At 30.7% G+C, this 230,686-nt stretch carries 196 protein-coding genes, 1 other RNA gene, 3 pseudogenes and 2 riboswitches (2 of these 202 running past the window's edge); of the genes and pseudogenes, 34 read left to right on the top strand and 166 right to left on the bottom strand.

Annotated features, from left to right (window positions below):
• From HW276_RS04130 to HW276_RS04075, 12 genes are all read right to left on the bottom strand, one after another.
• Positions 1 to 385, bottom strand: partial view of an ABC transporter substrate-binding protein gene (locus HW276_RS04130; protein WP_178937519.1) — the 5' end (the start) only. 584 nt of this gene lie to the left of the window's left edge; the window shows 385 of its 969 coding nt (coding positions 1-385); the start codon lies at positions 383 to 385; the stop codon falls past the left edge of the window.
• A 357-nt stretch (positions 386 to 742) separates the two neighbouring features.
• Positions 743 to 1,441: an ABC transporter ATP-binding protein gene (locus HW276_RS04125; protein WP_147003303.1), complete on the bottom strand. Its 699-nt coding sequence runs from the start codon at positions 1,439 to 1,441 to the stop codon at positions 743 to 745.
• Positions 1,434 to 2,597: an ABC transporter permease gene (locus tag HW276_RS04120; RefSeq protein WP_178937518.1), complete on the bottom strand. Its 1,164-nt coding sequence runs from the start codon at positions 2,595 to 2,597 to the stop codon at positions 1,434 to 1,436. Before HW276_RS04120 ends, HW276_RS04125 begins: the two co-directional genes overlap by 8 nt.
• 49 nt (positions 2,598 to 2,646) lie before the next feature.
• Positions 2,647 to 4,098 carry a serine protease gene (locus HW276_RS04115; RefSeq protein ID WP_178937517.1) on the bottom strand — a complete coding sequence of 484 codons (1,452 nt, stop codon included), beginning with the start codon at positions 4,096 to 4,098 and terminating at the stop codon, positions 2,647 to 2,649.
• 23 nt (positions 4,099 to 4,121) lie between these two features.
• Complete coding sequence (locus tag HW276_RS04110; RefSeq protein WP_255460319.1) at positions 4,122 to 4,598, bottom strand: hypothetical protein; 477 nt, start codon at positions 4,596 to 4,598, stop codon at positions 4,122 to 4,124.
• 75 nt (positions 4,599 to 4,673) lie between these two features.
• Positions 4,674 to 4,943, bottom strand: a complete 270-nt coding sequence (locus tag HW276_RS04105) for a septum formation initiator family protein (RefSeq protein ID WP_147003299.1) — start codon at positions 4,941 to 4,943, stop codon at positions 4,674 to 4,676.
• A 17-nt stretch (positions 4,944 to 4,960) separates the two neighbouring features.
• Entirely contained in the window at positions 4,961 to 5,434 is a 474-nt protein-coding gene (nrdR, locus tag HW276_RS04100) for a transcriptional regulator NrdR (RefSeq protein WP_147003298.1), read from the bottom strand.
• Between the two features lie 118 nt (positions 5,435 to 5,552).
• Positions 5,553 to 6,023, bottom strand: a complete 471-nt coding sequence (locus tag HW276_RS04095; RefSeq protein ID WP_178937515.1) for a PTS sugar transporter subunit IIA — start codon at positions 6,021 to 6,023, stop codon at positions 5,553 to 5,555.
• On the bottom strand, positions 6,013 to 6,708 hold the full coding sequence (gene recO, locus HW276_RS04090) for a DNA repair protein RecO (protein WP_178937514.1): 696 nt from the start codon (positions 6,706 to 6,708) through the stop codon (positions 6,013 to 6,015). The genes HW276_RS04095 and recO overlap by 11 nt, the downstream gene beginning before the upstream one ends.
• A gap of 143 nt (positions 6,709 to 6,851) precedes the next feature.
• Positions 6,852 to 7,391, bottom strand: a complete 540-nt coding sequence (locus tag HW276_RS04085; protein WP_178937513.1) for a hypothetical protein — start codon at positions 7,389 to 7,391, stop codon at positions 6,852 to 6,854.
• Positions 7,392 to 7,467: 76 nt separating this feature from the next.
• A complete protein-coding gene (gene mreC, locus HW276_RS04080; protein ID WP_178937512.1) occupies positions 7,468 to 8,373 on the bottom strand; it encodes a rod shape-determining protein MreC in 906 nt (301 codons plus the stop codon).
• A 307-nt stretch (positions 8,374 to 8,680) separates the two neighbouring features.
• Positions 8,681 to 9,019, bottom strand: a complete 339-nt coding sequence (locus HW276_RS04075) for a hypothetical protein (RefSeq protein ID WP_147003293.1) — start codon at positions 9,017 to 9,019, stop codon at positions 8,681 to 8,683.
• Positions 9,020 to 9,415: 396 nt separating this feature from the next.
• On the opposite strand from HW276_RS04075, the gene HW276_RS04070 reads away from it, so the two are divergent.
• From HW276_RS04070 to HW276_RS04045, 6 genes are all read left to right on the top strand, one after another.
• Positions 9,416 to 9,820, top strand: coding sequence for a C40 family peptidase (locus tag HW276_RS04070; protein WP_304077539.1), 405 nt, complete (start codon positions 9,416 to 9,418; stop codon positions 9,818 to 9,820).
• 221 nt (positions 9,821 to 10,041) lie between these two features.
• Positions 10,042 to 10,938, top strand: a complete 897-nt coding sequence (locus HW276_RS04065) for a YafY family protein (RefSeq protein WP_178937510.1) — start codon at positions 10,042 to 10,044, stop codon at positions 10,936 to 10,938.
• A 45-nt stretch (positions 10,939 to 10,983) separates the two neighbouring features.
• Complete coding sequence (locus HW276_RS04060; protein WP_178937509.1) at positions 10,984 to 11,460, top strand: hypothetical protein; 477 nt, start codon at positions 10,984 to 10,986, stop codon at positions 11,458 to 11,460.
• A gap of 412 nt (positions 11,461 to 11,872) precedes the next feature.
• Positions 11,873 to 12,346, top strand: a complete 474-nt coding sequence (locus HW276_RS04055; protein WP_178937508.1) for a GyrI-like domain-containing protein — start codon at positions 11,873 to 11,875, stop codon at positions 12,344 to 12,346.
• A 19-nt stretch (positions 12,347 to 12,365) separates the two neighbouring features.
• A complete protein-coding gene (locus HW276_RS04050) occupies positions 12,366 to 12,998 on the top strand; it encodes a GyrI-like domain-containing protein (protein WP_178937507.1) in 633 nt (210 codons plus the stop codon).
• Between the two features lie 141 nt (positions 12,999 to 13,139).
• Positions 13,140 to 13,754: a DJ-1/PfpI family protein gene (locus HW276_RS04045; RefSeq protein ID WP_178937506.1), complete on the top strand. Its 615-nt coding sequence runs from the start codon at positions 13,140 to 13,142 to the stop codon at positions 13,752 to 13,754.
• Between the two features lie 40 nt (positions 13,755 to 13,794).
• Here HW276_RS04045 and metK read toward each other — a convergent pair whose 3' ends face one another.
• The 20 genes from metK to HW276_RS03945 form a co-directional block, all read right to left on the bottom strand.
• Positions 13,795 to 14,949, bottom strand: a complete 1,155-nt coding sequence (gene metK / locus HW276_RS04040) for a methionine adenosyltransferase (RefSeq protein ID WP_178937505.1) — start codon at positions 14,947 to 14,949, stop codon at positions 13,795 to 13,797.
• Between the two features lie 217 nt (positions 14,950 to 15,166).
• Positions 15,167 to 15,265, bottom strand: a riboswitch (SAM riboswitch).
• Between the two features lie 180 nt (positions 15,266 to 15,445).
• The gene (locus HW276_RS04035; protein WP_147003287.1) at positions 15,446 to 16,654 is read right to left on the bottom strand and encodes a tetratricopeptide repeat protein; all 1,209 of its coding nucleotides are present in this window, start codon (positions 16,652 to 16,654) and stop codon (positions 15,446 to 15,448) included.
• Positions 16,655 to 16,714: 60 nt separating this feature from the next.
• Positions 16,715 to 18,385, bottom strand: a complete 1,671-nt coding sequence (locus HW276_RS04030; RefSeq protein ID WP_178937504.1) for a phospholipase D family protein — start codon at positions 18,383 to 18,385, stop codon at positions 16,715 to 16,717.
• 41 nt (positions 18,386 to 18,426) lie between these two features.
• The gene (locus HW276_RS04025) at positions 18,427 to 19,794 is read right to left on the bottom strand and encodes an MATE family efflux transporter (RefSeq protein ID WP_178937503.1); all 1,368 of its coding nucleotides are present in this window, start codon (positions 19,792 to 19,794) and stop codon (positions 18,427 to 18,429) included.
• A 32-nt stretch (positions 19,795 to 19,826) separates the two neighbouring features.
• Positions 19,827 to 20,708 (bottom strand): endonuclease/exonuclease/phosphatase family protein, encoded by an 882-nt coding sequence (locus tag HW276_RS04020; protein WP_178937502.1) that lies wholly within the window; start codon positions 20,706 to 20,708, stop codon positions 19,827 to 19,829.
• Between the two features lie 219 nt (positions 20,709 to 20,927).
• A complete protein-coding gene (efp, locus tag HW276_RS04015; protein ID WP_147003283.1) occupies positions 20,928 to 21,500 on the bottom strand; it encodes an elongation factor P in 573 nt (190 codons plus the stop codon).
• Positions 21,501 to 21,585: 85 nt separating this feature from the next.
• Entirely contained in the window at positions 21,586 to 22,350 is a 765-nt protein-coding gene (locus HW276_RS04010) for an SIMPL domain-containing protein (RefSeq protein ID WP_178937501.1), read from the bottom strand.
• 349 nt (positions 22,351 to 22,699) lie between these two features.
• On the bottom strand, positions 22,700 to 23,329 hold the full coding sequence (gene pyrE, locus HW276_RS04005) for an orotate phosphoribosyltransferase (RefSeq protein WP_178937500.1): 630 nt from the start codon (positions 23,327 to 23,329) through the stop codon (positions 22,700 to 22,702).
• 45 nt (positions 23,330 to 23,374) lie between these two features.
• A complete protein-coding gene (locus HW276_RS04000) occupies positions 23,375 to 24,649 on the bottom strand; it encodes a dihydroorotase family protein (protein WP_178937499.1) in 1,275 nt (424 codons plus the stop codon).
• Between the two features lie 99 nt (positions 24,650 to 24,748).
• Positions 24,749 to 25,183, bottom strand: a complete 435-nt coding sequence (locus HW276_RS03995) for a hypothetical protein (RefSeq protein ID WP_147003279.1) — start codon at positions 25,181 to 25,183, stop codon at positions 24,749 to 24,751.
• Positions 25,184 to 25,318: 135 nt separating this feature from the next.
• Complete coding sequence (locus tag HW276_RS03990) at positions 25,319 to 25,462, bottom strand: hypothetical protein (RefSeq protein WP_178937498.1); 144 nt, start codon at positions 25,460 to 25,462, stop codon at positions 25,319 to 25,321.
• A 16-nt stretch (positions 25,463 to 25,478) separates the two neighbouring features.
• Entirely contained in the window at positions 25,479 to 26,219 is a 741-nt protein-coding gene (gene pyrF, locus HW276_RS03985) for an orotidine-5'-phosphate decarboxylase (RefSeq protein WP_178937497.1), read from the bottom strand.
• Positions 26,220 to 26,344: 125 nt separating this feature from the next.
• The gene (locus tag HW276_RS03980) at positions 26,345 to 27,592 is read right to left on the bottom strand and encodes an RNA-guided endonuclease TnpB family protein (protein ID WP_178937496.1); all 1,248 of its coding nucleotides are present in this window, start codon (positions 27,590 to 27,592) and stop codon (positions 26,345 to 26,347) included.
• A gap of 415 nt (positions 27,593 to 28,007) precedes the next feature.
• The gene (locus tag HW276_RS03975) at positions 28,008 to 28,124 is read right to left on the bottom strand and encodes a MarR family transcriptional regulator (RefSeq protein WP_080680096.1); all 117 of its coding nucleotides are present in this window, start codon (positions 28,122 to 28,124) and stop codon (positions 28,008 to 28,010) included.
• Between the two features lies 1 nt (position 28,125).
• On the bottom strand, positions 28,126 to 28,524 hold the full coding sequence (locus HW276_RS03970; RefSeq protein WP_178937495.1) for a hypothetical protein: 399 nt from the start codon (positions 28,522 to 28,524) through the stop codon (positions 28,126 to 28,128).
• 28 nt (positions 28,525 to 28,552) lie between these two features.
• Positions 28,553 to 29,044 (bottom strand): aspartate carbamoyltransferase regulatory subunit, encoded by a 492-nt coding sequence (gene pyrI / locus HW276_RS03965; RefSeq protein ID WP_147003276.1) that lies wholly within the window; start codon positions 29,042 to 29,044, stop codon positions 28,553 to 28,555.
• A 48-nt stretch (positions 29,045 to 29,092) separates the two neighbouring features.
• Complete coding sequence (gene pyrB / locus HW276_RS03960) at positions 29,093 to 30,022, bottom strand: aspartate carbamoyltransferase (protein ID WP_178937494.1); 930 nt, start codon at positions 30,020 to 30,022, stop codon at positions 29,093 to 29,095.
• 196 nt (positions 30,023 to 30,218) lie between these two features.
• Complete coding sequence (locus tag HW276_RS03955) at positions 30,219 to 32,390, bottom strand: heavy metal translocating P-type ATPase (protein ID WP_178937493.1); 2,172 nt, start codon at positions 32,388 to 32,390, stop codon at positions 30,219 to 30,221.
• A 451-nt stretch (positions 32,391 to 32,841) separates the two neighbouring features.
• Positions 32,842 to 34,275, bottom strand: coding sequence for a 23S rRNA (uracil(1939)-C(5))-methyltransferase RlmD (gene rlmD / locus HW276_RS03950; RefSeq protein WP_178937492.1), 1,434 nt, complete (start codon positions 34,273 to 34,275; stop codon positions 32,842 to 32,844).
• A 119-nt stretch (positions 34,276 to 34,394) separates the two neighbouring features.
• A complete protein-coding gene (locus HW276_RS03945) occupies positions 34,395 to 35,543 on the bottom strand; it encodes a pyridoxal phosphate-dependent aminotransferase (RefSeq protein ID WP_178937491.1) in 1,149 nt (382 codons plus the stop codon).
• 273 nt (positions 35,544 to 35,816) lie between these two features.
• On the opposite strand from HW276_RS03945, the gene HW276_RS03940 reads away from it, so the two are divergent.
• On the top strand, positions 35,817 to 36,569 hold the full coding sequence (locus tag HW276_RS03940; protein WP_147003271.1) for a lipopolysaccharide biosynthesis protein: 753 nt from the start codon (positions 35,817 to 35,819) through the stop codon (positions 36,567 to 36,569).
• 151 nt (positions 36,570 to 36,720) lie between these two features.
• Here the strand turns inward: HW276_RS03940 and HW276_RS03935 are convergent, their stop codons facing one another.
• Together HW276_RS03935 and HW276_RS03930 are read right to left on the bottom strand one after the other, a co-directional pair.
• Positions 36,721 to 37,578, bottom strand: coding sequence for a histidinol-phosphatase (locus HW276_RS03935; protein WP_178937490.1), 858 nt, complete (start codon positions 37,576 to 37,578; stop codon positions 36,721 to 36,723).
• A 103-nt stretch (positions 37,579 to 37,681) separates the two neighbouring features.
• On the bottom strand, positions 37,682 to 37,879 hold the full coding sequence (locus HW276_RS03930) for a cold-shock protein (RefSeq protein ID WP_018450345.1): 198 nt from the start codon (positions 37,877 to 37,879) through the stop codon (positions 37,682 to 37,684).
• Positions 37,880 to 38,258: 379 nt separating this feature from the next.
• Here HW276_RS03930 and HW276_RS03925 point away from each other — a divergent pair, with 379 nt between their 5' ends.
• Positions 38,259 to 38,798: a hypothetical protein gene (locus HW276_RS03925; RefSeq protein WP_255460318.1), complete on the top strand. Its 540-nt coding sequence runs from the start codon at positions 38,259 to 38,261 to the stop codon at positions 38,796 to 38,798.
• A gap of 345 nt (positions 38,799 to 39,143) precedes the next feature.
• Here the strand turns inward: HW276_RS03925 and HW276_RS03920 are convergent, their stop codons facing one another.
• The 5 genes from HW276_RS03920 to HW276_RS03900 form a co-directional block, all read right to left on the bottom strand.
• Complete coding sequence (locus HW276_RS03920) at positions 39,144 to 40,022, bottom strand: hypothetical protein (RefSeq protein WP_178937488.1); 879 nt, start codon at positions 40,020 to 40,022, stop codon at positions 39,144 to 39,146.
• Between the two features lie 152 nt (positions 40,023 to 40,174).
• Positions 40,175 to 42,343 (bottom strand): transcriptional regulator, encoded by a 2,169-nt coding sequence (locus HW276_RS03915; RefSeq protein WP_178937487.1) that lies wholly within the window; start codon positions 42,341 to 42,343, stop codon positions 40,175 to 40,177.
• Between the two features lie 161 nt (positions 42,344 to 42,504).
• Positions 42,505 to 43,089 (bottom strand): hypothetical protein, encoded by a 585-nt coding sequence (locus HW276_RS03910; RefSeq protein WP_178937486.1) that lies wholly within the window; start codon positions 43,087 to 43,089, stop codon positions 42,505 to 42,507.
• Between the two features lie 11 nt (positions 43,090 to 43,100).
• Positions 43,101 to 47,036, bottom strand: coding sequence for a DUF4280 domain-containing protein (locus HW276_RS03905; protein WP_178937485.1), 3,936 nt, complete (start codon positions 47,034 to 47,036; stop codon positions 43,101 to 43,103).
• Between the two features lie 47 nt (positions 47,037 to 47,083).
• Positions 47,084 to 48,394 (bottom strand): leucine-rich repeat domain-containing protein, encoded by a 1,311-nt coding sequence (locus HW276_RS03900; protein ID WP_178937484.1) that lies wholly within the window; start codon positions 48,392 to 48,394, stop codon positions 47,084 to 47,086.
• 222 nt (positions 48,395 to 48,616) lie between these two features.
• A riboswitch (FMN riboswitch) is annotated at positions 48,617 to 48,746 on the top strand.
• 253 nt (positions 48,747 to 48,999) lie between these two features.
• Here HW276_RS03900 and ribE point away from each other — a divergent pair.
• The 5 genes from ribE (at position 49,000) to HW276_RS03875 (ending at position 54,029) form a co-directional block, all read left to right on the top strand.
• Positions 49,000 to 49,467 carry a 6,7-dimethyl-8-ribityllumazine synthase gene (gene ribE, locus HW276_RS03895; RefSeq protein ID WP_147003263.1) on the top strand — a complete coding sequence of 156 codons (468 nt, stop codon included), beginning with the start codon at positions 49,000 to 49,002 and terminating at the stop codon, positions 49,465 to 49,467.
• A 60-nt stretch (positions 49,468 to 49,527) separates the two neighbouring features.
• Positions 49,528 to 50,655: a bifunctional diaminohydroxyphosphoribosylaminopyrimidine deaminase/5-amino-6-(5-phosphoribosylamino)uracil reductase RibD gene (gene ribD, locus HW276_RS03890; protein ID WP_178937483.1), complete on the top strand. Its 1,128-nt coding sequence runs from the start codon at positions 49,528 to 49,530 to the stop codon at positions 50,653 to 50,655.
• Between the two features lie 153 nt (positions 50,656 to 50,808).
• A complete protein-coding gene (locus tag HW276_RS03885; protein WP_178937482.1) occupies positions 50,809 to 51,486 on the top strand; it encodes a riboflavin synthase in 678 nt (225 codons plus the stop codon).
• Between the two features lie 33 nt (positions 51,487 to 51,519).
• On the top strand, positions 51,520 to 52,740 hold the full coding sequence (locus HW276_RS03880; RefSeq protein WP_178937481.1) for a bifunctional 3,4-dihydroxy-2-butanone-4-phosphate synthase/GTP cyclohydrolase II: 1,221 nt from the start codon (positions 51,520 to 51,522) through the stop codon (positions 52,738 to 52,740).
• Between the two features lie 200 nt (positions 52,741 to 52,940).
• The gene (locus tag HW276_RS03875; RefSeq protein WP_147003259.1) at positions 52,941 to 54,029 is read left to right on the top strand and encodes a glycerol dehydrogenase; all 1,089 of its coding nucleotides are present in this window, start codon (positions 52,941 to 52,943) and stop codon (positions 54,027 to 54,029) included.
• Between the two features lie 317 nt (positions 54,030 to 54,346).
• Here HW276_RS03875 and HW276_RS03870 read toward each other — a convergent pair whose 3' ends face one another.
• From HW276_RS03870 to HW276_RS03705, 35 genes are all read right to left on the bottom strand, one after another.
• The gene (locus HW276_RS03870) at positions 54,347 to 55,147 is read right to left on the bottom strand and encodes a viral A-type inclusion protein (RefSeq protein ID WP_178937480.1); all 801 of its coding nucleotides are present in this window, start codon (positions 55,145 to 55,147) and stop codon (positions 54,347 to 54,349) included.
• Between the two features lie 135 nt (positions 55,148 to 55,282).
• Positions 55,283 to 56,023 carry an amino acid ABC transporter ATP-binding protein gene (locus tag HW276_RS03865; protein WP_147003257.1) on the bottom strand — a complete coding sequence of 247 codons (741 nt, stop codon included), beginning with the start codon at positions 56,021 to 56,023 and terminating at the stop codon, positions 55,283 to 55,285.
• Positions 56,023 to 56,322, bottom strand: coding sequence for a hypothetical protein (locus HW276_RS11740; RefSeq protein ID WP_255460317.1), 300 nt, complete (start codon positions 56,320 to 56,322; stop codon positions 56,023 to 56,025). The genes HW276_RS03865 and HW276_RS11740 overlap by 1 nt, the downstream gene beginning before the upstream one ends.
• Positions 56,322 to 57,581, bottom strand: a complete 1,260-nt coding sequence (locus tag HW276_RS03860; protein WP_255460316.1) for an ABC transporter substrate-binding protein/permease — start codon at positions 57,579 to 57,581, stop codon at positions 56,322 to 56,324. Before HW276_RS03860 ends, HW276_RS11740 begins: the two co-directional genes overlap by 1 nt.
• A 6-nt stretch (positions 57,582 to 57,587) precedes the next feature.
• Entirely contained in the window at positions 57,588 to 58,586 is a 999-nt protein-coding gene (locus HW276_RS03855; protein ID WP_178937479.1) for an aspartate-semialdehyde dehydrogenase, read from the bottom strand.
• Between the two features lie 118 nt (positions 58,587 to 58,704).
• Complete coding sequence (locus tag HW276_RS03850) at positions 58,705 to 59,538, bottom strand: C40 family peptidase (RefSeq protein WP_178937478.1); 834 nt, start codon at positions 59,536 to 59,538, stop codon at positions 58,705 to 58,707.
• A 179-nt stretch (positions 59,539 to 59,717) separates the two neighbouring features.
• Positions 59,718 to 60,161 carry a D-aminoacyl-tRNA deacylase gene (gene dtd, locus HW276_RS03845; protein ID WP_178937477.1) on the bottom strand — a complete coding sequence of 148 codons (444 nt, stop codon included), beginning with the start codon at positions 60,159 to 60,161 and terminating at the stop codon, positions 59,718 to 59,720.
• A 21-nt stretch (positions 60,162 to 60,182) separates the two neighbouring features.
• On the bottom strand, positions 60,183 to 60,833 hold the full coding sequence (locus HW276_RS03840) for an MBL fold metallo-hydrolase (RefSeq protein ID WP_178937476.1): 651 nt from the start codon (positions 60,831 to 60,833) through the stop codon (positions 60,183 to 60,185).
• 36 nt (positions 60,834 to 60,869) lie between these two features.
• The gene (locus HW276_RS03835) at positions 60,870 to 61,913 is read right to left on the bottom strand and encodes a mechanosensitive ion channel domain-containing protein (RefSeq protein ID WP_178937475.1); all 1,044 of its coding nucleotides are present in this window, start codon (positions 61,911 to 61,913) and stop codon (positions 60,870 to 60,872) included.
• A 167-nt stretch (positions 61,914 to 62,080) separates the two neighbouring features.
• Positions 62,081 to 63,622, bottom strand: a complete 1,542-nt coding sequence (locus tag HW276_RS03830) for a methyltransferase regulatory domain-containing protein (RefSeq protein WP_178937474.1) — start codon at positions 63,620 to 63,622, stop codon at positions 62,081 to 62,083.
• Between the two features lie 76 nt (positions 63,623 to 63,698).
• Positions 63,699 to 64,535, bottom strand: coding sequence for a tRNA (guanosine(46)-N7)-methyltransferase TrmB (gene trmB, locus HW276_RS03825; RefSeq protein ID WP_178937473.1), 837 nt, complete (start codon positions 64,533 to 64,535; stop codon positions 63,699 to 63,701).
• Between the two features lie 45 nt (positions 64,536 to 64,580).
• A complete protein-coding gene (locus tag HW276_RS03820) occupies positions 64,581 to 65,840 on the bottom strand; it encodes a 3-deoxy-D-manno-octulosonic acid transferase (RefSeq protein WP_178937472.1) in 1,260 nt (419 codons plus the stop codon).
• A 146-nt stretch (positions 65,841 to 65,986) separates the two neighbouring features.
• Positions 65,987 to 66,268 carry an HU family DNA-binding protein gene (locus HW276_RS03815; protein ID WP_147003247.1) on the bottom strand — a complete coding sequence of 94 codons (282 nt, stop codon included), beginning with the start codon at positions 66,266 to 66,268 and terminating at the stop codon, positions 65,987 to 65,989.
• Between the two features lie 393 nt (positions 66,269 to 66,661).
• Positions 66,662 to 67,321: a (d)CMP kinase gene (gene cmk, locus HW276_RS03810; protein WP_178937471.1), complete on the bottom strand. Its 660-nt coding sequence runs from the start codon at positions 67,319 to 67,321 to the stop codon at positions 66,662 to 66,664.
• Between the two features lie 224 nt (positions 67,322 to 67,545).
• On the bottom strand, positions 67,546 to 68,469 hold the full coding sequence (prmA, locus tag HW276_RS03805) for a 50S ribosomal protein L11 methyltransferase (protein WP_147003245.1): 924 nt from the start codon (positions 68,467 to 68,469) through the stop codon (positions 67,546 to 67,548).
• 21 nt (positions 68,470 to 68,490) lie between these two features.
• On the bottom strand, positions 68,491 to 69,270 hold the full coding sequence (locus tag HW276_RS03800; protein ID WP_147003244.1) for a TIGR00282 family metallophosphoesterase: 780 nt from the start codon (positions 69,268 to 69,270) through the stop codon (positions 68,491 to 68,493).
• Positions 69,271 to 69,687: 417 nt separating this feature from the next.
• Positions 69,688 to 71,262 (bottom strand): ribonuclease Y, encoded by a 1,575-nt coding sequence (gene rny, locus HW276_RS03795; RefSeq protein WP_178937470.1) that lies wholly within the window; start codon positions 71,260 to 71,262, stop codon positions 69,688 to 69,690.
• A 12-nt stretch (positions 71,263 to 71,274) separates the two neighbouring features.
• Positions 71,275 to 71,676 carry a hypothetical protein gene (locus HW276_RS03790; protein ID WP_178937469.1) on the bottom strand — a complete coding sequence of 134 codons (402 nt, stop codon included), beginning with the start codon at positions 71,674 to 71,676 and terminating at the stop codon, positions 71,275 to 71,277.
• A gap of 121 nt (positions 71,677 to 71,797) precedes the next feature.
• Positions 71,798 to 72,664, bottom strand: a complete 867-nt coding sequence (locus tag HW276_RS03785; RefSeq protein ID WP_178937468.1) for a lysophospholipid acyltransferase family protein — start codon at positions 72,662 to 72,664, stop codon at positions 71,798 to 71,800.
• 70 nt (positions 72,665 to 72,734) lie between these two features.
• Positions 72,735 to 72,998, bottom strand: coding sequence for a 30S ribosomal protein S15 (rpsO, locus tag HW276_RS03780; RefSeq protein ID WP_010129505.1), 264 nt, complete (start codon positions 72,996 to 72,998; stop codon positions 72,735 to 72,737).
• Positions 72,999 to 73,191: 193 nt separating this feature from the next.
• The gene (locus HW276_RS03775; protein ID WP_147003240.1) at positions 73,192 to 73,686 is read right to left on the bottom strand and encodes a TlpA disulfide reductase family protein; all 495 of its coding nucleotides are present in this window, start codon (positions 73,684 to 73,686) and stop codon (positions 73,192 to 73,194) included.
• A gap of 128 nt (positions 73,687 to 73,814) precedes the next feature.
• Positions 73,815 to 75,209, bottom strand: a complete 1,395-nt coding sequence (locus HW276_RS03770) for an SLEI family protein (protein WP_178937467.1) — start codon at positions 75,207 to 75,209, stop codon at positions 73,815 to 73,817.
• A gap of 252 nt (positions 75,210 to 75,461) precedes the next feature.
• Positions 75,462 to 77,363: a methionine--tRNA ligase gene (metG, locus tag HW276_RS03765; protein ID WP_178937466.1), complete on the bottom strand. Its 1,902-nt coding sequence runs from the start codon at positions 77,361 to 77,363 to the stop codon at positions 75,462 to 75,464.
• Between the two features lie 43 nt (positions 77,364 to 77,406).
• Entirely contained in the window at positions 77,407 to 78,084 is a 678-nt protein-coding gene (locus HW276_RS03760; RefSeq protein WP_147003237.1) for a lysophospholipid acyltransferase family protein, read from the bottom strand.
• Between the two features lie 33 nt (positions 78,085 to 78,117).
• On the bottom strand, positions 78,118 to 78,672 hold the full coding sequence (locus HW276_RS03755; protein ID WP_178937465.1) for a TetR/AcrR family transcriptional regulator: 555 nt from the start codon (positions 78,670 to 78,672) through the stop codon (positions 78,118 to 78,120).
• A gap of 21 nt (positions 78,673 to 78,693) precedes the next feature.
• Positions 78,694 to 79,212, bottom strand: coding sequence for a dihydrofolate reductase (locus tag HW276_RS03750; RefSeq protein ID WP_178937464.1), 519 nt, complete (start codon positions 79,210 to 79,212; stop codon positions 78,694 to 78,696).
• Between the two features lie 38 nt (positions 79,213 to 79,250).
• Complete coding sequence (thyA, locus tag HW276_RS03745) at positions 79,251 to 80,120, bottom strand: thymidylate synthase (protein ID WP_178937463.1); 870 nt, start codon at positions 80,118 to 80,120, stop codon at positions 79,251 to 79,253.
• 70 nt (positions 80,121 to 80,190) lie between these two features.
• Entirely contained in the window at positions 80,191 to 80,655 is a 465-nt protein-coding gene (locus HW276_RS03740) for a tRNA (cytidine(34)-2'-O)-methyltransferase (RefSeq protein ID WP_147003233.1), read from the bottom strand.
• Between the two features lie 43 nt (positions 80,656 to 80,698).
• On the bottom strand, positions 80,699 to 81,268 hold the full coding sequence (gene ruvC / locus HW276_RS03735; protein WP_147003232.1) for a crossover junction endodeoxyribonuclease RuvC: 570 nt from the start codon (positions 81,266 to 81,268) through the stop codon (positions 80,699 to 80,701).
• Positions 81,269 to 81,348: 80 nt separating this feature from the next.
• Positions 81,349 to 82,932 carry a hypothetical protein gene (locus tag HW276_RS03730; RefSeq protein WP_178937462.1) on the bottom strand — a complete coding sequence of 528 codons (1,584 nt, stop codon included), beginning with the start codon at positions 82,930 to 82,932 and terminating at the stop codon, positions 81,349 to 81,351.
• Positions 82,933 to 82,964: 32 nt separating this feature from the next.
• Positions 82,965 to 84,041 (bottom strand): tRNA pseudouridine(55) synthase TruB, encoded by a 1,077-nt coding sequence (gene truB, locus HW276_RS03725; protein WP_178937461.1) that lies wholly within the window; start codon positions 84,039 to 84,041, stop codon positions 82,965 to 82,967.
• Positions 84,042 to 84,073: 32 nt separating this feature from the next.
• Positions 84,074 to 85,681 carry a cardiolipin synthase gene (gene cls / locus HW276_RS03720; RefSeq protein ID WP_178937460.1) on the bottom strand — a complete coding sequence of 536 codons (1,608 nt, stop codon included), beginning with the start codon at positions 85,679 to 85,681 and terminating at the stop codon, positions 84,074 to 84,076.
• Positions 85,682 to 86,048: 367 nt separating this feature from the next.
• On the bottom strand, positions 86,049 to 86,405 hold the full coding sequence (locus HW276_RS03715) for an MliC family protein (RefSeq protein ID WP_178937459.1): 357 nt from the start codon (positions 86,403 to 86,405) through the stop codon (positions 86,049 to 86,051).
• 134 nt (positions 86,406 to 86,539) lie between these two features.
• Positions 86,540 to 87,124, bottom strand: a complete 585-nt coding sequence (gene gmhA / locus HW276_RS03710; RefSeq protein ID WP_178937458.1) for a D-sedoheptulose 7-phosphate isomerase — start codon at positions 87,122 to 87,124, stop codon at positions 86,540 to 86,542.
• Positions 87,125 to 87,168: 44 nt separating this feature from the next.
• Positions 87,169 to 88,062: a LysR family transcriptional regulator gene (locus HW276_RS03705; protein ID WP_178937457.1), complete on the bottom strand. Its 894-nt coding sequence runs from the start codon at positions 88,060 to 88,062 to the stop codon at positions 87,169 to 87,171.
• A gap of 290 nt (positions 88,063 to 88,352) precedes the next feature.
• Between HW276_RS03705 and HW276_RS03700 the strand changes: the two genes are divergently transcribed.
• Together HW276_RS03700 and HW276_RS03695 are read left to right on the top strand one after the other, a co-directional pair.
• Entirely contained in the window at positions 88,353 to 89,096 is a 744-nt protein-coding gene (locus HW276_RS03700) for a gamma-glutamyl-gamma-aminobutyrate hydrolase family protein (RefSeq protein WP_178937456.1), read from the top strand.
• 39 nt (positions 89,097 to 89,135) lie between these two features.
• Positions 89,136 to 90,557: a phospholipase D-like domain-containing protein gene (locus HW276_RS03695; RefSeq protein ID WP_178937455.1), complete on the top strand. Its 1,422-nt coding sequence runs from the start codon at positions 89,136 to 89,138 to the stop codon at positions 90,555 to 90,557.
• 68 nt (positions 90,558 to 90,625) lie between these two features.
• Here HW276_RS03695 and HW276_RS03690 read toward each other — a convergent pair whose 3' ends face one another.
• Positions 90,626 to 92,074, bottom strand: a complete 1,449-nt coding sequence (locus tag HW276_RS03690; RefSeq protein WP_178937454.1) for a glutamate synthase subunit beta — start codon at positions 92,072 to 92,074, stop codon at positions 90,626 to 90,628.
• Between the two features lie 2 nt (positions 92,075 to 92,076).
• Complete coding sequence (gene gltB / locus HW276_RS03685) at positions 92,077 to 96,588, bottom strand: glutamate synthase large subunit (RefSeq protein ID WP_178937453.1); 4,512 nt, start codon at positions 96,586 to 96,588, stop codon at positions 92,077 to 92,079.
• A gap of 445 nt (positions 96,589 to 97,033) precedes the next feature.
• Here gltB and HW276_RS03680 point away from each other — a divergent pair, with 445 nt between their 5' ends.
• Positions 97,034 to 99,139, top strand: coding sequence for a glutamine synthetase III (locus HW276_RS03680; RefSeq protein WP_147003222.1), 2,106 nt, complete (start codon positions 97,034 to 97,036; stop codon positions 99,137 to 99,139).
• Positions 99,140 to 99,276: 137 nt separating this feature from the next.
• On the opposite strand, the gene glmM is transcribed toward HW276_RS03680, so the two are convergent.
• From glmM to rapZ, 53 genes and pseudogenes are all read right to left on the bottom strand, one after another.
• Positions 99,277 to 100,641 (bottom strand): phosphoglucosamine mutase, encoded by a 1,365-nt coding sequence (gene glmM / locus HW276_RS03675; RefSeq protein WP_178937452.1) that lies wholly within the window; start codon positions 100,639 to 100,641, stop codon positions 99,277 to 99,279.
• Between the two features lie 95 nt (positions 100,642 to 100,736).
• On the bottom strand, positions 100,737 to 102,317 hold the full coding sequence (locus HW276_RS03670; protein WP_178937451.1) for a HAMP domain-containing sensor histidine kinase: 1,581 nt from the start codon (positions 102,315 to 102,317) through the stop codon (positions 100,737 to 100,739).
• Positions 102,318 to 102,327: 10 nt separating this feature from the next.
• Complete coding sequence (locus HW276_RS03665; protein WP_147003219.1) at positions 102,328 to 103,008, bottom strand: response regulator transcription factor; 681 nt, start codon at positions 103,006 to 103,008, stop codon at positions 102,328 to 102,330.
• A 284-nt stretch (positions 103,009 to 103,292) separates the two neighbouring features.
• Positions 103,293 to 104,561 carry a U32 family peptidase gene (locus HW276_RS03660; RefSeq protein ID WP_178937450.1) on the bottom strand — a complete coding sequence of 423 codons (1,269 nt, stop codon included), beginning with the start codon at positions 104,559 to 104,561 and terminating at the stop codon, positions 103,293 to 103,295.
• A gap of 311 nt (positions 104,562 to 104,872) precedes the next feature.
• Positions 104,873 to 105,355: pseudogene (locus tag HW276_RS03655) on the bottom strand (DnaB-like helicase C-terminal domain-containing protein); the annotation flags it as partial.
• A gap of 80 nt (positions 105,356 to 105,435) precedes the next feature.
• Complete coding sequence (locus HW276_RS03650; protein ID WP_178937449.1) at positions 105,436 to 106,683, bottom strand: RNA-guided endonuclease TnpB family protein; 1,248 nt, start codon at positions 106,681 to 106,683, stop codon at positions 105,436 to 105,438.
• Positions 106,684 to 106,894: 211 nt separating this feature from the next.
• Entirely contained in the window at positions 106,895 to 107,080 is a 186-nt protein-coding gene (locus tag HW276_RS03645; RefSeq protein WP_146964450.1) for a hypothetical protein, read from the bottom strand.
• A 7-nt stretch (positions 107,081 to 107,087) separates the two neighbouring features.
• The gene (locus HW276_RS03640; RefSeq protein WP_080680096.1) at positions 107,088 to 107,204 is read right to left on the bottom strand and encodes a MarR family transcriptional regulator; all 117 of its coding nucleotides are present in this window, start codon (positions 107,202 to 107,204) and stop codon (positions 107,088 to 107,090) included.
• Between the two features lie 35 nt (positions 107,205 to 107,239).
• A complete protein-coding gene (locus tag HW276_RS03635; protein ID WP_255460314.1) occupies positions 107,240 to 108,199 on the bottom strand; it encodes a DnaB-like helicase C-terminal domain-containing protein in 960 nt (319 codons plus the stop codon).
• 48 nt (positions 108,200 to 108,247) lie between these two features.
• Positions 108,248 to 108,700, bottom strand: a complete 453-nt coding sequence (gene rplI / locus HW276_RS03630) for a 50S ribosomal protein L9 (RefSeq protein WP_010123221.1) — start codon at positions 108,698 to 108,700, stop codon at positions 108,248 to 108,250.
• 60 nt (positions 108,701 to 108,760) lie between these two features.
• Entirely contained in the window at positions 108,761 to 110,353 is a 1,593-nt protein-coding gene (gene dnaX, locus HW276_RS03625) for a DNA polymerase III subunit gamma/tau (protein ID WP_178937448.1), read from the bottom strand.
• Between the two features lie 268 nt (positions 110,354 to 110,621).
• Positions 110,622 to 110,987, bottom strand: coding sequence for a DUF4870 domain-containing protein (locus HW276_RS03620; protein ID WP_178937447.1), 366 nt, complete (start codon positions 110,985 to 110,987; stop codon positions 110,622 to 110,624).
• 141 nt (positions 110,988 to 111,128) lie between these two features.
• Positions 111,129 to 112,115 (bottom strand): ornithine carbamoyltransferase, encoded by a 987-nt coding sequence (gene argF / locus HW276_RS03615; RefSeq protein ID WP_178937446.1) that lies wholly within the window; start codon positions 112,113 to 112,115, stop codon positions 111,129 to 111,131.
• 93 nt (positions 112,116 to 112,208) lie between these two features.
• Complete coding sequence (locus HW276_RS03610; protein ID WP_178937445.1) at positions 112,209 to 112,751, bottom strand: hypothetical protein; 543 nt, start codon at positions 112,749 to 112,751, stop codon at positions 112,209 to 112,211.
• 89 nt (positions 112,752 to 112,840) lie between these two features.
• The gene (locus tag HW276_RS03605; RefSeq protein WP_178937444.1) at positions 112,841 to 114,034 is read right to left on the bottom strand and encodes an aspartate aminotransferase family protein; all 1,194 of its coding nucleotides are present in this window, start codon (positions 114,032 to 114,034) and stop codon (positions 112,841 to 112,843) included.
• Between the two features lie 116 nt (positions 114,035 to 114,150).
• Positions 114,151 to 115,041: an acetylglutamate kinase gene (gene argB / locus HW276_RS03600; protein ID WP_147003210.1), complete on the bottom strand. Its 891-nt coding sequence runs from the start codon at positions 115,039 to 115,041 to the stop codon at positions 114,151 to 114,153.
• Positions 115,042 to 115,185: 144 nt separating this feature from the next.
• Positions 115,186 to 116,406 (bottom strand): bifunctional glutamate N-acetyltransferase/amino-acid acetyltransferase ArgJ, encoded by a 1,221-nt coding sequence (argJ, locus tag HW276_RS03595; RefSeq protein ID WP_178938516.1) that lies wholly within the window; start codon positions 116,404 to 116,406, stop codon positions 115,186 to 115,188.
• A gap of 114 nt (positions 116,407 to 116,520) precedes the next feature.
• Positions 116,521 to 117,570, bottom strand: a complete 1,050-nt coding sequence (gene argC / locus HW276_RS03590; protein WP_178937443.1) for an N-acetyl-gamma-glutamyl-phosphate reductase — start codon at positions 117,568 to 117,570, stop codon at positions 116,521 to 116,523.
• A 362-nt stretch (positions 117,571 to 117,932) separates the two neighbouring features.
• The gene (locus HW276_RS03585; RefSeq protein ID WP_147003207.1) at positions 117,933 to 118,676 is read right to left on the bottom strand and encodes an endonuclease/exonuclease/phosphatase family protein; all 744 of its coding nucleotides are present in this window, start codon (positions 118,674 to 118,676) and stop codon (positions 117,933 to 117,935) included.
• Positions 118,677 to 118,846: 170 nt separating this feature from the next.
• Positions 118,847 to 119,539, bottom strand: a complete 693-nt coding sequence (locus tag HW276_RS03580; RefSeq protein ID WP_370464643.1) for an O-methyltransferase — start codon at positions 119,537 to 119,539, stop codon at positions 118,847 to 118,849.
• A gap of 29 nt (positions 119,540 to 119,568) precedes the next feature.
• Positions 119,569 to 120,813 carry an RNA-guided endonuclease TnpB family protein gene (locus HW276_RS03575; RefSeq protein WP_178937442.1) on the bottom strand — a complete coding sequence of 415 codons (1,245 nt, stop codon included), beginning with the start codon at positions 120,811 to 120,813 and terminating at the stop codon, positions 119,569 to 119,571.
• Between the two features lie 404 nt (positions 120,814 to 121,217).
• On the bottom strand, positions 121,218 to 121,334 hold the full coding sequence (locus HW276_RS03570) for a MarR family transcriptional regulator (RefSeq protein WP_080680096.1): 117 nt from the start codon (positions 121,332 to 121,334) through the stop codon (positions 121,218 to 121,220).
• A gap of 139 nt (positions 121,335 to 121,473) precedes the next feature.
• Positions 121,474 to 122,517 (bottom strand): type II secretion system F family protein, encoded by a 1,044-nt coding sequence (locus HW276_RS03565; RefSeq protein WP_178937441.1) that lies wholly within the window; start codon positions 122,515 to 122,517, stop codon positions 121,474 to 121,476.
• Positions 122,518 to 122,556: 39 nt separating this feature from the next.
• Positions 122,557 to 123,444: an ROK family protein gene (locus HW276_RS03560; protein ID WP_178937440.1), complete on the bottom strand. Its 888-nt coding sequence runs from the start codon at positions 123,442 to 123,444 to the stop codon at positions 122,557 to 122,559.
• A 74-nt stretch (positions 123,445 to 123,518) separates the two neighbouring features.
• A complete protein-coding gene (rfaE1, locus tag HW276_RS03555; protein ID WP_147003203.1) occupies positions 123,519 to 124,520 on the bottom strand; it encodes a D-glycero-beta-D-manno-heptose-7-phosphate kinase in 1,002 nt (333 codons plus the stop codon).
• A 151-nt stretch (positions 124,521 to 124,671) separates the two neighbouring features.
• Positions 124,672 to 125,892: a type II secretion system protein GspD gene (locus tag HW276_RS03550; RefSeq protein WP_255460313.1), complete on the bottom strand. Its 1,221-nt coding sequence runs from the start codon at positions 125,890 to 125,892 to the stop codon at positions 124,672 to 124,674.
• A gap of 116 nt (positions 125,893 to 126,008) precedes the next feature.
• Positions 126,009 to 126,554, bottom strand: a complete 546-nt coding sequence (locus HW276_RS03545; protein ID WP_178937438.1) for a hypothetical protein — start codon at positions 126,552 to 126,554, stop codon at positions 126,009 to 126,011.
• Between the two features lie 20 nt (positions 126,555 to 126,574).
• Complete coding sequence (locus tag HW276_RS03540; protein ID WP_178937437.1) at positions 126,575 to 128,014, bottom strand: hypothetical protein; 1,440 nt, start codon at positions 128,012 to 128,014, stop codon at positions 126,575 to 126,577.
• A 26-nt stretch (positions 128,015 to 128,040) separates the two neighbouring features.
• Entirely contained in the window at positions 128,041 to 128,643 is a 603-nt protein-coding gene (locus HW276_RS03535) for a hypothetical protein (RefSeq protein WP_178937436.1), read from the bottom strand.
• Between the two features lie 21 nt (positions 128,644 to 128,664).
• Complete coding sequence (locus tag HW276_RS03530; RefSeq protein WP_178937435.1) at positions 128,665 to 129,138, bottom strand: prepilin-type N-terminal cleavage/methylation domain-containing protein; 474 nt, start codon at positions 129,136 to 129,138, stop codon at positions 128,665 to 128,667.
• Positions 129,139 to 129,153: 15 nt separating this feature from the next.
• On the bottom strand, positions 129,154 to 129,618 hold the full coding sequence (locus HW276_RS03525) for a hypothetical protein (protein WP_147003197.1): 465 nt from the start codon (positions 129,616 to 129,618) through the stop codon (positions 129,154 to 129,156).
• A 14-nt stretch (positions 129,619 to 129,632) separates the two neighbouring features.
• The gene (locus HW276_RS03520; RefSeq protein WP_178937434.1) at positions 129,633 to 130,094 is read right to left on the bottom strand and encodes a prepilin peptidase; all 462 of its coding nucleotides are present in this window, start codon (positions 130,092 to 130,094) and stop codon (positions 129,633 to 129,635) included.
• Positions 130,094 to 130,543 (bottom strand): prepilin-type N-terminal cleavage/methylation domain-containing protein, encoded by a 450-nt coding sequence (locus HW276_RS03515; protein WP_178937433.1) that lies wholly within the window; start codon positions 130,541 to 130,543, stop codon positions 130,094 to 130,096. The genes HW276_RS03520 and HW276_RS03515 overlap by 1 nt, the downstream gene beginning before the upstream one ends.
• 277 nt (positions 130,544 to 130,820) lie before the next feature.
• Positions 130,821 to 131,732, bottom strand: coding sequence for an ACP S-malonyltransferase (gene fabD / locus HW276_RS03510; protein WP_178937432.1), 912 nt, complete (start codon positions 131,730 to 131,732; stop codon positions 130,821 to 130,823).
• 57 nt (positions 131,733 to 131,789) lie between these two features.
• Complete coding sequence (locus HW276_RS03505) at positions 131,790 to 132,152, bottom strand: hypothetical protein (protein WP_178937431.1); 363 nt, start codon at positions 132,150 to 132,152, stop codon at positions 131,790 to 131,792.
• Positions 132,153 to 132,328: 176 nt separating this feature from the next.
• Positions 132,329 to 133,306: a beta-ketoacyl-ACP synthase III gene (locus HW276_RS03500; protein ID WP_178937430.1), complete on the bottom strand. Its 978-nt coding sequence runs from the start codon at positions 133,304 to 133,306 to the stop codon at positions 132,329 to 132,331.
• Positions 133,307 to 133,471: 165 nt separating this feature from the next.
• Entirely contained in the window at positions 133,472 to 133,660 is a 189-nt protein-coding gene (gene rpmF, locus HW276_RS03495; protein ID WP_018451473.1) for a 50S ribosomal protein L32, read from the bottom strand.
• A 218-nt stretch (positions 133,661 to 133,878) separates the two neighbouring features.
• Entirely contained in the window at positions 133,879 to 135,177 is a 1,299-nt protein-coding gene (locus tag HW276_RS03490; protein WP_178937429.1) for a TIGR00341 family protein, read from the bottom strand.
• An 88-nt stretch (positions 135,178 to 135,265) separates the two neighbouring features.
• Entirely contained in the window at positions 135,266 to 136,513 is a 1,248-nt protein-coding gene (locus HW276_RS03485) for a GNAT family N-acetyltransferase (protein ID WP_178937428.1), read from the bottom strand.
• A 36-nt stretch (positions 136,514 to 136,549) separates the two neighbouring features.
• Positions 136,550 to 136,814, bottom strand: an RNA gene (gene ffs / locus HW276_RS03480) — signal recognition particle sRNA large type.
• Between the two features lie 74 nt (positions 136,815 to 136,888).
• Positions 136,889 to 140,260, bottom strand: a complete 3,372-nt coding sequence (locus HW276_RS03475; RefSeq protein WP_178937427.1) for a DEAD/DEAH box helicase — start codon at positions 140,258 to 140,260, stop codon at positions 136,889 to 136,891.
• Between the two features lie 224 nt (positions 140,261 to 140,484).
• The gene (locus HW276_RS03470) at positions 140,485 to 141,582 is read right to left on the bottom strand and encodes an RNA-guided endonuclease TnpB family protein (protein WP_178937426.1); all 1,098 of its coding nucleotides are present in this window, start codon (positions 141,580 to 141,582) and stop codon (positions 140,485 to 140,487) included.
• A gap of 176 nt (positions 141,583 to 141,758) precedes the next feature.
• Positions 141,759 to 142,274 (bottom strand): DUF1439 domain-containing protein, encoded by a 516-nt coding sequence (locus HW276_RS03465; RefSeq protein WP_178937425.1) that lies wholly within the window; start codon positions 142,272 to 142,274, stop codon positions 141,759 to 141,761.
• Positions 142,275 to 142,485: 211 nt separating this feature from the next.
• Positions 142,486 to 145,323 (bottom strand): excinuclease ABC subunit UvrA, encoded by a 2,838-nt coding sequence (gene uvrA, locus HW276_RS03460; RefSeq protein WP_178937424.1) that lies wholly within the window; start codon positions 145,321 to 145,323, stop codon positions 142,486 to 142,488.
• A gap of 18 nt (positions 145,324 to 145,341) precedes the next feature.
• A complete protein-coding gene (locus HW276_RS03455; RefSeq protein ID WP_178937423.1) occupies positions 145,342 to 145,881 on the bottom strand; it encodes a DUF2716 domain-containing protein in 540 nt (179 codons plus the stop codon).
• 97 nt (positions 145,882 to 145,978) lie between these two features.
• Positions 145,979 to 146,734: a class I SAM-dependent methyltransferase gene (locus HW276_RS03450; protein WP_178937422.1), complete on the bottom strand. Its 756-nt coding sequence runs from the start codon at positions 146,732 to 146,734 to the stop codon at positions 145,979 to 145,981.
• Between the two features lie 45 nt (positions 146,735 to 146,779).
• A complete protein-coding gene (locus tag HW276_RS03445) occupies positions 146,780 to 147,199 on the bottom strand; it encodes a hypothetical protein (protein ID WP_178937421.1) in 420 nt (139 codons plus the stop codon).
• A gap of 37 nt (positions 147,200 to 147,236) precedes the next feature.
• The gene (locus HW276_RS03440; RefSeq protein ID WP_178937420.1) at positions 147,237 to 148,106 is read right to left on the bottom strand and encodes an ABC transporter permease; all 870 of its coding nucleotides are present in this window, start codon (positions 148,104 to 148,106) and stop codon (positions 147,237 to 147,239) included.
• Positions 148,107 to 148,152: 46 nt separating this feature from the next.
• Positions 148,153 to 149,220 (bottom strand): ABC transporter permease, encoded by a 1,068-nt coding sequence (locus HW276_RS03435; RefSeq protein ID WP_178937419.1) that lies wholly within the window; start codon positions 149,218 to 149,220, stop codon positions 148,153 to 148,155.
• Complete coding sequence (locus tag HW276_RS03430; RefSeq protein ID WP_178937418.1) at positions 149,213 to 150,730, bottom strand: ABC transporter ATP-binding protein; 1,518 nt, start codon at positions 150,728 to 150,730, stop codon at positions 149,213 to 149,215. Before HW276_RS03430 ends, HW276_RS03435 begins: the two co-directional genes overlap by 8 nt.
• Positions 150,731 to 150,921: 191 nt before the next feature.
• Positions 150,922 to 151,938, bottom strand: a complete 1,017-nt coding sequence (locus HW276_RS03425) for a hypothetical protein (protein ID WP_178937417.1) — start codon at positions 151,936 to 151,938, stop codon at positions 150,922 to 150,924.
• Positions 151,939 to 151,957: 19 nt separating this feature from the next.
• Positions 151,958 to 153,769, bottom strand: coding sequence for an excinuclease ABC subunit UvrC (gene uvrC, locus HW276_RS03420; RefSeq protein ID WP_178937416.1), 1,812 nt, complete (start codon positions 153,767 to 153,769; stop codon positions 151,958 to 151,960).
• A 48-nt stretch (positions 153,770 to 153,817) separates the two neighbouring features.
• Complete coding sequence (gene rapZ, locus HW276_RS03415; protein ID WP_147003179.1) at positions 153,818 to 154,693, bottom strand: RNase adapter RapZ; 876 nt, start codon at positions 154,691 to 154,693, stop codon at positions 153,818 to 153,820.
• A 295-nt stretch (positions 154,694 to 154,988) separates the two neighbouring features.
• On the opposite strand from rapZ, the gene HW276_RS03410 reads away from it, so the two are divergent.
• From HW276_RS03410 to HW276_RS03400, 3 genes are all read left to right on the top strand, one after another.
• Positions 154,989 to 155,972: an FAD-dependent oxidoreductase gene (locus tag HW276_RS03410; RefSeq protein ID WP_147003178.1), complete on the top strand. Its 984-nt coding sequence runs from the start codon at positions 154,989 to 154,991 to the stop codon at positions 155,970 to 155,972.
• Between the two features lie 426 nt (positions 155,973 to 156,398).
• Positions 156,399 to 157,145 carry a DnaJ domain-containing protein gene (locus HW276_RS03405; RefSeq protein ID WP_178937415.1) on the top strand — a complete coding sequence of 249 codons (747 nt, stop codon included), beginning with the start codon at positions 156,399 to 156,401 and terminating at the stop codon, positions 157,143 to 157,145.
• Positions 157,142 to 157,588, top strand: coding sequence for a hypothetical protein (locus HW276_RS03400; RefSeq protein ID WP_178937414.1), 447 nt, complete (start codon positions 157,142 to 157,144; stop codon positions 157,586 to 157,588). The genes HW276_RS03405 and HW276_RS03400 overlap by 4 nt, the downstream gene beginning before the upstream one ends.
• 110 nt (positions 157,589 to 157,698) lie before the next feature.
• On the opposite strand, the gene HW276_RS03395 is transcribed toward HW276_RS03400, so the two are convergent.
• The 4 genes from HW276_RS03395 to mgtE (HW276_RS03380) all read right to left on the bottom strand — a co-directional run bounded on the left by HW276_RS03395 (position 157,699) and on the right by mgtE (HW276_RS03380) (position 162,428).
• Entirely contained in the window at positions 157,699 to 158,799 is a 1,101-nt protein-coding gene (locus HW276_RS03395; protein WP_178937413.1) for an RNA-guided endonuclease TnpB family protein, read from the bottom strand.
• Positions 158,800 to 158,999: 200 nt separating this feature from the next.
• On the bottom strand, positions 159,000 to 159,530 hold the full coding sequence (locus tag HW276_RS03390; RefSeq protein ID WP_178937412.1) for a DUF5105 domain-containing protein: 531 nt from the start codon (positions 159,528 to 159,530) through the stop codon (positions 159,000 to 159,002).
• 112 nt (positions 159,531 to 159,642) lie between these two features.
• Positions 159,643 to 160,992: a magnesium transporter gene (mgtE, locus tag HW276_RS03385; protein ID WP_178937411.1), complete on the bottom strand. Its 1,350-nt coding sequence runs from the start codon at positions 160,990 to 160,992 to the stop codon at positions 159,643 to 159,645.
• An 89-nt stretch (positions 160,993 to 161,081) separates the two neighbouring features.
• Positions 161,082 to 162,428 (bottom strand): magnesium transporter, encoded by a 1,347-nt coding sequence (gene mgtE / locus HW276_RS03380; protein ID WP_178938514.1) that lies wholly within the window; start codon positions 162,426 to 162,428, stop codon positions 161,082 to 161,084.
• A 546-nt stretch (positions 162,429 to 162,974) separates the two neighbouring features.
• On the opposite strand from mgtE (HW276_RS03380), the gene adhP reads away from it, so the two are divergent.
• Complete coding sequence (adhP, locus tag HW276_RS03375) at positions 162,975 to 164,018, top strand: alcohol dehydrogenase AdhP (RefSeq protein ID WP_178937410.1); 1,044 nt, start codon at positions 162,975 to 162,977, stop codon at positions 164,016 to 164,018.
• Between the two features lie 133 nt (positions 164,019 to 164,151).
• Here adhP and HW276_RS03370 read toward each other — a convergent pair whose 3' ends face one another.
• The 9 genes and pseudogenes from HW276_RS03370 to HW276_RS03330 all read right to left on the bottom strand — a co-directional run bounded on the left by HW276_RS03370 (position 164,152) and on the right by HW276_RS03330 (position 172,804).
• Positions 164,152 to 165,363 (bottom strand): IS256 family transposase, encoded by a 1,212-nt coding sequence (locus HW276_RS03370; RefSeq protein ID WP_178937409.1) that lies wholly within the window; start codon positions 165,361 to 165,363, stop codon positions 164,152 to 164,154.
• A gap of 138 nt (positions 165,364 to 165,501) precedes the next feature.
• Complete coding sequence (locus HW276_RS03365) at positions 165,502 to 165,720, bottom strand: hypothetical protein (protein WP_255460312.1); 219 nt, start codon at positions 165,718 to 165,720, stop codon at positions 165,502 to 165,504.
• 178 nt (positions 165,721 to 165,898) lie between these two features.
• A complete protein-coding gene (locus HW276_RS03360) occupies positions 165,899 to 167,146 on the bottom strand; it encodes an RNA-guided endonuclease TnpB family protein (RefSeq protein WP_178937408.1) in 1,248 nt (415 codons plus the stop codon).
• Between the two features lie 426 nt (positions 167,147 to 167,572).
• Entirely contained in the window at positions 167,573 to 167,689 is a 117-nt protein-coding gene (locus HW276_RS03355) for a MarR family transcriptional regulator (RefSeq protein WP_082719398.1), read from the bottom strand.
• 40 nt (positions 167,690 to 167,729) lie between these two features.
• Positions 167,730 to 168,008, bottom strand: a complete 279-nt coding sequence (locus HW276_RS03350) for a hypothetical protein (RefSeq protein ID WP_255460311.1) — start codon at positions 168,006 to 168,008, stop codon at positions 167,730 to 167,732.
• Between the two features lie 134 nt (positions 168,009 to 168,142).
• Positions 168,143 to 170,407, bottom strand: a complete 2,265-nt coding sequence (locus HW276_RS11965; protein ID WP_370464625.1) for an autotransporter domain-containing protein — start codon at positions 170,405 to 170,407, stop codon at positions 168,143 to 168,145.
• Between the two features lie 66 nt (positions 170,408 to 170,473).
• Positions 170,474 to 171,722, bottom strand: a pseudogene (locus tag HW276_RS03340) (RNA-guided endonuclease InsQ/TnpB family protein).
• Between the two features lie 445 nt (positions 171,723 to 172,167).
• Entirely contained in the window at positions 172,168 to 172,284 is a 117-nt protein-coding gene (locus tag HW276_RS03335) for a MarR family transcriptional regulator (protein WP_099011781.1), read from the bottom strand.
• Between the two features lies 1 nt (position 172,285).
• Complete coding sequence (locus HW276_RS03330; protein WP_255460309.1) at positions 172,286 to 172,804, bottom strand: hypothetical protein; 519 nt, start codon at positions 172,802 to 172,804, stop codon at positions 172,286 to 172,288.
• Positions 172,805 to 173,138: 334 nt separating this feature from the next.
• On the opposite strand from HW276_RS03330, the gene pfkB reads away from it, so the two are divergent.
• Both pfkB and HW276_RS03320 read left to right on the top strand, forming a co-directional pair.
• The gene (gene pfkB, locus HW276_RS03325) at positions 173,139 to 174,056 is read left to right on the top strand and encodes a 1-phosphofructokinase (protein ID WP_178937407.1); all 918 of its coding nucleotides are present in this window, start codon (positions 173,139 to 173,141) and stop codon (positions 174,054 to 174,056) included.
• A 140-nt stretch (positions 174,057 to 174,196) separates the two neighbouring features.
• On the top strand, positions 174,197 to 176,116 hold the full coding sequence (locus HW276_RS03320) for a fructose-specific PTS transporter subunit EIIC (RefSeq protein ID WP_018499155.1): 1,920 nt from the start codon (positions 174,197 to 174,199) through the stop codon (positions 176,114 to 176,116).
• A gap of 94 nt (positions 176,117 to 176,210) precedes the next feature.
• Here the strand turns inward: HW276_RS03320 and HW276_RS03315 are convergent, their stop codons facing one another.
• The 4 genes from HW276_RS03315 to HW276_RS03300 form a co-directional block, all read right to left on the bottom strand.
• Positions 176,211 to 176,585 (bottom strand): type II toxin-antitoxin system death-on-curing family toxin, encoded by a 375-nt coding sequence (locus HW276_RS03315; RefSeq protein WP_010125713.1) that lies wholly within the window; start codon positions 176,583 to 176,585, stop codon positions 176,211 to 176,213.
• Positions 176,582 to 176,839 (bottom strand): type II toxin-antitoxin system Phd/YefM family antitoxin, encoded by a 258-nt coding sequence (locus tag HW276_RS03310; RefSeq protein WP_178937406.1) that lies wholly within the window; start codon positions 176,837 to 176,839, stop codon positions 176,582 to 176,584. The genes HW276_RS03315 and HW276_RS03310 overlap by 4 nt, the downstream gene beginning before the upstream one ends.
• A 67-nt stretch (positions 176,840 to 176,906) precedes the next feature.
• Positions 176,907 to 179,135 (bottom strand): cation-translocating P-type ATPase, encoded by a 2,229-nt coding sequence (locus HW276_RS03305; RefSeq protein ID WP_178937405.1) that lies wholly within the window; start codon positions 179,133 to 179,135, stop codon positions 176,907 to 176,909.
• Positions 179,136 to 179,256: 121 nt separating this feature from the next.
• Positions 179,257 to 179,724, bottom strand: a complete 468-nt coding sequence (locus HW276_RS03300; protein ID WP_178937404.1) for a CopY/TcrY family copper transport repressor — start codon at positions 179,722 to 179,724, stop codon at positions 179,257 to 179,259.
• Between the two features lie 597 nt (positions 179,725 to 180,321).
• On the opposite strand from HW276_RS03300, the gene HW276_RS03295 reads away from it, so the two are divergent.
• The 3 genes from HW276_RS03295 (at position 180,322) to HW276_RS03285 (ending at position 191,510) form a co-directional block, all read left to right on the top strand.
• Positions 180,322 to 188,631: an autotransporter-associated N-terminal domain-containing protein gene (locus tag HW276_RS03295; RefSeq protein ID WP_178937403.1), complete on the top strand. Its 8,310-nt coding sequence runs from the start codon at positions 180,322 to 180,324 to the stop codon at positions 188,629 to 188,631.
• Positions 188,632 to 188,793: 162 nt separating this feature from the next.
• Complete coding sequence (locus tag HW276_RS03290; protein WP_178937402.1) at positions 188,794 to 190,428, top strand: AAA family ATPase; 1,635 nt, start codon at positions 188,794 to 188,796, stop codon at positions 190,426 to 190,428.
• A gap of 83 nt (positions 190,429 to 190,511) precedes the next feature.
• Positions 190,512 to 191,510, top strand: coding sequence for an ABC transporter substrate-binding protein (locus tag HW276_RS03285; protein ID WP_178937401.1), 999 nt, complete (start codon positions 190,512 to 190,514; stop codon positions 191,508 to 191,510).
• 251 nt (positions 191,511 to 191,761) lie between these two features.
• Here the strand turns inward: HW276_RS03285 and typA are convergent, their stop codons facing one another.
• The gene (typA, locus tag HW276_RS03280) at positions 191,762 to 193,570 is read right to left on the bottom strand and encodes a translational GTPase TypA (protein ID WP_178937400.1); all 1,809 of its coding nucleotides are present in this window, start codon (positions 193,568 to 193,570) and stop codon (positions 191,762 to 191,764) included.
• A gap of 747 nt (positions 193,571 to 194,317) precedes the next feature.
• On the opposite strand from typA, the gene HW276_RS03275 reads away from it, so the two are divergent.
• The 5 genes and pseudogenes from HW276_RS03275 to HW276_RS03255 form a co-directional block, all read left to right on the top strand.
• On the top strand, positions 194,318 to 195,739 hold the full coding sequence (locus HW276_RS03275; protein WP_178937399.1) for a phospholipase D-like domain-containing protein: 1,422 nt from the start codon (positions 194,318 to 194,320) through the stop codon (positions 195,737 to 195,739).
• Between the two features lie 36 nt (positions 195,740 to 195,775).
• Complete coding sequence (locus tag HW276_RS03270) at positions 195,776 to 196,510, top strand: metallophosphoesterase family protein (protein WP_178937398.1); 735 nt, start codon at positions 195,776 to 195,778, stop codon at positions 196,508 to 196,510.
• Positions 196,511 to 196,605: 95 nt separating this feature from the next.
• Positions 196,606 to 197,208: an IS607 family transposase gene (locus tag HW276_RS03265; protein ID WP_178937397.1), complete on the top strand. Its 603-nt coding sequence runs from the start codon at positions 196,606 to 196,608 to the stop codon at positions 197,206 to 197,208.
• The gene (locus HW276_RS03260) at positions 197,192 to 198,376 is read left to right on the top strand and encodes a transposase (protein WP_255460307.1); all 1,185 of its coding nucleotides are present in this window, start codon (positions 197,192 to 197,194) and stop codon (positions 198,374 to 198,376) included. Before HW276_RS03265 ends, HW276_RS03260 begins: the two co-directional genes overlap by 17 nt.
• A 208-nt stretch (positions 198,377 to 198,584) precedes the next feature.
• Positions 198,585 to 199,844 (top strand): annotated as a pseudogene (locus tag HW276_RS03255) (AAA family ATPase); the annotation flags it as partial.
• A 162-nt stretch (positions 199,845 to 200,006) separates the two neighbouring features.
• Here the strand turns inward: HW276_RS03255 and HW276_RS03250 are convergent.
• The 8 genes from HW276_RS03250 to HW276_RS03220 all read right to left on the bottom strand — a co-directional run bounded on the left by HW276_RS03250 (position 200,007) and on the right by HW276_RS03220 (position 217,724).
• On the bottom strand, positions 200,007 to 209,489 hold the full coding sequence (locus tag HW276_RS03250; protein ID WP_178937396.1) for an autotransporter-associated N-terminal domain-containing protein: 9,483 nt from the start codon (positions 209,487 to 209,489) through the stop codon (positions 200,007 to 200,009).
• A 355-nt stretch (positions 209,490 to 209,844) separates the two neighbouring features.
• Entirely contained in the window at positions 209,845 to 209,991 is a 147-nt protein-coding gene (locus HW276_RS03245; RefSeq protein WP_178937395.1) for a hypothetical protein, read from the bottom strand.
• The gene (locus tag HW276_RS11730) at positions 209,967 to 210,089 is read right to left on the bottom strand and encodes a hypothetical protein (RefSeq protein ID WP_255460306.1); all 123 of its coding nucleotides are present in this window, start codon (positions 210,087 to 210,089) and stop codon (positions 209,967 to 209,969) included. Before HW276_RS11730 ends, HW276_RS03245 begins: the two co-directional genes overlap by 25 nt.
• A 2,116-nt stretch (positions 210,090 to 212,205) precedes the next feature.
• On the bottom strand, positions 212,206 to 212,895 hold the full coding sequence (locus HW276_RS03240) for an HAD family phosphatase (protein WP_178937394.1): 690 nt from the start codon (positions 212,893 to 212,895) through the stop codon (positions 212,206 to 212,208).
• Positions 212,896 to 213,308: 413 nt separating this feature from the next.
• Positions 213,309 to 214,334 (bottom strand): type 2 isopentenyl-diphosphate Delta-isomerase, encoded by a 1,026-nt coding sequence (gene fni, locus HW276_RS03235; protein ID WP_178937393.1) that lies wholly within the window; start codon positions 214,332 to 214,334, stop codon positions 213,309 to 213,311.
• 169 nt (positions 214,335 to 214,503) lie between these two features.
• On the bottom strand, positions 214,504 to 215,589 hold the full coding sequence (locus tag HW276_RS03230) for a phosphomevalonate kinase (RefSeq protein WP_178937392.1): 1,086 nt from the start codon (positions 215,587 to 215,589) through the stop codon (positions 214,504 to 214,506).
• Between the two features lie 181 nt (positions 215,590 to 215,770).
• Positions 215,771 to 217,132: an RNA-guided endonuclease TnpB family protein gene (locus HW276_RS03225; protein ID WP_178937391.1), complete on the bottom strand. Its 1,362-nt coding sequence runs from the start codon at positions 217,130 to 217,132 to the stop codon at positions 215,771 to 215,773.
• Entirely contained in the window at positions 217,113 to 217,724 is a 612-nt protein-coding gene (locus HW276_RS03220; RefSeq protein ID WP_218974990.1) for an IS607 family transposase, read from the bottom strand. The genes HW276_RS03225 and HW276_RS03220 overlap by 20 nt, the downstream gene beginning before the upstream one ends.
• A 177-nt stretch (positions 217,725 to 217,901) precedes the next feature.
• Here HW276_RS03220 and HW276_RS03215 point away from each other — a divergent pair, with 177 nt between their 5' ends.
• Together HW276_RS03215 and HW276_RS03210 are read left to right on the top strand one after the other, a co-directional pair.
• Positions 217,902 to 218,660, top strand: coding sequence for a nitroreductase family protein (locus HW276_RS03215; RefSeq protein WP_178937390.1), 759 nt, complete (start codon positions 217,902 to 217,904; stop codon positions 218,658 to 218,660).
• Positions 218,661 to 218,974: 314 nt separating this feature from the next.
• On the top strand, positions 218,975 to 219,556 hold the full coding sequence (locus HW276_RS03210) for a hypothetical protein (RefSeq protein ID WP_178937389.1): 582 nt from the start codon (positions 218,975 to 218,977) through the stop codon (positions 219,554 to 219,556).
• 247 nt (positions 219,557 to 219,803) lie between these two features.
• Here the strand turns inward: HW276_RS03210 and frr are convergent, their stop codons facing one another.
• The 11 genes from frr to pepT form a co-directional block, all read right to left on the bottom strand.
• Positions 219,804 to 220,361, bottom strand: coding sequence for a ribosome recycling factor (gene frr / locus HW276_RS03205; protein ID WP_178937388.1), 558 nt, complete (start codon positions 220,359 to 220,361; stop codon positions 219,804 to 219,806).
• Between the two features lie 49 nt (positions 220,362 to 220,410).
• Positions 220,411 to 221,121, bottom strand: coding sequence for a UMP kinase (pyrH, locus tag HW276_RS03200; RefSeq protein WP_147003151.1), 711 nt, complete (start codon positions 221,119 to 221,121; stop codon positions 220,411 to 220,413).
• 203 nt (positions 221,122 to 221,324) lie between these two features.
• The gene (tsf, locus tag HW276_RS03195; RefSeq protein WP_147003150.1) at positions 221,325 to 222,209 is read right to left on the bottom strand and encodes a translation elongation factor Ts; all 885 of its coding nucleotides are present in this window, start codon (positions 222,207 to 222,209) and stop codon (positions 221,325 to 221,327) included.
• Between the two features lie 21 nt (positions 222,210 to 222,230).
• Positions 222,231 to 222,539 carry a hypothetical protein gene (locus tag HW276_RS03190; protein ID WP_255460305.1) on the bottom strand — a complete coding sequence of 103 codons (309 nt, stop codon included), beginning with the start codon at positions 222,537 to 222,539 and terminating at the stop codon, positions 222,231 to 222,233.
• Positions 222,540 to 222,782: 243 nt separating this feature from the next.
• Positions 222,783 to 223,184 carry a hypothetical protein gene (locus HW276_RS03185; RefSeq protein WP_255460304.1) on the bottom strand — a complete coding sequence of 134 codons (402 nt, stop codon included), beginning with the start codon at positions 223,182 to 223,184 and terminating at the stop codon, positions 222,783 to 222,785.
• 150 nt (positions 223,185 to 223,334) lie between these two features.
• The gene (rpsB, locus tag HW276_RS03180; RefSeq protein WP_178937387.1) at positions 223,335 to 224,120 is read right to left on the bottom strand and encodes a 30S ribosomal protein S2; all 786 of its coding nucleotides are present in this window, start codon (positions 224,118 to 224,120) and stop codon (positions 223,335 to 223,337) included.
• Positions 224,121 to 224,322: 202 nt separating this feature from the next.
• Entirely contained in the window at positions 224,323 to 224,910 is a 588-nt protein-coding gene (locus HW276_RS03175) for a viral A-type inclusion protein (protein ID WP_178937386.1), read from the bottom strand.
• Positions 224,911 to 225,039: 129 nt separating this feature from the next.
• Positions 225,040 to 226,515 (bottom strand): IMP dehydrogenase, encoded by a 1,476-nt coding sequence (gene guaB, locus HW276_RS03170; protein ID WP_178937385.1) that lies wholly within the window; start codon positions 226,513 to 226,515, stop codon positions 225,040 to 225,042.
• Positions 226,516 to 226,726: 211 nt separating this feature from the next.
• Positions 226,727 to 227,476: a 3-oxoacyl-ACP reductase FabG gene (gene fabG / locus HW276_RS03165; protein ID WP_178937384.1), complete on the bottom strand. Its 750-nt coding sequence runs from the start codon at positions 227,474 to 227,476 to the stop codon at positions 226,727 to 226,729.
• Between the two features lie 21 nt (positions 227,477 to 227,497).
• On the bottom strand, positions 227,498 to 228,001 hold the full coding sequence (locus tag HW276_RS03160) for a hypothetical protein (protein WP_255460303.1): 504 nt from the start codon (positions 227,999 to 228,001) through the stop codon (positions 227,498 to 227,500).
• A gap of 252 nt (positions 228,002 to 228,253) precedes the next feature.
• Positions 228,254 to 229,483, bottom strand: a complete 1,230-nt coding sequence (gene pepT / locus HW276_RS03155) for a peptidase T (protein ID WP_178937382.1) — start codon at positions 229,481 to 229,483, stop codon at positions 228,254 to 228,256.
• A 297-nt stretch (positions 229,484 to 229,780) separates the two neighbouring features.
• On the opposite strand from pepT, the gene HW276_RS03150 reads away from it, so the two are divergent.
• Together HW276_RS03150 and HW276_RS03145 are read left to right on the top strand one after the other, a co-directional pair.
• Complete coding sequence (locus HW276_RS03150; RefSeq protein ID WP_178937381.1) at positions 229,781 to 230,035, top strand: hypothetical protein; 255 nt, start codon at positions 229,781 to 229,783, stop codon at positions 230,033 to 230,035.
• A gap of 61 nt (positions 230,036 to 230,096) precedes the next feature.
• Positions 230,097 to 230,686, top strand: the 5' portion of a protein-coding gene (locus HW276_RS03145) for a prolipoprotein diacylglyceryl transferase (RefSeq protein ID WP_178937380.1). The gene runs 196 nt beyond the window's last position; 590 of the gene's 786 nt are visible here — the first part of the coding sequence; it begins with the start codon at positions 230,097 to 230,099; its stop codon lies beyond the right edge, outside the window.

The raw sequence follows: 230,686 nt of genomic DNA, 5'->3' as shown, positions 1-230,686 counted from the left end.
CAGACTGTGGATCTGTAATTGCCGCAAACACCACAGGTATGTCATTTGTAGCTTGCGAAGCTGATTGAGCCGCATTTGTCGCAATCGCAAATATCAAATCTTCCTTTGAGCTGACAAAGTTGTTAGCAATCAGATTTGAATTAGTTGTTTCTCCATTTGCATTCTTTTCATCAAATTCAGCATTAACTCCCGCTTCCTTAAACGCAGCCTTAAACCCTTCTCTCGCACTATCAAGTGCCGGATGTGATACAATCTGCGTAATCCCAATTCTATACTTCTTAGAGCCTGTCCCAGCATTTCCGCTACTCTTACTCTCACTTCCAGAATTCCCGCAGCTCAAAACCATAAACATCAAAGCGCTTACCAAAATTAGCAATTTTTTCATAAACTTTTCCTCTCTTTCCTACTATCCTACAATTTTTTTCACTATATTTGAACATTTAACAAAGAATTTTACCCTCATTTTAATATTATTTATTAATTCTGCTCCACTCGTAAAAATCAGATATTTCTTACTAAATATTCATTAAAATAATATAGCAAATATTATTTCCTTCTGCAATAAAAATAATACCATTTTTTTTGCTTTAAATCAAATTATTATTTTCTTTTTTATTACTTTTTTGATTATTTTTTATTCCCTAAATCTTTTTTCCGCTCAACTAGCCCCGTAAAAATCATTCTTATTATTTGGAAACAAGGGGTTAAAACCCCTTGCATAATAAATTTATTATTGAATATATCAAAACTGTATTGTTGGCAAAATCATATTAAACTCACCATTTTCAATTTTATATTTATAAGTAGCCAAATTAGCCAGTTCCAAACTGTGGGTAACTATTATTATTGACTGATTTCTTTCTCTATTTATTTTCATAAACAGCTCATTTATAAGATTACTTGTTTCTGTATCCAAATTCCCAGTTGGCTCATCAGCCAGTATTATATCAGGGTCATTAATCATTGCCCTTGCTATTGCAACCCGCTGCTTTTCCCCTCCTGAAAGTTCCATTGGCTTATGTTTTACCCGCTTTGCAAGCCCTACAAGCGCCAGCAGTTCCTTCGCTTTTTTCTTTATTTCATTTTTATTCATACTTTTATTGATAAGTGCAGGCATCATAACATTTTCAAGCGCCGTAAACTCATTTAGCAAATAGTGGAATTGAAACACAAATCCTATTTTTTTATTTCTTATAACCGTTTTAGCCTTCTCATCCCTATAATGAATTTTTTCTCCACCAATGTAAATTTCCCCGTCAGTCGGCTCATCCAAAAGTCCTAATATATTTAAAAGTGAAGTTTTACCACTTCCTGATTTACCTTGAATCGAAATAAAATCTCCTTTGTTAAAAGCCAAATTTATATTTTTCAAAATATGGATATTTTCAACTTTTGTCTTATAAATTTTATTGACATTTTTCAATTCTATTATCTTATTCATATTTCAATGCCTCCACAGGTTTCAATCTTGCCGCCCTTGCCGCAGGGAAAATTGTTGATAAAAATACAACAGCAAATGTTACTCCGTAAATAATCAAAAGTTCCTTTTGTGAAATATACAACGGCAATTCTTCCAAATAATAAGTTCCACTTTTCATATATTCCTTAAATAAGGCTTTTAAAGCCACAAGTACAAGTGGAGAAAGCAAACTTGCTAAAATCATTCCAAAAACTCCGATTATTAACCCTTCTATTGTAAAAATTTTTCTAATACTGCTGTTTGTATAACCAATTGATTTTAAAATTCCAATATCCTTTATTTTTTCCCGCACAATCATATTCAAAATTACAGATACAGCAAAGCTTGCAATAATCAGAAGCAAACTTAAAATAGCAATCAATACAAATCTTTCAAATTGTACTGCCCTTAATAAATTCTGATTAATTGTTTTCCAGCTTATTGCCCCATATTCTTTGGAATTTATGACATTTCTTACTTGACTTAATATTCCTTCAACCTTTTCAGGATGTTCAACTTTGATTCCAATTTCTGTTGCCACTCTTCCCTGATCTGATAAAATTTGCATAGCCTCTAAAGGCACAATTGCAAGATTTGAATCATAATCTAAAGATCCGGTCTTAAAGATTCCTCTTACAATAAGTTTTATCTCCTTATTTTCAGCCGATACAAGACTTATTTCATTTCCAACTTTAAGATTCATTTCGGTAGCCAGCTGTTCACCAACTAAAACTGAATTAAGTTCTGAAATATTGTTATTTCCATCTACTATTTTCAAGTTAAGCCCATTTTTTACATTTTCTGGACTTATTCCATCAGCTAACACTCCTTTTGCCAGGCCGTTGCCTTTTAATATCGACTGGCTGTTCATTTGCGGGATAACAGCTTTTATTCCTTTAATTTTTTTTACATTTTCTACAGTTCCTTCATAATTATCAAAAAATTTTGATTTTTTATTTTTTACAAGAATATGCGGACTCATTGTCAATAATGAATTTATCATATTTTTTTTCAGACCATTTGAAACAGTCAATGAAACGATAAAAACTGTTACTGCAATAGCTACTCCAAGCACTGAAAATATACTTTGAAATTTTCTTTCAATAATATGCCTAAATGCAATAAAAAATTCTACCATAGTTACTTTTTTTACTCTCCTCCACTTTAGATTTTTCAATTTAAGATTTTTATTTTATGTCATTTGACATTTCACGTGAAATATTATAATTTTCCATAAGCACCTCTTTCTGAGCCTTAACTTCAGCTATATCCAGTACAATTTCATTACCTTCTTCATCTTCAAAAATAATAAATTCACCATTTGCACTTTTAACTTTTTTTACAAAATCATCAAAATCCTTATATTTTTCCCCATTAACTTTTGTAATAATTTTATTTTCCAAATCTGAATATCCTAAATTTACATCAAATGGAAGTACTCTTACCAATATGACTAGCCCATTATAATCCTTGAACAATTCCTCCCTGTCATAAATTGCAGGTAAAGTATTAGTAGGATTAGCCTGAGAAACAGCTGTGATGTAATTCGTTGTAAGCGGCTCAAAAACCAATCCTCCATAAATATAATATGAAGGCGCTTCCTGCAGCTTTGTACTTTTTACAACACTATATTTTATATCTGTTTTCTTTAACGTTACTTGACCCTTTTCAATTTTTTTATCTCTTATAATTTCATAACTTAAATTTTCTCCGTATTTTTTTTCCTGATTTACAAAATTAAAATCTGTCTTTTCATTTTTACGGAATTCTACTGTCCCATCTGATTCAATATCCTTGCCATCTAATTTTAACAGTACGTCATTTCTTTTTAAAACACCATTAAATGGTGAATTTTGAAAAACTTTCTTTATAATAATTCCTTTTGAATCGTTTTTTAATCCCAGCATTTTACGTTGTGACGTACTTTCCAGCTTTGCCCATTGTATTCCCAATTTTGGAGGTCCATCATAATTTCCATCCTTTATATCATCCAAAAAATTATTAAGTATATTAACAGGAATAAAATATCCAATATTATCAGCCTGCGTAAGTCCAGCAAAAGCAACTCCCACAACTCTTCCATTACTTAAAACAGGTCCTCCGCTATTTCCGCTATTAATCGCAGCATCAGTCTGTCCAATCAAAAATTTCTGATTTGTCAAAGTATACGTATTATGCTCCATTCTCGAAACGATTCCTCTAGTCGTACTAAGTTTATCCCCACCAAGCGGATACCCATAAACTGTAAGACTATCTTCAATTTTCGGAAGCGCTCCCAATTTTAATGTAGTTGTTCCATTAAAAAATGCCTTATCTTCCACATCAATCATTGCCAAGTCATATTCTTCCGAAATAAATTTAACATTTGCCTTATATTTTCTAGAATCCCCTTCTTTTCTAACTTGCAGAAACTTTTCATTCAATACGGCATGAGCATTTGTAATAATTCTATTTCCATCTATAATAAATCCTGTCGCTGTCGAATTAAAATCCTGCCCATTTTGCCAAGGCGAAGCATAATTAAACATCTGATGCGCAGCATAAACTTTAACAAGCGCCTTCTTTACCGAACTGTCATCAGCAAAAATAAATCCACATAAAAATATGTTTATTATAAAAATTATTTTTTTTATGTTCATATTCCAAACCTTTCTCGAATATTCTAAATATCCATTTTTTCCCCAATTTGATTTTGTATTAGCTTCAAAAATAACAATTCATTATTTATATTCAACCTAATTTGTATCTTTTTTTTATCCTTTGTTATCACTTCCAGAAATTTATCCATTTTGCTTGAATTTACTCTCATTATTTTTACACTTGCACCTTCGATGTCTTTCATTTTAACTCGTATTTTTTTCAAAAAAATTTCATTATTTTCAATTACAATCTTGTAACTAAACAAAAGAAATCCAGCTATTACGACATAACCCAAAAGAATTACAATAAAAGCAATTTTTATTGGCGTAAGTTTTTCAATCCCGCTAATTCCTTTATAAAGTGAATGAATCGCTATACCAGCAATTATTATAAAAAAAATAGATGACGAAATCATATATTTAAAGTCTGCCCTAAAAACATATTTATTTTTCTCATCTTTTATTTCATACTTATCAAGTTTATTTTTTAAATTTTCCATATTAATAAAATTATTCATCATCCTGTAATTTATAAAATTAAAGCTTAATAATTTAAAAAAATTACTTAAAATAAATTATTCTGTAGTTTTATAAACTTCTTCTCCTTCTTTTTTTAAATTCAAATTATTTCTTGCATATTTTTCATTTTTCTCATTTTCATCTGAATTTTTTTCCTGATCCAGCAATTTACTCTTTCTATTTTCAAGTTCCTTTATTTCATTGCTTGTATTAACTAAACTAGCCTGCATAGCCTTTTTCCCCAAAAATACATTTACACTTTGTCCAATAAAATAAACAACTAGACTAAAAAATATTATATTTCCAATAATCCGTAATTTTTTCATTATCCCTCCTGCTTTTATTATTCCTTTTTATTTATTTTTTTATCTTTTCTTATTTTTTCAATTTCCTTCACAAAACTATCCAGACTGTCAAATTTTTTGTAAACAGAAGCAAATCTCACATAGGCAATTTCATCCAGATTTACCAAATATGAAAGTATCTTTTCACCCAGCTCACTAGATTTTATCTCGCCTGAATATTCTGTCAGTATTTCACGTTCAATTTTATCAATTGTTTCTTCAATTTTTTCAATGTCAATACTGCGATTTTCAAATGCCCTGACAATCCCGTTATAAACCTTCTCACGTGAATAAGGCTGCTTTGCTCCGCTCTTCTTTATTACAATTAATGACAATTCAGCAACTTTTTCATGAGTTGTAAATCTTTTTCCGCATTTTTCACACTCACGTCGTCTCTTAATTGAGTTTCCTTCAAAATAGGAACGACTATCAATAACTTTCGTATTTTCATAGCCACAAAATGGACATCTCATAATTCTTACCCCTATCTTTCTGAACCTCTTTACTTCCTTACCCTAATTACAATATTTAATATCTTTTAATAACCAGAATATTTTTTAATTTAAACAAAAAACATTAACTTCATTTCCATTATCCATTTATTTCTGCATCTCGAATAATTTCAATAATTTCTCCATTTGATTCAGCCTTTAACAATTTATCTATAAATTTGTCATCCCTTATCAATCTTGATATTCTTGCCAGCACCTTTAAATATTCCTGTGTTTTTTCCTCTGGGCACAAAAACATGAAAAAAATATTTACATTTTCATTATCCAGCGATTCGTAATCTATTCCATTTCTAGAAATTCCAAAAGTCGCTATCAATTCATCCACAGCCTTTGTCTTAGCATGTGGCAATGCAATCTTCTTCCCAATTCCAGTTGATCCCATTTCTTCCCTTGCAAAAATATCATTTAATCCTAATTCTTCATCTTTTATTAAATTTGTCTTTTTCAAATTATTATACAATTCCCTAATTACTGTATTTTTAGTTTTTGATTCTAAATTTAAATTTATCGTATCAACTTTGATATAATCAGCAACATTTTTAGTTTCCATAAAATTCCTCCATAATAAATTTCCGTATTTTTAATTCAGTTTGTAAATTTCTATTTATAAAATTTTCAAAAATCATAACCATTTTTTTTAAAAAATCTAAATAATTCTCCATTTTTTCCTGAGTTTCATCCATACTCGAACTATTTTTTACAATTTTCAAAATCTCCTTATATTTTCGCACGCTTTCTTTTTTACTTTTTTCAAGTATCAAGCTAATTTCATTTATATCATAAATCCCATGTTCTATCATTACTCTTCTCAAAAACGACAATACAATATAATATTTATAACCCTTTTTTAAATATGGAAGAGCATCAATAAAACTTAATATTTCTACCAGCTTATCAAAAAAATCTCCATTTTCCTCAGTCATATAATAAATTTTATCTATACTATCAAGTATATACAATGATATTTCCAATTTCTCAATATTTTTTAAAATATTTTTGAAATTTTTTATAATTTCTACATCTTTCACAACATAGTAATTATTTTTTTGAAGAAGTGTAATTTCAATTTCATTTAGCGGATTTAAAGAAACAATATCCCTTTTCTTAGATTTTCGGATACCATAAGCTGTTGCCATAATCTTTCCAAAATCTTTGCTAAAAAGCATTACCAATAAATCCGCCTCTTTCATTTCCTTTTTTTTTAAAACAATACAGTTTGTTTTTATTATTTTCATATCCTACATTTCACATTTTTTATTTTAGTTTTTTTAATACATTTATTTTTTAATTATACAAAGGGTTATCCCCTTTGTATAGATTATTATTTCTAAATTGTATAATTATAAACAAGTCTATTTTTTATTTTATGAATACTGAATTATCTAAAGTTTGATAATCTATAAATTATTTGTGAACTCCCATCTTTTACAGAAATCTTTGTTGGAAAGGAATATCCGTTTGAAGATTTATAATCACTAAAGTTTACAGTATTTCCATTACTTCTTATTGCAGTTAGCCAATTATTTGAGAATGTAAATGTATCACCATTTCTAGTTTGAGTCTTTTTAGAAGTTATACCTCTTAACTTATTAAACACAGACAATATATTTGCTTCACTTTTCTCAACTCTTTGAGTGACAGTCTGTTTTAATTTTGGATAATAAATTGTTTTCTTACTTCCGCTAAAAGTATAAACTTCTCCTTTATTTATACTCGGCGCTGTAATTGTCAGCTTCATTGTTCCCGAATTATAAGCCATCACATAGCTTTTACTTCTTTTTGTCCCATTAATTGTCGCATCTTCAGTAACATTTACTGTAAAACTTCTTTTTTCCCAGAAATCCTTGGAAAAAGAAAATACCGATACCAATAAAAATAATAAAATAACTTTCTTTGCTACTGTTAATTGTCTTAACATAACTAAACTCACCTCTTTTTTAATTTTAAAACAGCTTATATATTACGCTATTTTATATATCTTAATACAACTTTCTTTAATTTGTTTGTGAATTTTCTTTATTTTGCTGTTCCTCTTCAGCTTTTATCTGATTTTGTATCTGATTATTAATCGTGTCATTAACACTCCATTTATAAACTAATACACTTTGAATATCAAATACGTTAAAGCTTGGCTTAAATCTTATTTCTTTCATCTTATTAAAATCATTTAAATTTGTTACCTTCAAAGTTCCTATTTTTATTCCTCTCGGTAAAATATCACTTACTCCTGAAGTTTCTACATTAAATACTGTATTTTTATCAACTTTTCCTTCATTATAGTTCAGGATGGAAAAAGTTCCATTTCCATTTCCACGTAAAATTTGCTGATCAGTTCCATTTAATACAACGCTTAATTTTGATGTTTTACTTGTCAATAACGTTACTTCTGAATATTCATCACTTACTTTAGAAATTTTTCCAATAAGATATCCATTAAACATTACTGGCAAATTTATTTTTATACCTTGTGCTGATCCCTTATTTATATACATTTTTTCCGATGAACTTCCATTTTCCACAAGCGCCACATCTGCCGCTATAAATTCAGATGGATTTTTTTGACGCATTTCCAGCATTTGCCGTAATTTCTCATTTTCTTCCTTCAAATATGCAAACTCCATATTCTGAACCTTATTTTTCTGCAATTCAAAATCTCTATTTTTATTATTTTCTACGTACTCTTCTATGTAACTTATGTCATTAATTCTCGATTTCAATTTCAAGACTTGAGTATACAGCATACTTTTAACTTTTACCAGCCTGAAATTTACTGCCTGAGTTACTCCATCTAAAAACGTAAATGAACTTGTAATTCTATTTTTAAAAGCAAATAATATTATTACTATAATTATTACAATTAAAATTGTTCTACCTGTACCTTTTTTTTCAGAAAAATCCATTATTATCTAATCCTCTCATTTTTTTGTTTCAATGCCATTATTTAATGTCAATCTTGTAATAAAAAGCCTTAAAATCAAGATCTAAAAAACATATTTTAAAAAAAATTGCTAAATTTCAAAATAATAAAAACTATGTAATTTCGACTTTAAAGCGATATTATTATAATATCATATAACATACATTATATCAAGTATTTTTATAATTTATTTTTTAATTCAATACTTGGTTACTTATCAAATAATTTCAATATTAATTTATTTTCTAAAAATAATAAAAAGGCACTATAAGTAAGTACCTTTTCTTAATCTATTCTTGACCAACAACAGCTCTATAACGTTTTTCAAGTTTTTGACGTCTTTCAGGATTATTTCTCAAATAGAAATTTACCTTTTCAATTATATCTGGAGTTGCCTGTGTTCCATCTTCCACAACTTCAACTGTGGCATTTTCATCTTCAGCAGCTGTTTCAGAAGTTCCAGTAACTGAATCTAAATTAATTCTTTTCTTTATAACTTTTTCAGGCTTTGGCGCTGCCTCCTTTTTAAGAGCTTCCTTTCTATATTCTTCAAGAATTTTTTTTGTATTCACATCAGCAGAAGCCATTATTGAAACTGCCGCAATCCCAATCAAAATAAACTTTTTCATCTTAACTATCCTTTCTTTTTACTCATTTTTCTATATTCGTTTAGTATCATTTGCAACTTTAATTATATTATATCAATATCTATCAAAAACTTCAAGAAAAAATTTTTAAGTGTCGTCTACAATTAAATAATACTTAAAATCAATAATTTCACCTATTTCATCTTTTTAAATTAATAAAAAATTAAGTTAAAAAAAATCCAAATTAAAGTAATTATTGCTATAATAAATTTACCAAAGTTCAAAGGTAGATTGGAGGTTATAATGAAAAAAATATTGATGCTAGCTGGAGCTTTGATTATATCTGCTGTATCATTTGCAGATTTAGAAAGCACAATCAAAAATCACTATAGTAACAAAACTATAGATTTAACTGTTGTATCAAAACCAAAACAAGAGGTGAAAAGTAGTGGAGCTGCTTCAACAGCTGTAAGAGATCAAATTATCTCATTTGCGCAAACAAAATTAGGTTCACCATATGTTTGGGGAGCAACTGGTCCGAATACATTTGATTGTTCAGGCTTCGTTGGTTACGTATTCAAAAAAGCTGCTAATGTAAGCTTGCCTAGAGTTTCAAGTTCACAAGCAACATTTAAACCAAGAATTTCATCAATGAATATGACGAAAGGCGATTTGGTATTTTTTGAAACAACTGGAAAAGGTCGTATTTCTCACGTAGGTATCTATATGGGTAATAGACAGTTCATTCACGCTTCTTCTGGAAGTAGAAGAGTAACAGTTTCTAGTTTAGACAGTAATTTTTACAACAAGACATTTAGATGGGCAATTAATCCATTTAGTTAATCTATGAATTAATTTCTTATAAATAAGTATATTCTTTACATAAATTCTTGTGTATACAAGAAAAAATAAAAATCATTAATTGATTTTAAAAAAAACTTTGGAATGAGGAGTTTTATCTCAACTGAGGAGATAATGCTCCTTTTTTTATAAAAAATCAAAAGAAATAAAATATAATCCTTATTTTTTAAATAAAATTTATTTAAGGAGCGAATAAAAGCATTATGAAAATTAACAGATTATTTGAAATTATATATTTATTACTTGAAAAAAGGACAATTACTGCAAAAGAGCTTGCTGCACATTTTGAAGTGTCCGTAAGAACAATTTATAGGGATATTGATATTCTCGCTTCCGCTAGTATTCCTATCTATTTTCAAAGAGGAAAACATGGCGGAATAAAATTAATGGATAACTACATAATGAATAAATCCCTACTTTCCCAAAAGGAACAAAACGAAATACTTTACGCCCTCCAAAGCCTAAATGCCACAAACTACTTCAACAACGATAAAACTCTCTCAAAATTAAGTGCCATTTTCAATCAAAAAGCAGACAACTGGATAAAAATAGATTTCTCAAGGTACAACAATGATGACGACAATACCCTATTTGAAAAATTAAAAGAAGCAATATTGACTAAACAAACTGTAAAATTTGACTACTTCAATACAAAAGGTAAGCATTCTGAAAGAACTGCAGATCCCCTGACTTTATGGTTTAAGGAAAAAGCCTGGTACTTATTTGCCTATTGCCACAAAAAAAATAATATTCGTCAATTTAAAATAACAAGAATTAAAAATCTAACTTTAACAAACGAATATTTTGAAAAAACAATCAAAGACTTTGAAATAAATAACAACAAAAGTACAGTAAAAAATGTAAAAATCATAATTGAAATAGACAAATCACAAGCATACCGTGTCTATGATGAATTTTCTGAAGAGAATATAAACAAAATGGAAAATGGAAATTTTGAAATTATAATGGAATATCCTGAAAATGGATGGGTTTATGGCTATCTTTTATCCTTTGGAGAACATTTGAAAGTGAAAGAACCAGAGAGAATAAAGAAAATTTTGTTTGAAAAAATTGTAAAAATGAAGAAAAATTATATTTAAAAATAATAGTTATCCTTATCTTAATTTTTTAATAGGAGTAAAAAAATGATAAAATTTGGTGAAAAATATAAAAATGATGATATTTTACCGTATATCTTAAAGATATGTGATGGTACAAATAATATATTAAAACTAATAGTTACTCTTCCTCTTTTAGGAGAAAAGGGTTCTGAAGTAAGTAATACAGGAGATAAAGAACTTGATGAAATATTAAAGGAGTCTTATCCTGTTTTAATTAACTATAATGAAATTTATGAGATAGTATTTGAGAACTATATAATGTATCAAATTAGAAATGAATCCTTTGCAAATCCTTATGAAAATAGCAAAATTTCGGGAAAGTATTTCGTAATAATTAAAAATTCTTCGTATCTTAAAATGGTAAAAAATATTACTTTTTATAATGATATTTTTGATAATAAATACATGCACTATGGGATTTTTTCATGGAATCATGTAATTGACATTATTTCAGCAGAAGAACCTAAAATTGCAAAATTAGAGAACCATACTGAAGAATAAGTATTGTTTAAAATAAATAAATAAATAATATTATTATAAATATGACATACTGATGTCATATTTTTTGTATTATAATATCTATAGAAAATTTTAAAGAGGAGGAATTTTTATATTAATACCAAGCCCCACTTAAATAACGAATTTATTAAAAACTTTTTTAATAAAGGATATAAACCTAATATTTTCAAATAGTTAAAATATAATTTTCATTTTTTAAACAGAGTCTAGTATAAACTGATACGTCGAAGCATTTTTCTGTGCTGGCAAAACTGTTTGAGCATAGCGAGTTTTTTGTCAGTACTGAAAAATGTCGTAGACTAGCCATAGGTTGTAGCATTTGCGGCAATGAGTAATCCTACGAAAATAAAAAAGAAAAAATAGGGAATAATAAATTAATAAAGGTGGTATAATTATGAAATATGAAATAGTAGAAATTAAAGAAAAAACTCTCATTGGATTTAAAACACGAGTGAAAGATGATGAAACAATGTCTGAAAAAATTTCAAATTTATGGAAAAAACTATATTCTAAAAAAAGTTCCAAAAATATAAAGGAAAGAATAAATGATAATTCTATTGGAGTCTATTATAATTACAGTAATGAAAATGGCTTTGAATATGATTGTCTTACAGGTTGTGAAGTGAAAAATAAAATTGATGAAATTCCTGAAGATATGATAAAAATAAAAATTCCCAAAGGAAGATATGCAAAATTTGTGATTTTTGGTGATCCTGTAAAGGCTGTTGGAGAATTTTGGTATAAATTTTGGGAAGAATTTGGGAAGGAAAAATCTGATATAAGAAACTATACTTATGATTTTGAAGAATATATAGCAGGTAATGATTATGAAAATATGGAAATTCACATTTATATTAGCATAAAATAATAACTAGGAGATGATAATTATGGCATTTGATTTTAAGAAGGAATTTAAAAAATTTTATAGACCGTCGGAAAATCCTGAAATTATAGAAATTCCTAAAATGAATTTTATAGCAGTGCGAGGGAAAGGAAATCCCAACGAAAAAGATGGCGAGTATCAGAAAGCAGTTGAAATGCTATATGGAGTTGCCTACACTCTTAAGATGAGCTATAAAACAGAATACAAAATTGAAGGATTTTTTGAATATGTTGTTCCACCACTAGAAGGACTTTGGTGGCAAGAAAATGTAAAAAATGAGAATTACCTATTAAACAAAGAATTATTTAACTGGATTTCTTTAATTAGAGTGCCTGATTTTATTAAAAAGGAAGATGTGGAATGGGCTATAAAGTGTGCTACTGAAAAAAAGAAAAAGGATTTTTCAAAAGTTGAATTTTTCAGCTATAATGAAGGACTTTGCGTACAATGTATGCATATAGGAAGCTACAATGAAGAACCTGAAACTATCCAAAGAATGAATGAATTTGCACAAGAATCTGGATATAGTATTGATTTAACAGTTGAAAGATATCACCATGAAATTTATTTAAGTGACCCAAGAAAAATAGATATAAATAAAATGAAGACAGTAATAAGACAGCCTGTAAAAAATTAAAAATTTGACTTTCTTTATATTATAATTTATAATATTTTCAATTCTTTTAAAACTTTTTAAAATTAAACTATTAAAAACGAAATAATTTTATTTGGTTTTAAAATAGAAAATTAATCGCAACTAAGAAAGGACAAAATGATAATGAAAAGTATAGTTTTTTTAATTTTAGATGAATTTGCAGACTGGGAAACTGCATTTCTAGCTTCAGCATTAAATGAAAAAAATATAACTCAAAATTATTCAGTCAGTTATGCTTCAACTGATAAGGATATTAAAGTATCGATGGGTAATTTAAAAATGATACCTGATATGACATTAGAAGAAATCACAGAAGACAATACTGATGGATTGATTTTAATTGGAGGAAAAACTTGGAGAAGTCAGAGCTTTGAAACAAACTACACAATTATTGAACTTATTAAAAAATTTAAGAATAATCCAAATAAAGTTGTGGGAGCAATTTGTGATGCTGCTTATTTCCTTGCAAATAATGGACTCCTAAATGACTGCAAGCATACTGTAAACAATCTTGCAGAAATAAAGGATAATGAAAATTATACAAATTCTGAAAATTTTGTGAAAGCAGAATCAGTAATTGATGGAAAGATAGTAACTGCAAGAGGTGACAGTCCTGTACATTTTGCAAAAAATGTGATGAAAGCGTTAGGCGATATTCCTGAAAAAAATATAAATTTCTTTTTTGATATGTATACAATTGGATTTGAAAAGGCTTTTGAAAAATATTCTAATAAATAAAAAGTTAAAGGGAGCGACTTATTCACTCCCTATTTTTACACTATTTCCCCAACTCTTGCTTCAATCCTTCAACTTTATCCAATTTTTCCCAAGGTAAATCAATATCAGTTCTTCCAATATGTCCAAATGCTGCTAAATCTTGGTATCTGAATGATGGTTTTCTCAAGTTTAATGATTTTTGGATTCCATTTGGTGTCAAGTCAAATAATTTTGCAACAGCTTCTTCAATTCTTGTTTCTTCAACTGTTCCAGTTCCAAATGTTTCTACACGAATTGATACAGGCTCAACTACACCAATTGCATAAGATAACTGAACTTCACATTTTGTAGCAAATCCTGCCGCAACAATATTTTTGGCAATCCATCTTGCCGCATAAGCTGCTGATCTGTCAACTTTCGATGGATCTTTTCCAGAAAATGCTCCACCACCATGTCTGAAATATCCACCATAAGTATCAATTATGATTTTTCTTCCTGTAAGTCCAGAATCTCCGTGAGGCCCTCCAATTACAAATCTTCCAGTTGGATTAATATGGAATTTTCTCACGTTTTCAATATTCAAGTCATATTTTTCCAATACAGGTTTTATTACAAGTTCCTTCAAGTCTTTTTCAATTTGTTCATTTGTAACATTTTCATCGTGCTGTACAGATAAAACTACTGTATCAACATTCAATAATTTTCCGTTTTCATCGTAAGCCAATGTAACTTGAGCCTTTGCATCTGGTCTTGCCCAGGCAAGTGCTCCATCTCTTGTAATTTTAGTCAATTTTTGAATGATTCCACGTGATAATACAAGAGCCAGTGGCATTAACTCTTCAGTTTCATTAACTGCTCCACCAAACATAATTCCCTGGTCTCCAGCACCACCTGTATCAACTCCCATAGAAATATCAGGCGATTGAGAATGGATAACATTCATAACGCCACAATCTGAATCGAATCCCATTCCTGGTCTATATCCGATTTCATAAATTTTATCCCTCACAATTTTTTGTACATCTACATAAGTTTTAGTTGTAATTTCTCCCCCAACAACCACAAGTCCAGTAGTTGCAAATGTTTCACATGCTACTCTTGAAGTTTCATCATCTGCAAGACAAGCATCTAATATCGAATCTGAAATTTGATCACAAATTTTGTCTGGATGTCCAGGTGATACAAATTCTGATGTAAAATAAATTTTTTTAGCCATTTTATTTCCTCCTAATTTTCCTTTTTTATTCTTATTAATTTTATAAAACTTTCAATTTATTATTATAGTAAAATTACCTTAAAACTGAACTCAAAAGCTATGACTATTTTACTCAAACCCTAGATTTATATAATTTTTAGCAGTCCTATTTTAAACAAGTTCGAGTATATTATCTAAAAAAAAACTCTTCCACTAAGGAAGAGAATTAAAATTCTTATCCTTATCTTTGCATTTTTATGCCGGATTTAGCACCTTGTTTTTACAGGTTGCTGGATACTCAAAACGGGCCGTTCCCTAGTATCTCTCTTGATAAGTTTAGATTAAATTGTTCTATGAAATTTTAAGTTTGATTTTCAAATAATTTTGCTATGAAGTTAGTATATAATATTTTTACTAAAATGTCAATATTTAAAAAAATATTTTTTATTAAATTTCATCTAAGTGAACTATTCTCACTTATAGAAAGCCTACGACTTCCTGCTATCTTCTATTAAATTTATTTATTATATTCAGCAGCTTTTTTCTTCATAATTTCATCTATATTTACATCTTCAGATTTTTCAGAAGGTTTTGCCACTTGTGATTTTGGTTGCTTATCTTCTGGCTTAGCTTCAGTTTTTATAGATTCTTCAGCTTTATTTTTGCTCTTTACATCATTAAGCGTACTTTCAGTCAGGCTTTGAGAAGAATTATTGTCTCCTAGGAATGTTTTTACTCTTTTGTCATTTGATTTTTTCTCGTTAATAACTCCACCTTTTTCAATTCTTTCTACTGTAGCTGCGGCATTCTTATCACCGTTCTTAGCTGCAATTTTATACCATTTTAAAGCTTCTGACATATTATTTTGCTGATGGTATGACATTGCAATCGGCATTGCCAAAGCCTTATTTCCAGAATTGTAAGCCTTCAAAAGATACGGACGTGATTCTGACTGTTTTCCACCATCATATAAAATAGCCCCAATCTCATAATTAGCTTCCTTTACACCACGATTTGCGGCTTTTTTAAACCATTTTACAGCTTCAGAATCATTTTTTAATTCTTTATTTAAAAGTGCCACACGGACATCAGCCTCTTTTATTCCTGCATTATATGCCTTTTCAAATTCAGCCTTAGCTTCCTTGTATCTTTTAGCCTTTATTAAATCCACTCCTCTGTTGTATGCTTCAGCACCTGGACGCATTCTTATTTGACGCACTCTTTGACCTCCAGCCACTCCAGCTCCTCCAGTTCTTGTTACTGCGCCTCTTGGAAGTTTTGCAATTAATTTATTAGCTTCAGCTGTATTACCTTCCTGTTTCAAAATTACTGCTAAATTATATATTGCTTCTGGATAATTTCTATCAACACCATATTGCAGAATTTGTTTCACTTTATCCATATTTTTCATATTGTAATAAAGCTGAGCGAGTGACATGATTGATTCCTTATCTCCATTTTGCGCCTTTGTCAATGCTTCAGACACCTTTGCAGGATCAATTTGATTGTCAATCAATTTTTGCTGTTCTTCAGGAGTCAAGTTCTTTATATCAGGATTTCCTTGTGCCTGTCCTCCAAGATTGAAAATATCTGTATTAATATCTTTTGTTTGCTGTTGCTGCTGTGTCTGGGTATTTTTCTTATTGTCCTTTTTCTTTTTAAAACAAGATACCGACATCATCCCGATTGCTAAAATTACAACTACAAGCATTATTTTTCTTTTCATTATTACTCTCCCTCTCTCATTCTTTTATTTTTAATTAATTTATAAATTAAACTTCCCAATTTAAAATGAACCTAATTGTGTTGCATCTAATATTTTATACATAAAATCCGTACTCGCCTTTGTAGTCGGCTCATCATCAAAATTAACGGTAAACAGCCCATCCTTATTTTCCCATAATCTATCAAAATATGTGTAAATATCCCTTGTCAATTTAGAATCTTTATTTGTTAAAATTCTAAAATTAGCATCCATTATATATCCACGTATATTTTTTTTGATTAAATTAGCTGAACCAGTTTGTATTATAACATTTCCATCTGTTTTTTTTATTAGTGTTATCTTTGTATGATATTGCTCATTATTAGTAAAGTACCATTTTATCTCTATTTTATTTTTAGTCTTTTTCTTTAACTTTTTAGAAACTGGCTTATTTGGAAGTCCATTAGTGCTCATCCCAAAAGCATCCCTGCTCCTGTCAAAAATAATTCTAATTTTTACTCCACGATTTGCAGCCTTTATTAATCTGTCAACAATCCCCTTATCAGCCAGAAAGTACATTCCCATAAGTATCTCATCTCCAGCTTTGGCGCTGTCAATATCCTTATCCAAATGTTCCCCGATCTTAGCTTCCGTTACAAATTGCAATTGATATTTATTATTTTCATCATCAAATCTTGTAAGTACATCTCCATCTTTCACATTGCCTTGATGATCATATTCCTGACTTTTTTCAGGAAGTTCCCCAGTTTGTGCAAATCTTCTTGTTTCCTCTTCCACAAAATCTTCCCTTTTTTTCTCAATTTCCCTAACTTTTCTTTCATTTTCATCTTCTAAAAAATTATTTGCTGCAAGATTATTTGCTCCACTATTTTCATTCCTAATCAAATTCCCAATTTGACTATTATTTACTTTATTTTCCTGCTTCTCATTAACATCAATCTTCCCGCCTGAAAATTCAGCTACATGCTGTAATCCATCCAGAACATCCTTCGTAATTTCCCCATTAGCCGATATTGCCACATTCTCGTGAAAATAACTAGGATCATGAATATTTGCACTCGAAATTACAACATTTTCCTCATTCAAAAATATTTTTCTGTGATCCGCCTTTACATTCAATGCCCTCAACAAATTTCTCACTGTCAACTTAGGCCACATTGGTCCATAAAAATTCCCAATCCATCCTTTTCCTTGCGGATTCCCGTGAGGCTCTATCAACGTTCTCCAAACTGGCGAATACCAAGGAAATGTATCCTTTAACTTAAAAATATCCACTGTTATAACATCAATTCCAGCATTTTTCATCTCTGTAATAAACGGATGTTCAAATGCTCCATACAGATCATTATTTTCATCTGAAAGCACATACACCTTTAAATTAGGATTTTCCATTTTCTTCTTAATAAGCCGTCTTGTATATTCTTTAGCAAATTCTGGATAATGCTCCTTGTCCTTATTGTAAATATCATTAAACAAAAACATCTCCACAATCAGGTAATCCTTCGCCTCATCCACAACCTTATAAGTCGCATCCCAGATTTTCCTGTCATATCGAATATTCCCATCCTTATCCAGATAAGTCAAGTCATAATGAAACTCAACATTATCACTATCCCGCAACGGACTTTCATAATCCACTCCAAGCGGAGGAGTTTTTATTGTGGAACATGACATTGTAAAAACTGCCAAAATACCAATTAATAAATACTTTTTTCTTCCTGCTAGATCCATTGTACTATTTCTCCTTTATTATCTTAAATTTCCCCTATTTTTTAACTTACCAGATTATTTATCCACTTCCTGCTTCTTAACCTCATCACGCAAGGAAATATCTTTATAACTTCATCACTGCATGAAAGCAGATACACAACCGCAACTGGCAATCCTGAATAAAGTCCAGAAAAATATGTTATTGGAATCGCAATAAACCAAAGCGGTATCAAATCAGTAAACATTGTCCAGACTGTATCTCCTCCTGAACGCAAAATTCCAACTAGCAGCTGCAAGCTGATTGCCTTTATAAAAATTACAAAAACTTCCGCCTTTACAATTTCCTTTGCCAATGGATAACTTTTGGCATTTACGTGAATCAGTACAAATGGACTGAAAATAAGTACAACCGCTCCAATGACAACACCTGCAAGAACTGCCACCTTTAATAATATTATCGAATATTCATAAGCATTGTCTTCTCTTCCTGCTCCAATTTCATTTCCAATTATAGCCGAAGTTGCACTCGAAAGTCCAAATAACAACGTTAATACAAGGCTGCTAATTGATTTTACAACTTGAACCGCAGCTGCAAAATCTGTTCCCATTCTTCCAAAGATCATGACATATACACTTGAACCTAATATCCAAAGTATTTCGTGAATAAATACAGGAAGCGAGATTTTCATAACTTTTACAAAAAATTCCAATGACAAATCAAATAATTCATTTATTTTCCCTGCGATTGGCAATTTTAATTTGTAAATTATATAAATAATGTAAAAAGTGCTTATAATTCTTGCAATAACTGTTGCAATCGCAGCTCCACGTACTCCCAACGCTGGAAAGCCAAAATGCCCAAAAATTAATACATAATTTATGGCTACATTAATTACAAGGCCAATAACGCTTGAATAAAATGAATATTTTGTTTTTCCAATTGCACGAAGCTGCATATTAAATGCAAATCCCACTCCTACAAGCGGATAGACCCAAGCCACGATTCTTAAATAATCTGCTCCAATTCTTATAACTTTGCTGTCATTTGTAAATACAGAAATTACAGTTTCTGGAATAAACAACCCAGCAAACAAGAATAGCAATGAAAATAAAAAACCGACACTAATTGTTATTCCAAGACATCTTTTTAAATTTTTGTAATCCTTATTTCCAAAATATTGTGCCGCCAAAATTCCACCGCCACTATTCATCCCAAAAAGCGATGTCATAAAAATCATAAACATCTGATTGGCAAATCCCAGCCCAGCAACTGCCACAGTTCCCAGCCCAAGTATTACATTTTCGTTCCCCACCATAAACATATCTACAAAGTTCATAAGCGCATAAATCATATTTTCAATTGCCACAGGCAGTCCAATATTAATTACTTTTCTATAAACTGATTTTTTATTTATTTTTCTTTCTTTCATTCATTTCCTTTCTTCAATTTCCCTATCTTTTATTAATCTAAATCTTCCAATGTTGAATATTCTGAAAAAATTAGAAGATGATCTGACACATATTTCTTTATTATAGCATAGTTATTATTTTTTATAAAGTTATATACACCAAAATTTCCAGTAAATTCTCTTGTTTTTTTCAAATTTATAAAAAAGTTGTCATAAGAACTTACCAATTTACTGTCTGAAAGCGTTGTTAAATTCTCTTCAGGATTCAAAATATAGGAAACACCGTATTTATCGTTCATATTTTTAAAAGCCATATTATCTGCCGATGTATTAAAATCCCCGGCAATAATTATATCATCCTCACCTGTTAATTTGGAAAAATATTCATAAACATTAACATAACTTGCCGCTTCCAGAAGCCTCTGCTTCTCCTTATCCCCAAAAACCGAATGTGCTATAATATATACAAAATCAAAGTTCCCAGTCTTAAAATAAGCTCCGTAAGGCTCCCTCATAAACTCATTTTCATCCTTTTCCTTATAAAATCCAAGCCCTCGTGCCTCCGAAAATTTGCTTTTTCTATAAATAAATGCAAAATATTCCCGATAATTCTCACTTCCTACAGAATTTTCCGAAATAATATAATCCCATTTTTCCTTAGTCAATTTTTCCAAATACGCCTGAGTTTTCTTAACCCCCTTTTCATTCATAACCTCTTCCAGCCCAATCAAGTCAAACTTTGCCAAAATCTGTGCAAATGCCCTGTAATCCTTTTGCTTTTCCCCCAGCCTAAGCGCATTAAATGACGCAACTAAAATTGTACTTTCATCTCGATTTATCCCAGTTTCCTCATTTATCTTACCTTTTTCAAAACAAGAAAATACTCCAAAAAACAAAAATACAAAAAATAATCCTCTAATTATTTTATTTTTCATCTCAATCAACCCCTTGATTTTTTTATTTTTATTCAATTAACAGATCTGTCTGACAACTTAATCTTTTTATTTAATAAAAAATCAAAATCCCCTTGCTTCAGAATATTCATTTTATTAAATTTTATTTAATCTATATTTAATTTTATATCGTTTCTTCAAAAAAAGCTACCGTTCCTTCGATAGCTATAATTTATTATTTACAATTTTAAATTTTTATTATTAATTTGCTCTTTCGATGTATTCACCAGTTCTTGTGTCAATTTTGATTTTGTCTCCGATTACTACAAATAAAGGCACTTGCAAACTATACCCATTTGTAATTGTTGCAGGTTTTGTTGCTCTTCCGATTGTATCTCCTTTTAATCCTGGTTCAGTATAAGTTACTTCTCTGATTACTGTGTTTGGAAGTTCTACTCCAACTGGAGTTCCTTCATACATCAATACTTGAATAATCATTTCTTCTTCCAAGAAATTTACTGCATCTCCTAAATCTTCCGCTCTTAAAGCAATTTGCTCAAAAGTTTCCTGATCCATAAAGTTATATTCTCCATCAATTTCATATAAAAATTGCATTTGATTTCTGTCAAGAATAATATCATCCATAAGTTCAGTAGCTAAAACTGTAATTTCTTGAATTTTTCCTGAAATTAATTCTTTTGTTTTAAATTTTACTTCTGCCGCTCTTTGTCTTTTTCCTGACGTTGATTGGTGTCTTTCAGCTTTTAGTATTAAATATGGGATGTTATCCTTTCTATATGTGCTTCCTTGTCTTAATTCTGCTGCTGGTTTCATTAATTTTTTCCTCCTAAATTTTACTTTTTATTTATAATTTTTTTTAATTTGTTCGCTTTCTTAAATTAAGAAATTATTTTAAAATTTAATATTTTATCAAATACGTTGCTGTTACTACTACTCGCATTTTTTTATAAATCTGATTAGATTCATTTTCATTTATTTTTTTCACATCTTCCGTATCTTCCAATACTTCAAACTGCCCTTGGCTTATATTTTTCAATCCGCCAATTTCATTGTTGTTTACTTTTAGCATTTCAACTGCTCTTACTTCAGCATTTCTTGAAGCATCCACAACCATATCTTTTTTATATTTTTCAATATTTGTTATAAAATATTCTGGCTTATCTATTTGGATATTATTGCTTTGAAGTTTTAATTCTGACAATTTTTCAAAAAATTCTTCAGCCTTGTCAATATTTTTTGTAACAATTGAAATAGTTTCAACTCCGTCATAATCTGAAATTTTAGCATTAGGTACACTTTCTGTAGAATTTACAGATGCCTGCTGTTTTACATTTGATGAATTTTCAATATAATTTGGCTGAATCCGTAAATTTCCAACACTGTATTCCTCTTCACTAATTTTCAGGCTTTTAATCAAATCCGTAGCCAATTTTTCGTTTTCTGATATATTGTTCTTCAACTCATCAATATTTTCACTTTTATCAGAAATTACAATAGTTATAAGTGCCTTATCCGCCTTTATTCTACGTTCAGCCACTCCCTTTACCGTAATTCTGTTTTCATCCTTATTTGCCTTATTCATCGCATTTGAAATCAATGCAGAAGATATTATTAACCCAAAGGATAATATTGTAGGAATTATTATAAACTGTATCTTTTTCAATTTTTACTCCTTTACTGAACTTTATAAATTATTATAATATTCAAGTATTTCAAAATTATGGTTCACTCACAAAAGTTCTATCAAATTATAGATTATTTTACAAAAAAAGTCAATTATTATCCAAAATTTTTTTGTTTTTCCATAACTTTTTATCTTTTTTCTAAAATTTTAGAAAATAAAACAAGGGATATTTAATCCCTTGTTAATAATATTTCCCATTCAGAATAATAGATTTTCTATAAATCCTGTTTAACGATGTGTCTTAACTCTTGTCAGAAAATAAATCAAATATGTTTTCTATTTCTTAAAAATAGAGTTTAGCATAAAACCGTAATTTATAATTCAAACGTTATCTTCCCCATTTTTCAGGAGCTTTACTCCATTCCAGAGCAATTTTAGCTTCAGCCTGTGTCAAATAATCAGTTTGTGCCAATAATTTTATTAAAACATCAAAATTTGAAAGTGAGCTGAATTTGCAGTTATATTTTGCATAATTTTCCTTTGCACTGTCAAATCCATAAGAAAAGATTGATTTTACTTCCAATTCCTTCACTTCTTCCTTTTGAAGCACATCAACTGCAATAAGGCTGCTTTTACCAGTTGTAATCAAATCTTCAATCACAACGACTTTTTTCCCTTTAACTTCCGCTCCTTCAATCTGTTTCCCTGCACCGTGGTCTTTTGGTTTATTTCTCACATAAGCAAGCGGCTTTTTCATTCTGTCAGCAATAAATGAAGCCCAAGGAATTCCCGCTGTTGCCACTCCCACAATTACATCAACATCCTTGTCAATTCTTTCAACAAACGATTCTACAATCGTATCCCTTTCATCTGAAAAACCTAAAACATAACGGTTATCACAGTAAATAGGGCTTTTAATTCCAGATGCAAATGTAAATGGGTCTCCCACGTTAATTTTTACCGCCTTCACATCAAATAATGCCTTTGCCACTTTTTCTTCCAATGTTAAATTAGCCATTTCTTTATTCCTTTCAAGTTTTGATTTTTTTTATTTATTAAAATATTAGTCATAAAATTTAACTTCTTTTCCGCTTTTCACATTTTCATTAATTTTGCCATTTTCATAAACAACTTCGCCATTTACAATTGTCATTATGTTTTTTCCTTTTAATCTCCAATTTTCATAAGGTGTCCATCCACATTTTGACTCAATTGTATCGTCTATTCCAACAATCCATTCCTTTTTTGTATCAACAACAATCACATCTGCAAAATATCCTTCCTGCAGTTTTCCTCTTTTTTCAATTTTCATTATTTTTGCAGGATTTTCACACATCAGTTTCTGAATCATTTCCAGCGATATTTTACCTTCATTATAGGCATTTATCATAAGTGCAAGTGAAGTTTCCACCCCTGGCATTCCAAATGTAATTTTTTCCAGCTTTTCACTTATCAAATGTGGCGCATGATCTGTTCCAATTGTATCGACTTCCCCACGATTTATCGCTTCCCACAAAAACTCATTGTCAGATTTTTCCCTCAATTCAGGCTTCATTCTCAAAAGCATTTTATTTCTTTCTGTACTTTCACGAATTTCAGTATTTAAAAATAAATGATGCGGTGTAACTTCAGCATAAACTGGATGCTCTTTTGTATTCACATCGCTATTTTTCTTCGCATTTATAACTTTTTTCATTTCTTCTGCTGATGGAATGTGACATACATAAAGCCCGCTTCCATAATTTTTATTTAATTCTATTGCTTTATCAATCATTTCGTTTTCAGCATGAACTAGCACCAATTTAGAATTTTCAAACACTTTTGCCAAAATTTCATCATCTTCAATAAGCATTTCTCCAGTTGACACATTCATAAAAATTTTTACTGTATTAACTTCCTCATTTTTCAAAACTTTTTTTATTTCCTCAACATTATCATTTTTACTTCCGCCAAAATGAATCCCAAAATTTACAATTGATTTTTCACTTGCCAATTTTTTCTTTTCCAGTAAATTTTCTTCCGTTGTAGTCGTAGGAACCGTATTCGGCATATCATAAAAAGTCGTAACCCCAGCTTTAACACATGCACGTGAACCTGTCGCAAAATCCTCCTTATACGTAACTCCAGGCTCCCTCATATGTGTATGCACATCAATAACTCCTGGCATTACCAGTTTCCCTTCAACATCAATAATTCTCACATTTTCATTATTTTCAAATTTACTTTCATCAATATTTTCAGAAACCTTTTCAATAATTTCTCCATTTACCAAAATTTCAATTTTATTTCCAAAAACATCAATTCCATTTTTTAGAATAATAATTTTATTCTTTTCCATTTTCACTCCTTAATTTATTAGACATATTCAAAAAGTTAATAATTGTTATTCTATTTAGCAATATTTTTTATCTGCATCGTTGTCAAACAAATCCATTAATTAATACTTTTCTAAATTTTTTAATACTCTTTCCATTTTCAAAATTTGAAAGTCCAGTTTTTCATCCAATGTCATTTTTTTCTCTTTATTTTTTCTTGTTCTGGCATCCAGCCTTCTTTCCTGTGCTGGTGTCAAATTTTTTACTTTCGGCTCTTTTGGGGCTTTCTTTGGTTCTTTCTCTTTTTTTCCCTTTTTCTTAGGCTGTACTTCCTGAGCAGATCCTGCTTTATTATTTTCTTCTGCTTCCTCATCTAACTCTTTTACTTCTTTCGCCTTATCTGGATTTACTTCAGTTTGAACATGAGTCTGAGTTTGAACTTGATTTTGCTTAACTTCCACATTTTGAATCTTTTCAACTTTTGTTTCCATATTCTCACTGTATCCTAACTGATATGCTCCCAAAATTCCCAATACTAATAATAAACCTTTTTTCATTACTACAATCTCCTTTTTTTATTTATAATATTTCTTGCCTAAAATTTTGTTTTTTTTTATTTTTTAAACAAGATTAACTAATAACGTAACAAGTAAATTTACAAAACTATTGTTACAGTTTTTATTTTAATACATTTATCTTTGATTTGCATTAATTCTATTCAATAATTTATATTTCTTTTTTGTCTGCATACTATCAAGATTATTTTTCAATAAATTTCTATAATAAAATTCTTTATTTATCGGGCAAACCTGCTGTCTTTTACTTTTTATTTTCAAAATTCAGTATCCAATCCTATAGCGCTTCTGAAATTTCCTCCAAAATCAGCCTAGCACTTTTAACAGGATCTTCAGCCTTAGTTATTGGACGCCCGACCACAAGAAAATCAACTCCCTGCTTTATTGCATCTGATGGTGTCATAATTCTTGTCTGATCATCATTACTTTTTCCATCAGCATTTAGTGTAAATTTAGGACGTACTCCAGGACAAACTGTCACAAAATCCTTTCCTAATTTTTTCTTCACATCCTTTGCCTCCTGCGGCGAACATACAATTCCGTGCATCCCGCTATTTCTGGCAAGCGTAGCAAGATTTAAAACAATTTCTTCTAATTTAAGTTCACTTCTGAACATTTCAAAAATGTCATTTTCTCCCAAGTTTGTCAGAACTGTTACTCCAATTAAAAGACTTTCCGAATTACTTTCCTTCACTAATTCAGAAACCTCCTTCATAGTTTTGCTTCCATTTGAACAGTGAATATTAAACATAAATACATTCTTTTTAATAGCATTTGCACAAGCCATTTTCACAGTATTTGTAATGTCGTGAAACTTCAAGTCCAGAAATACTTTCTTCCCTTTTTCATGCAAATAATCAACTAATTTTCCATCTGTATTAAGATAGCTTTCCAGCCCAACTTTATACATCGAAATATTGTCTCCTAACTCTTCCACCAGTTTTTCTGCATCTTCCATATTGTCATAATCCAATGCGACAAATATCCTTTCCTTTGCTCTTTTATCAATTCCAGCCATTATCTAATCTTCCTTTCTTTTAACTTCTTTTATTTCAATCATTCCCCTGAACCTCCCACGACTAACGTCGCAGGGTTCTAAAATCTTTAAAAATATTTAAAAATTTTCTAAGAAGTTTGATAGCTTTACACTACCCTTATTCTTTTAGGTGTGTTCAGCTCACCTCTATTGTATAGGACGCTTAAGTCCACAACTTTACTTTTTCTTAATATATTTAATGCTCCATTACAATCTGCGTTTAATTGATAGCCTTTACTTGTTTGATATAGTCCTCTTTTTATTCTTTTTCCACTGAATATATATTCTTGCGAATTTTCTTTATCATATATTGGAATTATATCTCCATCAAAGAAACTTGCTTTTGATGTATAACTCTCTTCTTGCAGTTTAAATTCTATTCCATATAGTTTACATAGATATATTAATTTACCTCTTAATTTTCCATATGGAATATTTACAAAGTTTTGATTATTTATACTTCCAATATTTGAATTCCTTTGAAAATCTTCATTATATCCTAGAACTATTTTTCCTATATCATTATTAAGACAATAATTTACAATTATTCTTGCTGCTTTTGAAAGGTAATCATTTATACGATTATTTCTCTTTCTGGCTATTCTCTTTTGTCTTAATGTTGTGCGCTCAATCTTTTGCTTATCTTTTATACTTTGTAATTTTGCATTTATCTTATTATAGTATTGATTTATTGATTTTAATTTTCTACCATCTATTATGAATGATGCTCCAGCATTTGTAACACAAGTGCAAAGATTATCTATACCTAAATCAATTCCTAGTGCATTTTCTTTATTTAATTCCCTTTGAATTTCTTCTACTTCATAAATGTATTGAATTTCAAAGTACCTAGAATGTTGTTTAGGTATTATTCTAATCTCTTTTATCTTCTTGCCTTTCAATACTGGTGGCAGCTTAATTTTAACTTCCTGATGAGTTTTCTTAAACAAATTTGAATAAGGAACTATCAGAATATCATCTTTTAATCTAACAAAACCTATAACAAGAGTTGTAAAACCATCTTTAGCAAGATAATTAGGTAATTTTATTTTTTTATTATCATATTGACCATTTTTAGCAAGTTTTAAAAGTCCAAAAAATGATTTAAAACTTCCGTCTACTTCTTTTAGAATTTGCTGAGCCATGTTAGAATTTAACTTCTTATAGTTCTCACTATTTTTAAGCATTTTATAGTTTTCATTATAACTTAAATACTTTTTATTTTCAAAATAGTATTGTCTAACATTATATATAGCTTGATTCTTTAAATTCTTAGCTATATGGCACAAATATTTTAAATTCCTAAACTCTTTCTTACTAAGATGTTTTACTTGTTGTTTTAATGTTAAATACATATATAATCACCTCCTTTTCATCAGAGATATTATACCATGTATTCTATATTTTATCTGTCAAAAAAGTAATATTTTTTATTTATTTTTAAATATTTTTAAAGTTTTTAAAACCCCACAACAGTGGGAAGCATTGTTCACATAAATACGCTACCATTTATGCAGTTCTCTTATGAACTTCTTGTTATCTCTAACAAGCACAGACTATATCTTATCCATATCCTATGACTTAGGCGAAACCACTTCCAATACCAATCGCTTGTATTGTACTCCCCTCACGAGGGATAGTCGTTGAGCTTTCCTTTTCAGGATTAGCTGCTGATTGTCTATTATCATAATGTTTAGGATTTAACCTTGCACCATCTAGTATATTTTTTCTGCTTTCGCTACCTTCACACTTATACCATTCACTTAGGTATTATGTTGTGGTTATACTAGCTTTAAGAGTTCCCAGCAATTCAGTTTCTTTGTTGCACGGTTTTGCTCCGTGTCTACATACAAGTTTCCCTATATGCTTACTAAAATTTTCGTGCAATTCATCTCACGACTAAAGTCACAAGTGTTCTTGCACTATTAATAAAGATCAAAATTAAAATTTCTAAAATAAATATCAGTATTGCAATAAAAATTGCCACTTGATGCCGACTTATAATTAATATTGCCATTATAATCTGTAAAACAAGCACAATTCCCCATGCTTTAAAATTAAGCGTTATTTTATACTCCTGATTTTCCGATTCTACATTTATAAATTTTTTAGGAGATTTCATTAAAAAATTATTGGATATTTGGAGTGTTTGTTCTCCATAATCTACATCAATTTCTGTTTTCCCTTCAGATTTTATTTCTTCAATTTTTTCATTGTTTATTTTTAATTTAAAATTATCTTTTCCACCATTGTAAGATATTTTTGATTCTATAATAACTTTAGGCATCAAATTTTCCTTTCTTCAAGCAAACCTATTACTGAATTTGTATTTCATCTTCCAAAATTACTTTTTCGCAATAAAAGCATTTGTATCTTGTCTTTTTATCCTGAATACTTTCATCTGAACTTTCAGGATTTTCTTTTATACGAACAAATTTTGTTTCAATATTTTCGTGATTTGAAATACATTTTGGATTGTCACATTTCATAAGTCCGATAACTTTATCTAGCCTGTCTAATTTTGTTTTTTCAATAACTTTATAATCTTCTATAATGTTTATTGTCACATTTGGAGCTAGCAGTGCAATATTATTTAATTCCTTTTCTTCCAATATTTTTTCCTCGATTTTAATAATCCCTTTTCTTCCAAGCGAACTGCTTGGCATATTAGCTGCAACTGTTATTCTTTCGCTGTATTCCTTTAATTTTAAGATTTCCACAATTGCAAAAACTTTTTCTGATGGGATGTGATCTATTACAATTCCATTTCTTATTGCCCGTATCAGTAATTCTCTTCCTTCAGACATAATCTCTTCCTTTCTTAAAATAAATTTTTTATTCTAAAAATAATAAATTTACAGAAAAAACTCCTTATCCTTTCCTAAAACAGCCATCATCATCGCCTGTCTTACAGGAATCCCATTTTTAGCCTGCTTAAAGTACAAAGCATATTTTGTATTGTCTAAATTTTTATCAATCTCGTCTACTCTTGGCAAAGGATGTAAAATTATCATATCATCTTTACATTTCCCTACGATATTTTCACGATTTATAACATAAATTCCCTTAACTTTCTCATAGTCTTCCACATCTGGAAATCTCTCCTTCTGAATCCGAGTCATATAAAATACATCAATTTTATCAAGGCAATCTCTAAAATCCTCCAGAATTTCAAATTTTATATTTTTTCCCTTCAAGTCTTCCAGTAAATAATCAGGCATTTGTAAAATTTGCGGTGCTACAAAATAAATTGTCGGATTAAAATGCATAAGTGCCCTTGTCAGTGAATGAACTGTCCTTCCATATTTCAAATCCCCAACAAATGCAATTTTCAAATTCTCAAGCGTACCTTTCTCCTCCAAAATTGTATATAAATCAAGCAAAGTTTGGCTAGGATGCTGATTAGAGCCATCCCCTGCATTAATTACAGGCTTTTCTGAAGTTTCTACTGCAAGCCGTGCAGCTCCGTCAAACGGGTGTCTTACAACAATCACATCTGAGTATGCCTCAACCATTTTAATTGTATCTGTAAAAGACTCCCCTTTTTTCACAGATGACTGTTCCACAGGCGGTAATGATAAAACTTTAGCACCCAGCCGCATTGCAGCCGATTCAAAAGACATTTTAGTACGTGTACTTGGCTCAAAAAATAGAGTTGAAATAATTTTGCCATGCAAAAATTTCAATTTCTCCTCTTCCGAACAATTTTCAATTTTTCGTGCCAATTCTAAAATATCAAGAATTTCTTTTTTTTTCATATCATTCATAGAAATAATATTTTCCACCACTATCTCTCCCTTGAATTTCAATATTTAACTTTCTTAAATTTATGATAACAAATTTTATAAGTATTTGCAAATTTTTTCTCTTATAAATTTTTCTTTTGTAAAATAAAATAAAAATTTTAAAAACTTTGATGTTAATAAAAAAATTAGAAGTCAATTCATAAAAGAATATATTCTTCTAACTTTTTTGTTTATATTATTTATTTGAAGATTCTGGATTGTATCTTAAAACTCTCGTAGCATTTAAAACAGCAAGCAATGCAACTCCAACATCAGCAAATACAGCTTCCCACATTGTTGCATCACCAAAAAGCCCTAAAGCCATAACAACTATTTTTATAGCAAATGCAACAGTAATATTTTGCCATACAATTTCCTTTGTCTTCTTGGCAATCTTAATGGCTGTCACTATTTTAGATGGCTCATCATTCATTATTACAACATCAGCAGCCTCAATAGCCGCATCACTTCCAGCTCCTCCCATTGCAATCCCAAGATCAGCTCTGGCAAGCACAGGAGCATCATTTATTCCATCACCTACAAAAGCAATTTTCCCTTTTTCGCTTTTAGTTTTATAAATTTCCTCAAGTTTTTCAACTTTCTCATTTGGAAGCAATTCAGTAAATACCTTATCAATTCCAAGTTTCTCAGCTATATTCTTACCAATGGCTTCATTATCGCCAGTAAGCATCACGATTTCCTTTACTCCATTTTCCTTCATGCCTTTAATCGCTCTTGCCGAATCTTCCTTCACTTCATCTGAAATCAATATATTTCCAATATATTTTCCATCAGCCGCTAAATAAATTGCAGTTCCTAAATTTTCTTTTTTATCAAAAGTAATATTTTCCAAATTCATTAATTTAGAATTTCCAGCCAAAAACTGATGATTATTTATATTAACTTTTATTCCAAATCCTGAAATTTCCTCAAAATCCTTTACAACATTTTCATCAACTTTAGATACAGAATTTTCATATTCTGCCACGATTGACTGCGCAATAGGATGATTGGAAAATTTTTCAATATGTGCGGCATACTTTAATAATAAAGGTTTTGTCAATTCAGTTTTATTATTTTGAAAATCATTAATTTTTATATTATTTTCAGCATTTACCTCTGTAACTTTAAAAATTCCCTTTGTCAAAGTTCCAGTCTTATCCATAACAACGCTTTCCAAATTGTTCAAAACTTCCAGATAATTTGTCCCTTTTATCAAAATCCCATGTCTTGAAGCTCCGCCAATTCCGCCAAAAAATCCTAAAGGGATAGAAATAACCAAAGCACACGGACAAGATACTACAAGAAATATCAAAGCACGGTAAATCCAATCTGAGAAAGTTGCACCTTGAATTAATAGTGGAGGAAATATTGCCACAATTAATGCTGTAATAACGACTACTGGAGTATAATATCTTGCAAATTTTGTTATAAAATTTTCTGTCTTTGATTTTTTGCTTCCAGCATTTTCCATTAAATAAAGTATTTTTGAAACAGTAGATTCAGAAAACACTTTTGCAACTTGAATTTCTATAAGCCCATTTTTATTTATAAATCCACTTAAAACATCATCTCCAGCCTTCGCTTCCCTTGGCAATGATTCCCCAGTTAAAGCCGAAGTATCAAAAGTCGAAGCGCCTTTCACTATTTTCCCATCCAAAGGAACTTTTTCCCCCGGTTTTACCACAATAATTTCTCCAACTTTTATTTCTTCAGGCGAAACTTTTTTTATTCCTTCTCCAACTTTAATATTGGCATAATCAGGTCGTATGTCCATAAGCGAAACAATGGACTTTCTGGAATTATTAACCGCAATCCCTTGAAGCAGCTCGCCAAGCTGGTAAAATAACATAACAGCCACACCTTCAGGATACTCTCCAATAGCAAATGCCCCAATAGTCGCAATCGCCATCAAAAAGTTCTCATCAAAAACTTGCCCATTTAATATATTTTTAAATGCAGAAAGCAGAACATCGCCACCAATTACAAGATAACTTACCAAAAATACCGCAAGTTTTGGAATAAATAAAGTTTTTGGAACAAAAATTCCCAATACAAATAAAATTCCGCCAATTAGCAATTTTTTCTTAATTTTACCTGTATCTTCCTCTTCAGAAGAACTCTCTCCTGCCTGAACTTTTGGAACAAAAACTTTCACCCCATCCTCAATTTTATCCACTTCTGTCTGAATAAGCTCAACAAGCTCATTTTCAGAAATTTCATCAGCAAGAACAACTATTTTCTTCCCAAGAAAATCAACGGTAGCCTCTTTAATCCCCTCCAAAGTATTTATCTTCCGCTCAACTTTAGCTGCACAATTAGGACAATCCAGCCCTTCGATAGACAACATACATTCATTACTTTTCATGGCAACCTCCAACTTTTTATTTATTACAATAAATTTTAATTTTAATCTAATATATGAACAAATATTCATATATAATATACTACATTTATCAACAGTTGTCAATGAATATTTTTATTTTTTTATAAATAATTTTGAAAAAATTGCCGAATCTCATAATTCGGCATTCTTAATTAATATTTATCAAATTCATTAATATTTCCAATATTATAGTGAACCCTATTTAAAATTAAACTGCTAAAAATCATATAAATTTAGGGCTTGAGTAAAATAGCCATAACTTTGAGTTCAGTTTTACTATAAATTCTTTATTGTCATCTTTTTATTCTCTAAAACTCAATAAATTCAAAATTATTCAAAATTTCTTTAATAAACCCAGTTTTTGCATTTTCACTCACTATTGTCCTAAAATCAGATGTCAATATCAATAATTCCTTTTCCAGTCAATTTCTTACTAAATTAACTTTTTCAATCTCGACACAACCTCCATATGTGGCGTAACTGGAAACATATCAACCGTAACCATTTTCACTAATTCATACCCATTTCCCTGCAAAACCTTCAAATCAATATTAAATGTTTTTGGATTACAAGACACATAAATTATATCCTTCACATCATATTTCAGTAATTTATTAAGCGTCTTTTCACCAACACCTGCACGAGGTGGATCCAAAATTATAATATCTGGCTTGATTCCATTTTTATCAAACTCATCTAATTTTTCAAAAACATCTCCTGCGATAAAATGTGCGTTTTCGATACCATTCAATTTTGTATTTTCATTTGCTTTTTCAACAGCCTCTTCCACAAGCTCAATCCCATAAACCTGTTTTGCCTTTTTTGAAACAATTTGCCCAATCGTACCTGTTCCACTGAATAAATCGAAAACAACCGAATTATGAATGTTTTCCCCTTCAATTTCATCTAAATAATCCAATACTTTTCCGTATAATTTTTCCACTGTTTTTGAATTTGTTTGAAAAAAACTGTACGGACTAATTTTAAATTTTAATCCTAAAATTTCTTCTTCCAAATCTCTTTTTCCAAAAAGAATTTCCTCACTTTCAGAAACAACCGAATCAGAAAAATTGTCATTAAATGTATGTAAAATTCCTGTTATTTCAAATCCATTTTCAAGCTCCAAAGCCAACAATCCTTCAACTAAACCTTTTTGAAATTCCAATTTTTTCTCATCTTCAATTTGAGTTGTCGTAACCATATTTACTAAAATTTGTTTCGTAAAATCCGCTTTTCTAATAACCAAATTCCTAAAAAATCCAATATGATCCAATCTATGATAAAAATCCAGTCCTGTCGCTTTTGAAAATTCATTACAAAAAATATAAATTTTATTGAAGTTATCATCCATCAATTTTAATCCGTCTACTTCAACAATATCATGAAAACTGTTTTGTTTATGAAGTCCCAAAATCATAGGCCCATCTTTCACAGCATTTCCATAACTAAATTCCATTTTATTTCGATATTTCTCCACTTCAACACTTCTAACTGGCTCTTCAAAAGTAAAATCATATTTTGCAATTTTCTTCACTTCTTTTTCAATGTTAGAATTTTTCATCGCAAGTTGCTCATCATATGAATAATACTGATAATTACAACCACCATTTTGTCTTGCAATTTCGTCATAAATCGCATTTTTTCTTCCTGCAAAATCAATAATTTCACATCGAATCAATTCATACTTTCTTCTTCTCTTCACAAAAATTCCTTCAACAATTTGTCCTTCAGCTGCATTTATATTTGGAAAAATCCTATTTTCATCATCTCCATAAAAACCGTACGCACGACCTTTCGTATTAAGTCCTGCTATTTTCAGCTGTATTTTATCACCTTTTCTTAAAATTTTTTTCTCTTTATTTTCCATTCCATCTCCATTTTCCCATAAAATTTTTTCACTTTAATTAAAAATAAATTTGGTAATCCCATCATTTATACAAGATTACCAAACAAATTTTCCAAAATTTAAAAAATTAATTTCTATTTTTATTTAGATTCAATATATTTTTTCAATCTCGCAATCGCTTCTTCCAATACAGGCAAGTCATGCACAATTGAAAATCTCAAATATCCTTCCACTTGGAATGTAACCCCAGGAACTATCGCCAATTCTGTTTTTTCCAATAAATCCAAGACAAAATCAAAAGAATCTACATCTTTAAACTTATCAATTGTTTTATATGTCGCAAACACATAAAATGCTCCTTTAGGCTTCAAACACTTAAATCCTAATTTTTCCAATTCTTCCACAAAATAGTAAACTCTTTTTTTGTAAATTTCTGACAATTCAGTCGTGTCTGAACAGTAATCCAATGCTGCAATTGCTCCATATTGTGACAATGTCGAAGCACTTGTAACTGTATATTGGCTAATTTTTTTCACTTGTGACTGTAAATTTTCACTGGCAATCGTATAACCTAATCTGTATCCAGTCATTGAATGTGATTTTGAAAAACCATTAACAACTATCAATTGCTCCTTCAAAATATCGCTATATTTTGCAAACGAAGTGAATTTTTCAAATGCAATTTGAGCATAGATTTCATCACTTAAAAGATAAATTTCTTTATCCTTCAAAAATTCAACAATTTTTATCATTTCTTCTTCTGGAAGCGTTATACCTGAAGGATTATTTGGATAAGTCAAAATTATTAATTTAGTTTTTTCTGTAACATATTTTTCCAAGATTTTTTCAGTCAAAATAAAATTATTTTCTTCTAAATCCATAAAAATTGTTTTTGCTTGTGAAACTGTAATTAATGGTTCATACCCAACATATGCTGGTGTTGGAATAAGAACTTCATCCCCTTTTGCCAAAATCGTTTTAAGCGTAGAAGACAATCCTTCAGTTGAACCAACTGTAACTAAAACATTATCTCTTTTATAATTCCCACCAAAAGTCTCATTATAGAATTTTGCAATTTTTTCTCTTAATTCTGGAATCCCACCTACTGGCGAATATTTTATAGGACTATTTAACGCATGATACGCAACTGCTTCTTTCACCTTTTGCGGTGCATCTGTATCTGGCTCTCCAATTGTCATATTTATAACATTTTTATAAGCCGACAATCTTTCGTGAATTTTTCTTATATCTGATATTTCTATTCCTTTTATTATTGGATCTATGTACATTTTCAAAACCTTCTTTCTTTGCATTTCATATTTATTTTTTATCAATAACCCATTATATCATATTTTTCGTTTATTTTATAATTTTTATTAAATTTTCCATTGTCATTTTTCACTTTTTTTGATAAAATTAATATATAAAAATTTTAATTTATACTATTTTTCATTTGAATAGTAAATTTATTACAGATTCTTTTTGCAATACGAAATCAAATAAATTATAATTTCTGTTTTTAATGGAATTTAGTATTAAAACTTAAATGGAAAGGAAAGAAAATGGACAACAAAAACCCACAGGCAATTGATGCCAATATGATAATTAAAATTCTTTATAAAGATAAAGCCCTAATTGCTTTAACAACAATAATAGTTGTGATATTGTCAACGATTTTCGTATTTGTAAATAAATCTTTCAAATCGGAAATTACACTTTATGGAAATGATAAAGTTCTTACAGAAATTGGAGAGAATTCACAATTTTCACTAACTTCATTTGATTTTTTCAATTACTTGAAAAAAAATTCAAAGACTTTAAAAAATGTAAATTTACCTGATGACAAATTTCTAAAGGAAATGACAACAAAATTGACTGCTCAATCTGAAACAAATGATCCTATGGTAAAAGTAAAATTTTCTACAAATAGCAAATCCGAAGGAGAAAATTTTGCAAAGGAATATCCAATACTTGCACAAAATTATCTTCTTGAAAGAAAAAACAACTTTTTGGATTCACAAATAAAACTTTTAGAGCAACAATACAGTTTCTTGACAAAAAATGTTGATATTAGAACTACGAAAGATTCATTAACAGACACTCTTGTATCAAGACTGGCATATTACCGTTTGTTAAAAAATGATCCAACTCCAGTTGTAAAATTTATAAATTCTACAACAAAACCTTCTTTAAATAAAAAGCTGGTTATCGCTGGTTCATTATTTTTAGGAATTTTCTTAGGAATATTAATTGCATTTATGAAGGAATTTTCAACAACATTAGATTGGGAAGACATTAAAAAAAGAAAAAATTAAAAATAATAAAGTTAAAGGGATTATCTTGTATTTTAAGACAATCCCCATTTTTTTATTATTGAACTTAAATAAAGTTATATTTTTATTATTTGCTAACAAGGAACTTAACCTATTGTATAGATAAAAAACTTAGGTCATCTAATACTATTAATTACCCAATTTCAACCATTTTCCTCTTTCTTTTATCAAAAGTTACCATTTCAGTAATTCCAAATTCCTTCACATATTCTCCCGCTTCCTTTATTTTCATCCCAACATGTTCAGAATAATGTGAATCACTTGATAAAATTACAGGAATATCATATTTTTTCACATATTCCATAAAATCCCTATACGGTGTAATTTCCTTAATTGGATACCGATAAAACGTACCAGTATTTACATCTACAATCATATTATTTTTTTTAAGGCATTTAGCCGTACTTTCAAGCAACTTGTCGACATCTTTTTTTTCTGGAATATTTTTAAATAATCTCAGATTAAATGGATGCCCCAAAATATCATACATTCCTGTATTTGCCACATCTTCAATCTCTTTTGCATAATCCTTCCAAATTTGCACCAAATCTCCATCTGTAAATTTATGCTTCAAGGCGTTAAAATCAAATCCCCAGCCTTTAATAAAATGGATTGAAACGATTAAATAGTCAAAGTCATATTTAGACAATATTTCCTTAACTTTTTCCTGATTTCTGAAATTACAAACTTCTATTCCAAATTTTACTGGATATCCCTTTGATTTTAATTTATCTATAAAATCCCTATATTCATCCAATGTATGTACAAATTTAGTTTTCTGCTCAAGCCATTTTTTCTGAAAGTTCCCAGTTTCACTGTCATCCAAAATCAGCTCATCATAATACAAGTCCTTAAATTCCTTAAATCCATGGGTATGCTCTGTAATCCCTATTTCTGTCAGCCCCATTTCCTTTGCCTTTTCAAAAAAAGGATTTACATAATCCTCATCATAACTTCCATATTCAAAGTGCATATGATAATCTACCAACATAATATTTCCTCGCTTTCATATATTGTATCCAAAATAAAGAAAAAAGCCATCCCAAAATTTACCATTTTGAAACAGCCTTTTTTACACAAAATTAATTAATCGATTATTGAGAAATTACATTTGTTGCTTGAGGTCCTTTTGGTCCTTCTTCTACATCAAAACTTACTTCTTCACCTTCGTTAACTGTTTTGAATCCTTCTTTATTAATTTTTGAGAAATGTAAGAAATAATCATTTCCATCTTCTCCTGAAATAAATCCAAATCCTTTTTTTTCGTTAAACCATTTTACTTTACCTAACAAAGTATTACCTCCTAAAATTTTAATACCTCAAACAACTTGTTACTGTTACAAATATCTATTTTTGTTACACTTACTTCTTGCTTTTGGTTATCTATAAGTATTATATCATATTTTTCAAAAAAATAATAGTCTTTTTTCTCAATTTTTTAATTGCTTTTAAGAATTTATTTGAGAAATATACTAAAATCTGTCTAAAAATAAATCAGCTGCTCTCTTTTAAGAAATTTTTTAAATTTTAAATTTATAATTTTTATTATAATAAAACTCTTGTAATTTTGCTAAAAACAATATAAAATATAATCATAATAATTACTTTAAATCAATTACAAAATAAAATTTAATTAAAAGGAAGTGATAATTTATGAATCTAAAAAAATACATGTTATTAGGATGTTTAGCAATTTTTGCTATAATCAGCTGCGGAAAAAAAGAAGCAAAACAAGATGAAGATCAAGATGAAATCCAAATTGAACAGCAAAGTGCAGATAGCACTGCCACAAATAGCAGCAATAATTCTCAAGAAAATACTGCCGCCGCTCCAGCAACAGCCCAACCAGCCACAGAAACTGCAGAAGCCGCAAACAAAACTACAGAAAATATCAACGAAAGCGCCAATATTCAACCGCCTTCACAAGTAAAAGCCGAAGAAGCAAAAACTAGCAAGACTTTACAGCATGTAGATAAGCTTATCGGTAAAGAAATTCCAATGGAAGATAGAGTTTTAGTATTTTCTAAGCAAAACAACCAGTATAAAATAACTTACAAGGGCGAGTCAGAAAATGGAATGCAAGTTGACACTAAAAACCTAACTTTCAATGAAAAGAATGACAGCCTAACAGATGGTAACTACACATTTAAACTGAACAAAAATAAATTAGGACTATATGCAGGAAGCCAATTTCTATTTACAGTAGATTAATTCTCAAATTCAATTTGATCTATTAACAAAAAAATTCTTACAGCTTTAATTTCAAAACTTTTGGGCTTGATTTATAAGATTTTCCTCATTTAAAGTTTATATAGCGAAACCTATTTAAAATTAAACTGCAAAAAATTATATAAATTTAAGGTTTGAGTAAAATAGTCATAACTTTTAAGTTCAGTTTTAAATCAGTTTTGCCATAACAATCAAAACAAGGGGTCTTTACCCCTTGCGCCATAAATAAAATCAATTATTCCTGCCTATACAAATCCTGTAACTTTTTGCTGAATTTTTCCATTATTTCCTTTCAGTATTTCTATATTTTAAAAATATAAATATTTTTTATTCAATCGTTATTTTTCTAAGAATAACCCTCTTTTTCTCGGTAATTTTCCTATCTTTTCCCAAATTATCCAAAATTTTGATCAAATACTGGTAAAGTTCTTCATTCGTATAACTTTCATTTTCCATTTGTAATTTTAAATTAATATAAGCAGTTATAACATCTCTTTCCACACTTCCATTTAAACAATTTACATAAAAATTTACATCATAAATATCTAAATTCTCCTTTTTAGAAGCCTCTTTCCCAAATAATTTCAAAATTTTAGGATGAAGTGTTCCCAATTTATGTTTTGAAGAATATTTTGTATTTATAAGTTCCAGCAAGTTAAAATCCCGTCTTAAATCTCTAAAATTATTATAGTCGTTTCTAAGTTCTGCTCCAATTCTAGTAATAAACCGTGTTATTTCAATTTCACCAATTTTATTTTTCCAAACTTCTCTTCTTTCATTATTAACTTCTCCCTGAACTTCCAAATCATTTGTAATTTTATTTTCAGCTCCAGCATTTTTACTATTATTCGCTTCAATATCTAAAACTTCCAAAGAAAAATCGGCATTTCTAATATAAAATTTCCTTTCTTCAATATCTGAAAATAAATTTAATTTCAAAATATATCTATTCTCAATTTCAGGCATATCAAATTTATAATCTTCGTTCATCCAAAAAATTTTTCCCCCACATTTAACAATTCCCCTTGTTACAGTCACTTTCTTCTCTTCTAAATTCGTAACAAGATCAAATCCCGAAATTATCCCATCTTTTTTATCTAAGTATAATAAATCCGTCAATTCTGCAGGATTATCCCTCAACAAATCAAGCGCTTCCTTATTTATCACCTGCCCATGCCCAAATATTGGATATTTATTCTCAATCATTTTTCCCCCAATTTTATTTTTTTATTTTTTTCATATCAAACTTTATCCAAAATAAAAAACAATATTTATAAACAAGGGGGCTTTATTCCCCTTGCTAAATAACATTTAATTCAAAAATTTCAATAAATTTACTGTTTAAAGAAAAAATAGTACTAATAATTTTTATTAATTTCAACTTGCAAATTCTTCAAATTTCCCGCAAAAGTTATATTTAATTGACAAATTCCATTATCCACATCAATTACATGAGATAAGTCATCTCCCTTTTGTATAATTCCATTTACAAATTTTGTATCTTTTAGCCAAATTGATTTTTGACTTTCAGGATTTGTACTGAAAAACATATTTAATTTATCTTCTTTAAAATCTGTCGTTGTGAATCTCAATGTTCTTTCAATATATGTTGTTGTAAGCGTCTTATAAAGCGGCTCATATCCTCCATCTAAATTTTTTAGTAAAGTTCTCGCCTTATAAACAACAATATTCCTAATTTTTTCACGTGCCACATTTGCATTGTCAGATGAAAATACAAATCCATAATTAAACTGGTTTATTCTATCTTTTATTGTATTTGTAAATCCTGATATTTCCTTAGACATCGTTGTTTTTGCATGATATGAATTATCCTTTTCTTCAATATCAAAACGTACTCCTGGATAAAGTGGCGACACATTTGAAAATCTTTCCTTTAGATAATTTGGACATTGTGTTGCACCGATTATTCCAGCAGCAACATAAGCCGCATCTATATACACGCCTTCAATCCAAAATTTTAACAAATCTTCTTGTTCCTTTGAAAGCGATACTCCTGTTTCCTCTTCAAATTTCATTTTATAATCCAGCATAACTCCTGATTTATCCTTTGGAATTATTGTAAAATTAGGAATTACTGGAATCAAATATTCAGAATATTTTTGATTTTCTAAAACTTGAGTCTTTTCAATATACTTATCTACACCAGTTGTGGCAAGATTGTCAAACGATGTTTCAGGCTTACCTTCAAAATTAAAAAACACTTGAACCTTGTATTCTGCTAATACAGTCATTAAATTTGTCAATACTTCTATAGTATTTTTTTCAGTTTTTTCTTCATTTTTAGTTCCCATAAATCTTGCACGAACTTTTTTTTCTGATTTTTTTATATCCAAATCAACATTTGGATAAATCCCGAACCATACCGTATTATCAAAATCATTTTTCTCATTAGTTGTATTCAAAAATGCACGCAATTTATCTTTATTCCCAGCCTTTACAATCATCTCAGGCTTCACATTCGTAATCAAAAGTGTCGGTTTCATAAGCCCCATTCTAACATCATACTGCTCAAAAAACATTTTCACGCCTAATATTTTTTCAATTAAAGGCTTAGCAATTTTTATAAAATCCTCTTGAGCCGATTTATAAAATGCCAAGTAATTATTATAATTTTGAACTTCCTGCTCAGGATCAACATCCACAAAGGTTTTCGCAAGCGGCACAAATGTTCTGACAACCAGATCGCTAATATATTTATTCGGTTCATCTGTCACATTTTCATAATCATCCCTGAAAGCCTCAACCAGAGCTGTCGTATTTTTTTCTTCAATCATCGCAAGTGAATTTTGATTTTCCTGCTTATACTCAATTACCTCAAGCTCTCCTTTTTCTCCAACCTGCAACATTCCTAATTTTATTTTCTCTGATTTAAAATTATTTGAATCGTTTCCAATTAATAGCCGAGTTTTTATATCTTCAATCGCAAGTGGCAACATTCCCAGTACATTACTATAATTTTCCGAAGCCTCTTCAAATTTTGTATTAAGTTTATCTCCTAATTCCAATTTTTTTGGATTTTCATCATCCAATTCTTCATATTTCTGATAAATATAAGCAATTTCTTTTCTTGTCTGCTTAATATCCTCAATAACCTTTTTTGGAGAAATCAGTTCCAAAATATTTTCAAATTTAAAATCTACATTTCTATTTCCTTGTGATTTTCTTGCTTCAATTAACGTACTAAGCATTTTAAAAAATGTATTTCCATTATTAATCTTAATCTCTGTCACTAAATCCTCAGGCACTCCCTCAGGCTTTTTCAAAATATACCTAATACTCTGACTCTCTGCATCAAAATAACTATATACTTTTGGATCAAATTTTTCCAAAAACTCCTCAAAGCTCCCAACCAAAAGATGCCTATTAATCTCAATAATATTCTCGTCATCCAATGAATCCATATCTCTGGCATCATTAACAAGTGTCAAAATATCCATCTTTTCTGGATTAATTTCCTCAAACAAAATAGTCCGATTAGTCTGATTTATAACATTTTTATTCCTCATATTCCTTTCAAAATTACTTCCAATACCATAAAAATCATTTTCAATCAACGTATTCTAATTTTATATGATATTTTAAATAATTTTATTTCCCCCTTCTCTATTTTATTAAATTTTAATTAATATTATTTTAAACTAAAATTTAAAATTTGTCAATATATTTTTTATGAAATTAATAAATCTAATATATAATATTTCTCATCTACTTTTTTCAAATAAATTTCTTCAAATCTGCTCATCGAATCATATTCAGACGAACAACTAACTGTACCATATACATCTCCATCAACATATCCTAATTTTTCAGGTTTTTTTGTTATCTGAATTGAACAACTGTAATTAGCACCTTTAATTTTCACGGACTTTTTAATATTTTTGACATAATTTAAATTACTCAATTCACTCTTTAATTCTAAAAGTAAATTTGAAGTTTTTTCAAAAAACTCATTATTATTTGTTGTATCATCAAAATATTCTCTATATTTTTTAAAAATATCCTCATCATATTTTTCTAATGTATAATTTTTATTTTTACGTGCTGCAATAACATTATCAATAATCCTTTTAAGTGATGCAACCGTTTCTTTATTATTCAATTTTTTATTATCAAAACTTACTTTTTGCAATGTTTTTTGCGATTTTTTTTCTGTATTTTCCTTATATTTAATATTATCAAATAAATTGCCGTTATTTTTACCACAACATAAAATTGAAGTCAGTATTATTATTTTAATTAGTAATTTTATCATTTTCATCTCCTTTATCCTACTGTACCTGTATTTTTTGAATCTGTAATTACTGGCAGTTCTCGTTCTTCTGGTTTTACCGTATAACTTTTAGGTTTCATAAAATAATCAATTCTACTTGGCTCAAAAGCAGTTTTATTAATTTCATCATTTTGATTTCCGCCTAAAAATACATACATTCCATTTTTCCTTTTCCCAACTAATATTGCCACATGGCTATAACCATTCCGAAATTTAAAAATTCCTATGGCTCCTACAAAAGGTTGAGTTTTTTCACCTTCAAACCATCCTCTTTTTGGTAATTTTGGTCTTGGCGCAACTCCCCAATCATATCCTCCAACAGAAGGAACAGATGAATTTTTATATCCAGCTGTTTTCATGCAATATGTTACAAATGCTGCACACCATGCAATTTTAGTGGGTTTTTTATCTGTTCCAAAATTTGCATAAGGAAAATATGTTTTTTGTATTCTATTATATAAACTCCGGCTAGATTCTTTTTGTTCTTTATATTTATTCATTTCTTCTTCTGCAACTTTTATCCATGGTGCCCTTCCTTTGACTTCTTTATGTGGGCAGTTATCTGTATCACATTTTTCAGATTTTTTTTCTAGTTTTTTATCTGTTTTAACTGTTGAAACCTGTTCTTTTGATACATTATTTTCTAAATTATCTGTATTCTTATTTTTTTCAAATTGTATATTTTTTTCTTCCTTATTCTCATTTTTAGGATTCTGATTACTTTTCTTCTTCACATCATCCTGAACACCATCACCACTATTCACTTCCTTTGCAAAATTATGAGTTTCATTCCATTTTCCTTGACTAAACGGACATGTAGCCACACTTTTCCCATTTTTCCTTATTGCATTTAGCACATCTGCTTCAGTTGGAGGATATTTTGTTGATGTGTATAATGTTTTACCTATTTCAATCCAGCTTATAATATCTGAAGAATTTATTTTGTGATCTGGAGCTTCTTTTGTCTGCTTTACATTATTTTGTATTTTGTAATCCTTTAATTCTATCTGTTCTATATTTGAAGTTTTTATATCGCTATTTAATTCTGCTTCAATCTGTTTTTTTTCATTTTCCGTTATTGTCAAATTTCCAGCCCGCATTAAATATCCATAAGCTATCACAGGAAGCATTTTTGCAGAATAAAAATTTTTTTGCTCATAATCACATAAACTTAATCCATGTTTTTTTATTATCCCTTTTGTATCAAGTTCAGGCCCTGATTTTTGCTTTATACTTTTATATGTTTCTTTAAATGTATTTAAAATTTTTCCTCTTAAATATTTCTCTTTTTCCAAAGAAGTTTCCTTTTTAGCAATTTGTAATTTTGCCTTATTTGTACTGTTCTTTGTGCTATTTTTAAATCTGTTCCATTTAGAAAATTTCTGTGCTTCCTTTTTTAATTGCGTCTGCATAAAATAATTATTTACATCGCTACAAATATTTATCAGCAGTTTATATTGACAATCAGCATCTCTAACAGCTTCACTAACTTCCTTTTCTTTAGTAACTGCCGTTCCAGCTTCCTTTTGCCCAGCATCATCAATACTTATAGTTCCACCGTGCTGACATTGAATAGTTGAAATATCCAGCAATGCAGGCTTGTTTCTGACTTTCACATCTGTATTTTTCTCCCACATCCCCATTAACGCAGGCTGGCAAATCCCAATTGCACTGCAAGATTTAAAAGGTTGAATATTCGTATCATTTATATTAGCCTGTTTCCCGCCTTCAAGCATTACACTGTCCTCTTTTATGATCAATCGGCTAATATCCCTTCCAAGCGTACATTTTAGCATACAATTAGTATTTACAAATAACTCTCCGGTAGGATTTATAATATTTTGCAGATCATAAAATAACTTATAAAAGGAATACAAATCCATTGAATCAATATTTGCCGCATAATCCCGCAATTCTTTGCTATCTTTAAATAATCCCAAAATAATGCCTTTATCTTTTTCAAAATCCGAATTATCCCTGTAATTTTCATAAGTTTCATCTATCAAATTACTTATTTTCCTAATATTCCGCACTTTTATTGCCGATTTCGAAGTTATCCAGTCATTCAAGACAGTCGTTACCCTTATATCCTTCCCAATTTTTTCCAGCCTATTAAATAATCCTCTCTCACTTTTTGATGGAATATCAATCCCTTTTTGTCTTTTTATATACCATAAAAGATAATTTCTCACAATGTTGCTATCTTTATATTGATGATTATCAAAATACTTGGTTTCATTTTCTTCCTTAAACCCAGTTTGCACCTTCAAAAATTCAATTATTATATTGTCAATCAATCTTCTCGACAAAGGGAACTGCCTAACTCCATTTTCATCCATAGAATAAGTTTTTTCATATTCCGAAACATTTTCCCCAAGTTCTCTTATCAAATTTTCACATCTTGTCTTTTGTAACTCCAAAGCTGGCTTTTTAGCAACTTTTATAATAATTTCATCAATATCCTTTATTCCCTGCATATACTTGTCATACTTTTCAGGCAGCTGATTCTTCTCAACTTTAGTTTTTCCATCTTTTACATATATCTGAATCACACCCTGTATTTTATCCACATAATTCTTATCTTCCTTAAATTTATTCACAGGCTTTTTATCAGGATATTTCACATATTTTGCTGAATATTGACTAAGCACGTATTCAAGCGATTCTATAGCGCTTTTATTAGGAATTGGATACGAATAAATATAATAAACTATATCTTGTATCCTCAAAATCTCATTATTTTCCTCTCTTCCCCTTAAAGTATCAAATCCATGCTGCCTTATCACATTCCCAATCTTGTCATTATCCTTTGTCGCCTCATCATACATCTTCAAAATGACATTTATATCTTCCTTATTTTCTTTCAGCACCTTTTTCCCTGTTTTAGTTTCCAAATATTTTACATAATCCTTATTATAGATATTCTCATCTTGAAATTTAGCCTGCAGCCTCTTCAAAATCGCCTCATCAGGATTTACAAATGCCAATTCAGGAGCTTTCCCATTTTCAGCCCTGTCCCTTTTATACTCTTCACTATCCCAGACTTCCTCAAACTTCTGACCATTAAATGAAAATACACCTTCCTTATTGCTTTCATCGTTGCCAGTCTTATTAGTATTTGATGCTGAATCTCCTTTTTGTGTTTGCAAAGAGTTACTTGAAACATTAGATTTAGGTTTTGACTGAACTACAGCCTGTTTATTTATATTTTTATTATCAGTTTGTGTATGATTTTTTTCTACAACTTTGTGATCCACTTCACAATTATCTTTAAATCCAATAATCGCTGATAAATCATGCCCCGCTAAATTTACAGCATAAAGCAATGATGGCATTGCATTTCCATCTACTGGTATTCCCCAGACACCTTTAAAATTATTTCCTAAAGCATTAGACATTGCACCTTGACCACATAAATGTGAAGCTGCCAGCATTCCAGACGATGTAAGCAAAAAACTTTTACCCCTCAAATCTTCTGCTTTGTATCCTTGATTTCTCTTTTTCATTATTATTGTCTTTACTTTATTTTCAGAAGCTCTAACTTTTCCTGGTGCTATATAAACTGCATTTTTAGGAACAGATATATTTTTACAAATTTTATCCTTATGTTTTTTCAAGGTTGCCCATCTCATTTTCACCGAACGCATTATTACTTCATCTTGTGCCGCTGGATTATTTAAAAAACTCTGTTTCCCTTTTAACTTCCATTTTGTGGCACCTTCACCAATAAATCTGGCATTTGCCCAAGTCGAGCCCTTCGGAAGCCATCCCATATCCATCAAAACATCTGTCCCAATCTGATATTTTCCAATATAATATTTTTGATCTGCTAAATTATATTTTCCGCCACTTTCTAATTTAGCCAGCTTTTCAAAAAACTCAACCGCACTATCTCCAATATCTACCCCATTAAATTTCCTATTTACCACAATTAACTCCCCCTTTAAATTTTGAAATTTTTACAAAATCAGCTGTTTTATCTTAACTGACTCTTATGTATATACCCTTTCATATAATATCCCCCATCTTTATTATAAAAATACACATATCTCCAGTCTTTCTCATCTGAAATTTCTTCAACTTCAACATTATTCGCTAATTTATGAATTATTGAACTGTCCAAGTCATTGCTTTCTCTTACATTGACAGTATTTTCCTTTGAAGATGTTACAAAAACTTTACCAGTTCCCTTAGGCGATGTTAATCCAAAATCCCTAAATTCTTCTCGCCACATCTGTCCACTTTTCATATCAGTTATTGCATAATTTGTTCCCCCGCTTGCTGCAACTACCGATAAAAACAGATTATTTCCATCAATACTTTCCAATTGAGAATCTAAATTTACAGTATCTCTTGCAATCACTTTTCCATTTTTCACAAAGACAGTTTCGCTATTTGACTGCCCAGCATAGGCAAAAGGATAAGTAAGAGTGTATATTGAATAAACATTATTTGTAAAAAAAGCTGCTCCCTCCACTTTATCATCAGCTTCGTCAGAGTTTTTATCATACTCATCAACTATTTTATAAACTTCCTTAGGCAATTTATTCAATGCAACTTCTTTTGTGGAAAGTTCCCTTATAATTTTCACAGTTTCAAAACCGTTTATTTTATCTTCAAACTTTGAAAAATTTGGATATTTTATTTCATTTTCACGTTTTTTAGCAAGTTCTGGATATCTTTGCTCAATAAATATTTTTTCAGGAATCATAAAATTATGATAATTTTCATAAACATAGTCCACAATTTCTTTTGGAACTTCCCGTAATTCCAATCTTTTCAGTTTTTTCAAATTAGAAATCTCATCAACTCCATTTTTCAATGGATTAAAACTGACATCCAGATGTTCCAGTTTTGCCAATTTGCCAATTCCGCTAAGATTGCTTATTTTATTATTATGAAGCCATAATTCCTTTAAATTTGGTAAATTTAGCAGCGGGGTTATATCTTTTACCTGATTAAAATTTATTTTTAAAACTTCCAGATTTTTTAAATTTTCCAGCGGTTTCAGATCCTTTATCTGATTCCATCGCAAATCCAGCTCCTTCACATTTCTATAATCCGCTATGCATTTTATCTCCTCCAATCCCAAATTTTTCAGTTCAATTTTTTCAGCATTAACATTAAATTTTCTTAATTCTGTGCAACTTTTGTAATCCAAAGATTTTACTTCTGCCATTTCTGATTTTTTTTCTGATTTTTTACGGGCTTCTCTTAACTCCTGCCCGTTACTATTATTACACGAAATAAATAACAGTAAAATCAACATACTGAATGTCCTTACCATACTTCTACCTCCAACTTTTATTTATTGATTTATTAATTTAATATAAAAGAATTTATGTGTTTAAATTATATTATTTATTAATTTTATTTTAATTGATATAATGATACCTTATATTTTTTACTTTGTCAACATCAAAATAAATTTTTAAAAAAATTTATATATTTTTAGGAAAAACTCTTGTAATTGAATAAAAAAAGTGATATTATAAATTAAAGTAAAAGTTTAAAACTTCAGGGCAGGGCGAGATTCCCGACCGGTGGTAAAGTCCACGAGTTGTTTTTATTTATAAAAATGACACGAACTGGTGCAATTCCAGTACCGATAGTTATAGTCTAGATGGTAGAAGTGAGTAATTAATTTTTAATATAAATTTATTAGATAGTTTTATTGTACACAGTTTCAATATTTACATAAAGTATAAAGTTATAATAATTATAAATTAAAATTGCCTACCTTTAATTATAAAGCCCTGAATCAAGTATTCGAGGCTTTTTTATTAATAATAGAATTGTTTGGAAATTATATTTTCATTCTAAATTTAAAATAAAAAATAAATTATCGAATATAGAAATATCTAATAAAAAAAACAGAGAGGATGATATAAAATGAGAACTTTTGAAGGAAAATTTGATGGAAGAAATGTAAAAATAGGAATTGTAGCTGGGAGATTTAATGAATTTATTACTTCAAAATTAGTTGGAGGCGCTTTAGATGTATTAAAAAGAAATGATGTTTCTGAAGAAAATATTGATATTGCCTGGGTTCCAGGGGCATTTGAAATACCTTTAATTACAAAAAAATTGGCAAACACAGGAAAATATGATGCAATAATTGCTCTAGGAGCTGTAATAAAAGGTTCAACACCACATTTTGACTATGTTTGTGCAGAAGTTTCAAAAGGAGTGGCTCAAATTTCATTGCAAACTGACTTGCCTGTAATTTTTGGAGTTTTAACTACAAATAACATTGAGGAAGCTATTGAAAGAGCAGGGACAAAGGCTGGAAACAAAGGATCAGATGCGGCATTTTCTGCAATTGAAATGATTAATTTAATTAAAGAAATTGAAAAATAAAAAACATTAGATTATCAAACACATCTAATAATTTTATTTATAAAAAGGAAAATTAAAATTATGTCTACAAATAAAAATAATGAAATTGATGAAAAATATATGCAGATGGCAATTGAACTGGCAAAAAAAGGAGCTGGGGCGGTAAATCCTAATCCGATGGTCGGAGCGGTTGTTGTTCAAGCTGGAAAAGTTATTGGAACTGGCTATCATAAATATTTTGGAGGGCCTCATGCTGAAGTTTACGCTTTGGAAGAAGCTGCTCAAAATTCAAAAGATTTGTCAAATGCAACGATTTACGTCACATTGGAACCGTGTTCGCATTACGGGAAAACACCGCCTTGTGCTGAAAAAATTGTAAAAATGGGGCTAAAAAGATGTGTTATTGGCTCATCTGACCCAAATCCGAAAGTGGCTGGAAAAGGTGTGCAAATATTGAGAAATGCTGGGATTGAAGTGCGTGAAAATGTTTTGAAAAGTGAATGTGATAAAATTAATCAAGTGTTTTTTAAATATATTATGACAAAAATTCCGTATTTGTTTTTAAAATGTGCGATAACTTTAGATGGGAAAATTGCTACAAAGGCAGGAAATTCCAAATGGATTACAAATGAAACTGCTCGTGAAAAAGTTCAGTTTTATCGAAATAAATTTATGGGAATTATGGTTGGAATAAATACGGTTTTAGCTGATAATCCAAGTCTTACTGCAAGAGTTGAAAACGGTGTAAATCCATATAGAATTATTATTGACCCGCATTTTAAAACTGGAAAGAATCACAATATTATTAAAGAAAATAGCGATGAAAAGACAATAATTGTCACATCAAAAAATAACGAAAATTCTGAAAAGCAGCTGGATTTTTCTGAAAATAGCAAAGTTAAATTTGTATTTCTAAATGGCACAAAATTTAGCTTTAAAGAAATTCTTTGTAAAATTGGAGAAATTGGAATTGATTCAATTTTGCTGGAAGGTGGACAATCGCTTATTTCACAGGCATTTGAAGAAAATGTAATTGACGCTGGAGAAATTTTTATTGCCAATAAAATTTTGGGCGATGAAAAAGGAAAGTCTTTTATTACAGGATTTGATAGGGAAAAAATGGATGAAGCTGTGATTTTGACAAATGTGAAATATAATGTTTATGGCGAAAATGTGGGAATAGAATTTTTGCAAAAAAATTATAATTAATTTAAATAAATTATTTAATTTATTTGAAAACTATATAAATTTTAACTTTAATGAAATAAATATAATAAAGCAAGAGGTTTTGACCCCTTGTTAAGAAAAAAATAGTTGTCAAATATGTCTATTAAAAAATAAATTAAAAATCAGGAGAAAGCTATGTTTACTGGTTTAGTTGAAGAAACTGGAAAAATTATTAATCTTGCAAAAAAAAATGCAAGTATTGAAATTACAATAAGAGGAAAAAAGGTTGTAGAAAAGGCACAAATTGGGGATAGTATCGCTGTAAACGGAGTTTGCTTGACTGTTACAAAATTAAAGGGAAGTGACTTTACGGCAGATGTGATGTTTGAAACTATTGAGAGAAGTGGCTTGAAACGGGCTAAAGCGGGGGATATTGTCAATCTTGAAAAGTCTCTTACGCTTGCAACTTTTTTAGGCGGACATCTTGTTATGGGAGATGTTGACTGCGAGGCTAAAATTTTGTCGATTACGGATAAAGGAATTGCGAAAGTTTATGAGTTTCAGCTGGATGAAAATCATAGAAATAATATGAAATATATCGTTGAAAAAGGGCGTGTAACCATTGATGGGGCGAGTCTTACAGTAATTGATGTAAATGATGAAGATGGAATTTTCTCGGTTTCACTTATTCCGCACACGATTGAAAATATTACGGTTGGAATGAAGAAAACTGGGGATTTTGTGAATATTGAAACAGATTTATTTGGAAAATATGTGGAAAAAATATTGAAATTTGATAATTTTGATAATTTAAAAAATAAAGAAAAAAAATCAAAATTGACAATGGAATTTTTACAAAAAAATGGATTTTAATAAAAAAAGGAAAAAAAGAAAGAAGTGATTTAAATGGCAGAAAATAAAGCAAAATTTGATACTGTCGAAGCTGCGATTGAAGACTTGAAAAAAGGTGTTCCAGTTGTGGTTGTTGACGATGAAGATAGAGAAAATGAAGGGGATTTGATAATTCCTGCTGATACAGTAACTTATGAAACATTGAACTTTATAATTAATGAAGCACGAGGACTTATGTGTGTTCCTGTTTCCCACGAAGTAGCTAAAAGACTTATGTTGGATCCAATGACTCATCACAATACCGATCATCACGGGACAGCTTTTACAATTTCAGTAGATGCGGCTGAAGGGACAACAACTGGAATTTCAGTAGCTGACAGATTAAAAACTGTTTTGGATTTGGCAAATCCGAATAAAAAGCCAGAAGATTTTTTAAGACCTGGACACATGTTTCCTTTGATTGCTAAGGAAAATGGGGTTTTGGAGAGAAGAGGACATACGGAAGCAGCAGTTGACCTGGCTAGACTTGCTGGATTTGAGCCAGTTGCAGTTATTATGGAAATGTTGAATCATGATGGAACAATGGCTAGAAGAGACGATTTGTTCACATTTTGTCAAAAACATAATTTGAAAATTATTACAGTTGATGATTTGATTGTTTATATAAAAAAAAACGAAAAATTAGTTAAAAATGAAGCAACTGTTGATATTCCGACACAATTTGGAAATTTTACTTTTGCAGGTTATAGTGATAAAATCGAACATAAGGAATATATCGCAGTTATGAAGGGCGAAATAAAAAATAAAGAAAATGTCACAGTCAGACTTCACTCTGAATGTCTGACAGGCGATGTCTTCGGTTCAAAACGATGCGATTGCCAAGAACAGCTTCATAGAGCTTTGCACGAGCTGGAAGAAAGCGGGGAAGGGCTTCTGATTTATTTACGTCAGGAAGGGCGTGGAATTGGAATTCTGAATAAACTAAAGGCTTACAAACTTCAAGACGAAGGATATGATACTGTGGAAGCCAATCATAAACTAGGATTTTCAGATGACTTGAGGGATTATGCCGTAGCTGCACAGATTATAAAGGATTTAGGAATTAAATCTATTATTTTAAAAACTAATAATCCCAAAAAAATCGAAGGATTGGAAAAATATGGAATTAAAATTGCTGGACGCAAGGAAATTGAAATTGCCGCCAACGATGTGGATAAAAATTATTTAAAGGTAAAAAAAGAAAAAATGGGACATTTGTTAAAACAGGATTTATAAAAATTTTAAATTTATATTATCTAAAAAGAAAACTTAACTTTAGAATCAACTTAATAAAATTCAAAAATCAGGAAATTATATAAAATATCAAATCTGAATAATTTTCTGATTTTTTATTTCAAAACTTCTATTGACTTTATTAAAAAATATGTTATAACAATATTAATAAATAAAAATAAACTTTCAGGAGATGATTTTTTATGGTAAAAATTATTAATTCACCCTCAAAATATATTCAAGGAAAAAATGAAATTACTAATTTAGCAACTTATTACAAATTACGTGGTAATAGTGGCGCATATCTGCTAGTAGACAAATTTATTTTTGATAATTTTAAAGATAAAATTGTTGAAAGTTTTAAAAACGAAGGTATAAATTATCATATTGAAGTTTTTGGCGGAGAATGTTCAAAAATTGAAATTAACCGAAATATTGATATTTTAAAAGAAAAAAAATGTGATGCAGTATTTGGAATTGGTGGAGGAAAAACTCTTGATGCAGCAAAAGCAATATCATATTATGAAAATATCCCTGTATTTATCGTACCTACAATTGCTTCAACTGATGCACCATGCAGCGCATTGTCAGTAATTTATACTCCAAGCGGAGAGTTTGAAGAATATTTATTCTTAAAGGCAAATCCTGACATGGTAATAATGGATACAAATATAATCGTAAATGCGCCTGTAAGACTTCTTGTGGCTGGAATTGGTGATGCACTTGCCACTTATTATGAAGCTAAAGCCTGTGTCGATGCAAATGCCACTTCAATTGCTGGCGGAGGAATTACAAAAGCCGCTATTGCAATCGCAGAACTATGTAAAGATACATTGTTTGAAGATGGTTTAAAAGCTAAAATTTCAGTAGAAAATAAAGTAATCACAAAGGCTTTGGAAAACATAATTGAAGCAAATACTTATTTAAGTGGAATTGGATTTGAAAGTGGAGGGCTTGCTGCAGCTCATGCTATTCACAATGGACTTACAATTTTGGAAGAAGGACACCACATGTATCATGGAGAAAAAGTAGCATTTGGAACAATTACACAGCTAGTTTTAGAAAACAGATGTTTATGTGAAATCAAAAAAGTTATTGACTTCTGCAAAATTTTAGGACTTCCAACAACATTGGCTGAACTAGGAATGGGAAATGTTTCAAAAGAAAGATTATATGAAGTGGCAAAAGCAAGTACAGCCGAAGGTGAAACAATCCATAATATGCCATTTAAAGTTACTGCAGATGATGTTTTTGCAGCAATATTAGTAGCGGATGAACTTGGTAAAAACTAATTTTTAATAATTTGATTTAAAGTTTTAGATAATTTGGAGTACTCATAGCGTACTCCTTATTTTTTTTATTAACTTTTCTTCATCGGAAATAAATCTATAGTAAAATTACCTTAAAACTGGACTCAAAAGTTATGACTATTTTACTCAAATCCTAAATTTATATAATTTTTAGTAGTTTAATTTTAAATAGGGTTTCACTGTAACAGAAAATACTAACTTTATTATTTTAATGTATCAATATAATTAATAAATAAAAAACTTGGATTTCATAAATTTATTATTACTTTCCAAGTTTTATATTATTGTTTAACCAACATTTATTCAGCTTCAGTGTATTCTTTAGCCACTTCTTCAACTTTATATTCTTCTACAATTTTATTTATTAAATTGTTTCTTTCTTCAATTGCTCTATTATTTAACAAGCTATTAGCAATTTGCTGATAAGCGCTGTTTGGAGTCACATTTCCAAGTTTTGCTTTTTCTTTTTCATAAATTTCAGCAACTTCTTCTTGAGTAACTTTCACATTTTTTCTAACTTCTAAATCTAAGTAATAGTTGATATATACGTTATCTCTTATAACTTCCAAATCTTTTTTGTTTTGTTCTTGATCTTCAAATTTTTCATCAGCCATTTTTTTAGAAATTATTTTACCAACAAGTAAAGTTTTTAATACTTCAGAATCACCTTTTGAAAATAAAATTTCCTTTTTAGAAATTTCTAATTTATCTTCCATTTCTTCTACTAATTTGTTCAATTCTTCTGCTTCTAAGACAGCAACTTGCTGATTTAACAAGTCTCTTTGGATAATTTCCCTAGCTTGAGAAAAAGGAATATTTTGTGCATCAAAGTTTGCCTTATTATCTGTATATAATTTTGTAACATCATTTTCATTTACAGATATTTTATCTTCAATAAGTTTTGCAATAAAGAATTTATGTTTTTCATTTGTGAATAAATATTCAAATTCTTCTTTTTCTTCGTCAGAAAATTTATATTCTTTTGCTACTTTCAATATAGCTTTACTAGTTAAAACTCTTTTTATCCCTTCGTTATCCAATCCTTCTCTTTCTTCATCAGTTAAAGTTAATTTAATATCTTCAGCTTTTTTCTTTGCCATTTTTTCTCCTTTAATTTTAATAAATTTTACTTTAGTATTTTCAACTTTTACTATTTTACACTATTTTTTAAAAAATTTCAAGGAATATTTTTAGATTTAATTTGATTTTAATTAGAAATTATAAGTAATAGCATATTATTTACTTAACATTCTACTCAAAAATTCCTTAGTTCTTTCATGTTTTGGATTTCCAAAAATATTTTCAGGCTTGTCATCTTCCACAATTACACCTTGATCCATAAACACGACTCTACTTGAAACATCATGTGCAAAATCCATTTCATGTGTTACAACAATCATTGTAAGTCCGCTTTTTGCCAAATCCTTCATTACCTTTAAAACTTCCCCAACCATTTCAGGATCTAAAGCACTCGTAGGCTCATCAAATAACAGAACTTCAGGCTGCATTGCCAGCGCTCTTGCTATTGCCACCCTTTGCTTTTGTCCACCTGAAATTTGATTTGGCTTTGCATGAATAAAACGTTCCATTCCTACTTTTGCCAAAAATTCCTTTGCAATTTTTTCAGCTTCTTCCCGTGATTTTTTCAAAACTTTCATTTGTCCAATTACACAGTTTTCCAAAACACTTAAATTATTAAATAAATTAAACTGCTGAAACACCATTCCTACTTTTTCACGCAATGTTACAAGCGATATATCTCCTGCCATCGCATCTTTTCCATGAATTAAAACTTGTCCGCTTGTAGGCTTTTCAAGTAAGTTTATACATCGTAAAAGAGTAGACTTTCCACTTCCAGATGAACCAATTATACTTACAACTTCCTTTTCGTGAACATCAAAGTTTACATCCTTTAATACTGTTCTTTTTCCAAAATCTTTTCTAATATTTTTTATTTCAATAACTTTTTTCCCCATTATTTTTCCTCCCCATTAACATCATCTAAAAATTCAAAATTTTGAGGTCCATCAATTCTCTTTTCAATTTGTTTTAAAATTAATGATAACGTAAATGTCAAGAAGAAATAAATTACACTTGTTATAATAAATACTTCATAATAACGTGAATAAGTTCCTGCAACAGAATTTGAAATGAAGAATAACTCTGTAACACTTATTACATTTAACACAGATGTATCTTTTATATTGACAATAAGCTCATTTCCTATCATTGGCAAAATATTTCTAAACATTTGCGGAAAAATAATGCTTTTCATTAATTGAAAATTTCAATCGCCTTTGCCGCTTCAAACTGTCCTGTATCAATCGAGTCAATTCCACCACGGATAATTTCACTCATATATGCTCCCGTATTTATTGATACAATAAATAAAGCCGCTATCAATGGAGATAAATTTAAATTAAATACTTGAGAAAGTCCATAATAAATTACCATTGACTGAACTATCATCGGAGTTCCTCTAAATACTGCAATGTAAACTGAAAAAAGCCAGTTTAGGACTTTTAATCCACCTTTTTTATATTTTTTAGCCTGCCCATCAATTTCTGCTTCTGAATATCTAAATAATGCAACTACTAATCCAATGAAAAATCCTACAATTGTACCAGTAACTGAAATAAATAGTGTTACAACTGTACCTTTTAAAAATGTCTTCCAGTTATTTTGAATAAAAAATGCAACCCATCCAAAAAATGAACGAGATGTTTCATTTGGCTGATTTTGTATGGCTTTTTCCATAATTTGCTGTCGCACTTTAGGAGTCAAGTCTTCATCTAGAATTTTATTAACTTTCTCTTCCAGTTCTGTATTTCCCAGTTTCATTCCAACTGCAACATTTACTTCTTCAGTATCGTATTTAAATCCATCTTTTTTATCGAATGAAATGAACTTTAAATTGGGATTTGAAAATTGAGCTGCCATCGCTCCTGGCCGTTCAGATATATAACCATCTATTTTCCCAGAATTTAGGGCTACTATCATCGCAGGAAAACTTTCCATTGCAGTCTGCTTCTGTACACCTTTCATCTGATCAATAACATCATAATGAAGTGTATTCAACTGTCCTGTAATCTTTGCTCCCGCAAAATCATTAATTGTTTTAGCGTTAGCATATTTCCCATTTTTTTTCACAACAACTACTAAATCTGATTCATAATATGGTTTTGAAAATTTTAAACTTTGCCGTCTTTCAGGCGTTGCCGACATTCCTGCTATAACCAAATCAACTTTTCCAGAAGTCAAAGCAGGCCCAAGCAATGCATCCCATTTTGTTTTTACAACTACTAATTTTTTATTTAACTTTTTAGCAATAACTTTGGCTATTTCAACATCATATCCGCCACAATAACCTCCATCTACTTTCACTGCACCATTTTTACTATCGTTTTGAAACCAGTTGAAAGGAGCATATCCACACTCCATTCCAACCTTTATATCATCACTATATCCTGCTATGAAAGTTGCCATAAAAACTAGTAATACTAATATTTTATTTTTTATCGTACTAACTTTCATTTTCTATTATAGTGCTCCTTCTTTTATTAAAGTTTCAGCAATTTGAATTGTATTTGTAGCTGCACCTTTTCTGATGTTGTCTGCTACAACCCACAAATTTAGAGCATTATCAGCTGAAAAGTCTTTTCTAATTCTTCCAACATAAACTTCATCAGTATCTTGTGCATTTATAGGCATTGGATAAACATTATTCTTACCATCGTTTTGCACAACAATTCCTTCTTTTTCTTCAAATGCACGAATTACATCTTCCAATTCAAAAGGTTTTTCCAATTCCACATTTACAGATACCGCATGTCCAAATCTAATCGGAACTCTTACACAAGTTGCAGTTACTTTTAAATCTGGCAAGTTTAATATTTTTCTAGTTTCATTAATCATTTTTTCTTCTTCTTTTGTATACCCATTATCTAAAAATACATCAATATGAGGCAATGCATTAAATGCAATTTGATGCGGATACCCTTTTGATGGTTCTCCTTTTAAATTAGCTTCCAAATCGTTAAGTCCCTTTTGCCCAGAACCTGCAACAGCCTGATAAGTAGAATAAATTACTCTTTTCAATCCGTATTTTTCTTGCAATACCTTTAATACAGGCATTACTTGAATTGTAGAGCAATTTGGATTTGCAATAATTCCAGGATGATTTTTCAATGCTTCTGGATTAGCTTCAGGAACTACCAACGGAATATTTTTATCCATTCTCCAAGCACTGCTGTTATCTATAACAACTGCACCTTTAGCTTTAAATTTTGGAGCATATTCAAGTGATACCCCTCCTCCAGCTGAAAATAAAGCTACATCAATATCATTAGCTATAGTTTCATCCTTTAATTCCATAACAGTATATTCTGTACCATTAAATTCAATCTTTTTACCTGCTGAATTAGCTGAAGCATAAAGATACAATTTTTCCACTGGAAAATTTCTTTCCTTTAATACTTTTAAAAATGTTCTTCCAACAAGTCCTGTAGCTCCTATAATCGCCACTTTGTAATTTTTCATTATTTGTCCTCCTAAAATTTTTTTCAATTAAGGTTTTACCCTCTAATATTCAATTTCAAATGTTATGGGTATATTATACTCTAAAACTTTTAAAATTACAAGTTTCAATCGGGATTTTCTAAGCCATTCTAACTCTTACGCCATATTTAAAATATTTATTCCAGTAAGTATTCTCCAATGTTGAAATTACAACTCCTTTAGATGAAGATGCGTTAATAAAAAGAGAATCCCCCAAATAAACTGCCGTATGGTTGTTTGTATCTTCCGGCTTAAAAAATACAATATCTCCTGGTTTTAAATTTTCCCTAGGAATATGAGCCCCCACTTTAATTTGCTGTACTGTCTGTCTTGGCAGCTCGTATCCATATACTTCCCGATAAACTCTACGTGTCAGTGCTGAACAGTCCATTCCGCTTGGTGAATCTCCTCCAAGTTCATATTTTGTACCTTTCCAATGACTATATGACTTTAATAGGTCATTTTGCAATTTTACAGTCTTTTTCTGGCTAACTGTGCCATGCTTTAATATTTCCTGCTGCTTTCTCTTTAGTTCAGATAATTTTTGCAGCACTAACTGGGAATTTGGCATTGAACGATCGACCAGACTATTTTCATCAAATAATTTTGTAATCTTAATATTATCTATATCTTCATTTAACTGATTCTTTTCAGATGCTCTTGAAATTTCAGATTCATCATTACTGCTGCTATGATGACTATGATTTTTCTCTATTCTATTGGCATGCGAATCCTTTATATCCTCCTGCCTATTATCTCTTTCTTTTGCTATTTCAACAACAATATCATCATCTTTATCATTCCCGTCACTATTAGATAAAAGATCATTGTTATTTTTCCCGGCTTTAGAGCTATTTTCACTATTTGTCTGCAATCCTGTACATCCTACTGTCAGCAGCATGCAAGCCATTGTCAAAGTTGATTTTTTTGCCATTTTACTTTTTTCTCCCTTCATTTTAAAATATTAATTTTTAATTTAATTTTTTATCATTTAACAAAGAATTTTTATTTCTTTGCCTACTCCTTTATTGAAAATAAAATACTTCTGAATCTTATTTTTACAATTTCCCCTTTAAAAATAAATAATTTAATTATAAAATTAAATTGTTCTTATTACAAATCTGAAGATAATATTAAATTTACAGGTCCATCATTTTCAGAGACAATTCTCATATATTGCCCAAATTCCCCTGTTTCAAATCTAATATTCGTATCCTTCAATTTTTGTAAAAAAAGGTTATAGATCTCTTGAGCTTCGTTAGCTTTTGCAGATTCTGTGTAGCTTGGTCTTCTTCCTTTTTTGGTATTTCCATAAATTGTAAAATTGCTTACAATTAGCAATTCTCCTTTTATATCTTTTACTGACAAATTTAATTTCCCATTTTCATCATCAAAAATTCTAAGATTAATTAATTTGTCAATACAAAAGTCAATATCCTTCTCACAATCTCCATTGGCAACTCCAACATAAGCAACTATCCCCTTTTGAATTTCTCCTTTGAATTCATTATTTACAAATATTTTTGCAAAATTCACTCTTTGAATTATTATTTTCATTTTTTCCCTTATTCTCTAATTTTAATAATATCTTTTTTCTACTTCAATAGTAGTATCAAATCCATGTCCTGGATAAACTTTAATATCTTGATCCAAAGCAAACAATTTTTTCAACGATTTCCCCATTTGAATCGGATCGCTCGTTGGTAAATCCACTCTTCCATAAGTCCCAGCAAACAATGTATCTCCAGAAAATAATACTTTATTTTTTTTATCATAATAGCAAATATCCCCTCTGCTATGTCCTGGAGTTTCAATTATTTCAAAGTAAACTTCCACATCATCAGCATTTCCAGAAATTTTCCCATTTTCACCAATTTTATCATTTTCCTTTAAAGTTATAATTTGGACATCTTCCTTATTTAGTTCAAAATCCCCTTCTCTCCAAGCAAAAAGCGACAATTCAGGATTAAATAAAAATTCATACCCGCCTTCACTCACATAAACAGGTACTTTTTTATATTCTAACATAGATGGTATTCCCAAAATATGATCCCAATGCCCATGCGTCAAAAGAACTCCTAGTAAATTCAACTCATTTTTCTCAATATAATCAACAACTTCTGTCATTTTCTCTTGTCCAGGATCCATAACATAGCAGTTTTTCCCGTAAGAAATAACGTAACAGTTACTTTGAACTGCATTGTCGTTCAAAAATCTTTTTAATTCCATTTTTCCTCCTTTTATTTATATAACTATTTATTATTTTTATTTTGATACATGCACATCCATTTGTGGATATGGTATTTCAATTCCTGCCTTATCAAATTCAGTTTTTATTTTTTCATTTAACTTCATCTTTAAATTCAAATAATTTTCTGAACGTGTGTAAACATAAACATAAAATATTATTGCAGACTCTGCCAGCTGACCAACTCCTATAATAGACGGCTTTGAAGCCAGAATCATTTTTTCATCATCATTGATAACTTTTGAAATACTTGATGTATCTTCTGTATTTTTATCATTTTCATAAATTTCTTCTTCGGATTTTTTGGTTGCCTCATCTTCCGCTTCCTTCATTTTTTTTCTAGAAAAAATTGTTGCAAATAAATTAATTTTACTTTTTTCACGTTTTTCTAAAATTTTTATAAGCAAATTATTTTTAATCTGTGTTTCCTCGACTTCATTCATTGTTTCCTCTTTAACAATTCTCTCTAAAACACTTTTTACCTTCTGAATATTGCTATTATATGAAACTCCAACTTCCAAATCAAGTCTACGTTCTCCATTTTGCTTAATATTTCTTATTTCAGTATTAGTAACTATTCCATTTGGAATTATTACAACCTCATTTTGCGGATTTAACATTTTTGTATAAAATAATTCTATTTTCTTTACAGTCCCAATATAATTATTATATTCTATCGTATCTCCAACGCTAAACGGCTTAAACGTAAGAATTATAAGCCCTCCGCAAAAATTTCCCAAAGTTTCCTTAAAGGCGATCCCTAAAACGATCCCAGCCGCTCCTAAAAATGTCGTAATCGAAGTTGTATTAATCCCAAGGATTCCTACTGAAGAATAAATTAGGATGAAATAATATAAAATCGAATAAATTGAAAGCAAAAATGAAGCCACGCTTTTATCGACATTTGATTTATCAAGTATAATTTTCAATATTTTTTCAATTCTATTCTTAAATATTTTCCCAATTTTTACGATTAAATAAATTATGAATAATTTAAAAAGATTAGTTTTTAAAAATCTAATTATAGTATCCAGCTCTAAAAATTTTTCCAATCCCTTCACTATTTATTTTCCTCCTTTCAATTAAAATTTTTTGTTTAATTTTTATTAAATACAATATTTTTTATTTTTAAACTTTATGATTATTTATTTAAACAGAAAGTTATATAAATAACTATGCAAAAAAAGTGATAAGTATATATTTCGCCTATCACCACTTTGCACCAATTTTATCTTTTTGAAAAATAACCTAAAAACTCAAATTTTCTTATGCTTTCAGGCAAATATTCAGAAGCTTCCACTTCTTTTCTCTCTCCATCTGGCATTGTTCTATAAATGGCAGTTTTTGATAATTTTTCAATTATTTCTTTTTCTGTCTTTGGTTCTGATAAAATATCTGCAACTATTACATCAACATCATTTAAGTCATTAATAATTTCATTTCTCGAATTTGCTATTCCTACTACTCCAGCACCTTCTCCAATAATCAAAGTTCTTATGTAATTTCTGAATTTTTCAGGAATATAAACTTTGTTTTCTTCATAAGGAACTATCTCATTTTCAGAACAGTAAAATTTAATTTTGCCATTAATCATGCTGTTTAAAATAAATTTTCTCAAATTAGAAAGCACTTCATTTTTCTTTTCCTCATTTTTATCTTTAGCAATATTTTTTTCCCAATATGTTATGGCATCCTTAACAACAAAACTTTTATTCGGTGTTTCTGCCAGATGAAGCATAATTTCCTTAACATTATCTTCATTCAATGTTTTCAGTTCTTCCTTCGTATATCTCAATGATAATAGGAATGAATCCAATACTTCATTAGGAAAGCTTTCGCTAAAATTAAGTTTTTTAGCTTGACTATTTTTACAAACTAGTGATCTTCTAAATTTAGTGTCAAGTATATAATCAAGACATTGTTCCTTTATTACATGATCTCCTTGCGACAACTGCTGCAACTTATCCACAGTATCCTTATTATAAGTGCTAATAATGGATAATCTCAAGGCAACATCCGATATATATTCTAAATTTCCCTTTTTTATTAAGTCTACAAATTCATTTAAATATAAAGGACTATTAATATCTTCACAATATTCGTGAGCCACATAATAATCTTGCATACCTACAACTTCTTCTATCTGCTTAATAAAATCTCCCTTTTTCTTAGAAATATCCTCATATATTTTCATTTGTTCCGCAACAATTGAAATAAAAGCTTTTCCACGCTGATTTTTATCCCCTAATGAAATTTCTGGGAAATATTTATTTGCATAAATCATCATTTCACGTATTTTATCAGGTTCCTTCCATCCTGGATAAGTATTATATGAAATGTAGGCAATTCCTTCCTCAGTCAAATTTTCATTGCAAATTTTAATAATTTTATCCTGCACTTCTTTTGGAACCCAAGAAAATACACCATGAACAATAATATAATCAAATTTTCCAAAATCTTCATTTATATCCAAAATATTTTTTTCGATTAATTTTACATTTTTTAAACCTATTTTTTTAATAACTTCATTTCCTTTTTTAACTTGTTCAGCCGTCAAATCAATTCCAACAAATTCAGCTTCAGGATTATAAAGTGCCTGCGTAATAATATTCCCTCCAAATGATGATCCTAATTCCAGCACTTTAGCCTTTCTTGAATCTTTCGGAGTCAGTCCATATAATCTTCCATGTGCCTCCAGTAATGCTGGTATAGTATAATTAAATGGATTTGACTTGTAAAGCAGTTCACTATATGTATTTTTATTTTCCATAACCTTTTATAAAAATTTGGATTTATTTTTCCAAATTTTCTAATCTTCTCACTCCTTTCAATACTTTAATCTTATGCTATTTAATTTTTTCAATTTCTATATATTTAATATTCATATTATGTTTACTCAAAAACATTTGTTCAAATTCAGTTTTAATATTTTCACTTGCCTTTTCTGAATTATGTAAATCATTTGTATGGTAAATAATTTCATAATTATCAAGTTTCTTTACCAATTCCAAAACATCTTCATAATATTGATCATGATCTGTTTTAAAAAATAATTTTCCATTTGTTCTTAAAATAATATCTAATTTAGAAAACAGGCTATTGCTTATGACTCTTTTTTTCTCCTCGCCTTCCCAAGGATCAGGAAAATTAATATACACTCCTGAAATTTCATCTTTTCCCAAAAAATCCAGTATTGTTTCCGCTCTTTTTCTTACAAACAAAATATTATTTAGGTTTCTTTTTTTAGATTTTTTTGCTCCCAAGACAAGTCTTTTAAATCGCAATTCCAATGCGATATAATTTCTATCTTTAAATTTCTCTGCATTTTGAACTGTAAAATTTCCGCTTCCACAACCTATTTCCAAATAAATGTCATTTTTATTTCCAAAAAATTCATTCCATTTTCCACGATATTCATCAACACTTTCATTATTATACATCAAATGCTCAGGAAATTCAAGCATTTCATACATATATTTATTATAATTTTTTTTAGGCTTTTCAAAGAAATATTTCCAAATTTCCTTTTCATTTATAATTCTGCTTTTTTCCGCATTTGCTACTTTAAATTCATCATTAACTTTCTTTATTTTAGCCCTTCTTTCCTGCTCGGCTTCAGTAATTTCAATTTTCTGCCCATTTTTCCCAATAATTTCAATCTTATCCTTATTTTTATCTTCCATTTTTTATTTGCTTTCCTTTTCTTTTTTTAATTATTTTTAAAAATTTTAATATAAAATTTCATCCAGTATTTTATTTATTTCATTATTTTTCTCAAAAAACTCCCTCGTATCAACATTTTCAAATTTTTTCAAATACTCGACAATCTCATCTTCATTTTCCACAATTTCAATAAATCCAAGTTCTTTAGCATCCTTCACAATTTCTTCAATATTTTGAAAATACTTCCCAATAATTGGCTTTTTCCCATAATAAAGCGGCTCTAAAATCGAATGTCCGCCAATATCTACAAGTGTTCCGCCAACAAATGCAAAATCCGCCAGCTGATAAAAATCAGTTAAAATTCCCATTTTATCAACTATAACTATTTTTTTATATTTCCCAGTTTCACTATTTTTTTTATTCTTTTCAATTTTGGTAAACAAAGAATAGTCATTTCTCGAAAATTTTTCCAAAATCATTTTTTCAATCTCATAAACCCGTTTCAAATGCCGTGGCACAATAATCAGCTGATATTCATTATTTATATTTATTTTTTCAAAAACATCCAGCCAAATTTTTTCCTCATCTGGACGTGTACTTCCACATACAATTATTTTTTTATTTCTATCTACAACTGTATCATAGTATTCTTTTTTTTGATCTTCTGAAATTTTATTATATTTAATTGAATATTTCAAATTTTTATAGACCTTTATTTTATCCCTTTTAATTCCAAGTTTTTCATATCTTTCCCTGTCAGAAACACTTTGCACCATTATTTTTTTTGCACGATTTACAGTTTTTTTGACGATCCAGCCAAATTTTAGATATGACTTTAATTTTTTTTCAGTAAGTCTCCCATTGACAATAAATAATTCTCCATTTTTAGCGGCAAAATAATATAAATTCGGCCAAATTTCGGTTTCTATAATCAATGTTTTTTTTATTTTATATTTTTTATAAATTTTACGAATTGCAAGAAAATCATCAAGTGGAAAATAAAATATTTTTACATTCCTATTTTCAGAATATTCTTTACTAACTGCCTCAAATCCAGTATTTGTCATAACAGAAAGAATAACCTTCTCTTTTTTTCCAGTCTTTTTCCCCTCTAGTATTTCTGAAATAAGTTCCTTTGTCAAATTAAATTCTCCAACTGATGAAAAGTGAATAAAAATTGCCTCCTCATCACTATTTAAAAAATCATCATTCTCTATTTTCTGAAATAATCGTGATTTAAAAAATTTTAGTAATTTGCCATTAAATATTGCTAAAATCATTATTACAAAATACAGTAAATTTCTTAATAAATTATATAAAATCATATTCCACCTATCTTTTAACTTTTTTCTACTTATCTTTAAGCAAAAAGACTATCTCCCAATGATTTTCCATTTAGAAATAGCCTTTTATCAGTTTACCCGAAACTCTCACGACTGCAGTCATAAGTATTCTTGTGCTAATTTAAAGATTATTTTCCTTCAGCTACGTTATCAGCTAATTTTTTACCAACTTTAAATTTAACAACTTTTTTTGCAGGTATTTGAATTTCTTCTTTAGTTTGTGGATTAATTCCAGTTCTTGCCGCTCTTTCTTTCACTTCAAATGTTCCCCATCCAACAAATTGAACTGAATCTCCATTTAATAATACTTCTTCCACAGTATCTAAAAATTGGTTTACCAATTCTTCTGCTCTTTTTTTAGTTTCTCCTGTAGCTTTTGCATAAGCATCTACAAATTCTTTTTTTGACATATTAATCAAACCTCCGCTTTATTTTTTAATTATTAAATTACTAGATTATTATACACTATTTTCAGTATTTGTCTAGTATTTTTTCAAATTTTTTTGATTTTTTCCCTTTTTTATTATATTCTCTATATTTTATAATTCAAAAAAAATAAAATCTAAAATAATTATCAGGATTTTAAAGAAAAGTTATAAGTTTAAACTAATATAAAATTCTGTCAAAAAAATCAAAAGATCTCTAAGCTTCTAATAAAAAATCTCAATTCCTTAATAAAAATTTCGTAATAAATTCTCTAAAATAATATTATACTAAACCCCATTTAAAAATAGAAGTTATATTTTATACTATTTACTAACAGTAGAATTTATAGCCATCCCACTGTTTAAATGGAAATAGCATTAAATATTTGAATTTACCATTCTCAAAATCTCATTTTTCACTTCTTCAATACTTTTAGAAGTAGTATCAACTTCAACTGCATCCTTTGCCTTTTTTAATGGACTTTCCTTCCGTGTCGAGTCAATCTTGTCTCTTTTCAGAATATTCTCATAAATTTCCTCAATCTCAACATTTTCACCTTTTTCAATAAGTTCCCTATAACGTCTTTTAGCCCTTTCCTTTGCATCAGCAACCAAAAAAATTTTCAAATCCGCATTTGGAAAAACAACCGTTCCAATATCACGCCCATCCAAAATGACATTTTTAGATTCTGAAAATTTTCTCTGCAAATCTACCATTTTTTCACGAACTTCCCGAATTGCCGCAACATCTGATACATTCTCTGAAACAACAGGCTTTCTAATCTCTTCACTTACATCAGCATCATCAAGATAAAATCTATTCTCTCTAATATCAATATTAAGATCATCAAGCAGTTTTTTTATTTTATCCAATTCATTCAATCCATCATTCCCCAATATTCCCTCATTTAAAGCCTTTAACGTAACAAGCCTGTACATAGCTCCAGTATCAAGATAAACAAGCCCCATATCCTTTGCAACCAGCTTTGCAATAGTGCTTTTACCGCTTCCTGCTGGACCATCAATAGCGATTATCATATTTTCCTACTTTCTTATTTTATATACTATTTATTTGCTAAATATATTCAATTTTTTTATTTTATCAAGAAATCAAAATTTCTTATTTTACAATATTGTAATTTAAATCAATATAACTAAACAAATTTTTTCTGTTCTCTATATAATGAAAAATTTTTTACCAAACTTAAATATCAAAATTATTTTATTAATCTAAATAACACTTAGTTATTCCTTAAAATCAGTTAATTTTCATATTTAAAAACAAGCGACACCCAATTATTTTTCTCTTTCCTGTCAATCTGCTTCAAATTATAATTTTTAGCCTTTTTCAAAAATGCTTCTTCCTTTTCATTCAAAATTCCAGAAAAAATAACTGTTGCATCCTTTTCCAAAATCTTTTCTATATCCTCAAGCAGTTTTTCCAAAACATCCACCAGAATATTCGAGACAACCAAATCATATTTTTCATTTACATCATCCACAAGATTTCCAATTATTACTTGAAAATTCTCATTTATTCCATTTTTAGAGAAATTTTCCAGCACAACATCATTTACTTTCTCATCAATGTCAATTCCAACAACTTTTTCTACACCTAATTTCTTCCCAATCAACATCAAAATCCCGGAACCGCATCCAATATCAAGCAATTTTTTCTTATTTTGGGCATATTTTTCCAAAAATTCCACACAAAGCGAAGTCGTTTCATGTGTCCCAGTCCCAAAGGCAAGTCCAGGATCAATCTCGACTACAATTTCGTTATCAGATGGCTCATATTCATCCCAGCTGGGCTTTATCACAATATTATCAGTTATATTTACAGTATGGAAATACTTTTTCCATTCATCTTGCCAGTCTTCATCGTTACATTTGGCTGTAAAAATTTCATACATAAATTCATTTTCATTTTCCGTAAATTCTTTTAAATTATTAAAAATAATATTTAACTTTGTATTTGCAAATCTATTATCCACAACATATCCAATAATGCTCCAAACATCATTTTTACTAGAAAAATTTGCATTATAGTCAAGTTCATTTTCTGAAAAGTAATCAATTACTTCAACTTGATTAATTCCAATTTCATTAAACATATTTACTAATTTTGCTTTAGTTTCTTCTAAATTATCTGAAAAATAATCTACTCTTACTTTTATCCACTTCATTCTTAAATTTTCCCCTATTTTTTATATTTCATCATATCCCATGTTTACACGTTTTATAGAAACTGCTTTTCCTGTCTTTTCATTTACTTCCAGTTCAATTCCATTAATTCTTAAATTTTCTTCACATACAGAATATCTTGTCGGCATTCCATCTTTAAATCTTTGAATACTTTCCCTCCTATTCATTCCCAAGATACCGTCATGTCCTCCTGTCATTCCAATATCTGAAATATAAGCTGTTCCTCCAGGCAATATTCTTTCATCAGCCGTTTGAGTATGCGTATGAGTTCCATAAACTGCCGATACTCTTCCAGTTAAATTCCATCCCATAGCCTGCTTTTCTGAAGTAGCTTCTCCGTGAAAATCAAGTATAATAATATCTGTTTCTTCCTTTATTTTAGGCAAAACCTCCTCAACTGCCAAAAACGGGCAAGCAATTGGCGGCATGAACACTTTGCATTGTGCATTTATAACTGCCACTTTTACCCCATTTTTCTCTACAATTGTGTATCCGTTTCCAGGTGCTTCCTTTGTAAAATTAATAGGTCTAATCAAATTTTTCTGCTCATTAATATAAGAATAAATTTCTCTCTTATCCCAGCTATGATTTCCCAAAGTTATGACATTTACACCTCTTTCAAACATTTCCTTCGCAATTTTCACATTTATTCCAAATCCGCCAGCAGAATTTTCTCCATTTACAATAATAAAATCATAATTTTGCCGTCTTTTTTCCAAATATTTAAACAGCGTATTTCTGCCAGGTCTTCCAACAACATCCCCAATTATTAAAAATTTCATCTAAAATCATTCCTTTACATCTTCATTTTTTTGATTCCTTGCCAAATAACAAATTTACGTAACTATCAAGCAGTTTCAATATTTAAACTAATCTAAACCAAAAAAGATTTTTAAGATTAGTTTTAAAATAATTTTACTTTATAATATTTATTATACTACATATCCTTATTTTTTTATAGTTTTTCTTAATTTATTTTTCCATAAATTTTGCTCTCTATTAATTTAAACAACTTAATTTACGGCAATAAGCAATCTTATGAAAATAAATAAAAAATATTTGTTAAATAGTTATAACAAAAAAGAGCCTCCAAAATAAAATTATCTCTTTTTAGTTTACATAAAATTTAAACACACTCTAAAAAGATATTTTTAATGGATTAGCTCTATTTTTAATCTATATTTATTATTTCTTTATTGTTATTTTGCATATTCCACAGCTCTGGTTTCCCTAATAACTGTAACTTTTATTTGCCCTGGATACTGCATTTTTTCTTCAATTTCTTTAGCAACATCTCTAGCTAATATTGTAGCCTTGTCATCATCAATATTATCTGGATGAACAATTAACCTTAGTTCCCTTCCTGCTTGAATTGCATATGAACTTTCGATTCCTTCATGGCTGTTGGCAATTTCTTCCAGTTGTTCCAGACGTTTTAAGTAATTTGATAATGTTTCACGTCTTGCTCCTGGCCTTGAAGCCGAAATCGAATCTGCAGCCTGTACTATTACCGCTTCAATACTTAACTGCTCAACTTCATTATGATGTGCTTCCACCGCATTTATCACAATTTCATTTTCTTTAGAAAATTTTCTCAAAAATTCTCCACCATTTAAAGCATGTGAACCTTCCTGTTCATGTGAAAAAGCCTTCCCTATATCGTGCAATAATGCCGCTCTTTTGGCTATATCCACATTTGCTCCAATTTCTGCCGCTAATGTCGCCGCTATATGTGCAACTTCAATTGAATGCTGCAAAATATTTTGTCCAAAAGATGTTCTGAATTTTAAACGTCCAAATACTTTTAGGACTTCACGTGGCAATGTTGGAATTCCAACTTCAAGAATTGCCTGTTCTGCTGCATCCATTATGCTTTCATCCACTTCATGCTGTGCCTTTGCCACAACTTCTTCTATTTTTGTCGGATGAATACGTCCATCTGAGATTAATTTTTCAAGTGCAATTTTAGCCACTTCTCTTCTTACGCCATCAAACGAAGATAACACAACTGCCTCAGGAGTATCATCAATTATCAGGTCAACTCCAGTCGCCGCTTCAATAGCTCTTATATTTCTTCCTTCACGTCCAATAATTCTACCTTTCATTTCTTCACTTGGCAGCTGAATAACTGAAATTGTTGAATCCACAACATAGTCAGCAGAAGCTTTTCCAATTGCAGTAGAAATAATTCTCTTGGCAATTCTGTCCTTCTCCCTGTCTAAATTATACTCATAATCCCTAATTAACACAGCCTTATCGTGATCCAGCTCATTTTCCAGTTTAGTCAAAATGATTTTTCTGGCATCCTCCTGTGTCAATTCTGAAATTCTTTCCAGTTCCTTTTCCTCACTTGCAATCATTTCTTCCAGTTCTTTTTCTCTTCGGAATAATTTTTCACGATGTTTATCGCTTTTAGCTTCCTTCTCTTCCAAACGTTCCATTTTTGTTTCCAACGTTTCCTCTTTTTTGGCAATTCTTTCTTCCTTAATGGCAAGCTCTGATTTCATTTTTTTTATTTCATCGTCTGCTATTTTTTTCTCATTTAACAATTCTTCTTTGACTTTTAATGTTTCTTCTTTCCTAAACGATTCAATTTCTCTTTCAACTTCTTTTTTTGATGTCTCAAGTCTTCTTTTAGCATCAACGATTTTTAATTCCAGTTCATTCAAATCTCCATACTTCTTTTTAAAAATTGAACTTCCAAAAAAATAAGCTATAAAAAAAGTTAAAAAAGAAAAAATAACAATCAACAAAATTGCTATTGATATGCTCATTTTTCTCCCTTCCTATTTTTTTTCAGCTACATTTGAAATCTTCCACACATTGTCATCTGTCTTTTTCCAAGTTAATTTGTAATAATTGCTCGCTGTGGCAAAATTAATTACCATCACACTATTTGCCTTATTTTTTGATACGACATTCACATCGGAAAAAACAAATGTCAATCCTGAAAGATCGTATTCTTGTATTTTTTTTACAATAATATTATTTTTAAATGTAGGTAAAAAAACTTCTTTTAATTTATCATATTCATTTAAGCTGGCAGCATTTTTTAAATCTTCAGTAACTTTTCCTATCTCTGCACTGATTTCACTTACCTCAACTTGAGATATACTATTTACTGCAGGACTTAAAGTTGTACAGCTTGTTAGAATTAACAAAATAAATAGACATAAATATTTTTTCATATTTTCCTCCAAAAACTTCGTCATTTAATTTTATCATAATTTTTTCACATATTCAAGTTAGAAAGATAAATTTTTACTTTTTTCTTTGACTTATTTTCTTCTTATCTATTTCTTTCTTAATTTATTTTTTTTTCTTATTTCTCCATCTGTTATGCTGCCACATGTATTGTTCAGGATACTCTCTTATAATTTCTTCAAATTCATTATAAATTTTCTGCATATTAAACTGCATTGTTTCCTTCAATTTCTTTTGCTTTTCAATTTGAATAAGTTTTTTATTTACAACTCGTACAACATCGCCATCAAATATCGCATAAGCCAAAACTATCGGTATTTTATGCTTCATCGAAAGCAGCACAGGCCCTGCAACCCCTGTCGTTTCACGTCCAAAAAACATCACATTCACATCTTTCCCATAATGATCCGAAGCAAGTGCAATAATAGATTTTTCATTTATCGCCGCGCTAAGCGCTTCATTATTATGCAGGGGCAATGAATTTAACCCCCCTTCTTCACGCCATTTTGTCATCAGATCATTAATTTTTTTATTTTTCTGATTTCTAAAAACTGCATAAAATTTTCTAATATCACGCATTTTACTCCCCGCTTCAAATCCTCCCAAATGAAGCGACACAATTAAAACCGCCTTTTCATTATTTTCACAAGCCTTCTTCATTAATTCTTCATTTTCTACAACAGTATTCCCATCTTTTGTAATTTCCTCCAGAAAAATCGAAGTCATTATCATTTTTCCCATTGTCTTATATGATTTTTTTGCAATTTTCACAACTTCCTTTTCATCTTTTTCAGGAAAAGCATTTTTTATATTATTTATCGTAAGTAACCGTCTTTTTTTTATAAGATGGTATGCAAGAATTCCAAAACCTTCAAAAATTTTATATCTAATTTTAAGAGAAAAAAATGATAATACCTTTTTTAGAAAAATCACAAAAATTCCAGCTATTTTCTCGCTTACTTTATATTTCATCTATTTATCTTAACTCCTTTAAAATTTTTAAAAAAAGAGCATACATAAATACGCTCTTTTATCTTAATTACTATTTTCTGATTCCTAATTTTTCGATTAATGATCTATAATCATCAACGTTTCTATTTTTAATATAGTTTAATAATCTTCTTCTTTTACCAACCATTTTCAATAATCCTACTCTTGAGTGAACATCTTTAGGATGTGTTTTCAAGTGAGCAGTCAAATGACTGATTCTGTCTGTAAGAAGTGCAACTTGAACTTCTGCAGATCCTGTATCTTGAGCATTTTTTCCGAATGCTTCAATAATTTCTTTTTTTGGTTTTAATGCCATTTTATTTCCTCCTAATATTTATTATTTAAACCAAGAATATAGCGGCAAACTTATATTCATAGTATAAATTCAAGTGTAATTCTATCATATATTTTTATATTTGTAAAGATTTTTATTTTTTATTTTAAATTATTTTTGCAAAATCCTCTGTCACTAAAACTTCCTATTTTAAACAAAATAAACTAAAGTAAAATTATTTTCCGAAAGAAGCTGTCAATGAATCAAAATCAACTGGCAATTCAAGTTTTTCCTCAACTTTTCCGTTATTTATCTTTAAGTTAAATGGAAATCCATCAACTGCAAATCCACGAGTAACTGTACCATTTTCATCATAATAAGCCGGGAAAGTGTATTCGTTATCCTTTACATAAGTTTGTGTTTTCCCAAGATTAGTATTATTATTTGTAAATACTACAATCACATTTACCTTGTCTTTATTTGCATTATAAAATTTTTGAACTTCAGGAAGTTCTTCCCTGCAGTGCGGACACCATTCAGCCGCTACAATAAACAAAGTCTTTTTCCCATTTTTCATAATTTTACCAAGATCAGCGCTTTTTCCGTTAAGATCCTTCAATTCAAAGTTAGGAACTTTTCCTTTTCCATCCACATCAACACTAAATTCCTTAGTTCCACACGATACTACAAATAATAAAAGCATCGACATCATTAAAATTATCTTTTTCATTTTAAAGTTTTCTCCTTTTCATAAATTTTATTATTATAATAATTTAGTAATTATACATCATATCTATTAGAATTTTCCATGAAAACATTTATTTTTGTACATAAAAATTTTAGTATTACTGACAAACATTATTGTTCAGTTATATAAGCACTAAAGACATCTCCAATATCGTATCCATTTTCTTTAGCAACTTTGAAATAAAATTTTGCCTTATCTTTATTTTTTTTGGTATAATAATAAACTCCTAAATTGTAAAATGCAGTTGTATTCAGCTTTGCAGCCGCTTCCAAATTCAAAATTCTAACCATTTTATCATTTTCAGGATAATACAGGCTCAAATCTACCATCGAATAGTCATCTCCACTATTTGCAAGTCTTTCAAGTATTTTTTTAGCTTCCTTGTTTCGTTTTTCTGGCTCATTTTCATTGCTATCTGCAGGATTTTTCTCTTTTTCCTCATCTTCAAGAATATAGGCAAGTTTGTATCCAGCTGAAACCGAACCTAACATATATGCCTTGTTATAAATATTTTTAGCCTTTTTCATTTCTTTCTGAGTTTCATACAGACGTCCAAGATAATTCATTGCATCAATATCATCTTTATCTGCAGCCTTTTGATAAAACTCTTCAGCTTTTGAATAATCCTTCAGATTCTCATAAATAAATCCTTTATATCCCAAAATAAGAACTTCATCAGAATTTGTATCATCTAATATTTTCAATGCCAAATTATAGTTCTTTTGATCCTTTACAAGCCGTGAAGCCAGTTCAAATGCCGCTAAATAATATTTATTCTGTGCAAATATCTGATTATAAATTTGTACAGCTTCTTCTTCCTTGTCATCATTTTCCAGTAATTTTGCTTTTGCATAAAGTGCAGGAGAATAATTTTCAGACAGAAAATCCTTTAAAATATCGTAAGCCTTTTCTGGATTTGAAACTTTTTCCAAAACCAAAGTTCCAAGCTCCTTTTTTTCCTCCATTGTAATTGTTCCATCATTTAATTTCTGATTAAGCTCTTCTATCCGTTTATAAAATTTCATTAATTTTTTATTATATTCATAAGAATAAAGTGAATAAATTTCTCCGGCATCTCTGCCCTTCTTCAAGTATTCCTGCGCCTTTGTAAATTGCAGCTTGTTTTCATATATATTTCCAATCACGTAATATGCCTTTACATTCCCCTGCTTTGCTGAACTTTCCAAAAGATCTAGAATTTGAAGCTCATCTCCATTGGTTTGCTGTAACAAAAGAGCCTGATAGTATTCGGCAAGTCCTTTACTTTTTTTCATATATTTATTAAAAAACATGCTCCCATTTTCAGCAAGATAGGTATAGGCAAGTCCATAGACATCTTCATTTCCGGCCTTTGCCGATTCATTGATATTTTTCATTATATATTCATAGTCTTTCTTTTCCAAAATGCCAATAAGCCCTCTTTCAAGCGCGTCATAACCAGCATTATTCTTTGAGCAAGATACTAAAAATAATAACACAAATAATATATATATACATTTTTTCATATTTTTATCACATTTCCTATTCGTTAAAAAATTACCCCCGCTTTTTTTCTCTTTTACTCAACACATATATTCGATAACCTAAGTTTTTTTATCTATATAAGGAATCAAGACCCTTTGGCTTCAGAACATTCATTTTATTAAATTCTAGTTTATACAGTTATCGAAACAGTCTAATAAAAAGGTAACAAATTACCTCATTAAATATAAATTTATAATAAACTCTGCCTAAAATAAATCATAATTTAAAATTATTTATTTTACAGTTGTTCCAACCTTTACTTCATCATCTATAATTACCAGTTTAGTTTTTTTCTTTTCTGTCGTTGTCAAAAGCATTCCTTGCGAAAGTTCCCCTTTTAATTCAACTGGTTTTAAATTTAGCACAGCCTGCACTTTTTTACCAGCTAATTCCTGCTCATTTGGATACCATTTTGCAATTCCTGAAATAATCTGCCTTTTTTCTTTTCCTGTATTTACAATGAATTTTAACAATTTATCAGCATTTTCAACTTTTTGCACTTTTTCAATTTGAACAACTTTTATTTCAATTTTATTAAAGTCATCTATCGTAATTGGATTTTCAATTTTTAAATCCTCATTGTATTCTTTTTCAGGCTCTTCTTCCAGCTCAATTCTAGGAAATAACGGAACTGCTTTGCCTAATTTATTTCCAACAGGATAACTTTTCCATTCTCTTACATCATCCAGAAGCAATTTAGTAACATCCTTGTCCATTCCTAGCTGATCTATCATTTTTTGTCCAGTTTCAGGCATAAACGGCGAAATTACTACAGCAATCTTATAAAGTGAATCCACTAAATTATACATAACTGTCGACAATCTGTCCTTTTGATTTTCATCTTTTGAAAGTTTCCAAGGTTCACATTCATCAATATATTTGTTCATTCTTGAAATAAATTTCCAAATATCCTTTAATCCTTCAGAAAATTGATAATTATTTATATGCTTATCCAAGTCCGCCAATGTATTTTCCCAAAATTCCTTAATTTCAGCATCAAAACTTTCTTCAGTTTCATTTAATACAACTTCTGAATTAAAATATTTCTTTTGCATTCCAATTGTTCTATTAAGCAAATTTCCCAAATCATTTGCAAGGTCTGCATTTATTCTCTGAATCATCGCCTTTTTAGAATAATCTGCATCCTGTCCAAAAGTCGCCTCCCTCATCAAATAATATCTAAAGGCGTCAAGTCCATATTTTTCCACTTCTTCTTCAGGATTAACGACATTTCCAAGCGACTTAGACATCTTTTCACCTTCAACAGTCCACCATCCATGCGCTGCAACCGTATCAGGCAATTTTATTCCAGCTGACATAAGTATAGCAGGCCAAATAATAGCATGAAATCTCAAAATATCCTTTCCAACAACGTGATTTACCGTACCATTTGTCCAGACATTTGCAAATTCTTCAGGATCTTTAGCAAATCCCGCTCCAGTCAAATAATTTGTCAAGGCATCAAACCAGACATAAATTACGTGTCCTTCTTCCAGCTCCAAAGGTATTCCCCAATCAAAAGTCGTTCTTGAAATTGATAAATCCTGCAATCCTTGTTTTATAAATGCAACCACTTCATTTTTTTTACCTTCCGGCTTGATAAATTCAGGATTTTCCTCAATATATTTTAATAATGCATCTTCATATTTTGACAATCTGAAAAAGTATGAAATTTCCTTTACGTCAATAACTTCTTTTCCCATATATTTCCCATCAACTAACTGATTTTCAGGAACAAATGTTTCTTCTGAAACACAATATTTACCCCAGTATTCACCTTTATAAATATCGCCATTTTCATTAACTCTTTTCACAATTTCCCTAACGCTGTTAATATGTCTTTCTTGAGTGGTTCTCATAAAATCAGTGTTTGAAATATTTAATTTTTCCCATAAAGTCGTAAAATTCAATGACATTTTGTCAACCCATTGTTGAGGTGTATATCCGTTTTTTTCTGCTGCTTCTTGAATTTTTTGCCCGTGCTCATCCACTCCAGTCAAAAACTTAACGTCATATCCTGTTAATCTTTTATATCTCGCTACCATATCACAAATTATTGTTGTGTAAGCTGTTCCCACGTGCGGTGCCGCATTAGGATAATAAATTGGTGTTGTTATATAAAATGATTTTGACATATTTTAATTCCTCCTTATAATTTATATAAATATTTATATTTCTTTATCTTCCAAAACTTTCTTCGTTAAATTCAATCTTTTTATTTTCGTTATATTTTTTGTTATAAATCTCAAATGCCTTGTATCCAGCTTCATGTATTCTCTTTTTTACCAATTCTATTGATTCCTCCATAGAACTTTCCCGAGTCAAGTAAAACGGCTCTGCAACATAATGAACACACCTTGAAAATGGCATTGGTATTTCAAGTTTATCCCACATATTCTTAAAAATCCACTTCTTACTGCAATAGGAACTGACTGGCACAATTGGCATTCCTGTCTTTTTCGCTATAAAGATTGCACCAGACTTCGGCTCAAAAACAGGTCCTCCCGGGCCATCTATTGCAATACCAAGAGTATATTTATTTTTAGCATATTTCATAGCCTCTTTTAAACTTTTTATATTATCTTTGTTTGAAGATCCTCGAATTAGCTTATTTCCTTCCCTTTTAAGCAATTCTGCCAATATCTCCCCATCCTTTGAGGCACTTACGATGGAAGCCTTTTTTTTAATAATTCGTGTAGCATTACAAACTGTAAAAATTTTTCTATGCCAAAAAACAATGATATTTGGATCATTCATTTCCACTCCATCTGCGAAAAAATATTCTTTTCTTGTCATAAAACTAAGCATTCTGTATACAAAATGAAGGAATGCTCCTAAAAATTTGTATTTATTCATTTTTTCTCCTATTTATTTCATCATTTTTTAGATTTACATCTGAAAATATTTTACTACTTCTAATATTTTATTTTTTATGATTTCATTCGTTTCATTTTTTCTATAATCTTCATCAAGTCTTGTACAAAGCATAGTTGCATATCCAAATAAAAAATACCATAATTTATCTACGACATCTCTAGCTTCTTCCATTTCCAATGAAGGAAAACTTTCATGCAAGTTTTCTTTTGTCAAAAGTTCATTAAGCGTCATTTCATAAAGTTTTTCAAATCTTTCAGTAGTATCAAGGAAAATTGTTCTAAACAATTCCTTTTCCTCTCTAGCGAAAATTACAAATCCAATAGCTCCACTTAAAATTTTTCTTTCTGAATAATTCCCATAAAGATATTTTTTTAATTTTTCCTTGCATACATTTATAATTTCTTCCTTTAATTCATCTACTGTCCTAAAATTAAAATAAATCGGCGCCGTGGAACATTTTAAATAATTTGCAATTTTTCTGACACTCACATTTTGAAAGCCTTCCTTTTTCATCAATTCGTATCCAGCCTCAACCACTATTTCCTTTGTAAATTTAAGCCTAGGCATTGTCTTCTCCTCTTTAGATATTTATTTTATTTTTTCATAAATGCAAAATTTCCAGCCATCATAATTTTCTTCTGTCAAAGTCACCCATTTTCCCCAATCTATTTCTGGAAAATAAGCATCCGCCTCACTATCGGAAAAATCAATATGGCTCATATAAATTCTTTTTATAATCCCAAGTTCAAGCGACTTTTTATAAATCTCGCCTCCCCCAATAATAAAAACTTCCTCTGGCAAATCTTTATATTTTTCAGCAACCTTCTGAAAATCATCAAAAAATTCCAGCTTTGTAGTTTCGTTTTCATATTTTTTTCTGTCTTTATTTATTTTTTTTTCTGTTTCTAAAAAATTTCTCGATAAAACAATATTCACACGATTAGGCAAAGGCCTACCTATGCTCTCATAGGTATTTCTCCCCATAATAACCGTTTTCCCAGTAGTTATCCTTTTAAAATTCTTCAAATCTTCAGAAATATGCCACAAAAGCTGATTATTTTTCCCAATTTCATTATTTTTCCCAACAGCAACTATTAAACTGAACATCATAGCTCCTTTTTTTATTTTTATATTTTCTTAAATTATTAAACCGCAACTTCAAATTTAATAGCTGGATAGCTTTCATAATCTTCCAGCGTAATATCTTCAAATGTCAATTCATTAAATGGCTTATCCGCAATCTTGATTTTGGCAAGTTTTAGCGGTTTTCTTGTCAGCTGCTCCTTCAATCCTTCGATATGATTTTCATAAATATGAGCATCTATTATTGTATGAGCAAATTCTCCAGCTTCATAGCCACACTCTTTTGCAATCATCATTGTAAGCAACGAATAGCAAGCCAGATTAAATGGTATCCCAAGTGCAATATCTCCACTTCTCTGAGTCAAATGGCAATTCAATTTATTTCCTAAAACATTGAATGCAAAAGTATAATGACACGGCGGTAATTTACTAATTGTCGCATTTCCTGGATTCCAGGCCAAAACTATCATTCTTCTCCCATTTTTATGATTAGGATTTGTTTTTAACTCCTTCAAAGTATCAATAATATACTGAATTTGATCGAATACTAACTGTCCATTTTCTTCTCTTGTTGTCCAGGGATTATTTTCATCTGCAAAAACTTCCCCATCCAAAGCAATTTCTGGAACAGGATATCTTCTCCAGAATCTTCCATAAGCCGTTTCCAGCCTACCTTCCTCATCCGCCCAGGCATCCCATATCTTTGTCTTTTTACGTAAATTCTTAATATGCTCTTCCCCAGACAAATACCAGAACAGTTCATGCAGCATCGAATTAAAATACATCTTTTTAGTTGTCAGAAGCGGATATCCTTCACTCAAGTCAACCTTATACGAATAGGCAAAAGTTGAAATCGTATCAACTCCTGTTCTATTTTCCTTTTTTACTCCATTGTCAAGCACATGCTTGACCATATCCAAATATTGTTTCATTTTCCCTCCACTTTTCCCAAAAACTTTTAATTTTTAAATATAAATACTCCTGCTACGCTATTTAACTTTACTAATATTCAAAATTATTTTGTCTTAAAGCCTCAAACAGCACAATTGCCACCGCATTTGACAAATTCAGCGATCTTCCAAGCGGCAGCATTGGAATCGTAATATTATTTTCCTTATATTTATTCAATATTTCTTCAGGAATTCCACGAGATTCAGGCCCAAACATTATATAGTCATCATGATTAAATTTTACATCTGTATATCTTTGATCCGTTTTTGTCGTTGCAAAATAAATTTTTGCATTTTCGTTATTTTCAATATTTTCCTTCCAAAAGTGTTCCAAGTTTTCCCATACAAAAAGCTGTACGTTTTTCCAGTAATCTAGCCCTGCACGTCTTATTTTCTTGTCATCCAGTTCAAAACCTAGAGGTTTTATTAAATGCAGCCTTGTATTTGTTAAAACACAGGTTCTTCCGATATTTCCTGTGTTTACATGTATTTCTGGATTTAATAGAACTATGTTCATTTTTATCTACCATTCTTTCTATCTAAATTTTTAATATACAATCTTATTTTATTAATTTTTTGTAATCTTCCAGTTTTATTCGATTGGAAGTAATTTTACTCAATTTTTTTGTAATATTATCTCCCCTGTCAAAACCGCCAAATCCTATTTTAGAATTTATGTGAGTAATTGCGATGGCAAGGGCATCTGCAGCATCATCAGGCTTTGGAATCTCATCTAACTTTAGTATTAACTTTACCATTTCCTGAATTTGCTTTTTATCAGCTCTTCCATAACTTGCAATTCCCATTTTTACTTGAAGCGGAGTGTAACTGTATAGATTTAGCTTATTTTTTTGCCCTGCTAAAGTTATTACTCCACGAGCCTGTCCTACTTTTATTACTGTTTTTTGATTCTTAAAGAAAAATAAGTCTTCAATAGCCATATCTGCTGGCTTCCATAACTTTATAATGTTTTCCAGCCCATCATAAATTTTTTCCAGCCTGATTGGCATATCTTCATCCTTATCTGTAAAAATACAGCCATAGTCAAGCGGATTATACTTGCCATTTTCATAATCTACAATAGCATATCCCACTATCGCTGTTCCAGGATCTATCCCTAAAATTCTCATATTTTCTTTTATTTTTCCTCTACTTCCTTATTTTTTTATTATATCACACCTAAAGACTGTATGCAAGGTATCCGTATATGCTATCCAAAATATTTTTCTATATAATTTTGAATATAGTCAATATAACTTTCCAAGTCAATATCCTCATAATTTTCAAATTCGCTTACGCTTGTTTCAACATTCCTCACTTTATACAAGTTGTCGTTAATATCTCCAAAACCATATTTTTCATAATATTTTTCATCTTTACGGATAACAGCCTTATATAATCCTGTTCTTGAAAAATATAGCCGATATTTCCTAAATTTATCCAGCACTTCACTGCTTTCAAATTTCATTTTTCCATTTTCATCACAGGCATAAATATCTTCATAAACAGAAGCATACATAAAAAATATGTCAGGATTTTCTGAAAAAACTTCTCTTACCGCCGTTCCTATTTCCTTTTTTTCCCAAAAATATAATTTTAAAATTTCTGAAATCCATCTATGATTTCTTGGCATAATTAGCTTGCTGTAATGATATTCATTAATTCCTCTGACTTTGTCACCTATTTTATATAAAATTGAACATTTATTTTTCAAAAATTTATCAATATCTTCTATTGAGAAAATATCCTGATACTGATGATTTATTTTATTTCTTATTTTACTTAAAAGTTCATCGGTTACATTTGTTATAAAAATATCATTTTCTGATGCCCCAACCATTTCAATGCCTTCCCTTGCAAAGACTCTTTTTATTCTTTTCACAATACTTATTCTGTATCTGTTTAAAACATCCTTTACAAATGATGACTTTAAAAGCAGATCCCTTGGTATTTTGTTTACTATGCTTCTATCTTTTTCAAGAAAAATTTTGTTTTCAAGAAGCCATTTATACAGATGATCTTTTTTTATTGACAATTTATACACTTTTTTCTGAAGATAATTATCATAATCATCCATTTTTATTCTTTTTGAATAATTTATTTTAGCCTGGCTGGTGTTATCAGAATTTTGTTTAAGAAGCATAGTCACAAGTTTGTCATTACTATAATTTAAGTATTTTATCTTTCCCTTAAGTTTCATATTGTTGCTGTAATTGCCATTTGTAAGTATATTTAACAGATTTTCCTTTTCATCCCAGTTACTTTCTTCTGAAATTATAAAATTATACATTTTTTCAGTTGCTAAAACATCCTGAAGGCAGTAGTCAATTACCTTGTCAACAGTTTTATCATATATATTTTTTTTAATTACATAATTAAAGTTGGCAAAATCCTGCTCTTCAATATTATCTCCACAATTAAACTCAAACCCTTTTACCCCAAGATTCAAGTTATATTCATAAGCCAGATCATACGAATTAAATTCGTGATTCTCGCTTTTATATCCATTTTTTGGCATATTTCTTATTATTTTTATTTCGCTGTTTAATTTATTCCTATTTACATTTGAATTTCTGTATTTTAAAAGATCATTAATCACAATGTCATCAAAACTGTGCCCCGCATAAGAAATTAGCACATTTTTTGAAATGACTCCATACAGAAGTTTCTTTTGGCGGTTAAAATTATCCGAATCAATAATTAATATTTTATCATCATTCAACTTTTTTAACACAATACAAAAGTAATTTGGAAAAACTTCGATATCAAATACATATTTATTTGACTTCTTCATATATTATTATCACCACTTTTCAATTCTGAAAGTTACAAAAAGTATTTATCTCTCTTTAAATAAATTCTATCTCCCTTAATATTTACAATTTTCACAATTCCACGAAATTCCCGTTCATTTGTGTCTCTATTTCTCACATAAATCTTAAATTTCTGATTTTCCTTGATTTTTTTTCTCATATTAACTTCTTTACTTATATTTTCAAATTTTTTAAATGTGTCGATAACTGTCATTCCATTTTTCAATTTTCCATATTTCTCATTGGAAACATTTATCCCAAAATAGTCAAGCACATATTCTATTTCTACAAAACACACTATTTCCCGAATCTTTTCAGCCCTGATCACAGCATCACTTTTTGTAGCCCAAAACGATTCATTTTCCCTTTTAGCCTCCACTAATTCCTTCAATTTATCAATTTCAGCTTCAGCCTTTTCCAAATCAATCGCATCTTCAATTTCAAATCTTCCAATTTTAGTTCTCACAAGCCTTGTCATCGTAGCAAAAACTCCCAATTTTTCCCCAATATCGTAAACTAGAGAACGGATATAAGTTCCACTGCTGACTTTTGCATAAAATGAAATTTTGATATTTTCATTGACTTTTGAATTTTTATCTGGCCTAGAGATTTTGATTTTCCTAATTTCTGAAATTTCCACATTTCTTTCAGCTCTTTCAACTTCTACACCTTTTCTAGCCAAATCATAAAGTTTTTTTCCATCTACCTTTATTGCAGAATACATTGGCGGAATCTGCTTTATTTTTCCTTTAAAACTATTTACAGCTTTTATTATTTGGGCATTGCTTATATTTATTTCAGCCTCATATCTTTCAATAACCGTCCCTTCCAGATCATAAGTATCAGTTTTGTATCCAAGTTCCATTTCAACATAATATTCCTTTTCCTTTTTCATCAGGTCATCAGAAAATTTTGTAGCATCATTAACCATAACAATCATAAGCCCTTCAGCCATTGGATCCAGCGTCCCTGCATGCCCGACTTTTTTAGCCTTTATTTTTCTCTTCAGCTCATTAATTGCCGCAAACGAGCTTATCCCTTTACTTTTATTCAATAGAATAAGTCCATCTTTCGTGAAATTTTTTTCCATTCGTCTTCCTTCCCACAATTATTATAATTTTTTTACATTATTGGTGAAATTAACTTGAATACAGAATTTCTCAGCCGTTTTCTAAAAGTCACCTTCTTCAATCTTGCCTCATCAAATCTTTCACACACTTCCAAATCTTTCAAAAACTGTGTCTTTAAATCTTTACTAATTTCTACACTATAAAATACCGAATTTACTTCATAATTTATTTCAAAACTTCTCATATCAAAGTTACACGTTCCCATCGTAGATATTTTTTCATCCACTATTATATTTTTACTGTGCAAAAATCCTGCCTTATATCTAAAAATCTCAATTCCAGCCTCTATCAATTCTGCAAAATAAGTTTCTGCAATCCAATATGGCATCTTTTTATCAGGTACTCCTGTAATCATTATTTTTATTTTTACTCCCGAAAGGGCTACCATTTTCAGCTGGGAAACCAAATCTGTATCAGGCACAAAATAAGGGCTTTGAATCAAAACTTCATTTTTTGCAGTTGCAATCATTTTAGAATACAAATATTTTAAAGTCGTCCACTCTGTGTCAGGCCCGCTTGAAGAAACCTGCATTAAATATTCCAGCTTTTCCTGTTTGTCAATCGGCTTCTGCTCTTCCAATTCGTGAACCGCTTCCCCCTTTACATCTTCACCAAAACTGTATTTACCTCCACTATTTAGCCAATCTGTTACAAAAATCGCAAGATACTGCCCTATTATTTCCCCAGTAATTCTAATATTCGTATCCCTCCAGCTTTCAAATCGCTTTCCGCCGTCTATATATTCCTGACCCACATTCATTCCGCCAGTATGAACTATTTTATTGTCAATTAAGGCTATTTTACGATGATTTCTATAATTCATCTTGGAAATAAAAAATTTTACATCCAAAAACCATCTTATTTCAATTCCGGCATTTCTAAGCTCCCTTTTATACTTTTTCGGTAATTTCCATGTCCCTACCCCATCAAAAAGCAGTTTTATCTTGACACCTTCCTTTGCCTTTTTTATAAGTGCATTTTTTATTCTTTCTCCTAATTCATCAGCCTTCCATATAAAATATTCCATATAAATCGTATTTTTCGCATTTCCAATATCCTCCAAAATAGAGTCAAAAGCCTCTTTACCGCCGTAAAACAACTTATAGGAATCATTATTAGTCAAAAAGGTCCCTTCAGCCCTGTAAAGCATTTTCACAATTTCCCTTTGCTGAGCAGGAAGTCCAATATTTGTTATCATCGTATCAATTTGACCTTGAATTTTTTTCTTTATTTCAGATTCAGACATTTTATCAGCATTTCCATCTATATTTTTTAGCCGATTATAATAAAAAAAGTCCCGTGACCTGAAAATATCCGATACATCCCGCTGCATAAAGTTAAAAAGTCTTGAAAACAGTTTTTTTTCTTCACCCTTCATTCTCTTTGAAATTATCTTATTCTTTCTCCAGTTAATTCCAAATAGGAGATACAATATTGCCCCACCAAGCGGAAATGTAAAAATTGTAAAAATCCAAGAGAGCATCGCATTTGGTGATCTATCAGACAGCAGTATTGATACAGCTAAAATAATAATTATCAAATAATGTATTCTCTCAAACGGAATTACCCAAGTTGAAATGATTATAGCCAATTCGTGCATTATAATTTCCTCTCTTAATTATTGAATTTATTTTTCTACTTATACCCTATAATTTTATCACTTTTAACAAAGATTTTCAATCATTCTATTTCAATGAATAAAAAAATTTAATACTAAATAATGTTAAACTTTATTTAAAAATGGAAATTATATTATCCGATAACTAAAAATCTTGATCTCTTGCAAAGAAATTCATAACCAGCCTGCTGTTTTAATGGAAAATAGTATAATATTGAATTTTATAAAAAAGCAAAATAAAAAAGTACAACCAGCAAATTCAATGATTTCACTCACTAAATCCGCCAGCTGCACTTTCTAAAACTCAGTTAAAATTAAAATTCCTTTATTCTACTTTTTATTTTAAGAGTTATCTTTTTGTACAAGATTTTTCAATACCATTAGGTCCTCTATAAATGGCATCTTTTCCACCTTTAAAAAATTCAATATTTCCATTTTTAGAAACATATCTTGCTCCACTAGCTGACACTGCTACATTTAAATTATAAACTTTTCCAGCTTTAGTTGTTACTCTTGCAGTTTTTGTTGTTGGATAAGCAACTGTTATTTTTTCAGAACCGCAAGTGTATGATTCTGAAGCAACTTTTCTAACAGTTGTTTTTTTAGCAACTCGAGCTTTTTTTGTTTTTGCTGCTGCAGCAAAGCTCATTCCACCAATTAATGTCATTACAGATAATACAAACATAGATTTTTTCAATATTGTCATCTTTACCATCTCTTTTCTTCAAAATTTTGTAAATTTATTTAAATTTACTGTAATAGAATATACCACTTTAAACTGTTAAAATCCTTATAAATTTCCATTAATTTATAATAGAATTATGGTAAAATTACATTATTTTAATAATTTTCAGGAAATAAAATTCTTTCCACACCTTCAATTATAATATGCAAAATTATCATATGAACTTCCTGAATCCTATCTGACGTTTCTCCAGGAATTATAAATTCATAATCACATTCTCCCTTTAATTTCCCACCATCTTTTCCAAGCAATGCCACGGTTTTAAGATTTTTTTTCTTTGCCATTTTTACAGCCTCAATCACATTTTTAGAATTTCCCGAAGTCGATATTCCAAAGAAAAAATCTCCTTCCTGCCCAAATGCCTCTACACCTTTTGCAAAGATAAAATCAAATCCATAGTCATTCCCAACACAAGTAATATGTGAAGAATCACTTATACTTATTGATGGCAGCGCTCTTCTGTCCTTTCTAAATCTTCCTGTAAATTCCTCTGCAAAATGCATCGCATCACAGTTGCTTCCACCATTTCCAGCAATTAGTGACTTTTTCCCATTTTTATAAGCCAATGCCAATTCCTGTGAAATTTTTTCTGTTTTTTCAATATTTTCCTCATTTTCTACAAATGCCTTTATAGTTTCAAAGGCAGTCAAATACGAATTTCTAATATCTTCCTTTAACATAATTTTCCTCCAAATCAAAAAAAATATTTATTTAATAAAAATTATTATTTATTTTTTACTGAAAATAAAGCAGGTGTAATTTTATAACTTTTTACAAATTTTACAAATTTTGAAATTCCCGGCTTTTCTCCATTTTCACGAATATAGGCAATTTGAAATTTATCTTCTGATTTTTCAAAATTATGAATAACTTTCAATGCGCCCTTTTCGATTTCCTCATAAACGCTGTAATATGGCAAAACAGCAAAACCAAGCCCACTTTTTATAAAATTTTTCATAGTTTCAATACTTCCGTTTATGACAATACGGTTTTCCAAATTAAATCCAATTATTTTTTCAAATAAGTCAAGATATTTACTTGTCAAAAGCGTATCCCGCTTTAACAGCTGCATTCCCTTCAATTCCCTGTAATCTGATATTTCTCTTCCAGCCACAACAACAAATGGGTATTCCTCCGTTTCAATCACTTTTATTTCCTTATCCTCAATAAAATATTCCTCCATCAGGGCAATATCAACTGTTCCTTCCTTTAAATGCCTCACAAGTGATTCCCGATTCTTAATATACAAATCAAATTCAATTTCGGGGTTATTTTTCTTAAATTCCACCATGATCCTCGGCAATACAGGCTCACCAATATTATGAGTCGCCCCTATGCAAATCTTCCCCTTGCCATAATGCGAGATTTTCTCCATTTCCTTTTCTACCCGTAAAATCTTATCAAAAACATCCTTTGACATTCGATAAAGTTCTTTTCCTGCAAAAGTTAGCCTAAAATTTTTAGAATTTCTTTCAATAAGCTGGATTCCCAATTTTGTTTCCAGTTTTTTTATTTGTATTGACACCGCAGATTGACTTATAAATAAATTTTTTGCAGCTTTAGTAAAACTTTTTTCCTTGCATGCCTCAAAGAAAATTTTTAAATGATGTACATCCACACTTATTTCTCTCCAATCGTATATTTTTATATTATTCCCAATACTTAAAATCAAACTTGCTAAAATCACATAATTTCATCAGTTATAATTTTTAAGTTAGTTTTAAAATTATTTTATCATATTATAACATTTTTATATTGTATATGTAAATAGTGAACATTTTTACTTATAAAGTTTAGAACTCCCGTTATTTTTTCAATAAATAAAATAAAAAAATTCTGTAAAATAATTGACTAACAGAAAAATATATGATTAAATCTATATATATTTTTACAACTTGGAGGATAACTATGAAAAAACCTATTATTGGAATTTCAAGTAACATACTTGGACTGGAAAAAGGGCTATTTGCCGGATATAAACGAACTTATGTCGATGTTTCCTATATAAATGCCGTGATAAACGCTGGCGGAGCGCCACATATTTTGCCCATGAATGAACATGAAGACATTATTGAGGAATTTGTAAAAAGTGTGGATGGAATAATTTTAACTGGGGGAAATGATGTTTTTCCGCTTCTTTATGGGGAAGAACCAAAAGAAAAACTAGGAGAAATATTTCCTGAACGTGATAAATTTGACTCACTTCTTATCCGTTATGCAATTACCTATAAAAAGCCAATCTTCGGAATTTGCCGTGGAATGCAGATAATTAATGTCGAATGTGGCGGATCGCTTTATCAGGATCTTTCCTATGATGAAAATGTTAAAATAAAGCATTTCCAGAAGGCTAGGGCTCATACTCCAACCCATTCTATTTCCGTAGCGACAAACTGCTTTTTAAGCGACATTTATCCTGAAGGGATTGGATTTATAAATAGTTACCATCATCAAACGATAAATCAGCTGGCACCTGGATTTTCTGTAATAGCAAAAAGTACAGATGATGTAATCGAGGCAATTGAAAATATTTCAAATGAAACTTTTATCATTGGAGTTCAATGGCATCCAGAAATGATGGCTATTAATGATGAACTGGCACAAAAACTATTTAAAAAATTTGTAAATGAAGTAAGTTTAAGAAAGAAAGATTAATTATTTAAATTCAAAAGGAAATAAAAAAGGAGCTGTTGAATGAGAAGAATAAAATTTATCTTATTGTCGATTCTTATTATAAGTACAATATTTTCATGCAAATCCCTTCCGAGTGGACTTGGAGTCAAAACACCAGTTTATAATGCTGATAATGTTGACTTCTATTATGACTTGACATATAAGAAAGACGGAGAAACCCATTATGAAAGGCAAATTTGGGATCAGGCGTATGACATTTTGGATAAGGCGCAGGATTTTTTCCTGATGGATATTTTCGTATTTCACGATTATGTTGGAAAAGGAGTTAAGGAAAAGCTGGATCCATTGCCGATTGCTGAAGAGTTTGCACAGAAAATTCTGGAAAAGAGAAAAAAAGATCCAAATGTGAAGATTTACTTGATTTTGGATGAAGGGAACACATTTTACGGAGCTTATGACAATGAAATGTATAAGAGATTGGAAGCGGCTGGAGTTAAGATAGGAATTGTTGATTTGGCGAAATTGCCTGATCCAATTCCAGTTTATTCAGCAATTTGGAGACTTCTTATTCAACCTTTTGGAAATCCGAAAAATGTTGGAAAGACTAAAAATCCACTTCATGAAGGAACTGATCCTGTCACAGTTAGAAGCATTTTAAGAGCTTTAAATGGAAAAGCGGATCACAGAAAACTCATAATGAACGAAAAAACCGCAATGCTAACGACTGGAAATCCACACGCAGAAGGTTCAAGACATTCAAATGTCGCATTCAAATTTTCATCACCAATATTAAAAGACCTTTACAATGCAGAGATTCCAGTTGCGAAAATCACCAAAAAAGATGGAAGTTTAAATAGAACTTTACCGTATCAAAAATTTGATATTGAACCTTCAAAAAATAATCAGATAAAACTGCAATATTTTACTGAAGGTCAAACTGGCGAGGATATGACAAGAGAATTGAAAAATGCTCAACCTGGCGATGAAGTGTTTATTGCACAATTTTTTCTATCAGACAGACAAATATTAACGGACATTAAAAAAGCGGCGAAAAGAGGAGTGAAATTTAGACTGATATTAAATAATTCGACAGCTGCTTTTCCAAATAAGGCGGCTTCTGGGGAACTTATGAAATTAGCTAGAAAATACGGATATGACATTGATGTGAAATTTTATAATAAAGGTGCAGAGATGTATCATGTGAAAATGATGACGATTTACAAAAAGAACTATATGATAACATATGGCGGATCGACAAATTTTACACGAAGAAATATGAGAGATTATAATTTGGAAAACGAATTAAAAATAATTTCTACTTATGATCAAAAGATTTCAAAACAAGTTACAGATTATTATGACAGACTTTGGACAAATAGAGATGGAGATTTTACGCTTTCTTACGATACAGAAAAGAATGAGAAACGGTCTAATGATTTGATTCTTAGATTCCTAGAAGTAAATGGAATTGGAGCATTTTAACTAAAAAACTGCACTTTCTATCTTGTTTATATTCAAGATTTTGAGTGCAGCTTATTTTTTTCATATTATTATTTATTTTTTCTCAAATGTTCATGAATAGCCTTAGCAGCATTTCTACCTTCACTAATAGCCCAAACTACTAATGATTGCCCTCGTCTTACATCTCCTGCAGCGAAATATTTTTCTTGAGAAGTATGGTGGTCGATTACATTTGCACTAACATTTCCTCTTCCATCAATTTGAACTTTTGAATTTTCAATTAATCCTTCAAAGTAAGGATGCAAGAATCCGATTGCTAAAAATACAAAATCAACTTTTATAATTTCTTCAGAACCTTCGATTTCTTTAAATCCTAATCTACCATTTTCATCTTTAAAACTTTCAACTTTAGCAATTTTTACACCTGTTAATTTACCATTTTCATCTTTAATAAATTCTTTTGTAGTAATATTCCATTCTCTTGGGTCTTCACCATAAATGCTAGTTGCTTCCTTGTGAGAAGTAGAAGTTTTTAAAATAAATGGATATTGCGGCCAAGGATTCTTTTTTGTTCTTATTTCAGATGGTCTGTCCATAATTTCAATTTGCTTAACACTCGCAGCACCTTGTCTTACAGAAGTCCCAACACAGTCAGAACCAGTATCTCCTCCACCAATTACAAGCACATGTTTACCTTTTACATTGATTTCTTCGTCATATAAAGGAACATTGCTAACTTTTCTATTTTGTTGAGTTAAGAATTCCATAGCCAAATGAACACCTTTAGCTTCTCTTCCTTTTATTTTTAAATCTCTACCTTGTTTAGAACCACAAGCCATAACAATAATATCATATTTGCTTTCTAATTCTTCAGTAGAAATATCTTTTCCAGCTTCAACATTGTAAATAAATTTAACACCTTCATCTTCCATTAATTTAACTCTTCTATCGATGATTTTTTTATCCAATTTGAAATCAGGAATTCCTAAAGCAAGAAGTCCACCTGGTTTTTCATCTCTTTCATAAACTGTTACATTATAACCGTATCTATTTAAAGTTTGAGCAGCAGCAAGTCCAGATGGTCCACTTCCAATTACTGCAATTTTTTTATCAAATCTTTTTTTAGGAGTTTTTGGTTTTACCCATCCATTTTCCCAACCTTTTTCAATAAGAGCAAGTTCAATATTTTTAGTAGTTACAGGTTTATCATTTTTTCCTAAAGTACAGCTTCCTTCACAAAGTGCTGGACAAATTCGCCCAGTAAATTCAGGAAATGGATTTGTTGACAAAAGCAAGTCCAAAGCCTTTTTCCATTCACCGTTGTAAACTAAATCTTGCCATTCAGGACAGTGGTTGTCGACAGGACAGGCCCAGTGGCAAAAAGGTACTCCGCAGTCCATACATCTAGCCGCTTGTGTTTTTATATATTCATCGTTTAAAGGGACATCAATTTCATTAAAATCTTTAATTCTGTCAGAAATTTCCCTAATTTTTTTTTCTTCTCTTTCAATTTCTAAAAATCCACCTAGTTTTCCCATTTCTAAGCCTCACCTCTTTCGAATAATTTTTTAAATTCAGGTGCAATAATAACTTTAAAGTTTTGTTTTTCAGCTTCCCAATTGTTTAAAATTTCTTTTGCAACGACACTTCCTGTATAATTAAAGTGTTTTTCCACATAAGTTTTTATTTCATTTTCATAAACTTCGTTAAGTTCATCAAATTCAACCATTTCTTTATTCAAGTTTTGCTCAAAAGTATTGTTTTTATCATAAACATAAGCAATTCCACCACTCATACCAGCAGCGAAGTTTTTACCAGTTTCTCCTAAAATAACAGCACGTCCACCAGTCATGTATTCACAACCGTGATCTCCAACACCTTCTACAACAGCAACCGCTCCAGAGTTTCTAACACAGAATCTTTCTCCAGCAACTCCGTTTAAATAAGCTTCTCCTCTGATTGCACCGTATAAAATGGCATTTCCTCCAATTATATTTTCATCTGCTTCGTATTTAGAAACTTCAGGTTTTTTAATAATAATTTTTGCACCGAATAATCCTTTTCCAATATAATCGTTTGATTGTCCAGTCAAATTATATGTAATTCCTTTTGCTCCAAACACACCAAAACTTTGTCCACCGATTCCTTCCAAGTTTAGTGTAATTGTATCATCTTCAAGTTTATATCCACCAAATGTTCTAGCAACTTCTCCACTTAACATAGCTCCAAAACTTCTATCAAAGTTTTCAATTTTTTCATTAATTACAGTTTTTTGAACATTATTTTTATCGCTTTCAAAAGTTGCTTTAGCAAGTTTAATTAATTTTCTATCGATGATATTTTCCATTTTGAAGTCTTGATTTTGAGTTTTTACATTTGGACTGTCGCTATTCTTGTTAGTGTAAAGAATTTTTCCTAAGTCTACATTTTTAACTTTTTCTAATTTTGAAGTTTTAGAAACTTCCAAGAATTCATCAGCTTTTCCAATTAATTCATCAAGTTTTGTAACTCCAAGTTCAGCCATAATTTCTCTTGCTTCTTGTGAGATAAATCTAAAGTATCTAATAATATTTTCATATTGTCCAGTAAATTTCTTACGAAGTTCTTCAGATTGAGTTGCAACTCCAACTGGACACATATTTGTATGACATTTTCTCATCATAATACATCCTAAAATTACAAGCGGCATTGTTGCAAATCCAAATTCTTCAGCTCCTAAAATCGCTCCAATTACTAAATCTCTACCTGTTTTTAATTTTCCATCAACTTGAAGAGTAACTCTACTTCTCAATTTATGTTCCTTTAAAATTTGGTGAGCTTCAGAAAGTCCTAATTCCCAAGGTAATCCAGCATGTTTAATTGAAGATAGTGGTGATGCTCCAGTTCCTCCGTCATGTCCAGAAATTAAGATCATTTCAGATTTTGCCTTAGCAACTCCAGAAGCAACGACTCCAACTCCAGCTTCAGACACCAATTTAACACTAATTCTAGCTTTTTCATTTACATTTTTTAAGTCAAAAATCAATTGTGCCAAATCTTCGATTGAATAAATATCGTGGTGTGGTGGTGGTGAAATCAAGCTAATTCCAGGTGTTGTATGACGAGTAGCACCAATTTCTTTATTTACTTTAAATCCAGGTAATTGTCCACCTTCTCCAGGTTTTGCACCTTGAGCCATCTTAATTTGTAACTCATCGGCATTTACCAAGTAATCGGTTGTAACTCCAAATCTTCCAGATGCAATTTGTTTTGTAGCACTTCTTCTGTTGTCTAAAAATCTTTCAGGATTTTCTCCACCTTCTCCAGAATTAGAACGACCACCAATCGTATTTAATGCTCTTGCAATCGCTTCGTGAGCTTCTTTTGAAATTGAACCGAATGACATAGCTCCAGTAACAAATCTTCTCATAATTGCTTCAACAGGTTCAACTTCATCAATTGAAATAGGTTTTCTGTCAGAATGGAATTTTAGCATTCCTCTTATTGTAAGCAAATGCTGACTTTGGTCGTTTACAATTTTTGCAAATTCCTTATAAGTGTTATAATCATCTCTATTTGCTGCATCTTGAATTTTTGAAATCGCATCAGGAGTCAAGATTCTATTTGTTCCTTCCTTCATCCAAGAATATTCTCCATCCACATAAAGTGTTTCAGCACCAAGATTAATTGAATCAATTGCATCATCAAAGTTATTTAGAACTTCATCTTCCAATGTTTTAATTGTAAGTCCTTCGATTCTAGAAACAGTTCCTGTGAAATATTTTTTAACTAATTCAGTTGATAATCCAACGGCTTCAAAAATTTGTGCTCCTCTATAACTGTCAACAGTTGAAATTCCCATTTTTGACATAGTTTTCAAGATTGATTTTTTCTGAGCTTTCAAATAGTTGTATTGCAAATCTTTTATTTCAGATTCATCAGCATTCAAGTAAAGTTTATTTTTTACCATATATTCAATTGAATCAAGTGCCAAATAAGGGTTTATTGCAGTTGCACCGTATCCGATCAGCAATGCAAAATGCATAATTTCTCTAGCTTCCCCAGTTTCCACTAAAATATCAATTTCATTTCTTTTTTTATTTCTAATTAAGTAGTGATGAAGTCCAGCAACAGCAAGTAAAGCTGGAATTGCCACATTTTCAGTATCAGCATTTCTGTCAGATAAAATAATAGATTTTACTCCACTATCAATTGCATCTTCAGCAAGTTTAAATATTTTATCCAGTCTTTCTTCTAAGTTTTCAGTTGGTTTGAAAGTTATATCTAAAACAGCAGGTTTTTTCCCATTTCTTTCATAATTTTTCAAAAATTCCATAGTTTTGTTGTCCATAATTGGAGAATCCAAAACTACAGTTTCTCCAGCTTCAGGAACTTCTTCTAAAATATTCGCTTTTCTATAAAGCTGTGTTCTAAGCGACATAACGAAATTTTCTCTAATTGGGTCAATTGGAGGATTTGTTACTTGTGCAAACAATTGTTTAAAGTAGCTGTAAAGCAATTTTGGCTTTTCGGCAAAAATAGCAAGTGCTGCGTCATTTCCCATTGAACCAAGTGGTTCTTGTCCAGTTATAGCCATTCTTGAAATCAAGATGTGTAAATCTTCCCTTGAATAGCTAAATAATTTTAATTTGTTGTAAATGTCATCTAAATCGCTAGTTTTGTTGTAATCAAAATTAGCTTCTTTCATTAAATCATTTACATTTTTCTTATCTTTAATTAATTTTTTGAAGTCTGTTCCGTTCAAGACTTTTTCAGTAACTTCATCATCACTATACAATTTTTTCTTTTCTAGATCAATTACAAAAACTTTTCCAGGTTTAACTCTTCCACTTTGAACAATATTTTCAGGTTTTATTGGCAAAGTTCCAACTTCAGAACCGACAAGCATTTGATTATCATCAGTCAAAATATATCTAAGTGGTCTAAGTCCATTTCTATCAAGTTTTGCAACCAAATATCTGGAATCAGTCATAATCATAGCTGCAGGTCCATCCCAAGCTTCCATTAATCCTGAATAATAGTCATAAAATGCTTTTAAATCTTCAGATTTAGTATGATCCTTTTCCCAAGCCGCAGGAACTAAAATTGAAATCGCTTCCATCAAAGTTTTTCCAGAAAATACAAGCAACTCAATCACTGCATCAAGATTAGCTGAATCTGACCATTCTTCATCATTTATTGGGAATAATTCTTTAATATCTTCGTAATTCGGAGACGCTAATGCAATTTCTCTAGCTTTCATCCAGTTTACATTCCCTTTAACAGTATTAATTTCACCATTATGTGCTAAAAATCTGAATGGGTGAGCAAGTTTCCAAGATGGGAAAGTGTTCGTACTAAATCTTTGGTGAACTAGGCAATAAGAACTTACAAGTTTGTCTGATTGCAAGTCGATATAGAAGTTCTCGATTTGATCAGGTTTTACTAGACCTTTATAAACTATTGATTTTGAAGATAATTTTGTTATGTAAAATTTATCTTCAGTGTCGCAGTTTGCTTTTTTTACGGCATTTTCAATTTTTCTTCTCAAAATATAAAGATTTTTTTCAAAATCTTCTTTTGATGAATTTACTCTTTTTATGAAAAGTTGCCAGACAGATGGCATTGTAGATTGTGCTTGAACTCCAACGGCATCTTTTTTTATAGGAACTTCTCTCCAAGTTAGGATTTCATCTTTTGAATTTTTTACAGTTTCTTCGACAATTTCCTTTATTTTTTCAAATTCTTCTTTTACAGTTGGGAAAAATATGTTAGCAACTCCATAATCTCCAAATTCTGGAAGATTTGGAACTATTTCTGCAAAAAATTTGTGTGGCACTTCAAATAAAAGTCCAGCTCCGTCTCCAGTTTCACTGTCATATCCTTCAGCTCCACGGTGTTCCAATCCAGCTAAAATTCTTATTCCACCTTTTACAACTTGATTAGTTTTTTTATTGTCAATATTTGCGATAAATCCCATACCGCAGTTGTCTTTTTCAAAATACGGCTCGTAAAGTGAATTTTTAGAAAGCTCATATTTTTGTGATTTTACATTTTGAATGTTATTATCCAAAGTCTGTACCTCCAATGTTTTAGATTTTCTCATAAAATATTTTATTATATTAAGTAATTTAATAATTGAATATTAATATATTAGTTAAGAAATATATATTAATATAAGAAATATAAGTAATATTAACAAAATATTTTAACCTTATTATATACTATGAACCAATTATACATTTCACAAAATCATTTTGCAAACATAAAAAAAAATTTGATAACCAAAATATCCATTTAAAAAAAATGGATAAAAACACGATAAACACTAAACTTAAAAAGATTTTTTAAAATAAAATATTATCAAAATTTTTATTTGACTTATAATTTTGCACATTGTATAATAAGCCTATGAAAAGTTTTGGAAGAGTTTTGAAAAAGTGTAGTTTATTACCACATTTTCAATCTTTAAAAAATGTAAAATTTAGAAAATTAGGAAATAGGAAAGAGGTAAATTTATGGAAAATGCTATGAAAAGTTTTGGAGAAAATGTCTTTAGAGACAGCAACCTTAAAAAAAGAGTTTCTAAAGAAGTTTTCAAAGAATTTAAAGCATCGCAATTAGGAAAAACAGAATTATCAAAAGAAGCAGCAGAAGTAATTGCAAATGCAATAAAAGACTGGGCAACTAAAAGAGGAGCAACTCACTACTGCCACTGGTTTCAACCGCTAACAGATTTAACAGCTGAAAAACACGATTCATTCTTGGAACCAACTGAAAGTGAAGAATTAATTTACAAATTTTCAGGAAGCAATTTGATAAAAGGTGAGCCTGATGCTTCATCATTTCCAAATGGAGGACTTCGTAGCACATTTGAAGCAAGAGGATACACAATTTGGGATACAAGTTCATATCCATTTATAAGAAAAAATAAAAATGGAGTTACATTATATATTCCAACTGCATTTATTTCATTTACAGGAGAAGCATTGGATAAAAAAGTTCCTTTACTTAGAACAATGAAATATATAAGCGAACAATCGCTAAGAGTATTAAGAGCATTGGGAAATACAACTTCAAAACATGTATTTAACACACTTGGAGTTGAACAGGAATATTTCTTGGTTAAAAAAGAATTGTTTGAAGCAAGAGATGATTTACTTCTTACAGGAAGAACATTATTTGGAGCTCCAGCACCAAAAGGTCAAGAATTGAACGACCACTACTTTGGAAAAATTAAAGATAAAGTTATTAACTTTATGAGTGATGTCGATGTTGAATTATGGAAATTAGGAATTCCATCAAAAACTAGACATAATGAAGTTGCACCAAACCAATTTGAAGTTGCACCATTATTCTCAGTTGCAAACTTGGCTTCAGACCAAAACCAAATTATAATGGAAACAATTGAAAAAACTGCACTAAAACACGGATTAGTTGCATTACTTCACGAAAAACCTTTTGATGGGGTAAACGGTTCAGGAAAACATAACAACTGGTCACTTGGAACTGATGATGGGGATAACTTATTCAGTCCAGGAAAAGACCCTAAAACAAATACAAACTTCTTAATCTTTACATCTGCAGTAATTGAAGCTGTTGACAGATATTATCCAATGTTGAGATATTCAACTGCAACTGCTACAAATGACCACAGATTAGGAGGACACGAAGCACCTCCAGCAATTATCTCAATCTTCCTAGGTGAAGAATTGACAACAATTTTAGACAACATTGCCAACAAAAAAGATGCACCTGTGTCAGAAGCTTCAGAAGTAAACTTGTCAGTTGATGTACTTCCAACATTCAGTATGGATGCAGGAGATAGAAACAGAACTTCACCTTTTGCATTCACAGGAAACAAATTTGAATTTAGAATGCCAGGTTCAAGTTCAACTCCAGCAACAACAGCAGCAGTAATCAATGCAGCAGTTGGAAAAGTATTATCTGAATATGCCGACAAATTGGAAAAAGCGACTGAAAAAACTTTACCAAAAGTAATAAATGAAATCATCGCAAATGCTTACAAAAAACACCACAGAATTATTTTCAACGGTAATGGATATAGCGAAGAATGGGTTAAAGAAGCAAAAAGAAGAGGACTTACAAACGAAGTTTCTGCAAACACAGCACTTAGAAAAATGGTTGAGCCAGAAATTTTGGAATTAGTAGATGGAATCGGAATGCTGTCAGAACAAGAATCATTAGCAAGATACAATGCTTATGCTGAAAGATATGTAAAACAAATTAGCATTGAATCAAGAACATTAATTGATATCGTAAACAAAAACATCTTGCCATCAGCTCTAAAATTTGCAAACTTATTGGCAGACCACATTGAAAAAAATTCAAAATACGGAAAAGCTTTCATAAAAGAACAGGAAGAATTGCTAAAAGATGTTTTATCAAATGTGACAGCATTGAGAAAAGAAACAAAATCACTTGAAAAAGAAATTGCAAGAGTTTCAAACGAAGAAGATTTACCTAAACAAACTGATTTAGCAAAAGAAAAGTTAGTATCAGGACTTGAAGCATTGAGAGTTCCTTGCGATAATTTGGAAAAAATTATTGATAAAGACTTATGGAAATTCCCAACATATACTGATTTATTATTTAAATTATAATGAGATAAATATAACTATAAAACTCAAAGCGGTTTAAAAAATTAGACTATTTCGTATTGAAATAGTCTTTTTTTACATACAAAAAAAACTGGGGAAAAAACCCAGTTTCATAATTATTTTTTATTTTTTATCTTTCATTAACAAAGAATTTCTTCCACTTTTTTACTCAGCTCTTCCACATATTTATCCACAGTTTCTTGACTTTCAGCCTCAACCATTACTCTTATTAAAGATTCTGTTCCAGAAGCTCTTACAAGGATTCTTCCCTTTCCAGCGATTTCTTTCTCTTTTGCCTTGATAAAGTCAATTAATTCCTTATTTGTTTCCCAAGTTGCCTTTTTCTCCTTTGCAACTGTAATATTTTTAGAATCTTGTGGCCACAATTTAATATCTTTTACAAGTTCATGCAAAGTTTTTCTGCTTTCTAAAATAGCCGCAACTAGCTGAATTGATGACAATACTCCGTCTCCAGTTGTATTGTAGTCAAGCATTAAAATATGCCCAGACTGTTCTCCACCAATATTTAATCCATATTCCTTCATTTTTTCAAGAACATATCTATCTCCAACATTTGCACGAATTAATCCAATTCCCTTTTCATCCAGATATTTTTCAAATCCCATATTACTTAGAACTGTAGTTACAACTTTATTATCGTTTAAAAGCCCTCTGCTTTGCATATATTCTGCGATAATTGCAATAATCAGATCTCCGTTTATAATTGCTCCTGTATTGTCAACAGCGATTAATCTGTCGGCATCTCCATCGTAGGCAAGTCCCAAATCAGCCTTGTAAACTTTAACTACTTCCTGAAGCAGTTCTGGATGTGTTGATCCACAATTTACATTGATGTTTTTTCCATTTGGAATATTATTAATTACAATAACATCTGCACCTAGATTTTGAAATACTTTTGAAGCCACTCTATATGCCGCACCGTTTGCAGTGTCAATTACAATTCTTAATTTTGAAAAATTAGTTTTTACTGTAGAAGTTAAATAATCTAAATAGATTTTCATATCATCTTCCACATATTTAAATGTTCCAAGGTCATCTCCTGCAACTTGATGTTTTTCAAGAAGTTCATCCTTTTTACCCATCAACTCTTCCAATTTTTCCTCAACTGCATCAGGCAATTTATAACCATTTTGACTAAATATTTTTATTCCATTGTCCTTTACAGGATTATGTGAAGCTGAAATCATAATTCCCGCATCAGCCTTTAATTTCCTAGTCAAGTAACAAACTCCAGGAGTAGGAAGCACTCCAACAAAGTCAATATTTACACCCATAGAATTTAATCCCGCTGTAAGTGCTGAACGAATCATATACCCTGAAATTCTTGTATCTGTTCCAAGAATAACTTTTGGCTTTCCAGCTTTTTTTCTATGTTTTTTTAAATAATACCCAAGAGCAAGCCCCAAACTTGTAACTAAATCAATTGTCAAGTCCTTATTAGCTTCTCCTCTCATTCCATCAGTTCCAAAATATTTTCTAGCCATTATTTTCCCTCTCTATTTTTTATTTTTTAAATTTAAAAATAAATTTGCTAATTTTTATCTAGTAAAATTTATTACTGAACAAATAAATTATAATTTTATTTTTTCTTACTTTTCTTATTTTTCTTTTTTAAAAATCCAAAAACACTTTTTTTCTTTTCGATTTTTTCTTTATTTATATTTTTATTAATTTCTTCCTGTGAATTTACAACCGCATCTCCAATAGGTAAAACGATTGAAATTTCTGTTCCTTCATTCATTTTAGAATCAACTTCGATTTTTCCATTATGAATTTCTACAATTCGTTTAACTATCGCAAGTCCAAGTCCAGTTCCACCCGTTGCCTTTGTTCTCGACAAATCCACTCTGTAAAATCTGTCAAAAATTCTCTTTGCATCCTCATCAGAAATTCCAACTCCCTCATCTCGAATTGAAATTCGTCCAAATCCATCTTTTATGAAAGATTTTATATAAATATTTGTATTTGGCTCTGAATATTTTGCAGCATTTTCAATTAAGGCTCTAATTGCCTGCTGCAGTAGTGTTTCATCACCTTTAATTTTATAGTCTTCCCCCATTTCCAGATGGAATTTATGAGTTTTGGTAGAAACTACTGTATCAGAATGAATTTGATGTACCATTTCATTTGCATCAATATCTACAAATTTTGTATTAATTTTTGTAATTTCACCTTTAGCCAAAAACAGCAATTTCTGTATTAAATTACGCATATTATCAGTTTCACTGATTATTGAATCAATTGACTCTACAAATATATCAATATCTGTAGTTCCACGCTTACGTATAATTTCCGCATAACCTTTTATTATAGCAAGCGGTGTCCGCAATTCATGCGAAGCATCTGATACAAATTTTTTCTGATTTTCAAATGACGTTTCCAGCCTGTCTAACATCTCATTTATAATAAGTGTCAGATTTTGCAATTCATCTTCCTCTTTTGGTATTTCTATTCTCTTGCTCAAGTCATCTGTTGAAATGCTTTTAGCAGTTTTTATTACATTATTAATTGGTTTTAAGATTCTTCGGCTCATTATTTTTGAAACAATGATTGTTATGACAACTCCAATTATTGTAAATAAAATAACAAGATATTCCAGTCTTTTATAAATTTTATTTTCATTTGTAACATTTTTCAAAGTATAAATATTAAATTTATAATTTTTTATTACACGGCTAACTTTAAATACAAAATATTTATTTTTTTCAATATTTATTGTCTTCCCACTTGAAACATTATCTTTAAAATTATAACTTTCAAGCAGCTCAACCATGCTTTCATTAGTCATCGAAGCCTCTTCAGTATCTGTATCTCCAATTGTATTAATCGGTATTACCGAATCCTTATTTTGCTTTATTTCCAAAACATACAAATAATTGTCTTCTCCTGGATTAAATGGCTTTACGTGAATTACCTTCTTTCCTTCCACAACTTCAGGATTAAAATCAAGCGTAAGCACATTTGTCTTATCTGAAAAAATTCCAACCTTATCCAAAAAACTGTTTATTTCCTTCAATTTGTCACTAGCCGAAACTTCCAGCACTTTATTTGACTGCTTTTGCAACGAATAAACTAAAATAATATTGGAAACTAATATTAATACCAAAAATAGAAGAGCGTAATTTGCCGAAATACGATCTTCTAATTTCAAATTTTTCATTTTTTACTCCTTATTTAAAAATAAATCCAATTCCTCTTACAGTTTGAATGAATTTTCTTTCATAAGGCTTGTCAATTTTATCTCTTAAATATTTAATATACAAATCAAGGATATTATCGTTTCCAATATAGTCAAATCCCCAAACTTCTTCTAAAATTTTATCTCTAGATAAAACAATTCCTTTATTTAATACTAAAAAGTCAAGCAATTCAAATTCTCTTTTTGAAAGTTGAATAAGAGTTTTTCCATAATCTCTAAATACTTCATAAGTAGAATAGTTTATTGTTAAATCTTCAAATTCAAATATTCCCTTGTGAACAACAGATTTTTTAGTTCTTCTAAGAAGCGCTTTTATTCTAGCAAGCAATTCTTCATTTGAAAATGGTTTTGTCATATAGTCATCTGCCCCATAATCAAATCCAACTACCTTATCACTAATTTCATCCTTAGCTGTAAGCATAATAATAGGCACTTGCGAAGTTTCCCTTATTCTTTTGCAAACTTCCATTCCACTCATTTTAGGAAGCATTACATCCAGAAGGATAATGTCATACGAACCATATTTAGCCATATTAAGCCCTTCTTTACCATCGTATGCAAAAAATACATCAAATCCTTCAAATTTTAATTCAATTTCAAGAAGTCTTGAAATTTTAGGATCATCTTCAATTACTAATATTTTCTCTCTCATAGTTATCTCCACTTCTGTTCTAATATTTTTTCTCACTTTATTATCTTCTACCTTTTAAAATATCCATTTATTATAAAAACTAATTTTAAAATTTCGATACAAAGTAAAGGTTTATAATCTTACAAGTCATTATAACTCATTTTTTTTGATTTGTATAGTATTTTATCTTTTTTTTTCAACAATTTTCAATAAACAAAAGATTTATTTAAGATTAAAAATCAATGCTTTTTATCCATATTGCTTTTTTTATGTTAAAATTATAATTAATTTTTTATTTAATATAATTAAAACTCTGATGTATCCATATCGCTATCCGATTGCCCTTCAGGCAATTTTATTCTAATAAGATCCATTGGCCCCATTTCCACATCTGTTTCAATAATAGCGATTGTATTTGGGTTTACATATTCTTGATACTCTTCATTTTTTGTATTGAAAAAGTTTTCCACTTTAAATTTAATTGCATCTCCAATTGGACGAACCAATTCCAAAGTTTCAGTTGCATAAACTTTATTTCTTATTTGAATTTTATATTTATTTGTATCAACTTTTTCAAGCACATTTGCAATAAGTCTATAAGTCTGGCTATAAGAAAGCCCAGTTTCATAATTTTGATCCTTTTCAGAAGTAGGCCCTAAATAAAACCCATTTGAATATTGTCTATGACTAATAGTTTTAAGTTCAGCCAGCCAATCAGGGTCATACTTATAATTTCCAGAATAATAATTATCTAATGCTCTCTTGTATTGTTTTACAACAGTCGAGTTATAATAAATGCTCTTCATTCTTCCTTCAATTTTTAACGAATCCACTCCAGTTTCAATTATTTTATCAATAAACTCTATCGAACACAAGTCCTTAGCATTAAACATATATGTTCCTTCTTCATTTTCCACAATATCATGAGCTCCAGTTTCCTCATGCCCCTCTGCAATAACCTTATAGTTCCAACGGCAATCCTGTGCACAAATTCCACGGTTCGCATCACGATTTGTAAAATAGTTGCTCAATAAGCATCTTCCAGAATATGCCATGCACATTGCCCCGTGAATAAACACTTCTATTTCCACATCAGGCACTTTTTCACGTATAGTCTTGATTTCTTTAAGCGACATTTCCCTAGCCAGAATAACTCTTTTTGCTCCCATATCCTTCCAAGTTTTTACACTCATCCAGTTTGTATTGTTCGCCTGAGTACTTACATGAATTTTCATATTCGGAGCATGCTCCCTAACCATCTGAAAAACTCCCAGATCAGCGACAATCACTGCATCCACGCCAAATTCATCCAGTTTTTTTATAAATCTTGGCATATATTCAATTTCCGTATTATGTGCAAAAATATTTAAAGTTACATATATTTTTTTCCCTAAACTATGAACATAATCCACAGCTTCCTTTAATTCCTTATTTTTAAAATTTGAAGACATTCCCCTTAAATTAAATGCGCTTCCTCCAACAAAACACGCATCAGCTCCAAAATGAAAGGCTGTCTTTAACTTTTCCATATTTCCAGCTGGTGCTAATAATTCTACTCTTTTTTTTGTTTCCATTCTCTAATTTTTTCTCCTTAATTCTTTTCTTCTCATATCCATTTGTAAAAATATAAAAATTTCAATAACCGCAATATTTTTAAATTTTTAGTTTTATTGTTTAATTCCTTGTCAAAAGATATTGACCCTTTGTAATCATAATAAATACTGCTGTTATCTAATCTTTATCACCTTTATTTTTTATAATTGCCTATCTTTTCTATTTAGTTAGATTTCTTAATTTTTTTATTTAACATGGGTTCAAGACCCCCTGCTTCAGAACATTTGTTTTATTAAATTTTAAATAAATACAGTTTTCAAGCAAATCTGATTTATTCTGCAGACGGTGCAAATTCATCATCCACAACATTTACAAATTGCTGATAATTAGGAAAAAATCCCAATTCTATCGTACCAGTCGGTCCACTTCTGTGCTTTCCGATTATCAGTTCAACTTTTTCCATTTCCTGTTTTTCTCCAGTTTTTGGCAAGTCCTGTGATTTTTTAACATATTTATCTGGAACATCCACATTATTCACTTCTGTAGCAGTATCTTTGTTATAATAGCTTTCACGATATAGAAACATTACCATATCTGCATCCTGCTCAATTGCTCCCGATTCCCGCAAATCTGATAAAATTGGTCTTTTGTCAACTCTCTGCTCCACTCCACGGGATAACTGTGAAAGTGTCACAATTGGTATATTCAGCTCTTTTGCAAGTATTTTTAGTGAACGTGAAATTTCAGATATTTCCTGCTCACGACTCTTTCTTGAATTTGTTGAAGGGCTTATTAACTGCAAATAGTCAATTAGCCTGAACCTCCCACAACTAAAGTTGCAGGGTTCTAAAATCTTTAAAATTATTCAAAAATTTTCTAAGAAGTTTGATAGCTTTACACTACCCTTATTCTTTTAGGTGTGTTCAGCTCACCTCTATTGTATAGGACACTTAAGTCCACAACTTTACTTTTCCTTAATATGTTTAATGCTCCGTTACAATCTGCATTTATGAGTTTACCTGCACTTGTTTGATATAGTCCTCTTTTTATTCTTTTTCCACTGAATATATATTCTTTTTGATTTTCTTTATCATATATTGGAATCTCATCTCCATCAAAGAAACTTGCTTTTGATGTATAACTCTCTTCTTGTAATTTAAATTCTATTCCATATAGCTTACATAGATATATTAGTTTATCTCTTAATTTTCCATATGGTATACTTACAAAGTTCTGATTATTTATACTTCCAATATTTGAATTTCTTTGAAAATCTTCATTATATCCTAGAACTATTTTTCCTATATCATTATTAAGACAATAATTTATAATTATTCTTGCTGCTTTTGAAAGGTAATCTTCTATACGATTATTTCTCTTTCTAGCTATTCTCTTTTGCCTTAATGTTATATGCTCTATCTTTTGCTTATCTTTTATGCTTTGTAATTTTGCATTTGTCTTATTATAGTATTGATTAATAGATTTTAATTTCCTACCATCTATTATGAATGATGCTCCATTATTAGTTACACAAGTACAAAGATTGTCTATACCTAAATCAATTCCTAGTCCATTTTCTTTATTTAATTCCCTTTGAACTTCTTCTACCTCATAAGTATATTGAATTTCAAAGTACCTAGAATGTTGTTTAGGTATTATTCTAATCTCTTTTATCTTCTTGCCTTTTAATACTGGTGGTAGTTTTATTGCGATTTCCTTATGTGTCTTTCTAAATGAATTTGAATAAGGAACTATCAGAATATCATCTTTTAATCTTACAAAACCTATAACAAGAGTTGTAAAACCATCTTTAGCAAGATATTTAGGTAATTTTATTTTTTTATTATCATATTGACCATTTTTAGCAAGTTTCAAAAGTCTAAAAAATGATTTAAAACTTCCGTCTACTTCTTTTAGAATTTGTTGAGCCATATTAGAATTTAATTTTTTATAGTTCTCACTATTTTTAAGCATTTTATAGTTTTCGTTATAACTTAAATACTTTTTATTTTTAAAATAGTATTGTCTAATATTATATATAGCTTCATTAGTTAAGTTCTTGGCTATATGAGATAAATGTTTTAAATTCCTAAACTCTTTTTTACTAAGATGTTTTACCTGTTGTTTTAATGTTAAATACATATATAATCACCTCCTTTTCATCAGAGATATTATACCATGTATTCTACATTTTATCTGTTTATTTTTAAATATTTTTAAAGTTTTTAAAACCCCACAACAGTGGGAAGCGTCGTTCACATAAATACGCTACCATTTATGCAGTTCTCTTATGAACTTCTTGTTATCTCTAACAAGCACAGACTATATCTTATCCATATCCTATTTCAAGGACTTAGGCGAAACCACTTCCAATACCAATCGCTTGTATTGTACTCCCCTCACGAGGGATAGTCGTTGAACTTTCCTTTTCAGGATTAGCTGCTGATTGTCTATTATCATAATGTTTAGGATTTAACCTTGCACCATCTAGTATATTTTTTCTGCTTTCGCCACCATCACACTTATACCATATTCTCACTTAAGCATTATGTTGTGGTTATACTAGCTTTAAGAGTTCCCAGCAGTTCAGTTTCTTTGTTGCACGGTTTTGCTCCGTGTCTACATACAAGTTTCCCTATATGCTTACTAAAATTTTCGTGCAATTCACCTCACGACTAAAGTTGCGAGTGTTCTTGCACTATTTAATAAAATCCAGCTTTCCTTCAGCCTTTAACCGTCTTGCATTAGCCTTTATTTCCAGCATTGTTACACTTGCAGAATCTGAAATATAAATTGGCATCTCAGAAAGCCGCCCAAGCCCATCTCCCAAAGTTACAAGCTCTTCCGAAGTCAAAGTTCCATCCTTTATTCCCTTTAACCTAACTCTCGACTCACTTGCCACAAGCCTGTCAAACAGCTGCTCATTTCCCATTTCTAAACTGTATATAAGCACTCCTTTACCTTGCCTTGCAACATTTATTGCGAGATTCAATGCAAATGCAGTTTTTCCCATTGCAGGACGTGCCGCAAGAATTATTAAGTCAGACCCGTGAAACCCGCTTGTTATACTGTCATATCTGCTAAATCCTGAAGAAATGCCAGTTATTTTTCCTTTAGCTTCCGAACCATCATCTAGCCGTTTTACTTTAGATTGAACCAATTCAGATAATTTTACAATTTCTTTTTTCTGCTTAGATTCTGCAATTTTAAAAATCATGCTTTCTGATTTATCAAGCATCGCATCTGTTTCCTCATACCCACGTGTAGCCATTCTTACAATTTTTTCCCCAATGGTTATTAACTGGCGCTGAACAGACTTATCCTTTATAATTTGGGCATAATTAACAGCATTTGCAGCAGTTGGCACAACTTCAGTCAAATCATAAATAACTTCTTCATCTCCAACTTCATCCATTAATTCCTTTTTTTTCAAAGCCTCAATTATCAAAAGCACATCAATTATTTTTCCAGAATTATAGGCATTAATCATTTCAGAAAAAATCAATTTATAATTACTTTTGTAAAAATCTTCAGCTGTTATAATATCAACAACATCTCCCATAACATTAGGATTTATAAAGACAGACCCAAGAAGTGCCTCTTCAGCCTCTATGCTATATGGCTCGCTATTTTTCCCATCTTCGTCATATAACCCCATTTTTCAATTTTCTCACTTTCCAGTTTTAAATTTTATGCAAAAATTCTGCTATTTAGCCTCAACTCTAACTTTTAAGTTAGCCTTTACTTCCGAATGAAGTTTCAATTCCACATTATGCACTCCAATTTCCTTCACTTTAGAATCTGCAGAAACTTTCTTCTTATCAATATCAATATTTAACTGATCCTTTACAGCCTGCACAATTTCCTTTGCACTAATTGAACCAAACACCTTATTATTTTCCCCAGCCTTCACTTTTAGCACAATTTCCTTTGTCGCCAAGACTTCCTTCAATTCTTTAGCATTTTTCACATCCCTATCATGATGTTTTTGGATTTTTTCATTTCTTGCCTTTAATTTATTAATATTTTCAGGCGTTGCAAGTATCGCTTTATTTTGATTTAATAAAAAGTTATTTGCATATCCATCCTTTACTTCCACAATTTCATCTTTTTTCCCTACACCTTTTATATTTTCCTTCAAAATTACTTTAATTTTCATATCTACCATACCTTTCTTTTTTATTAATAAACCAATTGTCAATAAATTTATTTAATATATTTATTTTTTTTCTAAAATTTCCCCATCAAAAAACTTCACTGCATCCTTCAAAAACTTATCTTCTCCATTTTTAGCATCATCGCTTTCAAAAAAAGTTTTTATTTCAATATCCGAATTACAGATTTGATTAATAACTTTTTCAACCTTCACTTTCTTTTCAGGTATCATAAGCTGTTCGCTATGAAATTTCTGATTACTTGGAAATCTTATAAAAAGCACTCCTTCTTCCACTCTGTCCGGCTTGCTTTCCACCGATAATGCTCCTAGCATTACACTTTCTCTCTTTATTTCAGATAAAATTTTTCTCCAGTTTTTAGAAAAAATTGAAATATCATAATTTTTTGCAGCTTTTTCTATCTTTTCTAAATTTTCTACTTTTTTTACTTCTTCTGTTTCAGCTATTTTTTCTGTAACATCTGAATTTATAATTTTGGAATTTTCTGAAATCTGACTCATAACTTTTTCATAAATGTGATCCGAAACATCTTTAATATAATTTTTGTCAACAACCGCTTTATTTGAAGCAAAATCATCAGTTTCCAAAATTTTATTTTTATTTGAATTTTTCTTCTGATTTTTATAAAGTTCATAAACAAGCACATATCCAAGCAGCCTTTTATCCTCTTCATACTTAAATTCATTCAAGGTAAAAAAAATCGCACTTATTGTATCCAGCAAAAAATCCACCGATAAATCCGTCTGCTTTTTAAACTGCTCCTTCAAATAATAGGAAAAATCCTTTAAAAAAGTTTCAATTACAAGCCCATCTTCCCAAATCTTGTCAATAAAATCAACAAGTCTTTCCTTGTCACTTTTTTTTATTAAATTCAGGAATTCCTCCAAAATCGCATCAGGCACTACTCCCAGAGCCTTCTGAGTTTTTTCAAGATTAATTTCCTCATTATTAAAATTTGACACAACCTGCTCAAAAATAGAAAAACTATCCCTTGCACTTCCCTCAGACTTCCGATATATCAAATCCAGACTCGCATCATCAATTTTAATGTTCTCCTTCTGTGCCACATTTTGAAGCAGCTTTTTTATATCCTTCTTATCAATTGGCAAAAAGTCATACCGTTGACATCTGGAAATAACCGTATCTGGAATCTTATCAATTTCTGTTGTTGCAAGAATAAATATAACATGTGCCGGCGGTTCTTCCAGTGTTTTTAAAAGCGCATTAAATGCCTCCTTTGTAAGCATATGAACTTCATCAATTATATATATTTTTTTTCTTCCCTTGACAGGCTGATAATTTATCTTTTCCTTTAATTCACGAATCTCATCAATCCCACGATTAGAAGCTGCATCAATTTCAATCATATCCATTGAAATCCCAGAAGAAATTTCACGGCAATTCTCACATTTCCCACAAGGATTATCCGTCACATCTTCACTACTCAAGCAATTCACACCTTTAGCAATAAGCCTAGCAATAGTAGTTTTCCCAACACCACGTGGCCCTGTAAATAAATACGCATGTGACAGCTTGTTCTCCCTAAGGGAATTTTTAATAGCCCTCAACACAAATTCCTGTCCCGCAATTTCATCAAAATTCTGCGGCCGATACTTTCTATATAACGTAATATTCAATATTCTCTCCCTTTTTTATAAATACATTGACTAAAATTCCAATTACCAGACATCATTAATAATCAGCATAACAAAACATAAGTTTGAATACATTTGATATTATAACATTTTTACTATAATTTGTGAACTACTGTAAAACTTTTTTCAACATACAAAAAAATACACCTAAATAATATGCTTTGGTGTACTTTTATTATATTCTATAATTGATATACAAGTCTAAAAAATTTTACTTTAAATTTTAATTAATAATAAAAAATAATAATAATTAATGCAAAAACAAAATATTTATTAATTTTTCAATATAAGGAATTTTAAATTCCTTTTCCAAAATTGATGAAACAGCTGCGACAATTTGCATTATAACCAATACGACAAAAATTACAAAATACAGAATATTTCCAACAATTATAACAAAATTCAGCACTCCTGAAACAATTAACAAAACTGATATAGCCAAAGTCTGTTTTGCATACGATCTCACAAAATTATTTTTATCCTCCAAAATCAAAGCAAAAATCGGAACTATCAGCCCTCCAATTATTGTAAAAAAACTCAAATTTACAAGAAAAGCGGCAGCATTAGCCCTCAGCCCTGCAATTGACTTCTGTTCACTAATTCTATTATTATCCATAAACTCCTCCCAATATATTTTCTATTTTTATTACTATTAAATTACTTCCAGATTTATTTTTTTTAGTATATCATATATAATTATTTATTTCAAATTTTTTATTTTTAATGAAAAAAAAGGTCTATTAAAAGAACTCTTACTTTATTCTCCCAAAGTCGCCACCATCACAGCTTTTATCGTATGCATACGATTTTCCGCTTCATCAAATACAACAGAATTTTTACTTCTGAAAACTTCGTCAGTAACTTCCATTTCTTTCAAACCATATTCTTTTTCAATATTTTTCGCAACTTTCGTATTTAAATCATGAAACGCTGGTAAACAGTGCATAAATAAGTAATCGTTTGAACAATGCTTTACTAAATTAGCATTTACTTGGTATGGAAGCAATTTATCGATTCTTTCTTTCCAAACTTCTTTTGGTTCTCCCATCGATACCCAAACATCAGTATAAACGACATCGGCATCTTTCACACCTTCAATTTTATCTTCTGTCAACAAAATTTTTCCACCAGTTTTTTCGGCAATTTTTTTAGCTTCTTCAACTAATTTTTCTTCAGGAAAATATTCTTTCGGACAAACAATTCTGAAATCCATTCCAAATTTGGCAGCACCAATCATTAAAGAATTTGCCATATTATTTTTTCCATCGCCTAAAAATGCGAATTTTATTCCTTTCAATTTACCTTTTTTCTCTGTAATTGCCAAAAAATCCGCCAAAATCTGTGTTGGATGAAACTCAGTTGTAAGTCCATTCCAAACAGGCACTCCCGAATGTTCAGCCAAAGTTTCGACTAAATCTTGACCGTATCCTCGATATTCGATTCCATCATAAAATCTTCCCAAAACTTTTGCAGTATCTTCCATAGATTCCTTATCTCCAATTTGTGATGCAGAAGGCCCAATGTAAGTGACATTTGCCCCTTGGTCATAAGCTCCCACTTCAAACGCACATCTCGTTCTAGTAGAAGTTTTCTCAAAAATCAAAGCAATATTTTTTCCAACCATCGTTTTTTTCTCAGTCCCATTTTTCTTATCTATCTTCAATTTTTTCGCCAAATCCAGTAAATACTGCAATTCCTCTGTTGTAAAATCTAATAATTTTAAAAATGATTTTCCTTTTAACATAATTTCTCCTTAATTTTTATTTTTTATAATATCATAAACAAAAGATTCTGTCCTTTGTTATTATTTAATTTTGCCAATTTTTATAACTTTATATTAATTTTTTATTCTATAATATTCATTCAATATATCTTTCTCAATTTCCTTCAATTTTTGTCCATTCTCAACAACCTTTTTATTCTCACCAATATACCGAATCAATTTTTCATTTTCATCAAAATAGTATCGTTGTTCAGAAAATTTCGATTTTCTTTTATCAAAAACTTCTCCATTTTTTAGCTTATTTTCTTTATACCACTTAGAATCCACATAATATGGCACATTATATTTTTCAGACTTATCAAAAATAAAATAAACTTTTCCATTTTTTACATAATATTCTATCAAACTATTCCAACTTTCTCCAAAATGTTCAACTACAATTTTTTTAACAATTCCATTTTGCAAATAATATTTCACACCACTACCATCTGTACTTTGCTCTGAATCTTCAACTTCCTTAATAACATAATTTTTCACAGCATTAGTACTTGCAAAATCTTTCCTAATCTGAGCAATTTTCCCTTCGATATTCGACGCACCAAAATTCATCAAACTTACCAAAAGAAAAAGTATCGCAATTTTTCTAAAGGTTTTCATAAAAATCTCCCTTTAACTCTAAATTTTTTCGTTCTTTCAGTATAATTTTACCTTAATAATTTTTAATTTACAATTATAATTTGCAATTACTAAAAAGAAATTTTTTCAAAAACTTTTTCCAAAATCGAGATAGCTTTGTCAATTTCATCGTTTGTTACATTAAATGGCGGAAAAAATCTCACAACATTATTTCCAGCTCCAACTAGTAACAACCCATTTTCTAATGCTTTTAAAACAACATCTTTTGCCAAAACTTTTTTCTCATCAAATTTTATTCCTAAAAGAAGTCCTTTTCCACGAATTTCTTCGATAAAATCAAATTTTTCCTTTAATTTTTCCAATTTTTCCACAGAATACTGACCTTTTTCCACAACATTTTTTTCAATTAATTTGTTGTCAATTAATTCATGTAAAACAGCATTTGCAACAGCACAAACTAAAGGATTTCCTCCATAAGTTGAACCGTGGTCGCCAGGAACTAGTACATCATTTGCTTTTCCTTTTGTTAAACAAGCTCCGATTGGAACTCCGCCACCAAGTGATTTTGCAATTGTAACTATATCTGGAACTAAATCAAAATTTTCATAGGCAAATAATTTTCCAGTTCTTCCCATTCCGCATTGAATTTCGTCAAAAATCACAAGTGTATTATATTTTTCACTCAATTCTTTTATAGCTTCCATAAATTCAGTCGTAGCACTTTCAAGTCCGCTTTCTCCCTGAATTGGCTCCAAAATAATGGCGGCAGTTTTTTCGCTTACTTTTGCTTTTAAATCCTCAACATCGTTAAAATTACATTCTGTAACATTTTTCATCAATGGCTCAAACGGTTTTTGATATTTCGGCTGACCAGTGACTGCCAACGCTCCAGTACTTCTTCCATGAAATGAATTTTTCATATAAATTATTTCTGTTTTATCAGTAATTTTGTTTCCATTTTCATCATATGACAAATTATTCCCATATTTTCGAGCAATTTTCAAAGCCAACTCAATCGCTTCAGTTCCACTATTTGTAAAAAAAACACTTTCCATTTCACTATTATCTGTAAGCTTATTCGCCAAATCCAATTGCGGCTGACTGTAATACAAATTAGAAATATGCACCAATTTCTGACTTTGTTCCGTTAAAGTTTTTGTAATCACAGGACTTGCATGTCCCAAGCAATTTACCGAAATTCCCGACACAAAATCTAAATATTCATTTCCTTCATTATCGTAAATATATGTTCCTTTTCCTTTTTCAAAAATTTTATTATAACGGCTATATACATTTAATAACATTAAATCACTTCTTTCTTAATTTTTTTTAGAAAATATTCGATAATCTTCTAGTTTTTAACTTCAAAATCTTTACAAAATATTTTTACTTTTCAGATATTTTCCTTTTTCAAATAATTTTAATCCTCTAAATTTGCATCTTTCTTAATCAATGTTCCAGCTCCTTCAACTGTAAACAACTCAAGAATCACAGAATGTTCCAATTTACCATTTAGAATAACAACATTTTCCACACCATTTTCAATTGCGTTCAAGCAAGTCGTAACTTTTGGCAACATTCCGCCACTGATAATTCCACGCTCGATTAAATCGTTCACTTTTTCCACATCAATTTCATCAATAAGCGTTTGTTTATTGTTGTAGTCAAGTAAAATTCCATCAACATCTGTCAAAAATATCAGTCTATCAGCCTGTAATTTTCCAGCAATTGCACCTGCCACATAATCAGCATTAATATTGTATGTCTGACCATTTTTGTCAACTCCAATTGACGAAATCACAGGAATCGTATCATTCGACTCCAACAATTTTATAACTTCTGTATTAATTTCCTTAATCTCTCCGACAAATCCAATATCAACCTTTTCTCCATCAACTTCAACAAACTTTTTCTCGACAAATACCATATTTCCGTCTTTTCCACTAAGACCAACAGCTTTTCCGCCATATTTATTGATGTCTGACACAATTCCTTTATTAACTTTCCCAGAAAGCACCATTTCCACAATTTCCATCGTTTCCTCATCAGTCACACGATTTCCCGCAATAAATTTGCTTTCTTTTCCAATTTTTTGAAGCATCTCGTTTATCTCAGGCCCTCCACCATGCACAATCACAGGATTTATTCCAACATATTTCATAAGAACCACATCTTGAATAAACTGTTCCCGAGCAACAGGATTAACCATCGCACTTCCGCCATATTTAATAACAATCGTTTTATTATGATATTTTTTTATAAACGGCAACGCTTTTACTAAAATTTTCGCTTTATCTAAATTTGAAATCATATTTTCCCTTTCTTTATTACTAAAATTTTTCTTATTTTTTTAGTTTTTCAAAAATTTAATTTTATAAATAATCCTTTTAAAAATTTATCTTGAAAAATCTACTAATAAATAATTCTTAAAATCATAAATTTATTTTAAAAATTATTAAGTGTGATACTCCGCATTAATTTTCACATAATCATAACTCAAGTCACATCCCCAAGCAGTCGCTTCAAACTTCCCATCATTTAATTCAATAATAATTTCAACAGTTTCAGCCTTTAAAATTTTCTCAGCTTTTGGAATATCAAAATCCTGTGCCATCCCATTTTTCGCAACTTGAACCATATCATTTCCAGCTTTTAAGAAAATATTAACTTTATCAATCATCAAATCAGCTTCTGAATATCCAACCGCACACAAAATTCTTCCCCAATTTGGGTCGCCACCAAAAACTGCCGCTTTAAAAAGACTTGAAGTGATAACTGATTTTGAAACTTTTTTTGCATCTTTTAGCGTTTTTGCTCCATTTGTTGTAACTTGAATCAATTTTGTCGCACCTTCTCCATCTTTCGCAATTAATTTAGCCAATTCTTCATTCACTTTGTATAACGCCTTTTTAAACTCATCATATCCAGCTGAATTTTCATCAACAATTTTTTCATTCCCTGCAAGTCCGTTCGCCAAAACGCAAGCCATATCATTTGTACTCGTATCTCCGTCAACTGAAATCATATTGAAAGTGTTGTCAGCAATTTCAGAAAACATTTTTTGCAACAGAGATTTTTCAATATTCACATCAGTTACAGTAAATGAAAGCATTGTCGCCATATTTGGATGAATCATTCCAGAACCTTTACACATTCCAGCGACTTTCGCCTTTTTCCCAGCAATTTCAATTTCCAAGCAAATTTGCTTAACAAAGGTGTCAGTAGTCATAATCGCAGTAGCCGCATCAATTCCGCCATCTTCCGACAAATTTTCCACAACTTTTTCAATCCCGTTCTCAATTTTTTCCATATCAAGCTGAACCCCAATAATTCCAGTCGACTGAACCAAAACTTCCTCAGCTTTAAGTCCCAATTTATCTGCAACTAGCTCAGTCATCTTTCTCGCATTCGCAAGTCCAGTATTCCCCGTACAAGAATTCGCATTTCCACTATTTACAATAATCGCTTGTGTATTCTTATTTTTTACATGCTCAATATCCAAAATAATTGGTGCAGCCTTTGCCAAATTTTTTGTAAAAACCGCAGCTGAAACCGCCTTTTCCTCACTATAAATCAAAGCCATATCTTTTTTTTCACTTTTTTTCAATTTTGCTGATATTCCAGTCGCTTTAATTCCTTTAACATCAGTAATTGTTCCATTTTCTATTATTTTCATATAACTTTTGTATGATAAATAATTTTTAATTATTTTATAAAAATTACGAATCACACGCTCCCTTCTTTTTTATCTGTAAAAACCTATTAATAAAATCTTATTAACAAAATATTTTTATAAATACATCGACAAAAATTCCAATCCTTCATTTTCATCAAATCCAAATAAAATATTCATACTCTGAACCGCCTGTCCACCAGCACCTTTTATCAAATTATCAATCGCCGACACGACAACAATGTTCCCAAATTCCTTGTCATATCGAACCCCAATCTCACAAATATTACTATTTTTCACATTTTTTATCTCTGGCAGATTTTCAGTAACTCTTACAAAATACTCATTTTTATAAAATTCATTATAAATTTCATAAATTTTTTCTTCCGTCAAACTTTCCTTAAATTCATCCTTCACATCCAAATAAATTGTCGAAAGAATCCCTCTATTTATCGGCAACAAATGCGGAGTAAATACTAAATTAATATCCCCATTCGATAATTTATCCATCTCTTGCTTTATTTCAGGTGTGTGTCTATGTTTCAAAATATTGTAAGCCTTAAAATTTTCATTAACTTCAGCATAAATTAAATCCAATTTAGCACTTCTTCCAGCTCCTGAAACTCCCGACTTCGAATCAACAATAATTTTTTTCGTATCAACAAGCCCATTTTTTAGTAACGGTGCCACGCCTAAAATAGCAGAAGTGGGATAACATCCAGGTGAAGCCACAACTTTTGTATTTTTAATTTCTTCTTTGTGAATTTCTGGAAGCCCGTAAACCGCATTTTTATTAATTTCTGGATAATTATGTTTCACTTTGTACCATTTTTCATATAATTTAGAATCATCTAATCTAAAATCTGCTCCCAAATCAAAAACTTTCACATCATTTTCAAGTGCCTTTTTTGTTATTTTTTCAGATAATCCATGTGGCAATGCCAAAAATAATGCATCAATATTTTTAAAATTTTCTTCAGCTTCTTCCAAAGAAATTAATTCTTTCTTAAAATATTTTTTATAATTTGCATACACATTTCCCATATCTTCCCCAGTATTTGAATGTGATGAAATAAATTCAAGTTCCACTTCCTTATGATTATTTAATATCCAAACCAACTGCTGTCCAGCATATCCTGTTGCTCCAATAATACCAGCTTTTATCATATAAAATCATCTCCTTAAAATATCTTTTAAAAATAAAAGAGCCTTCCTAAAAGGCTCTAAATAAATTATATTTTTATACAAAAACAAAGAGCCAACAACCCAAAAGTCATTGGCAAAAATTATTTTTATTAAAATAGAAATCTATTATAAAAATGATTATATACCTAAGACAAGGGCTTATAATTAAATTGTGTAGCTATTCTATCATCCCTTATCCTTCTTATCATTTTCATAATACTTCCTCCTGATTATTTTTTATTTATCTTTTGATAAATTTATTATAGCAAAAAAATTATAAAAAATCAATATGTTAAATATATAAGTTTTTTATAGTTTCATTAATAAAATTAATGATTTGATTTTTATGAATGATTATGAACAATATCAAAGTCAATTAATATCGGCAGATGATCTGAAAGTTGAGTTTGTATCACTTCATAACTATTAACTTTTATTTCCTTTGAGCAAAGTATAAAATCAAGCTCCCGCTTCGGATTCCAGCTCGGAAAAGTTGGATCCTTTCTTGTATTTATATTTTTCAAGTCAGAAGCCTGTAAAAACATCTCAATTTCTTCCTCACCCCAAAAGACATTAAAATCACCAGCTACAATAACTGGCTTTTTGCAATTTTTTACAAGATCATAAAGCTGTACAATCTGCTTTTGCCGTGTTTTTCCACCTAGTGCCAAATGTACAAGAAACACAATCACATCCTCTGTTTCCACTTCAATAATCAATTTTTTCATTCCAATATCCAAATAATGAAATTCCTCCCTTAAAATTGGATTTTTGGAAAGCAAGGCATTTCCCTGTTTTCTAACCATTGGAAATTTCATATACTGTGAATCTTCCTCATATTTATACTGATAAACATTATTATTTCTCGTAATTCTCCCAAGAAGTGTAGCCTGATTTCTGCTATACATCCGAAATGATCCAAGATCTACTTCCACAAGCCCCACAAGATCAGGCTTATACCTATTAATAAATTTCCCAATCCGATAAATATGCTTTACAGAATGTCCCAAATATCCCCGTATATGCTTAAATGGCTGATTCAAATACTTTCCAGTTCCATATCGAATATTATACAAAAGAAATTTCATCTTCTCTCACTTCTCTTTCCTGCCTCTTCATAAAATTCTATGTTTCAGCTGTTTTAACATCAAATAAAATATATTCAGCAACTTAATATTTTCATTTTTTACAAGAAACCTTAATTTCTCAAACAATAAATCTAATCATATTTACAGTTGCCAAACAGGTCAAGCAAAACTTATTTTTTTACTATCCCAACTCCATCTCCAAACGGCAGCAGCACAAAATTATATTCTTCATTTAACTTTTCTATAAATTCTTTTAACCTTTTTACAATAGTCTTATATCTTTTTGGAATTTCTTCTTTTTTTACTGCTACAAGTCCACGAAACATCAGATTATCAATAAAAATAATTCCATTTTCATTGAGAAGTTCATAACTCATCTCAAAAAACTTCAAATATTGCCCCTTCGATGCATCAATAAAAATAAAATCATATTTTATACCCTTATCAAGCCTTGGAATTTCCTCCAAAGCATCACCCAAAATCATTCTATTCTTCTCAAACAATCCCAATTTCTTAAAATTTTCCACAGCTTTTCCATAACGTTTTTCATCAATTTCCATCGTTGTCAAAAAACCGCCATTTTCATTAGCAACCCGTGCCAAAAATAGCCCAGAATATCCTGTTGCCGTTCCAATTTCCAAAATATTCCCAGCCTTCATATTTTTAACCGTAAAAATCATATAATTCAGCACTTCATCTGTAATAATCGGCACATTTTCCGCCAGACTTTCATCCTTCACATTTTGTATAATTTCATTTTGAATTTTAAACAAATTTTGTGCATATTTTGATGATTTTATAAAATTTTCTATCCTGAACCTCCCACGACTAAAGTCACAGGGTTCTAAAATCTTTAAAAATATTTAAAAATTTTCTAAGAAGTTTGATAGCTTTACACTACCCTTATTCTTTTAGGTGTGTTCAGCTCACCTCTATTGTATAGGACGCTTAAGTCCACAACTTTACTTTTTCTTAAAATATTTAATGCTCCATTACAATCTGCATTTAATTGATAGCCTTTACTTGTTTGATATAGTCCTCTTTTTATTCTTTTTCCACTGAATATGTATTCTTGTGAATTTTCTTTATCATATATCGGGATTTCATCTCCATCAAAGAAACTTGCTTTTGATGTATAACTCTCTTCTTGCAGTTTAAATTCTATTCCATATAGTTTACATAGATATATTAATTTATCTCTTAATTTTCCATATGGTATATTTACAAAGTTCTGATTATTTATACTTCCTATATTTGAATTTCTTTGAAAATCTTCATTATATCCTAGAACTAGTTTTCCTATATCATTATTAAGACAATAATTTATAATTATTCTTACTGCTTTCGAAAGATAATCATTTATGCGATTATTTTTCTTTCTAGCTATTCGCTTTTGTCTTAATGTTGTCCGCTTAATCTTTTGCTTATCTTTTATACTTTGTAATTTTGCATTTATCTTATTATAATATTGATTTATTGATTTTAATTTTCTACCATCTATTATGAATGATGCTCCAGCATTTGTAACACAAGTGCAAAGATTATCTATACCTAAATCAATTCCTAGTACATTTTCTTTATTTAATTCCCTTTGAACTTCTTCTACCTTATAAATGTATTGAATTTCAAAGTACCTAGAATGTTGTTTTGGCATTATTCTAATCTCTTTTATCTTCTTGCCTTTTAATACTGATGGTAGTTTTATTGCGATTTCCTTATGTGTCTTTCTAAATGAATTTGAATAAGGAATAATCAGCATATCGTCTTTTAATCTAACAAAACTTATAACAAGAGTTGTAAAACCATCTTTATCAAGATAATTCGGTAATCTTATTTTACCATTATATTGACCATTCTTAGCAAGTTTCAAAAGTCCAAAAAATGATTTGAAACTTCCGTCTACTTCTTTTAGAATTTGCTGAGCCATATTAGAATTTAATTTCTTGTAATTTTCACTATTTTTAAGCATTTTATAGTTTTCGTTATAACTTAAATACTTTTTCTTATTAAAATAATACTGTCTAATATTATATATAGCTTCATTAGTTAAGTTCTTGGCTATATGAGATAAATATTTTAAATTCCTAAACTCCTTTTTACTAAGATGTTTTACTTGTTGTTTTAATGTTAAATACATATATAATCACCTCCTTTTCATCAGAGATATTATACCATGTATTCTACATTTTATCTGTTTATTTTTAAATATTTTTAAAGTTTTTAAAACCCCACAACAGCGGGAAGCGTCGTTCACATAAGTACGCTACTACTTACGCAGTTCTCTTATGAACTTCTTGTTATCTCTAACAAGCACAGACTATATCTTATCCATATCCTATTTCAAGGACTTAGGCGAAACCACTTCCAATACCTATCGCTTGTATTGTACTCCCCTCACGAGGGATAGTCGTTGAACTTTCCTTTTCAGGCTTAGCTGCTGATTGTCTATTATCATAATGTTTAGGATTTAACCTTGCACCATCTAGTATATTTTTTCTGCTTTCGCCACCATCACACTTATACTATATTCGCACTTAAATATTATGTTGTGGTTATACTAGCTTTAAGAGTTCCCAGCAGTTCAGTTTCTTTGTTGCACGGTTTTGCTCCGTGTCTACATACAAGTTTCCCTATATGCTTACTAAAATTTTCGTGCAATTCATCTCACGACTAAAGTTGCGAGTGTTCTTGCACTATTTAATAAATTATCCTTTTTCTTTTAATTTTAGTCGTTTTTTTATTTTTATTATCACTACTATTTTAAAATTTCAAAAATTAAATTTTTCAATTTTAATATTTACAGCATTTCTCCCATTTTAAAAATAGGTAGCATAACTGAAAATACAATCATTCCAATAATTGCTCCAATAAAAATAATCGAAAATGGTTCAAACATTTTCAAAAGCCATTTTATCTTTTCACTAACTTTTTCATAATAAATTTCATTCAAATTAAAAAATGATATTTTCATTTCTCCAGTTTTCTCTCCAATTGTCAGAAAACTTACATATTCATTATCAAAAAAAGTTGTATTTTTAAACGATTTTTGAATACTTTCACCCTTTTCTATCTTCAAAATAATTTTTTTCAATTCCTCATTTAAAACATAACTTTTAGAATTTGTACACATTTTTAAAGATTGAATTAATGGAACATTGGCATCTGTAAGTGAATACATATTTCTTGTAAAATTTAATATACAAATATTTTTATACATTTTTCCAATAATTTTTATTCTTAAAATTTTTTTCTCAAAAATTTTCTCATTTTGTTTTTTCCATTTTTTAAAACCAAAAAATAAAAAAACTATGGCAATCAAAAAAATAATCCCATATTTATCAGCTATTTTACTGAAATTTATAACAATTTGTGTAACTTTCGGCAATTCCTGCCCAATATCTGAATAAATCAAGACAAATTTAGGCACAACAAATTTTAACAGTATAAATACAATAACCAATGCTGTAATTATAACTGTTACTGGATAAATGCTCAAACTTTTTATATCCTTTTTTATTTTCTGATTAAATTCATACTTTTCATACAAATTCTTAAAAACTATTTCCAAGTTTCCTGTCTCTTCCCCAATTTTAACCATTTCCATAAATTCCCTATTTGCAGTAATCTTAGAAAAAGCCCTGTGAAGCGAAACTCCCTTTTCAATTTGCTGTTTTGTACGAATTATCCTGCTTTTCAAATCTCCATCATAATTCTGTGCAACAATCCCAAGTGTATCAATTAGTGAAATCTTGCCATTCAACAGATAATACACACTTTTAGTAAAGGACAGCAAGTCTTTTTCACTTATTTTGCTTTCCTTATTCTTTATAATATTCTTCATTTTAATTAATCCCCCCTCTGATTAATTATAATTCAATTATTATTTTTTGCTGTTTTCCAATGCAACTTTTCCTAATGCAATCGAACCAACGAATCCCGCTTCATCTCCAAGCCCTGGATAAACAATAAAATCATCAATTTTTTCCAAAATTTCTTCTTTTTGAACATAGCCGTTTAAAAATTCTGAAACATATTTTCTAATTAATGGGAACAGCTGTTTTTGTTTCATAACTCCTCCACCCATAATTACCTTTTGTGGTGATAAAATCAGAATGTAATTTACCACAGCCTGAGCCAAATAATATGCCTCCATATCCCAAACTTCACCTCTATCAGCAAGTTCAAAACCCTTTTTACCCCATCTGTCTTCTATCGCAGGACCTGCTGCCATTCCTTCCATACAGTCTTTATGGAAAGGACATCTTCCTTCAAATTTATCATCCTTATGTCTTTTCAAAAATATATGTCCCATTTCAGGATGAGTCAATCCTTGAAGCATTTTCCCATCAACAACCGCTCCAGCTCCAATTCCAGTTCCTACTGTAATATACATAACATTTTTAAGATTTTCTCCAGCACCCCACCAGCTTTCTGCAAGAGCCGCACCATTTACATCTGTATCAAATTCCATCGGAACATCATAATATTTTTTCAATTCTCCGATCAAATTATAATCACTCCAGTAAGGTTTTGGAGTTTTTGTAATATACCCATAAGTTTTAGAACCTTTTACAGGATCAATTGGTCCAAAACTTCCAACTCCCATTACATCAAATTCCTTATCTTTAAAATATTCAATGACTTGAGCCATAGTTTCTTCAGGTGTTGTAGTTGGAATGCTTACTCTGTCAATAATTTCCCCATCTTCAGTCCCCAATCCACATATAAATTTTGTTCCTCCAGCTTCAACTGCTGCAATAACTGCCATAATTTCACTTCCTTTTCTCTTTTTTATATTTTTTATCTATTTGTATTTTTTATTTTAATAATAATAAACAATTTTTATATTTTTTTCAAAATATTGTCATTGTCCTTGTAAAATTCCAATATTTCATCTTGTGTTGCAGTAGCTGTTCCTATTTTTGCCACTACAATTCCAGATGCCATATTTGCAATTACCCCAGCCTCATATAAATCCGCTCCAGCACATATTGAAAGTAAGAATGTCGATATAAAGGTATCTCCAGCTCCTGTTACATCATAAACTTCTCGTGCTACAGTTGGTATTCTCTTATGTTTAGTCTTAAATAACGAAACTCCCTCTTCACTTCGAGTAAGCACAACGCTGTCTAATTTAAGTTCATCTTTTAACTGTGCCATTTTTTCAGCAATTTGCTCTTCACTTGTAAACTTTTTCATTCCAAAATAATCTAAAATTTCTTTTCTATTTGGAGTCATTGAAGTTGCTCCAACATAATTTTTAAAATTTTGCGGTTTTGGATCAACCATTATCCTTTTATTATGTTTTTTAGCTATTTCAATTACTTTTTTAGATAAATGCTTCGTAAGCAATCCTTTATTATAATCTGAAAGCAATACCGCATCAATATTTTCGATATTTTTTTCAAAATTTTCCAAAAGCTGATTTTGAATTTCTTCTGAAATATCAGTATCTTTTTCCCAATCTAATCTAAGCAACTGCTGTCCTTGAGATAAAACTCTACTTTTAATGATTGTTGGACGTGTTCCATCCTTCACAATTCCATCAGAATTTACATCTTTATTCTCAAGCTCCTTAACAAACTTTTCTCCGTTCGCATCATTTCCAATAACTCCATAAACAAAAACTTTCCCTTCAAGCGAAGTTAAATTATTTGCCACATTCGAAGCTCCTCCTAATACAAATCTTTCCTTTTCTATATTTACAATCGGAACAGGCGCTTCTGGTGAAATTCTATTTACTTTTCCAATCAAATACTCATCTAGCATCATATCGCCAATAACAGCTATTTTAACACTGCTAAACTTTTTTATTATCTCTTCAATCCTTTGAATTGAAATCATCTTTTTCCTTTCTCTAACTAAAATTTTTTATTTTAAAATTATTTTTAATTCTGGCCTTTACTTAATATTATACTACATTTTTTTGAAATTTCCAGTATAATTTGTAAATTTTTTATAGGGATTAAAAAAATCTAAAAAATTATTTTATCCATTAAGTTTTATCCTGTATAATTGCTTCAATTTCAATATAAATATCCCTTACTTCCCTATTATTTCTTCGATATTTAAACAATGGACCAATTATAGGAATTTTTGACAAAACTGGAACTCTTCTTATCGTTTCCTTGCTTACATCCTGCTTTAATCCTCCAATAAAAGTTGAACTGCCATTATTCAGTGTAATTGTTGTCTTAGTCTGATTTTTCTGCTTAGCGCCAGAAGAAGCATTATAACTCGAAGTCAATCTAAAATTGCTTATTTCCGTATCAATTTTAAGCAAAATTTTCTTCACTCCATTAATTCTCCTAATTTCAGGATTTATTTTAAAAACAATCCCTGCTTCAGAAAAAATCGGCTCTACATATTCAGTATCATTCTTCGTAGTTTTCTTTTCTCCAACAAGGACTTCTTCTGTAACCTTCAATTCTCCCTCTTCGTTTTCCATAATCATAAGTGTTGGCATAGCCTCAATCCTTATATCCCCATTTTCCTTCAGTAAATTAAAATCTATTCCTAAAAATTTCCCACCTTTAGAAAAAATTGATGCAATCGAAACCTCTCCATTCAAAAATTTTGCCACCAAATTATCTTTATTCGCACCCGCATTATCACTATTTATGCTCCAATCAATTCCAAGCCTTTCAAATAAATTAGAACTTGTATCAATTATAGTCCCTTTTATTATAACCTGCTCCTTTTCCTTATCTAGCGACTTTATAATCTTTTTCATCTCCTCAATTTTATTCTCATCCCCACTAAAAATAACCTTATTGTCAATTCCAATCACTTCAAATCCAAAGAATCCATTAAGCGCCTCAGTAATATCTTTCCCGTTTCTATATTCTAAATCAACTTCCCCAGTTTTCTTTTTTATTTCCTTTACAGTCTGCTGTACCTGATTTTGGCTTTGATTCTGACTATTCCCTTTATTTTTATCTTCTTCCTTTTTATTGACAGAATTATTATTTTTATGCCCATCCTGACTATTTTTACTACCTTGCTTACTATTATTTTTGGCTTTATTCCCATCATTTGTCTTTTTTTTATTATCAGTCTGCACTCTCTTTGGAACTTCATAAATAAATATTTTTTTAGCATTTTCCACATCGCTTTTATTAACATAGTCAGCCACTTTTGCCCCAAAAATATTATTTCCTGAAAAATAAAAAAACAGAATTAAAGCGGTCATAAACTTAAATTTCTTCTTTTCCATCAAAATTGCAATCCCCCCTTTTTTCAATTTTGATCCCTTTATTCTTTATAATTTTTTAACAATAAATCGTTCCTTTTCATTAATTCAACTTCTACATTTTTTGCAAAAGATTGCCATTAAATACTAATTTTACTTCTATCTTCAACTTTCTCTATAAATCCCAGCGAGATTTTGAACCCATCACTAGTAAGTTCCATAAACATTTTAGACGTATCAATATATTTTCTGCTTTTATTCACAAAATAAACAAATTTCCCGAAATCATTCAAACTTCCATATACTGTAAAATGAATATATTTAAGCCTATATCCATTTCTTTCCCATACATTCTCAGACTTTGAAATTTCCTTCATTTTCAGTCCGCTATCATGTGAAAATACATAAATCATCTTCTTAAATTCCGATTCATTTTTTATGGATAAAAACGATAATTTCTCTGTAATTGCCATTATCTCGTTATATTCTCCCATAATTTTACTTCTTTCGGCATTTTTGCTTTCCACCACATTCACAATTTTACTTTCCAGATTCCTTTTATTTTCAATTAAAATTTTTCTATTATTCAAAATTTCCTTATACTTCCCATACTTTTTATTAATACTCATCAGCATAAAAACAATTCCAACTATAAATATTATTATCTTAAAATTTAATTTTATCATTTTTCTCTTCCTATTATTTTTTAATTTTGAAATGGCTCAATCACATATTCAAAAACCGTTGCCGTGTCATTATCCTTCAAATATCCCAATTCAGAATTTGGATACCTTCTTAAAATATTATTCTCAAGTCTCTCAAAATTGTTAAAATTTTCCATTTCCCCCTGCACAATCCATTTTGCCTTTTCATAATTAATTTTCGTATAATCAATCCCATTTTTGCTATTTTCAACTAAAAATTTTATAACCGAATAATACTCCCGCCTTTTTATCCCGCCATCAATCTCACGAAGAGTCGCAAGTTCCTTTGAATAATCAGGAATTTCCTCAGCCTTTCTTTTCAAGTAATCCTTCTCCAGCGACTTTATCTCCCTCTGAATAACTTCATTTTCCACAGTTTTTTTCTGAAGCGGAATTGAATTATAAATCAAGAAATATACAAATATAAGAATTCCAGCAATAACAACATCTAAAATTTTTATATTTTTCACACTTTCCCCATCAAAAATAGCCGTTTTCTTCACAAAATCAAGGCTATCTGAAAGTTCTGCCCCTGCAAATATAACTTTCACATCGTTTTCTCCATCTCCAACAACTGTCATATCTCCAAAATCAAAATTTTCAACATCATCTACATCTTCAATTTTCAATTCAATTTTTTCAATCTCAATAATTTTCCCATCCTTAATCAAAATTCTAAGACTATTTTCTTCCCCCAGCTGCAAAATTTCAATTTTACCATTTTCATTCTCTAAATAATTACTATTTTCCAAAGACTCCTCATTTACATCAATTTCCTCTATTTCGCCAAAATTTCTATTGCTATCCGTATTTTCAATAATTTCTATTTCTTGAGTTTCATCAGCATCTTCATTTCCAAAAATTTCCATTTTTTGAATCTCTTCAGTATTTTCATGAACATCCTGAAAATTTTCTTCATTTTCAAAAGAAACTTTTTCATTCTCAAAATCATTATTCTGACTTACTTCAAAATTTCCATCCTTATAATAATTATAAACAGCCTCAAAATCCACTTTCAATTCTGAAATTACTGCAGAATACTTTTTCAAGCAGTTTTTTATCCTAACAATTTCCCTTTTATCCAAATAAATATCTAAAAACTGATTTTCCAAATGATTTATAACCATTTTCCTTTTTACAAAATTAATTTTTTTCTTTAAAATTTCCGAAATACTTTCTAATTTTACAGTTTTTTTTCCTGAATCTTCAATATAATTTTCCCTTTTACCAGTTTCTTCCACATTTCCATCAAAATTATCAAACAAAAAATACGAATAATGCAAAATTATAGACAGTTTTACGTTTTTTTCAACGTTATTTTCCTCAAAAAACGACTCCAAAGCCATTTCCAATTCCTGATTTTCAAAAAAATATATTTCATCATTAAAAAATATATAAATTTTATTTTTATTTCTTATATATATTTTTATTTTTTCTTCCATCACTCCCCCTTTACTAGTTTAATCATTTATAAAAATTCTGATTCCAGAACTCTCATCTCCACTTCCAGCGGGCTCACTCTCTTAAACCCAACCTTTTCACAAAATAAAATCTCTTCTCCTAAAATTTTCCTTCCAAAAATAACTTTCAAATCACTATAAACCTTATTTTCCTCAAGCGGCAGCGAATATTCATTATCACTTTCATCACTTATAGACTTAATCCTGTAATTTCCAATACTTTCAATATCTTTTCCCAAAAATATCAAGTTTTTCAATTCAATATTTTGTCCATCTTTTTTCAAAACACTGTCAAAATACCGCTCCTTCTTCTCCAGCAAAATTAAATTTCCATCAAAGCTAATCCCACTTTCCAAAATTCTTTCCATATTCTGATTTTCCTTCTGAACTAAAAACTTTTTCTCTACCTTGCTTTCCTTACGGCTTTTCAAAAATACCATATCCTTCTTCTGCTGCACATAATAGGCAAAATTAATTGAAAATGCTGAAATTATTGATAAAATTACCAAAACATAAACTAAACTTGCCCCTTTGTTTCTTTTTTTATTTAAGTTTAATTTTCTCCTGTCCAATTTTTTATTTCTTATCCCGTTAAAATATCTATTTTTCATTATCCAAAACCTCAATTTATACTAAATTTTTACAACTCTGACATTTTCTTTATTATTTTCCTTTAATCGGATAATCAGCAATTTTCCCACCTTTTCAAACTTTGCTTCATCGAATTTCCCTACTTCCACCTTACTTCCAAACTTTCGATTATTTTCAGCATCTGAAACAAAAAGTTTTCCTTTGTCATATTCAATCTTATAAAAAATTTCGTTCAATTTAAAAATTATGAAATTTTCCCTGACAAAAATATTATTATTTTCTCCTTCATAAGAAAACTTCTGAATATCTCTATTTCTTATATCCAAAACAATTTTATCCATCGAAAAATACATTTTCTCATACATTTTCTGGCTGTCCTTCTTAGCCTTTTCCATAATAACCATCCGCTTCAGAAATACAGAAATCACAAATACAAGCACAGAAAATATAAACATGCTTATTAATATTTCCACTAGCAAATACCCATTTTTTTTATTTTTTATTTTTTCAATCATTATCCCCCTTATATTTTATAATTGACTATTTTTATCAAAATCAGGAAAGTAATAATCCTTTATTTTATCAACATTTATTTCAAAAATATATTCCCTTTCCCCAGTTTCATTTACAAAATACCCATCTGTCCTCTTTATTTCCACATTTATCTTATCCTCTTGAATTTTTCCCTTTTTATCCTTCCTTTGTTCAAAATTTTTTAAAATCTGATACTTTTTTTCAACTGCAAATCTATTATAAAAATCATCTACTTTTGAAATCTCATATTTTCCGCTAAAATTCAATATTTCCTCATATTTTTTCCCCTTTATTATTTCAATCATATTTTCTATGCTTACATTTTTTTTATTCAAATCATCCACCTTCACATCTGTCTGAAACGTTTTCAAAAATAAATTTGAAACTGGAATAATTGCAACTGTAACAAAAAACATTGAAATAAGACTCTCAATTAACGTTTCTCCCTTATTTTTCTTCATATTTTCACCAGCTTTTACTTATTAAAAATTCTAAAAATAACATAACTTATGACAATAAACGGTGCAAATGGAATATACTCATACTTTTTCCATTTTTTCAAAAATAAAAATAAAAAAGCAATAATTCCTGAAAAAATATACAAAATCATATAAAAATTTAACACTTTTTCTATTTCAAAATATCCCAGAAGCCCTCCAATCCCCATCATCAGCTTTACATCTCCAAAGCCGATTAACATTTTTCCAAAATAATCCTCTAAAATATAAAGTACAATCATCGGCATTGAATAGGCACAAATTCCCAAATAATACTTTTCAAAATTGTCATTTTGAACTGCTGTTATTAGTCCTAAAATAATCAAAATAACGGCACTTTCTTCAGGAATTATTCTTTTTTTTACATCAACCCAAATTATTCTGAAAAAAATACAATATTTTACAACTTCAATTATGTTATTTACTATTTCCCAATTCATCACTTCCTAATTTCTTCCCCCGCAAATGCCTTACTTCCCGCAGCAACCTTAGCAAAAACCTCTCCATCCTGATAAACTACATTTCCTTCAATATTTCCAATTTTAAATTTTCCATTGCTATCTAGCCCAATCCCAAGTTTATTTAGATTTCCATGCTCTGTCAAAATATCCTGCAAGTTTTTAGGTGAATCTCCTCCATGATCAATACTCCAAGAAGTTGTCGTATTATTAAGCTCTGCAACCGCCCCGATCACCTTACTTCTATTAGCTTTATTCAAATACTTCCCAACCTGTGGCACTGCAATCGCCGATATTATCGTAATGATCGCCACTACTAAAATCACTTCCACAAGTGTAAACCCTTTTTCTCTTTCCTTTAATTTTCTACTTGCCTCCCTTCTTTTCATCTTTTCAATTTTACTTTTTTCCTTTTTTATAACCTCACCCATAATTAATCTCCTTTTAATTAATTTTTATTTAATAAATTTATACTATATTTTTTAATAAAAGTCAATATTAAAATTAAAATATTTTTTAAATAAATCTTTTTTTTATAAATTCTAGTTTTTTTATATAAAAAATATGAACTTAATTTCCTTATAAATAAAAAAAGACTGAACTCAGAAACTCACTTCTAAGCCAGTCTTTTTCATACTTTTTGTATTTTTAAGATTTTCATTTTTTTATATTTACAAAACAAAATTTTTCTAAAAGAAAAAGTATTTATTAGTCAACTAAGTTTGATAAATTTTCAACATTTTCAATATTAATAACTTCAATTTCCTTATTAATTTTCTTAATCAATCCTGCCAATACTTTTCCAGGTCCAATTTCATAAATCTTTGTAACTCCATTTTCAGCCAGTTTATTTATTGTGTCAACCCATTTTACTGGACCAAATGTTTGGTTGTACAATTCATTCTTAATATCTTCAGCTGAAGTCAAAATATTTGCTGTAGTATTTGCAATAATTGGAGTTGTTGGATCGTTCCAAGTATAATTTTCAAATTCCTTTTTCAAAATTTCGGCAACAGGTTTCATTAATGATGAATGGAAAGGCCCTGAAACCGCTAGTGGCAATGCTCTTCTTGCACCTTTTTCCTTAAATAAGTCAAGATTTTTTTCAATTACTTCTTTTTCTCCAGCGATAACAGTCTGCTTTGGTTCGTTATAATTTACCGCTTCCACAGTTCCATCAATTTCATTACAGATATTTTCAACATCTGTTGCACTAAGTCCCAATATTGCAGCCATTCCACCGCTAATATTAGCATTGCTCATGATTTCCCCTCTTTTTGAAATTAATTTTAATGTATCAATTTCATTCAAAACTCCAGCAGCATATAATGAACTGTATTCTCCTAAACTGTGTCCAGCTACAAAATCTGCATTTATTCCCTTTTCCTTTAATAATTTTGTTAAGACAACTGAAAATAGCGCAATTGCAGGCTGTGCATATTTTGTATTTTTTATTTCTTCATCTGTCCCTTCAAAAATAACCTTTTTCACATCTTCATTATTTTCAAAAATCTTATCAATTATTTTTTTATCTTCATCATTTACTTCATCATATAACTTTTTACCCATTCCAGCATACTGTGTCCCTTGTCCTGGAAATACAAAAGCAATTTTTGCCATATAGACTCTCCTCTTAATTTTCTAGTTTTTAATACTCAAAATTTTTAATTGAAAAAACTATTTTTTTTCTTCTTCTGCTTCAACTACTTCTTCCTTTGATTCTTTAGCATTTTTATTACTGAACTTAGTCAGCTGCTTCTTGTCAACAAGTTCTTTTACACCAAATCCAATAACAACTAATCCTAAAATCAATGGAACCATAAATAGCGGCAAATTTTCCCATACATAGTTAGTGATGTACAAATATACACCTACACAAAGAAAAATCCATCCATGTTTCTTCTTTTTAACCAAGAAATAAGCCCCCACAAGAATCATTACTACCTGATAATTTACAATGTACTTCATAATATCTTCGGGTATAAACTTAAATAAACTTAAAACTACAATTACTAATCCCCAAAATATTTTTGAATTCATAACTTTTCCTCCTTAATATTTAAAATTTTTTTAACTTAATAATATTTTATTATATTTCTAAATTTATAAAGTAAACCTAATAAATCTAATTTTAAATATTCTCTATTACATTATACTCTGAAATTTTTAAAATTACAAGTTTTAACAATTTTTTTTAATCATATATTTATAAATTATTATTTTGAAATTTCAACCATAATCGAACCGTAAGTCAGTCCTCCACCAAATCCAGTAGCAACAAACTTATCTCCTTTTTTAAGTTTTCCTTCCTTTATTGCCTCATCAAGAGCTATCGGAATTGATCCTGCCGAAGTATTTCCATATTTATTCAAATTTACAAAAAACTTATCTAGCGGCTGCTTAAATCGTTTTGCAATCGACTCAATAATTCTAATATTTGCTTGATGCGGAATAAATAAATCAACATCATCTGCAGTAATTCCAGCTTGTTCCAGTACATTTTCAACTGTTTCTGGAAATACTCTTACTGCAAATTTAAATATCTCTCTTCCATTCATTTTCAAGTAAATATCCTTGCTTTCAATTTTTTCCTTTGATACAGGCTCTTTAGTTCCACCAGCAGGCACTAAAAGTTCACTTGCTCCAGAACCGTCAGCCACAAGATGACTTGCCAAATATCCTCCATTTTCCACTTCTCCAAGCACAACAGCTCCTGCACCATCTCCAAATAGGATACAAGTTCCCCTGTCTGTCCAGTCAACTACTCTTGACATTGTTTCTGCCCCAATAACAAGCACTTTTTTATAAAGTCCAGCCGCAATAAAGCTATGTCCAGCTGAATAGGCATAAACAAATCCTGTACAAGCCGCACCTAAATCAAATGCCGCCGCATTTATTCCCAATTTATCCTGAACTAATGCCGCAGTTGATGGTGTCCCATAATCTGGAGTCATTGTTGCAACAATAACTAAGTCAATCTCATTTTTATCTATTCCCGCATCTTCAATTGCCTTTTCAGCAGCTCTAAATGCCAAATCAGATGTAGCTTCATTTTCATCTGCAATTCTTCTTTCCTTGATACCAGTTCTAACTGTTATCCATTCATCATTTGTATCCACAATCCTTGCCAAATCATCATTTGTCATTATCTTTTCAGGCACATAAGATCCTGTTCCTAAAATCCCAACTTTCATATCTCACCTCAGATTTATTTTTATTTTTCCCATTTATATTTTTCAAATTTAAAATTATTCTACTAAAGTCTATCACAAAAAACTTAAAAATACAACTGCAAAACGAAAAAATTATCAAATTAAAAAATCAAAAAAAAAGCAAGACATAAATCCTGCTTTGAAAAACTATTCAGCTTCCGTAGCTTCATTAGCTATTACTTGTCTACCTCTGTAAACTCCTGTTTCCAAGTTTAATCTGTGTGGTCTTCTAATTGATCCGTCAGCTTCTACAATAATATTTGGAGCTTTAATTGAATCATGTGATCTTCTCATATTTCTTTTTGCTTTAGAAGTTCTTTTCTTAGGTACTGCCATTATTTATCGACTCCTTTCAAATTTTATATTATTAATACTTCAATCTAACATTGTAAAAAGAATTATAAAACTTATAATTTTTTACATTATACAAACTATTATAATAAATCTAAAGCTATTTGTCAAGGCTTTAATCTATTTTTTCCATTTATTCACAAGATTTTTTATTATTTTTCTAACTTTTATTGAATTTCTATTATTTTACTTTTTTCAAAAATTTATTTTTGATTTTCTTTAGATATTGCATTAACTTTCTCTTGCTTATTTTTTTCAATAATAATTTCATATTTTTTCTCAGTATTAAACTCAAGATTTTTTATTTTTTCAGAAATTTCATCTGTCATTGTTTCATTTCCAATAACTAAAACAACAAAGTTTTCATTATTATTTGTATCTATCAGTTTCCCAATTTTAACTCCACTAATGCTATTTGAAAAATTTTTATACAAAACGTTTTCAACAGTTTTTAAATCACTTTCCAAAATTGCCTGATCTTCATTTTTACTTGGTAATGCAACGCTTTCTGTATTTTCTTTTGTTTTTTCTTCATTTAAATATTTTGATAAGTCCTGTGCTGTCAAATATTTTTCATTTGATAACTGCTGTATTTTTAATTTGTAGTTTTTCAATTTATATTTTTCCAGTTTTTTTTCTAATTTTTCAATATCCTGTTTTTTAAAAGCCTCTCCTACAATTTTTAAAGTAACAGTTTTATCTTTTTTATTAACAGAATTATCAAAAACATAATGATTATTTAATTCCTTTGAAATAAATTTTTTTAATGAATTTTCAGTTGCTGTATCCTGAACCAAAGTTGCCGCTGTATATATACTTGGAACAATTACAATTAAACTTCCTATATAAAATATTATTTGCTTTTTTATTGAAATTTTATGTCCTGCTTCAAAAATATTTCCAGAATATATTATCAAACCAACTAATGTTGCCATCATTATAAAAAATACATTTATTATAAATAAATATCCTGCTCCAAGAAAAATTTTGAGATTCCCATGAGCAATTCCAAATCCTATTACACATAAAGGCGGCATTAATGCAGTTGCAATTGCTACTCCAGGAACAACATTTCCGCCATCTTCCTCCGTTTTTCCAATTACTCCTGCAATTCCACCAAAAATTGCAATTAATACATCCCATAAAGTTGGAGAAGTTCGAGCTAATATTTGCGGAGTTGCTTCATTTATAGGGCTTACTAAAAAATAAAAAGTGGAACTTATCACACTTATTAATATAAAAATTCCCAGCCTAAAAAGCGACGTATAGACTCTTTTTAAATTTCCATTTGACAGCCCCAATCCTATTGATTGAATTGGCGACATTAATGGTGAAATCAGCATAGCTCCAATAATTACAGCAACAGAATTTGTATTTAAACCTATCGAAGCAATAATCATTGCACAAATAAGAATAAACATCGTTTCCTTTGTAAAATCAGAATCTTCAATAATATTTCGTTTTAAAATTTTATATTTCTCATGTTTTATTTTTTCTATCATTTTACTATATCTCCTTTATATTTTTATATTATAGTCATTTGTAAAAGTCTAAAAATACGATAAGTACAGTTTTTTTATTCCAGCAAACTTAATCATCTTCATACATAGGCTCAATATGAATCAGCACTCTCTTTACATTTTTATATTTATGCTTAATTTTTTTTGAAATCCTATTTGTAACTTCATGTGCCTCTTCAATAGTCTTATTTTTATCCATTCTTACATCTGCAAACACATAAATATCCTTCCCAGAAGTAGTCATTCTAAAGTCATGTGCATTTTCAATTTCTTTAAACTGCAATATTTCAGAACGTATTTTTTCGATTAATTCATCATCTTGTGAATCCAGCAATATTAATGAATTTTCCTTTATTAGCTCATAACCGCTTTTTATAATATAGATTGACACGATAAATCCTACAATTGTGTCAAATACAGGATGAATCCTTGATAAAAACAGTCCGGCTAAAACAGAAACAGAAATTACAATATCTGAATTATAATCTGTAAGCAACGAATTTATTAATGAATTATTATATTTTTTTACCCTTTTTTTCATAAAAGACAATTGAAATATTTTTATTAATATCGCTAAAATTGTTACAATTATTGGAATAACTGTAATCTTCAAATTACTTTCACTGCTAAGAGATGTCAATTTTGAAAAATTATCCTTTATCAGCTCAAAAGCCGTTATCATTATAAATGTCCCGATTATTACACTAAAAACCGACTCTATCTTTCCATGCCCAAAAGGATGCTCCTTATCTTCAGGATTGCTTCCAACTTTTAAGCCTACAATGACCAAAACATTTGTAATCAAATCTGAAAGTGAATTTAACCCATCTGAAAGCAGCGACATACTGAAAAAAATCTTTCCAGCTGCAATTTTTAAAAAAGCTAAAATAATATTTACACAAATTGCAAATTTTGAAATAAAAAGCATATTTTCTTCCTGCTTTTTTCCTTCTCTTAAATTATTCAAGATATATCCGTCTTGTGTTCTTATAAACCGCTGTTTTTCAAGAAAATTATTCATTTTTTTATGATTAGTTACGATTAGTGAATCAAAATTTCTATTTGTAAGCCAATTAATCATATGTTTCAAAAAAAACGTCCCATATCCATTATTTCTCAATTTCGGTAAAATAAATATTTTTTTCAGTTCTGCAATATTACCTAAACTAAGAACTGCATAACCGTATAAATCTTCATTATTGCATAAAAAAAATATATCTTCCTTTTTCTTATTAAAAGAAAATTTTGGATCTGCCTCCAATATGTCTATTAAAATATTACCAATATTCCCTTTTTTATCCCACTCGACTACTTTCATTGAAACCTCCGTCTGTAGTTAAAAAAAAATAAAAAGTCATACGTCAAACTCTCGAAAAGGTTCTACCATCCGTTTCTTAAGTCAAAAACTCAAAAACAGCTACCCCATAAACCTAAAGAAATTAACTTAGTGCTGCTTCGTTCCCGACCTGACACGTTTCGCTAACTCTCTACAATATGGGACTATTTTCTCAACACTCTTGAAATAAGACGTTGACACTAAAACTTCCCTCAAATTTGACATCACCTCTACTAAAGCGGGTTGTAGATACAGGGCACCGCTAACTCCCCGGCTAGTATGACTTAATTAGTATATCACTTTTTCTCAGAATTGTCAACATTATAAGAAATTATTTTTTTTATTTTATTAAATAAATTATTTCTCAAAACTCAAAAGCTCCATCAATTCCTTCTCATCCATCTCAAAAATTTCATTTGAATCCTTATTATTTCCGCTATCTTTCCCTAAGATATTTTCACTCAAAGCCCGCTTATTCTCCTGAATTTTTATTATTTTTTCCTCAATTGTTCCTTCAGTTATAAGCTTAATAACTTGAACACTCTTTTTCTGACCAATTCTGTGGGCTCTATCGCTTGCCTGATTTTCCACAGCAAAATTCCACCATGGATCATAGTGAATTACGACATCTGCTCCAATTAAATTTAGTCCTGTTCCTCCAGCTTTTAGCGAAATTAAGACAACTTGCCCTTCGCCTGAATTGAATTTTTTAGAAATTTCCATTCGTTCTTTGGACTTTACGCTTCCATCAATGTAAAAATATTCTACGTTTTCCTTTTTCAATTCCTCCTTTATTTCCTCCAATGTTCCTAAAAATTGTGAAAAAATAATCATTCTATGACCATTTTCTAAAATATCTGGTATCATTTCCCTCAATAATTCAATTTTAGCAACTTCACCAGTATAATTCTCATCAAATAATTGTGGAGAATTGCAAATTTGCCGTAATTTTGTCAAAATTGCCAGAACTTTTAGATTGTTATTTTCCTCCTTGTCAAATTCCCTAAGCTCCTTCTTCGCCCTTTTAACATAAGCCATATACAGCTTTTTCTGCTCTTTGCTCAATTCTACAATCATATTATTTTCAACTTTTTCAGGTAATTCTGTCAGCACTTCATTTTTTGTTCTTCGCAGAATAAATGGAGAAACGATATTTTTCAAATTAAATATTTTTTTTGAATCTGGATTATTTAAGGAATTTTTATATTTTTTTCTAAATTTTGTTATATTATCAAGATAACCAGGCAAAATAAAGTCAAAAATCGACCAAAGTTCCATAATGCTGTTTTCAATTGGAGTACCTGTCAAAGCAAAGTTTACAGTGCTTTTTAACTTACTTGTCGCTTTTTTTACAAGAGAAGATACATTTTTTATATTTTGTGCTTCATCCAATATCGCCACATCAAATTTCTTATCGTTATAATTTTTCACATCATTTCTAAAAGTTTGATAAGTCGTTATCAAAATTCCTCTTTCAGTTTTTTCAATCAATTCTTTCCTTGTTTCAGCATTTCCTTCTACAAGAATCGGCTTTATATCCGAAAATTTATAAAACTCCTCCTTCCAGTTATGTAAAAGCGAAGTCGGAACAATAATTATTCCAAGCAAATCCTCATTTTCCAGCTGAATTTCCGAAATAAGCGAAATCGCCTGCAAAGTTTTCCCAAGTCCCATATCATCCGCCAAAATTCCGCCAAATCCAATATCATACATATTTTTAAGCCAATTAAACCCAATTTGCTGATATGGAAATAATTTTACCTTTATGTTTGATGGCTCTTTATTTTCACGTTTTTTTATTTTCTGAAAAAGCTGCTTAAATTCCTCAATTTCATTCAATTCCTTGTTAATACTGCTAGAAACCTGTGCCAGCTGCAATGCCTTTATTTTAGAAATTTTATTTTCACCGATTCTCAAATCGTTCATTGCATCAACGATTCCAACCATTTCTTCAGTGCTCCTATTGGCAATTTTTACAAGTTCACCGCTTGACAATGTCACAAATTTCTCTTCATTTCTTACCGATTCCAGAACTGTTTCAACATCCTTCTCATCAATTCCCTCAATATTGAAATTTACACTAAAAAGTTCATTTTCAACAGATCTTATATTAATATCCACACCAATTTTACGAACTTTTTTTATTTTATCACTCACATTAATATTCACCTTTTCTGAATATTTTTCATCAATAATATCAGCCATTGCTAAAAATTCATTTCTATCAATCACTAGTACAATGTCATCCGACTTTAACTGCTTTGCCCTAAATCCAACATACATTCTATACTCTAACTCAATAATCTGAGCATCTGCATATTTTTGAAAATCTTCAGAAATTTCCCTTTGAAGTTTTTTATTTTTTTTAGGAATAAAATAGCCATCATCTGTCCTAATACTTTCCTCAAGGCAGGAAATCGTTACTTGAAGTTTATTTTTCCCATTGCCTTCCTCTACAAAAATATTTACCGTTCCATAATTTTCCGTAACCTTAGCAATTGGAATTTCATATTTTGATAGCACTTCCTTTATTTCATCAAACAGCTTTCCTGATATTTCATTCAGATATTCTGTCCCTTTTCTAGTTCCATCTGTAAGAGTATTCATTATTTCCCACTCTGCATCACTCATTTTATGAAATTTTTCAATATTTGACACACCATTTTTTAAAGTAAAATAACGACTTGTTGGTGATAAAACTGTAAAATTTCTTATAATTATTTTTTTATTTCCATTCTCATCTTTTTGAAATGCAAATATTGGCTCGTATTCTCCAGTCACATAAATTGTCTTGCTGCCAGATCTTATTGTCTTTTTATTTTCTATGGCTGAAAATATCTGTTCTGCCAGCATTGGATTCATTATTTCACCTTGTGGCTTTCCATAATAATAATAATTATTATTATTAAAATTCATTCCAAATTCATTTTTTTTCTTAAAATAGTTGCCAAGATTTTTTATCACTTTTTTATCTATTTCATTAAAATAATGCAAATCTGGATTATAAATATTTTTTTGAGTAATTTCATAAAACTGCTCATTTTCTACTGAATAAACAAAAGATTCTAAATCCTTTATATAATTTAAACTTTTTTCTCCCGCCTTTACTCTCAACGTTGATACTGTAGATGATAATTGCTCTATTTCAAGTGCCAGCTTATACTCGTTTTTTTCTGAATATGAAATCTTAGTTTTATCAATTCTTTTTTTTAATTTTTCCAGTTTTTCCCTAAACTCTTTAATTTCTTTTCCTTCAATCTTCTCATAAGTATTTTCTTCTTTTTTTCCTAAAATTTTTTCATCTTCTCTAAGAATTTCATCATACACTTCATCTTCTGCAATTTTTATACGATTACTGCTACTTTTATCTTCTTTTTCTCTTTTAAATTCCCTATTTTCCTTAAAATAAATATTCTCAGCCTTAACTTCAGCATCCGCAGCCATCCCAGTCGCAATAATATGTTTGCAAGGCTTTTTTGTCTCTTTAAAGTTAGGACAGTCACAACTATATATAATTCTGTTATCTGGCTTTCCATCTTCATAAAAATAAGTTATATTAACATTGTAGGCATTTCTATAATTTCCATCAACTTGTGATTCCACCACTATTTTATCATCTTTTTTCATAAACAACATTAATTTTACTTTTTGCTTATTAAAATACTCAACTCCCCTATTCACAATAGACAAAGCAGTTAATTTTCTCAATCTGTCAAATATTCCTTCCAACTTTTACTTTCCTTTCAAAAAATACTCTCAATTCACACTAAATATTATCTTACCAAAGAATTTTCGTTTTTTCAACAAAAAAAACGGCAAAACTGAAACTTTGCCGTAATGTGAACTACTCCCGCTTTTAGAAGCGGGAGCTTCTTGGGAAGTATCTGCTTTTGCTAGCCAAATATATTTACCAAGCTCTTCGGGTAGTTCCTACCCTGTCTTTTTTTATTTTTCTAATATTTCAACATCAATTTCCCAATGTTTTTTATATTCAGTGCTGCATTATAATCTCTATCAATCTCAATCCCACAGCACTCACATTTATAGCTTCTTTCTGATAACTTCAGTTCCTCTTTAACATTTCCACATTTACTGCAAGTTTTCGACGACGGAAACCACTTATCTATTTTTAAAAATTGTTTTCCTAAAAACATCAATTTGTACTCAAGCATCCTCAAAAACATTCCCCATCCATTATCTCCTACACTTTTACCAAAATTTAATGCCTGGCTCATCCCTTTCATATTCAAATCCTCAACAACCACAGCATCATATACTTCAGACAATTTTTTTGATAATTTATGCAAAAAATCTCTTCGACAATTTTTAATATACTCATGCAATTTTGATATTTTCATTTTTTGCTTATACCAATTTTTAGAAAATTTCACTTTTCTTGACAATGATTTTTGTAATTTTTTCAATTCTTCTTCCAACATCCTAAAATATCTTGGATAATCAGCCCTTTGGTTTTCAGAACTGACAAATAACTCAGACATTGAAAAATCAAGTCCAATTACTTTATCATTACTTGGGTTTTTTTGAATTTCTTTTTCAAATTCTGTCAAGATAGAAACATAATAATTTCCATTACTATTTATTAGTGTTACCGACTTTATTCTATAATTCTTTGGTATTTCTCTATGATATTTCAATTTTACTCTTTTCAATTTTGGCAAAACCAAATACTTGTTTTCCTCAATTCGTATCGAATTGTTCACACAATTTGTCGTGTAACTTTTAACATTATTCTTTTTAGATTTGAACTTTGGAAACTTCGCTCTTTTCTGAAAAAAATTCGTAAATGATCGTCTTACATTCAATTGTGCATTTGAAAGTGCTAGACTATCTACTTCTTTCAAAAATTGATTTTCACTCTTCAAACTGGCAGGTGTAATTATTTTATTTTTCCCAGTTTCCTCATAAAATTTATTTGCAGCATACAAAATCGTATTGTAAACAAAACGAACACATCCAAAAGTCTTGTTTCTCAACAACTCCTGCTCCTTATTTGGATAAATTCTGTATTTGAATGCTAAATTATATTTCATACAATTACACCTCCTTTTGATTTTGAATATTATTTTTAATGATTTCTCTTCAATATTTTATACAAAAATTTTATCATGGATGTATCCTTTTTTCAATTTTTTTTACAAAAAAAGCAATTCATCTCCCACTTATAGAAAGCCTACGACTTCTTGCTATCTTTTTGTTAAAATATTTATTAAGTTTGAACAAATAGTTTTCCATCTTTTATAAACATATTTTTTACTTTAACTTTTTTGTCATCATCATAAGTATAAACTTCATTAGTTTCCAAATAATTTGAAATAAGCGCTTTCAGTGATTTTGCCATAACCGAATCATCTATTTTATTACCCTTTTCATCAGTAACTTTAGTAACATCCAAATCCACTAAATATACCTTATTTGTTTTTGGATCAAATTTCACTTGACTATTCAAAAATACTTTCCCCTTCGCTTTTCCCGCCAAAAGTGAAACATCATAATCAGCTGTAAAGTAAAGTCTATCTCCCGCAAAACTCATCACAGGACTTTTAAGTCCAACTTTCCCCAGCAGAAAATTCTTTTCAATCGGAAATTTCTTGTTCAATTCCTTTGTAATCATAGAATCTGGCACTCTTAATGTCTTATTTGCCAAAAAATCGCAAGAAATTATTCCGAATACCGTTATAATCATAACTAATGCCATTTTAAAAAATAAATTTCTTTTTTTCATAACCAATTCCATTCTCCTTTTCTTTTTTATAATCTAGTCTTAAAAATAGTATTTTTAAACTTTTATGACTAAAACTATTCTAGTTAATCATACAAAATATTATTTATTATTTCATATTTTTCAAATTAGTTTTATCTTTTAACTCCAAAATTTTATTTTATTCACTGACTATTTGATGAAATTTACTCTTATCACTTGCTACAAAATTCCATCAAGAATCTTTTTTCAAATATTTCTTCAAAAACTTCCCAGTCCAAGACCCTTCATTCTCTGCAATTTCTTCAGGAGTCCCTTCTGCAATAATCTGTCCACCTTTGTAACCACCTTCAGGTCCTATATCAATAATGTGATCCGCAACCTTAATTACATCCAAATTATGCTCAATTACTAAGACTGTATTCCCTTTATCAACCAATCTGTTTAACACTTCTAATAATTTTCTTATATCTTCAAAGTGAAGTCCTGTCGTAGGTTCGTCCAAAATGTAAATGGTTTTTCCTCTTGACATTTTTGATAATTCAGTCGCAAGTTTTATCCGTTGAGCTTCTCCACCTGAAAGAGTTGTCGCAGGTTGTCCTAATTGAATGTAATTCATTCCTACATCCATCAATGTTTGTAATTTTCTCTCAAGTGACGGAATATTTTTGAAAAATTCGTATGCTTCTTCAACTGTCATTTCTAGCACATCTGCGATACTTTTTCCTTTGTACTGAACTTCTAATGTTTCTCGATTGTATCGTTTTCCTTTACAAACTTCACATTCCACATAAACATCTGGCAAGAAATTCATTTCAATTTTATTAATTCCAGCACCGCTACACGCTTCACATCGTCCACCTTTTACATTAAATGAAAATCTTCCTTTCGTGTATCCACGCACTTTCGCATCGTTTGTCTGTGCAAATAAATCACGAATATCATCAAAAATTTTCGTATATGTCGCAGTATTCGATCTCGGCGTTCTTCCAATCGGCGACTGGTCAATATCGATCACTTTTTCCAAGTTTTCAATCCCATCTATTCCACCATTTTCAAGTGGATACAGTTTCCCTTTATTCAGCCTGTTGTGAAGCTCCGGAAACAATGTCTGATTAATCAATGTCGACTTCCCGCTTCCTGAAACTCCTGTCACGACCGTCAAAACTTCAAGAGGAATATGTGCAGTCACATTTTTCAAATTATTTCCTTTTGCATTTTTCAAAACAATTTCTTTACTCGCTTTTCTTCTTTTTTCAGGCACTTCAATTTTAATTTTTCCGTTCAAATATTGTGCTGTCAATGATTTTTTGTTTCTCATAACTTGTTTTGGCGTTCCTTGTGCTACAACCTTTCCTCCATTAATTCCAGCACCTGGACCTATGTCAATTAAATAATCCGCTTCTCTCATCGTATCCTCATCATGCTCTACAACTATCAAGCTATTCCCAATATCACGCAAATCTTTCAAAGTCGTAAGTAACTTGTCATTATCCCTCTGATGAAGTCCAATACTCGGCTCGTCAAGCACATAAATCACGCCAGTAAGCCTACTTCCAATTTGAGTTGCAAGCCTAATTCTTTGCGATTCTCCACCAGACAGCGTTTTCGTCATTCTAGCAAGACTCAAGTAATCAAGCCCAACATTTATCATAAATTTTAGCCGTTCTTTTATTTCCTTCAAAATTTCAGCTGCAATCTGTATTTGTTTTTCCGTAAGCTGAATTTTTTCATAAAAATCAAGTGCATCAACAACACTCACCTCAGTCAGGTCAATAATACTCTTATCATTTACCGTTATTGCCAATACAACATCTTTAAGCCGTTTCCCGTGACAAGTTTTACAAGTTCTCTCTGTCATATATTTTGCTTCCATCTCTTCTCTTGCTGATTCAGAAGCAGTTTCCTTGTATCTTCGTTCAATTCCATGCACAATCCCTTCAAATCCTCGTTTTCCATTATAGCTAAAACTGTCTCCGCTCCAAGAAAATTTAAATTGCTTATCACTTCCATAAAAAATCACATCTTTTTCTTTTCGAGTCAATTTAGAAACCTTTTTATCCAAGTCGATTTTATGTGCCTTTGCCATCGCTATGAATAAATCCCAGTTCCAGCCCTTTTTAGTCGTCGCTCCTGGAAAAATTATCCCGCCTTCATTAATTGACAAATTCTCATCAACAATTAATTTATTCTCGTCAACTTCCAATCTCGAACCAAGCCCATTACAAACTTCACAAGCTCCATATGGTGCATTAAACGAAAAAAGTCTTGGCACAACATCTGGAAATACAACATCTGGATGGTCTGGACAAGAAAAATTCTCACTAAATTTGTTATCTTCTCCATTAATATTCACAATTATTTTCCCATCAGAAAGCTCACTCGCAGTTTCAATTGCCTCTGTCAATCGACTCAAAAACTCCTTATTATCCGCCTTAAACACAACTCTATCAACAACAACTTCAATATGATGCCTTTTATTCTTATCCAAAACAATTTCATCACCCAAGTCAAGAATATCACCATTCACTCGAACTCTTTGAAACCCTCTTTTCTGCAAATTCAAAAACAAATTTTTATGAGTTCCCTTTTTATCAATCACAACTGGTGACAAAATTATCATTTTATCCTTTTCTTTTCTAGAACTCATCAAATTATCGACAATTTCCTGAATCGACTGTTTTTCCACTTTTCTATGACAAATCGGACAATGTGCCTCTCCAATATGTGCCCACAAAAGCCGCATATAGTCATAAATTTCAGTAGTTGTACCAACAGTCGAACGAGGATTTTTCGACACACTTTTCTGTTCAATCGAAATCGCAGGAGAAAGCCCTTCAATACTATCTAATTCAGGTTTCTTCATCTGCCCAATAAACATTCTCGCATAAGCCGACAAGCTCTCAACATACCTTCTCTGCCCTTCTGAATAAATCGTATCAAACGCAAGTGAAGACTTCCCACTCCCAGAAACCCCAGTAATTACAACCAGCTCATTTTTTGGAATCTCAATATCAATATTTTGTAAATTATGCTCTCTAGCTCCAGTAATCTTTATTTTGTTGTCTTTCATTCTCTTCAATGTTCCTCTCTAATTTTTCTCCTCAATTAACTTAAATCCCTCTAAATCAGCTTTTTTAAATTCTTCAATCAATTTTTTTCCATATATCCAAACCTTTTGTTGCCAAGGATGTCCTAAATATCCAAAGTGAAAATTAACATCTATAAAAAAATAATAATCTCCATTTGGACAATATGTTGGAAAATATGCATTATACCCGCCACCCCAGTAGCGTTCATCTTTAACTTCTATAATTTTAGGCTCATCTTTAATACGAGGATTATATCTAAAGCAAGAATGATGCCAATCCAATGCATACAATTCCTCATTTTCCTTAGTACATTTCAAAAAAATTTCCGTTATTTTATCACGAATTTCTTTTTTAAATCCCCAATCTACAAATCCTTCAATTTTCTCTAGATTTTCATAATGATAACTAATATCATAAACTATATATGGTTCTTTAAATTCAAATGCTATTTCTTTTTTATCAACACTGGGATTAAAATTAAATCTATCGTAAACTATATCCCAAACTTTATTATATTCTTCATCATCTAATATTACCATTTTTTTATACTCCAGTCCATAAAAATTTTTTACAAAAAAAAAGACTGCTTCATAAGTCAGTTATTTTTGAAAAACTTACAAAACAGCTTTTTCATTTTTATTCTTTTATTGCTCTTGTTGCCACGAAACTTGCAATATTAAGTTCATGCAACCTTCCAAATCCATTTGTATCATCATAAATATCTGTTAATTTAAATCCAGCTTTCAATTGTCCACCTATCTGTTCTGATATTGTGTGGGAAAATTGAATTCCACAGTCCTGTTCTTCCAGCTGTTTTCTTTGCTCTTCGTTGACTAATGGGTTGAATGGAAGACTATTGATGATTTTTTCTTCCTTTTCATCTACAGTATAATTTGTTCCAATATCCAAGCCGCACAATAAAATTCCACCTTTTTTCAAAATTCTGTAGCATTCTTTAAATACCGGTTCAACTTTTTCGATATAGGAGTTGCTTACTGGATGAAAAATTATGTCAAAACTGTTATCTGAAAATGGTAATTTTTTTGTCATATCGGCTTTGATAATTTCTATTTCATATTTTTCACGTTCTGCAACCATTTTTTCAGCTTCCAGCTGTTTATCTGAATAATCCAAAACAGTGCAGTTTCCTCCCAAAGCTTTAAATATAGGCATTTGCTGTCCACCACCAGAAGCCAGTCCTAATATTTTTTTATCTTTTAAGTTTCCAAACCATTCGTGAGGTACAGGATTTGTTGGTGTTAGGAGAACATTCCAATTACCATTTTTAGCATTTAAATAAGTTTCGTGGCTAATTGGCTGTCCCCATTCCCAGCCTTCTTCAACCCAGCGGTCAATTGTTTTTGCATTTATTTCCTGATAAGATTTTAGCATTGCTTCTCCTAATTATTTTATAATAATTATAAAATTTCTAATTTTTTATTTTATTTGAATTTTTTTTACATTAATTTTCCATCTAACTTCACCATCATAATCGTCAGTTTCTTTTACCATTGTTTGACCTGGTATAAAATAGACTCTATTCTTTTTTGTTATTTTATTAGTTATATTATTTGATTGCTGAAAATTATCAAAATATATTTGCAATCTCGAACCAACAGTATCTTCATCAATCCATACTGTTTTTGATCGATAAATTTTCCCATTAATTACACATTTACCAAACAAATATATCTCATATGCATCAGTATTATCACCATGATCATAATCTTCAGAACCCAATACATATTTAAGTCCATCACAGTAACTTCCTGGTTTTATTGTTACTCTTTGTTCTGCTCCCATTCCTAAAATACTAATAAAAGTTCCTAAAATTATTAAAAAACTTATTTTTTTCATTTATTTTCTCCAATCATATTTTATTAAAATTTATTTTTTACTTCTCATACGGCAATCCCGAAGCCTTCGGCGCTTTCGATTTTCCTACAAATCCAACTAATGCCAACAATGTCAAAATATACGGTATCATTGTCAAAAATTGCTGAGATATTGGGAGTCCTATTGTTTTGGAAACGTCGGCGAATGCTTGTCCGAAAGCGAATAATAGGCTTGCCAAGATTGCTCCTAGCGGGTTCCATTTTCCAAAGATCATTGCAGCCATTGCGATATATCCACGTCCTGCTGACATGTTATTTGAAAAGGCTGGGAGTAGGACTGCTGTAAGATAAGCTCCTCCTAGTCCTCCCAATGCTCCTGATATAAGTACGCTTATATATCTTGTTTTGTAAACGCTTATTCCTACCGTGTCGGCTGCTAGCGGATGTTCTCCAACTGAACGGATTCTTAAACCTAAAACTGTTTTGTATAAGAAGAAATACATTGCGATTGCGATTCCGTAGATTACGATTATCATTAATGGACGATTTGCCAATGATTTTGCCAATGGAGTACTTCCAGCAGTTTTATAGATGGCTTTTATAGAATATGAAGTTATCGCAGCTGCAAATAAATTTATTGCAACTCCACTTATAATTTGATTTCCTTTAAGATTAATACTTATTACTGCATGAATTAGTGAGATTAAGATTCCCACTATCACTCCAAAAATTATCCCTAAATATGGATTTCCTGTAGCAATATTGACAACTGCCGTTGCAAACGCTGAACTTAGCATAATTCCTTCAAGTCCAATATTAATAACTCCACTTTTTTCAGAAATACACGCTCCTACAGCCGTTATTAAAATTGGAGGTGCTATTATTATTGTCTGCTGCAATAAATTAAATATTTGTTTTAATACAATCATTTTATTTTTCCTTTCTGACTCAATATTTTTTATTTGACAATTAAATTTATACCGTTTTCTTTTTATTAAGCATAAATTTAAATAAATTTTCTGATGCTACGAAAATAATTATTAATGCTTGTATAATAAATACAATATCTTTATCAATCTGGTATCTTTGCTGCAACATTTGTCCCCCAACTTCAAGTGCCGCATAAAATATTGCCGCAACTAATATTCCAAATGGATTATTTTTTCCAAGAAGTGCTACCGCAAGTCCTGTAAATCCGTAATCTCCCATTATAAGTTCAGTGTATGAATATTCTGAAGCTCCTCCTAAAACACGTTCAGCTCCACCAAGTCCAGCACAAGCTCCAGCGATTCCCATCGCTAAAAACATGATATATTTTGGATTAATTCCCGCATTTTCAGCAACTGTATCACTTTGTCCGACTGCTTTTATTTCATATCCTTTTTTGAAATATTTAAAAAAGAAAAATATCCCTATTGTCAAAAGAATTGCGATTATAAAACCAAAATTTAAGTTTTGTCTTGTAATATTTGCAAAAAGTAACGGTAATCTTGCCCCTTCAAAAACACGTGGAGATTGTGTATTTTGTGAAGTTGGATCCTTTAAAGGCCCATTTAATAGGAAATTTTGTAATTCTAGCATAATATAATTTAACATAATTGTACTGATTACTTCACTTACTCCAAATTTTGCCCGCAAAAATCCTGCTATTCCAGCCCACGAAAATCCAGCAATTACAGCCACAATTATTACAACAAGCACATTTCCAAAAACATAATTTTTAAATGTAATTGCCCAAAAAGTTGCCGCTAATCCTCCAGCAATCATCTGTCCTTGCATTCCTATATTAAATAATCCCGCTTTAAAGGCTACCATTGTTGCAAGTGCAGAAAATATTAACGGAGTTGCGATAAATAATGTATTTGCAAGTCCACTAAATAATGGAGATCTTGGATAAGGCTGATAAAAAGCCGCCCGCATCATATCAATGTAGGCTGTAAACGGATTTACACCCTTTGTCATCATTATTATTCCACCAATAATTAATGCGATTAATACTGCAATTATAGATGGTAGAAAATCCTTTATCTTATTTTTAATCATCTATTTTCCCTCCTGCCATTAATATTCCTAATTTTTCTGTTGTTGCATCTTTTCTATCCAAAATTCCTACAATTTCTCCTGAATACATCACTGCAATTCTGTCACTTAACGCCATTATTTCCGATAACTCAGCCGAAACAAGCATTATCGCCTTTTTCTCAGTTTTTTCATTTAAAATTGTATTATGAATCATCTCAATCGCACCAATATCGACTCCCCTTGTAGGCTGTGCCGCAATAATAAATTTATTTTCACGTTCCAGCTCCCTTGCTACTACGACTTTCTGCTGATTTCCACCAGACAGCCCGCCAAACTTGATTTTTCCATCTGTTGGCCTAATATCATATTTTTCTATATATTCATTAGTTTTTTTCTCAATTTCGCTATAATCCAGCAATACTCCTTTAGAATACTGATCCTGAAGTCCCAAGGCCATATTTTCTTCCATTGTAAAATCATCAATAGTCGCCCTTTTGTGTCTGTCTTCAGGTATGTGGGAAAGCCCCTTTTCCTTAATAAGTTTTGGCGTCTTGTTTTCCAGCTCATCATTATCTATGAAATATTTCCCGCTGTCAACTTTTGCAAGCCCTGCCAAAGCCTCAATAAGTTCAGTCTGTCCATTTCCCTGCACTCCAGCTATTCCCAGCACTTCACCTTCACGGATTTCAAACGAAACACCCTTAACTTTCTCAATTCCTCCTCTTTTCACAGTCAAATTCTCAACTTTCACAACCACATTTCCCAATTTCACATCAGGTCTCTTAACTTCAAACAGCACAACACGCCCAACCATAAGATTGGCAATTTTCTCCTTCGTAGCTTCCTTAGTTTTCAATTTTCCAACATCGCTTCCACGACGAATAACCGTAATATTGTCGGATAAATCAAGCACTTCCTGCAATTTATGCGAAATAAAAATAATCGTTTTCCTTTCCTTTATAAGATTTCTCATAATCTCATAAAGCTCCTTCACTTCCTGCGGAGTCAGCACTGCACTTGGCTCATCAAACACCAGAAGTTCCGCCCCTTTAAACAACACTTTCAAAATCTCAATTCTCTGATGAATCCCAACTGACAAATCCGACACCTTTGCATCTGGATCAATGTTTAAGCCATATTTTTCAGAAACTTCCCTAACCTGCTTTCTAGCAGTATTCAAGTCAAAAAATACTCCACCTTTTTTAGGCTCAAATCCCAGAACCATATTTTCGGCAACTGTCAAGGTATCAATTAGCATAAAATGCTGATAAACCATTCCAATTCCCAAATTTGCCGCAGTTGTAGGACTGTCAATGTCAATTTTCTCCCCCTTGTAAAAAATCTCACCAGAAGTCGGAGAATATAGCCCGTTCAAAATCTTCATAAGCGTGGATTTCCCAGCTCCATTTTCCCCAACAATCGCATGAATCTCTCCCTCTTTAACCTTCAGCGTAATATCATCATTTGCAACAATCTTCCCGCCTAAAAATTCCTTCCGTATATTTTTCATCTCCAAAATATATTCGCTCATCTTTCCTCCTGCTTCTTAAATTAATTTTATTTAAATTTCAAATCATTCATTTAAAAAATTTTTTATTTATATTTTTAGTTATCATTTTCGTGAATAATTTAGGATTTTATATTGAACAAATTTACTATTTACATCAAAACTGAACCTCCCACAACTAAAGCCTCAGGGTTCTTGCACTATTTAATAAAATTTTAAAAAAAGTCTGATACATAATAATTTGAGCTTGTTTTTAATAAATCAAGAACAGCTATCGGCTTTCTAACTACATTTATCTTATAATCATTATAGTAGTATTTTGGTTTTTTCCCTCCTACAAACACTACTGTATTATTTTCATTATAAGTATACCCATGATATTCGCTATTTTCAAGCAGTAATGGCGTTCTTTTTAATTTTAACTGATTTTTTGCAAGTTTTTCGATAATTTCACTTGGAAAACCTGTTAAATAAACATTTCTCTGAAGTTCTGGCAATATTGCCTGATCTTCTAATTTGTCAGAAATTAAAATATCCTTATCAAATTTGTATACTGAATCATCTTTAAATTTATTTAATCCTGAGTTTTCATAGGTTTCCTTTATAAAAAATTCAACGTTTGATTTCTCAAAGTTTTCTACAACTTCTTTACGGTTATTTTTTAATTCTTCAATTAAAAATTCCTTATCCAATTCTGAATAAACATTTGATGGATTAAAATCAGTTTTATTCAAAAGTTCATAGAGAACATAAATTTGTCTATTCAAATATTCCTGATCTGTTCCTACATATTCGGTTAAATTAACTCCATTAGACATTGCAATTATTTGCTGTCTATAATATTCATCCAGGGAAGATGCTGGCAATTCCAGTATTTTTTCCTCTTCTGATAACTGATCAACTTTTATATCCTGCATTTCCTGATAAAATCTTTCTTCCAAAAGCAATGAATACTTTTTCCCCTTTCTTATATCCTTCAAAAAAGCATTAAATTCGTTATAAAATCTATTTTTTCCAAATAGATCTGTCGGATACGTAATTTCAAATAATTTAATTTCGTAACGTCCTGGAATAACCTTTCGCATTTTTTCCTTCCCATCGATCATTACTTTTACCTGATTAAATCGCGGCTTTTCCTCTTCCCTCCATTTTATCTCCTTTTTTATTTTATCAAAAAGAGCAAAACTCGTCATACTGCATCCAAGCAACATTAATATTATTAATTTTTTCAAGTTTTTCCTCCTAATACCTTTATAAATTTTCCTTTATAGAAATAGCAATATTTTCCGGCACAATTTCCATCAGTTCCTCTAATGTTGCATTTCGTATATTTTTTATCAATCCAAATTTTTTTATCAATTCCTTTTTCCTTTTCGGTCCAATTCCAGAAATGTCATCCAACGCACTTTTGACATTTCGCTTACTTCTCAATTTTCTATGATGCGTAATTCCAAATCTATGGGCTTCATCCCTTAATCTTTGCAAAATCTTTAACGTTTCATCTGTCTTTTCAAATAAATACGGCTCACTTTCATAACTTTTAAAAATTTCCTCTTCCCTTTTGGCAATTCCAATTACATCGGTATGCTCCATTTTTCCAAGTTTTTCCAGTACATCCACAGCCACTCCAAGCTGCCCTTTTCCACCATCAATTAGAATCAGATTGGGCATTTTCTCGTTTTCTATTTTAGAATATCTTCGTGTTAATGCTTCCCTCATCATCAAAAAATCATCTGGCGTATCTTTTACAGTAATTTTAAAATGCCTATATTCCTTAGGCATTGTTTCCCCGTCAATAGCCACAGTCATTGCCGCAACCGCATCTTTCCCTTGAATATTTGAAATATCAAAACAGTCAATTCTGTAGGGAAAACTTTTTAACCGTAATTCTTTTTTTAAATTATGAAGCCCTTCCTGAACCATACGCCGTTTTCTATAATATTTATCAACTTCTTCCCGTAAGTTCAAATATCCCATTTCCAAAAGCTGCAATCTTCGGCTATTAATCTTTGGAAAATGAAGTTTTATCTCCTTATGCTTTTCAATTTTTGCCCATTCTTTTATCAAATGTTCACTTTGTAAAAATCTCTCATCACAAATAATGTGCTTTGGAATATTCCTTTTTTCATAATATGAAGTAATCAGCCGCTCAAAAAGGCTTTCTTCCTGGCTTCTTTCCATTGAAATTATTATATGATTTTTATTAATAACTTTCCCTTCCCGAATATTCAACACACATAAAAACACATTTTCCCTTTTTTCCTCAAATACAAACACATCCTCGTCAATTTCCTTGCTATATTCGATAATTTGTGTTTCCAGCATTCTTTTTAACACAGCCAATTTTTCACGCTCGTTAATCGCACGCTCAAATTCCATTTCATCACTAAACTGTTTCATCCTATTTTCCAGCATTTCAAGAACTTTATCAGAATGTCCCTTCAAAAAGTTTTTGAAATTGCTTACATTCGTACTGTATTCATCTTCAATATCTTTATATTTACAAGGTGCGGGGCAAGTTTTCATATAATACTTCAAGCACGGCTTTGTAATTTTATCCATATTTCGGTTGCAATCTCGAACTGGAAATATCTTAATAAGCGATTTCATTGCAAAAAATATTCCCATTGGATAAGGCCCAAAATATTCGGCATTCTCATTTAATTTTTTCGTACTTCTCACAATTTCCACCTTTGGAAATTTTTCCTTTGTAAACTTTATATATGGATAAGTCTTTTCATCCTTTAACAAAATATTATATTTTGGCTTATTCTTTTTTATCAGGTTATTTTCCAGAATAAGCGCCTCAACTTCCGATTTACAGATAAAAAACTCAATATCCCTAATATTTTTCACCAATTCCAGCGTTTTCTGATTATGCGAATTTATATTTGTAAAATAAGACTTCACCCTATTTTGAAGATTTTTTGCTTTTCCCACATAAATAATCTTCCCTCGCTCATTTTTCATCAGGTAAACTCCTGGATTTGTGGGAATATCCTTATATTTAACTGGCGATTTTATTTCTTTTTCTATTTTTTCTGTCTTTATTTCTTCTCCCATTTTTGTATCTTTTTATTCTTTCCTATAAATTATATAAATTAAGTAAAACTAAATTTCCTTTTTATCTCCCACTTCCCTATGAAATTTCCCAATATGATAATCCATCTTTTTTGAAAGGTCATCGTAAAGTTTATTCACAAATGTGGCTGAACGATGCTGTCCGCCTGAACATCCTATTCCTATACGTAAATGTGATTTTCCTTCCTTTTCATATTTTGGAATTAAGTACAAAAGCATATCTAAAAGCATTTTATAAAATTCCTGGCTTTCTGGAAGTCCCATTACATAATCCTGCACTTCCTTATGATTTCCAGTTTTTCTTTTTAAATTCTCAATGTAATAGGGATTTGGCAAAAATCTCAAATCGAACATCAGGTGAAGATCCAGCGGAATTCCATACTTAAATCCAAAGGAAGTTAAATTGACGCTTATTTTTTTTCTTTGTCCTGAAAATTCCTTTTCCAAGACTTCCTGCAATTTTTTCACTGTCAATGTGCTTGTGTCAATTACCAAATCAGCTTTTACCATAAAGTCCTTTATAATTTTACGTTCTGCCTTTATATTGGCAAGTAAAGTGTCATACATATTTAACGGGTGCTTTCTTCTGGAAAGCTCATATCTGCTAAGCAAAACATCTGTTCTTGCATCCAGATAAATCATAGTATGAGATATTTCCTCTTTGTCCAATATTTCCAGCTGTTTTGTCAACTGTTCAATAAATTCCTGATTTCTAACGTCTATTGCTATTGCCACCTGGTTTCTTTTTCCACTGCTAATAAATATTTCATTCAAATACTGAAACAAATTAATAGGAAAATTATCAATACAAAAATATTCCCTATCCTCAAAAAATTTCATCGCCTCAGATTTCCCAGCTCCACTCATTCCAGTTATTATAACTAATTCTTTTTTCATCTTATCCATAAAAAATTCCTCTTTAAAAAATAAATTTACTTCTCTAATTTCCCTTGAAATTATTATAGCATATCTCCAGATAAATATAAATAATTTTTGATAGACAAAATTTTTATATTTTTTTCATCATAAGCCTGTTTCGACAATTTATTTTTTTTATTTTATAAGTTAAAAATTTATTCTGCAGGACCAAATTAAAAATTTAAATATTGACAATTTTAAAAATTTATATTAAAATAAATTGTAATGATTACAAAATTAAATAAATTTGTATAAATAAAAATAAAATTTGGAGGTATAAAAAATGGATTTTAGCTTAAATCTTGGGGCTTTAGATGAAGGGAAACTGGCAAAAATTGATGAAAATAAACTTTATGATGTAACTGTAGTGGGTTCTGGACCTGCAGCTGTCTCAGCGGCAATCTATGCAGCTAGAAAAGGGCTTAATGTGGCGATGATTGGTGTGAAAATCGGAGGACAAGTTCTTGATACAAATGAAATTGAAAATATTATTGGAACTATCTCGACAACTGGAGCTAAATTTGCCCAAACTTTGGAAAAACATCTGAAGGAATACGAAGTTGCATTTAAAGAAGGGCATTTGGTAAAAGAAATAAAGGAAGATGGAAAAGATAAAATTTTGGTAACTGATGATGGAAAAAGTTATAAATCGAAAACTGTTATTATAGCAACTGGAGCAAAACCAAGAAGCCTTAACATTCCAGGAGAAGCCGAATACGTTGGGAAAGGGGTTCATTACTGCTCAACTTGTGACGGGCCTTTCTACAAAGGACTGGATGTTGCTGTAATTGGTGGTGGAAATTCAGGTGTTGAAGCGGCTCTTGACCTATCTGGAATTGCAAAATCAGTTACATTAATCGAATTTATGCCTGAATTAAAGGCTGATAAAGTTTTACAGGAAAAATTGGCTGAGCAATCAAACATAAAAGTAATTTTAAATTCTGCAACTACTAAAGTAAACGGAAATGAATTTGTAGAAAATATCATCTACAAAAACAGAGAAACTGAAGAAGAAAAAACATTAAATGTGGAAGGAATGTTTGTAGAAGTGGGATTATCACCTAGAAGTGAAGTCGTAAAAGATTTAGTTGAAACAAACAAAATTGGAGAAATCGTAATCAACCCTGAAAACAACTCAACTTCCGCAGCTGGAATCTTCGCAGCAGGAGATGTTACAAATATCAAGCAAAAACAAATAATCATTGCAATGGGAGAAGGAGCAAAAGCGGCGCTTAGCGCATTTGACTATTTAATTACAAAATATTAATTTTATTGCATTTAATTTAATAATAAATTCATAGTTTAGTATATGGTGAGGCTGTCTCATAATTCAAAAATAATTTTACTAACATAAATATTATATATTTTAAAAATCAATAGATATTATTTTTATTGATTCTATAAATATAGATTTATGATTTAGGAATTTTATTTATTTTGTGAAACAGCCCCATTTTTTTATCGTATTTATAAAAGATATAAAAAGTTGACATCTACCTTATAATTGAGTAAAATACTATTAATTTAAGAATTTTTTATTTGAAATAGGAAATTTTGAATTTTTGCTAAATAAATACTGTTTAATGCTATTTTCCATTTAAACAGCAAATAGCTATGAATTTCTTTGCAAGGGGTAAATATCTCTTACTTAAATTTTTTAAACAGGATTTAAATTCTAAAAAGGAGGAAAATAGTGAAAACCTTAATAAGATTAGTACAATTTATATTAAGTGAAATTGCTGAATTATGCAGTTTAATTTCATTGGCAATAATGGCTATAGGATTTTATACAATATTGCCAATTTTAGTATTTTTTGCTCTTCTTGCTTTTATTTTTGCTGGAAACTGGAGCTGGCTCTTAGGTGTTCTTATTTACGTTCTAATTGCTTGTGCAGTTTTTCTGATTTTTAAAGCCATTCCAGAATTTTTGAATTTTATTTTAGGAATTCTTCTGAATGAAAGAGGAGAAAATAAAAAAATTTGCAAAAAATATGAGCAATGGTTTGAAAGCGCAAGGAATCAAGAATATGAAAGAAGAAGAAAAGATCAGGAAGAATATCAGAAGCAGCAGGACAGGGAAAAACAGTACTGGAAAGAAAAATCCCAAGAATACTCATACTATAGACATCAACAGGAATACTCAAGGGAGCAATATGAAAGAAAAAATAATAACTATTCAAATTTTGATTACCAAAGCACAAATGATGGAGGAATTATTCAGAAATTTGAAGAATATCTAGATATTTTGAAAATTGATAAAAATGGAGAAATAAATGAGGATGTAATAAAAAAAGCATACAGGAGGGAAATAAAAAAAGTACATCCAGATAGAAATTCGGATCAAACTGCTAATGCTAAAACTCAAAAATTAAATGATATAAAGGAATTTTTAGATAACCAGCTGGAATATTATCTAATGCAAAGGAGAAAAAGACAATGATTGTAAAAAATTACAAATATATAAAATTAGCTTATACAGCAAGAGTTCTAATTTTTTTAGCCTGTATATTAACACCAATTCTTTTAAAACTCGGAATATTTGTTATTGGTATCTGTTTTGTAATTTCATCTTTTATAGTTTTTGGCACTGATGCCTGCGAAAATATAGTTAGCAAGGAACTTAACAGAAGAATGTCAAAACTTCCAGTTCCAAAAAACCATATTTTCAAATGGAAGAGAAGCAGCAATATCGGTTACGCTTTTACAGATTCATCCAAAGGAACAATCTGGATTTGCAGCACGCAGACAAAATTTGAACTACATATATATCTTATATCAGAATTTGACATAACAGAATCTTTTGGAAAAATTCAATTTAGAAAGCATCCAGATACACTCAAAGAAAATGAACTTCGAGAGTTTACAATATTTAACAGCCTGTGAACTACTCCCGCTTTTAGAAGCGGGAACTTCTTGGGAAGTATCTGCTTTTGTTAGCCAAATATATTTACCAAGCTCTTCGGGTAGTTCCTACCCTGTTTTCTTTTATTTTCTCAATATTCCAACATTGATTTTCCAATGTTTTTTATATTCAATGCCGCATTGTAATCTCTATCAATTTCAATCCCACAGCACTCACATTTATAACTTCTTTCTGATAATTTCAGTTCCTCTTTAACGTTTCCACATTTACTGCAAGTTTTCGATGACGGAAACCATTTATCTATCTTCAAAAATTGTTTCCCTAAAAACATCAGTTTATACTCAAGCATTCTCAAAAACATTCCCCACCCATTATCTCCTACACTTTTCCCAAAATTTAATGCCTGACTCATCCCTTTCATATTCAAATCCTCGACAATCACAGCATTATACGCTTCAGATAATTTTTTCGATAATTTATGTAGAAAATCTCTTCGGCAATTTTTGATATACTCATGTAATTTTGATATTTTCTCTTTTTGTCTATACCAATTCTTAGAAAATTTCACTTTTCTTGATAATGATTTTTGTAATTCTTTCAATTTTTTCTCCAACATCCTAAAATATCTTGGATAATCAGCCCTTTGGTTTTCAGAACTGACAAATAATTCAGACATCGAAAAATCAAGTCCAATTACTTTATCATTATTACTAGCTACTTTTTGAATTTCTTTTTCAAATTCCGTCAAAATAGAAACGTAATAATTTCCATTGCTGTTTGTCAATGTTACCGACTTTATTTTATAATCCTCTGGTATTTCTCTATGATATTTCAATTTTACTTTTTTCAATTTTGGCAAAACCAAATATTTGTTTTCCTCAATTCGTATTGAATTATTCACACAATTTGTCGTGTAACTTTTAACACTATTCTTTTTAGATTTGAACCTCGGAAATTTCGCTCTCTTCTGAAAAAAATTCGTAAACGATCGTCTCACATTCAATTGAGCATTTGAAAGTGCCAGACTGTCTACTTCTTTTAGAAATTGATTTTCACTTTTCAAACTGGCAGGTGTAACTATTTTATTTTTTCCAGTTTCTTCATAAATTTTATTTGCTATATACAAAATTGTATTGTAAACAAAACGAACACATCCAAAAGTCTTATTTATCAATAATTCTTGCTCTTTATTTGGATAAATCCTGTATTTGAATGCTAAATTATATTTCACAAAATTACACCTCCTTTTGATTTTGAATATTATTTTTAATTATTTCTCTTCGATATTTTATACAAAAATTGTATCATAAGAGTATTCTTTTTTCAATTTTTTTTACAAAAAAAGCAATTCATCTCCCACTTGTAGAAGTCGGAGACTTCTTGCTATCTTTTTGTTAAAACCCATTTAAAAAAAACGGGAAATAGTATAAACTAGTTCATAAGCCCAAAAGTTAAGATTTTAAAAAATTCTTCATTTTCATCGCTCATTTCCCAATCTTTTCCATTTTTTACATACTTAACATCCAAAGTTTTTTCTGTATATTTCAAATCCTTGCTATTAAATTTTTCATTAAAAAATTCTTTTCCAAGTTCTGATATTTGATTTTGCAGTTCTTCGTTATTTTTTGGCATAGCCTTTGAAAGTTTTTCAGACATTCTATTTTGAAGTTCTGACATATAAGGTGTTAAATCAGGAGATTTTACAGTAACATTAATTGCAGCTGTATCCCCTTTTGCCTCAACTTTGTTAATTTTGTAGGTTATTTTTTTCATTCCTTCGCCATACATTTTACTAAATTGATCTAAAATAACCGTTACATCTCCACTTGCCTTGCCAAATTTTGATAAATTTCCCGACTGTATTACTTTCATTTGTCTCTCAAATTCCTTTTGCGCCGGATGAGTTCCACAACTTACTACAAATAGAAGCATGCTTAATAAAATTAATATTTTAGCTTTCATAAGATTATCTTCCTTCCTAAAAATTTGTTATATTATACCATAAATATATAAAGATATTTCCAGTATTTCATTAGATTTACATTACTCATAAACTGCTCTCATTTATCTTTTATTAAAGTTTCAAGAACATCGCTGCAAAATTAAAATAAATTACAAGTGTCACAGCATCTGAAATTGTTGTTATCAAAGGTGTTGCCATAACTGCTGGATCGGCCTTCACAATTTTTGCTCCAAGCGGAAGCAGTGCTCCAACCAATTTTGACACAATTACTGTAAATACAAGTGTCAATGAAACGACAAAAGCAATTACAAAATTAGTTTTTTCAAGTGTTATAAGTCTTATAAAATTTAACAGCGCCAAAACTATTGAAACCATTATTCCAATTGAAAATTCTTTTTTTATTACTTTAAAAGCATCTTTTGGAGAAATTTCCCCAAGTGCAAGTGAACGGATTACAACCGTTGAAGATTGTGAACCAACATTTCCTCCGCTTGACATAAGCATTGGAATAAATGCCGTTAAAATTATTGACTTTGCCAGAACTTTTTCATAACCTTGTATTATATTTCCAGAAATTGTGTCGGAAATCATAAGAACTGCAAGCCACCCAATTCTTTGCTTTGCCATCGTAAAGATGCTTGTTTTTAAATAGGAATCATCGGTAGGTGAAGTAATTCCAGCCATTTTGTGAAAATCTTCCGTAACTTCCTGATCCACAACATCCAGAACATCATCCACCGTAATTATTCCCAAAAGCCTATTTTCGTGGTCAACGACTGGCATAACAATAAAATCGTACTTTTTAAACAAATCCGCGACTTTTTCCTGATCATCATTTGTATTTACACTTACAAAATTTGTATTCATAATATCTTCAATTACAACACTGTCCTTTTTAGAAATCAATTCCTTTAGTGAAAGCACACCTTCCAATTTCCCGTTTTTGTCAGTAACATAGCAAGTATAAATATTTTCCTTGTCTTTCCCAGTTTTTTTAAGCTGTCCTATCGCCTCTTGAACTGTCATATTTTTCTGAAAATCCACATATTCAGTCGTCATAATGCTTCCAGCTGAATTATCTGGATATTTTAGAAGCTGGTTTATCAAATGTCTATCTTTTCTATCCGTATTTTTCAAGATTTTTTTTACAATATCCGACGGCATTTCCTCGATAATGTCGACAATATCGTCAAAATACAGTTCATCAAATATTTCTCGTGTTTCAACATCAGTTGAAGCGTGAATAATCATTTCCTGATGTTCACTGTCCAAATATGAAAATACATCCGCCGCTTTATCTTTTTTTAAAAGTCTAAAAATCATTATTACAAGCTCTGGCAGCTTAAATAAATTTATCACATCAGAAATTTCAACTGCATTTAATTTATCTAATTCTTTTTTTATTTCAAAATATTTTTTTTCTTTCAAAAGATCTTCAATTATTCTTTTTATTTTTTTCATTTTTTTCTCACCTCATTTTTCTTATATTAGTTGCCATATAACTTCGATTAGACAATCAATTTTTATATTCTTAAATTTTATAAAAATATTTACTTTATAACATTACTTAAAAACATAGTTGCAAATCTAAAGTAAATAGTAAGAGTAAGTGCATCTAAAATCGTTGTTATTAAAGGCCCTGCCATTATTGCCGGATCCATTTTAAAAGTTTTAGCGATAACCGGTAAAAAAGCACCTATTATTTTAGAAATTATAACTACAAAAATTAAAGTTACTGAAACTGTCATTGCAACATTTAAAGGTGTTTTTGTCAAAGTTATAATTCTTAAAAAATTTATTGTCGCCAAAACAATAGCTACTATAAATGAAATAAGAAATTCCTTTTTTAATATTTTAAAAGTATCTTTTGTATCAACTTCCCCCAATGCCAAAGCACGGACTACAATTGTCGAAGACTGTGCACCCGCATTTCCTCCAGTATCCATCAGCATAGGAATAAATGATGAAAGTATAACTACAGACTGCAGCACATCTTCATATTTACTTATAATTCTTCCAGTAAATGTAGCAGAAATCATAAGCACAATAAGCCAGCTAATTCTTTGTCTTGCCATTGTAAAGGCGCTTGTTTTTAAATAAGACTCCTCCACAGGCGAAATCCCAGCCATTCTATGAAAATCCTCTGTCGCTTCCTGTTCCACAACATCCATTACATCATCAATCGTAATGATTCCTAAAAGTCTATTTTCATCATCAGTCACAGGAAGTACGATAAGATTATATTTTTTTATTATTTCCGCAACCTTTTCCTGATCATCATTTACATGAACACTTATTACATTTTTATTCATAAGATTTTGAATTGGCTCATCATCCTCGCTCGTAATAAGCTCTTTTAGGGAAATTACTCCTTCCAGCCTCCTACCTTCATCAATCACATAGCAGGTATAGACATTTGCCATATCTTCCATAACATCCCTAATTTTAAAAATTGCAGAAGAAGCTGTCATATCCTTTTTTAAGTCCATATATTCAGTTGTCATAATGCTTCCAGCTGAATTTTCAGGATATTTTAACAAAAGATTTATTGTGTGTCTGTCTTTTGCATCAGTATTCCTTAATATTTTTTTTACTACATTCGATGGCATTTCTTCGATAATATCGACAATATCGTCAAAATACAGCTCATCAAATATATTTTTAGTTTCCACATCTGTCATTGTCTTAATAATCATTTCCTGATGTTCGCTGTCCAGATATGAAAATACATCGGCTGCCCTATTTTTAGAAAGTAGCCGAAAAATCATTATTAGTTCAGAAGACTCAAACTGATTCAGCAGTTCTGAAACTTCCACAATGTTTAAATCATTTAAATATTTTCTAATTTCAAAATATTTTTTTTCATCTATAAGTTTTTGAATAATGTTGTTTTCCATCATTAATCTCCAATCTCCTTTCTCTTTTGCATTTTCAATTTTTTAACTTTATATGCAAATAAAAATCAGGAGAATAACAGCAACGAAGATACTCCCTTTATCCGTATTTGCATAAATTTGTAAATTTTAATTTATTCAGATTTTTAAATCTCTCTTCCGGGACTTCCTCGTTCAAAACATCCACCTCCACAAAACAATAAATTAGCATAAATTCCAAATATTTATATCCGTTATTTTTACTATATCTAAAATCAAAACAAAAATTAAGATAAATAACTAATAAAACTTATGCTCACAGAAATTCTACCAAACAAACTACCTATTGTCAATAAATTTTAAAAAATTTGAAAAATCTTTTTAATAACATTTTATTAAAATAAATTTTTTATCTAAATAGTAAGTAAGACAAACTATTTTATTAAAAAATAATTTGACTTTTTAAATTTTTTAGGGTATAAATATATCGTATGATTAAATATTCATATAACTAAATTTAAAAATTTAGGAACTTAGAAATAAAAATAAGTAAAAAGGAAGGGAAATTAAATGAAAGCAGTAGTAGTTAATAAAGAAGGAACTGGAGTAGAAGTTGTAGAAAAAGAGTTGAGAGGATTAAAAGCTGGAGAAGCATTGGTTGATGTAGAATATTGCGGTGTCTGCCATACTGACTTGCATGTGGCTCATGGGGATTTTGGGAAAGTTCCTGGAAGAGTTTTAGGGCATGAAGGAATTGGAATTGTAAGGGAAGTTGCTGAAGGTGTGACATCATTAAAACCTGGAGATAGAGTTAGTATTGCCTGGTTCTTTGAAGGATGTGGAAGATGTGAATATTGTATTAATGGACAGGAAACATTATGTAGAGATGTAATAAATGCTGGATATTCTGCAGATGGTGGAATGGCTGAACAATGTATCGTTACAGCTGATTATGCGGTAAAAGTGCCTGAAGGACTGGATCCGGTTCAAGCCAGCAGCATCACTTGTGCAGGAGTTACAACTTATAAAGCAATAAAAGTTGGAAAACCTCAACCAGGACAATGGGTTGTAATTTATGGTGCTGGAGGATTGGGAAATTTGGCAGTTCAATATGCTAAAAAAGTGTTTAACACTCACGTAATTGCTGTTGATATTAATGATGATAAATTGGCACTTGCTAAAGAAGTTGGAGCAGATTATGTTATAAATGGTAAAAAAGAAGATCCAGTTGCAAAAATTAAAGAATTAAGCGGAATTGGAGCTCATATTGCTGTAGTTACTGCTGTATCAAAAGTTGCATTTAACCAAGCTGTTGATTCGGTAAGAGCTGCAGGAAAAGTTGTTGCAGTTGGACTTCCATCAGAAACTATGGACTTGCCAATCGTGAAAACTGTATTAGACGGAATTGAAGTAATCGGATCGCTTGTTGGAACAAGAGAAGACTTGAGAGAAGCATTCCAATTTGGAGCCGAAGGATTGGTTGTGCCAGTAGTTCAAACTAGAACTATTGAAGAAGCTCCTGAAATCTTTAAGGAAATGGAAGAAGGAACAATTCAAGGACGTATGGTAATTGATATGCATTCTCATTCTTGCTGTTGCGGACATAAACATTAATTTACTTAAACTTAATTTATAATTTTAACTTATTTATATAAATAAAAAAATGTAATTAACGAGAGTGTCCAGAATTTTGTGTAAACTCAAAATATAATATATGGTACAGGATGGTAGTTTTATCATCCTGTTTTTAAATTCTTCCTTCAAAATAAATACTTAACTGTGAATATATTTCTCCCCAGCCTGGTATTCTTCCAGTCCATTTCTTTGTTGCTTCCTTTAAGCTTAGGTATACTGATTTCATTAATGCTTCATCTGTCGGATAAAGTGATTTTGTCTTCGTATACTTTCTTAATTGTCTGTTTAAGCTTTCTATCGGGTTTGTCATATATATCAACTTTCTTATCTTTGTATCATATTTAAAGTATGTTGTCAACTCATTCCAGTTACTTCTCCAGGAATTAATTACTGCCATATACTTTTTACCCCATTTTTCTTCTAATTCATCCAGTTTAAACTCTGCCTGTTCCAGTGTTGGTGCATTATACATTTCTTTTAAGTCTGATGTAAATTCCCTTGTATCTTTGTAAGATATATATCTTATGCTGTTTCTAATTTGATGAACTACACATTTTTGAATTTCTGTCTTTGGAAACACTGAAGATATTGCTTCGCTAAACCCTTTTAAATTGTCAACAGACATAATTAGTATATCCTGAATTCCTCTGTTTTTCAATTCATTTAAAACATTTAGCCAGTACTTGCTTGATTCATTTTCTCCTATCCAAAATCCTAAAACCTCCTTTCTTCCTTCCTTATCTATTCCTATAGCTAAATATACCGCCTTTTTAACAACAACTCCATCTTTTCTTACACTGTAATGGATGGCGTCCATAAAAACTATTGGATATACATCCTCAAGCTGTCTAGACTGCCATTCCCTAATTTCAGGTATAATTTTATCTGTAATTTTACTGATCATAGATGGCGAAACATCAATTCCATAAAGATTATTGAGATGGTCCTCGATATCTCTGTTGCTCATTCCTTTAGCATAAAGAGAAAGAATCTGCCCTTCAATGCCAGTAATTTCTCTTTGATATTTAGGGATGATTTGAGGCTCAAACTCAGCATTTCTATCTCTAGGAATATCTAAGTCAATATTGCCGTACTCACTTCTAACAGTTTTCTTGGAGTGTCCATTTCTAGCATTAGAGGTAGTCTTATCTTTCATAGAATGTTTAGCATACCCCAGTTCATGCTCAATTTCAGCTTCAAGCATAGTTTGAATAGTACCCGAAAGCAAATCCTTAAGCATATCCTTAATATCATTAGTATCTTTAATATTGTAATCCTCAATCAGTGTTTTAAAAATTTCGTTGTCAATTTTCTTTTTAGCCATAACAAAAACCTCCAAATATTATATAGTTATTTTACCATATATTATTTAGAGGTTTACACAAAAATTTTTACACACCCTAATTAACTCAAATTGTTAGTTACATTTTTTCTTATTTTTTACTTTTTGATTTTTATCATTTTAATAAGATACTAATTTATCATTTATCAAAACTCTTGGATTTTTTGAACTAAACAAAGGATAGCCTCTATCATTTAATTTTGCATCATAAACTGCTATTTTTTGAACATTAATTTCATTTTTTAAAATATATTTTGCCAATTTATTGTCTATATAAATTTTCCTTTTAGAAACTTCCTTTTTATATTCATTTTCCTTCTTTTCATAACACTTTTCCACTCCTGAACTAATTTCATATACAGGAAAATCAGCATATCCATAAAAAGTCCTAAATCCTATTATTGATAAAAAATCTTTTGGATTTATTGTACATTCATACTGAACCTCCCACGACTAAAGTCACAGGGTTCTAAAATCTTTAAAATTATTTAAAAATTTTCTAAGAAGTTTGATAGCTTTACACTACCCTTATTCTTTTAGGCGTGTTCAGTTCACCTCTATTGTATAGGATACTTAAATCCACAACTTTACTTTTCCTTAATATGTTTAATGCTCCATTACAATCTGCATTTATGAGTTCACCTGCACTTGTTTGATATAGTCCTCTTTTTATTCTTTTTCCACTGAATATATATTCTTTTTGATTTTCTTTATCATATATTGGAATTTCATCTCCATCAAAGAAACTTGCTTTTGATGTATAACTTTCTTCTTGTAGCTTAAGTTCTATTCCATATAGTTTACATAAATATATTAATTTATCTCTTAATTTTCCATATGGTATATTTACAAAGTTCTGATTATTTATGCTTCCTATATTTGAATTTCTTTGAAAATCTTCATTATATCCTAGAACTATTTTTCCTATATCATTATTAAGACAATAATTTATTATTATTCTTGCTGCTTTTGAAAGATAATCTTCTATACGATTATTTCTCTTTCTAGCTATTCTCTTTTGCCTCAATGTTATATGCTCTATCTTTTGCTTATCTTTTATGCTTTGTAATTTTGCATTTATCTTATTATAGTATTGATTAATAGATTTTAATTTTCTGCCGTCTATTATGAATGAAGCTCCATTATTACTAACACAAGTACAAAGATTATCTATACCTAAATCTATTCCTAGTCCATTTTCTTTATTTAATTCCCTTTGAACTTCTTCTATCTCATAAGTATATTGAATTTCAAAGTACCTAGAATGTTGTTTTGGTATTATTCTAATCTCTTTTATCTTCTTGCCTTTTAATACTGGTGGTAGCTTAATTTTAACTTCCTGATGAGTTTTCTTAAACGAATTTGAATAAGGAACTATCAGAATATCATCTTTTAATCTTACAAAACCTATAACAAGAGTTGTAAATCCATCTTTAGCAAGATATTTAGGTAATTTTATATCTTTAAAATTATATTGATCATTTTTAGCAAGTTTTAAAAGTGCAAAGAATGATTTGAAACTTCCGTCTGCTTCTTTTAGAATTTGTTGAGCCATATTAGAATTTAATTTTTTATAGTTCTCACTATTTTTAAGCATTTTATAGTTTTCGTTATAACTTAAATACTTTTTCTTATTAAAATAATACTGTCTAATATTATATATAGCTTCATTAGTTAAGTTCTTGGCTATATGAGATAAATATTTTAAATTCCTAAACTCCTTTTTACTAAGATGTTTTACCTGTTGTTTTAAAGTTAAATACATAGATATCACCTCCTTTTCATCAGAGATATTATACCATGTATTCTACATTTTATCTGTCAAAAAAGTAATATTTTTTATTTATTTTTAAATATTTTTAAAGTTTTTAAAACCCCACAACAGCGGGAAGCGTCGTTCACATAAGTGCGCTACCATTTATGCAGTTCTCTTATGAACTTCTTGTTATCTCTAACAAGCACAGACTATATCTTATCCATATCCTATTTCAAGGACTTAGGCGAAACCACTTCCAATACCAATCGCTTGTATTGTACTCCCCTCACGAGGGATAGTCGTTGAACTTTCCTTTTCAGGCTTAGCTGCTGATTGTCTATTATCATAATGTTTAGGATTTAACCTTGCACCATCTAGTATATTTTTTCTGCTTTCGCCACCATCACACCTATACCATATATTATTATCTAGGTATTATGTTGTGGTTATACTAGCTTTAAGAGTTCCCAGCAGTTCAGTTTCTTTGTTGCACGGTTTTGCTCCGTGTCTACATACAAGTTTCCCTATATGCTTACTAAAATTTTTGTGCAATTCATTTCACGACTAAAAGTTGCGAGTGTTCTTGCACTATTTAATAAAAAATTTTACTTGATGAATTTTCAAATTTTCTATAGTCACTTTGAGAATTTTCTCTTTCATCTTTCATTTTTTCAACTAGTCTATATTCTCTATTATCCTTTGGATTATAAATTTTACCATCTACAATATTTTTATCCTCTGAACTTGAATTTGAATAATTATCACCACCTATAAGAGCATCTCTTAATTTTGACCAAAAATCTGCTTTCATTGTTGATGTTACCATTATAAATGACAATAGGATCAATGTTAAAACTCTTTTCTTTTTCATAAAAATCATCTCCTAAAACTTATTTTTAATTTTTGAACTAAACTTTTATTTGAAAATATTTTACCAATGATAATTGAACATATATAATTTAAAATTCATAAAAAATTTGTAAATTTATTATTTAAAAAAGTCTATCAAAAATTAACTCTCATACCAGCTGTAAATACATTATTTTTAGCCTTTTTATCAATTTTTCCATCATAATTCAAATACCAGGCAAATTTTGAACTAACTTCATTTAAAACTCCAGCTCCTACCCATGTTTGGTTCTTTGAAAGTCCTATTCCCTTTACTTTAAATTTTGCATCTGGTAGTCCTGAATACGATGCTTTAAAATTCAAATCTTCATTATTAAATGCCCTTTGATGTGTTACGTATCCTTGTAATGTAGTTTTTGAACCATTTTCAAAATTAAATTTCTGACTAACTCTAACTCCAGCAAGTCCACTTGTTTGTTTGTAAGTCTTTTTATCCGCCTTTAATCCAAATTGGCTATTTTCCTCGTGAAATGCTCCTCTTTGAACTGTATCATGCGAGATTCCAGCAAATGGTGTCAATACAAAATCACCTTTTTTCACATCATACCCTGTTTCTAAATATCCTGAAATTACTTTATCATTATGCTCAATTTTTCCTCGTGAAATATCATTTTCAGATAAAATAATATCCCTTTTAACTTCACTATTTACAAATCCAAGTCCAACTCTTCCTTGCAAATACATCGGATTATCTTTATTTCCAACTCTTCCATACAATGAAATTCCAAAATTATCCGCATCTGATTTTCCACCATGTCTATCAAATTTCACATCCCCTTTTGAATAAGCTAAAGCCGTTCCTAAAATCAAATTTTCTCCAAATTGCTTATCAATTCCAACCTGTCCTCCATAAACTTTAGTTTTTCCTTCAGCATACCCATTTTGTTTTAATTTCCCATTAGCTCCAATGGAAGAAATCCATAATCCAAATTTATCACTAGCATTATCAAGCGTTCCGAGCATTACAAGTCTATTTGATAAATCCTTATTTATTGTTTGCGATTGTTGAAATGTTAAAGCTTGAGCTGAAGCATAAATTTGTCCTGATAAACTATCTAATATACTTGAACTTAAAGATAGGGAATTTTTTTGAAGTTTTGCCGCACCTAAAGCAAAATTAGAAACATTTGCATTTCCTTCAGCTATTTTTTTATCTAATTCTTTAAAGGAAACCTCTACATTTTTAGCAGTATTCTTCTGCATTTCATCGCTATTTTTCAAACTATTTACATAATCTTCCACATTTTTTCTACTAATTGTAGCTTCAATTGAATTTCCTTTATTTTCCACTTTTCCATTAATCAATCCATCAGTTTCCACTTTTGCAAATTGTCCTTCTATTCCTTTTTCAGCTTCAATAACTGCCGATGTTGTTGGCATTGCAGTAACGTATCCATTACTCAAAAGTTTTACTGTGCTTCCCAAAGTTTGATTTCTTTCTCTTCCATCAATTTTTATTGTTCCTTTTACTATTAATTTTGATCCAATTTCTGCTTCTGTCACTGAACCATATTTCGCTGTATAATTTCCAGTTATAATCGCTCCTGTTCCAATATTCTTTAATGTTCCTTTATTTACAACATCAACTGCCTTATTAACAGTTATCTCCTCCGTATAATAATTTTTAGAAATTTCTCCTATCACAGTTTCAGGATTTGTAATCAATGTTCCATTTGTTTCTATTTCAATATTTTCGGGAGTAAATTTTTTCTTAACATCGAGTATTCCATCTTTTATTATTGTTTCATATTCAGAAGTATTGTCTCCTTTCAAAACTAGTGTTCCACCATCTACTTTTATTTTATAAAAAGAATTTTTTCCTTCTAAAACTAATGTCCCTTTTCCGTTTTTTTCTAAATCTGTATACGAACCATAAATATTATTTCTAAAAACCCAAGTTTTTGTATCTGGAACATGAAACTTGCTTAACCTGTAATTCAAGTTTCTTGGTCCATTTAAAGCAGTAGTAGCATTTAAAAGTCCATATCCAAATACATCATCCACTCCTGCTGCTCCGATATCAGTAGCTGTTGAAAGAATTATGTCTCTAATCATATCCATTTTCATTCCAGGAAATTTTTCACGTACCTGATCTACTGCTTTTGCGACATTTTCCGCCGCTTTTGCTGATGTTCCATCTTCACTTACCGCAGTTATAGTCCATTTACTAGCTACCCCTGCATTTGACAATGGCTCTAAATCCTTCCATTCCAATCCTGCAGTTCCAGATTTATTCACAAGTGCAACTACATTTATCCAAGATTTTTCCAAAGATTTTTCAAAATAAGGAAGTCCTCCTTCAAGTGACGGATTTTTATTTCCTCTGATGTCCCCCGCTGGCCAAATATCTGAACCTCCCACAACTAAAGTTGCAGGGTTCTAAAATCTTTAAAATTATTTAAAAATTTTCTAAGAAGTTTGATAGCTTTACACTACCCTTATTCTTTTAGGTGTGTTCAGTTCACCTCTATTGTATAGGATACTTAAATCCACAACTTTACTTTTCCTTAATATGTTTAATGCTCCATTACAATCTGCATTTATAAGTATTTCCTGTGCTTGTTTGATATAGTCCTCTTTTTATCCTTTTTCCACTGAATTTATATTCTTTTTGATTTTCTTTATCATATACTGGAATTTCATCTCCATCAAAGAAACTTGCTTTTGATGTATAACTCTCTTCTTGCAGTTTAAATTCTATTCCATATAGTTTACATAGATATATTAATTTATCTCTTAATTTTCCATATGAGATATTTACAAAGTTTTGATTATTTATACTTCCTATATTTGAATTTCTTTGAAAATCTTCATTATATCCTAGAACTATTTTTCCTATATCATTATTAAGACAATAATTTACAATTATTCTTGCTGCTTTTGAAAGATAATCTTCTATACGATTATTTCTCTTTCTAGCTATTCTCTTTTGCCTTAATGTTATATGCTCTATCTTTTGCTTATCTTTAATGCTTTGCAATTTTGCATTTGTCTTGTTATAGTATTGATTTATTGATTTTAATTTTCTACCATCTATTATGAATGATGCTCCAGCATCTGTAACACAAGTACATAGATTATTTATGCCTAAATCAATTCCTAGTGCATTGTTTTTATTTAATTCCCTTTGAATTTCTTCTACCTCATAAATGTATTGAATTTCAAAGTACCTAGAATGTTGTTTTGGTATTATTCTAATCTCTTTTATCTTCTTGCCTTTTAATACTGGTGGTAGTTTTATTGTGATTTCCTTATGTGTCTTTCTAAATGCATTTGAATAAGGAACTATCAGAATATCATCTTTTAATCTAACAAAACCTATAACAAGAGTAGTAAATCCATCTTTAGCAAGATATTTAGGTAATTTTATATCTTTAAAATTATATTGACCATTCCTAGCAAGTTTTAAAAGTCCAAAAAATGATTTAAAACTTCCGTCTACTTCTTTTAAAATTTGTTGAGCCATATTAGAATTTAATTTTTTATAATTATCACTATTTTTAAGCATTTTATAGTTTTCGTTATAACTTAAATACTTTTTCTTATTAAAATAATACTGTCTAATATTATATATAGCTTCATTAGTTAAGTTCTTGGCTATATGAGATAAACATTTTAAATTCCTAAACTCATTTTTACTAAGATGTTTTACTTGTTGTTTTAGAGTTAAATACATATATAATCACCTCCTTTTCATCAGAGATATTATACCATGTATTCTACATTTTATCTGTCAAAAAAGTAATATTTTTTATTTATTTTTAAATATTTTTAAAGTTTTTAAAACCCCACAACAGTGGGAAGCGTCGTTCACATAAATACGCTACTACTTATGCAGTTCTCTTATGAACTTCTTGTTATCTCTAACAAGCACAGACTATATCTTATCCATATCCTATTTCAAGGACTTAGGCGAAACCACTTCCAATACCAATCGCTTGTATTGTACTCCCCTCACGAGGGATAGTCGTTGAACTTTCCTTTTCAGGCTTAGCTGCTGATTGTCTATTATATTCCTTTCTATATGTACGGCTTAATGTTTAGGATTTAACCTTGCATAATCTAGTATATTTTTTCTGCTTTCGCCACCATCACACTTATACCATGTTTTCACTTAGATATTATGTTGTGGTTATACCAGCTTTAAGAGTTCCCAGCAGTTCAGTTTCTTTGTTGCACGGTTTTGCTCCGTGTCTACATACAAGTTTCCCTATATGCTTACTAAAATTTTCGTGCAATTCATTTTACGACTAAAGTCGTGAGTGTTCTTGCACTATTTAATAAATTATCTCCACCTGAAGCTGAATTTACCCTTGCAATATACTCGTCCATTAAATCTCCGCCAATTGCTGCTCGATAACTATTTGAAGCAGTTAAATCTGAACTAAAATCTGTAACTTGCTGTGTAGTTCCTGTACTGTGCAAAAATATTTTTTCATTCATTGGAGTCCCTGAAGATGTCTGGTAATCTTGTTTTTTTATTGGTGTTCCAGCTATATTTGGAATTTTAACTATATCACTTGTTGCCGTTGTAAGTATTATACCATTTGGATATTGTGATGAATATCCTCCATTTCGGATCACAATTTCACTGTTATAATAAACATCTGAGGCACTTGGCCCTTTTGGATTTGGATCTGCTGGCTTTGGTGTTGGTGTTGGTGTTTTTTCTGTATCCTTATTACCACCACTGCTTCCACAACTTATTAAAGATAAAAGCAAGGCATAAATAAATATCTTTTTGATTTTACTTTTCATATATACCACTCCCATTATAATCTGATTTGAATCTTGACTTGATTTAATTTAATTATAATATATTAACATTAAAGAAAAATGAGAAAATAAATTTAATAGTCTAAATTATTTGACTTTTTAAATTTCAAATGTTATAAATATATAGTGGCAAATAATATAGTAGAACCATATTAGATTTGTTTTGAAATTATATTAGAATTATAATAAAATAAATATTATGAAGCAAGAAATCTTGAATCTTTGATAAAATAAAAAAATTCGAGTTATTAAGCATATCTATTAAATGGTTTGAAAAATAGTTTTAAAATATATTTAAATTTAGGAGGAGAAAAAGATGATTTACACATTGACATTGAATCCAGCATTGGATTATGACATGTATCTGAAGGATGATTTAAAAGCAGAACATTTGAATCTTGCTCACAAAGTAAATTATAGAGCTGGTGGAAAAGGGATTAATGTTTCTAAAGTATTGAAAAATCTCGATGTGGAATCTACAGCGATTGGATTTGTGGCTGGATTTGTTGGAGATTTTATTGTCAGAGATTTGAAAAAGGATAACATAAAATCTGAATTTGTGGAACTTGAAGGAAATACTAGAATTAATGTAAAGGTTAATGGGAATGACAAGGAAACTGAACTTACCGGAGTTTCACCAGAAATTACAGCAGAAAAATTGCAGGAACTAACTAACAAAATTTCTGATTTAAAAGATGGAGATATACTTGTTTTATCTGGAAGCATCCCATCTTCAATCAGTAGCAAAATTTATAAGCAATTATCTGAAAATGTAAAAGCAAATGTGGAAATTGTGCTTGATACAAGAGGAAATTTATTACAAGACAATATTCACAATAATCTTTTTGTTAAGCCGAATATTCATGAACTAAGAGAAATGTTTAATGAAAAACTGGAAACAAAAGCCGAAATCGTAGAAAAATGTAAATTCTTTTTAGACAGAGGAGTTAAAAATGTCATTTTGTCTAGAGGTGGCGAAGGTGCATTGCTTGTAAACAAGGACTTTGTGCTGGAAGCATCTGTTCCAAAAGGGCAATTAATCAACTCAATTGGTGCTGGAGATTCTATGGTTGCAGGATTTACCGCAGGATTTGTAAAGGGGCTTTCTCCAGAAGATTCATTTAGGCTGGCAGTTGCTTCAGGAAGTGCTACAGCTTATTCTTATGGGCTTGCAGAAAAGGATTTAGTAAATAAATTGTATGATGAAATTGAAATTTCAAAGGAAACTTTTTAAAGAATAAAAATCAAACTTGACAATTGAGTAAAATAGTAATGATTTTTGTATTGAATTTTAAAGTTGCTTTACTACGGCTGAAAATAAAAATTATTTAAAGAAATAAAATGAAAAAATAATAAATTAAGGATGGTGTACAAATGAAAATATCTGACTTACTGATTAAAGATAGAATCAGTCTAGATGTAAAATCTACAACTAAAGTAGATATAATTAAAGAACTTGCCAGACTGCACGAAAAAACAGGTGTCCTGAATGATTATGATGGATATGTAGAGGCATTGATGGCTAGAGAAGCTCAAAGCTCAACTGGAATTGGTGAAGGAATCGCAATTCCACATGCTAAGACAAAATATGTAAAAAAACCTGCGCTTGCAATGGGTAGAAAACCAGAAGGAATTGACTACGATTCATTGGATGGAGAACCTGCAACATTGTTCTTTATGATTGCCGCTCCAGATGGCGCAAATAACACTCATATTGAAACACTTGCAAGATTATCACAATTATTATTGGATGATGATTTCAAGGAAGCTCTTGAAAATGCAAAGACAGCTGATGAAGTACTGGAAATCATTAATAAAGCTGAAGCAGAAAAATTTGCAGAAGAAGAAAAGAAAGATGCTGTAACTGCACAAGCTCCAACTGATGAAAATGCTCCTTACATAATCGCAGCAACAGCCTGCCCAACAGGAATTGCCCATACTTATATGGCGGCAGAAGCACTAAAAAAAGCGGCTGATGAAATGGGAATAAATATAAAAGTTGAAACAAACGGTGCGGATGGTAGAAAAAATGTCTTGACTGATGAAGATATTAAAAAAGCTACCGGTGTAATTTTGGCAATTAACAGAAATATCGAAGTTGACAGATTTGATGGAAAACCGTTAATTCAAGTGGAAGCAAAAGAAGGAATTAACAATGCAAAAGCATTAATTCAACAGGTCTTAGATGGAAAAGCCCCTATTTTCCATGCAAGCGGTTCAAAAACTGCAGATTCTTCTGAATCATCTTCATCTGAGAAAAAAGGACTTTACAAACACTTATTAAGTGGAGTTTCATATATGCTTCCGTTAGTAATAAGTGGTGGAATTTTGATAGCATTGGCATTTTTAGTTGATACATTGTCTGGTAATGGTGGAGCTGGAGCAGAATACGGTTCTAAAGCACCGCTAGCTAAAATGTTAAAAGATATTGGCGGACAGGCATTTGGATTGTTTGTTCCAGTATTAGCTGGATATATTGCTTACAGTATTAGTGAAAGAGCGGCATTAGCGGCAGGACTAGTTGCAGGAGCTATCGCAACAGCTGGTGGTTCTGGATTTATTGGTGCATTGCTTGGTGGATTTTTAGCTGGATATGTTGTACAAGGTTTAGTAAAAGCATTATCAGGTATGCCAAGATCTTTAAGCGGATTGAAAATGATATTATTGTATCCAGTTTTATCAGTATTAATCACAGGTGTAGCAATGGTACTTGTTATAAATCCATTTGCAGCAATAATTAACAATGGTTTAAATGCTTGGTTAAATGGAATGTCTGGTTCAAGTGCTGTTCTATTAGGTGCAGTTCTTGGTGGAATGATGGCTATTGATATGGGTGGACCTGTAAATAAGGCAGCTTATGTATTTGGTTCTGGAACATTGGCAGCTACAATGACATCTGGTGGAAGTTTACCAATGGCAGCAGTTATGGCTGGTGGAATGGTTCCTCCAATTGCAATCGCATTAGCATCAACATTATTTAAAAATAAATTTACTGCACAAGAAAGAGAAGCAGGACTTACAAACTACATTATGGGATTCTCATTCATCACAGAAGGTGCAATCCCTTATGCAGCAGCAGATCCAACAAGAGTAATACCAGCAAGTGTCGTAGGTTCAGCAATCGCAGGAGCATTAACAGGACTATTTAATATAAAAATACCTGCTCCACATGGTGGAATCCTAGTAATGGCATTAAGCAACAACTTCTTCCTATATTTAGTAGCAGTTATAATTGGAAGTATTGTTTCGGCTATTGTTTTAGGAGCATTAAAACCTGCCATAAAAGAAGGATAAAATTTTAAATATATTTTAATTTAAAAACAAAATAAAAACCGTCTTATTTGATTAATTCATTTAAAACGGTTTTTTTATAAATAAATTTTTAATATTACTTGAACTTATAAATAAATTCAAGAATTTCAGAATATCCTATACTAGAATCTGCTATTTTTAACCCCAATTCTGTAAGTTCATCATTAGAACAATTTAAACTAATTCCATTTAACTCAAGAAGAACCATCATAACATAAATTCCAATTCTTTTATTTCCATCTAAAAAAGCATGATTTTTAATAAAACTATAACATAATCTTGCAGCTTTTTCTTCTATTGTTGGATATTTTTCAACTCCAAAATAAGATTGATAAACATTATTTATTGAACTTTCAATTAAACCTTTATCTCTAACTCCATCAATTCCTCCAAATTTTTCTACCAGTTCAGAATGAAGTTTTAATATTTGCTTTTCAGATAAAAGAATCATTTTGCCAATTCCTCAAATGTTTTTTTGTATTTCTTTAAAATTTTAGATGAAACCATTTCCAATTCATTATCTTCTGCAAATTTTACTGGTTCTTCTTCAACTTCTTTTGCTAAATTGTAATCAACTAAAATATATTTTGGGGTATTATTTTTTAAAATAACAACAGATCCATTTGCATCTACCATTCTTGCCACTTTTGAAAAATTTTGATTAGCTTCCTTCATTGAAACTAAGTTGTCTAATTCTGCTTTCATATTACTCACCTCTTATAAAATATAATATCATAAATATAGGATAAATTCAACCTATTTTTTAAAAATACTACTTAACTTTAAAAAACTTCAATCTCAAAGCATTTCCCAAAACTGACACCGAACTAAATGACATTGCAAAAGCTGCAATCATCGGGTCTAACTTCGGTCCATTGAAAAATGCATAAAATATTCCAGCTGCAAAAGGGATTCCAAGTATGTTGTAAAAGAATGCCCAGAATAAATTTTCCTTTATATTTGTAATTGTTGCCTTGCTTAATGCAATTGCTCCTGCCACATCCCGCAAATCGTTTCTAATTAAAACAATATCAGCTGATTCTATAGCCACATCTGTTCCATTTCCTATCGCAATTCCTACATTTGCTTGGGCTAATGCTGGCGAATCGTTGATTCCATCTCCGACCATTGCGACAAATTCATCTTTTTCCTGAAGCTCCTTTATTTTTTGAGATTTTTGATAAGGCAGAACTTCTGAAATTACATCATCAATTCCTACTTGCTTTGCTATAAATTCCGCAGTTTTTTCATTATCTCCTGTAAGCATTATTGTTTTAATTCCCATTTTTTTCAATTTTTCAATGGCTTCTTTGCTTGTTTCCTTAATAACATCGGCAACTGCAACAATTCCTGCCAATTCATTGTCAATCGAAATATACATTGGAGTTTTTCCTTCATTTGACAAAATATTATACTCCTTTTGAGAAATTTCCACATCAATTTTTTTATTTTCCATTAATTTTTTATTTCCAATTTGAATTTCCTTGCCTTCAAAAGTCGCACGAATCCCATAACCTGGCATTGCCCTAAATTTTTCATAAGGCTTAATTTCAATATTTTTACCCTTTGCCTCATTTACAATCGCTTCTGCCAGCGGATGTTCAGAATCATTTTCCACGCTTGCGGCAATTTTTAAAAGTTCATCTTCCTTGTAATTTCCATAAGCAATCAAATCAGTTAATACAGGCTTTCCTTTAGTAATTGTTCCTGTTTTATCAAATACAATTGTTTTAATTTTATATGTTGTTTCAAGAGCTTCTCCACTTTTAATAAGAATCCCGTTTTCAGCACCTTTTCCAGTTCCAACCATTATTGATGTCGGAGTCGCAAGTCCCAATGCACACGGACATGCAATTACAAGTACGGCGATAAAAAACGACAATGCAGTAACTAATCCGCTTCCACTCACAAACCAGGCAACTCCTGTAATTGTCGCAATTCCAATAACAATCGGCACAAAATACGCCGCCACAACATCAGCCATTCGTGAAATCGGAGCTTTCGACCCTTGCGCTTCCTCAACTAGCTTTATAATCTGTGACAAAACTGTATTTTTCCCAATTTCAGTTGCTTCAAATCTAATACTTCCATTTTTATTAATACTTCCTCCAACAACCTTATCCCCAACTTTTTTACTGACTGGCAAACTTTCCCCAGTCAACATTGACTCATCCACAGAAGTCGCACCTTCCACAATTTTCCCATCAACCGCAATTTTTTCCCCAGGCTTTACAATCACAATATCTCCAACCTTCAGATTTTCAATTAAAATCTCCTTTTCCACACCATTTTCAATAATTTTAGCTTTTTTAGGCTGAAGTCCGATAAGTTTTTTTATTGCCGATGAAGTTTGCCCTTTTGTCTTTGCCTCCAATAATTTCCCAAACAAAATTAACGTAATAATTACACCAGCCGATTCATAATACAAATCCATGTGCGCTTCAGGATCCACAGTAACAATTCTATATGTTGCATAAATTCCATAAAGTATCGCCGCTGTCGCTCCAATTGCAATTAACGAATCCATTGTTGGTGATTTTCTTACCAAATTTTTAAAACCATGCGAAAAGAAATCTCTCCCAGCATAAATAATAGGCAAAGTCAGCACAAACTGCGCTAACGCAAAATTAAGCGCATTTACCTTAGGATTCAAAAATTCAGGAAGTGCCGCCCCAAGCATATGTCCCATCGAAATATACAAAAGCGGAATAACAAACACAACCGCCAAAATCAGTCTCTTTTTTAAACTGGCTATCTTTTCCTGATAAAGCTCAACTTTCCTGTCCTCAGTCATATTTTCAACTAGCCCATACCCAGCTGATTCCACTATTTTCCTAATCTTATCAAAATCATACTTTCCTTCATCATACTCAACATTCAATTTTTCAGTTGCAATATTAACCGAAGCATTAATATCCTCATTCTTGTTAAGCGCCTTTTCCACAGCATTAGCACAAGCCGCACAGCTCATCCCAGTTACTGTATAAATTTTTTCTGCCATATTTTTTCCTCCTCTTAAACTTTACTGTCAAAAATATTACTGTTTCTTAATTTTTAATAATTTACTTTTACAATTACTTAAAAAATTTATAAATTTAACAAATTATTTTTTTTTTATATTTTCAAACATGCCTATGCCCATTATGCCCACAATTACACTGCCCTTTCACACAGTCACACAAAACCTCCTTCACAGCCGTCTTCCTCTTTTCCTCCACAGCCTTCAAAATCAGTTCCAAGTCATCAAAACTAAGCTCACTGTTCTCAATAACCTTCCCAATCATCTCCCCAACCTTCGTTTTACAAATCTTATTAAAAGTCCCCAATATATAACTATTAGCCACTTCCTTTTCTGTAAAATCCGTCGAATAAATATACCTATTCCCAACTTCCCTCTTTTTCAAAACCCCCTTTTCCAGCAGCCTATTCAACAAAGTCTTTATCGTAGCCTGCTTCCATCTCATCTTCTCACAAAGCACCTTCGCCACAAACCTGCTCGTAACTTCGTTATTTGCCCATACAACACGCATTACTTCCCATTCTGCATCAGTTATATGCCATTTCTGATCAATTCCGCTACTCTCTTTCATAATCACCACCTCATCTAAAATGTTTACATTTGTAATCTTATATACTATTAGTTTACAACAGTAATCGTTTTTTGTCAAGTATTTTTTATATATAAAAAATAGCAAACATCAAGAACTAGATTTTTCTAGTCTTTTTTTATTATTAATAATTTTTTACCACTTCACTAAAATTTATTTAAAAATAATCATCAAATATATTTAATATTTATTATAAACATTATTTAAATTAAGTTATAAATTATTTTACTAAAACTTATTATTTTAAACAAAACATTAAATTTAGTATTAAAATAGTCCTCTATGGCCCCCCTTAAGGACTCCCCCTCATCCGCCCCCATTCCCACCAGGATTTGCTGGACTTTGTTGAGGGTGTTTGAAAGGTTTTTTGAAAAATAAGGCTATTCTGATACTTTTTAGGCATCTTGCAAGGATGTCTAAAAAAAATAGGCGGCTGTGAAGGCTGGAAACCGTGAAAATTAAGAACCTGGGGCAAGAAATCTTGCTTCGCTGGCAAGGGGAAGTAACCTTTGTCAAGGTGATTAATTGGAACTTGGCTTTTATGGGCGGCTGTAAATTTACAAATTTTAGGAGGAAAAAATGAGTAATAATCTGCGACAGATTGCAAAGGACTTGCGATCGTTTGTAAAAAGATGTAAAGATGTACATTATTCTGACAGCCTGCTTATCTCTTTCTTGATAACAGGACTTTTAACAATTGCGCCAAAGCTTCATGCTGACGTGGCAAGCGAACAGCAGGAAATCACTGCACAGACTTATGACGCAATAACTGATCTGCGGCAATCATTCATGCGTGCAAGAAAAGAAAACGAAAAATCACTAAAAGGAGCCCAAAGCGAACTTGTTCAGCTTCTAAAACAAGGGGATCAGGTAATAAAGAGCCCATGGGCATCATTCCAGTTCGGAACAGGATTTACTAACAATGACTGGGGAACAACTTATAGAGGTAGAGGTGGAAAATACCTTGAATACTATAGAAGAGACAATGACTTGACTAAGTATGTGTTTGACAAGGATAAACATTTATATGGGGCAACTAACTTGAATATTCCTCGTAACCAAGAGCCAAACTCATTGACAATTAATCCGGCTAATGTGCATGAGCCTTATAAACCTTATGTGCCTGAAAGATTGGATAATATTAATATGCCGAATAATCCTGCATTTAATCCAGTAATAAGAGTGAGGGAAAATGTAAGTACTTACACTCCAACTCAAAGTTATGCTATGAGAACACCAACGCTTACAAGTATAAATTCAGAGGGAGCTGAGAAGACAGGGTGGGGTACTGACAGTACTTTTATAATAGGAGGCCATCATAGAACTTATGATGGTTGGACAGGTACAACAGCTAATGATACATATCCAGGAACTACAACGACTACAATTTCTGGTGGTTGGATGAGAAATGGATATACTGAAAATAATTCAACATATTACAGTGGAACTCATCTAACAAACACTTATTCATGGTGGAACCCACTTTCAAGTTGGAAATCAAGTGTGCAATATAGCTTAGGAAGTCCTGTTCCAAATACTGGTGCAGGTAGTACTTATTATACTCCTGGAGGATATGCTGCTGGGCATAACCTAACAACAGGTTATGACTATATTTCTAACAGAAGTTATGGTGATTATACAGTTTATGATGCAAGTGGTAACACTCGTTGGACTTTTACTGACAGTTCAGATTTCAAAACAAATTCATACAATTATTATACAGCTGATACAACTGGTAAAGGTCAGGATATATTAGGAACAGGTAATACCTATAATGCTTTAGTTGCAGGTGCAACTCCGAATACAGTAGGAGCTCCTCCAGTTACTGTTTCCTATACTGTAACAGCAGGTGGGCATACTTCAACTGTTTCAGTTGCTGACGGAGGTGCGGCTGCAGCAGCCAAAAATGTAATAAATGCTATAATAAATGATCAGGTAAATGCTAATTATACTACTTGGTTTGACCATTTTAAAAATTCTTTTGATGCAAGTCATCATGGATACCCCACAACAGGACATAGATCTACCTTAGTTTATAATGGTAGTGGTGGTACTGGAAATCTTACAAATCTTAATGTGTATATTGGGCAAAGCAGTCCAGGAGGATCATTTGCTTATTTAGATGGTGGTTCAACATATGCAGTTAACAATGTAAATGTTGAATTATACAACGGTAATACTACAGGAAATGCAGGATATGTTGTTAACGCAGGATCCGCAACAGCAAATATGACATTTGCCGGAAGTAATATTGTTAGAGGATATGGAAATAGTAATTCTAATAATATAGCATTCAATTTTCAAGGTAATAGCGGAGGAACTGTATCTGTAACAGGACCAGTAGATGTTGTATTCAGTGGTTCTAAAAACTCTGTATATAAAGTAAATAATGGTACCCTTGCTTCGTTAACTATTACTAATGGAGATGGATCTTCTGCTACTGCTGTAGGAACTGATAATTTATTAGAGTATAATGGTGCTGTAAGTAATAAAGGTAGAATATATGTTACAGGAGATAATAATATTACTTTTGATAATTTAGCTTATGTTGACGATGGAAAACTTACATTAGGTGATGTCCAAATGGGAGGAAATAACAACATAATTGTGGCACTTCAAAATCCTAGCCAAAGTAGTGGTGCAACGGGTGTATTTGGTGGAGAGATTAGAATACAAGGAGCCATGAGTGGTGGAAATTCTACAGGTGGTAGTATTGTTAATAATAATATTGCCGTTCTTGCTTCATCAGGACAAGGATCAGGAGTTCGTAAATCATTCTTTACTGGAACAGCTACTACAGTTGCACCAGCTGTTACAATTAAAGATCTTAATGTAGGTTTTGGAAGATTTGCAAATAACTCTACGTTGATTTATGCTAATAATGGTACAAGAGTTAATGTAACTAATACTGCTAATGGTGGAGTAATTACAGATGGTTATGTATCGGGAGCTTCTGGATTATTAAGAGGATACACAAATGTTAAATTAGGAGATGTTTCTAATAATACTGTTATGGGATATGCTAACGGTCCATTCAATCCTCTACTTTATGGAACACAAACAACATTAGATGCTAAAAATACCTCAACAATAGTATTTGATGCTCCGGTAGATATGGTAGCTAAAAATGGTGTTGCGTTCTGGGCTGCAAATGGCGGACATATTTTACAAGGATATGATACTACTTCTACTGCAGATCCTATAGCAGTTGGAGGAACAGCTAGAGATACGAGAGCGGGAGCATATAACTCAATAATCGCTTTTGCTGATGGAAAAGTAACAGATACATTAAGTCCTACTTATCCTAGTGCTTCAACAGTTAAAATTCAAGGAAATATAACAGCTGCTGATAATCTTGTGTTAAATCCATCTGCTTCAGGAGTATCAACTGCTGATAAAAAAGCAACTTATAATAATATAGGAGCAGCAGCAACTAACGGTGGTTATGTTCTTATACAAAAAGCAACAGCTGCGAGTTCTTCGAAAGAAGATCCAGCTACTTCAGCACAATCTTTGATTTATGGTATGGGTGCTTATGCTACAGGTCAAGGATCATTGGTAGAATTTGCTGATGGTACAAATCCAGTTGCTGATGGTACTACTCCAACAAATAAAGGGTCTATACATGTAGTAAGTGGTGAAAATGGAGCTCTTTATGCAACTGATCATGGACAAATTAAATTTAATGGTAAAATTACTCACCAAAATAATGTTGGAGAATTTATAACAGATGGAACTGACGTAAGAAAAGGAAGAGGATTAGGAGTAGATGTTGGAACAGCAAATGATCATACAAATAAAGCTCCGTTCTATGTAACTAGAAGACCAAATGGAAATAGTACAGGTTCTGTTTCAAATGACACAGCAGCAATTACATTTAATGAAGCTACAACAATTAATATGTATGATGGTATATTGTTAACGGGAAATGCGTATGGTAATAGATATGAAAATAACAGAGGATTTGCTAATTCAGATTACCACAAAGAGGTTCTTGAACCAGTAGCTGGTGTTGAAGGTGAAAAATGGAATGCTGCTAAATATAGAGGTATGAGTAAAGTTACAGCAGAAATTAAGTCAGATAATGTTGTAATTGGACTTATTAATCAAGCTAAAGATGAGATAGTATGGACTGCTGCTAAGGCTGGAGGAACTGGAGTTCCAGCAACACCAACAACAAACTTTTTAAGTGGATTAGGAGCATATGCTGGTGAAATGGTACTTAAAAATGGTACAAGTGCAGCTGATGCTAAACGAATTGATACCACTTTGATTAATGGAAGTTTAAGAATACAAGAAGATGTTAACTTAGAAGATATTGAAGTTACAGAAGGACAAGCACTTGGTTCAAATGATACTTTCAATGATATAAAAATGGAAAGTGAAAGAGTAACGATTGATTCTGGTAAAAATATTACTGGGGACATAGCAAATAGAGACTTGAAAGGATACGATAATAAAACTAATTATCAAGTTAACAATGCTGGTCTTAGTATGAATAACTCTCTATATAGATGGGATTCTACTGATCTTGTAAATCCTGTTTGGAGAAAAACTAAGAATATTGAGTCTGGATTCTGGAATGAAGGAAGTGTTAATGTAACAGGTGGACGTTCTACTAATTCAATTACTGCATTAAATGTTATAAATGGTACAGTTGAAAATGCTGCTACTGGTACAATAGATGTTGATCATGGAAATGGAATGGTTGGAACTAATGACAGTATTCTTACAAACTTAAATGGTGGTACAATTACAGTAACAGGTAAATATGCTGCTCCAGCAAATGCTAAAACAGCGGGAACAAATCTTGGAAGAACTGCAGAAGTTGATCCAACTGGAGAAAATTATGGTATTGTAGGTGTGTCAAATACAGGACTACTTGACGTTCAAAACAATGCTTATGCTAATAAATTAGCTATTACTAACCAAGGTAAGATTACTGTAGATGGAGATTTAGCTGTAGGTATTTATGGACAAAATAATAATAATGCTAATCAATCAGATGTAACAATTAACTATGATAACAAAGCATTAGGAACAGCTGGATTAATATTGCAAAGTACACCAACTTCTACACCTACAAATAGTCGTGGAGTAGGTATTGCATTGGTTAATAACAATCCTAATTATAATGGTGGAGAAATTACATTAAACAGCTTTGGTGGTACTCTTGGACAATTTACAACAGCTACTAATGATATCTTTACTCAAGAAAATGGTATAGGTATTTATGGAGAAAATGTAAAAGTTCATCTTACTTCAAAAGACTTTACAGTTGTAACTAAAGACAATGGAGTTGGACTTTGGGTAACTGATAATTCTGAAGTTGCTACAGGTGCGAACCATCAAAAAACATTTAATTACAATTACGATGGTTCTAGTAATAAAAATGGATTTGCTATGGCATTTGGTGGTAAGAGAACATCTCTAACAACAGCTTCAAATGACTTAGATATTAAATTTACAAATAAAGCTGATATGAATGTATCATTGCAAGCAGAAAAAGCAGGTACTACAACAGGTACTACAAAAGGAATCGCAGGTATCTTAGTAAATACTAATGATGGTGCAGACACTGTAACTAACAGAGGTAACATTGAAGAAGATAAATCTAAGACTAATGTAAGAGCTTACGGTGCAGTAGTTAATAAGGGAACATTTGTAAACTACGGTAATATTAAACTTAAAGATTCATTAGATCATCAAGCAAGCCAAATTACTTCTGAAGATATGAAGAAAGTTAATGTAGGAATCTTTGCAAACTCTACTAACAAACTTGATACAACTATCACAAACCGTGGAGATATTACAATTGGAGATTCTACAAATAATAAGAATATCGGAAGCTGGGCTATTTACGGATATAATGTAAATACTGACTCTAAGGAAGATGGAAGCAAGTCTAAGATTACAATTAACAGAAACAACTACGGTATTTACTCTGGAGACGGAAATGTTAATATTAAGAATACTAAATTGTTAGTTGGTAATGACACAGTTTTAGGACATGTTCAAACTACAGCAGGAGTTTCAACAGCGCCAGGGGCTTACCCTATTGATAGACAAAATGGACAATATTCAAATGCAAACGACTTGTTATCTAGTTTAGACAAGCCAAGAGAACTTGACTCTGCAATTGGGGTATATATTGATAAAGGAAGCATTGCAAGAGATATTAATGTAAGTGCTGACATGGATATTGACAGATTCTCTTTTGGTATCGTTATGGCTGAAAAGAATGGAGGACCTACAACAAATGTAACAATAGGATCTCCAACAGATGCTCCAACAATTGTGCTGGCTTCTAACAAGAATGCAGGAGGACAAATTAAGTCAACAGCTCCATCTAATCCTAAAGTTCCAGAAGAAACTAAGGAACAAGGAAACTCAGTATACTACTATTCAGCAGATACTGAATCAAGAGGTAAATCTTGGGCTAATGTATCAATGAACGGAGACTACAACACAGCTTACTATACTAAAGGTTCAATGGATAACTATGGAACAATTGACTTGAGATCTAAATACGATGTTGACAACAACAATGTGGCAAGAGGATACGGAAACGTAGGTATTTTCTCAGCAAATACAAGTGCTCCTTCAACAAACTACGGAACAATTACTACAGGTATGTCTGACACTGTAAATATGGAATACTCAGCAGCGATGGCAGCAGGTAGAAACCATTACAAGACAGATGGAAACTTTGACAAGACAACAGAAGAAGGATACATTGTAAACAAAGGAAATATTATCGTTAAGGAAAAAGAAGGTATCGGTATGTTCGCAACTGGTGCTGGATCTAGGGCAATTAACTACGGTAATATCCGTCTTGAAGGAGAAAGCGCAATTGGTATGTACCTAGACCGTGGAGCGATTGGGGAAAACTATGGAAACATCGAAGGTAATGCCCAAAGCTTGAAAGGGGTAGTAGCAATTAATGGAGGTTACATTAAGAACTATGGACATATTAATGTAACAGGATCAGGATCTTACGGAATCGTAACTGATGGATCAAGATTTATTGTAGATGCAAACGGAAATCCAACAGAAGTTCTTCAGTCAACAGATTCAAGATACACTTCAACATCTGCAGTAACAGCAGGACAAACTAACGGAAAAGGTGGAACAGACCTTTACGGAGGAACAGAAAGCTCAATTGAAGAAGGAACAAGCGGAAATCCTAAGACAACAGGTGTCGGAACAACTATAACAGCTCCAGACATCGTGCCTATAACTAAGGTAAGCGTTGACGGAATTGACACTCCAATCTTCAATATTGAAACTGATGCGGCAAACCCTGGAGACTGGGCTAAGACTGTAACAGTAAGCAGCAGCATCCAAACTGGAGGAACAAGAATAATTGACCTTTCAGCTAAGAACGAATGGGGTAACCCAGTATGGGAACATGCATACAAAGACCCATTATCAGAAGTAACATCAATCGGAATGTATGTTGATACATCAGGAGTTAGATACACTAACCCAATTGACGGAATCCAAAACTTGCCTAAATTAGGAAAAGTTGACTTGTACTTCGGACCAGAAGCGACAATGTATACAAACTCTAAAGCAATTAGAATTGGAGACAAGGTTGATGCAAATGGAACTGTAACTAAGAGCAACATCTTGAAGCCATTTAACGATGCATTGTCAAGATTGCCAGGAGGAGCAAAAGTAAACGTTCTTTCAGGAAGCTTGACTTGGCAAGTATTAGCAAAACTTGACTCTAACAACCAATTGTCAGAAATTTACATGAGTAAAGTTCCTTATCATTCATTCGCTTATGACAATGATAAGTCTCTAGTAAACTTCACAAACAACTTGGATAACATTTACGAAATTGCAAAACAAGAAAGTGCTGAAAAAGTTATCTTCAACAAATTGAACAGCTTAGGTAACGGAGAAGGGCATATCTTGGCTCAAGCGTTTGACCAAATGAGAGGTCACATTTATGGTGGAGTTCAACAAAGAATTAAATCTACATCGGATATCTTGACTGGAGAAATGAACGGATTAAGAAGCGACAGAAATGTTTCTAAGGATTCTAACAAGTTCAAGGCATTTGGACAAAGAAACGAGTTCAAGACAGATACAGCAGGAATGCCTGACTGGTACAGCAATGCCGGAGGATTTGCATTCGTTCATGAAGATGAAACTGTAAGACTTGGACAATCATCAGGATGGTCAGCAGGTGTAGTAAACAACTACTTCACATTCAAGGATTTATCTAAATCTTATGAAAACCAAGCAATGGCTAAAGTTGGAGTGTTCAAGACAATCCCTCTTGATGCGAACGGAACATTTGTTCTTAGCCTAGGTGGAGACGGATTCTTTGGAAGAAACGACATGAAACGTAGATTCTGGGTAGTAGATCAAGAATTCAGAGCGAAAGCAAGCTACTATTCTTATGGTGCAGGACTTAACGCAGGACTTGAAAAGGCATTTGTAATAAATGACGGATTCAGCATAGTTCCAAATGTAGGAATCAGAGCTGAATACGGAAGATTCTCATCAATCCATGAAAATGGAGACATGGCATTGAACGTTAAGAGCGACGACTACGTATCAGTTAAGCCAAGCGTAGGAATTGACTTCAGATACAGCCAGGAAGTATTCAAGAACTCAAACTTGACAGCAAGCTTAGGATTTGCATATGAAAACGAAATCGGAAAACTTTACGATGTTGAAAACGAAGCAAGAATCGTAGGAGCATGGACAGACTACTTCGGAATCAGAGGGGACAAGGAAGACAAGAGAGGAAACTTCAAATCAGACTTGAAACTAGGATTAGACAACGGAAGATTCGGATTCAACGTAAACACAGGATACGACTCAAAAGGACACAACTTCAGAGCAGGATTAGGATTGAAAGTATTATACTAATAAATTCTAGGAATGTTAGAAATAGCTTAAACAAAACGGGGGGAGGGCTGCCAGAGATGGCGGCTCTTCTTTTTTTGTATGAAAAAATTAAAATATATGGTAAAATGATAGTGTAAAAAAGAAGATAAAATTTAAATAGATTTAACATTAGGAGGTAAATAAATGAAAAAAATTCCTGTTGGTATTGATGATTTTAAAAAATTAATAGAAATGGATGCATATTATATTGACAAAACTAAGTTTGTTTCTCAAATTTTAGATGATGCTGCGGAAGTAAAACTTTTTACACGTCCAAGAAGATTTGGAAAAACTTTAAATATGTCAATGCTAAAATATTTTTTTGATATTCATAATAGTAAAGAAAATAAAGAATTGTTTAATGGCTTAGATATTGAGAAAACTAAACATTTTTCAGAACAAGGGCAGTATCCAGTAGTTTTTATTTCGCTAAAAGGGATTAAATCAAATACTTGGGAGGAAGCTAAAAGAAGTATTGGATTATTAGTTGCAAGGCTGTTTTCAGAATTTGAATATATTTTAGATGATCTGAATGAATTTGATTCAACAAGATTTAAAAGATATTTGTCGGCAGAAGCAGATTTGGCAGAACTGAAAGAATCCTTGGTTTTTTTGACAAAGGTGCTGTATAAAAAATACGAGAAGGAAGTGGTGCTTTTAATTGATGAATATGACAGTCCTTTAATTTCTGCCTATGAATACCGTTATTATGATGAAGCCATTAATTTTTACAAAGTTTTTTACGGGGAAGCATTGAAGACAAATTCCTATTTAAAAATGGGGATTATGACAGGAATTATAAGAGTTATAAAGGCTGGTATTTTTTCAGATTTAAATAATCTAAGAATTTATTCTATTTTAAGCAATCATTATTCTGAATTTTTTGGATTTACTGAAGAAGAAGTAAAAAAGGCACTTTGTGACTACAATATTGAATTTAAGCTTTCTGATGTTAAATCATGGTATGACGGCTACAAATTTGGAGATTCTGAAGTTTATAATCCATGGAGCATTTTAAATTTTCTTTTTGACAAAAAACTGGCTCCCAACTGGATTAATTCTTCTGGAAATTTCCTTATTAATGATATTTTAAAAAATGTAGATGCTGAAACAATGGAAACTTTGGAACAGTTATTTTCAGGAGAAAGTGTAGAAGAAAATATTAATGGAAACTCTGATTTGTCTGTATTGCTTGGGCAGGAGGAAATTTGGGAACTGCTTTTGTTTAGCGGGTATTTGACGGTTGATGAGAAGATTGGGGAGGATTATGAGAATGTGTATTCTTTGAGGTTGCCTAATCGGGAAGTTAGGGAGTTTTTTAGGCAGAAGTTTATTGAGGTGAATTTTGGGGAAAGTTTGTTTAGGAAGACAATGGAATCACTTAAAAAGCTGAAATTTAACTATTTTGAAAAATATTTGCAGAATATTTTGCTAAAGTCGACTAGTTATAACGATACTAAAAATGAGGATTTTTATCATGGATTGGTCTTAGGAATGATGTTTTACTTGGATAATCATTATTATGTTAAGTCTAATGAAGAATCTGGACTTGGGAGATATGATTTGATGATAGAGCCAAAAAATAAGAATAATAGGGGATTTATACTGGAATTTAAGGTTACGAAGGATGAAAGCAGTCTTGAAAAAGTTTCAAAGGAAGCTGTGGAGCAAATTATTGAGAAAAAATATGATGTTGCTTTGAAGGATAGGGGGATTGAGGATATTACTTTGGTTGGGGTGGCATTTTGTGGGAAAATGGTTAAGGTTTTTTATTCTTAAAGAAAATATTTAATGGAAAATTTTGAAAAATATGGTAAAATAGTAATACAAATTAAAAATTATTTATTTTAGGAGGAAAAAAGATGAAAAAAATTATGAGAGGTGTACTGTTATTCGGTATGTTAGGAGGGATGCTTTTGTCTTGCGGGAATAAAAATGGTAATGATTCTCAAGAGCAAAAAAAGGATTCCAAAGTTAGTGAAAAGGTTTATAAAATTGGGCTGTCGCAAATTGTGGATCATCCAGCATTGAATGCGGCAAAGCAAGGATTTAAGGATGCGTTGGCGAAGGCTGGAGTGAAGGCTGAATATGATGACAAAATTGCAAATAATGATATGAGTAACCAGACTTTGATTATGCAGCAGTTTGCAGCGGATAAAAAGGATCTAGTTTTTGCGATTACTACTCCAACGGCACAGGCGGCTAAAAATCAGGTTGGGAGTGAAATACCAGTTGTGTTTGGATCAGTTACAGATCCTAAAAGCGCAGGACTTGAAGGGATTCCTAATGTTACAGGGACAAGCGGGGCGGCACCAGTTATTGAAAATTTGAAATTAATGAGAGAGTTGTTACCAGGAGCTAAGAAAATAGGGATAATTTATAATTCATCTGAACAAAATTCGGTTTCTGAAGTAAATAATTTGAAAAAGTTAGCGGGGCAATATGGATTTACAGTAGTTGAAAAGGCTGTTACAAATGGTACAGAAATGGTTGCGGCTGCAAATCTTATTGCAAAAGATATTGATATTTACTATGCTATTCAAGACAATACGGTGGCTTCATATTTTGCAGCAATACTTGACGTGTTTAATAAATCAAAAATACCAGTTTTAGCTACAAATAACGTATTTTCAAATGCAGGAGGGCTAATTTCCCAAGGAACTACCGACTATAACATTGGTTACCGTTCTGGAGAAATTGCAGCTGAAATTTTATTAAAAGGTAAAAAACCAAGTGAAATCCCAATAGAAACTGTTAAAAATTTACAAATTGAAATTAATAAGCAAAATATGGAATTATTGGGGATAAAAATACCAGACAGCATTTTAAAGCAGGCTAAAATGGTGGAAACTAAAAAATAATTTTAAAAATAATTTGATAGTTCTATTTCAAATAAGATTAAAGACTTTTTTAAATATTAGATAAGTTTAACAAAAAAACTGGAATTGTTTAAATTTAAATAACTCCAGTTTTTATTTTATGGTGAACTACTCCCACTTGTAGAAGAGGGAGACTTCTTGCTGTCTGTTGTTAAATTTTATTTATTGAAAAATGTTTTTTATTTACCCAGACAATGAATTTTATATCCCGCTAAGTAAATCTATTCCAATATTTAGTTTTTATTTTCTTGTTTTTTTCTTTCATTAGCATTCAAATATTTTTTTCTAAGTCTAATAAAGTTAGGAGTGATTTCCACTAACTCATCATTTTCAATATATTCAAGTGCCAATTCCAATGTAAATTCCTTTGGAGGCGCTAATTTCACAGCATCATCACTTCCAGCAGCCCTCATATTTGTAAGTTTTTTACCTTTACATACATTTACAACTAGGTCGTTTTCTCTTGAATGTTCTCCAACTATCATTCCTTCGTAAACTTCAACTCCTGGCCCAATAAATAGGATTCCACGTGGCTGCAAGTTGTTTAATGAGTAACCTAGACTTGTTCCAGGCTCCATTGCGATTAAAACACCTCTTCTTCTTCCTGTAACTTCTCCTTTAAAAGGTTCATATTCATAGAAAGAATGATTTAAAATTCCTGTTCCTCTAGTTTCTGTCAAAAATTCATTTCTAAATCCAATTAATCCACGTGATGGAACTTTGAACTCAAGTCTTGTGTAGCCGTCGCTTCCTTGATTCATATTTACCATTTCACCTTTTCTAAGTCCTAATTTTTCAATTACAACTCCTACAAATTCATCGGCAACATCAATAATTGCAAGTTCAATTGGCTCCATTTTCTGTCCATTTTTTTCCTTAAAGATAACCTCAGGCTTTGAAACTGCCACTTCGTAGCCTTCTCTTCTCATATTTTCAAGCAAAATAGATAATTGAAGTTCTCCTCTTCCTTTTACAATAAAGGCATCTGGCGAGTCTGTCATTTCAAGTCTCATACTTACGTTATGATTTACTTCCTTTTGCAATCTTTCCAAAATATTTCTAGAAGTTACAAATTTCCCGTCTTGTCCAGCAAATGGCGAATCATTTACAACAAAAGTCATCGCAAGCGTTGGCTCATCAATGTCAATCAGAGGCAATGGTTTTGGATTTTCCTTGCTTGCCACAGTTTCTCCTATGTCAATTTTTTCAATTCCTGCAATTGTTACAATGTCTCCTGCAAACGCTTCTTCCATTTCAACTTTTTTAAGTCCGTCATATCCATAAATTCTAGTAATTTTTCCATTTACCAAGTCGCCATTTCTTTTAATTAACGTAACTTCCTGATTTTTTTCAATTTTTCCGTTATAAATTCTTCCAGTTCCTAGTTTTCCTACATATTCATCATATTCTGTATTTGTAATAAGCATTTGCAAAGGTTCATTCACATCACCTTCAGGATCATCAACGTGCTTCATAATTTCATCATAAAGCGGTTTCATATCCTTATCCTCATCTTCCAATTCCAATTTAGCATACCCATTTTTAGCCGATGCATAAACTACTGGAAAATCAAGCTGAACATCATTTGCTCCCAAATCCACAAACAAATCAAATACAGAATCCACAACAGCATCAGGATCTGAATTTGGCCTGTCAATCTTATTAACAACCACAATTGGACGAAGTCCATGTTCTAATGCCTGTTTTAACACATATTTAGTCTGTGGCATAACTCCTTCAAAAGCATCCACCAAAAGCAATACAGAATCCACCATTTTCAAGATTCTTTGAACTTCTCCACCAAAATCCGCATGCCCTGGAGTATCTACAATATTTATCTTATATCCGTCATAATGAAATGAAGCATTTTTAGAAAAGATCGTAATCCCTCTTTCCTTCTCCAAATCATCACTATCCATAATTCTTTCATCTACTTTTTCATGTTCCCCAAATGTCCCCGCCTGTTTCAATAAAGCATCGACAAGAGTTGTCTTCCCGTGATCTACGTGCGCAATAATTGCAATATTTTTAATTTTGTTCATCCTTTATTTTAACAATTCCTTGTTAATATTTCCTCCTTAAATTTTAAAATTACTATCCCCCCTAAGGGTTGAGGAGCAGAGGTGAAATTCATGTCCTATCTATTCAAGCTATAATAAATAATAGCAAATAGAATAAATATTGCAGTGAAATCTACCATCCCACTACCTCCTGTATATGATTTATGAGTTCTGCCAAAACTCACCTAAATATTATAACAAAAAAGGCTGGAAAAATCCAGCCTAATTTATGGCATTTTTTTAATCATATACATTCCCCATAGAGGTTTCTTTCACATTTATTATAACATATTTTACAAAAATGTCAAATATTTTCAGACCCCTAAGGGTTGAGGAGCAGAGGTGAAATTCATTCTCTATCTATTCAAGCTATAATAAGCAATTACAAACAGAATAAATATCGCAATGAAATCTACCATCTCACTACCTCCTTTATATAACGTTTCGTGAATCATGCCAAAATTCACTTAATTATTATAACAAAAAAGACTGGAAAAATCCAGCCTAATTTATGGCATATTTTTTTAACGTTATATAAAGTTCCCCTTAAAGGTCTTTTACGTATTTATTATAACATATTTTACAAAAATGTCAATTACTGAAATTTTATTTTTTATTTTTATGGAAAAAACTTTTTAAAACTGTTATAATTAGAAAAAGGTAATAATAATTTATAAATTATAGATTATTAAATAAGTCTATGAAAAAAATATTAAAGGAGAATTTATTTTGAGCAAAAAAATTATTTTTATATTTGTATTTTTATTATTGGGAACTTTTTCCTGTACTCCGCTTTCAGAAGGGCTTTCAATGAAAAGTCAGGTTTATAATGCGGATAATGTGGATTTTTACTATGATTTGACTTATAAGAAAGATGGGGAAACGCATTATGAAAGACAGATCTGGGATCAGGCTTATAAGATTTTAGATGAGGCGCAGGATTTTTTCCTGATGGATATTTTTGTGTTTAATGATTTTGTTGGGAAAGGAGTGGAAGAAAAGTTGCATCCGTTGCCGCTTGCAGAAGAATTTGCAGAAAAGATACTGGAAAAGCGGAAAAAAGATCCGAATGTGGAAATTTACCTGATACTTGATGAAAGCAATACGTTTTACGGGGCTTATGACAATAAGATGCATAAAAAACTGGAGCAGGCTGGAGTAAAAATTGGGTATGTTGATTTGATGAAGCTGAGAGATCCGATGCTTGTTTATTCTGTGCCATGGCGGCTATTTATACAGCCTTTTGGAAATCCAAAAAATCGTGGGAAAATAAAAAATCCGATTTACGAAGGAACGGATAAAGTTACAATTCGTAGCCTTTTAAGAGCATTAAATGCGAAAGCAGACCATAGAAAGCTGATTATGAATGAAAATACTGCCTTGCTGACATCAGCAAATCCGCATGCCGAAGGTTCAAAACATTCAAACGTAGCATTCAAATTTTCAGCGCCGATATTAAAAGAAATTTACAATGCTGAAAAGCCAGTTGCAAAAATTACTAAAAAAGATGGAAGTTTAAAAAGAACATTGCCAAACAAGGATTTTAGCAAAATTCCATTTTCATCAAATGACAAGCTGAAAATACAATATTTTACAAACGATGCGACAGCTAAGGATATTTCAGAAGAACTAAAAAACACGCAGTTTGGGGATAAAGTCATCATTGCCCAGTTTTTCCTTGCAGACAGGGGAATAATAAATGACATTAGAAAGGCTGCAAAACGTGGAGTAAAATTTGAGATAATATTAAATAATGCAGAAGCAGGACTGCCAAACAAAGCGGCGGCTGGAGAATTGATGAAATATGCAAGAAAACATGGCTATGACATCAATGTTAAATTTTACAACAAAGGCGAAGAAATGTACCATGTAAAAATGATGTCAATCCTGAAAAAGGATTATCTGATAACTTACGGCGGATCCACAAACTTTACAAGAAGAAATATGAGAAACTATAATTTAGAGAATGAGCTGAAAATAATGTCAGCCTACGACCAGAAAGTTTCAAAAGATATTTTAGACTATTATGACAGATTATGGACAAACAGAGATGGTGACTTTACATTACCCTACGATACACAAAAAAATGAAAAATTTATGAATGACATGTTATTCAGATTTATGGAAGTAAATGGATTTGGAGCTTTTTAAAAAATTTTTAAATATAATGAAAGAAGTGCGATTCCTATGGAAAACAGAGTTAAGGTTGAAAGAATAGATGAAAATAATTACGATAGAATATTTGCAATTTCTGATCTTCATGGTCAATATGACTTATTTTTAAGATTGCTTGAAAAAATCGAGTTGAAAAGAGAAGATTTACTTTTAATTTTAGGAGATATTTGTGATAGAGGGAAAAAATCTTATGAAATTTATATGAAATGCATGAAAATGATAAAACTTGGATATAATCTGAAGTTTATTTTGGGAAATCATGAAGATATGCTTCTGGAAGATTTTGAAAATGATTATCCATTGAATTATGAAACAGAGTATTCAATTTATAAAAATTCTAAATATTTTGAAAAGAAAAATATAGAGAAATGGCATAAGGAAAATTTTCCTGCTGAAGTAAAATGGCTGATAAAATGGTTAAAGGATTGTCCGCTCATAGTTTGTGGGAATGAGAATATTTTTGTTCATGCGGGGCTGGATTTAAGCAAGAATTTGGAAAATCAGGAAAGGGAAAATGTGCTTTGGACACGGGAAGAATTTTGGATGGATAAGAAAAATACTCTTGAAGAGTATAAAAATAAAAATATATATTTTGGACATACACCAAATCTGGATGGTAAAATATCTAAAAAGTCTGGCAAAATTTATGACATTGACTGCGGTGCATTTTTCACACATTCATTGGGATGTATGGAAGTAAAAAACAAAAAATCAAAGGGCAAAAGGGAAATTTACGTACATTGTTAAAATTCTATTTTGATTAACTATTTATTTTAAAAGGAGAAGAAAACATTTTTTTAAAATGTATTGATAAATATTTAAAAGTATGCTATCATATTGATATGAGCAAAATATATAAGCCAAATGAATTTGGTAAAATGATAGGAAGAACTGTAAATACATTGCAAAGATGGGATAGAGAAGGCATATTAAAAGCACGTAGAACCCCGACAAATAGAAGATATTATACAGAAGAAGATTATTATAATATTATGGGTATTCAACAAGAAAATGTTGAAAAACAAGTAAACGATGTAATTATATATGCTCGTGTTTCTAACCAAAATCAAAAAGATGATCTAAAAAATCAAGTGGAATTTCTAAAAACATATGCTAATGCTAAAGGCTATATTGTTTCAAACATTATAACAGATATTGGAAGTGGTTTAAATTACAATAGAAAAGGATTTAATTCAATTTTATATTCTGAAAAAAAACAAAAAATATTAATTTCTTATAAAGATAGATTTGTTAGATTTGGATATAGTTGGTTTGATAATTTCCTTAAATCAAAAGGAAGTGAAATTGTTGTAGTAAGTAATCAAACTTTATCACCACAGCAAGAACTTGTAGAAGACTTAATTTCAATTATTCAAATCTTTTCTTGTAGAATAGATGGACTTAAAAAATATAAAAAAAAGATAAAAAATGATGAAGAATTATAAAGGAATAAAAATTGAAATTAAACCTACAGCTGAACAGATTGAAAAAATTAACAGAACTATTGGGACAGGAAGATTTTTATATAATTTTTACATAGCATATAACAAAGAAATTTACGAAAAAGAAAAAAGATTTGTTACAGGATTTGAATTCTCAAAATATATAAATAATATTTTTATAAAAGAAAATCCTGATAAATCTTGGATAAAAGATGTTTCATCAAAATCTAATAAACAAGCTATAATGAATAGTGAAAAAGCATTTAAAAGATTTTTTAACAAAATATCGAGCTTTCCAAAATTTAAAAAGAAAAGTCATAATAATCAAAAATGCTATTTTTTTAAAAATAATAAAACTGATTTTGAATTTTATAGGCACAAAATAAAAATTCCTACTTTAAAATTTGTAAGATTAAAAGAATATGGATATATTCCTAAAAATACAAATATAAAAAGTGCTACAATTTCAAAAGAAGGTGATCGTTATTTTTTATCACTCATTTTAGAAATAAAAAAAGAAATTGAGAAAAATTCAATTCAGAAAAATTTACAAACTAAAGAAGGAATAGGAATTGATTTAGGAATAAAAGATTTTGCAATTTGTTCTGATGGACAAGTTTTTAAGAATATTAATAAAACTTTTAAAGTTAGAAAAATTGAAAAAAAACTAAAAAGAGAGCAAAGAAAAAAATCAAGGAAATATTTGTCTTGCAAAAAAATGGAAAAAAATCTTTATGAATGTAAAAATTTTCAAAAACAAAAATTAGTGATAGCTAAATTGTTTTTTAAATTAAATTGTATTAGAAATGATTATATTAATAAAGTTGTTAATATATTAACAAAAACCAAGTTAAAATGTATAACAATAGAAGATTTGAAAGTTTCTAATATGATAAAAAACAGACATTTATCAAAAGCAATTTCACAACAAAAATTTTATGAATTTAGAACAAAACTTTTGAATAAATGCAAAGAAAAAAATATTGAATTAAGAATTGTAAGCACATTTTATCCGAGTTCTAAATTATGCAGTAATTGTGGGCATAAAAAACAAGATTTAAAATTGAAAGATAGGATTTATAAATGTTGCGATTGTGGATTAGAAATAGATAGAGATTACAATGCAAGTCTTAATTTAAGAAATTCTACACAATATACAATATTGACATAAATAATATATTCTAAATAAAAAAAGAAGGAGAATGCTACAATTTAGTGAAACAGAATATATTATATGTACCGATGGCTAGTCGGGAATTTACGGCTGTGGAGAGCAAAAACAAATACGAGTAGATATTTTTTATCAAAAGTATGTTCGTTGAAGCAGCAACATTCTAGTGTATTGAATATATTTTAATACATTTTTAGTAGCAGATAAAATGAAGAAAATTCCTGTTGGTATTGAAGATTTTAAAGAAATTATAAATAATAATTGCTATTATATTGATAAAACTAAATTTATTGCTAACATTTTAGATGATGGTTCTAAAGTAAAACTTTTCATACGTCCAAGGAGATTTGGAAAAACTTTAAATATGTCAACATTAAAGTATTTTTTCGATATTCATAATGCTAAAGAAAATAAAAAATTATTTAATGGCTTAGATATTAAGAAATCTAAACATTTTTCAGAGCAAGGACAACATCCAGCTGTTTTTATTTCACTGAAGGGGATTAAGGCTGACAGCTGGGAAAATTTCTTAAATGCCATTAAATCCCTAATATCAAATCTTTATAATGAATTTGAATATGTAAGAAATTCATTAAATGAAGCTGAACTGAAAAATTTTGATAAAATATGGTTCAAAAAAGATGATGGGGATTATGAAAATTCTCTAAAGTATTTGACAGCTTATTTATACAAATATTACAATAAAGAGGTTGTTCTTTTAATTGATGAATATGACAGCCCTTTAATTTCAGCTTATGAATATCACTATTATGACAAAGCAGTTATATTTTTTAAGATCTTTTACGGAGAGGCATTAAAAACTAATCAGTATTTAAAAATGGGGATTATGACTGGAATTATAAGAGTTATAAAGGCTGGTATTTTTTCAGATTTAAATAATCTTAGCATTTATTCGATTTTAAATGAACATTATTCTGATTTTTTTGGATTTACAGAAGCAGAAGTTGAAAAAGTCCTTAAAGATTTTGAAATTGAGTTTAGACTTTCTGATGTAAAATCTTGGTATAATGGCTATAAGTTTGGAAATTCTGATGTTTATAATCCATGGAGTATTTTGAAGTTCTTACAATTTAAAAAATTAGCTCCTTATTGGGTTGAAACTTCTGGAAATTTTCTTATTAATGATATTTTAAAAAATGCAGATGCAGAAACAACGGAAACTTTGGAACAGTTATTTTCAGGAGAAAGTGTAGAAGAAAATATTAATGGAAACTCTGATTTGTCTGTATTGCTTGGGCAGGAGGAAATTTGGGAACTGCTTTTGTTTAGTGGATATTTGACGATTGATGAGAAAATTGGAGAGGATTACGAGAATGTTTATTCTTTGAGATTACCTAATCGGGAAGTCAGGGAGTTTTTTAAGCAGAAGTTTATTGAAGTGAATTTTGGGGAAAGTTTGTTTAGGAAAGCGATGGAATCACTTAAAAGGTTGAAATTTAATTATTTTTAGCAATAATAATAAAATCAATATACTTTTAAATTGAAAAAAAATAACAAGAGCAGTTTACTCGCTGCTCTTTTTTGATTTCCTTGCAAAAAAAGAAGAGCCGCCATCTCTGGCAGCCCTCCCCCGTTTTGTTTAAGCTATTTCCAGCATTCCTAGAATTTATTAGTATAATACTTTCAATCCTAATCCTGCTCTGAAGTTGTGTCCTTTTGAGTCGTATCCTGTGTTTACGTTGAATCCGAATCTTCCGTTGTCTAATCCTAGTTTCAAGTCTGACTTGAAGTTTCCTCTCTTGTCTTCCTTGTCCCCTCTGATTCCGAAGTAGTCTGTCCATGCTCCTACGATTCTTGCTTCGTTTTCAACATCGTAAAGTTTTCCGATTTCGTTTTCATACGCAAATCCTAAGCTTGCTGTCAAGTTTGAGTTCTTGAATACTTCCTGGCTGTATCTGAAGTCGATTCCTGCGCTTGGCTTAACTGATACGTAGTCGTCGCTCTTAACGTTCAATGCCATGTCTCCATTTTCATGGATTGATGAGAATCTTCCGTATTCAGCTCTGATTCCTACATTTGGAACTATGCTGAATCCGTCATTTATTACAAATGCCTTTTCAAGTCCTGCATTAAGTCCTGCACCATAAGAATAGTAGCTTGCTTTCGCTCTGAATTCTTGATCTACTACCCAAAATCTACGTTTCATGTCATTTCTTCCAAAGAATCCGTCTCCACCTAGGCTAAGAACAAATGTTCCGTTCGCATCAAGAGGGATTGTCTTGAACACTCCAACTTTAGCCATTGCTTGGTTTTCATAAGATTTAGATAAATCCTTGAATGTGAAGTAGTTGTTTACTACACCTGCTGACCATCCTGATGATTGTCCAAGTCTTACAGTTTCATCTTCGTGAACGAATGCAAATCCTCCTGCATTGCTGTACCAGTCAGGCATTCCTGCTGTATCTGTCTTGAACTCGTTTCTTTGTCCAAATGCCTTGAACTTGTTAGAATCCTTAGAAACATTTCTGTCGCTTCTTAATCCGTTCATTTCTCCAGTCAAGATATCCGATGTAGATTTAATTCTTTGTTGAACTCCACCATAAATGTGACCTCTCATTTGGTCAAACGCTTGAGCCAAGATATGCCCTTCTCCGTTACCTAAGCTGTTCAATTTGTTGAAGATAACTTTTTCAGCACTTTGCGGCTTAGCGATTTCATAAATGTTATCCAAGTTGTTTGTGAAGTTTACTAGAGACTTATCATTGTCATAAGCGAATGAATGATAAGGAACTTTACTCATGTAAATTTCTGACAATTGGTTGTTTGCATCAAGTTTAGCTGCAACTTGCCAAGTTAATGAAGCTGATAATGGATTAACGATTGCTCCACCTGGAAGTTTAGCCAATGCATCGTTAAATGGTTTTAACATGTTGCTCTTAGTTACAGTACCATTAGCATCTACAGTATCTCCTATTCTGATTGCTTTAGCATTTGTGTACAATGTTGCTTCTGGTCCAAAGTATAGATTTACTTCTCCTAGTTTAGGTAAGTTTTGTAATCCGTCAACTGGGTTAGTATATCTAACTCCTGATGTATCAACGTACATTCCAACTGATGTTACTTCTGAAAGTTGTGGCTTGTCACGTTGAGGCCATACTGGGTTACCCCATTCATCTATTGCCTTAAGATCTATTATTCTTGTTCCACCTGTTTGGATGCTGCTCTTAACTGTTATGTTGTTAGCAATATCTCCGATGTTTGCTGCATCTGTTTCAACATTGAATATTGGAGTGTCAACACCATCTACGCTAATTTTTGTAATAGGTACGATACTTGGCATTGTAATTGTTGTTCCAACACCTGTTGTCTTAGGATTTCCTGTTGTTGCAAGTTTAATTGAGTTTTCAGTTCCTCCGTAAAGATCTCCTGAACCATCTGTATTATCTGTTTTAACTTTGACATCATCAGTTACAATTCCATTAGAACCAGATCCTTCAACTTTAATTGTACCGTAGTTCTTAATGTATCCTCCATTAATTGCAAGAACCCCTTTAAGGTTATTTGCATTACCTGTAATTGTTCCGTGGTTTTCCCCAATTGCTCCACGATCTAAGTACATTCCAATTGCATTGTTACCAACTAGTTCAATTGTTCCCCAGTTTTCTGCTCTTGAACGTGATCCTGTTGCGAACATACCGATACCATCATCTTCTTGAACTACAATTTTTCCTTTATTTACAACGTGACCTTGTTTTTCAGTTCTGTCATAAACTCTTTCTTTTCCAGTTGCAGTTGTCTTGTCTACATAAATATTACGTCCTGCTCCCATACCAATTGAGTATTGAAGGTTTTCAGTATCAGACATACCAGTTGTAATTGTTCCGTAGTTTACTGATGGAGCATCAACATTTGCTGAAGCGATACCTACGTTTCCGTATCCATGGTATGTGCTGTATGGATCAGTTGACGGAAGACCTAAGTTATATTGAGATCTTAAGTCAATATTACCGTGGTTTTCAACAGCCCCTTCTGTATAGTATGCTGTATTGTAGTCACCGTTCATTTTTACATTTGCCCAAGTTGTTGCTCTTGAGTTCTTGTCTGCTGAATAGTAATATACTGCATTTCCTTGTTCATAAATTTCATCAGGTACTCTAGGGTTAGTAGGCTTAGTAGATTTAACTTGTCCACCTGTTACTTTGTTTGAACCAAGCAAAATATTTGGTGAAGTATTAGAATCTCCTATAGTTACAGTAGTAACTGGGTTCTTAAGTGAATTATTTTCAGCAATCACAATACCATTTGAGAATCTGTCAATGTCCATATCGGCATCTATTCTAACATTTCTGTTTTCTCCACTTCTGCTTTCGTTACTGTCAATGTAGACACCAATTGCAGAATCACGGTCTCTTGGATTGTCAAGCTTAGACAATAAGTCTTGCGCTTGTGAATATTGTCCGTTTTGTCTATCGATGTTATGAACTGTTCCATTGCTGTCTGTCCAAGTATGCATCTTATGTCCTAAAACTGTGTCATTTCCGACATTAATCTTAGTTCCTCTAATATCAACTGTTCCATCTCCAGAGTAAATACCGTAGTTATTTCTAGCTATGTCAATTGTTTGCTGAGTTCCATCAGATTTTTTACCAGTTTTAATATTATATCCGTAAATAGCCCAGCTTCCAATATTCTTGTCTGAATTTCCGGCTGTCATATCTCCGATCTTTATATCTGCATAGTTTTCAATATATGTATTCTTTCCACCTTCTTTATCATTAAGGTCGTTCGCAAAAATACCGATATTAGCTTTCTTCATATCTTCACTTGTAACATCTTTAGCATGTGCACTTAGTGATTCATTAAGTGTAATATCTCCAAAGTTTTTAAATGTTCCTTTATTTACAACAGCACCGTAAGCTCTAACGTGTGTTTTAGATCCTTCTTCTTTAATATCTCCATAGTTCGTTACAGTATCTAATGCATCGTTAGTATTTACTACAATACCGGCAATTCCTTTATAAGTTCCTTGTGAAGTTGATTTATTATTTTCATCATTTAATGTAGTAACTTTAGTTCCTTTATTGTTGAACTTGATGTCTAGATAGTTTGTAGCATCTGTTTGACCAGCTCTGCCAGTAAATGCCATTGCAAATCCTTTTTTATCAGTTTTACCATCATAGTTGTAGTTAAATGTCTTAGAATGCAATGCCGAACCTTTACCAACATTAGAAGCATCAGTTGTCCAAATTCCAACTCCATCATCTTTAGTTGTAATTGTAAAGTCATTTGAAGTTAATTTAATATCAGAATTTTCTGCATAAATACCGATACCATTTTCCTTAGTGAAGATATTATTATCAGCTGCTGTACCTGAACCTAAAGTTCCAGCACGACCAGTTAATGTAATTTCTCCACCATTTCCATTAGCTTTATCGTTAACAAGTGCAATACCTACTCCACGGCTACTTGCAGATGAACCATCATTTTGTAATTCAATTCCTGCAGAAGTAAGTTTACTGTCATCATATTTAACAGTTACTTTATCTTTGTCTGCACTATCATTCTTAGCAAAAATACCAGTTGCAGTTGCCGCTCCATTTAATGAATCTCCACCATCAACTTTAATTGTAGTGTTAGTAGAAGTTATGTCAATAGAGTTTTCATCATTTAAATTGTAATTTACTCTTCCTTTAGAAATACCTACGATACCATAGTTTGAACCTGTTGGAGTAGAGTCATCAGGACGACTACCATTAGTTCCTCCTGTTGGAGCATTTGATGCTGGTTTTTTATATTTACCTGTAACTGTTATAGTGGAATCATTTGTAGTAGTACCACTAGCATTAACTATACTTCCATCAGTTGCAAAAATACCGTATCCATGGTCAAGTTTAATTTCTGCTTTGTTACTTCCAGCCCCAATGTTTGAAACAGTTCCATATACTACGTTTAATGCTGCTAAATTATTATCTTCACTACCACCATAAATATCTACTTCACCGTTATTTACAAATCCAGATTCAGTATTCTTAGTTTTTCTCCATAATACTGGCTGGTTAGAAACTTTAGTAGTATCCCAACGGTAAAGTTTATTAGCCATGCTTAGTCCTGCATTTTGAATTTGTCCGTTTGATTTTCCGTAAATATCTGTTAGAACTCTATTTGCAGCATCTCCTTTAACTTTCGCACCTGATTCAATAGTTACTAATGTACTTTCCATTTTTATATCGTTGAATGGATCGTTTATCTCATTATTAGATGGAGCTGCATGTGTAGTTTTAACATCTTCTATATTTACAGTTGTAGGTCCATTAGCTCCTCCAGTACCTTCAATTTTCAATTTACTATTTAATATAGTACTGTCAAATCTGTTTCCTACTTCTGTGCTACCTTCTGTAGTACTTGGAGTAATGCTTGCAGCACTCCATTTATCATTCTTTATTAACATTCCACCAGCATAATATTTACTGATACTGTCTAGATAGTTCTTATTTCCTGTTACAGATGATTGAGTATTAGTATTACCATCTTTATTCCAAACAAGAGTTTGTCCATCTTCTATTTGGTTAATAACTCCTAAATTAACGCTACCATCTCCCATAATTTTTGTTTCTACATTTTTCATTCCACGATATTTTGCTGTATCGTAAGCAGTTGCATCAGTAGGAGTATCATCTTCATAATAATCTCTAATTAGAGTTGAACTATAATTAGGACCAAGTTGATTAACATTATATTGGTTTCCAGTTAATAAAATACCATCGTACATATCTATCTTAACCTTGTCACTACCAGCTTTCTTAAATACGATTCCTGATTTATCTAGACTTGATCCTTCTCTAGAAATCCAAGTTCCCGCTGTATCATAATATCCACGTCTTACATAGAATGGAGTAGTATTTTCATGGTCATTTCCGCTAACATTTCGTCCTCTTCTTACATTATCTGATGTTGTAGCACCTGCTCCTATAGCAGTAATACCTACACTTGATCCTGTCTTAAGAGAAACATTTTGAGGTGAATTGTTTTGGTTAATAATATCTCCTCTGAAAGTTATTTGTCCATTATTGTCAGCATACAATGCTCCATTTGTTCCACTAATTACAGCAATAGGAGTTGTTATGTCAACATTTCCTTTATTGCTTGCATAAGCACCCATTCCATAAATTAATGATTTAGCATTGAATTTTAATGAACTTGTAGTTATTGCAGCACCACCTAATTTCGTATTTGAAGTACCATTTACTTGTTTTTCATCCTCTGTTTGCTTATCAGCTACTGTTGTGCCAGCTATAGTTACTTTTCCACTATTTACAGCATAAGCACCTATATTTTGATAAGTATCTTTTAAGTGATCGCTTCCTGAATCATAATAATATCCTAATGTATTATTATCAGCCGCATTTATATTTCCATTAATTGATACAGTTGATGATCTGTCACCATTATTAAGTGCTATTCTACCATCAGCATATGCAATTATTGATTTATATCCTCCAGCTCTTACATCTTTAGATTTTATTTCACCACCATTTGTTGCAAGTAATGCTGTACCTTCAGTTGAAACCATATTTATTTCTTTTTGGAAATCTATTTTTGAACTATCATTATGTGAAGCCCAGTTATGAGCACCTAATACATTACCATCAAAATAACCAGTTGCATACCCTATAACAGATCCATTTGAAACTTTAGTGTTGTCAATTATATATCCCCAAGTAGCTTTACTACTATCATATCTTACACCATCAGTAATAATGTTATTACTTAATCCAGCAACTTGTGTAGGTGTTGTTCCTCCTGTTGTATCAAAATCATTTGTTGTATATGAATTTGTAACATCAATTGCTGTACCGTTTGATGACCATACCAAGATACTATTATTAGCTTTTTCATTAAATCCTATGTTAAGTCCATCTACTTTTAAATTAGTCATAGTAGAACCACTAGGACCACCTAAAACTGCTCCACCTAATGCAGATGATTGTCCTGTATTAGCATATACCCCAACACTATTACTTGAATCAATTCCTCCATTATTAGTAGCACCAATTACACCTTGAATTTTCAAACTTCCATTAAATACTCCAGAATCTCCACGTAATGGATCAATTTGTGTATAATCGGCTGGAAGTTTCCCTTTATTAACAACATTCAAGAATGCCGCACCTGCACTATATTTTCCATTCATACTAATAGCATCTAGTTTTACTTCACTTGCAGTATCTTTTACAAATCCCATATTAGAAAATATAATACCATTATTTCCTGATACTCTTAACATTCCTGCATCAACTGGACTTATACTAGTTGGAAGTGGACTTGGTTCATCTTTTATTGTTAATTTATTAACGTAATAATTATTTCTAACTACTGTATTGTTACTTCCTGTTAATTTACTGTTCCAAGTTCCTGTTACAGAGACATCTTTAGAAGTTAAAGTAACTCCATTGTTGTTAGTATGTATTCCATTTTGAATATTAATAGCCGTATTATTACCACCAGTTGCTTCCAAACGAACTAAACCATAATTAGTTGCTGTCTTTCCATCCATTACTATACTGTTACTAGCCCCAGAACCATCATTAACATCAATAGTTATAAGAGCATCATTACCGTTTCCAGTAATAGTAGTGCTCGTCATAGAGCCAATAGACCCATTCTTCAAGTAAATTCCAGTTCCACGATGATCGGTACCATTATTGTTTCCATTAGTAGCTTTTACATCAAACGTACTTCCGCTAATAGTACTTACTGTAGCACCAGTAGTACCGTTACTATTACCGACTAATAATCCAATTGCAGAACCTCCTACAGTAAAGTCAGAATTTTCTATTCTATTAAGAGTCTCACCATCATGAACAAATACTCCATTACTGTTAGTTCCTGTTATACCAAAAGTTGTACCTGAAACGTATGAAGTTGCACTACCATCTTTCATATAGAAACCATTACTTGAACCTCCATCTACATTAAAAGATGAATTTTCAATCTTAGTAATAGCACCACTTGCATTAGCAAGTACTCCATTATTTCCAGTACCACCTACATTAAAATCTGCATCTATTGTAGCATCTGAAGTTCCTTTTAATTGAATACCGTTATTTCCATCTCCAGATATATTAAATAATGATATTTTTCCACTATCTCCACTAGCACTACCATCATTTCCAATCTTAATAGTACCTGCATCAGCTAAAATACCATTATTATTCGTAATAGCATTGGCACCCATATTAGAACCTTTTACATCAAATTTAGATCCTTTTACATTAAGATTACCAGCATTATTATAGATACCATTTATGTGGTAATCTTTATCTCCATTAGAAACAAGGAAATAATCACGTCTACTGTCAACTGTTCCAGTTCCTGCATGGTAAATTCCATTAGATTTTGTTACCGAATTAGTTGTTCCACCATCCCCATCAATAAAGAAAGATGTGTTATTTGAATTCAAACTACCACTACCACTACCACTAACATAAACACCATTATTTCCATGTGCATTTACAAAAATGTAGTTACCATTATTACTACCTCCCACTGTTCCCATACCAATATCAGTAGGTGTAATTGAAGCTCCATATTCAATACCATTAGCATCTCCTAATGTAGTAGTTCCATTAGTTACTGCTATACCATTATGTTTATATGGGGAAGGACTACCAACACCACCATTGCTATAAACTAAAAATTTAGCTTTCTTTATTGTTGTATCTCCACTAGCTAATACAGAAACTTGTGCTGAGTGACCACTATAAGTTTTATTAGAGAACGTACTATAATTATCATTTATAGTACCTACATAACTACCATTATAAGAAGTTGCAGTTGCAGCATTCGCTGCCCCACCAGTTCCGTAAGTAGTTTCATAATAAATTAGACCTAAATTACTAGGATGTGTTCCTGAAGCATCAGTATATTTTGGAACATATGACTGAACATTTGCTACAGCCCAACTCCAAGCAGTATTATAGTCAACTCCTTTATCTGCCATTCTTTTTAAAGCAGCAGCATATCGCACACTATTAACATCTGTATAGTTTACAAGAATATTACTTGGACTAGTATGAGAAAATGTTGCATCATCTGTTCCGCTAGATGTTGAAACACCATTTACAGTAGGATTATTATAGAAATGACTGTATCCACCATCAGTGTAACCATAATAATAATAATAAGGATGCCAATGCCAAACGTTATTACTGTCATAATATCCACCCCATCCTCCTGCACTCCAAGGATTATGATTTCCTAAATTACCAATTTCAAAAGTTCCACCTTCAATACTGTTACCATCTATATGATAACTACCATTACCCCACCAGTTTGTATAATTACTGTGAACAGTAACTTGTGTACCACTGCTTTCAAAAGTTCCACCAGTGTTTAAAGTATTGCTTTCACCAGTATTGGCATAAGCAGTTGTAGAATTATTCATAGAGGCATCTACGTAATTTATAGTATCGCCAATACTTGTGCTAGCTGATCTTGCTATTCCTTTTACTTCTCCAGGCGAATAGTAAGTTTTTACTGATTCAGGCGCTTTGAAATCAGGATTAAATGTTGGTCCCACAATCATACTGACATTGTTCATTCTTTCAGGCACATAAGGTTTATAAGGTTCATGCATATTTGCCGGATTGATTGTAAGTGCATCAGGCTCCTGATTTCTTGGAATATTCAAGTTAGTTGCCCCATATAAATGTTTATCCTTGTCAAACACATATTTAGTCAAGTCATTGTCTCTTCTATAGTATTCAAGGTATTTTCCACCTCTACCTCTATAAGTTGTTCCCCAGTCGTTGTTGGTAAATCCTGTTCCGAACTGGAATGATGCCCATGGGCTCTTTATTACTTGATCCCCTTGTTTCAAAAGTTGAACAAGTTCGCTTTGGGCTCCTTTTAGTGATTTTTCGTTTTCTTTTCTTGCACGCATGAATGATTGCCGCAGATCAGTTATTGCGTCATAAGTCTGTGCAGTGATTTCCTGCTGTTCGCTTGCCACGTCAGCATGAAGCTTTGGCGCAATTGTTAAAAGTCCTGTTATCAAGAAAGAGATAAGCAGGCTGTCAGAATAATGTACATCTTTACATCTTTTTACAAACGATCGCAAGTCCTTTGCAATCTGTCGCAGATTATTACTCATTTTTTCCTCCTAAAATTTGTAAATTTACAGCCGCCCATAAAAGCCAAGTTCCAATTAGTCACCTTGACAAAGGTTGCTTCCCCTTGCCGACAAAGCAAGATTTCTTGCCCTAGGTTCTTAATTTTCACGATTTCCAGCCTTCACAGCCGTCTATTTTTTAATTTAGACATCCTTCAAGATGCCTAAAAAGTATCAGAATAGCCTTATTTTTCAAAAAACCTTTCAAACACCCTCAACAAAGTCCAGCAAATCCTGGTGGGAATGGGGGCGGATGAGGGGGAGTCCTTAAGGGGGGGCCATAGAGGACTTTCGTAGTGATAATTATTAACCCACCATTAAAGCAAAAATGATGGATTTAGTGATTTGATAGTGATTTCAAAGTGAAAATCTCCTTATACTTCCCTAAATTCTCCAACCTTAAACAGTAAATCCTAATAAGATACCAAGCCAAATATCCAGTTCCTCTACCAAAAGCCGTCAGCCGCTTCCAGTTTCCAGCCATCTATTTTCCTGATCCTTATAAATTCCTGTCCAAGCCCTTATCCATACCAATTCCGTCCCAAAACCTGCCCGAACTCCGTATTCAACGCATGAAATCAATATTAAACACAACAGATTTAATAGCTCAACTTTACAAAACTTATTTTCTCTCAACCTTTACCTTTTTTTCTATTTATAAATTATTAAACCCATATCTTTTTAAAAGACTATTGATATATTCTTAGTATACCCTATCAAAAAAGATAAGTCAAGTTTTTTTCAATACTTCTCCCTCTTTTTAATCGTTTTTTAAAAATTTCCTAATCATTTTTCCCTTTAACATCCCCCATATTTTCCCTATATTTCCCTTATATTTCTAAAAATTCCCCTCTAAAAAATTTTTTATTTTTATTAATAATCTTTGTATCTACAATTATTCAAAAAAATTTTATTTGACATTCCCATAAAATATGATATAATAAAACTACCTTAAAACCCTAAGGGTATTAATGTTATAAATTTGTAAAAAATGTTGACAAATTAAGCTAGTTTTTTCTAGCTTTTTTTGTTATAATAAAACAGAGTTCAACAACTCAACAAATTTATAACAGGAGGTTTAGAGCCGTGTCAAATGAGGATCTTATCAGACTTATCATTGTTCTATACATCGTTTATAGAATAACTAAATAGTCTGGCAAAACCGAATTTCACCTCTACCTCTGCCCTTAGGGGCTTTTTTTATAATAATATAAGTATAATTTGCCGTCGGAGCATTTTTATGTGCTGGCAAAACTGTCTGAGCGTAAGCGAGTTTTTTGCCAGTACGTAAAAATGTCGTAGACTAGCCGGGGATGCAAGGGGGATGGCGACTGTTCCCCCTTGTACTTTTTAAAATAAAATAATATATAAAGAAAAGTTTTAACTTCTATTCACAAAAATAGCCAAAAAACATTCCTTCACAAAGTCACAAAATCTCCTGTTTTAAAAATTCATTTAACATTTCCATAAAATATGATATAATAAAATCACCTTAAAACCCTAAGGGTATTAATGTTATAAATTTATAAAAATGTTGACAAATTAGGCTAGTTTTTTCTAGCTTTTTTTGTTAGAATTAACTTTTATAATCAAATAAAAATGTCGTGATTTTTTTGGAATAAAAACGATGTTTGAGCGTAGCGAGTTTCGTTTTTGTTTCAAAAAAATGCTTAGACAAGCCGGGGATGTAAGGGGGATAGCGACTGTTCCCCCTTGCACTTTTTAAAATAAAATAATATATAAAGAAAAGTTTTAACTTCTATTCACAAAAATAACCCAAAAACACTCCTTCACAAAGTCACAAAATCTCCTGTTTTAAAAATTCATTTGACATTTCTATAAAATATGATATAATAAAACTACCTTAAAACCCTAAGGGTAACTATCATAAATATAAAAATGTTGACAAACTAAGCTGGATTTTTCTAGCTTTTTTTGTTATAATAATTTCGAGTTCAACAACTCATTACATTTATGATAGGAGGTTCAGAGCCGTGTCAAATGAGGATCTTATCAGACTTATCATTGTTCTATACATCGTTTATAGAATAACTAAATAGTCTGACAAAACCGAATTTCACCTCTACCTCTGCCCTTAGGGGCTTTTTTTTATAATTTACTGTCGGAGCATTTTTATGTGCTGGCAAAACTGTCTGAGCGTAAGCGAGTTTTTTGCCAGTACGTAAAAATGTCGTAGACTAGCCAGGGATGCAAGGGGGATGGCGACTGTTCCCCCTTGCACTTTTAAAATAAAATAATATATAAAGAAAAGTTTTAACTTCCATTCACAAAAATAACCAAAAAACACGACTTCACAAAATCAAAAGATCTCCTGTTTTAAAAATTCATTTAACATTTCCATAAAATATGATATAATAAAATCACCTTAACACCTTAAAACCCTAAGGGTATTAATGTTATAAATTTGTAAAAATGTTGACAAATTAGGCTAGTTTTTTCTAGCTTTTTTTGTTAGAATTAACTTTTATAATCAAATAAAAATGTCGTGATTTTTTTGGAATAAAAACGATGTTTGAGCGTAGCGAGTTTCGTTTTTGTTTCAAAAAAATGCTTAGACAAGCCGGGGATGCAAGGGGGATGGCGACTGTTCCCCCTTGCACTTTTAAAATAAAATAATATATAAAGAATAGTATTAATTTTTATTCACAAAAATAATTTAAATATAAAATCAAAAAATTTACTTCCAAAACAACTTATCAAATAAAGTCTTCCTTTTAGGCATCCCCTCAATCTTAACCCCCTTCTTTATCCAATACTTTTTACAAGCAATATCATACAAAGGCTCATCCGCCAAGCTATCCGAATAAAACTTCACAATTTCATATTCAACCCCATTTTCCTTCGCCCATTCATCCAGCTTCTTAACTTTCTCCTCCCCCTTATTATTCTCCCCATCAATTTTTGCAACAAAAGTTTCCCTGCCATCTTTTCCATCATTCACAAAATTAGTCCCAAAAACCTTGTCATACCCAAGCGACAGCAAAAAATTCTCAATCAAAAACAAAGGGCTAGCCGAAGACACAATAACCATCTCGCACTCCTTCTTATTTTTTTCCAATTCCTCCCTTGTCCAAGAATAAATTTTATGCCTCTTAGTCTCCCAAAACCCAGCCACCAGTTCCTCAACCTCTTCCTTAGAATGTCTCTCCAAAAACTCAAAATATCTCTCTTTCAAAGCCCTCAAGTCAATTATTTTCAGCAAATAAAAAATCAAATCCTTAGAATATTTCATCATAAACAAAATCGACCTAACAGGATACTTTTTCAAATAAAACACCGAAAAATTAACCCCCGTCTCCCCATCATAAAGCGTTTTATCAAAATCATAAACAATAATTTTCTTCTTCCCAACTTCTTCTTTTTTCATCTAACAACTCTCCTTCCATTTTCCAATAATAAATCTAACTATAAAAAAATTTATTTGACATTTTCATAAAATATGGTATAATAAAACACCTTAAAACCCTAAGGGGAACTTAATTGTATAGCATAAAAAATGTTGACAAATTAGGCTAGATTTTTCTAGTCTTTTTTGTTATAATAAAACTAACTTGTTCGTTAGATAAAATTTACTAGTAAATTAAATAAAAATGTCGTGATTTTTTTGGAATAAAAACGATGTTTGAGCATAGCGAGTTTCGTTTTTATTTCAAAAAAATGCTTAGACAAGCCGGGGATGCAAGGGGGATGGCGACTGTTCCCCCTTGCACTTTTTAAAATAAAATAATATATAAAAAAATGAATTAACTTTTATTCACAAGAATTATCTAAAATTTAAATCTAGAAATTTAAAAAATCCTCTTTTTGCTGCATAAAAAATTCCAATGTTTTCCCATACAAAACATATTTAACATTCCGTAATTCCCTAATATTCCGAGCATTCAAAGCACACATTATCATCCTGCACTCATTCTTCCAGCTCTCTAAAATTTCAATCACTTTCTCAACCTCATGCTTCACAGCCAATTCTAAAATTATCTTTGAAATTCCTACTGCTCTTGCCCCCAAAACTAATGATTTTACAATATCTAACGGATTTCTAACTCCTCCACTTGCAATAATTTCCACTTTATCCACATAATCTTTCAGATTCAAAAGGCAGGAAACCGTAGTCTGCCCCCAATTATCCAAATAATGAAGCCCATTTTCCCGTCTCATATTTTCAATAAATGCAAAGCTGGTTCCCCCACGACCACTAATATCAAAAGTCTTTATTCCAAGTTCAATCCCCTTTTTCACCGTATTCTCAGTCATTCCAAACCCAACTTCCTTCAAAACAATCGGAACTTCAATATTTCTCGCAAATTCTCTCAAATTATTCTCCCATTCCCTAAAATTCCTGCTTCCTTCCGACATAATGAGTTCCTGCATAAGATTAACATGAACTTGTAAAAACAGCGGATCCAAAGCCTCAACAGCCTTAATCCCAGCCGTATAATCCTTATCAATCCCAATATTCGTAGCAAGTTTCAATCCAGGATTTTCCCTTTTCACAATTTTAAACGAATCATCCCCAACATTTTTCAAAGCCGCACTATAAGATCCAGTTACGAATAACAACCCACATTCACTCGCAACTCTCGCCAGCTTCTGATTAATCTTTTTCGCATTCTCACTCCCCCCCGTAATTGCATTAATAAAAAACGGCACTTCAAATTCACACCCTGCAAACTGAGTTTTCAGCTCAATTTCTTCAAGATTATATTTTGGAATAGAACAATGAATAAGCTCAACCTCATCGAAACTATTATATTCACTCCTATGCTCCAACGCATACCTAATATGCTCATCTTTCCTATTTTTCAATTTTTTCTCCTCTTTTTATTTATTTTAATCATTTATAAAAGTATAAAACCCAGCAAACACTATATTTCTTGTAACTAATTTTCCTGTTTTTCCACTCCTTGACAAGGGATTTTCACCCTTTGTGCTGATATTTAATCTTTATTACTTTTACTATACATCTATTATTTATTTATAATTTTTCAGAATACAGCAACTCAATCCCAAGTTTTTTCCATTTTTCCACAACTATATTAGTATCCCTTTCATCAAAAGAAAATGCAATCCCGCAATCTCCTCCTCCCGCTCCACTGCTTTTGGCACAAATATCCAAACCTTGTGTCGCACTTACCAGCTCTTTTAATTTCTTGCTATAAATATTTTCATCTAAATTTTCAAGCAATTTCCCATTTTCATCAATACATTCTTTAATTGCCAACTTATCCCTATTTTTTATAGCTTCTCTAAGTTTTTTCGCAACTTCTTCCACATCTTTCAAAAAGTTTTCACTTTCACAAATAGAACTTTTCACAATGTTTATCAAATCCTTTGAAATAGCAGGCTCCTTTGTCCATCCAGCCAAAAATTCACAACTTAAACTATTTTTATCCTTTTGATTAAGTTCTTTTTCATTAAAATAAAGTTCAGAAATTTCATAATTCCAATTAGTTTCTAATATATTTTCCAAAGTTTCCTTTTCTATTAATTCTCTAATTCTCTTTCTGTCAAAAGATCTGTAAAAAATCAGATTTTCATAAGAAATGCAGGCAATATCGCCCATAGAGCCATTATCTCCACGTTTTAGCAAGACATAAGAAGACAATTTAAAAAGCATTTCCTTAGAAACTTCCAAGTTATATAAACTCAAAATGGATTTTATTGTCAAAATTACAACACTTCCGCTTGAGCCAATTCCAAATTTTTTCCCATCTCTTTCCATTTTTCCAGTAATTTCCAGCTCAAAAGGCTTGATTTCCAAATTTTTTAACTTTAAATATTCACTCATAACAGATATTGCTTCACAAATAAGCAAATAATTTTTATCAAAATTTTGCAAAATATTTTCATTATTAAAAGCATCTTTTTCAAGAGTCAATTTATAGTCAAACATATCTGAAAAAACCGTATATTCATCCGTATCTGAAAAACTTATTCTTGATTCCATAAATATATTTACATTTTTTATAATCGCACTCTGCCCAACCGTCAAAATTGAATATTCTCCGGCGATATAGAGCTTTCCGCAAGTTTTATTAGTTATTATTTTATTTTCCAGCATTTTTTTCTCTTTCAATTTTTTATTTTTTTTTAGTTCATAGAAAATTTATCATTTATTTGTAAATTATAGTATCAAAATCATTGTATAAATATGAGAATAATTAAGTTTGCGGATTTTATTCACGCAGGCTGTACTACGCAGCCAAGACATTAAAGTTTTCATTGTTTACTTTAACTTGATTTTAAATATAATTAAGATTTCTTACCTTGAATTTCCCGGCAGGGAAAATCCAATCAGTATAAAAAAAACAAACTTTCTCTATTAATTCATGCCCTGCTTTTCTCATAATGTTTAAAGCTCCATTATAATCGGCATGGATTTTTTGATTTTTTCCTTTAATCTTATATGTTCTTCCGTTTCTCCAGCCTGAAAATTCATAATCCTTGTTTTTTTCTCCATAAACTGGCATAAAATCATTATTGAGAAAACTTGCCTTTGATGTATAACTTTCTTCCTGTTCCATACATTCAATGCCGTTTTCCTCACATTTGTATTTTAATATTTCAACCAGTTTATTGAAAGGGATCATGCAAAAATTCCTATTTTCTAGTTTGGAATGAAGGTCTATTTCCTGTTTCTGTTCCTTATTCTTTCCTATTATAAATTTGTCAATTCCAATCAATTTGAATTCTTTAATAAGCTTATTGGCATAATATCCCAGGAGATTTCTTACCTGCTCATCTCTTTTTCTCCACAGGTTCTGAATTGCTTTTGATATTCTTATCCCTTTAGGAAGCAGCGAAGTCATAATTCCAATCATCTTGTTGTAGTAATGGTTGAGGCTTCTAAGCATATTAGCTGAAATAGAAATTCCTCTCCTGTTGAAATTGTAAGCTATAGACATTAATATTTTTCCTCCTAAATCTACCGCTGCAACCTTTTTGATTTTTCTTTTTTCAGGAACTTCCTTTTCGTAAACAGTTTCCATATAAAGAAAACCATTTTTCCATATAACCCTTGAACTTTTAAAATTGTATCCCTTATAGAATTTCGGGATTTTAAATCCTTTATTCATTTTTGAAGTCCCAATATATCTATTTTTCAATTTGTTCTTAGAAATAACTTGAGGATTATATTCAACTGCTGAATATTTTTTCTTATATCTGGGAATATTTATATTCTTGGTGTATTTACTTTCCAGTTTTAATTTTAAAAGTTTCCAATATGATTTCCAGTCTCTTTTAAGAATATCAACTATATTCTGTACCATCTTTGAATTAATTGAATATTTCTTAATTCTTGAAAATTTACATATAATTCTGTAAAAAGTTGAAGTGAACTGTAGTTTTTCTGATATATAGATGTTAAAATCTTCAGCAAGTTCGGGATATTCATTGATAAAATCCAAGGAAAAATTTTCTTTCCCTGATTTCTTAAAAAATAGCTGTCTTATTATATAGTTAGCATAGTTGTATATTTCTTTTGCCTCAATTGTGTGAAGCTTTATCATTTCATAGTCAGGATGTGAAGGTTTCACTTTAAATCTTCCAGTCCTTTTTATTTTCAATTCTTTCACCTCTTTCCTATTCTTTAGTTTTTTCAAGTTCCTTTATTATCTTTTCTGTTTTACGTCTGCTTCTTCTCTGTCCATAAATTCTGGCACAGAATGAAGTTATAATTGAAATGAAATCCTGTATCAAGTCTTCCTTGTTATTTGAAATATCGTTTATCACTTCAATTTCTTTTTTATGTGATTTCATAAATGCTTCAAGATAATTGAAACCAAACCTTGTTAATCTGTCCTTATGTTCCACAATAATAAAATCATAATTTTCTCTATTTTCTAAAATTGAATTAAGTTTCTTTCGTTTATCGTTCAGTCCGCTTCCTACCTCTTTAACTTCACTTATTATTTTATATCCTTTTGCATTTGCATAATTTTTCAATCTTTCCATCTGTGTTTCAAGATTTGCTCTGTTTTCACTTGATGAAACTCTGGCATATAAAACGGCACGTTTTTCGTTAGAATTTTCAAACAGATTTTTTTCAGAAAAAGGATTTTTTATAAAAATTGTTTTGGTTTCCTCATCTTGAAATCCTTCAATTTTTCCTGAATGAAAATATCTGTAAACTGTCCTGATGTGAAGCGACATTCTTTCAGCATATTCGCTTATTTTTATAAAATTTTTTTCCATATTTTCACCTCGTTAATATTTTAACTTGCTGTCATAAAAAAGTCAATATATTTTTATTTTTCACTATTTTGTAAAAAGTTTTAGGATACAATAAAAAAATAGGATTTTAAACTGTTTGACAATAGAAATATAATATGATACCATTAACTAGTAAAATTTAAAAAGGAAGTGGTTTTAATGAACGAATTAATAAAACAATTACAAAATAGACGTTCTGTAAGAGAATTTACAGGCGAAAAATTAAAGGAAGAAGATCTTCAGACAATTCTTGAAACTGCCCAAAGAGCTGCGAATTCAATTAATGGTCAGCAAACTTCATTAATTGTCATAAGAGATAAGGAAAAATTAGCAAAAATCGCAGAATTATGTGGCGGACAAAAACATATCGCCCAAGCTGAAGCATTTATTTTTGTACTAATCGACTTCCACCGTGGAGTTTATGCTTCAAATTCACTTGGAAAAAGAAACATCGCTCCAAAATCAGCCGATGGAATCCTAGTTGGAGCAGTAGATGCCGGAATTATGGTAAATGCCCTGCAAACTGCAGCTTTTGCCCTTGGTTACGGAAGCACTGTAATAGGAGCAATTAGAAAAGAAACAAAAGAATTCATAAAAATGCTAGGACTTCCAAAATACGTCTTCCCAATTATAGGAACAACAATCGGAGTCCCAGCCGAAAGAAACCTGACAAGAGTAAAACCAAGAGTCCCACTAGATACATTCGTATTTGAAGACACTTACAATGCCCAAAAAGTAGAAGAAGGCGTAGAATTCCACGAAAAAGACACCATAAAATGGCGTGAAGAAAACAACACCCCACAACTGCCATCATACAAAGAAATGCTAGTAAGAATCTACGAAAACTTCTACAACAAGTCAAAACAGGATTTAGAAGATCAAGGATTTAAATTTACTGATGACTTGGAAGAACAATAATTTAAAATTATTTTTTTGATTAAAATAATCATTATTGGAAATTAAAAATGTCGTGATTTTTTGGAAATGAAAATTTCTGTTTGAGCGAAGCGAGTTTAATTTTCATTTTCAAAAAATGCTTAGACAAGCGGGGTTTGCAAAGGGGATGGCGACTGTTCCCCTTTGCATTTTTAAAAATAAAAAATATAGAAAGTATAGGAATAACATATATTCATAAAAATAATTAAAAAAATAATAGATTATTCAATGAAAACTTTAATAACAATAAAAATAATATCTTGTATAATATATTAAAAAAATTTTGGAGGAAAAAGATGATAAAATTTACAAAAGCAAGAAAAATATTAATGGGATTAATGGTATTGGGACAATTAACAGCAGTTCCTGCTATTGCGAATGCCGCTCCAACCGCAAAAGAAGCCACAGAAATCAAAAAATATGATTCATTAGATACTGCAGCAAAAGATTACGCAAAAGCTCTACAAGAAATTTCAAATTACGGTTCACGTGAAATGTTAAAATCAATTAACCCAGATGTTGACAAATATGTTGCAAAAATAAATGACCCAACATTAAAAAAACAATGGGAAGATTCAAATACAATGCTTATTGAACAATTTGAAGTATCAGTTTATAAAGTAAATGAAAATGGAAATGATGGCGAAGTTGTATTTTTGATTAAAGGATACGATGAAAAGGCACTAGATAAATATTTAGGAGATAATGCAAGCCAATATGCAAAAGTCGACAGCGGAAAAGATGAAGTTGAAGTTGACATTGAAAAATATATAAAACTTCAATATAATTATTTAAAAAATACAAAAAAAATCAATTTAGCAACATCTACTGTTAAATTTGCCAAAGGAAGCGACAATAAATGGCAAGTTACTAAATAAATTTTTCTTTATAATTTAGCAGCAAAAATTTTTGACTTGTTATTTATAACCAAAACTATTTAAAATTAAACTATTAAAAACTATGTAAATTTAAGAGCTGAATAAAGTAGTCATAGTTTTTGAATTTAGTTTTAAGGCAGTTTTACTGTGAATATAGAATTTAAAATAAATATCCAAATAAAAAAGCTAGAGAAATCTAGCTTAATTTTTTTTACAATAACAAAATATATTTTAATTCTATTCAAGACTAAACTGTCAATAATTCTTTTTCCTTTTTATTCAAGGCATCATCAACTTGTGCGATAAATTTATCTGTTGTTTTTTGAACTTTTTCTTCATTTGATTTCAATTCATCTTCTGTAATTTCACTGTCTTTTTCAAGTTTTCTTAATTTGTTGTTTACGTCTTTTCTTACGTTTCTAATTGCAACTTTTCCTTCTTCAGCTTCTTTTTTTACCATTTTTACATATTCTTTTCTACGGTCTTCTGTAAGTTCTGGCACAAGAAGTCTAATAACTTTTCCATCATTTGAAGGATTAAATCCTAAGTTTGCCTGTAAAATTGTTTTTTCAATCACTGGAATTAACGATTTATCCCAAGGATCAATTACTAATAATCTAGCTTCTGGAGCTGAAACTGTTCCAACTTGGTTAAGCGGAGTTGGCGAACCATAAGCTTCCACAGTTACTCCGTCAAGCATAGAAACGCTCGCACGTCCTGCTCTTACGTGTGAAAATTTTTCTTTTGTATTTTCCACAGATTTTGCCATTTTTTCTTCAGCTTCTTTTAAAATTGCGTCTAACATTCTTACCACCTTTTTATTTTTATTTTTTCAATTTTTTACCTAATATTTTTTATTTTTTTACAGTTGTTCCTATATCTTCACCTTGAGCCATTTTTAGTATATTTCCTTCTTCCAAAGCGTTAAATACTACAATTGGCATTTGGTTTTCCCGGCATAGTGAAAGTGCCGCTGTATCCATCACTCCTAAATTTTTTGAAATTGCTTCATCAAAAGTTACAGTGTCATATCTAACAGCATCACTAAATTTCATCGGATCCTTATCGTAAATTCCATCAACTTTTGTACCTTTTGCAAGCACATCCGCTTGAATTTCCACAGCTCTTAAAGCTCCCGAAGAATCTGTTGTAAAGTAAGGATTACTTGTTCCACCTGCAAAAATAACAACTCTTCCCTTTTCCAAATGTCTTATAGCTTTACGTCTTATGTAAAGTTCTGCCACTTGCGGCATTTGAAGCGCAGTCATCACACGTGTCGGAACTCCCAGACTTTCGATTGAATTTTGTAATGCCAGCCCATTCATAACAGTTGCAAGCATTCCCATTGTGTCGCCAGTAACTCTGTCGAACCCTTTTTCCATCCCGCTTATTCCACGAAAAATATTTCCACCGCCAATAACAATAGCAATTTGTACACCTTTTTCATGAACATCCTTTATTTGTTTTGCAAAACTTTCAAGCACTTCATTTGAAAATCCAAATTCCTTATCCCCTGCAAGTGCTTCTCCACTTAATTTTAATAATATTCTTTTATATTTAAACATTTAGGAGCCTCCATAAATTTTATTATTTTAAATAATATTTTTATACTAAATCCCATTAAAAATAGCAGTCCTGTTATATTATTTTCTAACAAAGAGTCTTAGTCCCTTGCAAAAAACTTCATAACTAGTCAACTATTTGATAAAAATAATTATTTAAAAATTTGCGAAAAAATAAGGGGATTTAATTCCCCTTATAGTAAAAATTAATTTCCAGAAATTTGTGCAGCTACTTCAGCAGCGAAATCTACTTCTTCTTTTTCGATTCCTTCTCCAACTTTAAATCTGTCAAATGAATTTATTGTGCTAGGGGCAATAAATTTTCCGATAGTAACGCTGTCATCTCTAACATATTTTTGTTGTACTAAACAGTTTTCTTCGTAGAATTTTCTCATTTTTCCTTCTAATATTTTTTCAATAATATTAGCAGGTTTTCCTTCTGCAGTTAATTGATGTCTTGCAATTTCTTTTTCTCTTTCTAAATCATCAGCTGTAACTTCTGATTTATCCAAGTATTTTGGATCCATTGCAGCAATGTGCATTGCAACACCTCTTGCTTTTTCAATATTTTCAGGAGTAGCTTCTCCATTAACATCTAATAATACACCAATTTTTCCACCCAAGTGAATATAAGTTTCAATGAATCCATCAGTAGAAATTACTTTTAATCTTCTGATATTCATATTTTCACCAATTTTAGCAATTAATTCAGTTAAGTGAGTTTCAACTGTTTTTCCTTCAAATTCAATTGCTTTCAATTCATCTTCACTTGTCAAGTCATGATTTAAAGTCAAATCTACCAATTTTTCCCCAAATGATTTAAATTCATCATTTTTAGCAACGAAGTCTGTTTCAGAGTTAAATTCCAAGATAGCACCTTTTTTTCTATCTTCAGAAACTGCTGCAAATACCAATCCTTCTGCTGCAACTCTTCCAGATTTTTTAGCCGCTTTAGCAATCCCTTTTTCTCTTAGCCAGTCAATTGCTTTTTCAATATCTCCACCGTTTTCTTGTAAAGCCTTTTTACAGTCAAGCATTCCTGCTCCTGTTCTTTCTCTTAATTCTTTAATAAGTGCTGTTGTAATTGCCACTTTATTTCCCTCCTACTATTTTTATTTATTTTTTATTTCATCCAATAAATGATTTACTATTTTAATATTATCAGCATCATTATCTTTTTTAGCTGTCTCTAATACCTTTTTAGCCCATCTTTCTGCTTCCTTAGGATTTCCAGCATGATAATATCCAAGTGCTAAAAGGTATTGTGCCTGCATCATTCCTTTTTGAGCAAGTGGTAAAAATAATTTTTCTAATTCTGCATATTTTTTTTGAGCAATATATGCATTACTTAAAAACATTAGATTATCTAAATTTTCCTTATCCTTGTCCTTTTCGCCTTTATTACCATGTGAACTACTCACGACTAAAAGTCGAAAGCTTCATAAGATAACTGAAAAAGTAAGTTATCTTCTAAGAAGTTTGATTTTAAAATCCTTATTCTTTTTGGCTAGTCCACAATAGCCGCTACTAGATAAGACATTATGTCTACACTGCTACTTTTTATCTATATATTATATTTTAAACTCAAATATATTACACTCAAAATTATTAATATTGCAAATTTTAAAGCAACATTTTCAATGTTGGTGTTATTCATCTCATGGCTAAAGCCACGAGTGTTCTAACACACTTAATAAAAGTGCTAAAGAATATTTTGCTGTGTCATCATCCCCCAGATTTATAGCCTTTAAAAAATTTGCTTCTGCTTCCTTAAAATTATCCGACATATATGCCGTACCCAAAGCTTCGTAAGCATAGGCATCATTCGGATATTTTTCAGTATATTTTTTCAATAGTGTAATCAAATTTTTTTTATTATTTCTGTTTTGCTCCCATTTATCCTTAAATTCCTTTTTTCCCTTTGAAAATAACTTTTCATACTTGGAATTCAATTCATAATGATACCATACATAATCTATATCATGCTCCATCGGAGACTTCCCTTTATTTATAGCTAAGACACTTAAACTCGCTATTAAAAATAATCCCGCTAAAACTTTTTTCATAATTTCTCACCATTCCTTTTTATTTTTATTTTGACCATAGAAACACGAGGTTATTTTTTGAATAATTTAAAATTACTATTTTTGCAACAACAGGGGAATGGCTTTATTCCCCTATCATTTTTATTTGATTTTCTTGATTATATTTTTAGATTATGCTTCTGGAGTTTCTTCAACAACTTCTTCTACTGTTTCTTCAACGATTTCTTCGATTGCAGGAACTTCCACTTCTGCTCCTTCAGCAACATTTTCAATTCCACCATTTCCTTCAATTGCAGCATTTGCAATAACTTGCGCAAATAATTTTACTGATCTTATAGCATCATCATTTGCAGGAATTTTGTAAGTTACTAAATCAGGATCTACATTTGTATCGATTAATGCGATTACAGGAATTCCTAATTTTTTAGCTTCTTCCAATGCCAAGAATTCTTTTTTGATGTCAACTACGAATAATGCAGCTGGTAAAGTGTTCATTTCTTTAATTCCACCGATATTTTTAGAAAGTTTTGCCATTTCTTTTCTTAATAACCCAGCTTCTTTTTTAGTGTAAGCTGTGTCTAAAGTTCCGTCAGCATCCATTTCTTCTAATTCTTTTAATCTTTTTACTCTTTTTTTGATAGTTTCCAAGTTAGTTAATAATCCACCTAGCCATCTGTGGTTTACATAAAATCCTCCAGCTCTTTCTGCTTCTTCTTTAATGGCTTCTTGAGCTTGTTTTTTAGTTCCAACGAATAATACTTTTCCACCTTCTTCAGAAATTTGTCTAACAAATTCATAAGCCGCTTCAGTTGCTCCTAAAGTTTGGTGTAAATCCAAAATATGGATTCCGTTTCTTTCTGTAAAGATATATGGTTTCATTTTAGGATTCCATCTTTTTGCCTGATGTCCAAAATGTGCTCCCACTTCTAATAATTGTTTCATTGTAATAACTGCCATTACGTTTTTCCTCCTAATTTTTTTGGTTTTTCTCCCACTTCTCTTCAAAAGACAGATTGTAATTTTCGCTTTTTTATTCAAATTTTTCTAATTTTTAAATATTCTGAAAAATTGCAACACCCTATCTCTAAATAATACAAAGTGTGATTTATATTTAATAATCATCGTATTTTACCATTTTTTTATCACTTTTGTCAATACTTTAAAAATTTTCTATCAATTTCACCTGATCATCCAGCAAAACAGTTTTCATTTTTTCATTTCTTTGCTGTCTCAATTCATTATATTTCGCCACAAATTCATTCTCTGTCAATCTTTGATCCCTTAATTTGCCAACTTCCCGTTTAAAATCTCTTTCATATTTTAAAATACGTGATTTTTGAACATTTGTCAAATCAAGGCTGTCAACAAGATTTTTAACCTTGTCATTTTTCTCATTAAACATTTCCTTTTGGGAATTTATATAAGAATTGTAGGCTTCCAGCTGCTCATTAGACAAAACTCTCGCAATCGCTCTATATCTATCCTCTTCGATTTTCCCAATTTTATCCTTTTTCACATCAAACTGCACCAGATTTTTTTCCACTCCCTCAGCTTTTTTCTGATATTCATCAAAGATTTTTGACAATTTTTTCTGCTGATTTTTAGTGGCATTTACAGCTTTAAACAAGTCCTCTTTGGAAACTTTCACAGTATAAACCTTTTGATAGTAATCCTCATAAGAATAAGATAAACTACTTATTCCCAACACCAATATAGATAAAAGTGCTAATTTCTTTACTTTTTTCATCTTCTTATTTTTCCTTTGCTTTTCAACATATTTTCCATTATTTTTTAACAAGGTGTCAAAGCCCCTTGCTGTATAATATTCTAAAAGCAAGCTGTTCCTGAAAAAAACTTCTTGCTATATTTTAAATTATTAATTATTTGAATTATTATAATTAGGTGCTTCCTTCGTAATTATAACATCGTGCGGGTGGCTTTCCTTAAGTCCGGCTCCTGTTATTTTTACAAATTTTCCATTTTCTTTCAATTCTTTAATTGTAGGTGTTCCGCAATATCCCATTCCAGAACGAAGTCCACCGCAAATTTGATAAACTGTGTCCTTTAATGCACCTTTATGTGGAACCATTGATTCAATTCCTTCTGGAACTAATTTTTCAGTTGCTGCTTCAAGCTGAAAATATCTGTCGCTGCTTCCTCTCTTCATTGCCGCAAGTGATCCCATTCCAGCATAAGTTTTAAATTTTCTACCGTTATAAAGAATTTCTTCTCCAGGCGCCTCATCAGTTCCTGCAAGCATTCCTCCAAGCATTACACAGTCTGCTCCAGCCGCAATCGCTTTTACAACATCTCCAGACAATTTGATTCCACCGTCAGCAATAACTCCAATTCCTTTATCCTTACAAACTTCTGCAATATTCATAACAGCTGTTATTTGTGGTACTCCAACTCCTGATATAACTCTTGTTGTACAGATAGATCCAGGCCCAACTCCGACTTTTACTGCATTTACCCCAGCTTCAATCAAGTCAAGCGCAGCTTCTGGAGTTACAATATTTCCACCAATAATGTCCAAATCAGGAAAAGCTGCCCTGATTTCCTTTATTTTATTAATAACTCCAATTGAATGTCCATGAGCTGAATCAATTGCAATAATGTCAACTCCAGCTTCAACCAGTGCAGTTACTCTTCTCAAAGTATCAGTTCCAATTCCAACTCCTGCTCCAACTCTAAGTCTTCCTTCCTTATCCTTAGCAGCATTAGGGTAATTAATAACATTGTCAATATCTTTAATTGTAATCAGACCTTTTAATTTAGTGCCTTCCACAATCGGCAATTTTTCAATTCTATTTTCCAAAAGAATAGATTTTGCCCCTTCAAGAGTCGTTCCAACAGGCGCAGTTACCAAATTATCCTTTGTCATAATATCCACAACTTTTAATGACAAATCTTCTCTATATTTCAAGTCACGATTCGTAATAATTCCCTTTAAATTACCTTCATCATCGACCACAGGCAATCCAGAAACCTTATAATTTTTCATTAGATCATGAGCATCCTTTAAAATAGCGTCTTCCTTCAATGTAATCGGATTTGTAATCATTCCGCTTTCATATCTTTTTACCTTCGATACTTCATCAGCCTGTCTTTCAATAGTCATATTCTTATGAATAAACCCGATTCCACCTTCTCTTGCAAGCGCAATCGCAAGTTTTGATTCTGTAACCGTATCCATCGCAGCACTCAAAATCGGAATATTTAACACCAGATTCTTAGTTAAATTAGTTTTTAACGATACTTCATGCGGCACAACACTAGATGCTTGCGGAATTAGCAACACATCATCAAAAGTCAATCCTTCAGAAATTACAACTTTATCTTTTTGACTCATTTTAAAATTCCTCCTAATTCTATTATTTTTAAATTTTGTTTATTTTTTCCTATTTTCCAAGATTTCCCTAATTAAACTACTTCATATCAATTTTTTTAATTATATTATTTTATCACAAAATATACTATAATTTCAATACTTTTCTAGAAAGATTTTTTTGCAATTAATTTCTCATTTTAAATATACTCAAATTCATTTAAATAATATCCCGTTATAAATTTGGCATTTCAGGCAAAACTTGACCGCCATCTACAACTATTGTCTGCCCTGTAATAAATCCAGCTTCACGGCTTGCCAGAAAAACAGCTGTATATCCAATATCTTCAGGCTTTCCTAAAGTATAAAGCGGTATCATCTCTTTCATTTTCTTGATATATTTCTCTCCAGCCTGCATCAGTCCATCTGTCAAGACATTTCCAGGCTGAATTGCATTAACTGTAATTCCATATTTTGCATATTCCAAAGCAGCGGTTCTCATAAATCCCAGCTGAGCCGATTTACTTGCTCCATAGTGCGCCCATCCTGAATATCCTGTAATAGCGCCTGTGATTGAAGAAGTAAGTATCACTCTTCCGTAACTTTGCTTTTTCATATATTTCAATGCTGCCTGTGCCACCAAAAAAGTTCCTTTCGCATTTACATTCTGAACCTTGTCCCAGTCTTCCTCTGTCATATCTTCAATAGCCACTTGCGGAAAAATCCCGGCATTTGAGCAAAGAATACTCAATTTCCCATATTTTTCACAAATACTTTGAACAACATACTGCACTTGATCTTTATCTGTAACATCAAGATAACAAAAATCCCCATCCAGCTCATTTGCTGTCATCTTCCCATTTTTTTTATCAATATCCCCAATAATAACCTTTGCCCTAGCCTGTTTCAACGCTTTCGCAATTCCTTTTCCAATTCCTTTTGCTCCTCCTGTAACAAGAGCAACTTCACCTGCTAAATCAAACATTTCATCTCATATCCTTTCCCATCATATTTTTTTATTCTTTAAACTTAACTCCAAAACCTTTTCTTTCGCAACTTTAATAAAATAAATTTCACTTTCCTTTTCAGCCACTTCCTTATAAAATTCCATTGCTTTTTCAAAATCTCCAATTTCTTCGTATGTTATTGCTAAAGCATTCTCCACTTGCATTTTATACAATCTATTTTTCTGTTTTGGTAATATTTTTTCAAGTTCAACAACCTTTTGTTCAGGATTATCTTCATAATCTAAAAAAATTTCTAATAAGTTTTTGTTAGATTCTTTCTTAATATTCTCATCAAGTATTTTTCTAGCTTCTTCTTTTTTTCCGTTGTAATATTTATATTCTGCTAAATTCATATAATAACAATATCTCACTATTGGCAATGTAAACCTGCTTATTCTCACTTCATTCAAATACCTCAATGCTTCTTCCTCTTTATTTAATAACCAGTAATAGGCTGACAAATTAATTCTATGAATATCTTTCATAATATTAATTTTTTTCATCTTATATAGTTTTTTCTCCATCATAATACTTTTTGAAAGATTCAATTTATACACATAATATTGCGATCTCAAATAAATTATCAAATAAATTATCAAATAAAAAAACACCACTATGTTTATTATTAAAATTATAAAAACTCCTAAAATAAATTTTTCTTCAAAAATTTCCAAAAGTTTATTCATAACTATTAAATAAATACACAAAAAAATTAATTCATATATATACGTTTTTACTAGCGCTTTCCTCATTTATTATTTCCCTTTTCCATTCAACTTCACAATTTCCACAATCACATCAGTTGCCAAAATCATACTTTCAAGTGCAACAAATTCATATTTTCCATGAAAATTTTCTCCACCTGCAAAAATATTTGGTGTAGGAAGTCCCATAAAAGAAATTTTAGAACCGTCTGTTCCACCACGAATTGGCTCAATTACTGGTTTTATTCCCAAATTTTCCATTGCTTTTTTAGCAATCTCCACTACATTCATATGGTCTTTGATTATTTCACCCATGTTGTAATATTGGTCTTTTATCTCAACACTTACCAATTCTTTTCCATATTTTTCATTAATTTTTTTCGCAACATTTGCTGCAAATTTTTTCTTTGCTTCAAATTTTTCTCTATCATGATCTCTCAAAATATACGATAATTCTGCTTCTTCACAATTTGCATTAATTTTATCAAGGAAATAGAAACCTTCATATCCTTCTGTTTTTTCAGGCACTTCATCAGCTGGAAAACTATTCACAATCTCTGCTGCAATCAAACTTGCATTTATTAATTTTCCCTTTGCTGTTCCAGGATGTACGCTCTTACCTTTTATCTTGAAAACTGCTCCTGCTGCATTAAAACTCTCATATTCAAGCTCTCCAACAGGTCCTCCATCCATCGTATACGCAAAATCAGCACCAAATTCTTCCACATTAAAATTATCTGCACCACGACCAATTTCCTCATCAGGACCAAATGCCACTTTCACAGTCCCATGCTTAATTTCTGGATGCTCAATCAAATACTTCATCGCTTCAACAATTTCCACAATTCCAGCTTTATCGTCAGCTCCCAAAAGCGTAGTCCCGTCAGTAGTAATCACCGTTTTCCCCACATAATTTTTCAAATTAGGAAACTCCTCAACTGACAACACAATATCTTTCGCCTCATTCAACACGATATCTTTCCCATCATAATTTTCCACAATTTTCGGATTAACATTAGTCGCATTAAAATCTGCAGTATCCATATGCGCAATAAATCCAATCACAGGCACATCTTTATCAACATTCCCAGGCAATGTCGCATTCACAAAACAAGCATCATTCACATAAACGTTTTCCATCCCAATCTCTTCCAATTCCTTCGCAAGAATCTTCGCAAACTCAAGTTGTGTCGGTGTCGACGGAATAGTCTCACTTTTCTCATCCGATCTAGTCTCAAATTTTACATATCTCAAAAATCTATCTTTTAATGTATCATACATTTTCTCATTCCTCTTTTCCTTTTAAAATTTTCTTCTCAAGTTTCTCTTTATATTCTCATTATATCACATTTACTTCATTCAAAAAATAGAAAATTTTCGTTTGACAATTTTAAAGTATTACAATCTTTAACATTATAATAACAATATCCTATTTTCTAAATAATAAGGCTTTTCCTAGTTTTAATCATTAGTAATATATATATTTATATGAATGTTAATATATATTTTATATTTTACTTTTTTAGTTTTTTTTGAGATAATATTAATAAATGATAAAAAAGATGTAGGAGGAAAATTATGGGAATCGCATCATTAGTTATAGGAATTATTTCATTAATCCTTTCTATTTTCGTAGGTGGAATAACTGGAATTATCCCAGCCATAGTTGGTATAATACTAGGTATTTTAGGTAGAAAAGATGAAACTCAAAAAAGTATGGCAACTGGAGGATTAGTTTGTTCGATAATAGCTCTTGTATTAGGACTTATTATTTGGATTGCCTGTGCTTTAGTATTAGGAGGATTGGCTGCCGCTGGTAGTGCAGTTCAATAATCATTTAAAAATGGAGGCTTTCTCCATTTTTTTATAGAAAATAAACTTTGAAAGGATAAAGATGATACACGAACATGTTAATTTAGGAATTTCCATTGGAAATTTTTTGATTCCATATTATGGACTTATGATAGTTTTGGGTTTATTTGCTGCCTTTTGGGTTGCTTATTTTCAAGTTAAAAAATATAATTTAAGTATGGATGACTTTACACTAATAGCAGCAACTAGCGGACTTTTTGCAATTATAGGTTCAAAATTGTTATTTTTTGTAGTTTCCTGGAAATATATCAATTTTAAAAGACTGACTGAGTTAAAATATTTAAATGAAATTATGGCAGGAGGATTTGTGTTTTATGGCGGCTTAATTGGAGCAATAATAGGTATTTTTATTTCAAAAAAAATGTTTAAAATAAATATAAAAACATATTTACGTTATTGTACTCCAGTAATTCCAACATTGCATTTTTTCGGACGAATAGGATGTTATCTAGTCGGCTGCTGCTATGGAGAACCTTTTAAAAGTCATTTTTCAGTAACATATACACATTCCTTATTTGCCCCAAATAATATCCAGTTATTCCCAACACAGCTTTCAGAAGCCGCAGCTCTTCTTCTAATAGCAGTATTTTTACTAATTTATATCAATAAATT

The organism is Leptotrichia sp. oral taxon 417, assembly GCF_013394865.1.
In the GTDB taxonomy this organism is placed as follows: domain Bacteria; phylum Fusobacteriota; class Fusobacteriia; order Fusobacteriales; family Leptotrichiaceae; genus Leptotrichia; species Leptotrichia wadei_A.
The sequence above is the reverse complement of the archived record's forward strand: the minus strand, read 5'-3'. Positions and strand labels throughout refer to the sequence as shown.

Bases quoted from the DNA above. Each gene is read 5' to 3' on its own strand.
- HW276_RS04125 (WP_147003303.1), bottom strand. From the start codon at position 1,441: ATGAATAAGATAATAGAATTGAAAAATGTCAATAAAATTTATAAGACA.
- HW276_RS04120 (WP_178937518.1), bottom strand. From the start codon at position 2,597: ATGGTAGAATTTTTTATTGCATTTAGGCATATTATTGAAAGAAAATTT.
- HW276_RS04115 (WP_178937517.1), bottom strand. From the start codon at position 4,098: ATGAACATAAAAAAAATAATTTTTATAATAAACATATTTTTATGTGGA.
- HW276_RS04110 (WP_255460319.1), bottom strand. From the start codon at position 4,598: ATGGAAAATTTAAAAAATAAACTTGATAAGTATGAAATAAAAGATGAG.
- HW276_RS04105 (WP_147003299.1), bottom strand. From the start codon at position 4,943: ATGAAAAAATTACGGATTATTGGAAATATAATATTTTTTAGTCTAGTT.
- nrdR (WP_147003298.1), bottom strand. From the start codon at position 5,434: ATGAGATGTCCATTTTGTGGCTATGAAAATACGAAAGTTATTGATAGT.
- HW276_RS04095 (WP_178937515.1), bottom strand. From the start codon at position 6,023: ATGGAAACTAAAAATGTTGCTGATTATATCAAAGTTGATACGATAAAT.
- recO (WP_178937514.1), bottom strand. From the start codon at position 6,708: ATGAAAATAATAAAAACAAACTGTATTGTTTTAAAAAAAAAGGAAATG.
- HW276_RS04085 (WP_178937513.1), bottom strand. From the start codon at position 7,391: ATGTTAAGACAATTAACAGTAGCAAAGAAAGTTATTTTATTATTTTTA.
- mreC (WP_178937512.1), bottom strand. From the start codon at position 8,373: ATGGATTTTTCTGAAAAAAAAGGTACAGGTAGAACAATTTTAATTGTA.
- HW276_RS04075 (WP_147003293.1), bottom strand. From the start codon at position 9,019: ATGAAAAAGTTTATTTTGATTGGGATTGCGGCAGTTTCAATAATGGCT.
- HW276_RS04065 (WP_178937510.1), top strand. From the start codon at position 10,042: ATGAAAATTAACAGATTATTTGAAATTATATATTTATTACTTGAAAAA.
- HW276_RS04060 (WP_178937509.1), top strand. From the start codon at position 10,984: ATGATAAAATTTGGTGAAAAATATAAAAATGATGATATTTTACCGTAT.
- HW276_RS04055 (WP_178937508.1), top strand. From the start codon at position 11,873: ATGAAATATGAAATAGTAGAAATTAAAGAAAAAACTCTCATTGGATTT.
- HW276_RS04050 (WP_178937507.1), top strand. From the start codon at position 12,366: ATGGCATTTGATTTTAAGAAGGAATTTAAAAAATTTTATAGACCGTCG.
- HW276_RS04045 (WP_178937506.1), top strand. From the start codon at position 13,140: ATGAAAAGTATAGTTTTTTTAATTTTAGATGAATTTGCAGACTGGGAA.
- metK (WP_178937505.1), bottom strand. From the start codon at position 14,949: ATGGCTAAAAAAATTTATTTTACATCAGAATTTGTATCACCTGGACAT.
- HW276_RS04035 (WP_147003287.1), bottom strand. From the start codon at position 16,654: ATGAAAAGAAAAATAATGCTTGTAGTTGTAATTTTAGCAATCGGGATG.
- HW276_RS04030 (WP_178937504.1), bottom strand. From the start codon at position 18,385: ATGGATCTAGCAGGAAGAAAAAAGTATTTATTAATTGGTATTTTGGCA.
- HW276_RS04025 (WP_178937503.1), bottom strand. From the start codon at position 19,794: ATGAAAGAAAGAAAAATAAATAAAAAATCAGTTTATAGAAAAGTAATT.
- HW276_RS04020 (WP_178937502.1), bottom strand. From the start codon at position 20,708: ATGAAAAATAAAATAATTAGAGGATTATTTTTTGTATTTTTGTTTTTT.
- efp (WP_147003283.1), bottom strand. From the start codon at position 21,500: ATGAAACCAGCAGCAGAATTAAGACAAGGAAGCACATATAGAAAGGAT.
- pyrE (WP_178937500.1), bottom strand. From the start codon at position 23,329: ATGGCTAATTTAACATTGGAAGAAAAAGTGGCAAAGGCATTATTTGAT.
- HW276_RS04000 (WP_178937499.1), bottom strand. From the start codon at position 24,649: ATGGAAAAGAATAAAATTATTATTCTAAAAAATGGAATTGATGTTTTT.
- HW276_RS03995 (WP_147003279.1), bottom strand. From the start codon at position 25,183: ATGAAAAAAGGTTTATTATTAGTATTGGGAATTTTGGGAGCATATCAG.
- pyrF (WP_178937497.1), bottom strand. From the start codon at position 26,219: ATGGCTGGAATTGATAAAAGAGCAAAGGAAAGGATATTTGTCGCATTG.
- HW276_RS03980 (WP_178937496.1), bottom strand. From the start codon at position 27,592: ATGTATTTAACATTAAAACAACAAGTAAAACATCTTAGTAAGAAAGAG.
- HW276_RS03970 (WP_178937495.1), bottom strand. From the start codon at position 28,524: ATGCCTAAAGTTATTATAGAATCAAAAATATCTTACAATGGTGGAAAA.
- pyrI (WP_147003276.1), bottom strand. From the start codon at position 29,044: ATGTCTGAAGGAAGAGAATTACTGATACGGGCAATAAGAAATGGAATT.
- HW276_RS03955 (WP_178937493.1), bottom strand. From the start codon at position 32,390: ATGAAAAGTAATGAATGTATGTTGTCTATCGAAGGGCTGGATTGTCCT.
- rlmD (WP_178937492.1), bottom strand. From the start codon at position 34,275: ATGGAAAATAAAGAGAAAAAAATTTTAAGAAAAGGTGATAAAATACAG.
- HW276_RS03945 (WP_178937491.1), bottom strand. From the start codon at position 35,543: ATGTACATAGATCCAATAATAAAAGGAATAGAAATATCAGATATAAGA.
- HW276_RS03940 (WP_147003271.1), top strand. From the start codon at position 35,817: ATGGACAACAAAAACCCACAGGCAATTGATGCCAATATGATAATTAAA.
- HW276_RS03935 (WP_178937490.1), bottom strand. From the start codon at position 37,578: ATGTTGGTAGATTATCATATGCACTTTGAATATGGAAGTTATGATGAG.
- HW276_RS03925 (WP_255460318.1), top strand. From the start codon at position 38,259: ATGTTATTAGGATGTTTAGCAATTTTTGCTATAATCAGCTGCGGAAAA.
- HW276_RS03920 (WP_178937488.1), bottom strand. From the start codon at position 40,022: ATGATTGAGAATAAATATCCAATATTTGGGCATGGGCAGGTGATAAAT.
- HW276_RS03915 (WP_178937487.1), bottom strand. From the start codon at position 42,343: ATGAGGAATAAAAATGTTATAAATCAGACTAATCGGACTATTTTGTTT.
- HW276_RS03910 (WP_178937486.1), bottom strand. From the start codon at position 43,089: ATGATAAAATTACTAATTAAAATAATAATACTGACTTCAATTTTATGT.
- HW276_RS03900 (WP_178937484.1), bottom strand. From the start codon at position 48,394: ATGGTAAGGACATTCAGTATGTTGATTTTACTGTTATTTATTTCGTGT.
- ribE (WP_147003263.1), top strand. From the start codon at position 49,000: ATGAGAACTTTTGAAGGAAAATTTGATGGAAGAAATGTAAAAATAGGA.
- ribD (WP_178937483.1), top strand. From the start codon at position 49,528: ATGTCTACAAATAAAAATAATGAAATTGATGAAAAATATATGCAGATG.
- HW276_RS03885 (WP_178937482.1), top strand. From the start codon at position 50,809: ATGTTTACTGGTTTAGTTGAAGAAACTGGAAAAATTATTAATCTTGCA.
- HW276_RS03880 (WP_178937481.1), top strand. From the start codon at position 51,520: ATGGCAGAAAATAAAGCAAAATTTGATACTGTCGAAGCTGCGATTGAA.
- HW276_RS03875 (WP_147003259.1), top strand. From the start codon at position 52,941: ATGGTAAAAATTATTAATTCACCCTCAAAATATATTCAAGGAAAAAAT.
- HW276_RS03870 (WP_178937480.1), bottom strand. From the start codon at position 55,147: ATGGCAAAGAAAAAAGCTGAAGATATTAAATTAACTTTAACTGATGAA.
- HW276_RS03865 (WP_147003257.1), bottom strand. From the start codon at position 56,023: ATGGGGAAAAAAGTTATTGAAATAAAAAATATTAGAAAAGATTTTGGA.
- HW276_RS11740 (WP_255460317.1), bottom strand. From the start codon at position 56,322: ATGAAAAGCATTATTTTTCCGCAAATGTTTAGAAATATTTTGCCAATG.
- HW276_RS03860 (WP_255460316.1), bottom strand. From the start codon at position 57,581: ATGAAAGTTAGTACGATAAAAAATAAAATATTAGTATTACTAGTTTTT.
- HW276_RS03855 (WP_178937479.1), bottom strand. From the start codon at position 58,586: ATGAAAAATTACAAAGTGGCGATTATAGGAGCTACAGGACTTGTTGGA.
- HW276_RS03850 (WP_178937478.1), bottom strand. From the start codon at position 59,538: ATGGCAAAAAAATCAACTTTGACAATGGCTTGCATGCTGCTGACAGTA.
- dtd (WP_178937477.1), bottom strand. From the start codon at position 60,161: ATGAAAATAATAATTCAAAGAGTGAATTTTGCAAAAATATTTGTAAAT.
- HW276_RS03840 (WP_178937476.1), bottom strand. From the start codon at position 60,833: ATGGAATTAAAAAGATTTTTGAACGACAATGCAGTTCAAAGTAACTGT.
- HW276_RS03830 (WP_178937474.1), bottom strand. From the start codon at position 63,622: ATGGAAAATAAAAATACATATAGTGAACTGCTTTACAAGTCAAATCCA.
- trmB (WP_178937473.1), bottom strand. From the start codon at position 64,535: ATGGAAGATAAAAATAAGGATAAGATTGAAATTATTGGGAAAAATGGG.
- HW276_RS03820 (WP_178937472.1), bottom strand. From the start codon at position 65,840: ATGATTTTATATAATTTATTAAGAAATTTACTGTATTTTGTAATAATG.
- HW276_RS03815 (WP_147003247.1), bottom strand. From the start codon at position 66,268: ATGTCAAAAAAAGAATTTGTAGATGCTTATGCAAAAGCTACAGGAGAA.
- cmk (WP_178937471.1), bottom strand. From the start codon at position 67,321: ATGATAATCGCTATTGATGGTCCAGCAGGAAGCGGTAAAAGCACTATT.
- prmA (WP_147003245.1), bottom strand. From the start codon at position 68,469: ATGAAGTGGATAAAAGTAAGAGTAGATTATTTTTCAGATAATTTAGAA.
- HW276_RS03800 (WP_147003244.1), bottom strand. From the start codon at position 69,270: ATGAAATTTTTAATAATTGGGGATGTTGTTGGAAGACCTGGCAGAAAT.
- rny (WP_178937470.1), bottom strand. From the start codon at position 71,262: ATGAGCATATCAATAGCAATTTTGTTGATTGTTATTTTTTCTTTTTTA.
- HW276_RS03790 (WP_178937469.1), bottom strand. From the start codon at position 71,676: ATGAAAAAATATTTATGTCTATTTATTTTGTTAATTCTAACAAGCTGT.
- HW276_RS03785 (WP_178937468.1), bottom strand. From the start codon at position 72,664: ATGAAATATAAAGTAAGCGAGAAAATAGCTGGAATTTTTGTGATTTTT.
- rpsO (WP_010129505.1), bottom strand. From the start codon at position 72,998: ATGGCATTAAAACCAAAAAAAGAAATTATTGAAGCATTCGGAAAAAAT.
- HW276_RS03775 (WP_147003240.1), bottom strand. From the start codon at position 73,686: ATGAAAAAGATAATTTTAATGATGTCGATGCTTTTATTATTTGTAGTA.
- HW276_RS03770 (WP_178937467.1), bottom strand. From the start codon at position 75,209: ATGAAAAAATGTATATATATATTATTTGTGTTATTATTTTTAGTATCT.
- metG (WP_178937466.1), bottom strand. From the start codon at position 77,363: ATGTCAAAATCATTTTATATAACAACACCAATTTATTATCCTAATGCG.
- HW276_RS03760 (WP_147003237.1), bottom strand. From the start codon at position 78,084: ATGAATAAATACAAATTTTTAGGAGCATTCCTTCATTTTGTATACAGA.
- HW276_RS03755 (WP_178937465.1), bottom strand. From the start codon at position 78,672: ATGCCTAGGCTTAAATTTACAAAGGAAATAGTGGTTGAGGCTGGATAC.
- HW276_RS03750 (WP_178937464.1), bottom strand. From the start codon at position 79,212: ATGTTCAGTTTAATAGTTGCTGTTGGGAAAAATAATGAAATTGGGAAA.
- thyA (WP_178937463.1), bottom strand. From the start codon at position 80,120: ATGAAACAATATTTGGATATGGTCAAGCATGTGCTTGACAATGGAGTA.
- HW276_RS03740 (WP_147003233.1), bottom strand. From the start codon at position 80,655: ATGAACATAGTTCTATTAAATCCAGAAATACATGTAAACACAGGAAAT.
- ruvC (WP_147003232.1), bottom strand. From the start codon at position 81,268: ATGAGAATTTTAGGGATAGATCCTGGAACAGCGATAGTGGGATATGCT.
- HW276_RS03730 (WP_178937462.1), bottom strand. From the start codon at position 82,932: ATGAAGAAGTCAAATAAATATGTATTTGATATCGAAGTTTTTCCAAAT.
- truB (WP_178937461.1), bottom strand. From the start codon at position 84,041: ATGGAAAAAAATTTCACGAAAGATGGACTTATTCTATTGAATAAAAGT.
- cls (WP_178937460.1), bottom strand. From the start codon at position 85,681: ATGCACGAATTGGCTATAATCATTTCAACTTGGGTAATTCCGTTTGAG.
- HW276_RS03715 (WP_178937459.1), bottom strand. From the start codon at position 86,405: ATGACAATATTGAAAAAATCTATGTTTGTATTATCTGTAATGACATTA.
- gmhA (WP_178937458.1), bottom strand. From the start codon at position 87,124: ATGTTAAAGGAAGATATTAGAAATTCGTATTTGACTGCCTTTGAAACT.
- HW276_RS03700 (WP_178937456.1), top strand. From the start codon at position 88,353: ATGAAAAAACCTATTATTGGAATTTCAAGTAACATACTTGGACTGGAA.
- HW276_RS03695 (WP_178937455.1), top strand. From the start codon at position 89,136: ATGAGAAGAATAAAATTTATCTTATTGTCGATTCTTATTATAAGTACA.
- HW276_RS03690 (WP_178937454.1), bottom strand. From the start codon at position 92,074: ATGGGAAAACTAGGTGGATTTTTAGAAATTGAAAGAGAAGAAAAAAAA.
- HW276_RS03680 (WP_147003222.1), top strand. From the start codon at position 97,034: ATGGAAAATGCTATGAAAAGTTTTGGAGAAAATGTCTTTAGAGACAGC.
- glmM (WP_178937452.1), bottom strand. From the start codon at position 100,641: ATGGCTAGAAAATATTTTGGAACTGATGGAATGAGAGGAGAAGCTAAT.
- HW276_RS03670 (WP_178937451.1), bottom strand. From the start codon at position 102,317: ATGAAAAATTTGAAATTAGAAGATCGTATTTCGGCAAATTACGCTCTT.
- HW276_RS03665 (WP_147003219.1), bottom strand. From the start codon at position 103,008: ATGAGAGAGAAAATATTAGTAATTGAAGATGATCCTAAAATTTCAAGA.
- HW276_RS03660 (WP_178937450.1), bottom strand. From the start codon at position 104,561: ATGGAAACAAAAAAAAGAGTAGAATTATTAGCACCAGCTGGAAATATG.
- HW276_RS03650 (WP_178937449.1), bottom strand. From the start codon at position 106,683: ATGTATTTAACATTAAAACAACAGGTAAAACATCTTAGTAAAAAAGAG.
- HW276_RS03635 (WP_255460314.1), bottom strand. From the start codon at position 108,199: ATGGGGTTATATGACGAAGATGGGAAAAATAGCGAGCCATATAGCATA.
- rplI (WP_010123221.1), bottom strand. From the start codon at position 108,700: ATGAAAATTAAAGTAATTTTGAAGGAAAATATAAAAGGTGTAGGGAAA.
- HW276_RS03620 (WP_178937447.1), bottom strand. From the start codon at position 110,987: ATGGATAATAATAGAATTAGTGAACAGAAGTCAATTGCAGGGCTGAGG.
- argF (WP_178937446.1), bottom strand. From the start codon at position 112,115: ATGTTAAAAGGAAAATCATTTTTAAAATTATTAGATTTTACAACAGAG.
- HW276_RS03610 (WP_178937445.1), bottom strand. From the start codon at position 112,751: ATGAAAACCTTTAGAAAAATTGCGATACTTTTTCTTTTGGTAAGTTTG.
- HW276_RS03605 (WP_178937444.1), bottom strand. From the start codon at position 114,034: ATGTTATTAAATGTATATAGCCGTTATAATAAAATTTTTGAAAAAGGA.
- argB (WP_147003210.1), bottom strand. From the start codon at position 115,041: ATGATTTCAAATTTAGATAAAGCGAAAATTTTAGTAAAAGCGTTGCCG.
- argJ (WP_178938516.1), bottom strand. From the start codon at position 116,406: ATGAAAATAATAGAAAATGGAACAATTACTGATGTTAAAGGAATTAAA.
- argC (WP_178937443.1), bottom strand. From the start codon at position 117,570: ATGATAAAAGCTGGTATTATTGGAGCAACAGGATATGCTGGACAGCAG.
- HW276_RS03585 (WP_147003207.1), bottom strand. From the start codon at position 118,676: ATGAAATTTCTTTTGTATAATATTCGATATGGAACTGGAAAGTATTTG.
- HW276_RS03575 (WP_178937442.1), bottom strand. From the start codon at position 120,813: ATGTATTTAACATTAAAACAACAAGTAAAACATCTTAGTAAAAAGGAG.
- HW276_RS03565 (WP_178937441.1), bottom strand. From the start codon at position 122,517: ATGAAGAATATTATAAAGAATAAGGAAAGCAAAATAAGTGAAAAAGAC.
- HW276_RS03560 (WP_178937440.1), bottom strand. From the start codon at position 123,444: ATGGCAGTTATTGCAGCAGTTGAAGCTGGAGGAACAAAATTTATATGT.
- rfaE1 (WP_147003203.1), bottom strand. From the start codon at position 124,520: ATGATTTCAATTCAAAGGATTGAAGAGATAATAAAAAAGTTTAGCAGT.
- HW276_RS03550 (WP_255460313.1), bottom strand. From the start codon at position 125,892: ATGGAAAAGAAGAAATTTAAGTTTATGACCGCTTTAATTCTGTTTTTT.
- HW276_RS03545 (WP_178937438.1), bottom strand. From the start codon at position 126,554: ATGATAAAATTAAATTTTAAGATAATAATATTTATAGTTGGAATTGTT.
- HW276_RS03540 (WP_178937437.1), bottom strand. From the start codon at position 128,014: ATGGAAGAAAAAATAAAAATATATATAAGAAATAAAAATAAAATTTAT.
- HW276_RS03535 (WP_178937436.1), bottom strand. From the start codon at position 128,643: ATGAAAAATAGATATTTTAACGGGATAAGAAATAAAAAATTGGACAGG.
- HW276_RS03530 (WP_178937435.1), bottom strand. From the start codon at position 129,138: ATGATTGAAAAAATAAAAAATAAAAAAAATGGGTATTTGCTAGTGGAA.
- HW276_RS03525 (WP_147003197.1), bottom strand. From the start codon at position 129,618: ATGAAGAAAAATAAGGGAGAAACGTTAATTGAGAGTCTTATTTCAATG.
- HW276_RS03520 (WP_178937434.1), bottom strand. From the start codon at position 130,094: ATGAATTGGGAAATAGTAAATAACATAATTGAAGTTGTAAAATATTGT.
- HW276_RS03515 (WP_178937433.1), bottom strand. From the start codon at position 130,543: ATGGGTGAGGTTATAAAAAAGGAAAAAAGTAAAATTGAAAAGATGAAA.
- fabD (WP_178937432.1), bottom strand. From the start codon at position 131,732: ATGGCAAAAATTGCTTTTGTATTTCCAGGACAAGGGACACAGTATGCT.
- HW276_RS03505 (WP_178937431.1), bottom strand. From the start codon at position 132,152: ATGAATTCAAAAATATTTTGGGGATTAGTAATTGTAGTTTTAAGTTTA.
- HW276_RS03500 (WP_178937430.1), bottom strand. From the start codon at position 133,306: ATGAAAGTTGGGATTTTAGGAACAGGATCTTATGTGCCTGAAAAGATA.
- rpmF (WP_018451473.1), bottom strand. From the start codon at position 133,660: ATGGCAGTACCTAAGAAAAGAACTTCTAAAGCAAAAAGAAATATGAGA.
- HW276_RS03490 (WP_178937429.1), bottom strand. From the start codon at position 135,177: ATGATAGAAAAAATAAAACATGAGAAATATAAAATTTTAAAACGAAAT.
- HW276_RS03485 (WP_178937428.1), bottom strand. From the start codon at position 136,513: ATGAAAGTAGTCGAGTGGGATAAAAAAGGGAATATTGGTAATATTTTA.
- HW276_RS03470 (WP_178937426.1), bottom strand. From the start codon at position 141,582: ATGAAATATAATTTAGCATTCAAATACAGAATTTATCCAAATAAGGAG.
- HW276_RS03465 (WP_178937425.1), bottom strand. From the start codon at position 142,274: ATGAAAAAAAGAAATTTATTTTTTAAAATGGCATTAGTTATGATTATA.
- uvrA (WP_178937424.1), bottom strand. From the start codon at position 145,323: ATGAAAGACAACAAAATAAAGATTACTGGAGCTAGAGAGCATAATTTA.
- HW276_RS03455 (WP_178937423.1), bottom strand. From the start codon at position 145,881: ATGGTAATATTAGATGATGAAGAATATAATAAAGTTTGGGATATAGTT.
- HW276_RS03450 (WP_178937422.1), bottom strand. From the start codon at position 146,734: ATGCTAAAATCTTATCAGGAAATAAATGCAAAAACAATTGACCGCTGG.
- HW276_RS03445 (WP_178937421.1), bottom strand. From the start codon at position 147,199: ATGAAAAAAATAAGTTTTTTAATAATTTTAGGAACTTTTATTAGTATT.
- HW276_RS03440 (WP_178937420.1), bottom strand. From the start codon at position 148,106: ATGATTGTATTAAAACAAATATTTAATTTATTGCAGCAGACAATAATA.
- HW276_RS03435 (WP_178937419.1), bottom strand. From the start codon at position 149,220: ATGATTAAAAATAAGATAAAGGATTTTCTACCATCTATAATTGCAGTA.
- HW276_RS03430 (WP_178937418.1), bottom strand. From the start codon at position 150,730: ATGAGCGAATATATTTTGGAGATGAAAAATATACGGAAGGAATTTTTA.
- uvrC (WP_178937416.1), bottom strand. From the start codon at position 153,769: ATGGGAGAAGAAATAAAGACAGAAAAAATAGAAAAAGAAATAAAATCG.
- rapZ (WP_147003179.1), bottom strand. From the start codon at position 154,693: ATGGATAAGATGAAAAAAGAATTAGTTATAATAACTGGAATGAGTGGA.
- HW276_RS03410 (WP_147003178.1), top strand. From the start codon at position 154,989: ATGGATTTTAGCTTAAATCTTGGGGCTTTAGATGAAGGGAAACTGGCA.
- HW276_RS03400 (WP_178937414.1), top strand. From the start codon at position 157,142: ATGATTGTAAAAAATTACAAATATATAAAATTAGCTTATACAGCAAGA.
- HW276_RS03390 (WP_178937412.1), bottom strand. From the start codon at position 159,530: ATGAAAGCTAAAATATTAATTTTATTAAGCATGCTTCTATTTGTAGTA.
- mgtE (WP_178937411.1), bottom strand. From the start codon at position 160,992: ATGAAAAAAATAAAAAGAATAATTGAAGATCTTTTGAAAGAAAAAAAA.
- mgtE (WP_178938514.1), bottom strand. From the start codon at position 162,428: ATGGAAAACAACATTATTCAAAAACTTATAGATGAAAAAAAATATTTT.
- adhP (WP_178937410.1), top strand. From the start codon at position 162,975: ATGAAAGCAGTAGTAGTTAATAAAGAAGGAACTGGAGTAGAAGTTGTA.
- HW276_RS03370 (WP_178937409.1), bottom strand. From the start codon at position 165,363: ATGGCTAAAAAGAAAATTGACAACGAAATTTTTAAAACACTGATTGAG.
- HW276_RS03360 (WP_178937408.1), bottom strand. From the start codon at position 167,146: ATGTATTTAACTTTAAAACAACAGGTAAAACATCTTAGTAAAAAGGAG.
- HW276_RS03350 (WP_255460311.1), bottom strand. From the start codon at position 168,008: ATGAAAAAGAAAAGAGTTTTAACATTGATCCTATTGTCATTTATAATG.
- HW276_RS03330 (WP_255460309.1), bottom strand. From the start codon at position 172,804: ATGAAAAGTAAAATCAAAAAGATATTTATTTATGCCTTGCTTTTATCT.
- pfkB (WP_178937407.1), top strand. From the start codon at position 173,139: ATGATTTACACATTGACATTGAATCCAGCATTGGATTATGACATGTAT.
- HW276_RS03320 (WP_018499155.1), top strand. From the start codon at position 174,197: ATGAAAATATCTGACTTACTGATTAAAGATAGAATCAGTCTAGATGTA.
- HW276_RS03315 (WP_010125713.1), bottom strand. From the start codon at position 176,585: ATGATTCTTTTATCTGAAAAGCAAATATTAAAACTTCATTCTGAACTG.
- HW276_RS03310 (WP_178937406.1), bottom strand. From the start codon at position 176,839: ATGAAAGCAGAATTAGACAACTTAGTTTCAATGAAGGAAGCTAATCAA.
- HW276_RS03305 (WP_178937405.1), bottom strand. From the start codon at position 179,135: ATGGCAGAAAAAATTTATACAGTAACTGGGATGAGCTGTGCGGCTTGT.
- HW276_RS03300 (WP_178937404.1), bottom strand. From the start codon at position 179,724: ATGAAAGAGAGTAGCGGAATTGATCAGAAATGGCATATAACTGATGCA.
- HW276_RS03295 (WP_178937403.1), top strand. From the start codon at position 180,322: ATGAGTAATAATCTGCGACAGATTGCAAAGGACTTGCGATCGTTTGTA.
- HW276_RS03290 (WP_178937402.1), top strand. From the start codon at position 188,794: ATGAAAAAAATTCCTGTTGGTATTGATGATTTTAAAAAATTAATAGAA.
- HW276_RS03285 (WP_178937401.1), top strand. From the start codon at position 190,512: ATGAAAAAAATTATGAGAGGTGTACTGTTATTCGGTATGTTAGGAGGG.
- typA (WP_178937400.1), bottom strand. From the start codon at position 193,570: ATGAACAAAATTAAAAATATTGCAATTATTGCGCACGTAGATCACGGG.
- HW276_RS03270 (WP_178937398.1), top strand. From the start codon at position 195,776: ATGGAAAACAGAGTTAAGGTTGAAAGAATAGATGAAAATAATTACGAT.
- HW276_RS03265 (WP_178937397.1), top strand. From the start codon at position 196,606: ATGAGCAAAATATATAAGCCAAATGAATTTGGTAAAATGATAGGAAGA.
- HW276_RS03260 (WP_255460307.1), top strand. From the start codon at position 197,192: ATGATGAAGAATTATAAAGGAATAAAAATTGAAATTAAACCTACAGCT.
- HW276_RS03250 (WP_178937396.1), bottom strand. From the start codon at position 209,489: ATGAGTAATAATCTGCGACAGATTGCAAAGGACTTGCGATCGTTTGTA.
- HW276_RS03245 (WP_178937395.1), bottom strand. From the start codon at position 209,991: ATGGCTGGAAACTGGAAGCGGCTGACGGCTTTTGGTAGAGGAACTGGA.
- HW276_RS03240 (WP_178937394.1), bottom strand. From the start codon at position 212,895: ATGAAAAAAGAAGAAGTTGGGAAGAAGAAAATTATTGTTTATGATTTT.
- HW276_RS03230 (WP_178937392.1), bottom strand. From the start codon at position 215,589: ATGCTGGAAAATAAAATAATAACTAATAAAACTTGCGGAAAGCTCTAT.
- HW276_RS03220 (WP_218974990.1), bottom strand. From the start codon at position 217,724: ATGGAAAAAAATTTTATAAAAATAAGCGAATATGCTGAAAGAATGTCG.
- HW276_RS03215 (WP_178937390.1), top strand. From the start codon at position 217,902: ATGAACGAATTAATAAAACAATTACAAAATAGACGTTCTGTAAGAGAA.
- HW276_RS03210 (WP_178937389.1), top strand. From the start codon at position 218,975: ATGATAAAATTTACAAAAGCAAGAAAAATATTAATGGGATTAATGGTA.
- frr (WP_178937388.1), bottom strand. From the start codon at position 220,361: ATGTTAGACGCAATTTTAAAAGAAGCTGAAGAAAAAATGGCAAAATCT.
- pyrH (WP_147003151.1), bottom strand. From the start codon at position 221,121: ATGTTTAAATATAAAAGAATATTATTAAAATTAAGTGGAGAAGCACTT.
- HW276_RS03185 (WP_255460304.1), bottom strand. From the start codon at position 223,184: ATGAAAAAAGTTTTAGCGGGATTATTTTTAATAGCGAGTTTAAGTGTC.
- rpsB (WP_178937387.1), bottom strand. From the start codon at position 224,120: ATGGCAGTTATTACAATGAAACAATTATTAGAAGTGGGAGCACATTTT.
- HW276_RS03175 (WP_178937386.1), bottom strand. From the start codon at position 224,910: ATGAAAAAAGTAAAGAAATTAGCACTTTTATCTATATTGGTGTTGGGA.
- guaB (WP_178937385.1), bottom strand. From the start codon at position 226,515: ATGAGTCAAAAAGATAAAGTTGTAATTTCTGAAGGATTGACTTTTGAT.
- fabG (WP_178937384.1), bottom strand. From the start codon at position 227,476: ATGTTTGATTTAGCAGGTGAAGTTGCTCTTGTTACAGGAGGAGCAAAA.
- HW276_RS03160 (WP_255460303.1), bottom strand. From the start codon at position 228,001: ATGAAAAAAATTAATATTATGAAAGATATTCATAGAATTAATTTGTCA.
- pepT (WP_178937382.1), bottom strand. From the start codon at position 229,483: ATGTATGATACATTAAAAGATAGATTTTTGAGATATGTAAAATTTGAG.
- HW276_RS03150 (WP_178937381.1), top strand. From the start codon at position 229,781: ATGGGAATCGCATCATTAGTTATAGGAATTATTTCATTAATCCTTTCT.